Annotated in this window: 198 protein-coding genes, 3 tRNA genes and 4 rRNA genes (2 of these 205 cut by a window edge); 103 read left to right on the top strand and 102 right to left on the bottom strand. The window is 61.7% G+C overall.

Going from position 1 to position 230,686, the window contains the following annotated elements; genetic code table 11:
• The 3 genes from EXN22_RS02920 to EXN22_RS02910 form a co-directional block, all read left to right on the top strand.
• Window positions 1-9, top strand: partial view of a primosomal protein N' gene (locus EXN22_RS02920; protein ID WP_130262466.1) — the 3' portion only. Its footprint begins 2,211 nt before the window's first position; the window shows 9 of its 2,220 coding nt (coding positions 2,212-2,220); the start codon falls outside the window, past its left edge; its stop codon occupies window positions 7-9.
• 161 nt (window positions 10-170) lie between these two features.
• Entirely contained in the window at window positions 171-1,907 is a 1,737-nt protein-coding gene (argS, locus tag EXN22_RS02915; RefSeq protein WP_130262464.1) for an arginine--tRNA ligase, read from the top strand.
• Window position 1,908: 1 nt separating this feature from the next.
• Entirely contained in the window at window positions 1,909-2,598 is a 690-nt protein-coding gene (locus EXN22_RS02910) for an SPOR domain-containing protein (protein WP_130262462.1), read from the top strand.
• Between the two features lie 48 nt (window positions 2,599-2,646).
• Here EXN22_RS02910 and EXN22_RS02905 read toward each other — a convergent pair whose 3' ends face one another.
• Window positions 2,647-3,066: an NINE protein gene (locus tag EXN22_RS02905; RefSeq protein ID WP_130262460.1), complete on the bottom strand. Its 420-nt coding sequence runs from the start codon at window positions 3,064-3,066 to the stop codon at window positions 2,647-2,649.
• 169 nt (window positions 3,067-3,235) lie between these two features.
• Here EXN22_RS02905 and EXN22_RS02900 point away from each other — a divergent pair, with 169 nt between their 5' ends.
• On the top strand, window positions 3,236-3,949 hold the full coding sequence (locus tag EXN22_RS02900; protein WP_407691954.1) for a C40 family peptidase: 714 nt from the start codon (window positions 3,236-3,238) through the stop codon (window positions 3,947-3,949).
• Here the strand turns inward: EXN22_RS02900 and EXN22_RS02895 are convergent.
• Window positions 3,946-4,974, bottom strand: coding sequence for a type IV pilus twitching motility protein PilT (locus EXN22_RS02895; protein WP_130262456.1), 1,029 nt, complete (start codon window positions 4,972-4,974; stop codon window positions 3,946-3,948). The genes EXN22_RS02900 and EXN22_RS02895 overlap by 4 nt on opposite strands.
• A 66-nt stretch (window positions 4,975-5,040) precedes the next feature.
• Between EXN22_RS02895 and EXN22_RS02890 the strand changes: the two genes are divergently transcribed.
• The 9 genes from EXN22_RS02890 to EXN22_RS02850 all read left to right on the top strand — a co-directional run bounded on the left by EXN22_RS02890 (window position 5,041) and on the right by EXN22_RS02850 (window position 11,674).
• Window positions 5,041-5,727 (top strand): YggS family pyridoxal phosphate-dependent enzyme, encoded by a 687-nt coding sequence (locus EXN22_RS02890; protein WP_130262454.1) that lies wholly within the window; start codon window positions 5,041-5,043, stop codon window positions 5,725-5,727.
• Between the two features lie 38 nt (window positions 5,728-5,765).
• Window positions 5,766-6,584, top strand: coding sequence for a pyrroline-5-carboxylate reductase (gene proC, locus EXN22_RS02885; protein ID WP_130262452.1), 819 nt, complete (start codon window positions 5,766-5,768; stop codon window positions 6,582-6,584).
• A gap of 10 nt (window positions 6,585-6,594) precedes the next feature.
• Window positions 6,595-7,185, top strand: coding sequence for a YggT family protein (locus EXN22_RS02880; protein ID WP_045193962.1), 591 nt, complete (start codon window positions 6,595-6,597; stop codon window positions 7,183-7,185).
• 125 nt (window positions 7,186-7,310) lie between these two features.
• Window positions 7,311-8,450 (top strand): homoserine O-succinyltransferase MetX, encoded by a 1,140-nt coding sequence (gene metX, locus EXN22_RS02875; protein ID WP_130262450.1) that lies wholly within the window; start codon window positions 7,311-7,313, stop codon window positions 8,448-8,450.
• Window positions 8,451-8,457: 7 nt separating this feature from the next.
• The gene (metW, locus tag EXN22_RS02870; protein ID WP_130262448.1) at window positions 8,458-9,078 is read left to right on the top strand and encodes a methionine biosynthesis protein MetW; all 621 of its coding nucleotides are present in this window, start codon (window positions 8,458-8,460) and stop codon (window positions 9,076-9,078) included.
• Window positions 9,079-9,102: 24 nt separating this feature from the next.
• The gene (locus tag EXN22_RS02865) at window positions 9,103-9,537 is read left to right on the top strand and encodes a DUF4426 domain-containing protein (RefSeq protein WP_130262446.1); all 435 of its coding nucleotides are present in this window, start codon (window positions 9,103-9,105) and stop codon (window positions 9,535-9,537) included.
• Window positions 9,534-10,130, top strand: a complete 597-nt coding sequence (gene rdgB, locus EXN22_RS02860) for an RdgB/HAM1 family non-canonical purine NTP pyrophosphatase (protein ID WP_130262444.1) — start codon at window positions 9,534-9,536, stop codon at window positions 10,128-10,130. Before EXN22_RS02865 ends, rdgB begins: the two co-directional genes overlap by 4 nt.
• Window positions 10,127-11,341, top strand: coding sequence for a radical SAM family heme chaperone HemW (gene hemW / locus EXN22_RS02855; RefSeq protein WP_130262442.1), 1,215 nt, complete (start codon window positions 10,127-10,129; stop codon window positions 11,339-11,341). The genes rdgB and hemW overlap by 4 nt, the downstream gene beginning before the upstream one ends.
• A gap of 9 nt (window positions 11,342-11,350) precedes the next feature.
• Window positions 11,351-11,674, top strand: coding sequence for a DUF3392 domain-containing protein (locus EXN22_RS02850; RefSeq protein ID WP_130262440.1), 324 nt, complete (start codon window positions 11,351-11,353; stop codon window positions 11,672-11,674).
• Window positions 11,675-11,765: 91 nt separating this feature from the next.
• Here EXN22_RS02850 and trmB read toward each other — a convergent pair whose 3' ends face one another.
• From trmB to EXN22_RS02830, 4 genes are all read right to left on the bottom strand, one after another.
• Window positions 11,766-12,488, bottom strand: a complete 723-nt coding sequence (gene trmB / locus EXN22_RS02845; RefSeq protein WP_130262438.1) for a tRNA (guanosine(46)-N7)-methyltransferase TrmB — start codon at window positions 12,486-12,488, stop codon at window positions 11,766-11,768.
• Window positions 12,489-12,497: 9 nt separating this feature from the next.
• Window positions 12,498-13,292: a thiazole synthase gene (locus EXN22_RS02840; RefSeq protein ID WP_130262436.1), complete on the bottom strand. Its 795-nt coding sequence runs from the start codon at window positions 13,290-13,292 to the stop codon at window positions 12,498-12,500.
• Between the two features lie 48 nt (window positions 13,293-13,340).
• Window positions 13,341-13,541, bottom strand: coding sequence for a sulfur carrier protein ThiS (gene thiS / locus EXN22_RS02835; RefSeq protein ID WP_130262434.1), 201 nt, complete (start codon window positions 13,539-13,541; stop codon window positions 13,341-13,343).
• Between the two features lie 101 nt (window positions 13,542-13,642).
• The gene (locus tag EXN22_RS02830; protein WP_045193969.1) at window positions 13,643-14,014 is read right to left on the bottom strand and encodes a DUF423 domain-containing protein; all 372 of its coding nucleotides are present in this window, start codon (window positions 14,012-14,014) and stop codon (window positions 13,643-13,645) included.
• Window positions 14,015-14,048: 34 nt separating this feature from the next.
• On the opposite strand from EXN22_RS02830, the gene mtgA reads away from it, so the two are divergent.
• On the top strand, window positions 14,049-14,807 hold the full coding sequence (mtgA, locus tag EXN22_RS02825) for a monofunctional biosynthetic peptidoglycan transglycosylase (RefSeq protein ID WP_407691941.1): 759 nt from the start codon (window positions 14,049-14,051) through the stop codon (window positions 14,805-14,807).
• Window positions 14,808-14,869: 62 nt separating this feature from the next.
• Here the strand turns inward: mtgA and EXN22_RS02820 are convergent, their stop codons facing one another.
• From EXN22_RS02820 to ftsY, 5 genes are all read right to left on the bottom strand, one after another.
• Window positions 14,870-15,379 (bottom strand): DUF1993 domain-containing protein, encoded by a 510-nt coding sequence (locus EXN22_RS02820; protein WP_130262432.1) that lies wholly within the window; start codon window positions 15,377-15,379, stop codon window positions 14,870-14,872.
• Between the two features lie 80 nt (window positions 15,380-15,459).
• A complete protein-coding gene (gene rpoH / locus EXN22_RS02815; protein ID WP_130262430.1) occupies window positions 15,460-16,314 on the bottom strand; it encodes an RNA polymerase sigma factor RpoH in 855 nt (284 codons plus the stop codon).
• 112 nt (window positions 16,315-16,426) lie between these two features.
• Complete coding sequence (gene ftsX / locus EXN22_RS02810; protein ID WP_130262428.1) at window positions 16,427-17,455, bottom strand: permease-like cell division protein FtsX; 1,029 nt, start codon at window positions 17,453-17,455, stop codon at window positions 16,427-16,429.
• On the bottom strand, window positions 17,452-18,123 hold the full coding sequence (gene ftsE, locus EXN22_RS02805) for a cell division ATP-binding protein FtsE (protein WP_065757980.1): 672 nt from the start codon (window positions 18,121-18,123) through the stop codon (window positions 17,452-17,454). The genes ftsX and ftsE overlap by 4 nt, the downstream gene beginning before the upstream one ends.
• Complete coding sequence (gene ftsY / locus EXN22_RS02800) at window positions 18,120-19,631, bottom strand: signal recognition particle-docking protein FtsY (protein ID WP_130262426.1); 1,512 nt, start codon at window positions 19,629-19,631, stop codon at window positions 18,120-18,122. Before ftsY ends, ftsE begins: the two co-directional genes overlap by 4 nt.
• Window positions 19,632-19,861: 230 nt before the next feature.
• Between ftsY and EXN22_RS02795 the strand changes: the two genes are divergently transcribed.
• From EXN22_RS02795 to EXN22_RS02780, 4 genes are all read left to right on the top strand, one after another.
• On the top strand, window positions 19,862-21,217 hold the full coding sequence (locus tag EXN22_RS02795; protein WP_130262424.1) for a M16 family metallopeptidase: 1,356 nt from the start codon (window positions 19,862-19,864) through the stop codon (window positions 21,215-21,217).
• On the top strand, window positions 21,210-22,709 hold the full coding sequence (locus EXN22_RS02790) for a M16 family metallopeptidase (RefSeq protein ID WP_130262422.1): 1,500 nt from the start codon (window positions 21,210-21,212) through the stop codon (window positions 22,707-22,709). Before EXN22_RS02795 ends, EXN22_RS02790 begins: the two co-directional genes overlap by 8 nt.
• Window positions 22,709-23,302, top strand: coding sequence for a 16S rRNA (guanine(966)-N(2))-methyltransferase RsmD (gene rsmD / locus EXN22_RS02785; RefSeq protein WP_130262420.1), 594 nt, complete (start codon window positions 22,709-22,711; stop codon window positions 23,300-23,302). Before EXN22_RS02790 ends, rsmD begins: the two co-directional genes overlap by 1 nt.
• Before the next feature lie 72 nt (window positions 23,303-23,374).
• Window positions 23,375-24,367, top strand: a complete 993-nt coding sequence (locus tag EXN22_RS02780) for a hydrolase (RefSeq protein ID WP_130262418.1) — start codon at window positions 23,375-23,377, stop codon at window positions 24,365-24,367.
• A 74-nt stretch (window positions 24,368-24,441) separates the two neighbouring features.
• On the opposite strand, the gene EXN22_RS02775 is transcribed toward EXN22_RS02780, so the two are convergent.
• Both EXN22_RS02775 and EXN22_RS02770 read right to left on the bottom strand, forming a co-directional pair.
• Complete coding sequence (locus EXN22_RS02775; RefSeq protein ID WP_130262416.1) at window positions 24,442-25,296, bottom strand: sulfurtransferase; 855 nt, start codon at window positions 25,294-25,296, stop codon at window positions 24,442-24,444.
• Between the two features lie 39 nt (window positions 25,297-25,335).
• On the bottom strand, window positions 25,336-26,001 hold the full coding sequence (locus EXN22_RS02770; RefSeq protein ID WP_130266746.1) for a TetR/AcrR family transcriptional regulator: 666 nt from the start codon (window positions 25,999-26,001) through the stop codon (window positions 25,336-25,338).
• 150 nt (window positions 26,002-26,151) lie between these two features.
• Here EXN22_RS02770 and EXN22_RS02765 point away from each other — a divergent pair, with 150 nt between their 5' ends.
• From EXN22_RS02765 to ggt, 6 genes are all read left to right on the top strand, one after another.
• On the top strand, window positions 26,152-27,585 hold the full coding sequence (locus EXN22_RS02765) for a coniferyl aldehyde dehydrogenase (protein ID WP_130262414.1): 1,434 nt from the start codon (window positions 26,152-26,154) through the stop codon (window positions 27,583-27,585).
• A 25-nt stretch (window positions 27,586-27,610) separates the two neighbouring features.
• Window positions 27,611-28,144, top strand: a complete 534-nt coding sequence (locus EXN22_RS02760; RefSeq protein ID WP_130262412.1) for a twin-arginine translocation pathway signal protein — start codon at window positions 27,611-27,613, stop codon at window positions 28,142-28,144.
• A 27-nt stretch (window positions 28,145-28,171) separates the two neighbouring features.
• Complete coding sequence (locus EXN22_RS02755; RefSeq protein WP_130262410.1) at window positions 28,172-29,773, top strand: GMC family oxidoreductase; 1,602 nt, start codon at window positions 28,172-28,174, stop codon at window positions 29,771-29,773.
• 112 nt (window positions 29,774-29,885) lie between these two features.
• A complete protein-coding gene (coaD, locus tag EXN22_RS02750; RefSeq protein ID WP_130262408.1) occupies window positions 29,886-30,365 on the top strand; it encodes a pantetheine-phosphate adenylyltransferase in 480 nt (159 codons plus the stop codon).
• Window positions 30,366-30,473: 108 nt separating this feature from the next.
• Window positions 30,474-30,725 carry a YfhL family 4Fe-4S dicluster ferredoxin gene (locus tag EXN22_RS02745; protein ID WP_045201878.1) on the top strand — a complete coding sequence of 84 codons (252 nt, stop codon included), beginning with the start codon at window positions 30,474-30,476 and terminating at the stop codon, window positions 30,723-30,725.
• The gene (gene ggt / locus EXN22_RS02740) at window positions 30,725-32,413 is read left to right on the top strand and encodes a gamma-glutamyltransferase (protein ID WP_130262406.1); all 1,689 of its coding nucleotides are present in this window, start codon (window positions 30,725-30,727) and stop codon (window positions 32,411-32,413) included. Before EXN22_RS02745 ends, ggt begins: the two co-directional genes overlap by 1 nt.
• 6 nt (window positions 32,414-32,419) lie before the next feature.
• Here the strand turns inward: ggt and mutM are convergent, their stop codons facing one another.
• Both mutM and EXN22_RS02730 read right to left on the bottom strand, forming a co-directional pair.
• Window positions 32,420-33,232 carry a bifunctional DNA-formamidopyrimidine glycosylase/DNA-(apurinic or apyrimidinic site) lyase gene (gene mutM / locus EXN22_RS02735; RefSeq protein ID WP_130262404.1) on the bottom strand — a complete coding sequence of 271 codons (813 nt, stop codon included), beginning with the start codon at window positions 33,230-33,232 and terminating at the stop codon, window positions 32,420-32,422.
• 3 nt (window positions 33,233-33,235) lie between these two features.
• Window positions 33,236-34,102, bottom strand: coding sequence for an HDOD domain-containing protein (locus tag EXN22_RS02730; RefSeq protein ID WP_130262402.1), 867 nt, complete (start codon window positions 34,100-34,102; stop codon window positions 33,236-33,238).
• 154 nt (window positions 34,103-34,256) lie between these two features.
• Here EXN22_RS02730 and EXN22_RS02725 point away from each other — a divergent pair, with 154 nt between their 5' ends.
• A complete protein-coding gene (locus tag EXN22_RS02725; RefSeq protein WP_130262400.1) occupies window positions 34,257-35,453 on the top strand; it encodes a class I SAM-dependent rRNA methyltransferase in 1,197 nt (398 codons plus the stop codon).
• Window positions 35,454-35,564: 111 nt separating this feature from the next.
• Here the strand turns inward: EXN22_RS02725 and EXN22_RS02720 are convergent, their stop codons facing one another.
• Window positions 35,565-37,238 (bottom strand): DUF4153 domain-containing protein, encoded by a 1,674-nt coding sequence (locus tag EXN22_RS02720; RefSeq protein WP_130262398.1) that lies wholly within the window; start codon window positions 37,236-37,238, stop codon window positions 35,565-35,567.
• A gap of 315 nt (window positions 37,239-37,553) precedes the next feature.
• Here EXN22_RS02720 and ilvD point away from each other — a divergent pair, with 315 nt between their 5' ends.
• On the top strand, window positions 37,554-39,395 hold the full coding sequence (gene ilvD, locus EXN22_RS02715; RefSeq protein WP_130262396.1) for a dihydroxy-acid dehydratase: 1,842 nt from the start codon (window positions 37,554-37,556) through the stop codon (window positions 39,393-39,395).
• 69 nt (window positions 39,396-39,464) lie between these two features.
• On the opposite strand, the gene EXN22_RS02710 is transcribed toward ilvD, so the two are convergent.
• The 3 genes from EXN22_RS02710 to EXN22_RS02700 all read right to left on the bottom strand — a co-directional run bounded on the left by EXN22_RS02710 (window position 39,465) and on the right by EXN22_RS02700 (window position 43,508).
• Complete coding sequence (locus tag EXN22_RS02710; RefSeq protein WP_130262394.1) at window positions 39,465-41,870, bottom strand: TonB-dependent siderophore receptor; 2,406 nt, start codon at window positions 41,868-41,870, stop codon at window positions 39,465-39,467.
• Window positions 41,871-42,000: 130 nt separating this feature from the next.
• Window positions 42,001-42,945 (bottom strand): FecR family protein, encoded by a 945-nt coding sequence (locus tag EXN22_RS02705; protein WP_130262392.1) that lies wholly within the window; start codon window positions 42,943-42,945, stop codon window positions 42,001-42,003.
• Between the two features lie 29 nt (window positions 42,946-42,974).
• The gene (locus EXN22_RS02700; RefSeq protein WP_130262391.1) at window positions 42,975-43,508 is read right to left on the bottom strand and encodes an RNA polymerase sigma factor; all 534 of its coding nucleotides are present in this window, start codon (window positions 43,506-43,508) and stop codon (window positions 42,975-42,977) included.
• Window positions 43,509-44,223: 715 nt separating this feature from the next.
• Between EXN22_RS02700 and EXN22_RS02695 the strand changes: the two genes are divergently transcribed.
• Window positions 44,224-45,615, top strand: coding sequence for an L-cystine transporter (locus EXN22_RS02695; RefSeq protein ID WP_130262389.1), 1,392 nt, complete (start codon window positions 44,224-44,226; stop codon window positions 45,613-45,615).
• 101 nt (window positions 45,616-45,716) lie between these two features.
• Here the strand turns inward: EXN22_RS02695 and EXN22_RS02690 are convergent, their stop codons facing one another.
• Entirely contained in the window at window positions 45,717-46,235 is a 519-nt protein-coding gene (locus EXN22_RS02690) for a dihydrofolate reductase (RefSeq protein WP_130262387.1), read from the bottom strand.
• A gap of 63 nt (window positions 46,236-46,298) precedes the next feature.
• Between EXN22_RS02690 and EXN22_RS02685 the strand changes: the two genes are divergently transcribed.
• Both EXN22_RS02685 and EXN22_RS02680 read left to right on the top strand, forming a co-directional pair.
• On the top strand, window positions 46,299-47,690 hold the full coding sequence (locus EXN22_RS02685; RefSeq protein ID WP_130262385.1) for a DUF2868 domain-containing protein: 1,392 nt from the start codon (window positions 46,299-46,301) through the stop codon (window positions 47,688-47,690).
• Window positions 47,683-49,047, top strand: coding sequence for a GTPase/DUF3482 domain-containing protein (locus tag EXN22_RS02680; RefSeq protein WP_130262383.1), 1,365 nt, complete (start codon window positions 47,683-47,685; stop codon window positions 49,045-49,047). Before EXN22_RS02685 ends, EXN22_RS02680 begins: the two co-directional genes overlap by 8 nt.
• Here EXN22_RS02680 and EXN22_RS02675 read toward each other — a convergent pair.
• From EXN22_RS02675 to EXN22_RS02645, 7 genes are all read right to left on the bottom strand, one after another.
• Window positions 49,030-49,584: a phosphonate degradation HD-domain oxygenase gene (locus EXN22_RS02675; RefSeq protein ID WP_130262381.1), complete on the bottom strand. Its 555-nt coding sequence runs from the start codon at window positions 49,582-49,584 to the stop codon at window positions 49,030-49,032. The genes EXN22_RS02680 and EXN22_RS02675 overlap by 18 nt on opposite strands.
• A gap of 2 nt (window positions 49,585-49,586) precedes the next feature.
• Entirely contained in the window at window positions 49,587-50,714 is a 1,128-nt protein-coding gene (locus tag EXN22_RS02670) for a TIGR03364 family FAD-dependent oxidoreductase (RefSeq protein WP_130262379.1), read from the bottom strand.
• Window positions 50,715-50,772: 58 nt separating this feature from the next.
• Complete coding sequence (locus EXN22_RS02665; RefSeq protein ID WP_130262377.1) at window positions 50,773-51,798, bottom strand: putative 2-aminoethylphosphonate ABC transporter substrate-binding protein; 1,026 nt, start codon at window positions 51,796-51,798, stop codon at window positions 50,773-50,775.
• 39 nt (window positions 51,799-51,837) lie between these two features.
• The gene (locus tag EXN22_RS02660) at window positions 51,838-53,562 is read right to left on the bottom strand and encodes a putative 2-aminoethylphosphonate ABC transporter permease subunit (RefSeq protein ID WP_130262375.1); all 1,725 of its coding nucleotides are present in this window, start codon (window positions 53,560-53,562) and stop codon (window positions 51,838-51,840) included.
• A 1-nt stretch (window position 53,563) separates the two neighbouring features.
• On the bottom strand, window positions 53,564-54,628 hold the full coding sequence (locus EXN22_RS02655; RefSeq protein WP_130262373.1) for a putative 2-aminoethylphosphonate ABC transporter ATP-binding protein: 1,065 nt from the start codon (window positions 54,626-54,628) through the stop codon (window positions 53,564-53,566).
• Between the two features lie 188 nt (window positions 54,629-54,816).
• On the bottom strand, window positions 54,817-55,680 hold the full coding sequence (locus tag EXN22_RS02650; protein ID WP_130262371.1) for a LysR family transcriptional regulator: 864 nt from the start codon (window positions 55,678-55,680) through the stop codon (window positions 54,817-54,819).
• Window positions 55,681-55,687: 7 nt separating this feature from the next.
• Window positions 55,688-57,922: a heavy metal translocating P-type ATPase gene (locus EXN22_RS02645; RefSeq protein WP_130262369.1), complete on the bottom strand. Its 2,235-nt coding sequence runs from the start codon at window positions 57,920-57,922 to the stop codon at window positions 55,688-55,690.
• Between the two features lie 82 nt (window positions 57,923-58,004).
• On the opposite strand from EXN22_RS02645, the gene cadR reads away from it, so the two are divergent.
• Entirely contained in the window at window positions 58,005-58,448 is a 444-nt protein-coding gene (gene cadR, locus EXN22_RS02640) for a Cd(II)/Pb(II)-responsive transcriptional regulator (protein ID WP_130262367.1), read from the top strand.
• Between the two features lie 106 nt (window positions 58,449-58,554).
• On the opposite strand, the gene EXN22_RS02635 is transcribed toward cadR, so the two are convergent.
• From EXN22_RS02635 to EXN22_RS02625, 3 genes are read right to left on the bottom strand one after another with little or no spacing between them, the layout of a single operon-like run.
• Window positions 58,555-59,526, bottom strand: a complete 972-nt coding sequence (locus EXN22_RS02635; RefSeq protein ID WP_130262365.1) for a thymidylate synthase — start codon at window positions 59,524-59,526, stop codon at window positions 58,555-58,557.
• Between the two features lie 47 nt (window positions 59,527-59,573).
• Window positions 59,574-60,383 carry a prolipoprotein diacylglyceryl transferase gene (gene lgt / locus EXN22_RS02630; protein WP_130262363.1) on the bottom strand — a complete coding sequence of 270 codons (810 nt, stop codon included), beginning with the start codon at window positions 60,381-60,383 and terminating at the stop codon, window positions 59,574-59,576.
• A 14-nt stretch (window positions 60,384-60,397) separates the two neighbouring features.
• The gene (locus tag EXN22_RS02625; protein WP_130262361.1) at window positions 60,398-61,180 is read right to left on the bottom strand and encodes a sulfite exporter TauE/SafE family protein; all 783 of its coding nucleotides are present in this window, start codon (window positions 61,178-61,180) and stop codon (window positions 60,398-60,400) included.
• A 92-nt stretch (window positions 61,181-61,272) separates the two neighbouring features.
• Here EXN22_RS02625 and EXN22_RS02620 point away from each other — a divergent pair, with 92 nt between their 5' ends.
• Complete coding sequence (locus EXN22_RS02620) at window positions 61,273-62,019, top strand: NRDE family protein (RefSeq protein WP_130262359.1); 747 nt, start codon at window positions 61,273-61,275, stop codon at window positions 62,017-62,019.
• Between the two features lie 43 nt (window positions 62,020-62,062).
• Here EXN22_RS02620 and ptsP read toward each other — a convergent pair whose 3' ends face one another.
• Window positions 62,063-64,342, bottom strand: a complete 2,280-nt coding sequence (gene ptsP, locus EXN22_RS02615; protein WP_130262357.1) for a phosphoenolpyruvate--protein phosphotransferase — start codon at window positions 64,340-64,342, stop codon at window positions 62,063-62,065.
• Window positions 64,343-64,364: 22 nt separating this feature from the next.
• Window positions 64,365-64,844 carry an RNA pyrophosphohydrolase gene (locus EXN22_RS02610; RefSeq protein ID WP_010222140.1) on the bottom strand — a complete coding sequence of 160 codons (480 nt, stop codon included), beginning with the start codon at window positions 64,842-64,844 and terminating at the stop codon, window positions 64,365-64,367.
• Window positions 64,845-64,984: 140 nt separating this feature from the next.
• Between EXN22_RS02610 and EXN22_RS02605 the strand changes: the two genes are divergently transcribed.
• Window positions 64,985-65,641, top strand: coding sequence for a histidinol-phosphatase (locus tag EXN22_RS02605; RefSeq protein ID WP_130262355.1), 657 nt, complete (start codon window positions 64,985-64,987; stop codon window positions 65,639-65,641).
• A 34-nt stretch (window positions 65,642-65,675) separates the two neighbouring features.
• Here EXN22_RS02605 and EXN22_RS02600 read toward each other — a convergent pair whose 3' ends face one another.
• Genes EXN22_RS02600 through ilvA form a run of 4 tightly spaced genes read right to left on the bottom strand, consistent with a single transcriptional unit; the run spans window position 65,676 to window position 69,396 of the window.
• Complete coding sequence (locus EXN22_RS02600; RefSeq protein ID WP_130262353.1) at window positions 65,676-66,143, bottom strand: DUF2269 family protein; 468 nt, start codon at window positions 66,141-66,143, stop codon at window positions 65,676-65,678.
• Window positions 66,140-67,396 (bottom strand): SDR family oxidoreductase, encoded by a 1,257-nt coding sequence (locus EXN22_RS02595; RefSeq protein WP_130262352.1) that lies wholly within the window; start codon window positions 67,394-67,396, stop codon window positions 66,140-66,142. The genes EXN22_RS02600 and EXN22_RS02595 overlap by 4 nt, the downstream gene beginning before the upstream one ends.
• A gap of 15 nt (window positions 67,397-67,411) precedes the next feature.
• Complete coding sequence (locus EXN22_RS02590; protein ID WP_130262350.1) at window positions 67,412-67,840, bottom strand: DUF2269 family protein; 429 nt, start codon at window positions 67,838-67,840, stop codon at window positions 67,412-67,414.
• 41 nt (window positions 67,841-67,881) lie between these two features.
• Window positions 67,882-69,396 (bottom strand): threonine ammonia-lyase, biosynthetic, encoded by a 1,515-nt coding sequence (ilvA, locus tag EXN22_RS02585; RefSeq protein WP_130262348.1) that lies wholly within the window; start codon window positions 69,394-69,396, stop codon window positions 67,882-67,884.
• 134 nt (window positions 69,397-69,530) lie between these two features.
• Between ilvA and rpiA the strand changes: the two genes are divergently transcribed.
• On the top strand, window positions 69,531-70,202 hold the full coding sequence (gene rpiA, locus EXN22_RS02580; protein ID WP_130262346.1) for a ribose-5-phosphate isomerase RpiA: 672 nt from the start codon (window positions 69,531-69,533) through the stop codon (window positions 70,200-70,202).
• Window positions 70,203-70,279: 77 nt separating this feature from the next.
• Here the strand turns inward: rpiA and EXN22_RS02575 are convergent, their stop codons facing one another.
• The 4 genes from EXN22_RS02575 to EXN22_RS02560 all read right to left on the bottom strand — a co-directional run bounded on the left by EXN22_RS02575 (window position 70,280) and on the right by EXN22_RS02560 (window position 74,461).
• Window positions 70,280-71,188, bottom strand: a complete 909-nt coding sequence (locus tag EXN22_RS02575) for an SdiA-regulated domain-containing protein (protein WP_130262344.1) — start codon at window positions 71,186-71,188, stop codon at window positions 70,280-70,282.
• Between the two features lie 85 nt (window positions 71,189-71,273).
• A complete protein-coding gene (locus EXN22_RS02570; RefSeq protein WP_130262342.1) occupies window positions 71,274-72,206 on the bottom strand; it encodes an SdiA-regulated domain-containing protein in 933 nt (310 codons plus the stop codon).
• A gap of 150 nt (window positions 72,207-72,356) precedes the next feature.
• The gene (locus tag EXN22_RS02565) at window positions 72,357-73,022 is read right to left on the bottom strand and encodes a fumarylacetoacetate hydrolase family protein (protein ID WP_130262340.1); all 666 of its coding nucleotides are present in this window, start codon (window positions 73,020-73,022) and stop codon (window positions 72,357-72,359) included.
• Window positions 73,023-73,063: 41 nt separating this feature from the next.
• Complete coding sequence (locus EXN22_RS02560) at window positions 73,064-74,461, bottom strand: FAD-binding oxidoreductase (RefSeq protein WP_130262338.1); 1,398 nt, start codon at window positions 74,459-74,461, stop codon at window positions 73,064-73,066.
• 173 nt (window positions 74,462-74,634) lie between these two features.
• Between EXN22_RS02560 and serA the strand changes: the two genes are divergently transcribed.
• Window positions 74,635-75,864 carry a phosphoglycerate dehydrogenase gene (gene serA / locus EXN22_RS02555; protein WP_130262336.1) on the top strand — a complete coding sequence of 410 codons (1,230 nt, stop codon included), beginning with the start codon at window positions 74,635-74,637 and terminating at the stop codon, window positions 75,862-75,864.
• A gap of 83 nt (window positions 75,865-75,947) precedes the next feature.
• Here serA and EXN22_RS02550 read toward each other — a convergent pair whose 3' ends face one another.
• Window positions 75,948-76,421, bottom strand: coding sequence for a DUF4399 domain-containing protein (locus tag EXN22_RS02550; protein ID WP_130262334.1), 474 nt, complete (start codon window positions 76,419-76,421; stop codon window positions 75,948-75,950).
• Between the two features lie 229 nt (window positions 76,422-76,650).
• Between EXN22_RS02550 and EXN22_RS02545 the strand changes: the two genes are divergently transcribed.
• Window positions 76,651-77,421: a transporter substrate-binding domain-containing protein gene (locus EXN22_RS02545; RefSeq protein ID WP_130262332.1), complete on the top strand. Its 771-nt coding sequence runs from the start codon at window positions 76,651-76,653 to the stop codon at window positions 77,419-77,421.
• A 42-nt stretch (window positions 77,422-77,463) separates the two neighbouring features.
• Here EXN22_RS02545 and EXN22_RS02540 read toward each other — a convergent pair whose 3' ends face one another.
• Both EXN22_RS02540 and EXN22_RS02535 read right to left on the bottom strand, forming a co-directional pair.
• Window positions 77,464-77,946 (bottom strand): DUF523 domain-containing protein, encoded by a 483-nt coding sequence (locus EXN22_RS02540; protein WP_130262330.1) that lies wholly within the window; start codon window positions 77,944-77,946, stop codon window positions 77,464-77,466.
• A gap of 1 nt (window position 77,947) precedes the next feature.
• A complete protein-coding gene (locus EXN22_RS02535; protein WP_130262328.1) occupies window positions 77,948-78,580 on the bottom strand; it encodes a 2OG-Fe(II) oxygenase in 633 nt (210 codons plus the stop codon).
• 113 nt (window positions 78,581-78,693) lie between these two features.
• On the opposite strand from EXN22_RS02535, the gene EXN22_RS02530 reads away from it, so the two are divergent.
• A complete protein-coding gene (locus tag EXN22_RS02530) occupies window positions 78,694-79,443 on the top strand; it encodes a DUF2059 domain-containing protein (protein ID WP_130262326.1) in 750 nt (249 codons plus the stop codon).
• Here EXN22_RS02530 and EXN22_RS02525 read toward each other — a convergent pair whose 3' ends face one another.
• A complete protein-coding gene (locus tag EXN22_RS02525) occupies window positions 79,444-80,385 on the bottom strand; it encodes a phospholipase BipL (protein WP_130262324.1) in 942 nt (313 codons plus the stop codon).
• A gap of 98 nt (window positions 80,386-80,483) precedes the next feature.
• On the opposite strand from EXN22_RS02525, the gene EXN22_RS02520 reads away from it, so the two are divergent.
• From EXN22_RS02520 to EXN22_RS02505, 4 genes are all read left to right on the top strand, one after another.
• Window positions 80,484-81,047 carry a DUF6436 domain-containing protein gene (locus EXN22_RS02520; RefSeq protein ID WP_130262322.1) on the top strand — a complete coding sequence of 188 codons (564 nt, stop codon included), beginning with the start codon at window positions 80,484-80,486 and terminating at the stop codon, window positions 81,045-81,047.
• Window positions 81,048-81,504: 457 nt separating this feature from the next.
• Window positions 81,505-81,972: an S-type pyocin domain-containing protein gene (locus tag EXN22_RS02515; protein WP_165392178.1), complete on the top strand. Its 468-nt coding sequence runs from the start codon at window positions 81,505-81,507 to the stop codon at window positions 81,970-81,972.
• A gap of 2 nt (window positions 81,973-81,974) precedes the next feature.
• Window positions 81,975-82,250 (top strand): bacteriocin immunity protein, encoded by a 276-nt coding sequence (locus EXN22_RS02510; RefSeq protein ID WP_130262318.1) that lies wholly within the window; start codon window positions 81,975-81,977, stop codon window positions 82,248-82,250.
• Between the two features lie 58 nt (window positions 82,251-82,308).
• Window positions 82,309-82,584 carry a bacteriocin immunity protein gene (locus EXN22_RS02505; protein WP_130262316.1) on the top strand — a complete coding sequence of 92 codons (276 nt, stop codon included), beginning with the start codon at window positions 82,309-82,311 and terminating at the stop codon, window positions 82,582-82,584.
• Window positions 82,585-82,629: 45 nt separating this feature from the next.
• Here EXN22_RS02505 and EXN22_RS02500 read toward each other — a convergent pair whose 3' ends face one another.
• Window positions 82,630-83,178, bottom strand: a complete 549-nt coding sequence (locus tag EXN22_RS02500; RefSeq protein ID WP_130262314.1) for a sugar O-acetyltransferase — start codon at window positions 83,176-83,178, stop codon at window positions 82,630-82,632.
• Window positions 83,179-83,262: 84 nt separating this feature from the next.
• On the opposite strand from EXN22_RS02500, the gene EXN22_RS02495 reads away from it, so the two are divergent.
• Window positions 83,263-85,626 carry a penicillin acylase family protein gene (locus EXN22_RS02495; RefSeq protein WP_130262313.1) on the top strand — a complete coding sequence of 788 codons (2,364 nt, stop codon included), beginning with the start codon at window positions 83,263-83,265 and terminating at the stop codon, window positions 85,624-85,626.
• A gap of 63 nt (window positions 85,627-85,689) precedes the next feature.
• Here EXN22_RS02495 and EXN22_RS02490 read toward each other — a convergent pair whose 3' ends face one another.
• The 11 genes from EXN22_RS02490 to EXN22_RS02440 form a co-directional block, all read right to left on the bottom strand.
• The gene (locus tag EXN22_RS02490) at window positions 85,690-86,568 is read right to left on the bottom strand and encodes a transporter substrate-binding domain-containing protein (protein WP_130262311.1); all 879 of its coding nucleotides are present in this window, start codon (window positions 86,566-86,568) and stop codon (window positions 85,690-85,692) included.
• A complete protein-coding gene (locus EXN22_RS02485) occupies window positions 86,565-87,338 on the bottom strand; it encodes an amino acid ABC transporter ATP-binding protein (protein WP_130262309.1) in 774 nt (257 codons plus the stop codon). Before EXN22_RS02485 ends, EXN22_RS02490 begins: the two co-directional genes overlap by 4 nt.
• On the bottom strand, window positions 87,335-87,994 hold the full coding sequence (locus EXN22_RS02480) for an amino acid ABC transporter permease (protein WP_130262307.1): 660 nt from the start codon (window positions 87,992-87,994) through the stop codon (window positions 87,335-87,337). The genes EXN22_RS02485 and EXN22_RS02480 overlap by 4 nt, the downstream gene beginning before the upstream one ends.
• Complete coding sequence (locus EXN22_RS02475) at window positions 87,975-88,640, bottom strand: amino acid ABC transporter permease (RefSeq protein WP_130262305.1); 666 nt, start codon at window positions 88,638-88,640, stop codon at window positions 87,975-87,977. Before EXN22_RS02475 ends, EXN22_RS02480 begins: the two co-directional genes overlap by 20 nt.
• A gap of 441 nt (window positions 88,641-89,081) precedes the next feature.
• Window positions 89,082-89,867, bottom strand: coding sequence for a MetQ/NlpA family ABC transporter substrate-binding protein (locus tag EXN22_RS02470; protein WP_130262303.1), 786 nt, complete (start codon window positions 89,865-89,867; stop codon window positions 89,082-89,084).
• Between the two features lie 176 nt (window positions 89,868-90,043).
• The gene (locus EXN22_RS02465) at window positions 90,044-90,985 is read right to left on the bottom strand and encodes a sigma 54-interacting transcriptional regulator (RefSeq protein ID WP_130262301.1); all 942 of its coding nucleotides are present in this window, start codon (window positions 90,983-90,985) and stop codon (window positions 90,044-90,046) included.
• A gap of 69 nt (window positions 90,986-91,054) precedes the next feature.
• Complete coding sequence (locus EXN22_RS02460) at window positions 91,055-91,636, bottom strand: alpha/beta hydrolase (protein WP_130262299.1); 582 nt, start codon at window positions 91,634-91,636, stop codon at window positions 91,055-91,057.
• Between the two features lie 205 nt (window positions 91,637-91,841).
• A complete protein-coding gene (locus tag EXN22_RS02455; protein ID WP_045201768.1) occupies window positions 91,842-92,243 on the bottom strand; it encodes an ExbD/TolR family protein in 402 nt (133 codons plus the stop codon).
• A gap of 1 nt (window position 92,244) precedes the next feature.
• Window positions 92,245-92,973, bottom strand: a complete 729-nt coding sequence (locus tag EXN22_RS02450; RefSeq protein ID WP_130262297.1) for a MotA/TolQ/ExbB proton channel family protein — start codon at window positions 92,971-92,973, stop codon at window positions 92,245-92,247.
• Between the two features lie 28 nt (window positions 92,974-93,001).
• Window positions 93,002-93,790, bottom strand: a complete 789-nt coding sequence (locus tag EXN22_RS02445; RefSeq protein ID WP_130262295.1) for an energy transducer TonB — start codon at window positions 93,788-93,790, stop codon at window positions 93,002-93,004.
• A gap of 247 nt (window positions 93,791-94,037) precedes the next feature.
• Window positions 94,038-96,380, bottom strand: a complete 2,343-nt coding sequence (locus EXN22_RS02440) for a TonB-dependent receptor (protein WP_130262293.1) — start codon at window positions 96,378-96,380, stop codon at window positions 94,038-94,040.
• 144 nt (window positions 96,381-96,524) lie between these two features.
• Between EXN22_RS02440 and EXN22_RS02435 the strand changes: the two genes are divergently transcribed.
• Both EXN22_RS02435 and EXN22_RS02430 read left to right on the top strand, forming a co-directional pair.
• Window positions 96,525-97,475, top strand: coding sequence for a LysR family transcriptional regulator (locus EXN22_RS02435; RefSeq protein WP_130262292.1), 951 nt, complete (start codon window positions 96,525-96,527; stop codon window positions 97,473-97,475).
• A 100-nt stretch (window positions 97,476-97,575) separates the two neighbouring features.
• On the top strand, window positions 97,576-99,183 hold the full coding sequence (locus EXN22_RS02430) for an alkaline phosphatase family protein (protein WP_130262291.1): 1,608 nt from the start codon (window positions 97,576-97,578) through the stop codon (window positions 99,181-99,183).
• A gap of 69 nt (window positions 99,184-99,252) precedes the next feature.
• Here EXN22_RS02430 and EXN22_RS02425 read toward each other — a convergent pair whose 3' ends face one another.
• The 6 genes from EXN22_RS02425 to dibA all read right to left on the bottom strand — a co-directional run bounded on the left by EXN22_RS02425 (window position 99,253) and on the right by dibA (window position 105,386).
• Complete coding sequence (locus EXN22_RS02425) at window positions 99,253-100,242, bottom strand: sulfate/molybdate ABC transporter ATP-binding protein (RefSeq protein WP_130262290.1); 990 nt, start codon at window positions 100,240-100,242, stop codon at window positions 99,253-99,255.
• 3 nt (window positions 100,243-100,245) lie between these two features.
• Window positions 100,246-101,118 carry a sulfate ABC transporter permease subunit CysW gene (gene cysW, locus EXN22_RS02420; protein ID WP_130262289.1) on the bottom strand — a complete coding sequence of 291 codons (873 nt, stop codon included), beginning with the start codon at window positions 101,116-101,118 and terminating at the stop codon, window positions 100,246-100,248.
• Between the two features lie 14 nt (window positions 101,119-101,132).
• The gene (gene cysT / locus EXN22_RS02415; RefSeq protein ID WP_130262288.1) at window positions 101,133-101,951 is read right to left on the bottom strand and encodes a sulfate ABC transporter permease subunit CysT; all 819 of its coding nucleotides are present in this window, start codon (window positions 101,949-101,951) and stop codon (window positions 101,133-101,135) included.
• An 88-nt stretch (window positions 101,952-102,039) separates the two neighbouring features.
• Window positions 102,040-103,047 carry a sulfate ABC transporter substrate-binding protein gene (locus tag EXN22_RS02410; RefSeq protein ID WP_130262287.1) on the bottom strand — a complete coding sequence of 336 codons (1,008 nt, stop codon included), beginning with the start codon at window positions 103,045-103,047 and terminating at the stop codon, window positions 102,040-102,042.
• A gap of 76 nt (window positions 103,048-103,123) precedes the next feature.
• Complete coding sequence (gene oscA / locus EXN22_RS02405) at window positions 103,124-103,306, bottom strand: sulfur starvation response protein OscA (RefSeq protein WP_007941032.1); 183 nt, start codon at window positions 103,304-103,306, stop codon at window positions 103,124-103,126.
• A 184-nt stretch (window positions 103,307-103,490) separates the two neighbouring features.
• On the bottom strand, window positions 103,491-105,386 hold the full coding sequence (gene dibA / locus EXN22_RS02400) for a phosphodiesterase DibA (protein WP_130262286.1): 1,896 nt from the start codon (window positions 105,384-105,386) through the stop codon (window positions 103,491-103,493).
• 149 nt (window positions 105,387-105,535) lie between these two features.
• On the opposite strand from dibA, the gene desA reads away from it, so the two are divergent.
• On the top strand, window positions 105,536-106,720 hold the full coding sequence (desA, locus tag EXN22_RS02395) for a delta-9 fatty acid desaturase DesA (protein ID WP_130262285.1): 1,185 nt from the start codon (window positions 105,536-105,538) through the stop codon (window positions 106,718-106,720).
• Window positions 106,721-106,855: 135 nt separating this feature from the next.
• On the top strand, window positions 106,856-107,845 hold the full coding sequence (locus EXN22_RS02390; protein WP_130262284.1) for a GGDEF domain-containing protein: 990 nt from the start codon (window positions 106,856-106,858) through the stop codon (window positions 107,843-107,845).
• Between the two features lie 31 nt (window positions 107,846-107,876).
• Here the strand turns inward: EXN22_RS02390 and EXN22_RS02385 are convergent, their stop codons facing one another.
• From EXN22_RS02385 to gabD, 3 genes are all read right to left on the bottom strand, one after another.
• A complete protein-coding gene (locus tag EXN22_RS02385) occupies window positions 107,877-109,085 on the bottom strand; it encodes a response regulator (RefSeq protein ID WP_130262283.1) in 1,209 nt (402 codons plus the stop codon).
• A 141-nt stretch (window positions 109,086-109,226) separates the two neighbouring features.
• Complete coding sequence (gene gabT / locus EXN22_RS02380) at window positions 109,227-110,507, bottom strand: 4-aminobutyrate--2-oxoglutarate transaminase (protein ID WP_130262282.1); 1,281 nt, start codon at window positions 110,505-110,507, stop codon at window positions 109,227-109,229.
• 183 nt (window positions 110,508-110,690) lie between these two features.
• Window positions 110,691-112,133 (bottom strand): NADP-dependent succinate-semialdehyde dehydrogenase, encoded by a 1,443-nt coding sequence (gabD, locus tag EXN22_RS02375; protein WP_130262281.1) that lies wholly within the window; start codon window positions 112,131-112,133, stop codon window positions 110,691-110,693.
• A 261-nt stretch (window positions 112,134-112,394) separates the two neighbouring features.
• Between gabD and EXN22_RS02370 the strand changes: the two genes are divergently transcribed.
• From EXN22_RS02370 to EXN22_RS02305, 14 genes are all read left to right on the top strand, one after another.
• Window positions 112,395-112,471: transfer RNA gene (locus EXN22_RS02370), tRNA-Arg, on the top strand.
• A gap of 331 nt (window positions 112,472-112,802) precedes the next feature.
• Window positions 112,803-113,501 (top strand): WbqC family protein, encoded by a 699-nt coding sequence (locus EXN22_RS02365; RefSeq protein WP_130262280.1) that lies wholly within the window; start codon window positions 112,803-112,805, stop codon window positions 113,499-113,501.
• Window positions 113,502-113,510: 9 nt separating this feature from the next.
• Complete coding sequence (locus tag EXN22_RS02360; protein ID WP_130262279.1) at window positions 113,511-114,233, top strand: class I SAM-dependent methyltransferase; 723 nt, start codon at window positions 113,511-113,513, stop codon at window positions 114,231-114,233.
• Complete coding sequence (locus tag EXN22_RS02355; RefSeq protein ID WP_130262278.1) at window positions 114,230-115,078, top strand: NAD-dependent epimerase/dehydratase family protein; 849 nt, start codon at window positions 114,230-114,232, stop codon at window positions 115,076-115,078. Before EXN22_RS02360 ends, EXN22_RS02355 begins: the two co-directional genes overlap by 4 nt.
• Window positions 115,075-116,052 (top strand): ATP-grasp domain-containing protein, encoded by a 978-nt coding sequence (locus EXN22_RS02350; RefSeq protein ID WP_130262277.1) that lies wholly within the window; start codon window positions 115,075-115,077, stop codon window positions 116,050-116,052. Before EXN22_RS02355 ends, EXN22_RS02350 begins: the two co-directional genes overlap by 4 nt.
• Complete coding sequence (locus EXN22_RS02345) at window positions 116,030-116,707, top strand: metallophosphoesterase family protein (RefSeq protein WP_130262276.1); 678 nt, start codon at window positions 116,030-116,032, stop codon at window positions 116,705-116,707. The genes EXN22_RS02350 and EXN22_RS02345 overlap by 23 nt, the downstream gene beginning before the upstream one ends.
• Window positions 116,708-116,720: 13 nt before the next feature.
• Entirely contained in the window at window positions 116,721-117,695 is a 975-nt protein-coding gene (locus EXN22_RS02340) for a glycoside hydrolase family protein (protein WP_130262275.1), read from the top strand.
• Window positions 117,692-118,648 carry a glycoside hydrolase family protein gene (locus tag EXN22_RS02335; RefSeq protein ID WP_130262274.1) on the top strand — a complete coding sequence of 319 codons (957 nt, stop codon included), beginning with the start codon at window positions 117,692-117,694 and terminating at the stop codon, window positions 118,646-118,648. The genes EXN22_RS02340 and EXN22_RS02335 overlap by 4 nt, the downstream gene beginning before the upstream one ends.
• A 42-nt stretch (window positions 118,649-118,690) precedes the next feature.
• Window positions 118,691-119,431, top strand: a complete 741-nt coding sequence (locus EXN22_RS02330; RefSeq protein ID WP_233281675.1) for a class I SAM-dependent methyltransferase — start codon at window positions 118,691-118,693, stop codon at window positions 119,429-119,431.
• Entirely contained in the window at window positions 119,424-120,497 is a 1,074-nt protein-coding gene (locus tag EXN22_RS02325) for a class I SAM-dependent methyltransferase (protein WP_130262272.1), read from the top strand. Before EXN22_RS02330 ends, EXN22_RS02325 begins: the two co-directional genes overlap by 8 nt.
• Window positions 120,498-120,746: 249 nt before the next feature.
• Window positions 120,747-122,603, top strand: a complete 1,857-nt coding sequence (locus EXN22_RS02320) for a DUF3857 domain-containing transglutaminase family protein (protein WP_130262271.1) — start codon at window positions 120,747-120,749, stop codon at window positions 122,601-122,603.
• A gap of 131 nt (window positions 122,604-122,734) precedes the next feature.
• Window positions 122,735-123,088: a DUF4190 domain-containing protein gene (locus tag EXN22_RS02315; RefSeq protein WP_130262270.1), complete on the top strand. Its 354-nt coding sequence runs from the start codon at window positions 122,735-122,737 to the stop codon at window positions 123,086-123,088.
• A 15-nt stretch (window positions 123,089-123,103) separates the two neighbouring features.
• The gene (locus EXN22_RS02310) at window positions 123,104-123,556 is read left to right on the top strand and encodes a DUF805 domain-containing protein (RefSeq protein WP_130262269.1); all 453 of its coding nucleotides are present in this window, start codon (window positions 123,104-123,106) and stop codon (window positions 123,554-123,556) included.
• Window positions 123,557-123,730: 174 nt separating this feature from the next.
• Window positions 123,731-124,171 (top strand): CBS domain-containing protein, encoded by a 441-nt coding sequence (locus tag EXN22_RS02305; RefSeq protein WP_130262268.1) that lies wholly within the window; start codon window positions 123,731-123,733, stop codon window positions 124,169-124,171.
• A 1-nt stretch (window position 124,172) separates the two neighbouring features.
• Here the strand turns inward: EXN22_RS02305 and EXN22_RS02300 are convergent, their stop codons facing one another.
• The 3 genes from EXN22_RS02300 to EXN22_RS02290 form a co-directional block, all read right to left on the bottom strand.
• Complete coding sequence (locus EXN22_RS02300; protein ID WP_130262267.1) at window positions 124,173-124,811, bottom strand: NADH:ubiquinone oxidoreductase subunit N; 639 nt, start codon at window positions 124,809-124,811, stop codon at window positions 124,173-124,175.
• Between the two features lie 70 nt (window positions 124,812-124,881).
• Window positions 124,882-125,124, bottom strand: a complete 243-nt coding sequence (locus tag EXN22_RS02295) for a DUF2789 domain-containing protein (RefSeq protein WP_130262266.1) — start codon at window positions 125,122-125,124, stop codon at window positions 124,882-124,884.
• A gap of 60 nt (window positions 125,125-125,184) precedes the next feature.
• Window positions 125,185-125,643: an aminoacyl-tRNA deacylase gene (locus EXN22_RS02290; protein ID WP_130262265.1), complete on the bottom strand. Its 459-nt coding sequence runs from the start codon at window positions 125,641-125,643 to the stop codon at window positions 125,185-125,187.
• A gap of 102 nt (window positions 125,644-125,745) precedes the next feature.
• Here EXN22_RS02290 and EXN22_RS02285 point away from each other — a divergent pair, with 102 nt between their 5' ends.
• Together EXN22_RS02285 and EXN22_RS02280 are read left to right on the top strand one after the other, a co-directional pair.
• Window positions 125,746-127,119 carry an NfeD family protein gene (locus EXN22_RS02285; RefSeq protein WP_130262264.1) on the top strand — a complete coding sequence of 458 codons (1,374 nt, stop codon included), beginning with the start codon at window positions 125,746-125,748 and terminating at the stop codon, window positions 127,117-127,119.
• Between the two features lies 1 nt (window position 127,120).
• Window positions 127,121-127,867, top strand: a complete 747-nt coding sequence (locus EXN22_RS02280; protein ID WP_130262263.1) for a slipin family protein — start codon at window positions 127,121-127,123, stop codon at window positions 127,865-127,867.
• A gap of 46 nt (window positions 127,868-127,913) precedes the next feature.
• On the opposite strand, the gene EXN22_RS02275 is transcribed toward EXN22_RS02280, so the two are convergent.
• From EXN22_RS02275 to EXN22_RS02255, 5 genes are all read right to left on the bottom strand, one after another.
• Window positions 127,914-129,314 (bottom strand): efflux transporter outer membrane subunit, encoded by a 1,401-nt coding sequence (locus EXN22_RS02275; RefSeq protein WP_130262262.1) that lies wholly within the window; start codon window positions 129,312-129,314, stop codon window positions 127,914-127,916.
• Window positions 129,311-130,186, bottom strand: a complete 876-nt coding sequence (locus tag EXN22_RS02270; protein WP_130262261.1) for an efflux RND transporter periplasmic adaptor subunit — start codon at window positions 130,184-130,186, stop codon at window positions 129,311-129,313. The genes EXN22_RS02275 and EXN22_RS02270 overlap by 4 nt, the downstream gene beginning before the upstream one ends.
• A complete protein-coding gene (locus EXN22_RS02265; RefSeq protein ID WP_045201729.1) occupies window positions 130,183-130,395 on the bottom strand; it encodes a DUF1656 domain-containing protein in 213 nt (70 codons plus the stop codon). The genes EXN22_RS02270 and EXN22_RS02265 overlap by 4 nt, the downstream gene beginning before the upstream one ends.
• On the bottom strand, window positions 130,392-132,482 hold the full coding sequence (locus EXN22_RS02260; RefSeq protein ID WP_130262260.1) for an FUSC family protein: 2,091 nt from the start codon (window positions 132,480-132,482) through the stop codon (window positions 130,392-130,394). Before EXN22_RS02260 ends, EXN22_RS02265 begins: the two co-directional genes overlap by 4 nt.
• Before the next feature lie 160 nt (window positions 132,483-132,642).
• Window positions 132,643-133,461, bottom strand: coding sequence for a tetratricopeptide repeat protein (locus tag EXN22_RS02255; RefSeq protein ID WP_130262259.1), 819 nt, complete (start codon window positions 133,459-133,461; stop codon window positions 132,643-132,645).
• Between the two features lie 206 nt (window positions 133,462-133,667).
• On the opposite strand from EXN22_RS02255, the gene EXN22_RS02250 reads away from it, so the two are divergent.
• Window positions 133,668-134,678, top strand: coding sequence for a helix-turn-helix transcriptional regulator (locus EXN22_RS02250; protein ID WP_130262258.1), 1,011 nt, complete (start codon window positions 133,668-133,670; stop codon window positions 134,676-134,678).
• 157 nt (window positions 134,679-134,835) lie between these two features.
• On the opposite strand, the gene EXN22_RS02245 is transcribed toward EXN22_RS02250, so the two are convergent.
• Genes EXN22_RS02245 through EXN22_RS02235 form a run of 3 tightly spaced genes read right to left on the bottom strand, consistent with a single transcriptional unit; the run spans window position 134,836 to window position 139,735 of the window.
• The gene (locus EXN22_RS02245; protein WP_165392269.1) at window positions 134,836-136,197 is read right to left on the bottom strand and encodes an HlyD family type I secretion periplasmic adaptor subunit; all 1,362 of its coding nucleotides are present in this window, start codon (window positions 136,195-136,197) and stop codon (window positions 134,836-134,838) included.
• 1 nt (window position 136,198) lies between these two features.
• Window positions 136,199-138,355 (bottom strand): type I secretion system permease/ATPase, encoded by a 2,157-nt coding sequence (locus EXN22_RS02240; RefSeq protein WP_130262256.1) that lies wholly within the window; start codon window positions 138,353-138,355, stop codon window positions 136,199-136,201.
• A gap of 42 nt (window positions 138,356-138,397) precedes the next feature.
• The gene (locus EXN22_RS02235) at window positions 138,398-139,735 is read right to left on the bottom strand and encodes a TolC family outer membrane protein (RefSeq protein ID WP_130262255.1); all 1,338 of its coding nucleotides are present in this window, start codon (window positions 139,733-139,735) and stop codon (window positions 138,398-138,400) included.
• Between the two features lie 347 nt (window positions 139,736-140,082).
• Between EXN22_RS02235 and EXN22_RS02230 the strand changes: the two genes are divergently transcribed.
• Together EXN22_RS02230 and EXN22_RS02225 are read left to right on the top strand one after the other, a co-directional pair.
• Entirely contained in the window at window positions 140,083-156,636 is a 16,554-nt protein-coding gene (locus tag EXN22_RS02230; protein ID WP_130262254.1) for an immunoglobulin-like domain-containing protein, read from the top strand.
• A 158-nt stretch (window positions 156,637-156,794) separates the two neighbouring features.
• Window positions 156,795-157,139, top strand: a complete 345-nt coding sequence (locus tag EXN22_RS02225; RefSeq protein ID WP_130262253.1) for a tryptophan synthase subunit beta — start codon at window positions 156,795-156,797, stop codon at window positions 157,137-157,139.
• A gap of 37 nt (window positions 157,140-157,176) precedes the next feature.
• Here EXN22_RS02225 and lapD read toward each other — a convergent pair whose 3' ends face one another.
• Window positions 157,177-159,123 carry a cyclic di-GMP receptor LapD gene (lapD, locus tag EXN22_RS02220; RefSeq protein ID WP_130262252.1) on the bottom strand — a complete coding sequence of 649 codons (1,947 nt, stop codon included), beginning with the start codon at window positions 159,121-159,123 and terminating at the stop codon, window positions 157,177-157,179.
• A gap of 10 nt (window positions 159,124-159,133) precedes the next feature.
• Window positions 159,134-159,826 carry a cysteine protease LapG gene (gene lapG / locus EXN22_RS02215; RefSeq protein ID WP_130262251.1) on the bottom strand — a complete coding sequence of 231 codons (693 nt, stop codon included), beginning with the start codon at window positions 159,824-159,826 and terminating at the stop codon, window positions 159,134-159,136.
• Window positions 159,827-160,136: 310 nt separating this feature from the next.
• On the opposite strand from lapG, the gene EXN22_RS02210 reads away from it, so the two are divergent.
• The 10 genes from EXN22_RS02210 (at window position 160,137) to EXN22_RS02165 (ending at window position 173,244) form a co-directional block, all read left to right on the top strand.
• Entirely contained in the window at window positions 160,137-160,829 is a 693-nt protein-coding gene (locus tag EXN22_RS02210) for a GntR family transcriptional regulator (protein ID WP_130262250.1), read from the top strand.
• A gap of 111 nt (window positions 160,830-160,940) precedes the next feature.
• Complete coding sequence (locus EXN22_RS02205) at window positions 160,941-161,495, top strand: thioesterase domain-containing protein (protein WP_130262249.1); 555 nt, start codon at window positions 160,941-160,943, stop codon at window positions 161,493-161,495.
• A gap of 605 nt (window positions 161,496-162,100) precedes the next feature.
• Entirely contained in the window at window positions 162,101-162,877 is a 777-nt protein-coding gene (locus EXN22_RS02200) for a DUF3050 domain-containing protein (RefSeq protein ID WP_130262248.1), read from the top strand.
• Window positions 162,874-163,815 carry a diiron oxygenase gene (locus tag EXN22_RS02195; RefSeq protein WP_130262247.1) on the top strand — a complete coding sequence of 314 codons (942 nt, stop codon included), beginning with the start codon at window positions 162,874-162,876 and terminating at the stop codon, window positions 163,813-163,815. The genes EXN22_RS02200 and EXN22_RS02195 overlap by 4 nt, the downstream gene beginning before the upstream one ends.
• 2 nt (window positions 163,816-163,817) lie before the next feature.
• A complete protein-coding gene (locus EXN22_RS02190; protein ID WP_130262246.1) occupies window positions 163,818-167,276 on the top strand; it encodes a non-ribosomal peptide synthetase in 3,459 nt (1,152 codons plus the stop codon).
• Window positions 167,277-167,306: 30 nt separating this feature from the next.
• Window positions 167,307-167,774 carry an SRPBCC family protein gene (locus tag EXN22_RS02185; protein WP_130262245.1) on the top strand — a complete coding sequence of 156 codons (468 nt, stop codon included), beginning with the start codon at window positions 167,307-167,309 and terminating at the stop codon, window positions 167,772-167,774.
• Window positions 167,775-167,900: 126 nt separating this feature from the next.
• Window positions 167,901-168,404 (top strand): sigma-70 family RNA polymerase sigma factor, encoded by a 504-nt coding sequence (locus tag EXN22_RS02180; protein WP_130262244.1) that lies wholly within the window; start codon window positions 167,901-167,903, stop codon window positions 168,402-168,404.
• Between the two features lie 6 nt (window positions 168,405-168,410).
• Complete coding sequence (locus tag EXN22_RS02175; RefSeq protein ID WP_130262243.1) at window positions 168,411-169,376, top strand: FecR domain-containing protein; 966 nt, start codon at window positions 168,411-168,413, stop codon at window positions 169,374-169,376.
• Window positions 169,377-169,463: 87 nt separating this feature from the next.
• A complete protein-coding gene (locus EXN22_RS02170; RefSeq protein ID WP_233281674.1) occupies window positions 169,464-171,980 on the top strand; it encodes a TonB-dependent siderophore receptor in 2,517 nt (838 codons plus the stop codon).
• Between the two features lie 85 nt (window positions 171,981-172,065).
• Window positions 172,066-173,244: a PepSY-associated TM helix domain-containing protein gene (locus tag EXN22_RS02165; protein ID WP_130262242.1), complete on the top strand. Its 1,179-nt coding sequence runs from the start codon at window positions 172,066-172,068 to the stop codon at window positions 173,242-173,244.
• A gap of 151 nt (window positions 173,245-173,395) precedes the next feature.
• Here the strand turns inward: EXN22_RS02165 and rrf (EXN22_RS02160) are convergent.
• The 8 genes from rrf (EXN22_RS02160) to EXN22_RS02120 all read right to left on the bottom strand — a co-directional run bounded on the left by rrf (EXN22_RS02160) (window position 173,396) and on the right by EXN22_RS02120 (window position 181,735).
• A 5S ribosomal RNA gene (gene rrf / locus EXN22_RS02160) occupies window positions 173,396-173,511 on the bottom strand.
• Between the two features lie 110 nt (window positions 173,512-173,621).
• Window positions 173,622-173,737, bottom strand: a 5S ribosomal RNA gene (gene rrf / locus EXN22_RS02155).
• A 138-nt stretch (window positions 173,738-173,875) separates the two neighbouring features.
• A 23S ribosomal RNA gene (locus EXN22_RS02150) occupies window positions 173,876-176,765 on the bottom strand.
• Window positions 176,766-176,988: 223 nt separating this feature from the next.
• A tRNA-Ala gene (locus EXN22_RS02145) sits at window positions 176,989-177,064 on the bottom strand.
• 10 nt (window positions 177,065-177,074) lie between these two features.
• A tRNA-Ile gene (locus EXN22_RS02140) sits at window positions 177,075-177,151 on the bottom strand.
• A gap of 85 nt (window positions 177,152-177,236) precedes the next feature.
• A 16S ribosomal RNA gene (locus EXN22_RS02135) occupies window positions 177,237-178,773 on the bottom strand.
• The 16S, 23S and 5S rRNA genes sit together here with 2 tRNA genes alongside, the layout of an rRNA operon.
• 546 nt (window positions 178,774-179,319) lie before the next feature.
• Window positions 179,320-180,540, bottom strand: coding sequence for a CaiB/BaiF CoA transferase family protein (locus tag EXN22_RS02125; protein ID WP_130262241.1), 1,221 nt, complete (start codon window positions 180,538-180,540; stop codon window positions 179,320-179,322).
• 13 nt (window positions 180,541-180,553) lie between these two features.
• Window positions 180,554-181,735: an acyl-CoA dehydrogenase gene (locus EXN22_RS02120; RefSeq protein WP_130262240.1), complete on the bottom strand. Its 1,182-nt coding sequence runs from the start codon at window positions 181,733-181,735 to the stop codon at window positions 180,554-180,556.
• Between the two features lie 160 nt (window positions 181,736-181,895).
• Here EXN22_RS02120 and EXN22_RS02115 point away from each other — a divergent pair, with 160 nt between their 5' ends.
• From EXN22_RS02115 to EXN22_RS02070, 10 genes are all read left to right on the top strand, one after another.
• Complete coding sequence (locus EXN22_RS02115; RefSeq protein ID WP_130262239.1) at window positions 181,896-182,813, top strand: LysR family transcriptional regulator; 918 nt, start codon at window positions 181,896-181,898, stop codon at window positions 182,811-182,813.
• 414 nt (window positions 182,814-183,227) lie between these two features.
• On the top strand, window positions 183,228-184,349 hold the full coding sequence (locus EXN22_RS02110; protein WP_130262238.1) for a Re/Si-specific NAD(P)(+) transhydrogenase subunit alpha: 1,122 nt from the start codon (window positions 183,228-183,230) through the stop codon (window positions 184,347-184,349).
• A gap of 11 nt (window positions 184,350-184,360) precedes the next feature.
• Entirely contained in the window at window positions 184,361-184,693 is a 333-nt protein-coding gene (locus EXN22_RS02105; protein ID WP_038997786.1) for an NAD(P) transhydrogenase subunit alpha, read from the top strand.
• Window positions 184,694-184,695: 2 nt separating this feature from the next.
• Window positions 184,696-186,132, top strand: a complete 1,437-nt coding sequence (locus EXN22_RS02100) for an NAD(P)(+) transhydrogenase (Re/Si-specific) subunit beta (RefSeq protein WP_130262237.1) — start codon at window positions 184,696-184,698, stop codon at window positions 186,130-186,132.
• Between the two features lie 178 nt (window positions 186,133-186,310).
• The gene (locus EXN22_RS02095; RefSeq protein ID WP_130262236.1) at window positions 186,311-187,804 is read left to right on the top strand and encodes an acetyl-CoA hydrolase/transferase family protein; all 1,494 of its coding nucleotides are present in this window, start codon (window positions 186,311-186,313) and stop codon (window positions 187,802-187,804) included.
• A gap of 318 nt (window positions 187,805-188,122) precedes the next feature.
• Window positions 188,123-188,338, top strand: coding sequence for a DUF1127 domain-containing protein (locus EXN22_RS02090; RefSeq protein ID WP_010222590.1), 216 nt, complete (start codon window positions 188,123-188,125; stop codon window positions 188,336-188,338).
• A 298-nt stretch (window positions 188,339-188,636) separates the two neighbouring features.
• On the top strand, window positions 188,637-188,954 hold the full coding sequence (locus EXN22_RS02085; RefSeq protein WP_130262235.1) for a DUF2388 domain-containing protein: 318 nt from the start codon (window positions 188,637-188,639) through the stop codon (window positions 188,952-188,954).
• A gap of 121 nt (window positions 188,955-189,075) precedes the next feature.
• Window positions 189,076-189,369: a DUF2388 domain-containing protein gene (locus EXN22_RS02080; RefSeq protein WP_130262234.1), complete on the top strand. Its 294-nt coding sequence runs from the start codon at window positions 189,076-189,078 to the stop codon at window positions 189,367-189,369.
• Between the two features lie 27 nt (window positions 189,370-189,396).
• On the top strand, window positions 189,397-189,717 hold the full coding sequence (locus tag EXN22_RS02075) for a DUF2388 domain-containing protein (RefSeq protein ID WP_130262233.1): 321 nt from the start codon (window positions 189,397-189,399) through the stop codon (window positions 189,715-189,717).
• Window positions 189,714-191,672 carry a DUF7844 domain-containing protein gene (locus tag EXN22_RS02070; protein WP_130262232.1) on the top strand — a complete coding sequence of 653 codons (1,959 nt, stop codon included), beginning with the start codon at window positions 189,714-189,716 and terminating at the stop codon, window positions 191,670-191,672. Before EXN22_RS02075 ends, EXN22_RS02070 begins: the two co-directional genes overlap by 4 nt.
• Here the strand turns inward: EXN22_RS02070 and EXN22_RS02065 are convergent, their stop codons facing one another.
• Entirely contained in the window at window positions 191,673-192,074 is a 402-nt protein-coding gene (locus EXN22_RS02065; protein ID WP_130262231.1) for a GFA family protein, read from the bottom strand.
• Between the two features lie 303 nt (window positions 192,075-192,377).
• Here EXN22_RS02065 and EXN22_RS02060 point away from each other — a divergent pair, with 303 nt between their 5' ends.
• The 9 genes from EXN22_RS02060 to EXN22_RS02020 all read left to right on the top strand — a co-directional run bounded on the left by EXN22_RS02060 (window position 192,378) and on the right by EXN22_RS02020 (window position 202,451).
• Window positions 192,378-193,685, top strand: a complete 1,308-nt coding sequence (locus EXN22_RS02060) for a CitMHS family transporter (protein ID WP_130262230.1) — start codon at window positions 192,378-192,380, stop codon at window positions 193,683-193,685.
• A 75-nt stretch (window positions 193,686-193,760) separates the two neighbouring features.
• Window positions 193,761-194,528 (top strand): TerC family protein, encoded by a 768-nt coding sequence (locus EXN22_RS02055; RefSeq protein WP_130262229.1) that lies wholly within the window; start codon window positions 193,761-193,763, stop codon window positions 194,526-194,528.
• Window positions 194,529-194,742: 214 nt separating this feature from the next.
• The gene (locus EXN22_RS02050; protein WP_130262228.1) at window positions 194,743-196,401 is read left to right on the top strand and encodes a Na/Pi cotransporter family protein; all 1,659 of its coding nucleotides are present in this window, start codon (window positions 194,743-194,745) and stop codon (window positions 196,399-196,401) included.
• Between the two features lie 38 nt (window positions 196,402-196,439).
• Window positions 196,440-197,816: a M16 family metallopeptidase gene (locus EXN22_RS02045; RefSeq protein WP_130262227.1), complete on the top strand. Its 1,377-nt coding sequence runs from the start codon at window positions 196,440-196,442 to the stop codon at window positions 197,814-197,816.
• Window positions 197,817-197,893: 77 nt separating this feature from the next.
• A complete protein-coding gene (locus EXN22_RS02040; protein WP_130262226.1) occupies window positions 197,894-198,913 on the top strand; it encodes a DUF5924 family protein in 1,020 nt (339 codons plus the stop codon).
• A gap of 38 nt (window positions 198,914-198,951) precedes the next feature.
• Window positions 198,952-200,097 (top strand): ABC transporter permease, encoded by a 1,146-nt coding sequence (locus EXN22_RS02035; RefSeq protein WP_130262225.1) that lies wholly within the window; start codon window positions 198,952-198,954, stop codon window positions 200,095-200,097.
• 23 nt (window positions 200,098-200,120) lie between these two features.
• On the top strand, window positions 200,121-200,891 hold the full coding sequence (locus EXN22_RS02030) for an ABC transporter ATP-binding protein (protein WP_407691953.1): 771 nt from the start codon (window positions 200,121-200,123) through the stop codon (window positions 200,889-200,891).
• Between the two features lies 1 nt (window position 200,892).
• A complete protein-coding gene (locus EXN22_RS02025) occupies window positions 200,893-201,831 on the top strand; it encodes an MlaD family protein (RefSeq protein WP_130262223.1) in 939 nt (312 codons plus the stop codon).
• Complete coding sequence (locus tag EXN22_RS02020) at window positions 201,828-202,451, top strand: ABC-type transport auxiliary lipoprotein family protein (protein ID WP_130262222.1); 624 nt, start codon at window positions 201,828-201,830, stop codon at window positions 202,449-202,451. The genes EXN22_RS02025 and EXN22_RS02020 overlap by 4 nt, the downstream gene beginning before the upstream one ends.
• On the opposite strand, the gene EXN22_RS02015 is transcribed toward EXN22_RS02020, so the two are convergent.
• Window positions 202,433-203,662, bottom strand: coding sequence for a nucleoside recognition domain-containing protein (locus EXN22_RS02015; RefSeq protein WP_130262221.1), 1,230 nt, complete (start codon window positions 203,660-203,662; stop codon window positions 202,433-202,435). The genes EXN22_RS02020 and EXN22_RS02015 overlap by 19 nt on opposite strands.
• 157 nt (window positions 203,663-203,819) lie before the next feature.
• Between EXN22_RS02015 and EXN22_RS02010 the strand changes: the two genes are divergently transcribed.
• Window positions 203,820-205,856, top strand: coding sequence for a leucine-rich repeat domain-containing protein (locus tag EXN22_RS02010; protein WP_130262220.1), 2,037 nt, complete (start codon window positions 203,820-203,822; stop codon window positions 205,854-205,856).
• 84 nt (window positions 205,857-205,940) lie between these two features.
• Here EXN22_RS02010 and gltP read toward each other — a convergent pair whose 3' ends face one another.
• The 4 genes from gltP to EXN22_RS01990 form a co-directional block, all read right to left on the bottom strand.
• Window positions 205,941-207,272 carry a glutamate/aspartate:proton symporter GltP gene (gltP, locus tag EXN22_RS02005; RefSeq protein ID WP_130262219.1) on the bottom strand — a complete coding sequence of 444 codons (1,332 nt, stop codon included), beginning with the start codon at window positions 207,270-207,272 and terminating at the stop codon, window positions 205,941-205,943.
• 748 nt (window positions 207,273-208,020) lie between these two features.
• Window positions 208,021-208,491 carry an inhibitor of vertebrate lysozyme family protein gene (locus tag EXN22_RS02000; RefSeq protein ID WP_130262218.1) on the bottom strand — a complete coding sequence of 157 codons (471 nt, stop codon included), beginning with the start codon at window positions 208,489-208,491 and terminating at the stop codon, window positions 208,021-208,023.
• Window positions 208,492-208,493: 2 nt separating this feature from the next.
• Window positions 208,494-208,658, bottom strand: coding sequence for a DUF1328 domain-containing protein (locus EXN22_RS01995; RefSeq protein ID WP_010222609.1), 165 nt, complete (start codon window positions 208,656-208,658; stop codon window positions 208,494-208,496).
• A 45-nt stretch (window positions 208,659-208,703) separates the two neighbouring features.
• Window positions 208,704-208,979 carry a hypothetical protein gene (locus EXN22_RS01990; RefSeq protein ID WP_130262217.1) on the bottom strand — a complete coding sequence of 92 codons (276 nt, stop codon included), beginning with the start codon at window positions 208,977-208,979 and terminating at the stop codon, window positions 208,704-208,706.
• Between the two features lie 316 nt (window positions 208,980-209,295).
• Between EXN22_RS01990 and algB the strand changes: the two genes are divergently transcribed.
• Entirely contained in the window at window positions 209,296-210,642 is a 1,347-nt protein-coding gene (gene algB, locus EXN22_RS01985; RefSeq protein ID WP_130262216.1) for a sigma-54-dependent response regulator transcription factor AlgB, read from the top strand.
• Window positions 210,639-212,426 (top strand): KinB sensor domain-containing domain, encoded by a 1,788-nt coding sequence (locus tag EXN22_RS01980; RefSeq protein WP_130262215.1) that lies wholly within the window; start codon window positions 210,639-210,641, stop codon window positions 212,424-212,426. The genes algB and EXN22_RS01980 overlap by 4 nt, the downstream gene beginning before the upstream one ends.
• A gap of 12 nt (window positions 212,427-212,438) precedes the next feature.
• Here EXN22_RS01980 and EXN22_RS01975 read toward each other — a convergent pair whose 3' ends face one another.
• From EXN22_RS01975 to EXN22_RS01945, 7 genes are all read right to left on the bottom strand, one after another.
• The gene (locus EXN22_RS01975) at window positions 212,439-214,058 is read right to left on the bottom strand and encodes an EAL domain-containing protein (protein WP_130262214.1); all 1,620 of its coding nucleotides are present in this window, start codon (window positions 214,056-214,058) and stop codon (window positions 212,439-212,441) included.
• A gap of 75 nt (window positions 214,059-214,133) precedes the next feature.
• A complete protein-coding gene (locus tag EXN22_RS01970; RefSeq protein ID WP_130262213.1) occupies window positions 214,134-214,910 on the bottom strand; it encodes an N-acetylmuramoyl-L-alanine amidase in 777 nt (258 codons plus the stop codon).
• A 62-nt stretch (window positions 214,911-214,972) separates the two neighbouring features.
• Entirely contained in the window at window positions 214,973-216,988 is a 2,016-nt protein-coding gene (locus EXN22_RS01965) for a diguanylate cyclase (RefSeq protein ID WP_130262212.1), read from the bottom strand.
• A gap of 27 nt (window positions 216,989-217,015) precedes the next feature.
• On the bottom strand, window positions 217,016-217,873 hold the full coding sequence (locus EXN22_RS01960) for an endonuclease/exonuclease/phosphatase family protein (RefSeq protein WP_165392268.1): 858 nt from the start codon (window positions 217,871-217,873) through the stop codon (window positions 217,016-217,018).
• 9 nt (window positions 217,874-217,882) lie between these two features.
• On the bottom strand, window positions 217,883-218,512 hold the full coding sequence (dsbA, locus tag EXN22_RS01955; protein ID WP_130262210.1) for a thiol:disulfide interchange protein DsbA: 630 nt from the start codon (window positions 218,510-218,512) through the stop codon (window positions 217,883-217,885).
• Between the two features lie 167 nt (window positions 218,513-218,679).
• Window positions 218,680-219,297 (bottom strand): c-type cytochrome, encoded by a 618-nt coding sequence (locus EXN22_RS01950; protein WP_130262209.1) that lies wholly within the window; start codon window positions 219,295-219,297, stop codon window positions 218,680-218,682.
• Between the two features lie 33 nt (window positions 219,298-219,330).
• Window positions 219,331-219,633, bottom strand: a complete 303-nt coding sequence (locus EXN22_RS01945; RefSeq protein WP_130262208.1) for a c-type cytochrome — start codon at window positions 219,631-219,633, stop codon at window positions 219,331-219,333.
• A 193-nt stretch (window positions 219,634-219,826) separates the two neighbouring features.
• Between EXN22_RS01945 and yihA the strand changes: the two genes are divergently transcribed.
• Window positions 219,827-220,459, top strand: a complete 633-nt coding sequence (yihA, locus tag EXN22_RS01940) for a ribosome biogenesis GTP-binding protein YihA/YsxC (RefSeq protein ID WP_130262207.1) — start codon at window positions 219,827-219,829, stop codon at window positions 220,457-220,459.
• 302 nt (window positions 220,460-220,761) lie between these two features.
• Here yihA and polA read toward each other — a convergent pair whose 3' ends face one another.
• On the bottom strand, window positions 220,762-223,569 hold the full coding sequence (polA, locus tag EXN22_RS01935; RefSeq protein ID WP_130262206.1) for a DNA polymerase I: 2,808 nt from the start codon (window positions 223,567-223,569) through the stop codon (window positions 220,762-220,764).
• A 74-nt stretch (window positions 223,570-223,643) separates the two neighbouring features.
• On the opposite strand from polA, the gene EXN22_RS01930 reads away from it, so the two are divergent.
• Together EXN22_RS01930 and EXN22_RS01925 are read left to right on the top strand one after the other, a co-directional pair.
• Window positions 223,644-223,931 (top strand): DUF2782 domain-containing protein, encoded by a 288-nt coding sequence (locus EXN22_RS01930; RefSeq protein WP_115084447.1) that lies wholly within the window; start codon window positions 223,644-223,646, stop codon window positions 223,929-223,931.
• Between the two features lie 64 nt (window positions 223,932-223,995).
• Window positions 223,996-224,946: a homoserine kinase gene (locus EXN22_RS01925; protein WP_130262205.1), complete on the top strand. Its 951-nt coding sequence runs from the start codon at window positions 223,996-223,998 to the stop codon at window positions 224,944-224,946.
• Window positions 224,947-225,009: 63 nt separating this feature from the next.
• Here EXN22_RS01925 and EXN22_RS01920 read toward each other — a convergent pair whose 3' ends face one another.
• A complete protein-coding gene (locus tag EXN22_RS01920) occupies window positions 225,010-225,927 on the bottom strand; it encodes a zinc ABC transporter substrate-binding protein (protein WP_130262204.1) in 918 nt (305 codons plus the stop codon).
• 66 nt (window positions 225,928-225,993) lie between these two features.
• Between EXN22_RS01920 and zur the strand changes: the two genes are divergently transcribed.
• The 4 genes from zur (at window position 225,994) to EXN22_RS01900 (ending at window position 228,876) form a co-directional block, all read left to right on the top strand.
• Complete coding sequence (gene zur, locus EXN22_RS01915) at window positions 225,994-226,476, top strand: zinc uptake transcriptional repressor Zur (protein ID WP_130262203.1); 483 nt, start codon at window positions 225,994-225,996, stop codon at window positions 226,474-226,476.
• The gene (gene znuC, locus EXN22_RS01910) at window positions 226,476-227,255 is read left to right on the top strand and encodes a zinc ABC transporter ATP-binding protein ZnuC (protein WP_130262202.1); all 780 of its coding nucleotides are present in this window, start codon (window positions 226,476-226,478) and stop codon (window positions 227,253-227,255) included. Before zur ends, znuC begins: the two co-directional genes overlap by 1 nt.
• The gene (znuB, locus tag EXN22_RS01905; RefSeq protein WP_130262201.1) at window positions 227,248-228,030 is read left to right on the top strand and encodes a zinc ABC transporter permease subunit ZnuB; all 783 of its coding nucleotides are present in this window, start codon (window positions 227,248-227,250) and stop codon (window positions 228,028-228,030) included. The genes znuC and znuB overlap by 8 nt, the downstream gene beginning before the upstream one ends.
• A 132-nt stretch (window positions 228,031-228,162) precedes the next feature.
• Window positions 228,163-228,876, top strand: a complete 714-nt coding sequence (locus EXN22_RS01900; protein WP_130262200.1) for a PA5502 family lipoprotein — start codon at window positions 228,163-228,165, stop codon at window positions 228,874-228,876.
• Between the two features lie 36 nt (window positions 228,877-228,912).
• Here the strand turns inward: EXN22_RS01900 and katE are convergent, their stop codons facing one another.
• Window positions 228,913-230,686, bottom strand: the 3' portion of a protein-coding gene (gene katE / locus EXN22_RS01895; RefSeq protein WP_130262199.1) for a catalase HPII. Its footprint extends 365 nt past the window's final position; the window shows 1,774 of its 2,139 coding nt (coding positions 366-2,139); the start codon falls outside the window, past its right edge; the stop codon is at window positions 228,913-228,915.

Here is a 230,686-nt window from a genome sequence, read left to right as displayed (position 1 = left end):
TTGTATTGATCCATCGCGGGGCAAGCCCGCTCCTACACCACCCTGTAGGAGCGGGCTTGCCCCGCGATAGCACCCCAAAGGTTGGCAACCTCGCCCCGGCAACGGATAATACCCAGTTTTTCCACCTGCGCATCGAAGCGCCGCCGCGCTTGCGGTCGAAAGAGAAGCCCATGAAAGACACCATTCGCCAGCTGATCCAGCAAGCCCTCACCCAACTCGTCACCGACGGTGTGCTGCCTGAAGGGGTGACGCCGGCGATCCAGGTGGAGAACGCCCGGGACAAGACCCACGGCGACTTCGCCAGCAACATCGCGATGATGCTGGCCAAGCCCGCTGGCATGAAGCCTCGCGATCTGGCCGAGAAGCTCATCGCCGCCCTGCCGGCCGACGAGCAGGTCAGCAAGGTCGAAATTGCCGGCCCCGGCTTTCTCAACTTCTTCCAGAACACCCAGGCCCTGGCTGCGCGCCTGGATGCTGCCCTGGCCGACGCCAAGCTGGGCGTGCACAAGGCCGGCCCGCAGCAGAAGGTGGTGGTCGACCTGTCGGCACCGAACCTGGCCAAGGAGATGCACGTTGGCCACCTGCGCTCGACCATCATCGGCGACGCCGTGTCGCGCGTGCTGGAGTTCCTCGGCGATGACGTGATCCGCCAGAACCACGTCGGCGACTGGGGCACCCAGTTCGGCATGCTGATGGCCTACCTGCAAGAGAACCCGATCACCAGCGACGAGCTGTCGGACCTGGAGAACTTCTACCGCGCCGCGAAGAAACGCTTCGACGAATCCGAAGAGTTCGCCGACCGCGCCCGTGGCCTGGTGGTCAAGCTGCAAGCCGGCGATCCGGAATGCCTGAAGCTGTGGACCCGCTTCAAGGACATCTCGCTGTCGCATTGCCAGAAGACCTACGAGCTGCTCAACGTCAAGCTGACCATGGCCGACGTCATGGGCGAGAGCGCCTACAACGACGACCTGGCCAATGTCGTCAACGACCTCAAGGCCAAGGGCCTGCTGGTCGAGAGCAAGGGCGCCCAGTGCGTGTTCCTGGAAGAGTTCAAGACCGCCGAAGGCGAGCCACTGCCCGTGATCGTGCAGAAAGCCGATGGCGGCTACCTGTACGCCACCACCGACCTCGCCGCCGTACGCTACCGCAGCAATGTGCTCAAGGCCGATCGCGCCCTGTACTTCGTCGACCAGCGCCAGGCACTGCACTTCAACCAGGTGTTCGAAGTGGCCCGCCGCGCCGGTTTCGTCGGCCACCCGATGCAGATGGAACACATGGGCTTCGGCACCATGAACGGCGCCGACGGCCGTCCGTTCAAGACCCGCGACGGCGGCACGGTGAAGCTGATCGACCTGCTGACCGAAGCCAAGGAGCGCGCCTACGCCCTGGTCAAGGAGAAAAACCCGGAGCTGGCCGAGGCCGAGCTGCGCACCATCGGCGAAGTGGTGGGGATTGGCGCGGTGAAATACGCCGACCTGTCCAAGCACCGCACCAGCGACTACAGCTTCAACTTCGAACTGATGCTCAACTTCGAGGGCAACACCGCACCTTACCTGCTGTACGCCTACACCCGCGTTGCCGGCGTGTTCCGCAAGCTGGGCAAGCACTTCGATGAAGTTGACGGCCAGATCATCCTGCAAGCCCCCCAGGAGCAGGACCTGGCTGCGCGCCTGGCGCAGTTTGGCGAGATCCTCAACAACGTCGCCGAAAAAGGAACGCCACACGTGCTGTGCGCTTACCTGTACGACGTTGCCGGCCTGTTCTCCAGCTTCTACGAGAACTGCCCGATCCTCGGCGCCGACACCCCTGAACAACAGCAGAGCCGCCTGCGCCTGGCAGCACTGACTGGCCGCACCCTCAAGCAAGGTCTGGAGCTGCTCGGCCTGGAAACCCTGGAGCGCATGTAAGTTGGCTGCCAAGAAAAAACCCGCCCCCAAGCGCGGCGCCAGTCGCTATCAGCCACCGGCCAAGCAACCGATCCCGGGCTGGCTGTGGCTGGCAATCGGCCTGTCGGTGGGCGCCTTTGTCGTGTTCCTGATGAAGCTTGAGCCTGGCAACGACGAGGTCAAGCGCACCAAGCCCGAGCAGCAGAAAGCCGAGAAGGTCGCCGAAGCCAACAAGACCGCGCCAAGCCCGCAGCAGCCGGTAAAACCCAAGTACGACTTCTACACCTTGCTGCCGGAATCGGAAGTGATTGTGCCGCCTGAAGCCGTGCCGGAGAAAACCCCGCCGGTGCCGGCGCAACCTCCGGTCACCCCGGCAGAAGCTGCGAAGATCGACACCGCCCGCGCCCAGGCAGCGCTACTGGGGCAGACGCCACCACCCGCACCACCGGTGATCAAGCCGGCGGCCACCACCCAGTTCTTCCTGCAAGCCGGCTCGTTCCGCAAGCAGGCGGATGCCGACAAGGTCCGCGCGCAGATCATCCTGCTCGGACAGGCGGTCAAGGTGGAGTCCGGTACGGTGAAGGAAGAAACCTGGTACCGCGTGCTGGTCGGCCCGTTCAGCAACCGTGAACAGCTGACCGTGGCGCAGAAGCAACTGGCCGGCAGCGGCTTCAGCAACTTGCTGTTGCAGCAGCGCCAGACCCGCCAGTAACCCCGCCCCAAGGCCTTGTCGCAGTGCACTGCGACAAGGCCTCAGGCTTCAGCGCCGCTGGGCGTTGGCCAGTGACACCTGGGTATTGAGCGTCCAGAAGTCATACAGCACACCCACCAGAAACAACCCGCCGGTGCACAGATAGATCAAGCCCGTGATCCACTTGCCCTGGTACATGCGGTGCACGCCAAACACACCCAGGAATGTCAGCAGGATCCACGCCAGACTGTAGTCCAGAGGACCCGGTTGAAAGCGCAGGTCGGCTTCGCGGTCCATTGCCGGAATCAGGAACAGGTCGATCAACCAGCCGATGCCGAGCAGGCCCAGGGTGCAGAACCAAAGGGTGCCGGTGACCGGCTTGCCGTAATAGAAACGGTGCGAGCCGGTAAAGCCGAAAATCCACAGCAGATAGCCGATCACTTTGCTGTGGGTATCGTGTACCGAACCGCCCTGTTGATAACTGTTCATTCATAGCCCCTGTGGGTTATCGATAAATTTTCTAAAGAAAAATGTGACTTTTGCGTGGCAACCCGACGTGTGGTCATTTGTCGCCCTGCCGCCCGCAAACCCCTACCCCATCTGGCTCGCGCCTTTCCAATGCAGGCAAATCGCCGCTTTTGCCGGTTTTTGCCAGCCCCTGGAGTCGACCAACGGATCAAAATTTGATCAAAAAGCTGTTATAAAGTTGCGCGCCAACTCACCTAGAGCCCTGCCTATGCGTCCTTTTTTCAAGACATGGCTGACCATCTGCCTATTATTGCCACTGGCTGCCCACGCCACCAATCGTGAGCAACGGTTACCCAACGGTTTCTCCGGGTATACCTCCAATTCCACTGCTACGCGCCCACACAAGAGCGTCGGTAGCAGCAAAGTCCAGCACAACCCCAAGCGCAGCAGCCGCTCGAGCACGCCGCTGCCGGTCGCCGCTGCCATGTCGCCGCAACAGAGCAGCGATGTGCTCAGCCGCGCGGTCAACGTGCTCGGCACCCCGTACCGCTGGGGCGGTAGCAGCCCGAGCAAGGGCTTTGACTGCAGCGGCCTGGTCAAATACGCCTTCAACGACATCGATGAAGTCGACCTGCCACGCACCTCCAATGCCATGGCCAGCGGCCACGGCATCAAGGTCGACCGCAACGACCTCAAGCCAGGCGACCTGATTTTCTTCAACATCAAGAGCCGCCGGGTCAACCATGTCGCCATTTACCTGGGTAACGACCGCTTCATCCACGCCCCGCGTACCGGCAAGCGGGTCAGCATCGACACCTTGAACAAGCCTTACTGGCAAAGCCGTTACGTCGTTGCCAAACGCGTTCTGCCCAAAAGCCAGCAACTGGCCCTGGCCAAGCGCTAGAACTGCCCCGGCGCCCGCTCCGGGGCGCTGTCAGGGCTGATCAGCCCTCGGCGCAGCAGATCCTGCAGGCAACCTTCCAGGGTTTGCATGCCCTGCGCCCCACCTGTCTGAATCACCGATTGCAACTGCGCCACCTTGCCCTCGCGGATCAGGTTGCGCACGGCAGGTGTTGCCAGCAGAACCTCATGGGCCGCCACCCGGCCACCGCCAACGCGTTCGATCAGCACCTGCGACACCACCGCCTGCAACGCCTCGGCGAGCATGGCACGCACCCACTGCTTCTCTTGGGCAGCAAACACATCCACCAAGCGGTCGATGGTTTTTGCTGCCGAGCCGGTGTGCACCGTGGCCAGCACCAGGTGCCCGGTTTCCGCCGCAGTCAGGGCCAGGCCGATGGTCTGCGGGTCACGCAGCTCCCCGAGCATGATCACATTCGGATCCTGGCGCAACGCGGCGCGCAAGGCCTGGGCAAAGCCATGGCTGTGTCGGCCGATTTCGCGCTGGCTGATCCGGCTGCGCTGCGAGCGGTGGATAAACTCGATGGGGTCCTCGAGGGTAACGATATGCAGCGACCGCTCACGGTTCAGGTGATCGACCAATGCTGCCAGGGTGGTTGATTTACCCGAACCGGTGGGCCCGGTGACCAGCACCAGCCCGCCCGGCAGTTCGGCAATCTGCCGAAACACATCCCCGAGACCGAGCTCGGCGAGGCTGCTGACCTGTGCCGGAATCACCCGCAGCACTGCAGCGGCGCCCTGGTGTTGCTGGAATGCATTGACCCGAAAGCGCGCCAATGCTGGCACGGCAAAGGCAAAGTCGATATCCAGATGTGTTTCAAAATCCTTTTGCTGCGCGGCGGACATGAGCTGAGCGAGCAATTCATTCATCTGCCCGGGTGTCAGCCGTGGCAGCGTCATCGGCCGCAAACGCCCTTCAAGCCGTAGCGCCGGGACCTCGCCCGCTGCCAGGTGCAGGTCGCTGGCGCCAGCCTGCACTGCCAGCGCCAGCAGTTGCGTCACATCCATGAGACTCCCCAAAGGCCGCCAAGCAGGTAGAATGCCGCAGACCCAAAGAGCCGCTGGCATCGATCAATGTCCACCATAGCAGACAACCTTTCCACCCTCGCCGCACGCATCCGTGCCGCCGCCCTGGCCGCCGGGCGCGAGCCTGCGGCGGTGCAGTTGCTGGCCGTGAGCAAGACCAAACCCGCCGCTGCCGTGCGCGAAGCCTTCGCCGCCGGCGTACGCGATGTCGGTGAGAATTACCTGCAGGAAGCGCTGAACAAACAGGCCGAATTGACCGACCTGCCCTTGACCTGGCACTTCATCGGCCCCATTCAGTCGAACAAGACTCGTGCGATTGCCGAGCACTTTGCCTGGGTACATTCCGTGGACCGCTTGAAAATCGCCCAACGCCTGTCCGAGCAACGCCCTGTCGACCTGCCTGCATTGAATATCTGCCTGCAGGTCAACGTCAGTGGCGAAGCGAGCAAGTCCGGCTGCACCCCCGAAGAGTTGCCAGCCCTGGCCCGCGCCATTTCCGCGCTGCCACGCCTGCGCCTGCGCGGGCTGATGGCGATTCCCGAGCCGACCGACGACGAGGCGGCCCAGCAAGCGGCCTTTGCCCGGGTTCGCGAGTTGCAGGCGAGCCTGGGCTTGCCACTCGATACCTTGTCCATGGGCATGAGCCATGACCTGGAAGCCGCAATTGCCCAGGGCGCAACCTGGGTGCGTATCGGCACTGCGCTGTTCGGTGCCCGCGACTACGGCCAGCCCTGACCCATGCTTATTCCCTCTTTCCCTATCAAGGACCTGACATGAGCAAGACTCGTATTGCCTTTATCGGCGCCGGCAACATGGCTGCCAGCCTGATCGGCGGCCTGCGCGCCCAGGGCCTGGAAGCTTCGCAGATCCGCGCCAGCGACCCGGGCGCCGAGCAGCGGGCAAAAATCCATGCCGAACACGGCATCGAGATGTTCGCTGACAACGCCCAGGCCATCGAAGGCGCCGACGTGGTGGTGCTGGCGGTCAAACCGCAGGCAATGAAGGCCGTGTGCGAGGCCCTCAAGCCGAGCCTTGTGCCTGAGCAACTGGTGGTCTCGATTGCCGCCGGGATCACCTGTGCAAGCATGAACAACTGGCTTGGCGCCCAGCCGATCGTACGCTGCATGCCCAACACCCCGGCGCTGCTGCGTCAGGGCGTCAGCGGCCTGTTCGCCACCGCCCAGGTGACGCCGGCTCAGCGTCAGCAGGCCGAGCAACTGCTGTCGGCCGTGGGCATCGCCCTGTGGCTGGACAACGAACAACAGCTCGATGCAGTGACCGCGGTGTCCGGCAGTGGCCCTGCGTATTTCTTCCTGCTGATCGAGGCCATGACCGCCGCCGGTGAAAAACTTGGCCTGCCACGGGAAACCGCCGCCAAGCTGACCCTGCAAACCGCCCTGGGCGCCGCCCACATGGCTGTCAGCAGTGACGTCGACGCCGCCGAACTGCGCCGCCGGGTCACCTCGCCGGCCGGCACCACGGAAGCGGCGATCAAGTCGTTCCAGGCCAATGGATTCGAAGCGCTGGTGGAACAGGCGCTGGGTGCCGCCGCGCACCGCTCGGCTGAAATGGCCGAACAACTGGGCAACTAAGGAGCCGAACATGATCGGATTGAACACCGCTGCAATCTATGTACTGCAGACCCTGGGCAGCCTCTACCTGCTGATCGTGGTCCTGCGCTTTGTCCTGCAACTGGTGCGTGCGGACTTCTACAACCCGCTCAGCCAGTTCGCCGTACGCGCCACCCAACCGCTGCTCAAGCCGATGCGCCGGGTGATCCCGAGCCTGTTCGGCCTGGACATGTCGTCGCTGCTGCTGGCGATCATCATCCAGCTGCTGGTGATGGGCCTGACCTTGCTGCTGGCCTACGGCACCACCGGCAACCCGCTGCAGTTGCTGGTCTGGTCGATCATCGGGGTGACGGCGCTGTTCCTGAAGATCTTCTTCTTCGCCCTGATCATCAGCGTGATCCTCTCGTGGGTCGCACCGGGCAGCCACAACCCAGGCGCCGAGCTGATCAACCAGATCTGCGATCCGTTCCTCGCACCGTTCCGGCGTATCCTGCCGAACCTGGGCGGCCTGGATATCTCGCCGATCCTGGCATTCATGGCGCTGAAGCTGATCGACATGCTGGTGATCAACAACCTGGCGGCGATGAGCGGGATGCCGGAGATTCTGCGCCTGCTGGTCTGATCTATCGCGGGGCAAGCCCGCTCCTACAGCACGTCAGTAGGAGCGGGCTTGCCCCGCGATACGCTCCTTGCCCCCCACCCCGGTGGTCTTTAGACTTACGCCTCATTCAAGCGTGAGCAGGGTCGATGTCCACTGTCTTTCCCGAAGATTCGGTCGGTCTGGTAACACCGCAACTGGCGCAATTCAGCGAGCCGCTGGCGCTGGCATGCGGTCGCTCGCTGGCCTCCTATGAACTGATCTACGAAACCTACGGCACGCTCAACAGCAGCGCCAGCAACGCCGTGCTCATCTGTCATGCGCTATCCGGCCATCACCATGCGGCCGGCTATCACAGCCCCGACGACCGCAAACCGGGCTGGTGGGACAGCTGCATCGGCCCCGGCAAGCCGATCGATACCAATCGCTTCTTCGTGGTCAGCCTCAACAACCTTGGCGGTTGCAACGGCAGCACCGGCCCCAGCAGCCTCAACCCGCTCACCGGCAAGCCCTATGGCGCCGATTTCCCGGTATTGACCGTGGAAGACTGGGTACACAGCCAGGCGCGCCTGGCCGATCGCCTGGGCATCGCGCAATGGGCCGCCATCGTCGGTGGCAGCCTGGGTGGCATGCAAGCACTGCAGTGGACCATCACCTACCCCGACCGCGTGCGTCACTGCCTGGACATCGCCTCGGCACCCAAGCTCTCGGCGCAGAACATCGCCTTCAACGAGGTGGCGCGCCAGGCCATCCTCACCGACCCTGAATTCCACGGCGGCTCGTTCCAGGATCAGGGCGTGATCCCCAAGCGCGGCCTGATGCTGGCGCGCATGGTCGGCCACATCACCTACCTGTCCGACGACTCCATGGGCGAAAAATTCGGCCGTGAGCTCAAAAGCGACAAGCTCAACTACGACTTCCACAGCGTCGAGTTCCAGGTCGAAAGCTACCTGCGCTATCAGGGCGAAGAGTTCTCCGGCCGCTTCGACGCCAACACCTACCTGCTGATGACCAAGGCCCTGGACTACTACGACCCGGCCGCCAGCCACGGCGGCGACCTGGCAGCGACCCTGGCCCATGTCACGGCAGATTACTGCGTGATGTCGTTCACCACCGACTGGCGCTTCTCGCCAGCACGCTCGCGGGAGATCGTCGACGCCCTGATCGCCGCACGCAAGAACGTTTGCTACCTGGATATCGACTCGCCCTATGGCCACGATGCCTTCCTGATCCCGACCCCGCGCTACATCACGGGTTTCACGAACTACATGAACCGCATCGTCTGCTGAGGACCTTATGAGAGCCGACCTGGAAATCATCCAAGACTGGATCCCCGCCGGCAGCCGGGTACTCGACCTCGGTTGCGGTAGTGGCGAGCTGCTGGCGTCGCTGCGCGACCACAAGCAGGTCGCAGGCTACGGCCTGGAAATCGACCCTGACAACATCGCCCAGTGCGTGGCCAAGGGCGTCAACGTCATCGAACAGGACCTCGACAAGGGCTTGGGCAACTTCGCCAGCAACAGTTTCGACGTGGTGGTCATGACCCAGGCCCTGCAGGCCGTGGAGTACCCTGACCGGATCCTCGACGAGATGCTGCGCGTGGGCCGCCAGTGCATCATCACTTTCCCCAACTTCGGCCACTGGCGCTGCCGCTGGTACCTGGCGACCAAAGGTCGCATGCCGGTATCCGACTTCATGCCGTATACCTGGTACAACACGCCGAACATCCACTTCTGCACCTTTGAAGACTTCGAGGCCCTGTGCGGCGAACGCCGCGCCCAGGTCCTCGACCGCCTGGCGGTCGACCATTTGCACCGCCACGGGTGGGCGAGCAAGCTATGGCCTAATCTTCTAGGTGAGATCGGCATTTACCGTGTCAGCAGCCCCGGCCTTACCGAACACAAGGTCGCGGTTTAACCCGCACACTGGAGGAGAACGATCATGGGTCGCTTGTTGAGCTGTTTACTGGTTGCCAGCCTGAGCCTGTCGGCAGTCGCCGCCGATGCCATCAAGGGCGAGCGCAAGGAAGTGTTCGGGGATACCACGGTGCACTACAGCACCTTTATTTCAACTTTTCTGACGCCCGAAACCGCCAAGGCCACTGAGCTGGTTCGCAGCAAGAATCAGGGCGTGATCAACGTTTCGGTCATCAAGGCCGGCAAGCCGATGGTCACCCAAGTCAGCGGCACAGTCAAAGACCTGACCAGCAACTCGGTACCGTTGAAGTTCAAGCAGATCAACGAACAAGGGGCGATCTACTACATTGCCCAATATCCGGTTCCGCAGCAGGAAACCCGCACCTTCACCATCAACGTTGGGGTTGATGGCAAGACCGAAACCATCAGCTTCAACCAAGAGCTTTTCCCAGGGCAATGATGACTTTTCAGCAAATCGTACTGGCCAGCCACAACGCCGGCAAACTCAAGGAACTGCAGGCCATGCTCGGTGACACCGTGCAACTGCGTTCCATTGGCGAATTCAGCAGCGTCGAACCGGAAGAAACCGGTCTGTCGTTCGTCGAGAACGCCATTCTCAAAGCGCGCAATGCCGCGCGTATTTCCGGCATGCCGGCGCTGGCCGACGACTCGGGCCTGGCCGTAGACTTCCTTGGCGGCGCGCCCGGCATTTATTCAGCGCGTTACGCCGATGGCAAGGGCGATGCGGCCAACAACGCCAAGCTGCTCGATGTGCTCAAGGATGTCCCGCAGGAGCAGCGCGGCGCCCAGTTCGTCTGCGTGCTGGCCCTGGTGCGCCACGCCGACGACCCGCTACCGATCCTCTGCGAAGGCCTGTGGCACGGCCGCATCCTGACCCAGGCCAGCGGAGAACACGGTTTTGGCTACGACCCGCTGTTCTGGGTACCGGAGCGCGACTGCTCCAGCGCCCAGCTGAGCCCTGCCGACAAGAACCAGATCAGCCACCGTGCCCGCGCCATGAGCCTGTTGCGTCAACGTCTGGGCCTGGCATGACCGATCGTTCGCCGGCACAGCCACTGCACCTGGGCGAGGCTGGCTTTACTTCCCAAGCACCGCGGGTGGCCCTGCCACAGTTGCCACCCCTGGCGCTGTACATTCATATCCCCTGGTGCGTGCGTAAATGCCCGTACTGCGACTTCAACTCCCACACCGCCAGCCCCGAGCTGCCTGAAGAAGCCTATGTCGACGCTCTGCTGGCCGACCTGGACCAGGAGCTGGGCGCCGTCTATGGCCGCCCGATCAGTTCGATCTTCTTTGGCGGCGGCACCCCGAGCCTGTTCAGCGCCCGCGCCCTGGGCCGCTTGCTGGTGGGTGTGGAGCAGCGCATCGCGTTTGCCCACGACATTGAGATCACCCTGGAAGCCAACCCCGGGACCTTCGAACAGGAGAAGTTCAAGGCTTACCGGCAGTTGGGCATCAATCGCCTGTCGATCGGCATCCAGAGTTTCCAGCAGGCCAAGCTCGAAGCGCTCGGGCGCATCCACAACGGTGACGAGGCCATTCGCGCCGCCGACATGGCGCGCAACGCAGGCTTCGACAACTTCAACCTCGACCTGATGCACGGCCTGCCCGACCAGTCGCTGGACGACGCCCTCGGCGACTTGCGCCAGGCCATCGCGCTGAACCCAACGCACTTGTCCTGGTACCAATTGACCCTGGAGCCGAACACGGTGTTCTGGAACCAGCCACCGCTGCTGCCCGAGGACGACATCCTGTGGGACATCCAGGAAGCGGGACAAGCGCTGATGGCCAGCCATGGCTACCGCCAATATGAAGTCTCAGCCTACGCCCTGCCCGGCCGCGCGGCCCGCCACAACCTCAATTACTGGAGTTTTGGCGACTTCATCGGCATCGGTGCCGGCGCCCACGGCAAGCTCAGCCACCCGGACGGGCGTATCCTGCGCACCTGGAAGACTCGCCTGCCCAAGGACTACCTGAACCCGGCCAAGGCCTTCAAGGCCGGCGAGAAGCTGCTGCCGGTGGATGAGCTGCCCTTCGAGTTCCTGATGAACGCCCTGCGCCTGACCCAAGGCGTGGACGCCGATCAATTCAGCCTGCGCACGGGGTTGCCGCTGGAACAGCTAGCCGAGGCCCGTCGCGAGGCCGAACAAAAAGGCCTTTTGCAGGTCGAAACCTCGCGACTGGTCGCCACCCCACGAGGCCAGCTGTTCCTCAACGACCTGCTGCAGTATTTCTTGACCTAAGGATTGCGAATGGACCTGGTACTCGACCTGCTCTCGACTGTTTCCCGCTGGAGTCGCAGCAACTTGTCGGAGATTTCCCTGGCCTTGGTGGGCTGTTTGCTGGTGCTGTTTGGCACCGACATCAAAGGTTGGGTCGAACAACGCCTGGGCGGCCTAGCAGGCGCCTTGCGCGTACCGTTCATGGCCGTGTTGGTGATGATCGGTAGTGGTGCGGCGCTGATCTATGCCACGCCGTGGGTCATCAAAGGCCTGGCGCAGTTCAACAACTATGCGTTGGCGCCGGTGTTGCTGATTGTGCTGGTGTTGATCGGCGTAGTCGCTGATCGGCGCTGAATAGCATCGCGGGGCAAGCCCGCTCCCACAGAGCCCAAAACACCTCTGTGGGAGCGGCGGTGCGACGCCTCGACTTGCCCCGCGATAGACCTCAAGCCAGTTTTTCGAACTTCAGATCCCACACCCCATGCCCAAGTCGCTCGCCACGGCGTTCGAACTTGGTGATCGGGCGCTCGGCCGGACGCTCAACGCACTTGCCGTCGGCAGCCAGGTTGCGATAACCCGGGGCAACGTTCATCACTTCCAGCATGTATTCGGCATAGGGCTCCCAGTCGGTCGCCATATGGAACACGCCGCCGACCTTGAGCTTGCTCAGCACCAGGGCTGCGAACTCCGGCTGGACGATGCGACGCTTGTGGTGGCGGCTCTTGTGCCAAGGGTCGGGGAAGAACAGCATCAGCCGGTCGAGGCTGTTGTCAGCCACGCACTTGTTCAGCACTTCGATGGCATCGCAGTCATACACCCGCAGGTTCTTCAGGCCCTGGGTCAGCACGCCATTGAGCAGCGCACCGACACCCGGACGGTGTACTTCGACACCGATGAAGTCCTGCTCGGGGGCGGCAGCGGCCATTTCCAGCAGGGAGTGGCCCATGCCGAAGCCGATCTCCAGGGTACGCGGCGCCGAGCGGCCGAAGACCTGGTCGTAGTCCACCGGGCTGTCAGCCAGGGGCAGGATGAACAACGGCCCACCCTGGTCCAGGCCACGTTGCTGGCCTTCGGTCATGCGCCCGGCGCGCATCACGAAACTCTTGATGCGGCGGTGTTGGCGCTCTTCGCCTTCGGTGGTGCTCGGCGTTTCTTGCGATTCAGTCATCAGGGGCTCTTACTTGATCAGACCATCCAGCGGCGACGAGGCGCTGGCATAGAGTTTTTTCGGCATACGCCCGGCCAGGTAAGCCAGGCGGCCAGCGACAATGGCGTGTTTCATGGCTTCGGCCATCATGATCGGCTGCTGTGCGTGAGCGATCGCCGAGTTCATCAGCACCGCCTCACAGCCCATCTCCATGGCGATGGTGGCATCGGATGCAGTACCGACGCCGGCATCGACCAGCACCGGTACTTTCGACTCTTCGAGGATGATCTGCAGGTTGTACGGGTTGCAGATCCCCAGGCCCGTCCCGATCAGGCCAGCCAGCGGCATTACCGCGATACAGCCGATTTCGCCCAGTTGGCGAGCGATGATCGGGTCGTCGCTGGTGTAGACCATTACGTCAAACCCGTCCTTGACCAGCACTTCGGCGGCCTTGAGGGTCTCGATCACGTTGGGGAACAGGGTCTTCTGGTCGGCCAGTACTTCGAGCTTGACCAGGTTGTGGCCATCGAGCAGTTCACGGGCCAGGCGGCAGGTGCGCACGGCTTCGACCGCATCGAAGCAGCCAGCGGTGTTCGGCAGGATGGTGTAGCGGTCTGGCGGCAGCACGTCGAGCAGGTTCGGTTCGCCCGGGTTCTGGCCGATGTTGGTGCGGCGCACGGCTACCGTGACGATCTCGGCACCCGAGGCCTCGATGGCCAGGCGGGTTTCTTCCAGGTCACGGTACTTGCCGGTGCCGACCAGCAGGCGCGACTGGAAGGTACGACCGGCCAGGGTGAAGGGCTTGTCGCTACGAACATTGCTCATCGGTAATCCTCTTGAAGGTTGAGGGACTTGCAGGTAAATCGCGAAGGCCTAGCCACCGCCAATGGCATGCACCACTTCCACCTGATCGCCTTCGTTCAGCGCGGTGCTGTCGTGCTGGCTGCGCGGCACGATGTCCAGGTTGAGCTCGACCGCCACCCGGCGACCCGCCAGGTCAAGCCGGTTGAGCAGGGCCGCGACGCTTTCGCCATCGGCCACTTCGAAAGGTTCACCGTTCAGTTGAATGCGCATGCGCACGGCCGCCATTATTTTTAGGGGCCCGCATTCTAGCCCTGATCAGGGCGCAAACCCAAGGCCGGGCCGCGCCATTCGTCTCGATCCGGACCCGTGGGTCAGCTCAAGCGCCAGGCTGCAAGGCCCAGGCACAGCCAGCCGCCAAGAAACGCCAGGCCGCCGAAAGGGGTGATGATCCCGAGCTTGCCGATGCCGCTCAGGGTCAGCACATACAGGCTACCGGAAAACAGCAGGATCCCCAGGGTGAACAGACCACCGGCCCAACCGACCAGGCGCCCGGGCAGGTGCACCGAGAGCACGGCAACCGCGAGCAGTGCCAGCGCATGCACCAGCTGGTAGGTGACGCCAGTATGGAAGATCGCCAGGTATTCGCTGCTCAACCGGCCCTTGAGGCCATGGGCCGCGAAGGCGCCCAGGGCCACGCCGGTGAATCCGAAAAACGCCGAAAGCAGCAAAAAACTACGAAGCATTGGGAAGACTCCTAGTCAGCACAGGGTCTGTATAATGGCCCGCTCCATCGGTTCGGCCAAGCCATCACCTATGCTGTCTTCCATTTTCCGTCGCCTCAGCCGAGCCCTGCTGTGGTTTGCCGCAGGTAGCGTCCTGCTGGTGCTGCTGTTTCGCTGGGTACCGCCGCCTGGCACTGCGCTGATGGCCGAGCGCAAGGTCGAGTCCTGGTTCAACGGCCAGCCCATTGACCTGCAACGGGACTGGGAGCCATGGGAGCGGATCTCCGATGAACTCAAAGTGGCGGTGATTGCTGGCGAAGACCAGAAGTTCGCCAACCACTGGGGCTTTGACTTCAATGCCATCCAGGCAGCATTGGCCCACAACGAACGCGGTGGCAGCATCCGCGGCGCCAGTACCCTCAGCCAGCAAGTGGCCAAGAACCAGTTCCTCTGGGCTGGTCGCAGTTGGCTGCGCAAGGGCCTGGAAGCCTGGTTCACCGGGCTGATCGAGCTGTTGTGGCCCAAAGAGCGGATTCTCGAGGTCTATCTCAACAGTGCAGAATGGGGCGAAGGCGTGTTCGGCGCGCAGGCGGCGGCGCGGCACCACTTCGGCGTAGATGCCAGCCAGTTGTCGCGCCAGCAGGCCAGCCTGCTGGCCGCCGTCCTGCCCAGCCCGTTGCGGTGGAGCGCCAGCCAGCCCAGTAGCTATGTAGCACGGCGTGCCGGCTGGATTCGCCAGCAGATGCGCCAGTTGGGCGGCAACAGCTACCTGGCTCAGCTGGACAGCCCGCGCCGGGCGCCCTGGAACCAATAAAAAACCCGACAAGGTGCACACCTTGCCGGGTTTTATTGTTTGCTGATTACTGGGTAAACGCCTTAGAAAGCACCCATGTAGTCACGTTTGCCTACTTCTACACCGTTGTGACGCAGGATTGCGTAAGTGGTGGTTACGTGGAAGAAGAACTGCGGCAGACCGTAGGTCAGCAAATAAGCCTGGCCACTGAAGCGTTTCTCTTTGGGCGTGCCCGGACGGGTCACGATTTCAATGCCTTCCTTACCGTCGATCTGGGCTGGCGCAATGCCGTCCAGGAAAGCCAGCACCTTACCGATCAGCGCTTGCAGTTCAGCAAAGGTGGTTTCGCTGTCATCGTATTTCGGCAACTCGACCTCAGCCAAGCGCGCCGATACCCCCTTGGCGAAATCAACAGCGATCTGCACCTGGCGAACCAGTGGGAACATATCCGGATACAGGCGCGCCTGGAGGAAAACGCTCGGATCAATGTTTTTCGCCGTAGCGTGAGCTTCGGCCTTGTTCAGCACATCACTCAGGGCGTTGAGCATTTGCTTGAAGACAGGAACAGAAGCGGCGTACAAGGAAATGGTCATAGCAGTCTCGACAGGGGTGGCGGAGAATCATGAAAAAGCCCCGACACGTCGGGGCTTTTTGGTTATTGCCGTATTGCGACTCAGACGGCGATCAAGGCTTTGACCTTGTTCATCGCATTCTTTTCCAACTGGCGAATCCGCTCGGCGGACACGCTGTATTTCTCGGCCAGGTCATGCAAGGTGGCCTTTTCCTCGGCCAGCCAACGCTGGTAGAGGATATCGCGACTACGGTCATCCAGGCCTTGCAGGGCTTCGTGCAGGTTGCTGGTGGAGTTGTCACTCCAGTCGGCATCCTCCAGTTGACGCGCAGGGTCGTACCGGTGGTCTTCCAGGTAGTTGGCCGGTGACTGGAATGCACTGTCGTCGTCGGCTTCACTGGCCGGGTCGAAGGCCATGTCCTGACCGGTCAGGCGGCTCTCCATTTCACGCACTTCACGTGGCTCGACACCCAGGCTCTCGGCGACTCGATGTACTTCTTCGTTGTTCAGCCAGGCCAGGCGTTTTTTCTGGCTGCGCAGGTTGAAGAACAGTTTGCGCTGGGCCTTGGTGGTGGCCACCTTGACGATGCGCCAGTTGCGCAGGATGAACTCGTGAATCTCGGCCTTGATCCAGTGCACCGCAAAGGACACCAGGCGCACGCCCATTTCCGGGTTGAAGCGCTTGACCGCTTTCATCAGACCGACATTGCCTTCCTGGATCAGGTCGGCCTGGGCCAGCCCGTAGCCGGAATAGCTGCGCGCGATGTGTACAACAAAACGCAGGTGGGCGAGCACCATCTGCCGAGCTGCCTCAAGATTCTGCTCATAGTAGAGACTCTCGGCCAGTTCACGCTCCTGCTCGGGCGTCAGCAATGGAATGCTGTTGACCGTGTGCACATAGGCTTCCAGGTTTGCACCGGGAACCAGGGCATAGGCAGGTTGCAACGAAGTGGTCATACGAAAAAACCTCCGACTCACTAAACTCGTGCCATAGGCACTGCCAACATTGACCGGGAACCGCGAAACAAGTTCCCTAAAAATGAAAAGAGTCAATACCAGCAAAAAGACACTATCGCGGTGCAAGCTCGCTCAAGTGGCGGGCGACCGCAATCCAAGCACCGATATACCCTAACAATACCGCTCCAAGCAAGAGGGACAGACCATCAGCTGACGGAACCCCGGCCAGGGCAAAATCACTGCCATACAGCCCGGAAAGCCCGATTACCGCGTCATTCAGCCAGTTCAGGCCAAACGCCAGTACCCCCCAGGCCAACACCCCCGCACCCAGGCCATACAAGGCCCCCATGTACAGGAAAGGCCGGCGTACATAGCTGTCGGTGCCACCAACCAGCTTGATCACCTCGATTTCGGTACGCCGGTTCTCGATGTGCAGGCGAATTGTGTTACCAATTACCAAAAGCAGTGCAGACACCAGCAAAACGGTCAAACCAAACACAAACCGGTCACCCAGTTTGAGGATCGCCGCCAGGCGCTCGACCCACACCAGGTCCAGTTGAGCAGCTTCAACCCTGGGCAGTTCGGCCAGGCGCTGGCGCAAGGCTTCCAACGCCGGTTTGTCGACTTCTGCCGGGGTCACCACAATCACGCCAGGCAGCGGGTTCTCCGGCAGTTCGCGCAAGGCTTCACCCAGGCCCGACTGCTGCTGGAACTCGTTGAGGGCCTGCTCGCGGCTGACATACTCGGCCTCGGCAACGCCCGGCAGGCCTTTGATCTGATCGCGCAAGGCCTCGCCTTCATGGCTGCTGGCATCGAGCTTCAAGTACAGCGAAATCTGCGCCGCGCGCTGCCACGAGCCACCCAGGCGCTCGACGTTGCTCAGCAACAGCGACAAGCCCATCGGCAGGCTCAAGGCCACGGCCATCACCAGGCAGGTAAAGAAGCTGCCGATCGGCTGCTTGCCCAGGCGCCGCAGGCTATCGACCAGGCTCGAGCGGTGGCTTTCCAGCCAGGCGTGCAACAGGGTACGGAAATCCGGGCCGTCATCATCGTGACCACCGCGTTTTTTCTTCTCAGGTCCAGGGTCAGCGGCTTTGGGCGCTACCCGCTCGGAAACCTTGGGACTGCGTGTCGCACTCATTGCCCGGCCTCCCCATCGCCGATCAAGCGGCCGCGCTGCAGGGTCAGCATGCGATGGCGCATGCGCGCGATCAGTGCCAGGTCGTGACTGGCGATCAGCACGCTGGTGCCCAAGCGGTTGATATCTTCGAAAACACCCATGATCTCCGCAGCCAGGCGCGGGTCGAGGTTACCGGTAGGTTCGTCCGCCAGCAGCAAGGCCGGACGGTGGACGATGGCGCGGGCAATGCCGACGCGCTGTTGCTGGCCGGTGGACAGGTCGCCGGGGTACAGCTCGGCCTTGTCCGACAGGGCCACGCGCTCAAGCGCCGAGTCGACCCGCTTGGCCACTTCGACCTTGGACAGGCCGAGGATCTGCAGCGGCAGGGCAACGTTGTTGAAAACCGTGCGATCGAACAGCAACTGGTGGTTCTGGAACACCACACCGATCTGCCGACGCAGGAACGGAATCTGCGCGTTGCTGATCTGTCCCAAATCCTGCCCGGCCAACAGCAACTTGCCGCTGGTAGGACGTTCCATGGCCAGCAGCAGGCGCAGCAAGGTACTTTTACCGGCGCCGGAATGGCCGGTCACGAACAGGAATTCGCCCCGACGCACCCGAAAACTCAACTCATGCAGGCCAACGTGGCCATTGGGGTAGCGCTTGGCGACCTGTTCGAATCGAATCATGGGTGCTCCCGCTCGGCAAACAGTGCTTTCACGAAGGGTTCGGCTTCGAAGGTACGCAGATCGTCAATGCCTTCACCCACGCCAATATAGCGGATCGGCAGGCCGAACTGCTTGGCCAGGGCAAAGATCACCCCGCCCTTGGCGGTGCCATCGAGCTTGGTCAGGGCCAGGCCGGTCAGTTCGACGCTCTGGTTGAAATGCTTGGCCTGGTTGATGGCGTTCTGGCCGGTACCGGCATCGAGCACCAGCAACACCTCATGAGGTGCGTCGGCATCGAGCTTGCCGATCACCCGACGGACTTTCTTCAGCTCTTCCATCAGGTTGTCTTTAGTGTGCAGGCGACCCGCGGTGTCGGCGATCAGCACGTCGACATTACGGGCCTTGGCGGCCTGCACGGCGTCGAAGATCACCGAGGCCGAATCGGCACCGGTGTGCTGGGCGATGACCGGGATCTGGTTGCGCTCGCCCCACACTTGCAGTTGCTCGACCGCCGCCGCACGGAAGGTGTCGCCAGCGGCGAGCATGACCTTCTTGCCTTCAAGCTGCAGTTTTTTTGCCAGCTTGCCGATGGTGGTGGTCTTGCCGGCGCCGTTGACGCCGACCACAAGGATCACGAACGGCTTGCCTTGGTTGTGGATGCGCAGCGGCTGCTCGACCGGCTTGAGCAGGTCGGCCAGCTCGCCTTGCAGCGACTGGTACAGGGCGTCGCTGTCGGCCAGTTGCTTGCGCGCGACCTTCTGGGTCAGGCTCTGGACGATCACCGAAGTGGCTTCAACGCCAACGTCAGCGGTCAGCAGGCGGGTTTCAATTTCATCGAGCAGGTCGTCATCGATGGCCTTCTTGCCCAGGAACAGGCTGGCCATGCCCTCGCCGATGCTGGCGCTAGTCTTGCTCAGGCCCTGTTTGAGGCGGGCGAAGAAACCAGCCTTGCTCTCTTCGCTACGCACCGGCTCGGCAGGTTCGGCCGCAACTGGCTCGATAACCGGGGCAGGTGCTTCAACCGCTGCAAGTACAGGTGCGGGCTCAGGCACGACCACAGGCTCGGGAACTATAACGGGCGCTTGCTCGGGAGCAGGCTCTGGTTCGGCAAGCGGCTCTGGTTCAGGCGCAATCTGTACAGGCTCAGGCTCGTTGACCGGCACAGGCTCCTGACGCGGCGGGATCGGCGGCGGCGTATGCGGCTCAAGGTCGGCAACCAGGGCTACCGGCTCTTCAGGCACAGGCAGCACCAGGCCGACGGACGGTTCGGACTGGACCTCGACTGGCGCGGCAACTGGCGCAGCGGCAACGGGCTCTGGCGCGGCAACCGCGGCAGGCACAACCTCAACCGCAGCGACGGTAGCAGGAGCCTCGGCAGGCAGCCCGGCAGGTTGCTGCGTTTCAACCGGAGCAGGGGCTTGTGGCTGTTCGGCTACAGGTTGCTGGGGCTTTTTGCGCAGCCAGCCGAACAGGCCTTTCTTTTCACCAGCCGCAGCCGGCGTCTTTTTGTCGTCGTTGGAACCAAACATGGAAGACGGCTATCTCAGGGTAGCGATGCGCCACTGCGGCGCTTCGTAAATTCTTTTAACGCAGAACAGTCTACTTTTAGTCCGGCTCGTTCTTGCGCAGTATTTTGACATCAAGCCTTCGGGCTGGATCCATGACAGGCATGGTCCTCAGGCAACCGGATCAGTATCCTAGCACCTCCAAGCCCGCCGACGCTAAGACCACGCGGGCAGTCCTACAGGTTAAACAACGTATGAATGCTCTAGCCCGCCGCGCCGCTGGCCTGTTGCTCAGCACAGTTTGTCTGCCGTTCGCGGCCTTTGCCGCCGATACGCAACCCACCCACGAGTTCATTCTCGACAACGGCCTGAAAGTGGTCGTACGCGAGGATCACCGGGCGCCGGTGGTGGTCTCGCAGATCTGGTACAAGGTCGGTTCGACCTACGAGTCCCCCGGCCAGACCGGCCTTTCCCATGCCCTGGAACACATGATGTTCAAGGGCAGCGAAAAGCTTGGCCCCGGCGAAGCCTCGCGCATCCTGCGTGACCTGGGCGCCGAAGAGAACGCCTTCACCAGCGACGATTACACCGCCTATTACCAGGTGCTGGCCCGCGACCGCCTGCCGGTGGCGCTGGAGCTTGAAGCCGACCGCATGGCCAGCCTGCGCCTGCCGGCCGACGAGTTCAGCCGCGAAATCGAGGTGATCAAGGAAGAACGCCGCCTGCGCACCGACGATCAACCCAACGCCAAGGCCTTCGAGCTGTTCAGCGCCATGGCCTTCCCGGCCAGCAGCTACCGTACCCCGACCATCGGCTGGATGGCCGACCTTGACCGCATGAAGGTCGAGGAGCTGCGTCACTGGTACGAATCCTGGTACGTGCCGAACAACGCCACCCTGGTGGTGGTCGGCGATGTCACCGTCGATGAGGTCAAGGGCCTGGCCCAGCGTTTCTTCGGCGCCATCCCGAAACGCGCGGTGCCACCGGCCAAGCTGCCGCTGGAACTGGCCGAGCCGGGCCTGCGGGAAACCAACCTGCACGTGCAAACCCAGCTGCCGAGCCTGATCTACGGCTTCAACGTCCCGGGCCTGGCCACCGCCAAGGACCCACGCAGCGTACACGCCCTGCGGCTGATCTCGGCTCTGCTCGACGGCGGCTACAGCGCGCGCCTGCCAAGCCGCCTGGAACGCGGCCAGGAGCTGGTCTCCGGCGCTTCGTCCAGCTACAACCCGTTCACCCGCGGCGATAGCCTGTTCCTGGTCTCGGCCACGCCGAACCTGCAGAAACACAAGACCCTGGCCGATGTCGAAGGCGGTATCTGGAAGCTGCTCGAAGAGCTCAAGACCACCCCGCCTTCGGCTGAAGAGCTTGAGCGCGTGCGCGCCCAGGTCATCGCCGGGCTGGTCTACGACCGCGACTCCATCAGCAGCCAGGCCACCGCCATCGGCCAGCTGGAAACCGTCGGCCTGTCGTGGAAGCTGATCGACAGCGAGCTGGACGAGCTGAAAAGCGTCACTCCGGCGGACATCCAGAACGCCGCCCGCACCTACTTCACCCATGAACGCCTGAGCGTTGCCCACGTACTGCCCGAGGAGAACGCTCATGAGTGAACGCAGCGCACCCCGCTACACCCTGATCGGCCTGGGCCTGCTGTTGCTGATCGGCCTGCTGGCATTCTTCCTGGCCAAGCCTGCGCAGTCCGATAACGCCGCGCAACCGGCCACCAGCACTGCCGCCAAACCGGCCAACACCTTGCAATCGCTGGCAGAACTGGACGGCAAGGCACCAAGCCGCCGGCAATTGAACATCCAGACCTGGAACACCGCCGAAGGCGCACGCGTGCTGTTTGTCGAGGCACGCGAGCTGCCAATGTTCGACCTGCGCCTGACCTTCGCCGCCGGTAGCAGCCAGGACGGTGATGCCCTGGGCCTGGCAACCCTGACCAACGCCATGCTCAACGAAGGCGTGGCCGGCAAGGATGTCACCGCCATCGCCGAAGGTTTCGAAGGCCTGGGCGCCGATTTTGGCAACGGCGCCTACCGCGACATGGCCGTGGCCTCGCTGCGCAGCCTGAGCGCCGCCGACAAGCGTGAGCCGGCGCTCAAGCTGTTCGCCGAAGTGGTCGGCAAACCAACCTTCCCGCAAGACGCCCTGGCGCGTATCAAGAACCAGATGCAGGCCGGCTTCGAGTACCAGAAGCAGAACCCGGGCAAACTGGCCGGCATCGAGCTGTTCGAGCGCCTGTACGGCACCCACCCCTATGCCCACCCGAGTGACGGCACCGCCAAAAGCATCCCGCCGATCACCCTGGAGCAACTGCGCGCCTTCCACGCCAAGGCCTATGCCGCCGGCAACACGGTGATCGCCCTGGTCGGTGACTTGAGCCGCAGCGATGCCCAAGCCATTGCCGCGCAAGTCTCCGCGGCCCTGCCCAAAGGCCCGGCCCTGGCCAAGGTGGCACAGCCAAGCGAACCCAAGGCCGGTGCCACCCACATCGATTTTGCCTCCAAGCAGACCCACCTGATGCTCGCGCAACTGGGCATCGACCGTAATGATCCGGACTACGCCGCGCTGTCGCTGGGCAACCAGATCCTTGGCGGTGGTACCTTCGGAACCCGCCTGATGAGCGAAGTGCGCGAGAAACGCGGCCTGACCTACGGCGTGTACTCGGTGTTCAGCCCGATGCAGGTGCGTGGCCCGTTCATGATCAACCTGCAGACCCGTGCCGAGCTCAGCGAGGGCACCCTCAAGCTGGTCCAGGACATCCTCGCCGACTACCTCAAGAGCGGCCCGACCCAGCAGGAACTGGACGACGCCAAGCGTGAACTGGCCGGCAGCTTCCCGCTGTCCAACGCCAGTAACGCCAGCATCGTCGGCCAGTTGGGCGCCATCGGCTTCTACAACCTGCCACTGACCTGGCTGGAAGACTACATGCAGCAGTCCCAGGCGCTGACCACTGAACAGGTCAAGGCCGCGCTGAACAAACACCTGGCCGCTGACAAGATGGTCATCGTCACCGCCGGGCCCAGCGTGCCGCAAAAGCCACTGCCGCCGCCCACTGACAAACCCGCCGAGCAGCCGCTTGGCGTACCGGAGCATTAATGGCCAGTCCATCCGCAAAACCGGCCAAGCCGCACCACGGCCAGGGCCACCTGCGCATCATCGCCGGCGAATGGCGCAGCCGTCGCCTGAGTTTCCCTGACGCACCGGGCCTGCGCCCGACCCCGGACCGGGTCCGGGAGACCCTGTTCAACTGGCTTGCGCCGCACATCGCCGGGGCCAAGGTGCTCGACGCCTACACCGGCAGCGGTGCGCTGTACCTCGAAGCGCTGTCCCGAGGCGCCGGTGACTCGGTGGCCCTGGACAGCAACCCGGCAGCCATCGCCAGCCTGCGGCAGAACCTGGAAACCCTGCGCTGCCCCCGCGGCCAGGTGATCCAGACCGACGCCCAGCGCTACCTGCAAGGCGAGCCGAAGCTGGCCTTCGACCTGGTGTTCCTCGATCCGCCGTTCAACCAGGATCTGCTGACCAGCACCTGCGCACTCCTCGAAGAGCGCCGGTGGCTGGCCGAAAACGCCTGGATCTACACCGAAAGCGAAACCCCACCCTCGACCCTGCAGTTGCCCGGCAACTGGCGCCTGCACCGGGAGAAAAAGGCCGGCCAGGTGTACTACGCCCTCTGGCAGCGCGGCTGACACGCAGCAAAAAAGCGCAACGGGCATTACACTTCAAAGCAACTGTTGCGCTTTTTTACCGAGATACCTGCGATGTCCTCTGCCCCGTCCAGCCCCTTCAAACCCGCCCTGGGGCTGGGCAACCCGCATATGCAGACGCTGTGGGGGCCTTTGTGGCGCAGGTCAGCGGCCTTGAGCCGTCAGCGCGAGCGCCTGTGGCTGGCCGATGGCGATTTTCTCGACCTCGACTGGCACGGTCCCCATGAAGCGACAACGCCGGTTGTGCTGGTGCTGCACGGGCTCACCGGCTCCTCCAGCTCACCCTACGTCGTCGGCTTGCAACAGGCCCTGGCCAACTGCGGCTGGAGCAGCGTGGCGCTGAACTGGCGCGGCTGCTCGGGCGAGCCCAACCTGCTGCCACGCAGCTACCATTCCGGCGCCAGCGAAGACCTGGCCGAAACCATCGACCACCTGCGCGCACAGCGCCCGCAAGCACCGTTGTACGCTGTGGGTTACTCGCTGGGCGGCAATGTGCTGCTCAAGCATCTGGGCGAATCGGGCTCGGCCAGCCAGTTGCAGGCGGCCGTGGCGGTCTCGGTGCCGTTTCGCCTGGACCATTGCGCCGACCGCATCGGCCTTGGGTTTTCCCGGGTGTACCAGGCGCATTTCATGCGCGCCATGCTCGCCTATGTGAAAGACAAGCAGCGCCATTTCCAGCACCACGGCCATGATGAAGGCCTGGCCGCGCTGGAGCGCCTGGGGCCACTGGAGAACCTGCGCACGTTCTGGGATTTCGATGGCCGGGTCACCGCGCCACTCAATGGCTTTGCCGATGCCAAGGATTACTACCGGCGGGCATCGAGCCGTTATTTTCTCGGCGAGAACCGCACACCGACGCTGATCATCCACTCCAGCGACGACCCGTTCGTGTTTGCTCACAGCCTACCGGCCGCCAATGAGCTGGCGGCGCAGACCACCTTCGAGCTGCACGCGAGGGGCGGGCATGTGGGGTTTGTCGATGGCAGTGTGCGCAATCCGGGGTATTACCTGGAGCGGCGAATTCCGCAGTGGCTGGCTGACTTCTAGGGCCTCATCGCGGGGCAAGCCCGCTCCCACAGAAGATGGGTCCTTGTGGGAGCGGGCTTGCCCCGCGATGCTTCTCAGTCGCCCGTGGCCACCTTGCGCGTGGGGTCGGTAATCCACTCACTCCACGACCCCGCATACAGCTTGCCCAAGGGATAACCCGCCAGTGCCAGGGCAAACAGGTTATGACAGGCCGTCACACCGGAACCGCAATACGCTACCAGGTGCTCTGGCGAACGCTGGGCCAGCTTCTGGGCAAAGCGCTGCTTGAGCTGCTCGGCTGGCAAAAACCGCCCATCGGCGCCCAGATTGTCGGTAAAGGCAGCACATTGCGCACCGGGGATATGCCCGGCCACCGGGTCGATCGGCTCGACCTCGCCGCGAAAACGCGGCAGGCCACGGGCGTCGATCAAGGTCAGCTCGGGTTCGCCCAGGCGCTCGCCCAACTGGGTGGCATCCAGCACCAGACTGTCATCCGGCTCACCACTGAAACTGCCTTCGCGTTTACCAGGCGGGTCGAGGCTCAGCGGCAGCCCGGCCGCGTGCCAGGCCTTGAGGCCGCCATCGAGGATCGCAACGTCGCTGCGCTTGCCCAGCCAGGCCAGCAGCCACCAGGCTCGGGCGGCGAAGGCGCCCGGGCCATCGTCGTACAGTACGATCTCACTGTCGTTGTCGATGCCCCAGGCGCGCAACCGCTCGATCAGATGCTCCGCAGCCGGCAACGGATGCCGCCCGGTCACGCCCTTGATGATCGGCCCACTCAGATCGCGCTCCAGGTCGGCAAAATGCGCACCGGCGATATGCCCCTCGGCGTAGCTGCGCTGACCATAATCGACGTCCTCCAGGGCAAAGCGGCAATCGAGAATCACCTGCTTGGGCGCCTCCAGGCGTTCGGCCAATTGCTGGGCGGTGATCAGTTGCGCGAGGGGCATGACAGTCTCCTGAACGATTGAACGGTTAAGGCCCGGGCCTTATTGCTCCAGTGCCTGGTTAAGCGAAACGTAGAACTCCTGGCACAAGGCATCCACCGCAGGGCGGGCCTTGGCGGTGACGAAGCCAAGCTCCAGCACCAATACCTGATAGACACCGCGCTTGAAGGCTTCTTCACTCAAGTGCGCGGAATTTTCGCGAGTGGTGCAAAGAAAACGAACCCATGAGGTCAGCACGATCCAGGCATTGAGGGTCAACGACTCGATCTGCACCTCGTCCATTTCAACGATATCGGCCTCGACAAAGCCGCGGTAGATCGCCTGGCCTTGCAGCAGGCAGCGCTGGGAAAAACGCCGGTAGCGGGCGGCCAGTTCCTTGTCGCTGTCGAGCAGGTGCTCAAGGTCGCGGTGCAAAAAGCGGTAGTTCCACATCGCCGCCAGCAGGGCCTTGAGGTAAAAACGCTTGTCCTCGACCGTGGCCAGGCGGCCATGGGGCGGGCGCAGGAAGCTTTCCACCAGCTCTTCATACTGGGTGAAGAGCACGGCGATGATTTCCTGCTTGTTGGCGAAGTGGTAGTACAGGTTGCCGGGCGATATCTCCATGTGCGCGGCAATGTGGTTGGTGCTGACACTGCGCTCGCCTTGCTGGTTGAACAGCTCAAGGCTGTTCTGCACGATGCGCTCGCGGGTCTTGATACGCGGGGCCATGATCAGCTCCAGGTGTTGAGCTTGAATGAATGGGTCCATCTTACGGTGTATCCACACCGGTATGTACCCGCAGGCACTGTGAAAAACAGTCGCACGGGACCGATATTAGAGTATATGCTCTATAAACCCTGCCTTGCCGTGGAGTTTCGCATGCTCGCCGACGCTACCCGCCCCTTGCCGCTCACCGAGTTCGACGACCTCAATGGCCTGTTTGCCCGCCAGCGTCAGGCTTTTGCCGGTAACCCGATGCCGCTGGTCGCGCAACGCCTGCAATGGCTCAAGAGTTTGCGCAGTGCGCTGCTCGCCCAGCAGCAGGGCTTGATCGCCGCCATCAACAAGGACTTCAGCGGGCGCAGCGCCGACGAAACCCTGCTGGCTGAACTGATGCCGAGCATTCAAGGCCTGCGCCATGCCGAAAAGCACCTCAAACAGTGGATGAAAGCCTCGAAACGCACGGTCGGCCTGGCTTTCCAGCCGGCTAGCGCGCAGGTGCAATACCAACCGCTGGGCGTGGTCGGCATCATCGTGCCGTGGAACTACCCGCTGTTTCTCGCCATTGGTCCGCTGACCTGCGCTCTGGCTGCGGGCAATCGGGTGATGCTCAAGCTCAGTGAGGCCACGCCAGCCACCGGCCAGTTGCTCAAGCAATTGCTCGGCCAGGTCTTCCCTGAGGACCTGGTCAGCGTGGTACTGGGCGAAGCCGACGTTGCCCAGGCTTTCTCGCGCCTGCCGTTCGATCACCTGCTGTTCACCGGGGCCACCAGCGTCGGCCGCCAGGTGATGCTGGCCGCAGCAGAAAACCTGACCCCGGTGACCCTGGAACTGGGCGGCAAGTCTCCGGCGATCGTCTCTGCCAGCGTGCCACTGGCCGACGCGGCCGAACGCATCGCCTTCGGCAAGACCCTCAATGCCGGCCAGACCTGCGTGGCGCCTGACTACGTGCTGGTACCGCGCGAGCGCCTGGATGACTTCGCCAATGCCTACCAAAGCGTGGTCCGGCGCTTTTATCCGACCCTGGCCGACAACCCCGACTACAGCGCAATCATCAACCCGCGCCACCTGGCCCGGCTGCAGAGCTACCTCGACGATGCCCGCAGCAAGGGCGCCGAAATCATTGACCTGTATCCGCAAGAGCCGCGTCAGGGCCGGCGTCTGCCGCCGCACCTGCTGCTCAAGGTCAGTGACGACATGCGCGTGATGCAGGACGAGATCTTTGGCCCGCTGCTGCCGCTGGTGCCCTACGACTCCCTCGATCAGGCGCTGACCTACATCAATCAACGTCCGCGCCCACTGGCCCTTTATTACTTTGGCTACGAGCGCAGCGAGCAGCAGCACGTGCTTGAACACACCCACTCTGGCGGTGTGTGCCTCAACGACACCCTGCTGCATGTCGCCCAGGACGATCTGCCGTTCGGCGGTATCGGCCCGTCGGGCATGGGCCACTATCACGGCCATGAAGGCTTCCTGACCTTCAGCAAGGCCAAGGCGGTGTTCGCCAAGCAGCGCTTGAATGCCGCGCGCCTGATCTACCCGCCCTACGGCAAGTCGCTGCTCAAGCTGGTGTACAAGCTGTTCATTCGCTGAACAACCACCTACGGGCCTGATAACAATGACTACAAGCCTGCCTGTAAACCCCGCGCTGAGCCGGCGCGGGCTGCTCAAGTTCAGCCTCGGCGCCAGCGCCCTGCTCGCCACGACCGGACTGAGCGCCAGCCTCAGCGGTTGCTCGGCGCAAACACCGGCCAATGGCTTCATCTGCTTGCGCGACAACGACCTGCCGATTCTTCAGGCGTTGATCCCGGTCGTGCTGGCCGGCACCCAGGCGGCCGCCAACCGCGACGCCTTGCTGCTCAGGCTGGACAACAAACTCGCGGCGCTGTCGCCGGCCATGCTCAAACTGACCCGCCAACTGTTCGACGTACTCGCGATGGCAGTCACCCGCGGGCCGTTGACCGGGATCTGGGGCAGTTGGGACAACGCCAGCAGCGCGCAGATCGAAGCCTTTTTGCAACGCTGGCAGGACAGCTCGCTGAACCTGCTGCGGATGGGCCACGCCTCGCTCCTGCAACTGCTGCACATGGCCTGGTATGAACTACCCGACTCCTGGGCTCATTGCGGCTACCCCGGGCCACCCAAGGTCTGATTCACTGATAACGACAAGAGGCTGAAGATGCCCGTACCCGACCTGTTCCGCGACGGCCTCAACAACCGTGGCTGGAAGACCCGTGACGCCTCACGCCTGGACCAGGACCTGCACCTTGCGGCCGACATCGCCATCATCGGCAGCGGTGCTGGCGGCGCCACCAGTGCCGAGCTGCTCAGTGCCGCCGGCTTCAAGGTGCTGCTGATCGAAGAAGGCCCGCTGAAAACCAGCAACGACTTTCACATGCTCGAAGACCAGGCCTACGCCAGCCTCTACCAGGAGGGCATCGGACGCATGAGCAAGGACGGCGCCATCACCATCCTGCAGGGCCGTGCGGTCGGCGGCACAACCCTGATCAACTGGACTTCGAGCTTTCGAACCCCCGAACCGACCCTGGAGCACTGGGCCAGGGAACATGGGGTCAAGGGCCTGGGCAGCGCCGAACTGGCGCCCTGGTTCGCGCGCCTGGAACAGCGCCTGGGTATCGAGCCGTGGATCATGCCACCCAATGCCAACAACGAGGCGCTGCGCCGTGGCTGCGAAGCGCTGGGCTACAACTGGAAGGTGATCCCGCGCAACGTGCGCGGTTGCTGGAACCTGGGCTATTGCGGCATGGGTTGCCCGGTCAACGCCAAGCAGTCGATGCTGGTCACCAGCATCCCGGCAACCCTCGATCACGGCGGCGAGCTGCTGTACCTGGCCCGCGCCGAGCACCTGGAACACAACGGCGAGCAGATCAGCGGCCTGCATTGCGTAGCCATGGACTCGCGCTGCGTCGAACCCACCGGCCGCAAGATCAAGGTCAAGGCCCGGCACTACATCCTTGCCGGCGGCGGCATCAACAGCCCCGGACTGCTGCTGCGCTCCAACGCTCCGGACCCTCATGAACGCCTGGGCAAACGCACTTTCCTGCACCTGGTCAACTTCAGTGCCGGTTTGTTCAAGGATCAGGTCAACCCCTTCTACGGCGCGCCGCAATCGATCTACTCCGACCATTTCCAGTGGCGCGACGGCGTCAGCGGGCCGATGGGTTACAAGCTCGAAGTACCGCCCCTGCACCCGGCGCTGGCCAGCACCCTGCTGGGCAGTTTCGGCAAGGAAAATGCCCTGCGCATGGAGCAACTGCCGCATACCCATGTGATGCTCGCCCTGCTGCGCGACGGTTTTCACCCGGACAGTGCCGGTGGCGAGGTGCAGTTGCGTGGCGATGGCGCGCCGGTGCTCGACTACCAGGTCTCGCCCTACGCCTGGGACGGTATACGCCGGGCTTTCCAGAGCATGGCCCAGATCCAGTTCGCGGCAGGTGCCGACAGCGTCATGCCGGTGCACAGTGATGCCCGCCATGTGAAAACCCTGGCCGAGGCCCGCCAGATGATCGACGGGCTGAACCTCGAACTGTTTCGCACCCGCCTGGGCAGTGCCCACGTCATGGGCGGCTGCGCCATGGGCGAGGACCCGCGCCAGGCGGTGTGCGACAGCCTGGGCCGGCATCACCAACTGGGCAACCTGTCGATTCACGACGGCTCGTTGTTCCCCACCAGCATCGGCGCCAACCCGCAACTGTCGGTGTATGGCCTCAGTGCGCTGCTCAGCGATGCCCTGGCCACGCGCCTGGTTGCCGGCAGATGACAACAAATGGCCTCACTGTCTATAGTGCCTTCAGCGTGGACGGGCGACTTGGCCGACCGCCACTGCTGCGATACCATCCGACTCCCCAACGCACTCCTGCCAGGACGACGCGATGAACCGAGTGTTGTACCCAGGTACTTTCGACCCTATTACCAAGGGCCATGGCGATCTGGTCGAGCGTGCCTCACGGCTGTTCGACCAGGTGATCATTGCGGTCGCCGCCAGCCCGAAGAAAAACCCACTGTTCCCGCTGGAACAACGGGTAGAACTGGCTCGTGAGGTCACCAAGCACCTGCCCAATGTCGAAGTCATCGGCTTCTCCACCTTGCTGGCGCATTTTGCCAAGGAACAACAGGCCAATGTGTTCCTGCGCGGCCTGCGCGCGGTCTCGGACTTCGAGTACGAATTCCAGCTGGCGAACATGAACCGGCAACTGGCCCCCGACGTCGAAAGCCTGTTCCTTACGCCTTCGGAGCGCTATTCGTTCATCTCCTCGACCCTGGTCCGGGAAATCGCGGCGCTGGGTGGCGACATCACCAAATTCGTCCACCCCGTGGTGGCCGACGCCCTGACCGAACGCTTCAAGAAGTGACATCGGCGATTTGACCAAGGCGCCCGCGTGCACTGCGGGCGCTAATGCGGCACAATTATGCCCATTGGTTTTCAAATGCCCGGGTGCTGAGCCCTGGCCGGAGTCCCCATGTCCCTGATCATCACCGACGATTGCATCAATTGCGACGTCTGCGAACCCGAGTGTCCGAACGCTGCGATCTCTCAAGGCGAAGAGATCTACGTGATCGACCCCAACCTGTGCACCCAGTGCGTCGGCCATTACGACGAGCCGCAGTGCCAGCAAGTCTGCCCGGTAGACTGCATCCCTCTGGATGAAGCCCATCCGGAAAGCGAAGCGCAGCTGATGGAAAAATACCGCCGAATCACCGGCAAGGCCTGATGCCGTTCGTCGCCCGGTTTGCTCCGCTGCTGCTTGGCGCCGCCCTGGCGCTGGCGGCAGCCTGCGCCCAGGCACAAGGCCCGGGGCGCGCAGCCATTGCCACTCCGCATGCCCAAGCGACGGCTGCAGCGCAGGAAATCCTCGAACAGGGCGGTAACGCCTTTGATGCCGCGATTGCCGTCAGCGCCGCGCTGGCGGTAGTCGAGCCTTACGGCTCGGGCCTTGGCGGCGGCGGCTTCTTCCTGCTGCGCGAAGGCGATACGCCGGCGCGCTACGCCTTCATCGATGCCCGTGAGCGCGCGCCTGGCAAGGCCAGCGAAGCCATGTACCTCAAGGACGGCAAGGTCCAGCCGGGGCTGTCGATCAATGGTCCGCTGGCCGCGGCGATTCCCGGCTTGCCGGCAGCGCTGGCCGATCTTGCCGCCGAATACGGCAAGCTGCCGCTCAAAAGCACCCTGGCCCCGGCCATTCGCCTGGCCAACCAGGGCTTTGCTGTCGACCGCGTTTACCGCGACCGCGCGCAAATGCGCTTGAGTGCGCTGCGCGACGATCCGGAAAGCGCCCGGCTGTTCCTGATCAACGGTGAAGTACCAGCCCTTGGCGCGCAAATCCGCCAGCCTCAGTTGGCCATTACCCTTGAGCGCATCGCCAAGGAAGGCCACGACGGTTTTTATAGCGGCCCTACCGCTCAGGCCATGGTTCAGGGCGTACAGGCTGCCGGTGGTATCTGGAGCCTGGACGACCTGGCCAACTACCGCACCGCCAAACGCGAGCCACTGCGCTACCCACTGGCCGGCCAGCGCGAACTGATCAGCGCCCCGCCGCCCTCGGCCGGTGGCGTGGCCCTGGCCCAGAGCCTGGCGATGCTGCAGCGCCTGCCCTGGCAAACTGCTGAGCCTGTGCAGCGCAGCCATTACGTGCTGGAAGTGTTGCGCCGTGCCTACCGCGACCGCGGCCTGCTTGGCGATCCGGATTATGTGGCCAACCCGATTCCACAGTTGCTTGCGCGAAATTACCTGACGGCCCTGGCCGACAGCATCGACGTGCATCAGGCCACCCCCAGTAGCAGCCTGCCGCCTGCCCCGGCCTGGCGCGAAGGCGATCACACCACCCACTTTGCGGTGATCGACGCCGACGGCAATGCCGTGGCCGCGACGCTTTCGGTCAACCTGCCGTTTGGCGCTGCCTTCAGCGCGCCGGGCACCGGCGTGGTGCTGAACAACGAAATGGATGACTTTGCCGCCGACCCGCGTGGCAGTAACAGTTACGGCCTGGCCGGCAGCCAGGCCAACGCCGTGGCCGCCGGCAAGCGCCCGCTGTCGAGCATGAGCCCCAGCTTCATCGAGAGCCCGACCCAGTTCGCCGCCTTCGGCACCCCGGGCGGCAGCCGAATTCCGAGCATGGTGCTGTTATCGATGATGGGCTTTCTCGAGGGCAAGCCGGTTGCCGACTGGCCAGCCGTACCGCGCTTTCACCACCAGTACCTGCCCGATGTGGTCGAGCACGAACCCGGCGCTTTCAGCCCCGAGCAACAGCGCGAGCTGCAAGCGCGCGGCTACCTGCTCAAGGACCTGGGGCGAACCTACGGCAATCAGCAAGTGTTGTACTGGGACAAGGCCGGGCAAACCCTGGAAGCCGCCAGTGACCCTCGCGGCGTGGGCGCCGCGCAAGTGCTCAGCCCGCGCTGAGCACTGTCACTTCTGGCAGCGCAGGCAGAAGACGCTGGCTCGCTGGCCGAGCTTGACCTCGCGCAGGATGCTGCCGCAGACCTTGCACGGCTCTTCCCCTCGCCCGTACACAAACAGCTCCTGCTGGAAGTAGCCCGGCTGGCCGTCGCCGCCGATAAAGTCGCGCAAGGTCGTGCCGCCACGCTCGATGGCGCAGGCCAGGATGCGTTTGATCTCGATCGCAAGCTTCAGGTAGCGCGCCCGCGAGATACTCCCGGCCTCGCGACGCGGATCGATGCCCGCAGCGAACAACGCCTCGGTCGCATAGATGTTGCCGACCCCAACCACCACCGCGTTGTCCATGATGAACGGTTTGACCGCCATGGAGCGGCCACGTGACAGCTGAAACAGGCGTTCGCCGTCGAACAGGTCAGTCAACGGTTCCGGGCCGAGCTTGATCAACAGCTCATGATTGAGCGGATCGAGGCTCCAGAGCATCGCGCCGAAGCGTCGTGGGTCGGTGTAACGCAGGGCCAGCCCCGACTCCAGTTCAATGTCCACATGCTCATGCTTGGCCGCCGGCAAGCCGATCTCGACCAGGCGCAGGTTGCCGGACATGCCCAGGTGGCTGATCAGGGTACCGACCTCGGCATTGAGCAGCAGGTACTTGGCCCGCCGCTCGATCTTGACGAAGCGCTGCCCAGACAGGCGAATGTCGAGATCCTCCGGGATTGGCCAACGCAAGCGCCGGTCGCGCACGATCACCCGACTGACCCGCTGGCCTTCCAGGTACGGCGCGATACCGCGTCGGGTGGTTTCGACTTCTGGCAATTCCGGCATGGATCAGTGGCTACCCAGTTCGCGAATGGTCTGCTTGAGGTTCTCGAAGTCATACTCGGACAGGCCGACATAATCGAGTACCAGGTGCCCGACGGTATTCCATTCGTGGTCGACGCTCTGGTTGCCCAGTACACGGTACGAGGCGCAGATGTGCTCGGCCATCTTCAGGATCGCCAGGAGGTTTTTCAGCTGGCTGTTGCGCGCCGAGTCATCGCTGAACACCGCCAGGGCGTTGTGATGGTTGGCAATGGCGTTGCTAAGGTGTTCCGGCAGGCGCCAGGACTTGGCGGTGTAGTAACCGACCACCGCGTGGTTGGTGTTGAACTTCTGGTTCTCGGTGTCGACCACACGCTGCTCAGCACTGGCATTGGCGTAGGCATCCTCGAGCACACCCATATAGTCAGGGAAGCGCTTGAGCATCAACGGCACACCGCAATCGTGGAACAGGCCCAGGGCATAGGCCTCGTCCACCGCCTGCGAGCCGATGCGCTTGGCCAGCGTCAGGCAGGTCATGGCCACGTCCTGGGCGGTGTCCCAGAAGCGGTTGAGGGTGACGATGGTGTCATCGCTCATCTCGCCCTTGATCGACTGGGCGTTGATCAGGTTGATGATCGAGCGACTGCCGAGCAGGTTCACCGCGCGCTGGATCGAAGCAATCTTGTTGCTCAGGCCGTAGTACGGCGAGTTGACCAGTTTGAGCAACGCACCGGACAGGCCCGGGTCCTGGGAGATCAGCTTGGCGATCACTTCCAGGTCAGGGTCGGGCATGTATTGTTCGAACTGCAGGTCAACCATGATCTGCGGCTGCGGCGGTACGCTGATGCCCTGCAGGGCATCCTGGATCTGTTCGGCGGAGAGTTCCTGGGACATAAGTACACACTCGGGGCTAAGCGGCGATTCTAACCCGATCATGCTGGCCAGGGGGGAAGCGAAAGGCCATCGCTCTGTTGCAATTTGTCGCTATTCCCCATCGAGGCGCCGGGCATCGGGTTATAATCCCGCTCTTTTTTCCCGGAGCGACGTCATGTCCCTGCCCAGCCTTCGTCTCAAAGCCAATGCCGACCGCCGCCTGCGCGCCGGCCACCTGTGGGTCTACAGCAACGAAATCGACGTCGCCGCGACCCCGCTGCATGGCTTCAAGGCCGGTGACCAGGCGATCCTCGAAACGGCTGGCGGCAAGGCCCTGGGCGTCGTCGCCATGAGCCCGAACAACCTGATCTGCGCCCGCCTGCTGTCGCGCGACGCCAAGCTTGCGCTGGATAAATCGCTGCTGGTGCACCGCATCAACGTTGCCCTGTCGCTGCGCGAGCGCCTGTTCGACAAGCCGTTCTACCGCCTGGTGTACGGCGACTCCGACTTGCTGCCGGGCCTGGTGGTCGATCGCTTCGGCGACATTCTGGTGGTCCAGCTCGCTTCGGCGACCATGGAGCAACACAAGGATGACGTGATTGCTGCGCTGGTCCAGGTGCTCAAGCCAACCGGCATTCTGTTCAAGAATGATTCGGCCGCGCGCGATGCCGAAGGCCTGGGTCGTTACGTTGAAACCGTATTCGGCCTGGTGCCGGAATGGGTTGCCCTGGAAGAGAACGGCGTGAAGTTCGAAGCCCCGGTGATGGAAGGCCAGAAGACCGGCTGGTTCTACGACCACCGCATGAACCGCGCGCGCCTGGCGCCGTACGTCAAGGGCAAGCGCGTGCTCGACCTGTTCAGCTACATCGGTGGCTGGGGCGTGCAGGCCGGTGCCTTTGGCGCCAGCGAAGTGTTCTGCGTCGATGCCTCCGGCTTTGCCCTGGACGGCGTCGAGCGTAACGCCGGTCTCAACGGCATCGCTGAAAAGCTGACCTGCATCGAAGGCGACGTGTTCGAAGCCCTGAAAGAGCTCAAGGCTTCCGAAGAGCGCTTTGACGTGATCGTGGCCGACCCGCCCGCATTCATCAAGCGCAAGAAAGACCTGAAAAACGGCGAAGGCGCTTACCGTCGCCTCAACGAACAGGCCATGCGCCTGCTGACCAAGGACGGCATCCTGGTCAGTGCATCCTGCTCGATGCATCTGCCCGAAGACGATCTGCAGAATATCCTGCTGACCAGCGCCCGCCACCTGGACCGCAACATCCAACTGCTCGAACGCGGCGGCCAGGGCCCGGATCACCCGGTCCATCCGGCGATCCCGGAAACCCGCTACATCAAGAGCATCACCTGCCGCTTGCTGCCGAACAGCTAAGGCGTTCGGCCTGCCTTGGTGGGAGCGGGCTTGACCCGCGATGGCTGTGTGCCAGTCACAGCACATCGCGAGGCAAGCTCGCTCCCACTTGGCCAAGCAGTGTGCTATGCGCTAGCGGTTAGGCTGCCAGGTCAAATCGTCGCCATCGAGGGTCAGCGTCTTGTAACGCGGCATCACCGGTTTCATCTGCCCATTGCGGATCAATTGAACCAGTCGCTCGGTGTTATCGCGAATGCTGTGCAGACTACCGACCTCGCGCCACTCACCCTCGCCCTCACGGGCAAACAGGAAAACGCTCGACGCATAGGTATGCCGCGGGATCATCAGCACTTCGTTGCGCCCGTCGCCGTCCATGTCCACCCCCCACAGAAAGCACCCCCTGCCGCCGCACTGGCTCTGGGCCATGACCATTTGGGCGAACGCCTCGCTGCCAGGTTGCTCAGGCCCCAGCCATTCGAGTTTCGGGCCGCGAGTGTCTTCGGCATACCGGACATGGGCTTCATCCATGATCCCCAGCAGCTTTTCCCGACCTTGTGCGTCGAACAGCTCATCCGTTTTGAGCCGCGCTTCCAGCGCCTTGAACGCCTCGCGTCCCGGCTTGCCAAGGCGGTGGTACAAGGTTCTGGCATCGAATTCCTGGATCGCGGTGCGCCCGCTAAGCAGGCGCTCGACCTGGTTGTTCGCACTGATCTGCAGAGGGTTCAACAGTGGCGTGTAGAACAGCACCACAAGCACCGCACTGAGCAGGGCAATCCACGGGTTGCTCACCCGCAAGCTGTGCAGCCAGCCCTGGCGCGATGCGAACACCGCCCAGAGTGCGGCCAGGCTATGTACCTGCATCACGCCGATCAACAGCAGGGCGAGGATGCGCTCAGGCGTCAGGCCGTATTGATCGACCCGCAACCAGCTTGAGTAGGCAGCGAGTGCTACCAGCACCGGCAAGCACAGCAGGCAGGCCTCGACCAGACGCTTGAGCACGCCCGGATAGGGATTGGCCTGATGGCCATCCTGGAACACGCCGTTGAGCAAAAACAGATTGGTCGCCACCAGCAACAACAGAATGGTGGTCGAATAGCCAGTGTTCCAAACTGGCTGCAGCCCGGTAAATGGCAGGGCCAAGCTGAACAATACGGCGATCAGTGCACTGAGCGGCAGCAGCACCCGGCACAGGGTCAGCAAGACGCCGCGCAGCAGGCCGATGACCTTTTCGTTCTCAAGGCCCATGCGCATGCCCAAGGAGAACACCACTGCCAGCCCGATACGCAACACGGGGGCCGAAGTCAGCACGTCTTCGACCTGGGGGATGCCGAGCATCAGGAACAAACGCCCACACAGCCACAGCAGCAGCCAGAACAACAAGGTAAACAGCAACGCCAGGAGGACAATGAAGACGTTGTTCCAGGCATGCCGGAACAAGTCTTCATAACGCGGCCGCAGCCCTTCGCGGGTTGGCCAGCTGAGAATGAAGGCGGTGCAGATATAAGCAAGGACAACCGCAGCCAGCCACGAGCTTTGCCAGACCCAGCCCAGGGTGTCCTGGCTGAAGGTCCAGCTGCTGATAAAGCCAATCAGCAGGGTCAGGCCCAGTACCAGCCAGCCCGTACCGCGTTGCAGTACCGCGCTGCCGAGCAGTTGCAGGTTGACCCCGGCCACCAGCACCGCAGAGCAGAGGCCGAATGGCAGCCCGGCGATATCGATTTGGATGTGCCTGGCGAAGAGGAACACCAGGCCCTGTATCAGGCCGATGGCCAGGTAAAACAGTAAAGATCGACTTGTCGCAGGCATTGCAAATCCTTTTGGCCAGTGGGGTGCGAGGCGCGCAAGTCTAACCAAAGCCGGCCCATCGACGCCAAGGCCTTTACCTTGCGGGCTGCGCCAACGGCCAATTATCACAACGCCATTCCCTCAAGGCCGCAGCGGTGTAGAATCGGGCTATTCATCGCCAGTCATCCCCGGCGGGTTTATGAGCTCTGGCCGAGCGCACGGCGATCCCGCGGCGTCCTCGGCTTCATCCGTACCAGCGGCCACCTGCCTTCGGTGCAAAGGACAAGAGAAGCTCACTCCCCTTTTTGTTACCTGATTAGCCGCCAGGAGTGCTTCATGCCTGATTACCGCTCGAAAACGTCCACCCACGGCCGCAATATGGCCGGCGCCCGCGCCCTCTGGCGTGCCACCGGGATGAAGGACGAAGATTTCAAGAAACCGATCATCGCCATCGCCAACTCCTTCACCCAGTTCGTCCCGGGCCATGTGCACCTGAAGGACCTGGGCCAGTTGGTAGCCCGCGAGATCGAGCGCGCCGGTGGCGTGGCCAAGGAATTCAACACCATCGCGGTCGACGACGGCATCGCCATGGGCCATGACGGCATGCTCTATTCGCTGCCAAGCCGCGAGATCATTGCCGACTCGGTCGAGTACATGGTCAACGCCCACTGCGCCGACGCCATCGTCTGTATTTCCAACTGCGACAAGATCACCCCCGGCATGCTGATGGCTGCCCTGCGCCTTAACATCCCGGTGATCTTCGTCTCCGGTGGGCCGATGGAAGCCGGTAAGACCAAACTGGCCAGCCACGGCCTGGACCTGGTCGATGCCATGGTGATTGCCGCCGACTCCACCGCCAGCGACGAAAAGGTCGCCGAGTACGAACGCAGCGCCTGCCCGACCTGTGGTTCGTGCTCAGGCATGTTCACCGCCAACTCGATGAACTGCCTGACCGAAGCCCTAGGCCTGGCCCTGCCGGGCAACGGTTCGACCCTGGCCACCCACAGCGACCGCGAGCAACTGTTCCTGCAGGCTGGCCGTACCATCGTCGAGCTGTGCAAGCGCTTCTACGGTGACAACGACCAGAGCGTGCTGCCGCGCAACATCGCCAACTTCAAGGCGTTCGAGAACGCCATGATGCTCGACATCGCCATGGGCGGTTCGACCAACACCATCTTGCACCTGCTGGCTGCCGCCCAGGAAGCCGAGATCGACTTCGACCTGCGCGACATCGATCGCCTGTCGCGCAAAGTGCCGCAACTGTGCAAGGTGGCGCCGAACATCCAGAAGTACCACATGGAAGACGTCCACCGCGCCGGCGGCATCTTCAGCATTCTCGGCTCGCTGGCCCGCGGCGGCCTGCTGCACACCGACCTGCCGACCGTGCACAGCCCGAGCATGGAAGAAGCCATCGCCAAGTGGGACATCACCCAGACCAGCGATGAAGCGGTTCACCACTTCTTCAAGGCCGGCCCCGCGGGCATCCCGACCCAGACCGCGTTCAGCCAGTCGACCCGCTGGGAAACCCTGGACGACGACCGTGAGAATGGCTGCATCCGCAGCGTCGAGCACGCCTACTCGCAAGAAGGCGGCCTGGCGGTGCTGTACGGCAACATCGCCCTGGACGGTTGTGTGGTGAAAACCGCCGGCGTCGACGAGTCGATCCACGTCTTCGAAGGCAACGCCAAGATCTTCGAAAGCCAGGACAGCGCCGTACGCGGCATCCTTGCTGACGAAGTGAAAGCTGGCGACATCGTCATCATCCGCTACGAAGGCCCCAAAGGCGGCCCGGGCATGCAAGAGATGCTCTACCCGACCTCGTACCTCAAGTCCAAAGGCCTGGGCAAAGCCTGCGCCTTGCTCACTGACGGTCGCTTCTCGGGTGGCACCTCGGGCCTGTCGATCGGCCACGCGTCACCTGAAGCGGCTGCCGGCGGCGCTATCGGCCTGGTGCAGGATGGTGACAAGGTGCTGATCGACATCCCCAACCGCTCGATCAACCTCTTGGTCAGCGATGAAGAGCTGGCGGCGCGGCGTGTCGAGCAGGACAAGAAAGGCTGGAAGCCGGTGGAAGTGCGACCACGTAAAGTGACCACTGCGCTCAAGGCCTATGCCCTGCTGGCCACCAGTGCCGACAAGGGCGCGGTGCGCAACAAGGCGCTGCTGGACGGGCTGTAAGTAAAAATCGCGGGGCAAGCCCGCTCCTACAGTTTTGTAGGAGCGGGCTTGCCCCGCGATAGCCTCAACTCAGTACTTGGCGCGCAAGGTCAACGTCAGGTTGCGCGGCTCGCCATAGAAGTTCGACCCCCACGAACTGTCCACGCGCTCATAGTAGGTCCGATCAAACAGGTTGTTGGCCGTCAGCTTCGCCGACAGGTTGTCGTTGAACTTGTACCCAACCTGAGCTGTGGTAAGGGCATAACCGCCCTGAACAAAATCCACGTCACGCTTGTAGTACGTGGCACTCACCGCACGCACCCCACCCCCCACGCTGAAGTCCTTCAGTGGCCCGTCGGTAAACTCGTAGTTCGTCCACAGGTTGAAGTTGTGCTTGGGCGTGATGGTGGTGCCCTGGTTGGTGTCCTCGCCGCTCAGCGACTTGAGCATGGTGAAGGCATAACCGGTGCTGATGCTCCAGTTGTCGGTAAGGTTGCCGCTCAGCTCGGTTTCCCAGCCCTGGCTGCGAATCTTGCCCTGGGGCTCGTAGTACTGACTGTTGGCCACAAGCTCGGCACGGTTTTCGTCATAGATGCGAAACAGCGCCACGCTGCCGTTCAAACGGCCATCGAAGAACTCGCGCTTGAGGCCGATTTCGTACTGTTTGCCTTTGCGCGGCGCAATGGTCTGGCCCCCGCTGTCGACATCGGTCTGCGGCTTGAACACGCTGGTGTAGCTGGCATAGGCCGACAGTTCCGGGGTCAGCTTGGCGATCAGCGCCGCGTAAGGGATGACCTTGCGGTTGATGTTGGTCTCGGTGTTGCTGAAGTTGTTGAAGAAGGCGTTGGCGTTGTGCGCTTCGCTATCGAACCAGGTCACCCGGCTGCCGAGGATCACGTCCAGCCAGTCGGTGGCGCTGATCTTGGTGCGGGCATAAAGGCCGTACTGGTGCGACTTGGACCAGTTGCCGTTGTCCATCTCGTACTTCTGCTTGGGGATATTGATGCTGCCCGGGTCAAAGACATTGGTGTCGAAGTATTCACCGCCGCCGTAGGTGAAGTCCTTGTCCAGGTGCTGGTACTCGGCGCCCACGGTCAATTCGTGGGTACGACCGAAGGCTTCCACCGGCAAGGTCACGAAGCTGTCCAGGCCCAGCGTCTTGATGTGGGTGTAGTAGGAGTAAGCCACCGCCGAACTGGCACCCGTGGCCGGGTCTACCGCGCCGTCGCTCCAGGTGAAGTTGCGGGTCGGGGTTTCCGCGTCGCGGTAGGTCAGCGAGGTCTTGAACTGGCCACCGTTGTCCAGGGTGTGATCGGCCTCGAAGAAGCTTTCCCACACATGCTCGTCCAGCTCGTTCCACTTGGCGTCGACAAAGGTCGAGCGTTTCACGTCCAGCAGCTTGCCGTTGGCATAGGCCGGCAAGCCGAAGGCGGGGGTGGAATGGTTCTTCTGATAGGCGCCGCCCAACGACAGGGTGGTGTCCGGGGTCACGTCGTACTCAAGCCGGCCGTAGACCATCGGCCGCTCGTTCTGGGCGTAATCGACGAAGGATTTATTGTCTTCATAGGCAGTGACAAAGCGCCCGCGCAGGCTGCCGTCGCTGTTGAGCGGGCCGGTGATGTCCACGGTCGAATGGTAGTGATCATAGGAGCCTGCCGACAGCTCGCCACTGAGGGCGAATTGGCCGAGGGCGCGCTTGCGCACCAGGTTGATGGTGCCGCCGGGTTCACCGGCGCCCTGATACAGGCCGGAGGGCCCGCGCAACACTTCGACCCGGTCGAACATCGCCAGGTCGAAGCTGGTCATCAGGTCGCCCTGGCCGGTCATTTGCGAAACGCCGTCGACCTGCACCTGGTCGACCAGAAAGCCGCGCACGTACACGTCATTGAGGCTGGAGCCGGAGTTGTAGCTCTTGATAGTTGCCCCGGTGACCTGACGCATGGCGTCCTGCAGGCTGTTCATGTTCTGGTCGTCCATGCGCTGACGAGTAACGACCGACACCGACTGCGGAATATCCTTGAGCTTCTGTTCGCCCTTGCCGATGGTCAGCGCGCCCGTGGTGTAGGACTGGCTCCCTTCGGTGGTGGCGCCGAGCACCTTGCCGCCGACCATGGTCGCCCCCAACTGCAACGCGTCGTCTTTGCCCTGGCGTTTTTCCAGGGTCACGCTGTCGCGGTCGATGTAGCTTGCGCTCAGGCCAGTGCCGGCCAACAGCCTGGCCAGGGCTTGGTCCTGTGGATAACTGCCATTCAAGCCTGGGGAGCGCAGGCCCTGGGTCACCTCGGCACCGACCAGCACCTGCACCCGGGTCACCGCGCTGAAGGCTGCCAGCGCCGCATCCAGCGATTGCGCCGGGATCTCGAAGCGATAGACCTGCGCTTGCGCGGCAGGTGCGGCCAGGGTCGGCATCGCCAAGGTGCCGCAGCCCAGGGCAATGGCCAGGCTCAACAGGGTCGGCAGGCCGGGCAGGCGCCGGGTGGCAGTGGTGTTTTCCATCAGTGGTGCTCCCCAGAATCATCGAAGTCGTAGAGTGGCGCCGCACTATCTGAGAGTGCTTATTATTTGCGCCTACGAGATCAAGGACGTCTGCTGACGGGGAAACCCTGAAACTTTTGTAAGAAATTTTTCAACCTTCGCGCAATACCCGCAGGTACGGCGTGTAATGCTCGGCGTGCAAGCCCAAGGTGTGGGTCAAGGCCCTGAGCACGGCATCAGGCTTGTCGATCTCGAAGACCCCCGAGACCTTGCGCTGGCGCAGGCGCTCGCCCAGCACCAGGGTCTGCCCCGGCCAGTATCGGTTAAGGGCATCGACCACCTCGGCCAGCGGCTGCTCGCGGAACACCAACTGGCGTTGGCGCCAGGCGAACTCAGCGGCCACATCGAAGGCATGCTCGCGACTCAACTGAGCGCCGCGGTACTCGACGGCGCGGCCAGGTTCGAGCAGCACGGACTGCTGGTTGTCGGCGCTGACCTGGACCTTGCCCTGGGCCACTCGCACGCGGGTTTGCTCGCCTTGCCGGGCGACGCTGAAGCGCGTACCGACAACCTTGACCCAGCCATCACCGGAGCGAATCACAAACGGCCTTGCCGGGTCACGGCTGACCTCGAACCAGGCCTCGCCACGTAACAAGCGCACCCGTCGCTCGCCATCGGCCAGCTCGACCTGCAGGGCCGTGTCGGTGTTGAGCTGAAGTTGCGAACCGTCTGCCAGGGCGATGCTGCGCGACTCCCCGGTGGCGGTGGCATAGTCGGCGCGCCAGCGGTCCGGCCAGGGGCTTAACGCCAGCAAACCAATCATCAACAGCACGGCCGCAGCACTGGCCCAGAGCTGCCGCCGTGGCCGGCGCCAGCGCGCGTGCTGGGCCTGGCGAATCTGCCGCGCCGACTCACGCAAGGCACCCAGCAGGCCAAGCACCTCGTCCCAGGCCTGAGCCTGGGCCGGCCCTTTGGCCAGCCAGGCTGTGAACGCCTCGCGCTCCTCGGCCGTGACGTCGTCAGCCTGCAGGCGGTAGTACCAGCCACTGGCTTGGTCGAACACATCGTCGGCGTCCGTGGCATGAGGGTCGGTCATCGGGGTATCCGTCGCTGCAAATAGCCGCTTCATGGACGCGGCCCCGGCGTGCCGCTGAACAGCCGCGCCTTGATGAAGGCCCGACATTCGATCAGCGCACGGCGCAATTGGTATTCGACACTACGCGGGGAAATGTGCAGCCGTTCGCCAATTTCCCGGTAGGAACATTCGTCGACATGATAAAGCAGGAAGATATCGCGGGTCGCCTCGGGCAAGGCTTGAATGGCCTCGTGCATCAGGGCTTGCTCCTGCAGCACAGACAATTGCTCGTCGGCACCGGGCGTTTCGCAGGCCAGCTCCTCGCTGGGTTCGCCGCCGTCGAGGCGCTCGCGGCGAATGGATTGACGCTGATGGTCACGCACCAGGTTGCTGGCAATGGTGAAGAGGAAGGCCGGCAGATTGTCGATCTTCTTGTCGGCAGGCAACCGCGCCAGGCGCAGGAATGATTCCTGGGTCAGGTCGGCTGCCACCTGAGCATTGCCGGTACGGCGCGCAACAAAGGCTTCCAGCGCTTTCTTGTGCTCGGCGAACAAGCGGGCAATCTGCGTATTCCACGAAGACACGGTACTTCCTGGCGATGGACCTCAAGGTGAGCGCACGCTAGCAGAAGATGAGATAGATTCGCAATTGATATCTATTTTGTGAGCGGTGGGGTTTCATCGCGGCATAGGTATCTACACACCTCGCGATTGCATGTTAGCCGCTAGGCTTTTTGGCCTCGACACGCACTCTCACCTGGCACCAGGCTGACAACGCCGATCTCACAGGCCATGGTACGTTGCAACAAATGTGGGAGCGGGCTTGACCCGCGATGCGCCGCGCGGGCGGCGCTCGATCTTAAGAGCGCAAAAAACCTTACGACATACACCTGGCAGGCTTTACCCCATCTCAAAGCCTGTACCTCTGAACCACTACACATCTTGCAATTGCGTGATGACGGTGAGGTGTGGGGCTTGAGATGAGGTGAGGGCCAGTAGGTGTACGCCGTAGGGGTTGTGGCGTCCTTGAGATCGAGCGCCGCCCGCGCGGCGCATCGCGGGTCAAGCCCGCTCCCACATTTGCTGCAACGTGCCATGGCCTGTGAGAACGGTGTTGTCAGCCTTGGTGCATGGCGAGAGTGCGAGCGGCCACGAGCATTCTGTTTGCGACCTTCCGTTATTCCAAAAACGACTATCTAAATTCCATTTCGATATAAATTCGTTGGTTTTCATGCTGTTAGCATTTCTGTTCGTAATCGCACACAGAGGCGATGCCCCGCCTTTTTTTCCTGGAGCTTCAATGAATCTGCCGTTGTCTCTCAATCTGCTGGCGTTCCTGGCCTTGCTGCTGGGCCTGGCACAAACCCGTCATGGCAACTGGAGCCTGGCCAAGAAGGTCCTGGTCGGGCTGATCCTCGGCGTGCTGTTCGGCGCCGCCCTGCATGCCATTTATGGCGCGGGCAACCCGGTGCTCAAGGCGACCATCAGCTGGCTCGACCTGGTCGGCAACGGTTATGTGCAGTTGCTGCAGATGATCGTCATGCCGCTGATCTTCGCCTCGATCCTCAGCGCTGTCGCGCGCCTGCACAACGCTTCGTCGTTGGGCAAGATCAGCTTCCTGACCATCGGCACCCTGCTGTTCACCACGGCGATTGCCGCGCTGATCGGCATCGTCCTGACCAACCTGTTCGGCCTGACCGCCGAGGGCCTGGTCGCCGGCACCGCCGAAACCGCGCGCATGGCGGCGATCCAGAGCGACTACGTGGGCAAGGTCAGCGACCTGAATATCCCGCAACTGCTGCTGTCGTTCATCCCCAGCAACCCGGTAGCCGACCTGGCCCGAGCCAAGCCGACCTCGATCATCAGCGTGGTGATCTTCGCCGTGTTCCTGGGCTTGGCTGCCCTGCAACTGCTCAAGGATGACGCAGAAAAAGGCAACCGCGCCCTGGCCGCCATCGATACCCTGCAAGCCTGGGTGATGCGCCTGGTGCGTCTGGTGATGAAGCTCACCCCTTATGGCGTGCTCGCGCTGATGACCAAGATGGTGGCCAGCTCGAACCTGGACGACATCCTCAAGCTCGGTAGCTTCGTGGTGGTGTCGTACCTGGGCCTGGGCCTGATGTTCGTGGTGCATGGCGTGTTGCTGGCACTGAGCGGCGTGAACCCGCTGCGCTTCTTCCGCAAAGTCTGGCCGGTGCTGAGCTTCGCCTTCACCAGCCGCTCCAGCGCGGCGAGCATCCCGCTGAGCATCGAGGCACAAACCCTGCGCCTGGGTATTCCACAGTCGATCGCAAGCTTCGCTGCATCGTTCGGTGCAACCATTGGCCAGAACGGTTGTGCCGGCTTGTACCCGGCCATGCTGGCGGTGATGGTGGCGCCAGCGGTGGGTATCGACCCGTTTGATCCGCTGTGGATTGCCACCCTGGTGGCGATCGTCACCCTGAGTTCGGCAGGTGTTGCCGGTGTGGGCGGCGGTGCGACCTTCGCTGCGCTGATCGTGCTGCCGGCCATGGGCTTGCCGGTGGAGCTGGTGGCCTTGCTGATCTCGGTCGAGCCACTGATCGACATGGGCCGTACCGCGTTGAACGTGAACGGCGCGATGGCTGCGGGGGCGATTACCAGCCAGATGCTCCAGCAGACCGACAAGTCAGTGCTGGATGCGCAGGAGCATGCGCAACTGACGCATTCCTGAGATTTTCGGGAAGTTCATCGCGGGGCAAGCCCGCTCCTACAGGGATTATCTAAACCTGTGGGAGCGGCGATGCGGCGACCCGACTTGCCCCGCGATGCTTTTCAGGCCTTTTCCCAGACCTCGAAGTGATACGCCGGCTTGTCGCCCTCAGCCGGATTCTCCTGGCTCGACGCCAACGTCCACTGCGCCTCATCAAACCGCGGAAACCACGCATCCCCTTCCGGGCTCAGTTCCACCCGCGTCAGGTACAGCCGATCCGCCAGGCCTCGCTCGATGGCCTGGGTGTACAACTGCGCACCGCCAATCAGCATCAGCTCATCGACGCCCTGCTCAAGCGCCCATTGCTCGGCACGCACCATCGCCTCATCGAGCGAGGCGAACACCTCGGCGCCTTCAAGCTGCAGGCCCGGCTGGCGGCTGACCACCAGGTTCAAGCGCCCCGGTAGCGGCCGGCCCAGCGAATCCCAGGTCTTGCGACCCATGATGATCGGCTTGCCCAAAGTGGTGGCCTTGAAATACTTGAAATCCCCCGGCAGGTGCCAGGGCATGCTGTTGTCGATGCCGATCACGCGGTTCTCGGCGAGGGCCGCGATCAGGCTGAGGGGAAGTGATGTTTTCATGCCGGCGAGGATAGCAAAGCCCGATCTTCGATGCCTGGGTTATGCTTTGGGCTGACTTGATCAATGGAAGCGCGTGTGACTGCACTGACTGACCTGGACAAACGCTGGCTCACTGAAGCCGTGCGCCTGCGCGAAGAATACGCAGGCCCCTTGGAAGACCAGGAAGCCAACCGCCGCGCCCGCCAAGCGGGTGGCGACCTGCAAGCGCGCATCGAAAACCGCGCCTTGTGGCTGGCCGAACGCGACGGCATGCGCAGCGCCCTGCAACACTGGAAACAAGGCGCACGCCTGGCGCTGGCGGCCCTGGTGGCGCTCGCCGTGCTCAGCGGCGCCGGCCTGGCCCTGGCCGCCCTTGGCGACAGTCAACGGCCGGTGAATGTGTTCTGGGCCCTGGGCAGCCTGCTGGGGCTCAACCTGCTGCTGTTGCTGGGTTGGCTGCTGGGCTTTTTCTTCGCCGCTGAACAGGGCGCAACCCTTGGCCGCCTGTGGTTGTGGCTGAGCGAAAAATTCGCCCGCGATGCCCAGGCCGCGCACCTGGCCCCGGCCCTGCTGGTGATGCTGCAACGGCAAAAGCTCAACCGCTGGCTGCTCGGCCTGCTGGTGCACAGCCTGTGGTTGGTGGCCCTGGGCACGGCACTGATGATGTTGCTGATCCTGCTCGCCACCCGCCGTTACGGCTTTGTCTGGGAAACCACCATTCTAGGTGCCGACACCTTCGTGGCCCTGACCCAGGCCATCGGCTCCCTGCCAGCCCTGCTCGGTTTCAGCGTGCCGGATGTCGCCATGATCCGCGCCAGTGGCGACAGCCAGCCAGCACTTGAGCTGGCCCGCCGAGCCTGGGCCGGGTGGTTGCTGGGGGTGCTGCTGGTGTATGGCATCCTCCCGCGCCTGCTGCTTGGCGCGTTGTGCCTGTGGCGCTGGCGCAGTGGCCGGGCGCGCCTGCAACTGGACCTAAACCTGCCCGGCTACAGCCCGCTGCGCGATGCGCTGATGCCCAGCAGCGAACGCCTGGGCATCAACGATGCGGCGCCTGATACGCTGCCGCAGATTGTCCGCGGGGTCGGCGAAGCTCATAGCGATGGCGCCCTGCTGGTAGGCCTTGAGCTGGATGACACACGCCCATGGCCACCCGCCTTGCCGGCAACGGTGAGCAACGCCGGCATCCTCGACAGTCGCGAGTCGCGCAACAAACTGCTCGAGCAGCTCGGCCGCTTTCCGCCGGCGCGCCTGGCAATTGCCTGCGACCCGCGCCGCTCGCCTGATCGCGGTAGCCTGGCGCTGCTCGCCGAGCTTGCGCGCAATGCCGGCGCCACGCGCATCTGGCTGTTGCAGGCGATGCCCGGCCAGGCCCTGGATGCAGAGCGCCTGGGTGACTGGCATCAGGCCCTGGAACAGCTCGGTTTAAGTTACGCCGACAGCGCCCCGTTGAACTGGCTGGAGCTTGGCCATGACTAAGCCGCTGAAACTGGCCGTGGTCGGCCACACCAATGTCGGCAAGACCTCACTGCTGCGCACCCTGACCCGTGATGTCGGTTTCGGTGAAGTGTCCCATCGGCCGAGCACCACCCGTCATGTCGAGGGCGCACGCCTGTCGGTGGACGGTGAGCCACTGCTGGAGCTCTACGACACGCCGGGGCTGGAAGATGCAATCGCCCTGCTCGACTACCTTGAGCGCCTGGAGCGTCCGGGCGAGCGCCTCGATGGCCCGGCGCGGCTGGAGCGTTTTCTGCAAGGTAGCGAGGCACGCCAGCGTTTCGAGCAAGAGGCCAAGGTGCTGCGTCAGTTGCTCGCCAGTGATGCCGGCCTGTACGTGATTGATGCCCGCGAACCGGTACTGGCCAAGTACCGCGACGAGCTGGAAGTGCTGGCCGGCTGCGGCAAGCCGCTGTTGCCGGTGCTCAACTTCGTCGCCAGCAGCGACCATCGCGAAGCCGACTGGCGCGAAGCGCTGGCGCGCCTGGGATTGCACGCACTGGTGCGCTTCGACAGCGTCGCACCGCCCGAAGACGGCGAACGCCGCCTGTACGAAAGCCTGGCCTTGATGCTGGAAAACTCCCGTGGCGCGCTGCAACGCCTGATCGACGATCAGCAGGCCCAGCGCCAGGCCCGGCGTGAGAGCGCCAAGCGTCTGGTCGCCGACTTGCTGCTCGACTGCGCCGCCTGCCGGCGCAGCGTGATCGCCGAAGCTGGCGCCGAAGCCGTAGCCATAGAGACCTTGCGCCGCGAAGTGCGTCAGCGCGAACAACGCTGTGTCGAAGCACTGCTCAAGCTCTATGCCTTTCGCAAGGAAGACGCCACCAGCAGCGACCTGCCCCTGCTCGATGGACGCTGGGGCGATGACCTGTTCAACCCGGAAACCCTCAAGTTGCTCGGCGTACGCCTGGGCAGTGGTGTGGCGGCGGGTGCAGCGGCCGGGGCGGGCGTCGACCTGCTGGTTGGCGGCTTGACCCTCGGTGCTGCGGCGCTGGCCGGGGCTATTGCCGGTGGTGCCCTGCAGACCGCCCGCAGCTATGGCTCGCGCCTGCTCGGCAAGCTCAAGGGCCAGCGCGAGTTGACGGTGGATGACAGCGTGTTGCGCCTGTTGGCGTTGCGTCAGCATCAGCTGATTCACGCGCTCGATGCCCGGGGTCATGCGGCCATGGAGCGGATCAAGCTGGCGACGCCACAGGAGCAGACCTGGCGTGAAGGCAAGCTGCCGGAGGCGCTGAGCAAGGCCCGGGCGCATCCGCAGTGGTCATCGCTCAATCCGGGAGCACGGGTGAATCAGGCGGAACGCCAGGAGCAGATTGATGCGCTAGTGCAAGAGCTTTAGGGCCTTGCCCTTGAGCAACTGCAGATCGATGACCGGCACATCCATTTCCTTGGCCAGTTCATCCCACTGACGCATGCGCAGGCTCACTTCACACAGCGGGTCCTGCTCGAAGGCATCGGCCTCGGCCTCGCTCATCACCCCGCCCTGGTACGCCAGGGTGCGTCGGCTGGCCTCGCTCAAGCGCTGGTAATAACCTGGCTGACGCAAGGTCAGGTAGCGCTTGGCCTCGACGTGATACTCCACCAGTTTGGCCAAGCGCTCGCTAAAGCCACAACGACGCAGGTAGTTGGCGCCTACCCGTTCGTGGCTGACCGCACCATAACCACCCATGTTGCCTTTGGCGCCGCCACAGATGTGGCCGATGTCATGGAAGAACGCCGCCAGCACCACTTCATCGTCATAGCCCTCGGCCAATGCCAGCTGCGCCGCCTGGGACATATGCTCGAGCTGCGAAACCGGTTCGCCGATGTAGTCTTCATCACCATGCTGCTGATACAAGGCGAAGACGTCGCTGACAATCTGTTCGGCTGTAGCCATGGTTAGTCGATCTCCTCCAGCAAACGGGCGATATGCTGCTCGGCCAGGGCCGGGCCGACACTCATGCCGACGCCGCTGTGCATCAGCGCGGCACTGACTCCCGGCGCGACCTGCAGCAGGGAAAACGGCCCCGGCCCGCCAGAACCATAGACGCCCTGCCAGCGCTCGACCACCTCGATGCGCCCGCCCAGGGTCTGCTCGGCCAGCTCGATCAACCAGTTGTCGACCTGTTCGGCGTTGAAGGGTGATGCATCACTGCCATAGGCGTGGGAGTCGCCGATGATCAGCTCACCGTGGGGCGTAGGGCTGATCAGCAGATGGATGCCGTGCTCCAGCAGGTGCGGGCTGTTGGCCTGCAGTTGCGCTTTGAGTGCCTGGGCCTGGGGCAAATCGGCGAAGGCGCCGTAGTGCACGCAGCTCAGGCCGGTGAGCAGTGCGTGCTGCAGATCGAGCTTGAAGCGTGGCCGGGCGCGCAACATTTGCAAGCGACAGACCTGCGGTTGCAAGGCAGCGATAGGTTCAGCGAGCAGGGTCTGATAGTCGTGACCGGAGCAGACCACGACCTGCCTGGCGCTGAACTCCCCCGCCGTGGTCGAAACGCGACCGGGTTCGATACCACGCACCAGCGTGGAGAAGTGAAACTGTACACCCAACGCCCGCTGCAGGAAGTGGATCAGGCTCGGCAGCGCCTCGCGCGAATACAACTGCTGGTCTTGCAGCCCGCGCAAGGCGGCGCGATGGTGACGGAACTGGCCGCCGTAGAGGTCGTTCAGGGCGGCGCCGCTGAGCAGCTCGATCTTGTAGTCATGTGCTTGCGCACGCTCGGCGCAGAAGGCTTCGAGCAGTTCCAGCTCCAGCGCGGTACGGGCAAACAGCAGCGAGCCGTTGGCCTTGAGCTCGAAGCCGGCCTGATGCGCCCAGTGCTTCCAGATGCCGCTGCTGGCCTTGGCCAGTTCGAGCATCTGGCCTGGCGGTTGACCCGTAACCAGTGCCTGGCCGAAGTTGCGCACCGAAGCGCCCAGGGGTGTGGCGCTGCGCTCGAAGACCCGCACCTTGAGCCCGCGCCGGGCAGCGGCGTAGGCATGGGACAGGCCGAGGATGCCGGCGCCGACGATGAGTAGATCGGTCATTTGAGGTTCCTTCAAGAATGCTATCGCGGGGCAAGCCCGCTCCTACCCCGCGATGCTGTTACTGCTGCGCCACCTTCTCCGACTTGCCGTCATAGCGCTTGCGCCACTCGGCCAGGATGCTGTCGCGGTTCTTCGACGCCCAGGCGAAGTCGTTCTTGATCAGGCGCTGCTCGTAGTCGGCCGGCAGTTCGGTCTGTGGTTTGGCGATGCCCGGCTGGGCCAGCACGGCGAAGTTTTCCTTGTACAGTTCCATGGCCGCCGGGCTTGCCGAGAAGTCGGCCAGGCGCTTGGCTGCGTCTTCATTCTTGCTGCCCTTGATCACCGCGGTGGCCTCGATCTCCCAGCCCAGGCCTTCCTTCGGCAAGACGATGTCCAGCGGCGCACCCTGGCGCTTGAGCTGCACGGCCGGGTATTCGAAGGAGATACCGATCGGGAACTCACCGGCCGCCGCCAGCTTGCACGGCTTGGAACCGGAGTGAACGTATTGGCCGATGTTCTGGTGCAGGCCGTCCATGTACGCCCAGCCCTGCTTCTCACCAAAGGTCTGCAGCCAGGCGCTGACGTCCAGGAAGCCGGTGCCCGAAGACGCCGGGTTAGGCATGACGATCTTGCCCTTGTACTCAGGCTTGGTCAGGTCCTGCCAACTCACCGGCTTGCTCAGGCCCTGCTTTTCGGCTTCGATGGTGTTGAAGCAGATGGTCGCCGCCCAGACGTCCATACCCACCCAGGCCGGCGGGTTGGCGGCATCGCGGTAGTTGCCGCCGATCTTGCCAAGGTCTTTCGGGGCATAGCTTTGCAGCATGCCCTGTTGGTCGAGGATCGCCAGGCTCGACGCTGCCAGACCCCAGACCGCATCGGCTTGCGGGCGATCTTTTTCGGCCAGCAGCTTGGCGGTGATGATGCCGGTGGAATCACGCACCCACTTGATTTCAATGTCCGGGTTGGCCTTCTCGAAGGCCTGCTTGTAGCTCTTGAGCTGTTCGGCTTCAAGCGCGGTGTAGACCGTCAGCTGGGTGTTGGCGGCAGTGGCCTGCACGCTGAATGCAGTGAGGACGGCAGCGGCAAGAGCAAGTGGCTTGAACATGATGCGACTCCTTTGAACGGTGCAAGTGGGTAGAGACAATCAGTGACCCGGCGCACGCTGGCGCCAGGCTTGGGAGCGTTGCAACAGGCCGCGCGAGGCCCAGGCCAGGAGCAGCGAAACGGTGGCGCTGGTGAGCAGGATCAGGGTCGACATTGCCGCAGCGCCGCCGACGTTGCCGGCATCGTCCATGTTCAGCACGGCGACGGCGGCAAGGATGGTGTCCGGGCTGTAGAGGAAGATCGCCGCCGACACCGTGGTCATGGCCGAGACGAACAGGTAGCGGATGATGTCGAGCAGCGCCGGCAGGCAGATCGGCACGGTGACCCGCAGAAAGTGCCGGTACAGCGGCGCCTTGAGCGACAGCGCAGCGGCTTCGAACTCGCCATCGAGCTGGCGCAGGGCGGTGGTCGCGGTCATCTGCGCGGTGGTCAGGTAGTGGGCGATGGTGCACACCACCAGCAACGCCATGCTGCCGTAGAACACATGCAGCGGGTTGCTGGCCAGGTTGAAGAAGAACACGTAGCCAAGCCCCAGCACCAACCCTGGCACCGCCATCGGCACGAAGCTGAGCAGACGCAGCAGCAGGTTCAGGCTGCGCTGGCCCTTGGTTTTTTCCATCAGGTAGGCGCCGGTGAAGATCACCGCACTGCCGATCAACGCCGTGCCCAGGGCCATGGTCAGGCTGTTGCGGTAGGCCAGCCAGCCACCACCGGCGGTTTCGTCGAACTGATAGTGCTTGAGCGACAGCGACAGGTTATAGGGCCAGAACTTGACCAGCGATGAGTACACCGCCATGCCCACCACCAGCAACAGCACTGCGCAAATCAGGATCACCACGGCCATGAAGCAGGCATCGCGAGTACGCGATGGCTGTGGCTGGAACACCTGGGCCCGGCCGCTCATCGAATCGCCCTGGCGCCGACGCAGCCAGGCATCGACGGCGAAACTGAGCAGTGCCGGCACCAGCAAGACCATACCGATCAAGGCACCGCGGCCAAACTGCTGCTGGCCGACCACGGCCTTGTAGGCCTCCAGCGCCAGCACCTGATAGTCGCCACCCACCACCACCGGCACGCCAAAGTCGGTGATGGTCAGTGTGAACACCAGGCAGAACGCGGCGAACACCGCCTGCCGGGTCGCAGGCCAGGTGATGCTGTGAAATGCGCGCCAAGGCCCGGCACCCATGCTCGAAGCTGCGTCGAACAGCCGCGCATCGGCCAGCGACAGGGCCGAAAGCAGGATCATCAGCGCATGGGGGAAGGTGTAGATGGCTTCGCCAAGGACAATGCCCCAGAAGCCATAGATATTGTCGCTGAGCAGCCCACGCAGCAGGCCCTGGTTGCCGAACAGATAAACCAGGGCGATAGCTGGCAGCATCGACGGCGCCAGCAGCGGCAGCAGTGAAATACCACGCCAGATTCGCTTGCCGGGGATCAGCGTGCGCTGCAGGGCATAAGCGAACAGGTAAGCCAGCGGAACGACGATGGCTGCAACGCTGATCGAGACCTTCAGGCTATTGCCCAGCAGCCAGTGGAAGTTGGCACTGGCGAACAATTCGCGGGCGGCCACCAGGCCGCCGCCCTGGCCGGCATCACTGCTAAAGCCGCGCCAGAAAATCGCCAGCAGTGGAATCAACACCGCCACGGTGAGAAAAAGCAGCAGCAACCCTTTGCCGCCGACCACGAACAGTCGATCACCCAGTGAAACACCAGAGCGCTGGGCTGCCTTCGCGTGGGCGATCGGCATGGCGAGTGGCGCCGCCATCTCAGGCAAACACCTGCAGGCTGCGCGGCGGCAAGGCCACCCAGATGTCCTGGGAACCCAGGCGCGGCATCGATTCGGGGGCGACTTCGGCCAGCAGGGCGTGGCCCGGCAGTTCGTTGAGTTCAAAACTCATGCGGCAGCGATTGCCGAGGAAGGTAATCTCACGCACCCGCGCCGGGAACAGGTTCTCTTCATGTACCGGCGGGTTGACGCTGATCGCTTCCGGGCGGCAGAACAGCCGGCCGCTACGAGCCTGGCTGGCACCGTCGGCCAGGCGCATGTTCAGCGCACCGACCTGGGCATGGCTGTCGCTGTGGCGCTGGAAAGGCAGCCAGTTGCCCTGGCCGACAAACTCGGCAACGAATGGCGTGGCCGGCTTGTCGTAGATGTCCTGCGGGGTGGCGTACTGCTCGACCTGACCGTTGTTCATCACCGCAATGCGGTCGGCCATCAACATGGCTTCGTCCTGGTTGTGGGTGACCATCAGGGTGGTGATGCCGAGCTGGCGTTGCAGTTGGCGCAGTTCGCTGCACAGGTGTTCGCGAACCCGGGCGTCGAGGGCCGACATCGGCTCGTCGAGCAGCAGTAGTGACGGTGCCGGTGCGAGGGCGCGGGCCAGCGCCACACGCTGCTGCTGGCCGCCGGACAGTTGGCCGGGGTACTTTTTTTCACTACCGATCAGGCCCACCAGTTCAAGCATCTGCGCCACCCGCTGACGCACTTCGTCACGACCGCTGCCGGCCAGGCCGTAGGCGATGTTGGCTTCAACGGTGAGGTTGGGGAACAGAGCGTAGGACTGGAACAGAATGCCGTAATCCCGGGCTTGGGGCGGCAGCTCGGATATGTCGCGCTCGCCGATGTACAAGGTGCCGCGGTCCTGGCGTTCGAGGCCGGCAATGCAACGCAACAGGGTGGTCTTGCCGCAGCCGGACGGGCCCAGCAGGCACACCAGCTCACCCGCGGCAACGTCGAGGGAAACATCGTGCAGGGCGGTAAATGCGCCAAAGCGCTTATGAATACCGCGCACTTTCATGTGTGCGCCCGGGTTTGCGACTGGAGTGTTCATGGCAGGACCTCATCGAACGAATGAGGGTCATGCTAGGGAGGCAATGCGAAGGTTGTGTGGCGGGGGAGCAAAAGTTGCCGATAGTGGTATAGGCAGATTTTGGTGTAATGCAACGCCACCTGTGGGAGCGGGCTTGCCCCGCGATAGCGATTTATCAGTGACATCGCTATCGCGGGGCAAGCCCGCTCCTACAATGCTGACACTTCCTGGGCCAGGCCCAGAAAAGCCGCCGGCAACCGCGCCTGACGCCGCTCCTTGAGGCAATACAGGTACTCGTGCATCAGCGGCGCCCCCTCAAGGCTCAGCACCCGCAGCTCAGGGTTATGCGGCACTTCATGGCGGGCAATGATGCTGATGCCGATGTTGCGCAACACCGCCTCGCGGATCGATTCGCGGCTGCCGATCTCCAGCAGCGACCCCACCTTCACCCCCGCCGCTTCCAGCATCTGCTCGGTCAACTTGCGCGTGGTCGAGCCCTGCTCACGCACCAGCAGGCAATGCCCGGCCAGCGCCGACAACGGAATGGACTCATGACTGGCCAACACATGGTTGCGGTGCACCGCCACCACCAGCGGATCGGTACCCAGCACCCGCCGCACCAGACGCGTGTCCTCGACCAGTTGCGACGAGGCCGCAAGGTCTACCCGATAGTCTTCAAGCAGTTCCAGCACCTGTTGGGAGTTGCCGATTTCCACCGACACCTCCACTTGCGGCAGGCGTTCGCGGAAGATCTTTACCAGGTCGAGAATGTAGTAAGGCGCCGTGGCGGCGATGCGCAGGCTGCCTTGACCCTGGCCGCTGTTGCGCAGGAAGAACTCGATATCGGCTTCCTGCTGCAGCAGGGCCTTGACCATCGGCAGCAGCCTCGCGCCGTCATCACTGAGGGTCAGGCGGCGGCCGCCGCGGTAGAACAGTTCGACCGCGTACTGGCTTTCCAGGTTGCGGATCTGCGTGGTCACCGTTGGTTGGCTGAGCCCGAGTTTCTTCGCCGCCAGGGTAATGCTGCCCAGGCGGGCAACCATGTAGAAGGCTTTCAACTCGGAACTCAGCATACATCCTCTATTTACGCAGCAATCGCAGGCCGTTGAAGACCACCAGCAAACTCACGCCCATGTCGGCGAATACCGCCATCCACATAGTTGCCATGCCGGCGAAGGTCACCGCCAGGAAGATTGCCTTGATCCCCAGGGCCAGGACGATGTTCTGGGTCAGGATCGCCGCACTCTGACGCGAGAGCCTGACGAAGGCCGGGATTTTGCGCAAGTCATCATCCATCAGCGCCACGTCGGCGGTCTCGATCGCGGTGTCGGTACCGGCTGCGGCCATGGCAAAACCGATCTCGGCGCGGGCCAGTGCCGGCGCATCGTTGATGCCGTCACCGACCATGCCGACCCGATGGCCCTGGGCATACAGGTCTTCGATGGTCTTGAGCTTGTCAGCCGGCAGCAGGTTGCCATGGGCCTGATCGATGCCGACCTGGGCAGCAATGGCCTGGGCCGTGTGCGGATTGTCGCCGGTCAGCATGACAGTCTTGATACCCAGCTCATGCAGTTCGGCAATTGCCTCGCGGCTGCTGTCCTTGACCGTGTCGGCCACGGCGAACAGCGCCAGCGGGCCGGACTTGTCGAGCAGCAGCACCACGGTCTTGCCCTGGCGCTCCAGCGTATCGAGCCGGGCTTCGAGCTGCGGCGAGCACAGGCCCAGTTCTTCGACCAGGCGATGGTTGCCCAGGTGATACAGCTCACCGTCAATTTCGCCGCGCACACCACGGCCTGCCAGGGCTTCAAAGGCTGCAACCTCGCTCAGGGGCAGCTTTTGCTCAATGGCAAACACGGCAATGGCGCGTGATACCGGGTGGTCGGAGCGGTCAGCGAGGCTGGCCGCCAGCGCCTGGGCACGGTCCTGGAATAGCGGTTCGAGCACTTCATAGTCGGTTTGCACCGGCTTGCCGTGGGTAATGGTGCCGGTCTTGTCCAGGGCCAGGAAGTCGAGCTTGCGCCCGCCTTCCAGGTACACCCCGCCCTTGACCAGGATGCCTTTGCGCGCGGCTGCGGCCAGGCCGCTGACGATGGTCACCGGCGTAGAAATCACCAGGGCACAAGGGCAGGCCACCACCAGCAGCACCAGGGCGCGGTAGATCCAGTCGAACCAGGCGCCGGCCATGAACAGCGGCGGAATCACCGCTACCGCCAGGGCGAAAGCGAACACGGCCGGGGTGTAGATGCGCGAGAACTGGTCGACGAAGCGCTGGGTCGGCGCCCGCGCGCCCTGGGCTTCTTCCACCGCCTTGATGATCCGCGCCAGGGTCGATTGCCCGGCCGCAGCACTCACCCGGTACTCCAGCGCACCGGCCTGGTTGATGGTCCCGGCGAACACCTTGTCGCCCGGGCCCTTCTCCACCGGCAGGCTCTCGCCGGTGATCGGCGCCTGGTCGATGCTCGACTGGCCGCTGACCACTTCACCATCCAGGCCGATGCGCTCGCCGGGACGCACACGCACCAGGGCACCCAACGCGACCTGCTTGACGTCCAGCTCGCGCCATTGGCCATCGGCCTGCTGCACCGTGGCAAGGTCCGGGCTCAACTGCATCAACCCGCCGATGGCATTGCGCGCGCGGTCCAGCGAGCGCGCCTCGATCAGCTCGGCGACGGTAAACAGAAACATGACCATGGCCGCTTCCGGCCACTGGCCGATCAGCACCGCACCGGTCACGGCGATGCTCATCAGCGCATTGATATTGAGGTTGCCGTTCTTCAGGGCGACCCAGCCCTTCTTGTAGGTGCCCAGGCCGCAACTGAGGATCGACACCAGGGCGACCAGCGCCACCACCCATGAAGGCGCAAGCTCGGCGAAGTGAATGGCTTCGGCGCCCAACGCCGCCACACCGGCCAATGCCAGCGGCCACCAGTGCTTTTTCACCGGCGCAGGGGCAGCGGCAGCTTCCTCGGAGGAATCGCTCAGGGGCTCGGCCTGCATGCCCAGCGAGGCGACCGCCTGCTCGATGGCGACGGTGTCGGCATGGGTATGACGCACGCCGAGGATGCGGTTGATCAGGTTGAACTCCAGCTGCTCGACCCCCGCCAGCTTGCCCAGCTTGTTCTGGATCAGGGTCTGTTCGGTCGGGCAATCCATGGCCTCGATGCGAAAACGGCTCAAACGCGCGCCGGCACTGCTGGCTTCACTCAACTGCACCAGGGCCGGCGCGGCATCGTGTGAACAGCAGCTGTGGGCGTGCTCATGCTTGGCATGATCGTGGGGGTCTTTACCGGGGGTGTGGCTGACAGGCTGATTCATGGGTTCATCCTTAAATGTCCTGTTGCCAAGTGAACACCCTGTAGCCACTATAGGGTCAAGCCACTTGTCGAGGTATTTGCAGATGAAGATCGGAGAACTGGCCAAGGCCACCGATTGCGCGGTGGAAACCATCCGTTACTACGAGCGGGAAAACTTGCTGCCGGAGCCGGCGCGCAGCGAGGGCAACTACCGGATGTACACCCAGGCCCACGTCGAGCGCCTGACCTTCATCCGCAACTGCCGCACCCTGGACATGACCCTGGAAGAAATCCGCAGCCTGCTGCGCCTGCGCGACAGCCCGGAAGACCAGTGCGAAAGCGTCAATGCGTTGATCGACGAGCACATCCAGCACGTCAAGGCGCGCATCGATGGGCTGCAAGCGCTACAAACGCAACTGCTGGAACTGCGCCAGCACTGTCATCCCCAGGAGGTTCAGTGCTCGATCCTGCAGCATCTTGAGGTCAATGGTGCGGTGACGGCGCCAGAGGCGGAGCCTTCACATGTGGGCAGAAGCCACGGGCACTGATTGAGGTACCTGTAGGAGCGGGCTTGCCCCGCGAAGCGATTTATCAGTTACATCGCTATCGCGGGGCAAGCCCGCTCCCACAGTTACATATTCAGACAGTTAGAACTCAGACCGCCATCGGCGCCGTCATCGGCGCGTGGTGCTCGTAGCCTTCGAGGCTGAAGTCGCTCGGTTCGATCTTCTCCAGCCACTCTGGCTCGTACACGCCCGTCTTGGCGAACTCCGGCACACGCTCATTGATCACCAGCTTCGGCGCCGCCAGCGGCTCGCGCTTGAGCTGCTCATTGAGCATGTCCAGGTGGTTCTCGTAGACGTGCGCATCACCGATGAAGTAGGTGAACCAGCGCGGCGTGTAGCCGGTCAGGCGGCCCATCAGCGACAGCAAAGCGGCGCCTTCGGTGAGGTTGAACGGAGTGCCCAGGCCCAGGTCATTGGAGCGGATGTAGAGGGTCAGGGAGATTTCCTTGGTCTCGACATTGGGGTGGAACTGGTACAGCAAGTGGCACGGCGGCAGGGCCATCTCGTCGAGCTGGGCGCAGTTCCAACCGTGGAACAGGATGCGCCGGCTGCCCGGGTCGTTGTGGATGGTGTCGATGCACTGGCGGATCTGGTCGATGGCCTTGTACAGCACGACGAAGGCTTCGCCATCTTCTTCGGCCTGGGCGATCTGCTGGAAGCCCTGGCTCTTGGCCAGTTCGATGGCAGCCGGGTTGCTCAGTGGGATGCGCTTGTAGGCCGGCCACTGGCGCCATTGCACGCCGTAGATTTCGCCGAGGTCGTCATGACCCTGGCGGAACGGGTTGGCCAGCCACTGGGCGTTTTCGTTGGCGTTCTGGTCCCAGACCTTGCAGCCCAGCTCGCGGAACTCGCCAGCGTTCTTCACCCCGCGCAGGAAACCGACCATCTCGCCGATCGCCGACTTGAACGCCAGCTTGCGGGTGGTGATGGCCGGGAAGCCCTTCTGCAGGTCGAAGCGCAGCATGGCGCCCGGCAGGCTGATGGTGCGGATGCCGGTACGGTTACCCTGCAGGGTGCCGTTTTCGATCACGTCGCGGACCAGATCTAGATACTGTTTCATGGCTTACCTGTAGCTAGGACGGCAGGGGATCGCCCTGCCGTGGAAATTCAAACGGCGGCCTTGGCCGTAGGTTTGCGGTTGTAGGCCCACCAGATCAGGAAGATACCACCGAGGATCATCGGCACGCAGAGCAACTGACCCATGGTCAACCAGCCAAAGGCGATGTAGCCAAGCTGGGCATCGGGTACCCGCACGAACTCCACGATGAAGCGGAAGATCCCGTAGAACAGCGCGAACATGCCGGAAACCGCCATGGTCGGGCGCGGTTTGCGCGAGTACAGCCACAGGATCAGGAACAACGCCACACCTTCCAGGGCGAACTGGTACAGCTGCGACGGGTGACGCGGCAACTGGGCCGGGTCGCTGAACGGCGGAAAGACCATGGCCCAAGGCACGTCGGTGGCCTTGCCCCACAGCTCGGCGTTGATGAAGTTGCCGATACGCCCGGCGCCCAGGCCGATCGGCACCAGCGGCGCGACGAAATCCATCAGTTCGAAGAACGACTTGTTGTTGCGCTTGCCAAACCACAAGGCCGCCAGCATCACGCCGATGAAACCGCCATGGAACGACATGCCGCCCTTCCACACCTCGAAGATCAGCGCCGGGTTGGCCAGGTAGGCGTGCAGGTCGTAGAACAGCACGTAGCCCAGGCGGCCACCGACAATCACCCCCATCGACAGCCAGAACACCAGGTCGGAGAGTTTCTCGCGGCTCCAGGTCGGATCGAAGCGATTGAGGCGACGCGAGGCCAGCAACCAGGCGCCGCCGATGCCGACCAGATACATCAGGCCGTACCAATGGATTTTCAGCGGACCCAGGGCCACGGCCACTGGATCGATCTGCGGGTAAGGCAGCATGGTGACTCCTCTCGTTAAAGCAAAAAGCTCAGGCCGACGCAGAACAACAGCGCGGCAAATAGCCGTTTGAGCAAGCGTGGCGACAGTTTATGCGCCAGGCGCGCGCCGAAGCGGGCGAAAAACATGCTGGTCAAGGCAATGCCCAGCAGCGCCGGCAGGTACACAAAACCCAGGCTGTGCGCCGGCAGGTGCGGGTCATGCCAGCCCAGCCAGATGAAACTCAGGGCGCTGGCCACGGCAATCGGGAAACCACAAGCCGATGACGTCGCCACCGCCTGCTGCATGGGCAGGCTGCGCCAGGTCAGGAACGGCACGGTCAGCGAACCGCCGCCAATGCCGAAGATCGCCGAGGCCCAGCCGATCACGCTACCGGCGACAGTCAGCCCGGGCTTGCCGGGAATGCCACGGCTGGCCTTGGGCTTGAGGTCCAGGGCCATCTGCGCTGCGATCACCAGGGCAAACACACCAATGATCTTTTGCAGCATCGGGCCCTGGATCGCCGAGGCAGTCTTGGCGCCGATACCGGCACCCACCAAGATGCCCAAGGTCATCCAGACGAAAATCGGCCACTGCACCGCGCCTTTGCGGTGGTGCTCGCGAATGGCATTGACCGAGGTGAAGACAATGGTCGCCAGCGAAGTCCCCACCGCCAGGTGGGTCAGCACCGAGGCGTCGAAGCCTTGCAGGGTGAAACTGAACACCAGCACCGGCACGATGATGATGCCGCCACCGACGCCGAACAACCCGGCCAGCACGCCTGCACAGGCGCCCAGCGCCAGATAGAGCACGAATTCCATTGTCGCCCCCGTAAATTCAGTCCGGCATGGTAACGGAAGGTAGGCCTGTGGCTCTAGTGAAGATAAAGTGAGGAAAACACAAAGGACCCCCTATGTGCCTGATCGTCTTCGCCTGGCGGCCCGGACATGCCCGGCCCCTGATCGTTGCGGCCAACCGCGACGAGTTCTATGCACGCCCGACCCAGGCCCTGGCGTCGTGGGAGAATGCCCCGGGCGTCTATGCCGGACGTGACCTTGAAGCCGGAGGCACGTGGCTGGGCGTAGGTCCGGCCGGACGGTTCGCCGCGCTGACCAATATTCGCGACCCGCAGCAGGCCCTGGGCACACGCTCCAGAGGCGAACTGGTGGCGGCATTCCTGCAGAGCGAGCTGAGTGTCGAGGCATACCTGGATCAGGTGGCCAGCCGCAGCCGGCAGTATTCGGGGTTCAATCTACTGGTAGGTGACAACCGGCAACTGGGCTACCTGAATGCCCGGCAAGGCACCCCACGTCTGCTGGCTGAGGGCGTTTACGGTTTATCCAATGCAGGCCTGGATACGCCCTGGCCAAAACTGCTCAAGGCGCGGGCGGGGCTGCAGCAGCATTTGGCCGACCCGCAGCCGCAACGCTTGCTGGAGCTGCTTGGGGATAACCTGCAGGCGGCGGATACCGAGCTGCCGGAGACCGGCGTGGGGCTTGGGACCGAGCGTTTGTTGTCGAGCGTGTTTATTGCCAGCCAGAACTACGGGACGCGGGCCAGTACCGTGCTGATTGTCGAGGCGGATGGGCGGCGCAAGCTGGTGGAGCGCAGTTTTGGGCCGTTTGGTGGGCACCTGGGGGAGGTGTGCTTGCAGGTTTGACGCTATCGCGGGGCAAGCCCGCTCCCACATTCCCCGCAAAAAATCAAAGGGCCTTGCCAACTCCGGGGCCGATCATCCGCGCCAGGCCCAGGTTCTTCAGGGCCAGCTGCAGCGAGCTGTGGATAACTTGCGGGTTGTCGATGCCCATGGCCTGGGCCAGCAACTCCCTGGACTTGCTCAGGCTGACCTGGCGCAACATCCACTTCACCTTGGGCAGGTTGGTGGCGTTCATCGACAGGCTGTCAAAACCCATGGCCATCAACAGCACCGCCGCCGCCGGATCACCGGCCATCTCACCGCAGATACTCACCGGCTTGCCTTCGGCGTGGGCATCGCGCACCACGTTCTGCAGGGCCTGGAGCACCGCCGGGTGCAGGTAGTCATAGAGGTCGGCGACTCGCGGGTTGTTGCGGTCAACCGCCAGCAGGTACTGGGTCAAGTCGTTGGAACCGACCGAGAGGAAGTCCACCTGGCGTGCCAGCTCGCGGGTCTGGTACACCGCAGCGGGGATTTCGATCATCACCCCCACCGGCGGCATCGGCACATCGGTGCCTTCGTCGCGCACTTCGCCCCAGGCCCGGTGGATCAGGTGCAGGGCTTCTTCGAGTTCGTGGATACCGGAAATCATCGGCAGCAGGATGCGCAGGTTGTTCAGGCCTTCACTGGCCTTGAGCATGGCGCGGGTCTGCACCAGGAAGATTTCCGGGTGGTCGAGGGTGACGCGAATGCCGCGCCAGCCCAGGAACGGGTTGTCTTCCTTGATCGGGAAGTACGACAGCGCCTTGTCGCCGCCGATATCCAGGCTGCGCATGGTCACCGGCAGCGGGTGGAAGGCCGCCAGTTGTTCGCGGTAGATCGCCAGCTGTTCCTTTTCGCTGGGGAAGCGCTGGTTGATCATGAACGGCACTTCGGTGCGGTACAGGCCGACGCCTTCGGCGCCACGTTGCTGGGCGCGGGCGACATCGGCGAGCAGGCCGGTGTTGACCCACAGCGGCATGCGGTGGCCATCGAGGGTGATACACGGCAGTTCGCGCAGAGCATCCAGGCCCTGGGCCAGCTGGCGCTCTTCTTCGACCACTTCGGCGTACTGCTTGCGCAGCACGTCACTGGGGTTGGTGTAGACCTCGCCCTTGTAGCCATCGACGATCATGTCGATGCCGTCGACCTTGGAGTACGGCAGGTCGACCAGGCCCATGACCGTCGGAATGCCCATGGCCCGGGCCAGGATGGCGACGTGGGAGTTGCCCGAGCCCAGTACCGAGAGCAGGCCGACCAGCTTGCCTTCCGGCACTTCGCCGAGCATCGCCGGGGTCAGTTCTTCACTGATGAGAATGGTGTTGTCGGGATAGACCAACGACAGCTGACGGGCCTCCTGCAGGTAGGCCAGCAATCGCCGGCCCAGATCCTTCACGTCCGAAGCCCTCTCGCGCAGGTAGGCGTCGTCCATCAGCTCGAAGCGATTGACATGCTCGCCCACCACCTGGCGCAACGCACCCTGGGCCCACTGACCGGTCTTGATCACCTGCACCACTTCTCCGCCCAGGGCGGCGTCGTCGAGCATCATCAGGTAGACGTCGAACAGCGCACGCTCTTCCGGGCGCAATTGGGTGGCGAGCTTGGCGGAGAGGTTGCGCATGTCTTCGCGCACCCCTTCCAGGGCGTTGTTGAACAGTTTCAGCTCGGCGTCGATGTCATCGACGCTCTTGTCCGGCACCACATCGAGGTCAGCCGGTGGCAACATGACCACCGCCTTGCCCACCGCAGCACCGGGTGAACCGGGTACGCCGACGAACTTGGCCTCCTGGATACCCTTGCCCTGGCGGCCCAGGCCGCGGATCGAACCGGTGGCCTCGGCATGGGCGATAACCCCGGCCAACTGCGCGCTCATGGTTACCAGGAAGGCTTCTTCGCCCTCGTCGAACTGGCGCCGCTCCTTTTGCTGGATGACCAACACCCCGACCACGCGGCGGTGGTGGATGATCGGCGCACCGAGGAAGGAGGCAAAACGTTCTTCGCCGGTTTCGGCGAAGTAGCGGTACCGAGGGTGGTCGGCGGCGTTTTCCAGGTTCAGCGGCTCTTCGCGGGTACCCACCAGGCCGACCAGGCCCTCGTTGGGCGCCATGCTGACCTTGCCGATCGAGCGCTTGTTCAGGCCTTCGGTGGCCATCAACACGAAACGGTTGGTCTCGGGGTCGAGCAGGTACACCGAGCAGACCTGACTGCCCATGGCCTCTTTGACACGCAACACAATGATCCCCAACGCCGTCTTGAGATCCTTGGCGGAGTTAACTTCCTGGACGATCTTGCGCAGCGTATTGAGCATGGCTCGGGGTCGAACTCCGTCGTCAGTCGCGCGCCAGCAGGCGCGGGGCAAGCTCTTTGAGAGCGCGGCGGTAAACCTCGCGCTTGAATGTCACCACCTGGCCCAGCGGATACCAATAGCTGACCCAGCGCCAGCCGTCGAACTCCGGTTTACCGGTCAGATCCATCCGCACCCGCTGCTCATTGGAGACCAGGCGCAGCAGGAACCATTTCTGTTTCTGGCCGATGCACAGCGGTTGGCTGTGGGTACGGACCAGGCGTTGGGGTAAACGATAACGCAACCAGCCGCGGGTGCAGGCAAGAATTTCAACATCGTCTCGCTCCAGCCCCACTTCTTCGTTCAGCTCGCGGTACAGGGCATCTTCCGGCGTTTCCTCGGGGTTGATACCTCCCTGGGGGAACTGCCAGGCATCCTGGTTGATCCGTCGAGCCCATAGCACCTGCCCAAGATCATTCGTCAGAATGATCCCGACATTGGGGCGAAAACCATCGGGGTCGATCACGGCAGCAACCTCGCAAACGCATGTCACGGCATTGTTCCACAAAGGTCACGAAGCCAGCAACGCGCCTGTTTACCTTATGTGCACCGATGTGAAAAGTCCGTATTCTGTGGGACTTTTCAGATGTTATGCGAGTGACTTCAATGCGCCTGGCTTTATTCGATCTGGACAATACTCTCCTTGGCGGCGACAGCGACCATGCTTGGGGCGATTACCTGTGCGAACGCGGCATTCTCGACCCGGTCGAGTACCAGAACCGCAACGACGCCTTCTATCAGGACTACCTGGCCGGCAAGCTCGACCTCAATGCCTACCTGAACTTCAGCCTGGAAATCCTCGCGAGCACAGAGATGGCCCAACTCGACGAATGGCACCGCGACTTCATGCGCGATTGCGTCGAGCCGATCATCCTGCCCAAGGCCCTGGCCCTGCTGGAAAAGCACCGCGCCGCTGGCGACAAGCTGGTGATCATCACCGCCACCAACCGTTTCATCACTGGCCCGATTGCCAAACGCCTGGGCGTGCAGACCCTGCTGGCCACCGAATGCGAAATGGTCGACGGCCGTTTCAGCGGGCGCAGTACCGATATACCCTGCTTCCGTGAAGGCAAGGTGACGCGCCTGAACCGTTGGTTGCTGGAAAACGGCTACAGCCTGGACGACAGCTACTTCTACAGCGACTCGATGAACGACCTGCCGCTGCTGGAGCAGGTCACCCACCCGGTGGCGGTCGACCCTGACCCGAACCTGCGCGCTGAGGCCCAGAAGCGCGGCTGGCAAGTGCTCAGCCTGCGCGACTGATGCCTGAGCGGCCGCTGCCTCCCCGGCAGCGGCTTCAGCTTGGCTTGGCGACCATCAGGTAGAAGATCACCATGAACGCCAGGAATGCCGGCCAGCCCAGGCCAAACCACCAGCGCATGTAGCTGGCGGCCTTCATCGGCATTGGCATTTCGTCCCGTTGCGCCTGCTCGGCCATCTTGTGCACGCGGATTTGCAGCCAGACCACCGGCAACCAGCAAATCCCGGCAAACACATACAGGCCAAAACTCCACATCAACCAGCTCTGGTGCGGCGGCCATCCGGCCAGCAGCACCAGGCCGATGCCGCTCAACGGCTGGAAAACCGCGGTGGTCGCGGTAAATGCCCAGTCGGCGAACACCAGGTGTTTGAAGGTGGCCGCGATCACTTCGACCTTGCCGGTGCGCCAGGCACGCAATGCGTAGTAGGCAGAACCGGCACCCAGGCCGAACAATACGGTGGAAGACAGGATATGCAGGGTTTTGAGCAGCAGGTAAGCACTCATCGACGCGGTTCAGTCCATAGAAGCCAAAGGGTTGCCACCATCATCACCAGGTTCTTGGCGACGGCAGCGTAAGGGTCGAACCAGTAGTGCGGCAGGATCAGGCTGATGATCAGCGTGTAGCCGAGCATCAACAGCAGTTGCGCCTGCAGCGCCCGGCGCCGCCAGCGGCGCAGCAACAGGCCGATGCCCAGGGCGAAATCACACAGCGAGCCGGCAATCACTGCCAGGGTGGCGGGCAAGCCTTGCAAGCCTGCTTCGGCAAGAATGCGCAAGCCCCAGTCGTGGCCAGGGCCAAGGCTGACCACGGCAGTGCCCAGCCAGATCAATACCAGCACTGCCAGCATCAGCGGTCGTAACGCCAGCTGACTGCTCTGGCCGGCGCTCGGCCAGGTTGCCAGCCGCGAGGCCAGCGGTGCGCAGCGATAACCGCTGTGCTCGGCAAGGATGCCGGGGTCGGCGCAGTTATCGCGCTGGGCCATGTTCAGGCTCTGACTGTTCAGTGCCCGCCAGCCCAGGCGATCGCCAAGCCATGCCGCAGGCCGGGCGAACAGTGACGACACTGCCACGTAGCGGGCCGGCGCCCAGCCCTGTGCAGCGCGCAGACTATCCAGCACCTGTGCCAGGGTCATTTGCTGCGGGCCGACCAGCGGCACGACGCAGGGGTGCGCCGGCCACTGGCGCAACAACGCCAGCACTGCAGCACTCAGGTCGTCGATATGCACGGGCTGCAACTGCGCCTTGACGCTCAACAGTGGTATCAAAGGCCAGGGCGACAAGCGCGCCAGCCACTGGCTGCTGGTGCCGCCTGCACCGAGCACCAGTGACGGGCGCAGGACTACGGCCGGAACACCCAAGCCGAGCAAGTAGTCGTCCGCACGCGCCTTGCTGGCCAGAAATAGCACATCTGCCTGTTCACCAGCCCCTAGTGCGGAAATCTGCAAAACCCGGACGCCACGCTGCGCCGCCAGGTCGAACAGTGCGCGGGTACCCACGTCCTGGGTCAGCGACAGTTCGCCTTCCCGAGTGCTGAGCACGCCAGCGGCATTAATCAGCAGATCGATACCATCGGGCAACGCATAAGCCTTGGGATCTAGCGCCAGCCGGTCGAGGTCGAGGGTTTGCCAGGTAACGCCGGGCAGCAACGCGGATTGCGGATGGCGGCTGGTCGCAACCACCTGATGGCCGCTCGCCTGCAACGCATGCAAAAGATGGCGACCAACGAACCCTGTGGCCCCCACCAGTAAAACTTTCATGACGATCCTTATCGTTTAAACCGGCTTGGCACCCATCAGCCCGGCGATGGCAATGAAACAGACCCCACTGAACACCGCCAGCGCCAGGGTGAACGTCGGGTTACCCACGGTCGGTGCCGTGCGCAGGCGGTTGACCCGCGCCAGCAGCCAGAACCAGCTGAATGCGCCGAAGGTGTAGATCACGCTGGAGCCCAGCACCCAGGTCTGGCCCAGCGGCCAGCCAATCAGGTGCACCAGCCACCAGCCGGTGAACGGCATGCTCACCAGGCAGATCCCCATCAACAACCAGACAAACACCAGCGGCCTGGCCATCAGCCGTGCAGGGGCACCGGCGTCACCTTTGCGGCGCGCCATAAAGGTCCAGATCGCAAGCCCCAGTGCGCTGCCCAGCAGCAACACGGTGGCCAGGACATGGGCGGTTTTCAGGGTCGTCAGCAGTTCCATTTCTTTTATCTTCCTCAGGCGTTGCCCAAAAGCCTAGACGCTCAGCCCAGGAACAGCCGGTACGCCGGGTTATCGGTTTCGTCCCAGTACGGGTAGCCAATCTTGGCCAATGCCGCCGGCACCAGGTGGCGCTCATCATCCGGTACCTGCAGGCCGGCGACCACGCGACCATCGGCCGCGCCGTGGTTGCGGTAGTGGAACATCGAGATATTCCAGCGCCCGCCCAGCTTGTTGAGGAAGTTGAACAGCGCGCCCGGACGCTCCGGGAATTCGAAGCGCAGCACCAGCTCATCGCTGACCCGCGCCGCGTGGCCGCCGACCATGTGGCGGATGTGCAGCTTGGCCAGTTCGTTGTCGGTCAGGTCGAGTACCGGAAAGCCTTGCTCGCTCAGGCTTTGGATCAAAGCGCTGCGCGGGTCGGTATCCGGGTGGGTCTGCACGCCAACAAAGATGTGCGCTTCGCCGTCGGCATGGTAACGGTAGTTGAACTCGGTGATCTGGCGCTTGCCGACCGCCTCGCAGAAGGCCTTGAAGCTGCCCGGCTGCTCGGGAATGGTCACGGCGATGATGGCTTCGCGGCCCTCACCCAGCTCGGCGCGCTCGGCCACATGGCGCAGGCGATCGAAGTTGACGTTGGCGCCGGAGTCGATGGCCACCAGGGTCTGCCCGGTCACGCCATTGAGCTCGACGTACTTCTTGATCCCGGCGACGCCCAGGGCGCCGGCAGGTTCGGTGATCGAGCGGGTATCGTCGTAGATATCCTTGATTGCTGCGCAGATTTCGTCGGTACTGACGGTGATCACCTCGTCGACATGGTCCTTGCAGATATCGAAGGTGTGCTGACCAATTTGCGCCACCGCCACGCCATCAGCAAACAGCCCGACCTGGGGCAGCACCACACGCTCGCCCGCAGCCATGGCGGCTTGCAGGCAGTTGGAATCGTCCGGCTCGACGCCGATCACCTTGATATCCGGGCGCAGGTACTTCACATAGGCCGCGATACCGGCGATCAGGCCGCCACCACCGACCGGCACGAAGATCGCGTCCAGCTCGCCAGGGTGCTGACGGAGGATTTCCATGGCCACGGTGCCCTGCCCGGCGATGGTGTGCGGATCATCATAAGGGTGGATGTAGACAAATCCCTTCTCGTCCACCAGCTTCAGCGAATAGGCCAGCGCCTCCGGGAACGAATCACCGTGCAGCACCACCTTGCCTCCGCGCGAGCGCACGCCTTCGACCTTGATCTCGGGGGTGGTCTTGGGCATCACGATGGTGGCCTTGATCCCCAGCTCACGGGCCGCCAGGGCCACGCCCTGGGCATGGTTGCCGGCCGAGGCAGTGACCACGCCACAGGCCAGCTCTTGGGCACTGAGCTGGGCCAGCTTGTTGTAGGCACCGCGGATCTTGAAAGAGAACACCGGCTGCAAGTCTTCGCGCTTGAGCAGGATGTTGTTGCCCAGACGCTTGCTCAGCTGGCCGGCGGTCTGCAATGGAGTTTCGACGGCAACGTCGTAAACGCGCGAGGTGAGGATCTTCTTGACGTACTGTTCGAGCATCGAAAGCATCACTGAGCGGTTGGGCGAGGTTTGCGAGTCTACCCCAGCGCCCTGTCGGGCGACCACAGCAAGGCCGGGGTTTTAGCCGCTATACTAGGCGCCTTTAAGATACTCCTCCCCGTTTCGGAGCCCGCATGACCCAGGACCAACTCAAACAGGCTGTCGCCCAGGCCGCTGTCGATTTCATTCTGCCCAAGCTCGACGCCAAGAGCATCGTCGGCGTCGGTACCGGCTCGACCGCCAACTGCTTCATCGATGCCCTGGCCAAGCACAAGACCGCCTTCGACGGCGCTGTCGCCAGCTCCGAAGCGACCGCCGAGCGCCTGAAGGGTCACGGTATTCCAGTGTATGAGCTGAACACGGTCAGCGACCTGGAGTTCTACGTCGATGGCACCGACGAAAGCGACGAGCACCTGAACCTGATCAAGGGCGGTGGCGCGGCCCTGACCCGCGAGAAGATCGTTGCCGCCGTGGCCAAGACCTTCATCTGCATCGCCGATGCCAGCAAGCTGGTACCGGTGCTGGGCGCCTTCCCGTTGCCGGTCGAAGTGATCCCCATGGCCCGCAGCCATGTGGCACGCCAGCTGGTCAAGCTCGGTGGCGACCCGGTGTACCGCGAAGGCGTGCTGACCGACAACGGCAACATCATTCTGGATGTGCACAACCTGCAGATCACCAACCCGGTCGAACTGGAAAGCCAGATCAACGCCATCGTTGGCGTGGTCACCAATGGCCTGTTCGCGGCGCGGCCGGCTGACTTGCTGTTGCTGGGCACCGCAGAAGGCGTGAAAACCCTCAAGGCTTGATGCCTAGCGTGTAGGAGCGGGCTTGCCCCGCGATCGCGGTGTGCCAGGCTAACCGCAATCGCGGGGCAAGCCCGCTCCTACAGCGGCTTCTTGAACACGTAAAACAGGTTCGGCTCGCTGACCAGGTAGATGGTCCCGGCATCGTCCATGGCGATGCCTTCGGCCTGCGGCACACTCTTGCTCAAGCCCTGAAAGCCTTTGCGCAGTGACAAGGTACTCAGCGGCTTACCCTGCACATCCAGCTCCAGCACCAGCTGCGACTCATCCGACAGCGCCAGCAAGTGGCCGCTGCGCTCATCGAACTGCAAACTCGACAGGTCACGCACGAACAGCCGCGAATCGCGCTTGCGGTCTTGCACCACATGCACCGCGTACGGCTGTTCGGGGTTGTCATGAGGGAAGCCGTGGACTTCGTAGATCAGCATCGGGTCACGCTCCTTGGCCACGAACAGGCGCTTGCCGGCGGAGTCATAGGCCAGGCCTTCAAAGCCCTTGTTGCCATTGAGGCCGATGCCCAGGGTCAGCTGTTCGGCGTCCTTGGCATCGAGAAACGGGGTGTCGTCGTCGAGGCGCACGCGAATCAAGCGCTGCTCGCGCTCATCGGTGATGACATAACTATTGGCGCCGACATACTCCACTGCCTCCGGATCACCAAAGCCGGTGAGCGGTACGCGACGCAGGATGCGCCCATCCAGCGACAGCTCGATCAGCTCAGGGCTTTTGTTGGTGACGGTGAACAGGCTGTTGCGATCAGGGTCGAAGGTCAGCGCCGAGATGTCTTCATCCAGCCCCTCGATGGGCTTGGCCTCCAGCACCACCTGGTATTGATCCAGGCCGATGCTTTGTTCGAACGGCTGCCACCAGGTCTTTAGGTTGAACCAGCCGCGCTCGAACAATCGATACTGCTGCCCCGCTACAGCAACAAGGAGCAAGGCAAGCAGGCTCAACACCAGGAAAATCAGCGGCAGACGGATGTAGCGGCGCATTCAGGTGGACTCATTAGGTGACAGCCTGAATCTTCCCACACTCAACTGAAGCGAAACTTAATCACGGCGTAGGAAAAGCCTGAAATCAGGGCTTGTTAAAACGATAGAACAGGTTCGGCTCACTGACGATGTACAGCGTGCCCTTCTCGTCCATCGCCACGCCTTCAGCCCGCGGAATACGCTTGTTCAAACCGTTGAAGCCACCGAGCAGGGTCATGAAGCTGACCTGCTCGCCCTTCTCGTCCAGCTCCAGCAGCATGTTGGAATCTGCCGAAAGCACCAGCAGATGACCGGTGCGCGGGTCAACGCCAAGGGCAGAAAGGTTGCGCAGGTCCAGTTCTTCGCTAGGCAGCGGCTGCTTGTCACCGGTCAGCGGGCTATGGCCGTCGCTGCGCCAGGTAAACAACGCCGGTGGCCGCTCTTCGCCGAGGATGATGCGTTGCTGCATAGGGTCCCAGGCCACCGCCTCGAAGGCCTTGTTCTGGTTCTGCGAAGGGCCGAGGTCGTACTGCGGGAAATCGGTGATGTTCAGCGAACGGGTATCAGCAGCCAGAGTGACGATGGTCATTTTGTGCGTGCGTTCATCGACGATTGCCAGGCGCCCGCCCTCGAGTACCGCGACGCCTTCAGGGTTGCTCCAACCTACCAGAGGCATCTTGCGCAACACGTCGCCTTCCAGGGTCAATTCGACCAGGAACGGGTTCTTGCCCATGACTGCGAACAGGGTTTTGCTCACCGGGTTGTAGGACAGGTCGGAAGCTTCATCATCCTCCATGCCCGGCAGCACCTTGGCGTCGATATCGACTTGATAATCCGGCAACCAGATGCTGGCCTGTTGTTCGACCTTGCTTTCGAAACGCTCCTGCAACCAGAGCAAGCCACGGTCATCCCAATGCATGGCAATCGCCACGCCGTAGCCGATAATCGCTGCGGCCACCAGCCAGGTGGACCAGCGCAAGGCCAGGCCACGCTTGCGCGCAGGCGGCAGGGAGTTGCTCGAAGGAAGCGGAGTGGCCATGGATGTGTGCTCTTTTTGCCAGTTGATAACACATTACCGGCACGTTCGCTGAGCCAGGTCCGCAGGCATTATCCGGATAGATTGTGAAAAAAATGGCAAAAGCCGACGGACAGCCTAGCAGCCAGTGTTCCTGGCTGCCAGGCCGCCGGCTTAGAGCACCTGGCCTTCGAAACGGCTGACGCCTGGCAGCTCTATTACCAGCGTATCGCCAGGATTGAGCGGGCCGACGCCAACCGGGGTGCCGGTGAGAATCACATCACCGGCCAGCAACGAAAACTGCGTGGCCATGTGCTGGATCATCGGCACGATCGGATTGAGCATCAGCGCACTGTTGCCGTCCTGGCGCACTTCACCGTTGAGGGTCAGACGGATGCCGATGTCAGCCAGGTCTTCAAAAGCACTGACCGGTACGAACGGCGGCAACACACAGGCGCCATCGAAGCATTTGGAACGCTCCCACGGCAGGCCTTTTTCCTTCAACTGCGCCTGCAGGTCGCGCAGGGTCAGGTCCAGGGCAGGTGCGAAGCCAGAGATGGCGTCGAGCACTTCTTCTTCGGTCGGATGGGTGGACAGCGACTTGCCGAGCAACACGGCGATTTCCGTTTCGTAGTGCACAGCACCGCGCTCGCTCGGGATCTTGAAACCACCCTCAAGCGGTACCACACAACTGCCTGGCTTGATGAACAACAGGGGTTCAGTCGGGATCGGGTTATCCAGCTCTGCTGCGTGCTCTGCATAGTTGCGCCCGATGCACACCACCTTGCCCAACGCAAAATGAATACGCGTGCCGTCTACATACTGGTGCTGATAGCTCATTACCGACTCCTGGCGCTATTGGATGCTCTTGTGCCTGTGGATTACTCGACAGCGAAGATCTTGCCCGGGTTCATGATCCCGTTGGGGTCGAACGCCGCCTTCACTGCTTTCATGTACTGGATTTCGACCGGCGAGCGGCTGTAGGTCAAGTAATCACGCTTGGTCATGCCCACGCCGTGCTCGGCAGATATCGAGCCGTTGTACTTCTGGACCGTCTCGAACACCCACTTGTTCACCGTTGCGCATTTGGCAAAGAACTCGTCCTTGCTCAGGCTTTCCGGTTTGAGGATGTTCAGGTGCAGGTTGCCGTCACCGATGTGGCCGTACCAGACCACTTCGAAATCCGGGTAGTTATCTGCGACGATCGCGTCAATGTCCTTTAGAAACGCCGGCACTTTCGACACGGTAACCGAAATGTCGTTCTTGTACGGGGTCCAGTGGGAGATGGTTTCGGAGATGTACTCACGCAACTTCCACAAGTTCTGCAGTTGCTGTTCACTCTGACTCATGACGCCATCGAGCACCCAGCCCTGCTCCACACAATGCTCGAACGTCGCCAGGGCATCGTTGGCCACCTCCTCGTTGCTGGCTTCGAACTCCAGCAAGACATAGAACGGGCAGTCGGTCTCGAATGGCGCGGGCACGTCGCCGCGGCCCATGATCTTGGCCAGCGCCTTGTCGGAAAAGAACTCGAAGGCTGTCAGGTCGAGCTTGGCGCGAAAGGCGTGCAGCACCGGCATGATCGAGTCGAAGTCCGGCGTGCCGAGAACCATGGCCGTGAGGTTGTTCGGCGCCCGGTCCAGGCGCATGGTCGCCTCGACCACAAAACCGAGGGTACCCTCGGCGCCGATGAACAGCTGACGCAGGTCGTAGCCTGTGGCGTTCTTGATCAGGTCCTTGTTCAACTCAAGCAGGTCGCCCTTGCCAGTGACGACCTTGAGGCCGGCCACCCAGTTGCGGGTCATGCCGTAGCGAATTACCTTGATTCCCCCGGCATTGGTAGCGATATTGCCACCAATCTGGCTGGAACCTGCCGAGGCGAAGTCCACCGGGTAATAAAGGCCCTTGTCTTTGGCAAAATCCTGCAACTGTTGGGTAACCACCCCCGGCTGACAGACCACCGAGCGGTCGAACTCGTTGAAGTCCAGAATCTGGTTCATGTAGTCGAAGGCCACGACCACTTCGCCATTGGCCGCCACCGCCGCTGCCGACAAGCCGGTGCGACCGCCTGACGGCACCAGCGCGACCTTGTGCTGGTTGGCCCAGCGGACGATGGCCTGCACCTGTTCGATGCTCTTGGGAAAAACGATGGCCGAGGGCGCGGGAGCGAAGTGCTTGGTCCAATCCTTGCCATAAGCATCAAGGGAGGCAGCGTCGGTCAGCACCTTGCCGGGCTCTACCAGGGTCATCAGCTCATCAATCAGCGCAAGATTGGTCATCGATAGAACTCTCGAACTATTCATAGTCACCCTGAGCACTCTTCACGTCCCAGGGATGGGCGTATCGGGGGGTACTCATGCTAGCATACGCCCCCCCGCCGATCGTGCTTCAGGCCGATGCTGCGAGAGCTTCACTTCCCTGCCATTTTTCTCCGGGACACAGGTTTACGCAGATGAGCAAGACTTCTCTCGATAAGAGCAAGATCAAGTTCCTTCTTCTCGAAGGCGTCCACCAATCCGCCGTGGACGTCCTCAAGGCCGCCGGGTATACCAGCATCGAGTACCTCACCGGTTCTCTGCCCGACGCTGAGTTGAAAGAAAAGATCGCCGACGCCCACTTCATCGGCATCCGCTCGCGCACCCAACTGACCGAAGAGGTTTTCGACTGCGCCAAGAAACTGGTCGCTGTCGGCTGTTTCTGCATCGGTACCAACCAGGTTGACCTGAACGCCGCGCGTGAGCGCGGTATCGCCGTGTTCAACGCGCCCTACTCCAACACCCGTTCGGTGGCCGAGCTGGTGCTGGCCGAAGCGATCCTGCTGCTGCGCGGCATCCCCGAGAAAAATGCTTCCTGCCACCGTGGTGGCTGGATCAAGAGCGCGGCCAACTCCTTCGAGATCCGCGGCAAGAAGCTGGGCATCGTCGGCTACGGCTCGATCGGTACCCAACTGTCGGTCCTGGCCGAAGGCCTGGGCATGCAGGTGTTCTTCTACGACCCGCTGACCAAGCTGCCACTGGGCAACGCTACCCAGGTCACCAGCCTGCACGAGCTGCTGGGCCTGGCCGATATCGTCTCGCTGCACGTGCCGGAGCTGCCATCCACCCAGTGGATGATCGGCGAGAAAGAAATCCGTGCGATGAAGAAAGGCTCGATCCTGATCAACGCCGCCCGCGGTACCGTGGTCGAGCTGGATCACCTGGCTGCGGCAATCAAGGACAAGCACCTGATCGGCGCCGCCATCGACGTGTTCCCGGTCGAGCCGCGCTCCAACGACGAGCAGTTCGAAAGCCCGCTGCGTGGCCTGGACAACGTGATCCTGACCCCGCACATCGGCGGTTCCACCGCCGAAGCCCAGGCCAACATCGGTCTGGAAGTGGCTGAGAAGCTGGTCAAGTACAGCGACAACGGTACATCCGTGTCGTCGGTCAACTTCCCTGAAGTGGCCCTGCCGGCACACCCGGGCAAGCACCGTCTGCTGCACATCCACGAAAACATTCCGGGCGTACTCAGCGAAATCAACAAAGTGTTCGCCGAAAACGCAATCAACATCTCCGGTCAGTTCCTGCAGACCAACGAGAAAGTCGGTTACGTGGTAATCGACGTTGATGCCGAGTACTCGGACCTGGCCCAGGAAAAACTGCAACACATCAAGGGCACCATCCGTTCCCGCGTTCTGTTCTAAGTTTTTCAGGCGGCAAATCGCGGGGCAAGCCCGCTCCCACACTGACCTGTGGGAGCGGGCTTGCCCCGCGATGCTTCTAGCCGTTACTTAACAGTAACGGTGATTTTCTTCGACTCGACGCTCGGCTTGAACGGCACGTGGAACTTGTCGCCCAGCACCAGTTGCAGGGTGTGCTTGCCCGGGGTCAGGGTCAGCTCGACTTCGGTCTGCGCCTTGCCAAAATGCAGCACTTGCGGGCCGGCCGGCAGCGGCGCCTTGTTTTCCGGCAGCAGGCTGGTGGGCAGTACCTGGTCGGCCGCAGGCTCTTTATCGACATCCACCAGCAAGTGGTGGTGACCGCTGTGCGGGGTCTGATCACCCGCAGGCTTGAGCTCCATGCCCTCGATGCCGAACTTGACGGTAAAGGTCTTGTCGACCGTGGCGCCATCGGCCGGGGAAACGATGAAGACCTTGGCGTCTTTTGGCGGCTCCTGGCTCTTCAGGCCTTCAGCGGCGGCGAACGCCGAGACCCCCATCAGCAAGCCGGCGACGGCTGCACGCGAAAATAGGCTTTTCATTCACTTCTCCTGTGATTTACTTCAAATAACCCTTTGCCACTGAACGAACGGCAACGGTGGATTACCATAGTCCAAATGCGACAAAACATGTTTAACCACGCTGCGAGAAAATATTTCACTGGCGGTTAAACATCCTCCACCCGACGCGGTCTCAAGTTGCGTTCGACCCTGACAACAACAGAAAGTCACGGCGACCACGATTTTACTGCCAAGCATTGAAGGGGCTTAAATGCGTTTTGCCATCGGGGTACTCCTCGCCATGCTGCTCAGCCCTTGGGCACAGGCCGAACTGATCGACGACGTCAACGAGCGCGGTGAACTGCGTATTGCCATCGAAGCCAACATGCCGTCGTTCAATTTCAAGGACGAAAACGACAAGCCGAACGGTTTCGAAGTTGAGCTCGGGCGCTTGCTGGCCAGCGAAATGGATGTACGCGCCGAGTTTGTCGTGGTCGAAGCCAAAGACTTGCTGCCAGGCGTGGAAAGCGGCAGGTACGACGTGGCCATCAACCACATCGCCACGACCCCGGAGCTCAAGGAGCGTTTTGACTTCAGCGACCCCTACGCCTACTCCAGCGCCCAACTGATCGTGCGCAAGGAAGAAAAGCGCCCGCCAAGCACGCTAGATGCACTCAAAGGCCATAGCCTGGGCGTCGTCCAGGGCAGCCAGTTCGCCGAGCAAGCGCGAGCGGTGGAGGGTGTGGACCTGCGCAGCTACCCGGATGCCACCCAGCCGATCAAGGATGTGGCCAGCGACCAGATCGATGCCGCCATCAGCGATCGCCTGCTGGTGCCCTACGCCATTCGCGACAGCCAGCAGCCGGTCAGCAAAGGTGCAACAGTGGGCCCGATCCTGAGCCTGGCAATTCCGTTTCAGAAGGGCAACCCGGCGTTCAAAAATACTGTGGACAACGCCCTGCAGCGGATCAAGGCCGACGGCCGGTTGAGCGAGCTGTCACAGAAGTGGTTCGGGATGGATGCGAGCAAGCCACCGAAGTAAAGCCTGATACCCGTGTAGGAGCGGGCTTGCCCCGCGATGATGTCATAGTCGCCTCAGAGCCCGCTGCGCCGCCTCAAGCTCCAGCTCACTGAACACCCGTACCCCTTCGCGGCGCAGCAACGCGGTGGTCACGCCCTCACCGGCAACCTTGGTGCCACTGAAGGTGCCATCATAGGTCAGCGCATTGCCGCACGACGGGCTGCCGGACTTGAGCACCGCAATACGGATGCCGTGGCGGCGCACCAGCGCCAATGCCAACTGCGCCCCGGCCAGGAATTGCGCACTGACATCCTCGCCCGTGACGGTCAGCACCTGGGTATCCCCCTCAAGCACCGCAGCCCCCTGCCCGCCCGGGATCTCCGCTGGCGGCCGCGGCGTTGGCAGGCCGCCTGCCACTTCAGGGCACAACGGCACGACCCGTCCCTCGGCCTGCCACTGCTGGAGCAAGTCCGGGTGGCCACTGGCACGTCCGTCATAACGCACCGGCTGACCAAGCAGGCAGGCACTGACCAGGACCTTGTCCATTTCAGAACGGCTCGTTGCCACGGCGGCGGAACCAGCCTGTCAGCGACAGGCGATCGCGATGAGCCGGCAACACCTCGTGGGGGAATTCGCCGGAAAGGAACACTACCAGGCACCCGCCAATCGGTTGCACGTCGTGCTCGACGTCCCCCCTGAGGGTCATGCGTAACTGGCCGCCGTCCGCGGGCTGCCAGTCCTGGTTGAGGTAGATCACCGCAGACACCGTGCGCCGGTCGTCATCGCGAAAGCGGTCGACATGCTTGCGATAGAAGGCACCCGGTGGGTACAGGGCGAAGTGGCATTCGAAGTCCTCAAGACCGAGGAACAACCCGCGATTGAGCGCTTCACGCAGGCTGTTCATGAGCGCCAGGTAGTGGTCGCAAGGCTCGGCCTGGCCAGGCTCCAGCCACTGGATACGGTCGCCCCGGATGCCCTCGCGGACTTCCTGGGAGACGCCCCGGCCTACCGCTGCCGGTTCCAGTTCACCCTCGGCGGCGCGTTTGCGGCACTCGGCCGCCAGCGCCAGGGTCAGAGACTCTGGAACAAAGGTATCTTGCTGCGACCAGCCACGGGTGGCCAGGTCATCGACGATGCGCGACAGCAGGGGGTCATCAGGTGATATGTGCATGTCGCGCATAGTATCGATCTGCTGCGAAATCCGACAGCGCCACTTGGCGAGAGTATGCAATGGCTTCTCGACAAAGCCCCGCCATGGCAAGGACAATAGCGCCCTGCCGACAGGAGCCCTGAATGCACCGCTTGTTTTTACTGCTGATGATGATCTGCACCACGCCTGTCTGGGCAGACAGCCTCGACCAACTGTACAAGGTGGCGGGCTGGCCTGAGCAGCGCGCCCACTTTACCGATGCCCTCGATGCCGCCCAACAGCGCTATCGCAACAGCTTGCCGCCTGCGGTTTACCAGGCGCTGGTCAACAACAGCAACCAGCGCTTCCAGGCTCAGGCCGTGGACAAGCGCGCCGAAACCCAGTTACGCGCCAACCTCAGCGACCCGGCCCCGGCCCTGGCGTTCTTCCAGTCGCCGCTGGGGCGCAAGATCGTTGCCGCCGAACTGCTTGCCACCCGTCGCGACCAGTTGGCCAAGCATGCCAAGGGCCTGCCCAAGGTCCAGGCCAGCGACAACCGCCTGCTAATCGTTGGCCACCTGGCTCAGGCGCTGCCAGCCCGTGAAGCCGGTGCCGAAGTGAGCCTGGCGATTGCCGGGGTCGCCGCCGACAGCCTCAGCCAGATGATCCCCGGCCTGCTTGGCGGCGGCCAGGCCCAGGGCCTGCTCGACGGCCAGCGCCAGCGCCTGATGGAACAGATCGGCAGCGAGCTGAACAATACCCTGCTGTACGTCTATCGCGAGCTGTCCGATGCCGAGCTGGAAGAGTTCGCCACCTTTGCCGAGTCTGCCGAAGGCAAGACCTACTACAAGGCCGCCCTGGCAGCGATTCGTGCCGGCCTCGCGGTTGGCCAGGACGCCTCGCAGCTGAAGTGATCAGCCCAGGCGCTGGTCGATGAAGTCGAAGTAGCGGGCGCGAATCGCCGGCAGTTCATTGGCCAGGTGATGCCGCGCCTCGGGGATCATCAGGGTCCGCGGCGCAGCGAATTTCTCCCCGAGCACCTTGAGGTTGTACGGCCAGTCGACGGTCATATCGCATTCGCCCTGGATGATCAGCGGCTGGCGCGGGCTGTGCGGCGCCGCTTCAATGCGTTTGACCCAATCGAGCAACGCCCCGACCCAGGCCGTAGGCAAGCGCCTTGGTTGCAACGGGTCAGCCAGCAGGAACGGCAGGAAGGTCGGATCGTTGCTGTTCTCGCTGAAACGCCGTTCGATGCCGTTGACGAAGGGCCTGAGCATCCAATAGCTGAACTTCGACCAACGCCACGCACGGGGCCGCACCAGCGGCGCAAGCAGGATCACCTCACCCTGGGCCGGGCTCTGGGCGCCGCCATGCAACAGATGATCGACGATGATCGCCCCGCCGGTGCTCTGCCCGAACAGATGCCAGGGCTGCGGCAGGTTCACACTGCGCGCCTGCTCGAACAGCGCTTGCAGCACGTGCTGATAAACCCCGAAGTCATCGATGCTGGCCCGCTCGCCACTGGACAACCCGTGCCCGGGAAGGTCGCAGGAGATCACCGCATACTGCTGGTCCAGCGCCCAATCGATGACATGCCGGTACAGGCCCATGTGATCGTAGAAGCCGTGTAGCAGAATCAGCGTCGCCACCGGTGCAGGTGGCAGCCACACCTGGCCGACCACCTCAAACCCCGCGACATCGAAGCGCCCGAGCCAGCGTTCGACGGGCTGGTCACGGGCTGGCAGGTCCAACCCATAAAAACGCTGGTAGGCCTGGGCCTGCGTCGACAGCGGCTGCCGCGCCGCCAGGGAAGTCAGGCTGGCACGTAGGGAGTCGGGCTGAAATGACGCGGACATAAAAGATTTCCAGACGCAAAAGCGGGTTATTGACCTGTGATATTCATCTGTCGCCGCCAGCATGGCAAGCTAGGCGACTTTTTTCGGACATTGCCGACATGCCCCGCTCGCCCATCCGCACCCTGCTTGGCCTGTTGCTCGCTGCCCTCTGCGGCGCCGGCCTGTGGTGGGCCTACGACAGCTTCCAGAGCCGCTACCTGCGCACCTTCGACAACCAGACCGCGCTGTTCTCCGGCGACCGCCTGCAACTGCCGGCAAGCATTGCCGGCCCCGGCCCGATCCGCCTAGTGCACTTCTGGGACCCGGCCTGCCCGTGCAACGTCGGCAACCAGCAGCACCTGGGCGAGCTGATTGAGCACTTCGGCCCCCAGGGCGTGGAGTTCTATGTGGTGCAAAAGCCCGGAACGCGCGGCCAGTTGCCCGCCACCCTGAGCGCGCTCAAACCGCTGAGCGAGCTGCCTGGCGCCGAACACCTGCCAGCCACCCCCGGCGTGGCGATCTGGGACCGCAACGGCCAACTGGCCTACTTCGGCCCCTACAGCGAAGGCGCGACCTGCAACTCGAGCAACAGCTTCATCGAGCCGATCCTGCTTGCCTTGAGCCAAGGCCGGGCAGTCAGCGCCACCCACACCATGGCGGTGGGGTGCTATTGCCCCTGGTAGACAGGCTGCACACCCTAATTAGTTATGGCACTCAATGAGGCCGAGCTTTTTAGGCTGACGACATACAGAACAGGAGAACCTGTATGTCTAACAATGGAACTGTGCACCTAAGGCCACCCGAATCCTAAACAAGCGTGGCTTGCCGAACTCATGGCAAGCGCACACCAGAACATCACTGCAGCATTCGAAGAGCAGACACGCCTGGCTGCACTGGCCGGTCAACCTGCGGCGCAAACCCCAACGGTGTTCAATGCCTGGACTGCCAGCACCAGCCACACACTCGTACTCGCCGCCTCACGGGGGGCTATGGCGACCTTCGAAGCGGTTCTGTCCGCATTCGAAACAGGTTTGAAAAACGCTGCCAAGGCCAGGCTCAAAACAGCTACAGCTTCACGTCTGACGGTGTGGGCGCCACCACCACTATCCAGGCACGATCCATGTCCCCACTGTCCCGACCGTGTCGCCGCTGCCGGGGCTGACCGATGCGCATTTCGACGACTACATCATCGTCTTCCCCGCCGACTCGGGCCTCGCCCCGGTCTACATCATGCTCAAGGATGCGCGCGAGTATGCAGGGGGTGCGACAGGGTATGGGCAAGTTCCCGGGGAGGGTTGGGCCCAGGCGGTGAGCACACCTGACGGTGCACCCATTCCGTCACAAATTGCCGAAAAGCTGCGCGAGGCGTTCTGGATGGCGGTAGAAGACAATGCTGAGTTACGTATTCATTTCAACAAGAAAAACCGAGACAGAATGAGAGAAGGGCTGTCCCCGTTTGCACCCGCTACGGAACAAGTTGGCGGACGTAGAACACTCGAATTGCACCATATTGAGCACATTGCGAATGGCGGCGCTGTCTACGATCTCGATAATCTCACGCTCATGACACCCAGACGCCATATCAATCTGCACATCCGGAGACCATGAAGATGGAATTGAAACCTCGACTTGAAGACTACACAGAAGCTGAATTTCTGGAATTTGTCCGCGAGTTCTTTGAAAATCGGTCAGGACTACGTGGTAGCGCCCTCGACGCCTTCCATCATAAATTATTGGGCCATCTTGAGGCGGTCACCGAACACCCAAGTAAATCCGACCTCATCTACTACCCCGCCGAAGGTGACGAAGACAGCCCTGAGGGCGTCCTGAAACGCGTCAAGGAATGGCGTGCTGCCAACGGCAAGCCCGGCTTCAAACCTGCCTGAGCCGCATGCCTGTGGGTACGACCCGACAGGTACCCACAGGCAGCAGGAGACCATAATCATGGAACTGAAGCAGCGCATTGAGGATTACACCGACGCCGAATTCCTGGAGCTTGTTCGTGAGTTCTTCGAGAATCGATCTGGGCTTACCGGAAAGGAATATGGCCAGTACATTGACAAGTTAATGAACCATTTCGTAACCATCACCGAACACCCCGGCAAATCCGACGTCATTTGCTACCCCGCCGTAGGCGAAGAAGACAGCCCCGAAGGCGTCCTGAGACGCGTCAAGGAATGGCGCGCTGCCAACGGCAAGCCCGGCTTCAAACCTGCCTGAACCAGATGCCTGTGGGGACGACCGACACGTACCCACAGGCAGCTTTCACCGTACCCGCGCCGGGTTACCGACCACGGTGGCACCCGCCGGCACATCGCGGGTCACCACGCTGCCGGCACCGATCACTGCGTTATCACCCACCGCCACCCCCGGCAGGATGATCGCCCCGCCGCCGATCCAGACATTGTTGCCGATCGTTACCGGCCGCCCGCTTTCCAGGCCGCTGCGGCGCAGCTCCGGGTCCAGCGGATGGTCGGCGGTGTAGATCTGCACCGCTGGGCCGATCTGGCAATCATCGCCAATGCTCACCGGGGTAACGTCGAGGATCACGCAGTTGAAATTCATGAACACATTGGCGCCGACGCTGATGTTGTAGCCGTAGTCGCAGTAGAACGGCGGGCGAATCACCACACCGTCACCGATCTTGCCAAAGTGCTCGCCCAGCAAACCATGGCGTTGCTCGTTGAGCAGTTCGGCGCTGTTGTTGTAGCGCGCCATCCAGTTTTTGTTGGCGATCTGTTCGGCCTGCAGCTGCGGGCAACTGGCGTGATAGAGCTGGCCGCCGAGCATCTTCTGCTTTTCACTGAGCTTCATCTTCCCTCCTTTGGGACTATCCTCTGTCCGACTTTACCTCGATGATCGGACCACAAGATCCGCAAAAAAGCACAAGGAGTCACGATGAAGCGCAGCCTGACCTTCCTCGCCGTGGTCATTGCCGCGGCCGCTGGCGGTAGTTACTGGTATGTGCACGGCAAGCTGCCGCAACGCGATGGCGAGGTCACCTTGAGCAGCCTGCAGGCGCCGGTCAGCGTGCGCTACGACGCCCGCGGCGTGCCGCATATCCAGGCGCAGAACGAGGCCGACCTGTACCGCGCCCTGGGCTATGTGCATGCCCAGGACCGCCTGTTCCAGATGGAGATCGTCCGTCGCCTGGCCCGCGGCGAGCTGGCCGAAATCCTCGGCAGCAAGCTGGTGACCACCGACACCCTGTTCCGCAGCCTGCGCATTCGCGAGCAGGCCGAGCTTTACGTCGAACGCCAGGACAAAACCTCGCCAGCCTGGCTTGCCCTGCAGGCTTACCTCGAAGGCGTGAACGCCTGGCAGGATAGCCATCCCAAGCCGATGGAGTTCGACGCGCTGGGTATCACGCCCCGTCCCTTCACCGCGCAGGACACCATCAGCATCGCTGGTTACATGGCCTACAGCTTTGCCGCTGCATTTCGTACCGAACCTGTGCTGACTTACATCCGTGACCAGTTGGGCGCCGATTACTTGAAAATCTTCGACCTCGACTGGAACCCGCAAGGCGCCCTGGCCGGCAAGCCAGCCCTGGCCGCGAGTGACTGGCAAAGCCTGCAACAACTGGCGCAGCTCAGCCACAAGGCCCTGAGCGATGCCGGCATTCCCCAGTACGAAGGCAGCAACGCCTGGGCCATTTCCGGCAGTCGCACCCGTAGCGGCAAACCGTTGCTGGCCGGCGATCCGCACATCAGTTTCGCCGTGCCTTCGGTGTGGTACGAGGCGGAACTGACTGCGCCCGGCTTCAACCTCTATGGCTACCACCAGGCGCTGAACCCCTTCGCATCCCTTGGGCACAACCGCGACTTCGGCTGGAGCCTGACCATGTTCCAGAACGACGACGTCGACCTGATCGCCGAACAGGTCAACCCGGACAACTCCGAACAGGTAAAGATCAACGGCCAGTGGCAGACGTTGACCCAGACCCGGGAACAGATTGCGGTGAAGAACGAAGCGCCGGTGACCATCACCCTGCGCCGCTCATCTCACGGGCCGATCGTCAACACAGCGCTGGGCGAAACTGCAGGCGCTGCGCCCATTGCCCTGTGGTGGGCGTTCCTGGAAACCAAGAACCCACTGCTCGACGGCTTCTATCAAGTCAACCGCGCCGACACCCTGGACAAGATGCGCGCCGCAGCAGCAAAGATTCAGGCACCCGGGCTCAACCTGATCTGGGCCAACGCCCGTGGCGATATCGGTTGGTGGGCCGCGGCGCAGTTGCCCATTCGCCCTGAAGGGGTCAACCCGGGTTTCATTCTGGATGGCAGCACGCCCCAGGCCGACAAACTGGGTTTCTACCCCTTCAGTGCCAACCCGCAGTCAGAGAACCCGGCCAGCGGCTACATCGTCTCGGCCAACTTCCAGCCGCCAGCCAGCATGCCGATCCCGGGCTACTACAACCTGGCCGACCGTGGCCAGCGCCTGAACCAGCACCTGGCCGACCCGCAAACCAAATGGGACCAGCAGAACAGCCAGGCTCTGCAACTGGACACCATCACCGACTACGGCCCGCGCACCCTGGCGCCACTGCTCTCGGTACTGCGCGAAGTGGCCGAGGGCGATCAGCAGAAGGAACTGGTCGAGCAACTGGCGGCGTGGAACGGTGACTATCCGGTGGACTCGGTCAGCGCCACGCTGTTCAACCAGTTCCTCTACGAGCTGGCCTACGCGGCGCTGCACGATGAGCTGGGCGATACCTGGTTCAAGACCCTGATCAGCACCCGCGCCATCGACGCCGCCTTGCCTCGCCTGGCAGCCGACGCCAACTCACCCTGGTGGGGCAAGCAGGGCAGCAGCGAACAAGGCGACCGCACTGCGGCGGTGAAGCAGGCCTGGGGTAAAACCCTGGCCCACCTGCGCGAGACCTTCGGCAACGACCCGGCAGGCTGGCAATGGGGCAAGGCGCATACCCTGACCCACAACCATCCGCTGGGGCTGCAAAAGCCGCTGAACCTGCTGTTCAATGTGGGCCCCTTTGCCGCACCGGGTACCCATGAAGTGCCGAACAACCTGTCGGCGAAGATCGGTCCGGCGCCGTGGCCGGTGACCTATGGCCCGTCCACCCGACGCCTGATCGACTTTGCCGATGCAGGCCAGGCGCTGACCATCAACCCGGTCGGGCAAAGCGGGGTGCTATTCGACAAGCATTATGCTGATCAGGCCAAGGACTATATCGAGGGCCGGTATCACAAGGCACAGATGGGGGTGATTCCGGCGCAGAGCACCTTGAAACTGGTGCCTTGAAAGCTTCGCGGGGCAAGCCCGCTCCTACCCAGATCGGTAGGAGCGGGCTTGCCCCGCGATAAATCAGCCCTGCCACTTACCGCCTTCGACAATCACGCTCTCAGGCTTGGTGTCATCGCTCAGTTCCTTGCGCACATACTGGTCATACAGTTTGAGCAGGTACTTCTGCTCGCCCAGGCGCGCAAGCTCAGCGTTAACCCAATCGCGCAGCTCGATGTTGCCCTTCTTCACCGCTGGTGCAATCGGCGCTTCCTCGCCCAGTTTTTCATCCAGCACGCGGTAGCCCGGGTTCTGCTTCGACCAGCTGAACAGGATCAGGTTGTCCTGGGCATAGGCATCCCCACGACCGCTGGCCAAAGCCTGCAGCGACTCGGTGTTCTTTTCGAACTTGAGCAGCTTCCAGTCCGGGTGGTTCTTGGTCAGCCAGATATCGGCGGTGGTACCCGTGGTCACGATGGTGGTCTTGTCGGCCAGGTCATCGAGTTTTTTCACGCTGCTGCCTTCGGGCACCAGGGCCTGCACGGCAACCCGCAGGTTGGGGTTGGTGAACTCCACCGCCTCTTTGCGCTCCGGGGTCACGGTCATGTTGGCCAGGATCAGGTCGACCTTGTCGCTCTGCAGGAACGGGATACGGCTGGCCGGCTCGACTGCAACGAACTCCACCTTGTTCTCATCGCCCAGCAAGCCCTTGGCAAGCTGGCGGCCGATGTCGGTATCAAAGCCGACATAGCGCCCGGCCTCGTCGACAAAACCGAACGGCGGCTTGTCGGTGAACACGCCGACAATCAGTTTGTCGCGGGCCTTGATGGTTTCCAGGTAGCTGGTAGCCGGTGCAACGCCACCGGCGGCTGGCTTGCCCGGCTCTTCAGCCTTGTTGCAGCCGGCCAGCAGGGCCAGCCCGAGGAGGGACAACAGCAGTTTCGACGTCTTGGCAGTTTTCATGACAGTTCCTTTGCGGGGGTTTTAGGCAGGCTTTCAACGAAGCTGAATTTCTCCAGAAACTGCTGCGCGCGTGCGCTCTGCGGGTTCGTAAAGAAGCTCTCGGGGTCGCGCTGTTCAAGGATCCTGCCGGCCTCCATGAACACGATGCGATCGGCCACCGCACGGGCGAAGGCCATTTCATGGGTAACGATGAGCAGGGTCATGCCGCCTTCGGCGAGGCCCTGGATCACTTGCAGCACTTCCTTGACCATTTCCGGGTCGAGCGCCGCAGTGACTTCATCGAACAGCATCACTTGCGGGTTCATGCACAGCGAACGGACGATGGCGATGCGTTGCTGCTGGCCACCGGAAAGCTGGCGCGGGAAAGCGTCACGCTTGTCCAGCAGGCCGACTCGGGCCAGCAAGGCTTCGGCCTGAGCCTGGGCTTCGCGGCGCTCGCGTTTTTGCACCTTGAGCGGGCCGAGCAGCAGGTTGTCGAGCACACTCATGTGGCCGAACAGGTGATAACTCTGGAACACCATGCCGACCTGCTGGCGCACCTGGCGCCAGTCGGTACCAGGCATCAGCAGCTCCTGACCGGCCAGGCGCAGGCTGCCGCTGTGGGCGGTTTCCAGGCCGTTGAGGCAGCGCAGCAAGGTGCTTTTGCCGCAGCCGCTGGGGCCGAGGATCACCACCACTTCACCGCTGCTTACCTGCAGGTCGACGTGGTCGAGCACCTGCTGCTCGCCGAAGAATTTGTTGAAGCCCTTGAACTCGATCAGTGCGCTCATGCGTGTGTCCAGCGACGCTCCAGCGCGCGCGAGGCGGCTGACAGCGGGTAGCAGATGAAGAAGAAAAACAGGAACAGTGCGCCGTAGATCAGCACCGACTCGTAGGTGCGCTCGATGATCTGCTGGCCGACCTTGATCACATCGACCACGCCGATCAGCACCGCCAGGGAGCTGGTCTTGATGATGCGCGTGTAGATGTTGATGGTCGGCGGTGTCATGCGCTTGAGCGCCTGGGGCAGCAGGACGTAGCCGTACAACTGCGCACCCGACAGGCCGATCGACAGCCCGGCTTCGCGCTGCCCGCGTGGCAGCGACTGCAGTGCACCACGCACCACCTCACCCACTTCGCTGGCACCCCACAACGACAGCACCAGCACCGCGCACCAGAAGCTTGGAATACTCAAGGCAAAGAAAATCGGCAATCCGAAAAACAGCAGGTACAGCCACACCAGCACCGGGATCGCCCGGAACAACTCCAGGTAAATGCGCAGCAGTACATTCACGCTACGTTTACCCAGGGTCGCCAGCACGCCATAGAGCACGCCGCCCAGGGTGGCGAAAACGATGCTCAGCGCCGAGATTGCCAGTGTCTGCGCCGCGCCCTTGCCCAACTGCGGCAAGGACACCAGCAACAGCTCAAGACCCGAACTGGCCATGTTGCAGCCTCCGTTCCAGGCGGCTGAGCAGCAGCGACAAGGGCAAGAACAGCAGCACGCAGATCAGCGTCAGCACCGCGAGCATTTCATAGGTCTTGTAGTACAGGGCAATGTAGCTCTTGGTGGTGTAGAGAATCTCCGGCACCGCCACCGCCGACACCACGGTGGTTTCCTTGAGCAGAAAGATGAAGTTGGCGAACAACGCCGGCAGGCTGAGAATCCCGGCCTGGGGCAGGATCACGTGGCGCAGCAGCTGACCTTCTGACAGGCCGATCGAGCGCCCCGATTCCAGTTGCGCCACAGGCACCGCCTCGACACCGGCGCGCAGCACCTCGGTGAGGTAGGCACCGCCCAGAAAGGTCATGGTGATGATCGCCGCAGCAAAGCCGGAAATCTTCAGGCCCAGCTCCGGCAAGGCGAAGTAGACGAAGAACAACTGGATCAGCAACGGCGTATTGCGCGCAAGCTCCACGTAGAGCTTTACCAGGCGTTGCAGGTACGGCGTGCGGTAAACCAGGATCGCGGCATTGACCAGCGCCACCAGCAGCGAAGTAGCGATAGCGATAAGGCCCACTTGCAAGGTGACGCCCACCGCCTTGAGAAAGGCTGGCAATGTGCTAAGGATAAAGGCGAAGTCGAAGCTCATGGAGTGAGCCTCGGCAGACGATGGCAATGGGGCATGGGCAGGATCTCGGACCGGCCCGAGGGTAAACGGGCGGCTCTACACAGGGGTTGTCAGTGCGGGTGAGCACAATGAGTAGACTCTAAAGGTATAAAAATATTTATTTAAATACCTTTATTGCATATTGATATCACCCAAACAGCTAACCTGCGAAATCCTTGGCGGTGGCGGGACCTTTTCGCTGCAAATGCTATCCAAGCGCTGTCGACCCATCACACCAACAAGGAAGACAAAAGATGAATAGCGCTCCGACCCTCGATGCAAACGAATTGATCAAGTGGCTGACGGCATTGCGCCGCGCAGTCAAAGCAGGAAATTAAATGCACTGTGGGAGCAGGCTTGCCCCGCGATGCGATATGACTGGCAGATCGCATCGCGGGGCAAGCCCGCTCCCACTGGGGTGAATCAGAACGCCGGCAGTACCGCGCCGCTGTACTTCTTCTCGATGAAGGTCTTCACCTCAGGGCTGGTCAGGGCTTTGGCCAGCTTCTGGATGGCGTCGCTGTCCTTGTTGTCCGGACGGGCCACCAGGAAGTTCACGTATGGCGAATCGGCGCCTTCGATCACCAGGGCGTCCTTGGCTGGATTCAGACCGGCTTCCAGGGCGTAGTTGGTGTTGATCAGGTCCAGGTCGACCTGATCCAGCACACGCGGCAGCATGGCCGATTCAAGCTCGCGGAATTTCAGCTTTTTCGGGTTCTCGGCGATGTCTTTTGGGGTCGCCAGGGCGTTCTTCGGGTCCTTCAGGGTGATCAGGCCAGCCTTCTGCAGCAGCAACAGGGCACGACCGCTGTTGCTGCCTTCGTTAGGAATGGCAACGGTCGCGCCTTCCTTCAGTTCACTCAGGCTCTTGACCTTCTTCGAGTAACCGCCAAAAGGTTCAACGTGCACGCCGATCACGGTTTCCAGGTGGGTGCCTTTGCCTTCGTTGAAGTTCTTCAGGTACGGCAGGGTCTGGAAGTAGTTGGCGTCCAGGCGCTTCTGGTCAACCTGCACGTTAGGCTGCACGTAGTCGGTGAATACCTTGATCTCCAGGTCCACACCTTGCTTGGCCAGGGTTGGCTTGATCAGCTCGAGGATTTCCGCGTGCGGTACCGGAGTAGCGGCAACCACCAGTTTCTCGCCCGCCTGGGCCAAACCTGCAACCGACAGAGCGGCCGCCAGAGCAGTCAACAACAGAGCCTTTTTCATGCGCAGTCCTTATTCGAATACACGGCCATCGGGCGACGGCGAAGGTGGGGGTTGCCAGCACTTTGCTAGCTGGCTTGAAGCGGACAATACCTAGATTTTTTATACCAGAACAATATCTTTTATTTTGCTGCTTATGCCATTTTGAACGGACGCATCCATGCGCCCTGCGCATTGGCTCAGGCGTGTGGTTGCGCCAGGCGCAACATGGTCTTTTCCAGCAGTTGTTGCAACGCGCTGCGCTCATCTGGTTCGCCAAGGCTCAACAACTGCTCCAGCTGGCCAGCCAGAGCCTTCAACGGGGTTGGCAGGCTCAGATGCTGAGGGAGAATTTCGTCACCACTGCTGACCAGCAGGGCGAAGTGAATGACGTTCTCAAGCTCGCGCGTGTTGCCCGGCCAGCCATGCAATTCCAACACCCGCTGCGCCGCCTCGCTGATCAATGGCACCGGCAGGTTCAGGCGCGGGCTGTAGATACCGACAAAATACTCGGCCAGCGGCAGGATATCGCCAACCCGTTCGCGCAAGGCAGGCAGCTCCAGCTGGCCTTCGCGCAGGTAGTGATAGAGGCGGTCATGGAACTTGCCGGCACTGACCGCTTCGGCAAGATCAATGCTCGACGCGGCAACCAGACGCACATCCACCGGATTCGGTTGCTGGGCACCGACACGGGTGACTTCACGGTTCTCCAGGGCCGAAAGCAGCTTGGTCTGGATTGGCAGCGGCAAGTCGGCGATTTCATCCAGGTACAGGGTGCCGCCATTGGCCGAACCGAACCAGCCGGCCCGGCTACTGGCGGCACCGCTGTGGGCGCCGGCGCTGTAGCCGAACAGCTCGGCGTCGGCATAGGTCGGGCTGATTGCCGCGCAGTTGACCGAAACAAACAACCCGCCACGGTCACTGGCACGGTGAATCTGCCTTGCCAGCAGTTCCTTGCCGGTGCCGGTCTCGCCGCGGATCAACACCGGCAGGGCCAAGGGCGCGAGCAGCTCCAGTTCCTCGCGCAGTTGTCGCGAGCGCGGGTCGACAAATACCAGCGCCTTGGCGCGGATACTCAGCGGGCTCTTGTCCAGTTCGGGAAAGGTCAGCAACGGTTGGCCGAAGGTGTCGTGATTACTCATGGCAAACTCCCGCCCTGAGCGCTTTACACCCGGGCGTTCGAATCAAGGCAAAGGGTCAGCGCCTGAACCTCAGGCGCGGCGTAGGGCGTGCTGCTCCAGGCGGTTCTGCAGGCGATACAGGTAGGCAAAACCCTGTTCCCAGCGACGGTGCCCGGACTTGACGTTAATGTGCCCGGCACCGGCGAGAAAGCCCACCTCAGCGCCCCAGGCACGGGCCAGTTGCATGGCCCGAGGCGCACTCACGGCCGGGTCGTTGTCGGAACTGACCACCTGGCTTGGAAAGGGCAACAGCAGTTGCGCAATCGGTGCGAAGTTACGCAGCGCCGGAGCACAAGTCGGACGCTCGACGTCCGCCGGCGCCACCAGCAAAGCGCCACGAACCCGGCGCAGCAGAGTCGCGCTGGCTTGCGCCGCCCAATGGGCAACGGTGATGCAACCCAGGCTGTGAGCGATCAGGATCACGGGCGATTCATCGGCGGCCACGGCGTGTTCGAGGGCAGCCACCCAATCCTGGCGCTGCGGAGTCAACCAGTCGGCCTGTTCGACCCGGGCGCTGTTGGGCAGCACCTGCTGCCAATGGGTTTGCCAATGATCATCTGGCGAACCTTGCCAGCCCGGCACAATCAGGTAACGGATCGACTCGTTGCGCATGGGGACGCCTCCTGCTGCGTTTGCGTGCATGAGGTCAAGTATAGGGAGATGGTTATATTCGTAAAGGAATAAGAAGCTATTTATTAATAACCAAATAACAAGACGGCTTGACCTCATCGCGGGGCAAGCCCGCTCCTACCGAGCAAAAAAAGGGACCGCCCCCTGCCGAAGGACGGTCCCTGAAGCATTGCCTGAGCGTTGTTGCTCAGCGAGCGGTAATCACCGACAACTTGGTAATACCCGCACGTTCGATCGAGGCCATGGCCCGCGCCACTTCCCCATAATTCACGCCATCGTCCGCCTGAAGTTGGACGCGCAGTTCCGGGTCCTTGGCCTTGGCCGCCTGCAGGTTGGTTTCCAGCAAATCAGGCTGGATCTCATCCTTGTTGATAAACAGCTTGCCGCCACCGTCGATGCTGACAACCAGCGGGTCTTTCTGCTCCACCGGGGCCACGGCCTCGGTCTTGGGCAGGTTGATCGGGATGGCATTGGTCAAGAGCGGCGCGGTGACGATGAACACCACCAGCAGCACCAGCATCACATCCACCAGCGGCGTTACGTTGATCTCACTGAGTACTTCGTCACTGTCCTGGGTCGAGAAGGCCATATCAGGAGGCCTCCTTCACTTTCTGGGTGTTCTGGCCGGTGCCGGCCTTGTGGGCGGCAGGGTGCACCAGCACGCGGAATGCGCTCTTCTGCGCGAGGCTGTAGAAGTCGTGAGCAAAGTCATCGAGGTCGGCGGCGGTCAGCTTCAGGCGGCGCAGGAAGTAGTTGTAGACCAACACTGCCGGCACTGCGACGGCAATCCCCACACCGGTGGCGACCAGCGCTGCGCCGATCGGCCCGGCCACGGTTTCCAGGCTGGCCGAACCTGCGGCGCTGATGCCCTTGAGCGCTTCCATGATGCCCCAGACAGTGCCGAACAGGCCGATAAAGGGCGAGGTGCTGCCAATGCTGGCCACCACCGCCAGCCCCGTTTCCAGCGAGCGGCGCTCACGGACGATCTGCTGGCGCAAGGCGCGTTCGAGACGGTCCTGATGGTTGATCGCCTGGCTAAGGTCGCTGGCCTGTTGGCCCGGCTCACCGACGGCAATGGCAGCGTAACCGGCCTGGGCAACACGGGCCGCAGCGCCGGGTTGCGCATGGCTGAGTTCGGCAGCGGAATCCAGGCTTGAAGCGGCCCAGAACTGTTTGTGGAAGCGTTTGTCCTGGTTCTTCAGGCGGACGAACTGCACGCCCTTGACCAGGGCCAGGCCCCAGGTGACGACGGAGAAGCCCACCAGCAGCCAGATCACCGCGCTTTCGATGGATTCGAGGGGGGATGCCAATACAGTCATGATCAATACTCTCTTCTATTAGCGCGAATTAGCGGATCTTGAAGTCGATGGGTACGCTGACCCAGCCGTTCTGGGCCACATCGCCCTGCTTGGCCGGGACGAAGCTCCAGCGCTTGACCGCAGCCAGGGCGGCGTCGTCGAGTTGCTGGCGGCCACTGCTTTTCTGGATCTGGATGTCACCCGGCTTGCCGCTGGCCAGCACTTGCACCCGCAGCACCACCGTGCCTTCCCAACCGCGACGTTGAGCCAGCGATGGATATTCCGGCGCCGGGTTCTTCAGGTACGCGGCGTTGGCCGACGCCGGCGTCACCGGTGCTGGCGCCGGGGGTGCGGCAGGCGCTGGCGGTTGCGGCGCTGCCGGCGGTTGCTCGACGGCCTTGGGTTCAGGCTTGAGTACCGGCTTGGGCACAGGTTTCGGCTTGGGCTTGGGCGCCGGCTTAGGTGCAGGCTTGGCGGCCAGTTCATCGACCACCGGTGGCGGCGGCTCAACCACCGCCGGAGGTGGTGGTGGCGGCTCCACAGCGGGAGGCGCCGGTTGCGAAAACTCAATGGTCATTGGTGGGATTTCCGGCGGTACCACTGGCAACACCGGGGTCGGCGCCTGGCTGACCCAGTACGCCACCGCACCGTGCAAGGCCAGGGCAAACACCCCGAGCAGAATCTTCTCCCGACGGCTCAGCGCGCTTTTCGGCGTGCTTTGCAGGCGCAACTGCGCCAGCGGCAACCGCAGCGGGCGACCGAGGTCGACCAGCTCGCCGCTCGGCGTCTGGCGCCAAAGCACATCGTGAGCACTGGCGGCGGTCTGGACATTACCCATTGATCAACTCCTGGGACGTGGGTGCGGTTCATCGAAGGCAGGTCAATTGCCTTCGCTGGGATGAATCATCAACGTGCACTGCTTATGTCTTAAAGTAATTTTTAAAGTTATGAATATAACTAGAACACATATAAAAACTGACCGAACCGCTCTAGGCCGCAGCCTTCAAGGGCTGGCGCCAAACGCCAGAAACGCCATGCTTGCAGGGCATGAAAAGTATTCGGCAAAGGCATGGCAAAACGCTGTTTCAGAACTCGTAGCGGCCGGTTACACCCAAGGTCCGCGGCGTGCCCAGCAGCCCCTCATAGCCGCCGTTGGCCGCGCTCCAGAGGGTGGTGTAGTAGGTCTTGTCGAAGGCGTTCTTCAGCCACAGCGAGACATCCCACTGGCCTTGGCCAAGGTCGCCACGCAGGCCGGTGGAGAGGTTGACCACGGCGTAGCTGGGGATCTGCGCGAAGTCCGAGTCTTCGACCGTACCGACCGCCTTGGAGCGCAACGCGTAGCTGGCGGTGACATAAGGCTGCAGACCGTTGTCCAGGTCCCACTGGTACTGGCCGTTGGCGTTGGCGATCCATTTCGACGCACCGACCACCTGATGGCCGCTCAGGTCGCAAGCTGCGGGGGCACCCGGCTGCAGGGCGACTTCCGGCGCGCAAGGGGCATCTTTGTAAGACAGGTACCGAACGTCGTTGTAGGAGCCATTGAGGTTAAGGGTCAGGCCACGCACCGGGATCAGCGTGCTTTCCAGCTCCACCCCGCGTGAACGCACGGAGCCGGCGTTAGTCAGGTACTGCACGCGGTTGGCATCGTCGTAGGCGTTGGTCTGGTAGCCGTGTACTTCGGTCCAGAACAGATTGGCATTGAGCTGCAAGCGGCGGTCCCAGAGGGTGCTTTTCAAACCCAGCTCGGCGTTGTTGGCGCGCTCGGTGCCGATCAGCAGCGAGTCGGCACCGGCTACCGGCGCGGTGCCCACGGCCAGGTTGACGCCACCGGACTTCTCGCCGTGAGACAAGGTGGCGTAGCCGAGCAGGTCATCGGTGAAGCGATAACTCAGGTTGAGCAAACCTGAAGGGCTGGTGCTGTACTGGTTGAGATCGCCCGAATCATAAGCGCCAACCCGGCCCTGGCGGGCAGCGGCCGCGGCGCCGGCCACGCTCGCACCACCCACAGGGGCGGCGCGATCGACCCAGGCGCTTTTCTCCTCATAGGTGCCACGTACCCCGGCAGTGAAGTCCAGGCGCTCGGTAAGGTGCCAGGTGCCCTGGGCAAACAAGGCGAAGCTATCGGTCTTGATATGGCCCTTGCCGACGCTGCTGACGTTGGCCAGTGCGCCGTCTGGAGTGCCGTTCCAGACATCCGCCTGGGGCCCGTACTGAACGAAGGATTTGTTATCCAGGTCGGAGCCGAAGTAATAGGCACCCAGCACATAGTCGAAGAAGCCACCGGTGGGCGAGGCCAGGCGAAACTCCTGCGAGTATTGCTTATCGCGCACCGAAACACCGGCGTTGTAGGCCGCCGGCACATTGAGGCCGTCATCGTTGCGCGGGGTGAAGTCCCACCAGCGGTAAGAACTTACCGAGGTCAGGGTAAAGTCGTTGTCCAGGGTCCAGTTGGCCTCCAGTGAAGTGCCGCCCTGGAACACTGTGACCTGCTGATCGTCGTCGAGGTTGACCTTGCGCTTGCTGCCGTCGACCAGCGTCGCCCCGGCCGCCCGGGCCCGTGCTTCATAGCGATTGAAGCCATTGATGGTCGGCCCGGTGCTGTACAGCACGCGGGTGCCGGCGCTGGAGTCCTCTTCGTTGTAGTCGCCGATCCAGCGCAGGTTGAACTGCTCGCTGGGCTTGTACAGCAGTTGCCCGCGAAAGCCCTGGCGCGAACCGCCGTTGAGGGTGTGGCCGTCGAACTCATTCTTGATGTCGCCGTCATTGCGCGTGCGGTAAGCCGAAATGCGCCCGGCCAGGGTTTCGCTCAAGGGGCCGGACAGCGTGCCCTTGGTCTGGAAGTAACCGTCCTCGCCCACCGAGGTTTCGATACTGCGCTCGGGGGTGAAGCTGGGCGCGCGGGTGCTGATGTTGATCACCCCGGCAGTGGTGTTCTTGCCGAACAGCGTGCCTTGCGGGCCGCGCAGCACTTCCAGCTGCTCGATGTCCATGAGGTCGAACACGGCCATGCCCGGGCGGCCGAGGTAGACGTTGTCCAGGTACAGGCCGACGCTGCCTTCCAGGCCATCACTGGCCGGGTTGTTGCCCAGGCCGCGAATCGACACGCTGGACTGGCGCGCATGCATGTAGGCGACGTTGACGCTGGGCACCAGTTGCTGCAGGTCCTGGATGCGATACACCCGCTGGCTTTCCAGGGCCTGGCCATCGAGCACGCTGATCGGTGTCGGCACGTCCTGGGCGCTCTCTTCGCGGCGCCGGGCAGTGACGGTAACGGTCTTGAGCTGACTGTCGCTGGCCTTGACCTCAGGCGCTACCGATTCTGCGGCCTGGGCCGGCAACCAATGGGCGCTGCCGGCCAGCAGCAAGGCCAGGGGCAGGCGCTGGAGCCGCCGTGAAGACAAGGGTGCAGCGCGAAGGGACAGGCTCATGGGCGGCTCCTGGCAAAGGAATTTATATTCCTTTCAGTTATTTATTTATGATTCAACATACATTTACTGCATAAGAGATTGCCTTTATAAGGAGTGCACCAGCGGCAGAGCAAATGCATTTGCCCGATACTTTTTATGTGAAAAATGCATATAGACCTGCGCCAACTTCGCCACCTGATTGCCCTTGCCGAACACCGCAGCTTTGTTGCCGCGGCAACGTCGGTGAGCCTGTCGCAATCGGCCTTCAGCCGCAGCATCCAGGCCCTGGAGCACAGCGCTGGCTGCCAGTTGGTGGACCGCTCGCACAAGGAACTGCCGCCCACCAAGCAGGGCCTGGTGGTGCTCGAACACGCGCGGCGGCTGGTCAGCGGCGCACGCCAGCTGAGCAACGAGATCAGCCAGTTCAATGGCCTGGAGGCGGGCGAGTTGCGCTTTGGCTGCGGCCCGGCGCCCGCTGCAGGCCTGGTGCCACGGGCGATTGGCGGCTTCATTGGCCGCTATCCCAAGGCGCGGGTGCAGTTTCATGTCGATGACTGGCAGAGCCTGAACAAACGCCTGCTGGCCGAGGAGTTCGAGTTCTTCGTCGCCGATACCCGCCATTTCGAGGCCGACCCGCAGTACCAGACCCTGCGCCTGCGCCCGCGGCGCTGGCACTTCTGTTGCCGTTTCGGGCACCCGCTGGCAGCGCTGCCCAGCGTTAGCGCCGAGCAACTGTTGCACTATCCATTGGCCGTCACCCTGCGCCCGCCCAACCTGCGCAAGGTCATCGCCGATCTCAGCGGCCGACCGGATTTCGTCGCCAACGTCGAATGCGAAAACAGCTACAGCCTGCTCGGCGTGGTGCTCAACTCCGATGCCATCGGCATCTGTGGCGCTTACAGCGACGCCCTGCACAACGCCAACGGCAAGTTGGTGCGGCTGAGCATCGACGGCCTGGGTGACGACTGTGAAGAGCTTTACACCCGCTACGGCATCGTCAGCCAGGCGCGCCTGCGCCTGTCACCGCTGGCCGAGGCGATGATCGAGCAGATCATCCTCACCGATCAGGCCGACCGCGCCCTTGACGCCTGCAACCTGGAGCACCTGGCGATCTGAGCCATTGCGCAAAACGCATCAAAGGCATTCAGAAAATGCGCTTGTGATGCGCGCCGTGGGCGGCGAAAACAGACAGCTGAAATTCGCTCAGGTGACTGCCATGCCCCACTCCACTACCGTGCGCAACGTGCTGTACATCATGTGCGACCAACTGCGTCGCGATTACCTGTCGTGCTATGGCCACCGCCACCTGCACACGCCGAACATCGACCGCCTGGCCGCCGCCGGGGTGCGCTTCAGTCGCGCCTATACCCAGGGCACCATCTGTGGCCCCTCGCGGATGTCGGCCTACACCGGCCGCTACGTCAGCAGCCACCAAGTGGCCTGGAACGGCGTGCCACTGCCGCTGGACGAGTTGACGCTGGGTGATTACCTGCGCCCAGCCGGGATCCGCACCGCACTGGTGGGCAAGACCCACGCCACGCCGAACCAGGAAGCCCTGCAACAACTGGCCATCGACCCGCTCGGGAGCACAGCCGAACAACTCAACGAGGCAGGTTTCGAGCCGGTCGCCCGCCACGACGGCATCTTCCCCGACGATCCACTGTTCGCCGACAAACGCGAAAGCGCGCCCTACACCCGCTACCTGCGCGATCACGGCTTTGCCGACGACAACCCCTGGCACAGCTGGGCCAATGCTGCCCAGGGCGATGACGGCGGCATCCTCAGCGGCTGGCACATGCGCAATGCCGACCTGCCCACGCGCCTGCCCGAACAACACTCAGAGACTGTCTACACCACCGACCGCGCCATCGATTTCATCCAGGCCCAGGGCGAACAGCCCTGGTGCCTGCACCTGTCGTACATCAAGCCGCACTGGCCCTATATCGCTCCGGCCCCCTACCACGCGCTGTACAACGCCAGCCAGGTGCAGCCGGCGATACCCGCTGCGCAAGACAACGATCACCCGGTGTATGCCGCGTTCCGCCAGCACCAGGAGAGCCAGAACTTCTCTCGCGAAGCGGTGCGACGCAAAGTGATCCCCACCTACATGGGCCTGATCAAACAGATCGACGATCAGCTCGGGCGCCTGTTCGATGTGCTGCAAAGCAATGGACGCTGGGATGACACACTGATCGTCTTCACCAGCGATCATGGCGATTTTCTTGGCGACCATGGCCTGGGTGAAAAGGAGTTTCTGCTCGAGCCTGCGGTGGGTATACCGCTGATCGTGCGTGATCCGCGGGCCGCCGCCGATGTCAGCCGCGGCACACTGGATGAGCGCTTGGTGGAAACCATCGATGCACTGCCGACCTTTCTCGACGCCCTGGGGCTGCCAGGTGCAGAGCATCGGCTGGAGGGGCGCTCGTTGATTCCTCTGCTGCATGGCACGGCCAGCGCCTGGCGCGGCTACGCCATCGCCGAATACGACTACGCCTTCCAGGCACCGGCCCGTGAACGGTTGGGCCAACCGATCGACCGTTGCCGGATGACCATGGTGCGCAGCGAGCGCTGGAAGTACATCGCCTATGACGGTTTTCGCGCGCAGTTGTTCGACCTGCTCAATGACCCGCAGGAATTGCACGATCTGGGCGCGGACCCGGCCTTTGCCGGCGTGCGGGAGACGCACCAGGGTTATCTGTTCGAATGGCTGAGGGGCTTGAAACGGCGGACCACCATCAGCCATGCCGAGATCGAGCGGCGTGGGCAGTGGTTTCGCTATGGCGAGCCGCGGGAGGACAGTGTGGTGAAGATTGGGGTGTGGTGAAGCCATCGCGGGTCAAGCCCGCTCCCACAGATCAACTTGTGGGAGCGGGCTTGACCCGCGATGAGGCCCTTAGATGTTGGCCACTTTCTGCCAGACCTTGGGCTTGAAGAACAAGGTCTCGCCCCGCGCCAGCCCGCTCAGACTGTCGTGGTCCTTGACCACCTCAGCCTCGATCAGCTCGCTCTGCCCTTCGACCTTCAAGGTCACCCGGGTAGTCGCTCCCAGCGGACGGATGTCGCGCACTTGGGCTGGGTGGTGGCCCTCGATCTCATGACGCGACAACGACACTTCATGGGGACGGAACAGCACGTGCTGGCCTTCGCTCAGGTGCAGGCGGTTGGAGTCGCCGAGGAAGTGATAGACGAAATCGCTGGCCGGGTTCTCGTAAACCTCGCCTGGCGAGCCGATCTGCTCGATCACGCCCTTGTTCATCACCACGATACGGTCGGCGACTTCCATGGCCTCTTCCTGGTCGTGGGTGACGAACACCGAAGTCAGGTTGATGTCTTCGTGCAACCGCGCCAGCCAGCGGCGCAGCTCTTTACGCACCTTGGCATCCAGTGCACCGAACGGCTCGTCGAGCAACAGCACCTTGGGTTCCACCGCCAGGGCGCGGGCCAAGGCGATACGCTGGCGCTGGCCGCCCGACAGCTGTTCGGGGTAGCGGTCGCTGAGCCAGTCGAGCTGGACCATGTTCAGCAGCTCGTGAACCTTCTCGGCAATCTTGCTCTCGCTCGGACGCTCGCCCTTGGGCTTCATGCGCAGGCCGAAGGCGACGTTGTCGAACACGCTCATGTGGCGGAACAGCGCGTAGTGCTGGAACACGAAACCGACGTTGCGATCACGCACGTCGTGGCCGGAGACGTCTTCGCCGTGGAACACGATACTGCCCTGATCCGGCGTTTCCAGGCCGGCGATGATCCGCAGCAGGGTGGTCTTGCCGCAGCCGGACGGGCCCAGCAGGGCCACCAGCTCACCGCTGTGGATATCCAGGTTGATGCTGTCCAGGGCCTGGAAAGCGTTGAAGCGCTTGCTGACGTTACGAACTTCGATCGACATGAATTATTCCTCCGCCGCGTTATGGCGCAGACGGTTAATACGGGACTCGCTCCACTGCTTGAGCAGCAGGATGAAGAGCGCCAGGATCAGCAGCAGGCTGGCGACGCTGAAGGCCGCAACGTGGTTGTACTCGTTGTAGAGGATCTCGACGTGCAAGGGCAAGGTGTTGGTCACCCCGCGAATATGCCCGGACACCACCGACACCGCACCGAACTCACCCATCGCCCGCGCGGTACACAACACCACACCGTAGATCAGGCCCCATTTGATGTTGGGCAGGGTTACGTGCCAGAACATCTGCCAGCCGTTGGCACCGAGCAGGCGCGCAGCCTCCTCTTCCTGGGTGCCCTGCTCCTGCATCAGCGGGATCAGCTCACGGGCGACGAACGGCACGGTGACGAAGATGGTCGCCAGGACAATGCCCGGCAAGGCGAAGACGATCTGGATGTCGTGATCCTGCAGCCACGGCCCGAACAGGCCCTGGGCGCCGAACATCAGCACGTAGACCAGGCCGGCGATCACCGGCGATACCGAGAACGGCAGGTCGATAAGGGTGACCAGGATGCTCTTGCCGCGGAAGTTGTACTTGCTCACGCACCAGGCGGCGCTGAGCCCGAACACCAGGTTCAGCGGCACCGAAATGGCCACGGCAATCAGGGTCAGCTTCAGGGCCGACAGGGCGTCGGGCTCGAAGATCGCCTCGAAGAAAGTCCCCAGGCCCATTTTCAGGCCCTGGGACACCACGATCACCAGCGGCAGCAGCAGGAACAGGGCGAAAATCAACCAGCCTAGGCTGATCAGGATACGCCGTGACGTGGCACTGCCCCGGCGGGCGGCATTGGCCGAAGCGGCCGCGCCAATAGAAGTCGCAGACATGGACGTGGCCTCCTTCAAGGGGTTTCGATGCGCCGCTGCAGCAGATTGATCAGCAGCAACAGGATGAAGGAAACCACCAGCATCAATACGCCGATGGCGGTGGCGCCGGTGTAGTCGTACTGGTCGAGCTTGACCATGATCAGCAGCGGCAGGATCTCGGTCTTCATCGGCATGTTGCCGGCGATGAAGATCACCGAGCCGTACTCGCCAACGCCACGGGCAAAGGCCAGGGCGAAGCCGGTCAGCCACGCCGGCAACAGCGCCGGCGCGAGCACGTAGCGAAATACCTGCAGCGGCTTGGCACCCAGGCAGGCGGCGGCCTCTTCGACTTCACGGGGAATGTCGGCGAGTACCGGCTGCACCGTGCGCACCACGAACGGCAAGGTGACGAAGGTCAGCGCCAGGGTGATGCCCAACGGGGTATAGGCGATCTTGAATCCCAGGTCGGTGGCGAACTGCCCGACCAGGCCGGCCGGCGCATACAGCGCGGTCAGGGCAATGCCGGCGACCGCCGTGGGCAGGGCGAACGGCAGGTCGATCATCGCATCGATGACTTTGCGCCCGGGGAAGCTGTAGCGCACCAGCACCCAGGCCAGCAGGGTACCGATGATGCCGTTGATGATGGCGGCGCACAGGGCCGTGCCGAAGCTCAGCTTGAGCGCCGCAAGCACTCGCGGCGCGCTGACGATGGCCCAGAACTGCTCCCAGGTGAGCTGGGCGGCATGTATGAACATGGCGGCCAGCGGTATCAGCACAATCAGGCTGAGGTACACCAAGGTGTAGCCCAGCGTCAGCCCGAAGCCGGGTATGACGGGGGAAATACGACGTGACATAAAGGTCCCTGGTTGAACGCACGAAGCCCGGAACGAATCCCGGGCCCATGCTGGCTACTGAACGGCGATCATCCTCACAGGCAATGCATCACTGCGCCGTGTAGATCTGGTCGAACACGCCACCATCGTTGAAGAACTTGGGTTGGGCAGTCTTCCAGCCACCGAAGTCTTTGTCGATAGTCACCAGATCCAGTTTCGGGAACTGCTTGGCGTATTCGGCGGCGACTTTCGGATCACGCGGGCGGTAGAAGTTTTCGGCGGCAATCTTCTGTCCGGCCGGGCTGTACAGGTGCTTGAGGTATTCCTCGGCGATCTGCTCGTTACCCTTTTTCTCGGCGTTCTTGTCGACCACGGCCACCGGCGGCTCGGCGAGGATCGACAGCGACGGCACGACGATGTCGAACTTATCGCTGCCACCGTCTTCCTTGAGAGCCAGGAAGGCTTCGTTTTCCCAGGCCAGCAAGACGTCACCCTGACCGTTGTTGACAAAGGTGATGGTCGAGCCACGGGCGCCGGTATCCAGTACCGGCACGTGCTTGAACAGCTCTTTTACGTATTCCTGGGCCTTGGCTTCACTGCCACCGGCTTTGAGGCCATAGGCCCAGGCGGCGAGGAAGTTCCAGCGGGCGCCGCCGGAGGTTTTCGGGTTCGGGGTGATGACCGAGACGTCTTTGTTGATCAGGTCGCCCCAGTCCTTGATGCCTTTGGGGTTGCCCTTGCGCACCAGGAACACGATGGTCGAGGTGTAGGGGGTGCTGGCGTCCGGCAGGCGGGTCTGCCAGTTGTCCGGCAGGGTTTTGCCCAGCTTGGCCACTTCATCGATATCACCGGCCAGGGCCAGGGTTACCACGTCGGCGCGCAGACCATCGATCACCGCGCGAGCCTGCTTGCCCGACCCACCGTGGGACTGCTGGATCTTCACCTTGTCGTCCGGGTGAGCCTGCTGCCAGTGCTTGATGAACTCGGCGTTGTACTGCTGATACAACTCACGGGTCGGGTCATAGGATACGTTCAGCAGTTCGTAGTCCTTCGCGATAGCGGAACCGGCAAAAACGGCGCTGGCGAGGGTGGCCAGGGCATAACGGCGGATGGACATGGTGAAGCTCCCGATTGGCGTATTTTTCTAATTAGGTGGCGCGTTCATCGCGGGGCAAGCCCGCTCCCACAGTCGGTCAGCTGGGCTTGTTGCCGGGGTTTTGCAGGCGGAACTTTTCCTTGCGTTCGATCTGGACGACCTGGGCGTTGTGCACGGTGATTTCCACCGCACCAAACCGCAGGTCGCGCAGGGCGCTCTGGATTTCGCGCAGAATGGTGGCTTCGTCCTGACCGTCAACGCTACGCAGAGATGCGCTCATGCTCGTGCTCCTGTGAAATGGGTGCCGTGCAGTGCGTGAAGGGGAGCGACTGCGCCTGGCTTGAGGGCAATCTTAGGGGGGCACGAATATTCTTAAAAATACTATTTAAGAATTTTTATATAACCAAAATATTGTATGGAGCCTATCGCGGGACAAGCCCGCTCCTACGCCCGCGATAGAGCCTTCAGGCCCGGCGCAATTGCTGCGCCGGCGCCGGCCGACCGAACCAGTAGCCCTGGCCCAGCTGGCATTGCTGCTCGAGCAGAAAGCGCGCCTGCTCGGCCTGTTCGATACCCTCGGCATGCACCAGCATGCCCATGCTCCGGGCCAGGGCAATGATGACCCGCACGATCGCCACATCGTCGTCATCACACGGCAAGCCGGCAACAAATCCCTGATCGATCTTGAGCTTCTGCACCGGCAGGCGCTTGAGCCGCAACAACGACGAGTAGCCGGTGCCAAAATCATCGATGGCCAGGCGCAAACCCAGCTCACGCAGCCGATGCAGTTGCTCAAGGGCCACCTCGGGGTCTTCCATCACCGCGCTTTCGGTCACTTCCAGCTCCAGCAAGGCTGGCTCCAGCGCCGTATCGTGAAGCACCTGGGCAACCTGCTGATAAAGGTCGCGATGGCCAAACAGGCGGCTGGAAATATTCACCGCGACGAACTCCAGCCGCCGCCCCTCGGCCTGCCACTGCACCATCTGTAAGCACGCCTGGCGCAGTACCCAGGTGTCGATATCGGCAATCAGCCCGGTGCGCTCGGCAATCGGGATGAACTCCCCTGGCGGCACCAGCCCGCGCTGCGGATGCTGCCAGCGCACCAGCGCCTCGACACCGATCATCTTGCCACTGCTCAGGTCGTGCACCGGCTGGTAGTAGACCCGCAGCTCTTCCTGCTCCAACGCCCGACGCAATTCCCCGGCGGTCTCCACCCGCTGCTGGGCATGGGCCGTCAGCTCTTCGGTGTACAACGCGTAACCGGCGCGGCCACAGGTTTTAGCCTTGAACAGCGCAGAGTCGGCATTGCGCAACAATTGTTCGGCGCTCAGGGCATCGCTGGGAAACAGGCTGATACCAATGCTGACACTGATGAACAGGCGCTGGCTGTCGAGTTCGAACGGCTCTTTCATACAGTCGATGATGCTCTGCGCCAAGGCTGCGGCCTGGCCCACCTGCGGGCAGTTCTCGGCGAGCACGGCAAATTCGTCGCCGCCCAGCCGCGCCAGTGTCACTGCATTGTCCAGCAACGACCGCAAGCGCTCGCCGACGACCTTGAGCAACTGGTCACCGATGTTATGGCCAAGGCTATCGTTGATGCTCTGGAAATGGTCCAGGTCGAGCAGCAACAGGGCGCAGCCGCGCTTGTTGGCCTGGGCCGCAGCCAGTGCCTGCTGGGTGCGGTCATTGAACAGCAGCCGGTTGGGCAGGTCGGTCAGCGGGTCGTGGTGGGCCAGGTAGGCCAGCTCGCGCTCGGAATGCTTGATCGCGCTGATGTCGCTGAACACCGCGACATAATGGCTCAGCTCGCCGCTGTCATCGCGGATGGCGCAAATCGTCTGCCATTGCGGGTACACCTCGCCGCTTTTGCGCCGGTTCCAGATCTCACCGCTCCATTCGCCCTTTTGCGCCAGGGTGGCGTAAATCTGCTGGTAGAACGGCGCCCCATGGCGACCGGACTTGAACTTGCTCGGGCGCTGGCCGAGCACTTCGTCCTTGTCGTAGCCAGTGATCTGCATGAATGCCCGGTTCACGTGCACGATCAGGCCATCGCGGTCCGTCACCAACACCCCTTCCAGGGTACTGTCGAACACCGCTGCGGCCATGCGCAGGCGCTCGCGGTCTTCGCGGCGCAAGCGCACGCCGACACCGATGAAGTTGAGCAGCCGCGCGCGCGAAACAAAGATCAGCAAGGCGCTGCACAACACCCAGAAATGCGCGCTGATCAGCTGCCAACGGGCGATCTGCTCGGCAGCATCGAAAAGACTGTTCAGTAATTGATCAGACAGAGCCAGCCACAGTACCGACAACACGAGGTAGAGCGCCGCCATGCGCATGGCGTCTCGAATGGAAGCAGACATAAGGTCCCGGGCAAACCCACAAAAATTTCTGGGGATTATAGGGTAGAAACATCCACTAACCTCCTATCTAAAAGGCCGACTGGTTTTATTTGCTGGCGCAGGGATAATGCTTCCCGCTGTTTCCTATGTTTTTGAGGGCCATATCGCCTATGTGGTACGAAGGTTTGCTCAACTTGTCCGTGTGGCAGTTGCTGGCAGTTACCCTGGTAATGACGCATGTGACCATCGTCAGTGTCACCGTCTACCTGCACCGTTATTCCGCCCACCGCTCGCTGGAACTCAACGCCGGGCTCAAGCACTTTTTCCGTTTCTGGCTGTGGCTGACCACGGCGCAGAACACCCAGGAATGGACCGCCATTCATCGCAAGCACCATGCCAAATGCGAAACCGTCGATGACCCGCACAGCCCGGTGATCAAAGGCCTGTCCACGGTGCTGCGCAAGGGCGCCGAGCTGTACCGCGAAGAGGCACAGAACCCGGAAACCCTGCGTATCTACGGCAAGAACTGCCCGCAAGACTGGATCGAGCGCAACCTCTACAGCCGCTACAAGCTCGGCGGCATCGCCCTGATGGCGGTGATCGACCTGCTGCTGTTCGGCACCGCCGGTATCACCATCTGGGCGGTGCAGATGATGTGGATTCCGTTCTGGGCGGCCGGCGTGGTCAACGGCCTGGGCCATGCCGTCGGCTATCGCAACTTCGAATGCCGCGACGCCGCCACCAACCTTGTGCCCTGGGGCATCATCATTGGCGGTGAAGAGCTGCACAACAACCACCACACCTACCCCAACTCGGCCAAGCTGTCGGTCAAGCGCTGGGAGTTCGACATGGGCTGGGCCTGGATCAAGCTGTTCTGCTGGTTGCGCCTGGCCAAGGTGCAACGCGTCGCACCGATCGCCCACCGGATCGAAGGCAAAGGCCAGCTGGACATGGACACCGCCATGGCTATCCTCAACAACCGCTTCCAGATCATGGCCCAGTACCGCAAGCTGGTGATCGCACCTTTGGTCAAGCAGGAGCTGGCGCGGGTGGACGATTCGGTGCGCCACCAGTTCCGCCGCGCCAAGCGCTTGCTTTCGCGGGAAACCAGCCTGCTCGAAGACCGCCATCACCTGCGCATCCAGACCATGCTCGAGCACAGCCAGGCACTCAAGACCATCTACGAGAAGCGCCTGGCCCTGCAACAGATCTGGGCGCGCACCAGCGCCAATGGCCACGACATGCTCGCCGCCATGAAAGACTGGGTGCACGAAGCAGAAGCCAGCGGCATCCAGTCGCTGCGCGATTTTGCCGCCCAGCTCAAGACCTACTCGCTACGGCCTGCCCTGGCCTGATGCCGTTGATCGGCGCGCCTGCCTCCCGGCGCGCCGACCGGAACTTACCCGCCTAATCTCACTCTGACAGGCATATCGCCCGCGTGGCGGGCCGGGTCGTGGCCGCACGCCCCCGTCGTGAGAATTTCCGCGCAAATGGTCAAGAACAAATCAACAAGCCCGACCTGCAATTCGCCCCCTGAAGCCGCCCAAACCCTTCTGGCCCTGATGCATGCCCAAGGTGAAGTCGCCCGCCTGAGCGAGCGTGAACAGCTGTTCAGCGCCTTGCTCGACAGCGTCAATGCGGTGCTCTGGGCGTTTGATTGGCAAAGCCGCCAGGTGCTGTACGTCAGCCCCGCTTATGAGCGTATCTTTGGCCGCCCGGCCGGGCTGTTGCTGGCCGACTTCAATGAATGGCGTGACAGCATCTACCCCGACGACCTTGACTACGCCGAACGCAGCCTGGCCCAAGTGCTGGTCAAAGGCGCGGTGGAAGACCGTGAGTACCGCATCATCAACGCCGATGGCCAGGTACGCTGGATCAGCGACAAGTGCTTCATCAACCAGCAAAGCGATCCAAACCAGCGACTCATCATTGTCGGCATGGCCGAGGACATCACTGACAAGAAACAGCTAGAGGGTGAGCTGCAGCGCCTGGCCACTACCGATGTGCTGACCCAGAGCAGCAACCGCCGGCACTTCTTCGAGTGCGCCCAGCAAGCCTTTGAAACCGCTCGGCTGGAGCAAGGGCCGTTATCGTTCCTGCTGCTCGACATCGATGACTTCAAGCAGATCAACGACACCTACGGCCACCAGGAAGGCGACCATGTGCTGCAACGTATCGCCGACACCGGCAAGGCAGTGCTGCGTCGTGGTGACCAATTCGGACGCATTGGCGGCGAGGAGTTTGCTGCGGTGTTCCCCGGCTGTACGCCTCAGATAGCCCAGCAGATCGCCGAACGCCTGCAGCGCGAGATCCAGCGCTTGAGCTTCAGCCATGAAGACCAGGTGTTCGGGGTGACCGTGAGCCAGGGTCTGACCGGGATCATCGAGGCCGACGAATCGCTGGACAGCCTGTTTGCCCGGGCGGACGCGGCGATGTACCAGGCCAAGCGCCAGGGCAAGAACCAAATTGTAAGAAGCTGAGGGTAGGAGCGGGCTTGCCCCGCGATCGCTCTCACTCCTTGCGCAAACTGCCCAACTGCGCCATTCCCACCTTGAGCAAGCGCGCCGTCTTGCTTTGAGCCAACGCTTCCAGCCCCTGGTCCGCCGGCAAGCGTGCCAGTTGTCCGGCCAGGTGCATGACCAGCGCATCGCGTGAATACACGCCACCGCCCAACTGGTAGATCGCCGCAATCAGCTGGCGCAGTTCCAGCGGCAAACGCCAGCGGGTACGCAGGGCCGACCCGAACGCTGCGGCAAATTCGTTGAGCGACAGCTCCACCGCGTCTTCATCCAGCGCGCCCCCAGCCTGTTGCCATTCCTGCAAGCAACGCAGCAACGCCAGGTCCCCCAGGCAATGCAGCAACCCGGCGCAATAGCAGCGTTCCTGGTCGAGCTCGAGCATGCGTGCCAGGGTCCGCGCGTATTCGGCGGTGTGCAGCGACAATGCCCAGAAGTGTTCGGCATGGCGCGACAGCAACGGATCACTGAGCTTGGCGCACCGTTTTAGCGCCAGTCCAAGGATCAGGTTCATGCTCTGGGTGGTGCCCAGCTTGTTCAGCGCCTGCATCAGGTTCTGCACCGCACCGTCACGATGCAAGGCCGCACTGTTGGCGGCGGCGATGAGCACAGCGGTGACCTGCGGGTCGTTGCCGATCTCGGTTTCCAGCACGTTGAGGTCCAGCCCCTGGGGCTGCAGGCTACGATTGATGGCCTGTTTCACGTCAGCCAGTAGCGGCCCGCCATCTGAAGTGGCGCGGCGCCCTTCGAGAAACGCCGGCAAGGTTGCACCCGGCTGCAACACCGGCGCCGGGCAGGCCACGGCTTCCCCGCTGCCGGGCAACAGTTCTTGCAGACGCTGGCGCAGGGCGTCCATGTTCAGTGGCTTGCTCAGATAAGCAGTGGGCGCGAACGGTAGCACCTCGCGGACACTGGCGGCGTCACTGCGGTTGCTCATGAGAATGAACGGTAGCGCCGGCTGGCGGCCCTTGGCACGCACGTTGCGCAACAGGTCCAGGCCATCACCGCCTGGCAATTCGCGTGCGGCGATGATCAGGTCCGGTTTGCTGGTCAGCGCCGCCAGTGCTTGAGAACCGTCGGCGCACGCCAACAAGCGTGCATCGCAGCGCACGCTGAGCAGCATCTGGCTCAGCATGTCCAGGACCCAGGGGTCACCTTCGGCAATCAGCACACAAGGTGCCTGGACGGGGTCTACAACGCTCATACACAACTCTCCCGATGTTCCACTACACGCAATCCAGCGCACCTTCCAAGGTGTCTCCTTACAGCCAACCTTAGCCCCCTGGTATTCCTTTGGGCGAAAAAAAACCCGCCGAAGCGGGTTTTTCTTCTAATGCGTCACAGTTTACGCGAGTTCTGCGAAGCACTCTTCGATGATCGCCAGACCTTTGTCCAGTTGCTCATTCGGTGCAGTCAGCGGCACCAGGACACGCAGGACATTGCCGTAAGTTCCGCACGACAGCAGGATCAGACCCTTGTCACGCGCCTTGGCAACCACCGAAGCCACAGCAGCGGCGTTCGGGGTGTGGGAACCGGCTTTGTCGAAGACTTCAACAGCAATCATCGAGCCCAGCGCACGCACGTCACCGATGATCGGGTGCTTGTCCTGGATCTTGCGCAGGCCGGCAACCAGACGCTCGCCAACTTCCTGGCTGCGCTCGAGCAGTTTCTCTTCCTCGAACACTTCGATCACGGCCAGGGCCGCGGCGCAGGCAATCGGCGAGCCGGCGTAGGTACCGCCCAGGCCGCCCGGGGCAATGGCGTCCATGTACTCGGCCTTGCCGCAGACACCAGCCAGTGGGAAACCACCGGCGATGGATTTGGCGAAGGTAGTCAGGTCAGGTGCAACGCCCATCTGCTCCATGGCGAAGAACGTACCGGTGCGGCCAGCGCCGGTCTGTACTTCGTCAGCGATCAGCAGAATGCCGTGCTGGTCGCACAGCGCGCGCAGACGCTTCATCAGCTCTTTGGGAGCCGGGATGAAACCACCCTCGCCCTGAACCGGCTCGATGATGATCGCGGCGATGTCGCGTGGCTCGGCATCGTTCTTGAAGATGCGTTCGATGGACGCGATCGAATCCTCGACGCTCACGCCGTGCAGCTCGTTCGGGAAGATGGCGCGGAAGATGCCGCCTGGCATCAGGCCCATGCCGGCCGAGTAAGGTACGACCTTACCGGTCAGGCCCAGGGTCATCATGGTACGGCCGTGGTAGCCGCCGGTGAAAGCGATGACACCGGCACGGCCAGTGGCGGCACGGGCGATCTTCACGGCGTTTTCAACGGCTTCGGAACCGGTGGTGACCAGCAGGGTTTTCTTGGCGAAGTCGCCAGGAACACGCGCGTTGATCTTTTCGCACAGCTCGACGTACGGCTCGTAGGCCAATACCTGGAAGCAGGTGTGAGTCACTTTGGTCAACTGTTCCTGAACCGCAGCGATCACCTTCGGGTGCAGGTGACCGGTGTTCAGTACCGCGATACCGCCGGCGAAGTCGATGAACTCGCGGCCTTCGACGTCAGTGACGGTGGCGTTTTTTGCCGAGTCGGCAAAGATCGGGTGGATCTGGCCAACACCACGTGGAACAGCGGCGACACGACGTTGCATCAAAGATTCGTTGGTCTTGCTCATAATGTCCTCAATTCGCCACACACAAGGTGGCGCGATTCAAGTCGGAGCGGCCGGTATTCAACTGCTGGCAGCATGCGTTGATCGACTGCCGCAGGGGCCCAGGCCACTGGATGTACGGTGTAAAAAGGCCAGCGAGACGTCGCTCTCGCGCCCCGCTGGCAGAGGTAAAGCCTTACGCTGCGATCAAACGCTGATGCACAGGTATTTGATTTCCAGGTAGTCCTCGATGCCGTACTTGGAACCTTCGCGGCCCAGGCCCGAGGCCTTGATACCGCCGAACGGCGAGACTTCGTTGGAGATCAGACCGGTGTTGATACCGACCATGCCGTATTCCAGGGCTTCGGCAACACGGAACACACGGCTCATGTCGCGGGCATAGAAGTACGAGGCCAGGCCGAACTCGGTGTCGTTGGACATGGCGATGACTTCGGCCTCGTCCTTGAAACGGAACAGTGGCGCCAGCGGGCCGAAGGTTTCTTCCTTGGCCACGGCAGCGTGCTTGGGTACGTCGACCAGAATGGTCGGCTCGAAGAAGTTGCCTTCGATCAGCTTGCCACCGCTGAGCACCTTGGCGCCCTTGGCGACTGCGTCTTCGATGTGTTCCTGGACCTTGGCCACGGCCTTGCCGTCGATCAGCGGGCCGGTGGTGGTGCCGTCTTCCAGGCCGTTGCCGATTTTCAGCTTGGCCACTGCTGCCTTGAGCTTCTGGGCGAAGGCATCGTAGACGCCGTCCTGAACGTAGATGCGGTTGGCGCAAACGCAGGTCTGGCCGTTGTTGCGGTACTTGGAGATGATCGCGCCTTCGACCGCCTTATCCAGGTCAGCGTCGTCGAACACGATGAACGGAGCGTTACCGCCCAGTTCCAGGGACACTTTCTTGATGTCCTTGGCGCATTCGGCCATCAGCTGGCGACCGATCTCGGTGGAACCGGTGAACGACAGCTTGCGCACGATCGGGTTGCCGGTCAGCTCGCTGCCGATGTCGCCGGCGCTGCCGGTCACCACGCTGAGCACGCCAGCCGGGATACCGGCACGGGTGGCCAGCTCAACCAGGGCCAGGGCCGAGTATGGGGTTTGCGAAGCAGGCTTGAGCACCATGGTGCAGCCAGCGGCCAGGGCCGGGCCGGCTTTACGGGTGATCATCGCCGCCGGGAAGTTCCACGGAGTGATTGCCGCGGTCACGCCGATGGGTTGCTTGATCACGATCAGGCGCTTGTCTGGCTGGTGACCCGGGATGGTGTCGCCGTACACGCGCTTGGCTTCTTCGGCGAACCACTCAATAAAGGAAGCAGCATAGACAATCTCGCCCTTGGCTTCGGCCAGTGGCTTGCCTTGCTCGGTGGTCATCAGGCGGGCCAGGTCGTCCTGGTGCTCGATCATCAGCTCGAACCAGCGACGCAGCTTGCCAGCACGTTCTTTGGCGGTCAGCGCGCGCCAGGCCGGCAGCGCCTTGTCGGCGGCCTCGATGGCACGGCGGGTTTCAGCGGCGCCCATCTTCGGCACAGTGCCGATGATCTCGCCCGTCGCCGGGTTGTTGACCTTGATCGTCTGGCCGTTGTCCGCGTCCAGCCACTCTCCATTGATGAAGGCTTGCTGGCGGAACAACTGGGCGTCTTTAAGCTGCATGTCTGGCTTCCTTAACGGCACCGTGCAGGCACGGCGCGAATTATTGATTGTAGAAAAAGGAGAGCGTTTGAAATCTCAAACGAATCCTAGGATCAACGAGGAGAAAGGACAATAGGGTGTTCGAAAAAAAGAACAAAAAGCGCTGTGCGGCTAATTTTTTCGGATCAACGTCACTTATGGCCCCTTGAGTGTGCGAAATCGACCACAGCCATTCTGACGATGGACGCCGCTAGCCTAGATGGGTATCATGGCGCCCGCGCTGCACTCGTAGCTCAGCTGGATAGAGTACTGCCCTCCGAAGGCAGGGGTCGTGGGTTCGAATCCCGCCGAGTGCGCCATATCGATCAAGGCTCAGGTGAATACCTGGGCCTTTTTTGTTTCTGGCGAAATCTGAAGAAACAAATCCCTGCGCGAGGATCACGCCCCTCAAACCGACCGCTCATCTGTCGGGCCACTGCCGCCAGGCCGTCGCCAAGCCGCAGCCGTTGAGGCCCAGGGGTGGCTCGGGTATTGTGCTGCGGCAAACGCCGCCCATCCTCAGGCGCTCAAGGGATCGGTTCTGCGGCCGACTAACTGCACAGATTGGCGAGAATCGTTCTTGTCATCACGCCCGTTACCGGACGTGCCGAACTGCGCGCCCTGCGCGCTCCACTGCCGGACCGTTGCACCATGAAATTATCGATCATGCAGCCCTACTTCCTGCCCTACATCGGCTATTTCCAGCTGATCGCGGCAGCGGATGTGTTCGTGGTGTACGACAACATCAAGTACACCAAAAAGGGCTGGATCAATCGCAACCGTCTACTGCAAAACGGCAGTGATGCGATGTTTTCACTGGCGCTAAAGAAAGACTCCGACAGCCTCGATGTGGTTCAGCGCGAGCTGAGCGCCGAGTTCGACCGCAGCAAGCTGCTCAATCAGTTCAAGGGCGCCTATAGCCAGGCACCGTATTTCGCACAGGTCTGGCCCTTGCTGCAGCGCATTGTCAGCAGCGAAGAGCACAACCTGTTCCGCTACATCTATAACGCTATTGTCGAAATCTGCGCCTATTTGCAATTGAACACGCAGATCCGAGTGTCATCGCAGATCGACATCGATCACCAATTGAAAGGCCAGGACAAAGTCTTGGCACTGTGCAAGGCGCTGGGCGCAGAGACTTACATCAATGCCATCGGCGGCACCGAGCTGTACGATCGCGAGGTGTTTCGCGCTCAAGGCACCGAGCTGCGCTTCATCCGCTCGCATTCCCTGGACTATCCGCAGTTCGGCGCACCCTTCGTGCCCTGGCTTTCCATGGTGGATGTGATGATGTTCAATGCGCCAGAGCAGGTCCGCGCCATCGTCAATGCTCGCTATGAACTGGTTTGAGGGGAAAAGATGAGCAATACGCTGGATAAACACGTGGCCGCCTATCAGGGCGACAACCTGTACGATTTCGACAACGAGATTCTCCTGACCTGGTATCCGCAGCGCGTCCTGCACCATGCGGGTGCCGCTCGTTCGTTGCTGGAACTGGGCCTGGGCCACGGCTATACCACGGATATTTTTTCGCGCCGCTTCGAGCGCCACGTGGTGCTGGAGGGCTCGCCTGCCGTTATCGACAATTTCCACAGCAAACACCCCGAGTGCCGGGCGCAGATCATCGAGACCTGGTTCGAGAAGTTCAGCACCGATGAGCGCTTTGACGTGATCGTGATGGGCTTCATCCTGGAGCACGTCGATGATCCGCTGGTGATTCTGCGACGCTTTCGCGAGTTTCTCGCCCCCGGTGGGAGGATGTTCATTGCCGTGCCCAACGCCGAAGTGCTCAACCGCAGGCTGGGTCAGTTGGCCGGGCTGCTTGACGACGTGACGACCTTGTCCGAAAACGATCACTTGCTAGGCCATCAGCGCTTTTACACCGTCGCCACACTCAGCGACGACGTCGCCCAGGCCGGTTGCCGCGTTGATCGCCTGGAAGGCATCTACCTCAAGCCGTTCACCACTCGGCAGATCCTCTCGCTGCAACTGGATCGCCAGGTGATCGAAGGCCTTTGCACCATCGGTGTCGACTATCCAGAACTGAGCTGCGGCTTGTTCGCCGAGATTTCCGCACGATGAAGATTCTGCTCGTTGGCGGCCAGTCCTCTCTGGCACAGGCACTGCAGCCAGTGCTGGCGACCTTTGCCGAAGTGCTCACGGCAGGCCGCAGCGGCTGTGCGCTGGAACTGGACCTGAGCGGGTCGGCTGATCAGATCAGCCTGCCGCCTGGCATCGATGTTGTGATCAATACCGCCGCCAGTTTTGTCGACGGCGACATCAACGCCCTGCTCACGGCTGAACACATCAATGCCCTGGGCGCGCTTAAGCTCTGCGATGCAGCCCAACGCGCAGGTGTGCAACATTTCGTACAGATCTCCAGTATCAACGCCGAACTGGACAGCCGAAGCGATTTCTACGGCATTTATGGTCTCTCCAAACGCCATGGTGATGAGCTGGTGCAGATGTACTGTGCCCGGGCCGAATTGGCCTGCACAGTGCTCAGGCCATCGCAGCTATACGGTGAGCCCGACAGCTTCAGGCGTCACCAGGCGTTCATCTATGGCACCCTGGACAAAGCCCTGAGCAACCATGACATCGTTATCTACGGCAACCACGATGCGCGCCGGAATTACCTGCATATCGATGACCTTTGCAAGATTATCAGCGCGGTCATCAAAGACCGGGTTGAAGGCCTGTACACCTGCACCCACCCACAGGATGCCAGCCTCTTTGGCGTGGCCAGTGCGCTGGTCCAGGCCGCCGGCTCGAGCAGTAGCGTAAGCTTCGACACCAGCAAGAGTGCTATCAGCGATAACGTCTTTGCCTACGACGACACCCTCTACCGTACTCTCGGGCTTTACCCGTCCATCAGCCTGGAGCAAGGCCTCGGGCGCCTGGTCGACAGCAGGTTGCAAGCACGATGAAAAGAATCCTGGTATCCGGCGCCAGCGGTATCGTCGGTTACGGCATTTTGCGCGCGCTACGCCAGGCCAGGCCGGATTGCCTGCTGGTCGGCACGACCATCTATGATGACTCGGTCGCACCGGCGTTTTGCGATGTCTTCGAACAGGCGCCGCCCACCTCGGCGCCGGAGTACCTCGACTGGTTGCTGGACACCTTGCGGCGTCAGCACATTGACATGTTGATCCCGGGTATCGAGGCCGACATGTATCACTGGGTCGAGCACATCCCGCAAATCAGCAGCACAGGCGCCCTGCCGTTGCTCAATGACCCGGCCTTGATCGGCTTGTGCAAGGACAAGTGGGGCTTCTACCAGCAGCTGTTGGCAGCCGGCGTCGCCTGCGCCATCGACAGCTCACTGGAACAGGACTATGCCACGCTGGTCGCCCGCTTCGGCCTGCCATTCTTGCTCAAGCCACGCCGTGGATTTGGTTCCAAAGGCATCGTGCGGGTCAGCTGCGAAGCGCAGTTTCAGCAGTATCGCACCGACATTGGCCCGGTACTGATGGCCCAGCCGATTGTCGGCAACGATGATGAAGAGTTCACCACCTCGGCATTCTGCGATGGCCGCGGCGGCTCCTTCGCCAGCATGACTCTGCGCCGCAAGCTGTCGCGCGATGGCTTCACCGACAAGGCCGAAGTGGTCGACTCGGCGCAGTTCATTCCAGCCATCGATGAACTGTGTCGCCTGTTCCGCCCGCTGGGGCCGACCAACTTCCAGTTCCGCGGTTGCGCCCAGGGGCCCAAGCTGCTGGAGATCAACCCACGGATTTCTTCGTCCACCTCCATCCGCAGCGCCTTCGGTTACAACGAAAGTGCCATGGCCCTGGACTATTTCCTGGATCAACGCGATCCGGTGCAGCCGGCCATCCGCCGTGGTCGCGCCGTACGCTACACCGACGAGCAGATTTTCTATGAAGACGGCGTTCATCTCTGATATCCACGGCAATTATGAAGCGCTCAAGGCAGTGCTGGCCGAGATCGACCGCCTGGGTGTGACCAGCATCTACTGCGCTGGCGACGTTGTGGGCTACTACGCCCAGATCAACGAGTGCTGCCAGGAACTGCGCGACCGCGAAATCCCCTGCGTGATGGGCAACCACGACTGGTACATGGCCGGTGGCGGCTTCTGCCCGCGTTCGCGTAGCGTCAACGATTGCCTGGCCTACCTGCGCACGGTCATCAAGGCCGAACACCTGGATTGGCTGCGCAGCTTCCCCCTGCAGCGTCAGATCGGCGAGGTGCGCATGGTCCATGGTGGTTGGGGCGATCCGATCGATGAGTACCTCAAGCCTACGGCTGAGTACTTCGAGCAAGTAGAGGGGCGGGTGTTCGTTTCTGGCCACACCCATCACCAGACCGTCAAACATTTTGGCGAAAAGATCTACTGCAACCCAGGGTCGGTGGGCCAGCCGCGCGATGGCAACCCACGTGCAGCCTTTGCCGTCTACGAGAATGGCGATTTCACCCTGCACCGTGTCGAGTACGACATGCAGACAGTGTTCGACCTGATGGAAGCCGCAGGTTTCAACGATTACTACTATGGCGGTCTGAAGACCGGCGCTGCGCGCTTGCGCCGCCTGGCCGACTGAAGCGGGATTGCACATGTTCAAATGGAAAAAACTTGGCAAAGTGTTCGATCCCAAGGATCTGACCGAGCCGACCTGGATGCACGAATTCGCCCAGTCACCTTCAGTTCTGGTAACCCCAACCTACGTGCGCGTGTACTTCTGCTCACGTCCGGCGCCGGGTGCGGACGGGCAATACCTCAGCTACATCTCCTACATTGACCTGGACCGTAACGATCTGAGCAAGGTCTTTCGGATTTGCCCGCAGCCGGTCATGGCGCTGGGCAAGTTCGGTACCTTTGATGAGTTCGGCACCTATCCTGTCTCGGTGATTGCCGATGGCGACGAGGTCCGTGCTTATTACGCCGGCTGGACGCGCTGCGAATCCGTGCCGTTCAACGCAGCAATCGGACTGGCCATCAGCCGCGACGGCGGCGAAACGTTCCAGCGCCTGGGCGACGGGCCGGTACTCCCCTACAGCGCCGATGAACCGTTTCTACTCGGCAGTCCGCGTATTCGCCGGTTCAATGGCCAATGGCAGCTCTGGTACGTGGCGGGCAAGGAATGGCGGATGACCGACGGCAAGCCTGAGCCGCTGTACAAGATTCGCATGGCCACCTCTGACAATGGTATCGACTGGGTCAAAGTCGGCAAGGACCTGATCGCGGACAAACTCGGTGAGCATGAATGCCAGGCCTGCCCGGATGTGATCTACCGGAACGGCCGCTATCACATGTTCTTTTCCTATCGCGACATCCGCAACTACAAGGGCCGCGAGGGGGGCTACCGCATCGGCTACGCCTGCTCGACGGACATGATCGACTGGCAGCGAGACGATACGCTGGTTGATATTGCCCTGGGTGAAACGGGCTGGGACTCGGAGATGGTCAACTATCCACACGTGTTCGAACTCGACGGCGCCACCTACATGCTCTACCAGGGCAATGGCATGGGCCGTGCCGGCTTCGGTCTGGCGGTACTGGAAGATGAAAACGCTTGGGGGCAGGCATGAAGTGGAAAAAACTCGGCAAGGTCTTCGACCCGACCGAACACAGCTTGGCCAACCGTTGCGTGGAGTTCGCCCAGTCGCCGCAGACCCTGGTGCTTGAAGACCGGGTGCGGGTGTATTTCTCCACCCGTGAGCGCGACAGTCTGGGCAAGTTCATCAGTCATGTCGCGTACGCTGACTACTCGCTGGACATGAGCCGTTTGCTCGATGTTTCGAAGCACACGGTCCTGCCTATCGGTGGCCTGGGTTGTTTCGACGAACACGGGATCTTCCCGATCAACGTACTCAAGGACGGCGACCGGGTACTGGCCTACACCACAGGCTGGAACCGCAAGGTATCGGTGTCTGCCGATGCAGCCATCGGCCTGGCGATCAGTCATGACCAGGGCCGGACCTTCCAGCGCCACGGCACCGGGCCGGTGATGGCGGCTTCGCTGAAAGAGCCGTTTCTGGTGGCAGATGCCTTCGTGCAGCGTCACGGTGAGCGCTTTCATATGTGGTACATCTTCGGTACCCAATGGAAGAAGTTCAGCGACGCCGATGCACCTGACCGGGTCTACAAGATTGCCCATGCCACATCCCATGATGGTGTCGAGTGGCAGCGGGACGGTCTGCAGATCATCAGCGACCGGCTGAATGCCGACGAATGCCAGGCATTACCGACGGTGGTCGAGATCAACGGCGTCTATCACATGTATTTCTGCTATCGCCAGGCTTATGGTTTCCGCCAGGACCCCAGCCGCGGTTATCGCCTGGGTTATGCCCGTTCAACCGATCTGCTGAACTGGGAGCGTGACGACAGCCTGGCAGGCATTGATGTTTCAAGTGACGGCTGGGACGCGCAGATGCAGTGCTATCCGCATCTGTTCCAGAGCCAAGGCAATGTTTACCTGCTGTACAACGGCAACGAATTCGGGCGCCACGGCTTCGGTCTGGCAGTGCTGGAAAGCGACTAGATTCCAATGGGGAACACTGTGGAAAAGCAAAGAAACCATAACTTGGAATTTACCGATTCCGATATCAAGGACAGCGGTCGCAAGTACGCATACTCGTTTGACTACGACGTGATGCACCCGTACATGATCCGCTCTTTCCAGCCCTTCTTCCGCCCAGGCAGCCTGCTTGAGCTGGGCAGTTTCAAAGGCGAATTCACGCGCCGCTTTCTCGAGCATTTCGACGATATCACCTGCGTCGAAGCGTCCGACGAAGCCCTTGGCGAAGCCCGGGAAAAATTCGGCGACCGGGTCAACTACGTCAATTCGATGTTCGAGACCGTGACCCTGCCACGCCGTTACGACAACATCATCCTCACCCATGTGCTCGAACACCTGGATGACCCGGTTGCAGTGCTGCGCCGGATCAACGACGAGTGGCTGGCAGAAGGCGGGCGCTTCTTTCTCGCGTGCCCGAACGCCAATGCACCATCGCGCCAGATTGCAGTGAAAATGGGCCTGATCAGCCATAACGCCGCGGTTACCCCGGCGGAGCTTGAGCACGGCCATCGCTGCACCTACTCGCTCGATACCCTCGAACGCGATGCAGTAGCCGCCGGGCTGAAAGTGGTGCAGCGTTCAGGCATCTTCTTCAAGGCGTTGGCCAATTTCCAGTGGGACCGCCTGCTGCAAACCGACATCATTTCCGACGAGTACCTCGAAGGCTGCTACCAGTTGGGCCAGCACTACCCAGACCTGTGCTCGAGTATCTTCCTGCTCTGTGAAAAAGGACCTTCCCGTGGCTAAACCCGTGCTGATTTTCCCGGCGGGCATGCCCCGTTCGCTGGCCTACCTGGAGCGAGCTTTGAGCGAAGGGCAACGCGTGGTCGGCTCTTCCTCCCTGGGCCACGACCCTTCCCGTGAAAGCTACCCGGACTGGGTGCACCTGCCCTACGTCACTGCCGCCGACTTCGACGACAAGCTGCGCCAGGCCATCGCCGAGTTCGATATCGGCGGGATCTTTACCCCCAACCCGGTGGTATGGGACTACCTCAGCCGGTGCATTGGCGAGGCGTTCCCGGGGGTGACGCTGGTCAATGCATCACCGGTCGCCAGCGAAGTCGCGCCTTACAACAAGGCCCTGCAGTTTGGCGCCGCGCTACTGGCCGAACCACTGCCGCTGGCTGGGGCTACCGAGCCCAAGCCTGCTCTGAGTGCCCTTGAGCTTGCTGCGCTGTTCCGCCATGCCGAGTCGATTCCCGGCATGTGCGATCATGAAAAAACCCGTGCCTTGTGCGAACTGTTCCGCTACGCGCCACAAGGCGATGTGGTCGAGATTGGCAGCTGGTGGGGTAAATCGGCATTCATCCTCAGCCGCCTGGCCAACTGCTTCAACGTCGGCAAACTGCTGTGCGTCGACCCTTGGTCGAATGAACACCTGATCCAGAACGACGAGAAGGGCCTGGTCGACCGCGTGCCGGTCAATGCCGACGAAGCCCTGACCGTATTCCAGCTCAACCTGCTGCCTTATGCCAATGGTGCAGTGAACTACCTGCGCCTGCCGTCAGTAGAGGCCGCCGTGGCGTACCGTGGCAGCCGTCAGGTCAACACGCCGGCGTTCGGTGCCACCACCTACAGCGGACGCATTGCCGTGCTGCACGTGGACGGCAACCATAGCTACGAGAGCGCCCATGCCGACGTGCAAGCCTGGGCTGACCTGGTGGTGCCCGGTGGCTGGATCATCATCGATGATTACATCTGGCCCTATGGCGACGGCCCGCAACGGGTGGCCGATGCCTTCATCGAACAGCACCTGGATAACATCGACTGCGCCTTTGTCATGGGCAGTGCAATGTTCATCAAGCTGGCCTGACCGCCACCAGGATTTCAGGAACTCGGGCGCACCCCGGCATACAGGGTGCGCTCTGGTAGATCGCACTGCTTGCCCACCGGCAGGTTTGCTAACGCCCCCGACGACCCGCGCACGCTGGTAGCGACCTCAGGGAAACACACACTGAAAAAAAATCCTCCAGCAAACCAGCCTGCAGATAAGGCAAAATGCTACTAACTGATTCGCATTCCTGAATCAGGCATCTGGAATACACCTGCGAGAAGGATCTTTATGAAGCGGTTCGCTTTGACCCCGACCCGGTTGGTCGGGATGCTGTGCTGCCTGTTCGCCCTGAACGTGGCGCAGGCCAAGGATGACGGTACCGACCCCTCCGTCACTATCGAAAAGGACATTCTACGCACCGTGGTTGCCGAAGATGGCAGCTACGCCTCCACCCAGGACCTGGTCCTGCTGATCAACGAAGAACGCGCGATCCAGGCCAAGGCCCAGCAGTCGCTGTACTACAACCGCACTCTGGAAAGCCTCGAAGTAACCCAGGCCTATACCCAGAAGCCCGATGGCCGCAAGGTGCAGGTCAGCCCCGAGCAGATCAAGGAGCAGCAGGAGCAGCAGTCTTCCCGAGCGCCGATGTTCCACGACAGCCTGGTCAAGGTGGTGATTTTCCCGGAAGTGGCGGTGGGCGATCGCCTGGTGCTGAGCTTCAAGAAACAGCGCAAGACCCCGCTGTTCCCAGGTCAGTTCGAAGACCTGGCCATGCCACAGTTCCACCCGACCAAGCAGTTCACGCTGATCTACGACCTGCCGAAAAGCCTCAAGCTCAATGCCGAAGCCAAAGGCTTCAAGGCTTCCAGCCCCAAGGCCGAGGCCGGCCGCAAGGTCTACCAGTGGGATTACGTGCAGGGTGACAACGCCCGTACCGAACTCGGTGCGGTAGCCTATTCGGATTACGGCAAATACCTGGCCGTGTCTACTTTCGCCGACTACAGCGAGTTCGCCAACGCCTACGCGGCGCGCGCCAACAGCGAGGTCACCCCGGCCATCCGCGAACTGGCCGAGAAGCTCACTGCCAAGATCGACGACCCGCGTGACAAGGCCCTGGCCCTGGGCGACTGGGTGCGCCGCAACATTCGCTACGTAGCCGTGTACATTGGCGCCGGTGGTGTGGTGCCGCATGCCGCCGACACCGTGCTGAGCAATCGCTATGGCGACTGCAAGGACCATGTCGCCCTGCTCGAAGCACTACTGGCCGCCGTCAATATCGAGAGCACCCCGGCGCTGATCAATCTCGGCAATGCCTATACCCTGCCCAAGGTGCCGACCCTGGGCGTGATCAACCACGTGATCACCTACATTCCGAGCCTTGACCTGTACCTGGATTCCACCGCCGAAGCCATCGCCAGCGGCTACCTGCCCGCCGCAGTGCTGGACAAGCCCACCGTACTGGCCCGCTCCGGCAAACTCGGCCACACCCCGTCCAACCAGCCAGGGCTGGTGCGCAACAGCACCACCTACACCGTGGCCAGCACCGGTGCCGCCGACTTCGCGCATGACTCGAAGATCGACGGCTGGGCCGCCGAGATGAACCGCTGGATAATGCGCAACATGCAGCCGGCCGAACGCGACCTGCTGACCCAGCGCATCCTTGCCGCCTACGGCCAGCGCGGCAGCGGCAAGATCAGCAGCGATGACCTGGAAAACACCGGCTCGTTCAGCATGCAGATCAATGGCCGTAGTGAAAACCTGGTCAACCTGCCCGGCCCGATCGGTGTGCCGACCTTGACCAGCCTGGCCGGTGGCATCGCCCAGAACGTCTTCGGTTTTGTCGCTGAAAAGCAGCGCACTCAGGACTTCACCTGCATCTCCGGCATCACCGAAGAACAGGCGCGTTTCGAGTTCCCGGCTGACGTCACCATCCTTGCTGCGCCAAAGCCTGTGACCCTCAAGGACAAGCACTTCGACTACAGCGCCGAATATGCCCAGCAAGGCAATAGCCTGGTGATCAAGCGTCGCCTGGACTTCCACTACCCCAAAGCGGTGTGCAGTGCCAAGGACTTCGAGAAAATGAAACCGACGATTGAAGCCATGCTCAATGACCTGAACAGCCAGGTAATCGTCCAGAAGAGCTGATGTGTCGTGCCCTGCCGCACCTTGTGTGCCGCAGGGTACTGCCACCGTTACGCCATCTATGAAATATTTGGTAAACTCCGCGGCGCCCGCTGCTGCGCCCACGCAAGCGAAAACGATCAAAAGGAATTGTCATGGCAATGGTTTTTTGCCGCGGTTGTGCCAAGGAAATCCATGAAACGGCTCCTAGCTGCCCAAAGTGCGGCGCTCCTCAGTATCTTCCCACTACAGCTCAACCTGTCAGCCAGCCATCGTACTGGATGAGCATTACCTCGCTCATCCTCGGGATTCTGTGCGCAGTTACTCTCACCGATGACGGCGAATGGGACAGTGACACCCTTTTTGGGTTGAGCCTATTTGCGCTGGTCGGACTGATCCTGGGTATCCTCAGCCTCATCAATAAAAAGCCGGGAAGCAACATGGCGGTAGCCGGTGCGGCTATGTCGGGCATTTCTCTGTTTGTGTATATCGGACTTTCAGTCAATTAATGTAAGGGACAACAAATGAGTATGGTTTTTTGCCGCGGCTGCGCCAAGGAAATCCACAGCAGCGCCGTGGCCTGCCCTGCCTGCGGCGCGCCGCAAGCAACTGCGCCAGCCGCTGCAACCGCCGCGCCTGCGCCGACCGGCATCTGGTACTTTGAAGTACTGAAGAAGTACGCCGTATTCGCTGGCCGCGCACGCCGCAAGGAATACTGGATGTTCTGCCTGGTCAACGTCCTGGTTGCCGTTGTGTTGGGCATTATCGAAGGCGTGGCCGGTACTGGCGCCATCCTCTCCAACCTGTACAGCCTGGCGGTGCTGCTCCCGGGTATCGCCGTCGGCGTTCGACGCATGCACGATACCGACCGTAGCGGCTGGTGGTTGCTGCTCCCGATCGTCAACCTGATCTTCCTGTGCCAGGACAGCCAGCCAGGCCCGAACCGTTTCGGCCCGAACCCGAAAGGTATCGCTTGATCACGGATTGATCGAGACTCAATGCAAAGCGGCCATCATTGGCCGCTTTTGCATTTTTACGCCCATGACGTTTTTCAATCACATCGATGCCGCTTTCGCCCTTGCCCTGCGGCCATCTGTACACGATTCTGTAGCTATCTGCCGTCACCCACTCCCAGCATCGCAGAGGCCTCTATGAAAACCGTGGCACAGCTTTTAAAAACAAAAGCCCAGCAGCACCACCAGGTGCACACTATTGGGCCTGACCATATGGTGCTCGATGCGCTGAAGTTGATGGCCGAGAAGAACGTCGGTGCCCTGCCAGTGGTGCAGGATGGGCAAGTGGTAGGGATCGTCAGCGAGCGTGACTATGCACGCAAGATGGTACTCAAGGGCCGCAGTTCAGTGGGGACGCCGGTGAGCGCGATCATGAGTGCGCCGGTGATCACCGTCGACCCGCACCAGAATATCGACTACTGCATGAGCATGATGACCAACAGTCACCTGCGCCACCTGCCGGTGGTCGAGAACGGCGAGCTGCTCGGTTTGCTGTCGATCGGTGATCTGGTCAAGGAAGCTATCGCCGAGCAGGCCAACATGATCCTGCAACTGGAACAGTACATTCGCGGCGACTGAATCAGCGGTATTCGCCCTCCAGCTCATCGAGCTGGTGGTCGAAGCTGCGCAGGCGCGCCGACCAGGTATACACCAGCACTTCCAGGTCGCGGTTGAGCACGGCGGCGCCACGGCCGCTGCTTTGCTGTGAGTCGCACAAGTCCAGTTGATAACGTTCCCGGGCCATGGCGGTAGCGACGGTGGACAGCTCCCGGGCGTTGTCCAGCCAGTGCCGGCGGTGGTCGTGGGTTTCGCGATCCAGTTCGCGGCATTGGCGCTTCAAGGCTTCCAGGCTCTGCTCCAGTGGCGTGCCTTCAAGCTCGCCCATCACCTCCTGGAAGGTGCGCCCGGGCTGCCAGTAGCTGCCCCAGAAATAGCGGTCGAACACGGTTTCGACCCGGCGCAGGGCAACTTTGGTGTTCCAGATTGCCACCAGGGTGCGCCCCTGAGCCAACTGACGCTTGCTGACCCGCAGCTGCTGCCAGGCAATCCACGCCAACGCAGTCAGCGCCAGCGCGCCGATCACGCCCCCGGCGGCATAGAGAAACACCAGGGCCTGGCCCAGTTGGTGAGTCTGTTTGATGCCATAGAAATAGCCGACGCTCAGCAGCCCCAAGGCAGTCACGGCGCACCAGAATCCGGCGGCATAGGGATCTTTCATTGGCGCTATCCCCTGTTGTTTTTTCCTGAGCATAGCAACGCCATTCACCGGTAGATGTGCCGCTCAGCGATTATTTTCGTGGACGCCTCAACGCCTCGTTGAGCTGGTCGAACGGCTCTGCCCAGTCAGCGTCATCAAGAATGCTTTGTCTCAGAAAGTCCCGCTGACTCTCGGTCCAGAAGGGCGCATCCACCAGTTTTATTTCGTTTTTCAGCGGCGAATGACTGGTGATGAACTGGTCGATACTTTGCGCATCATCAGCCAGGCCAAGCTGTTTGAAGAGCTCCGAAAACGGATGAATGTTCGGTTCCATGCATAACTCCTTGAGGCCAGGCCGGGCATCCACGACGCCAGCCTGGCAGTGGGTTGATCATCAGCACACCTCACGCACTTCGGCGTTTGGCACCAGTTTCAGGTATTGCGCCATGTTCATGTGGATCAAGTGATCGTGATCACCGGCCTCGACATAGATATCGCCCTGACGGGTCAGGGTCGGGTCGACCAGCATCTTGATCGAGTACGCATCACCCAGCGCCGGAATCGCGCCGCGCTCGCAGTCGCCAAACAGGTGTGGCAGGCCGCTTTCATGGGTCATTTGCCATGCGCCAGTGGCGCGCACCTTGCTCATGTCCAGATGACGGTTGGCCGGCAGTACGGCCATCAGGTAGTTGCCGTGGCGGTCGTCGAGCATGACCGATTTGGCCACCCGTTCAGCGGGCACCCCGGCCGTACGCGCCGACTCAAGGCTGGTGGATGAGTGCGGGTGAGAAACAATGTCGTAATCGCAGCCGGCCTTGTCCAGGCATTGCTGCAGGGTTTTTGCCATACGCATGATGCACCTCCGGATACAACGCCCCCACTTTTGAAGTTTAGGCCGTGCTGCGCCAAGCAGCCGACTAAACTTATTGGACACGCACAGCCCGGGTGAATTCAGGTGAGCGCTCGCTGGTGTCGGCACCTGCTTCTTTTTTTGCTGCTCGGCGTACTGACGAGCGGTGTGGCTGCGCCCGCAAACCCAGTGCTGGTGTTGAGCATCAACGACGCCATCGGCCCGGCCAGCGCCGACTATCTTGTGCGCGGCCTGGAGCAGGCCAAGGTGCAGCAGGCGCAACTGGTGGTGATTCGCCTCGATACCCCCGGTGGGCTCGACAGTTCGATGCGCACCATGATCAAGGCAATCCTCGCAAGCCCCGTACCGATCGTCACCTTTGTCGCCCCCGGTGGCGCCCGCGCGGCCAGCGCCGGGACATACATCCTCTACGCCAGCCACATTGCCGCAATGGCACCTGGCACCAACCTCGGCGCCGCCACACCGGTGCAAATCGGCGGCCTGCCAGGCACGCCAAAGGACCCGGCCGCGCCCACAGGTGACAAGCAAACGCCGAACAATGAACAAGACACCCTGACCCGCAAGCAGGTCAACGACGCCGCAGCCTATATTCGCGGCCTGGCGCAACTGCGCGGGCGCAATGCCGATTGGGCGGAACAGGCGGTGCGCGAATCCGTCAGCCTGCCAGCCAGTGAAGCCCTGCGCCTTAAAGTCATCGACCGCATCGCCAACGACCTGCCCGACCTGCTGCGTCAGCTCGATGGCAAAAGCCTCGAAGCGGCCGGCCAGCCGGTGCAATTGCACACTGCCAACGTGAGCATCATCGAGCGCGAGCCGGACTGGCGCACGCGCCTGCTGGCGGTGATCACCAACCCCAGTGTGGCGCTGATTCTGATCATGATCGGCATCTACGGCTTGATGTTCGAGTTCATGAGCCCGGGCTCCGGGGTTGGCGGGGTGGTTGGCGGCATCTGCCTGCTGGTGGCGCTGTACGCCTTGCAGTTGCTGCCGGTGAACTATGCCGGTGCGGCGCTGATCATGCTCGGTATCGCGTTCATGATTGCCGAGGCGTTCTTGCCCAGTTTCGGCGTGGTCGGCTTTGGCGGCATCGTCGCTTTCGTGGTCGGTGCGGTGATCCTGATGGATACCGATGTGCCCGGCTTTGGCATCCCCATCGCCTTGATCCTGAGCCTTGCCCTGCTCTCAGCGCTGCTGCTCGGCGGGGTGCTGGGCATGGCCATGAAGGCGCGCAAGCGAGCGTTGGTCAGCGGTGACGCCGGGCTGGTGGGCAGCCTGGCGACGGTGATGGCGGTCAATGACAGTGATCCGTTCATCGGGTCCGTACAAGCGCAGGGTGAGCAGTGGCAAGCCCAGTGCCAGACACCCCTGCAGGTGGGGCAATGCGTCCGGGTGATCACTCGCAAGGGCGTACAACTGGACGTCAGCGCCGAGGCCGAAGTGCCTGCGCGAGGAGACTGAGATGTTTTTCGAACTGGGCTTTGGCGCCTTGCTGGCACTGCTGGCGGTGCTGTTGCTGTCGGCGTTTCGCATCCTGCGCGAATACGAGCGGGGCGTGGTGTTCCAGCTCGGGCGCTTCTGGCGGGTCAAGGGGCCGGGGCTGGTGTTGCTGATTCCGGGGATCCAGCAGATGGTCCGGGTCGACCTGCGCACCATCGTCCTCGATGTCCCGCCGCAGGACGTCATCACCCGCGACAACGTGTCGGTCAAGGTCAACGCCGTGTTGTACTTTCGCGTCCTCGACCCGCAGAAGGCAATCATCCAGGTCGAGGACTTTCTCATGGCCACCAGCCAGCTGGCCCAGACCACATTGCGTGCGGTGCTCGGCAAGCATGAGCTGGATGAACTGCTGGCCGAGCGGGAGCGGCTGAACCTGGACATTCGCCAGGTACTGGATGCGCAAACCGATGCCTGGGGCATCAAGGTAGCCAACGTCGAGATCAAGCATGTCGACCTCAACGAGTCGATGATCCGCGCCATTGCCCGTCAGGCCGAAGCCGAACGCGAACGACGGGCCAAAGTGATCCATGCCGAAGGTGAACTGCAGGCCTCGGAGAAGCTGATGCAGGCAGCGCAAATGCTCAGCCGCCAGTCGGGGGCGATGCAACTGCGCTATATGCAGACCCTGGGCAGCATTGCCGGCGACAAATCGTCGACCATCGTGTTTCCGTTGCCGATCGAGATGCTCAAGGGGTTTGTGGACAAGTGAGATTTATCGCGGGGCAAGCCCGCTCCCACTTGCCCCGCGATGCGATCTACCAGCCACCCCCCAACGCCAGAAACAACCCGATCTGCCCCATCGCCACCTGGGTGTTGGCCGCCGCCAGCTGCGCGCGCATGTCAGTGTAGGTGCGGGTCGCCTGCAGGTCCGCAAGGAACGACTCGCGCCCGGCCTGGTAAAAGCGATGGGTCTGCTGCGCCGCCAACTGCGCCGAGCGCTCGGCATCGGCCAGGGCATCGCGTCGCGCCAGCAAGGCGCTGTACTGCGCAAGGCTGGTCTGGGTTTCGCGAATGGCGTTGAGCACCACACCATCAAAATGCGCCAGCGCCGCCTGGGTCGAGGCCTCAGCTTCACGTATGCGTGCCCGCGAGCCATTGGTCGGTACATTCCAGGTCAGCAATGGGCCGAAGCCCCAACGGTTGGTTGCAGGCTCTGCGAGGTTATCCAGAATCCCGATAGTGCCCACCTGGGCACCGATGCTGATATCCGGATACAGCTGCCCTGTGGCCACGCCGATGGTTGCGGTGGCCGCCGCCAGGCTGCGCTCGGCCTGACGGATATCCGGGCGGCGCTTGAGCAATGCGGCGCCATCACCCACCGGCAATACCTGGGCGATATGCGGCAGCTCAGCGCAATCAGCGGTACCGGCCGGTAACTGCCTGACCGGTGTGGCCAGCAACATCGACAAGCTGTATAGCCCCGCTTCGCGCGCGGCCTGATAACGCGGCAATTCGGCGCGCAAGGATTTGAACTGGGTCTGCGAACGAGTCACCTGGGTTTCGTCACCGCGCCCGGCGTCACGCAGGCGCTGGGTCAGGGTCACACTCTGCTCCTGCAGGTCCAGGGACTGATGGGCAATGTGGTATTCCTCGTTGGCCGCGCACACCTGGGTGTAGGCGCGCACCACATCCGCCACCAGGGTGATGCGTGCAGTATCGGCCGCGGCCTGGGTCGCGTCGGCATTGGCCTGGGCGGCCTCGACGCCACGCTTGAGGGTGCCCCACAGGTCAAACTGGTAGGAGGCGCTGATGATCGCCTCGCCAACGTTGGCGACCGGCACTTTCTCCGGCTGCAGGAAAGCTTCGCCAGACTCCTGCAAACGCTGGGCGCCCAGCTTCACACCGCCGTTGAGGCCACCTCGGGCCTCGGCTTCTTCGACCTGAGCGCGGGCCCTGGCAATGTTCGCCGCCGCCACGCGCAACTCGCTGTTGGCCGCCAGGGCCTGACGTACCAGCTCATTGAGGCGCTCGTCCTGGTACAGGTGCCACCAGTCCTTGGGCACAGGCGCCGATACCACGCTGCCAGCGTCCTGGCGCAATTCGCCCTGCAGGTCAGCGCGCTGGAGCGCAGCATTCTTCGGCACGTGGTAATCCGGCCCGACCATCTGGCAGGCCGACAGCAGCAGGCTCAGGCCAAGCAGCGACAGCCGTTTCATTGCCCGTTGCCTTCAAGGATCGACACCGTCGCGGTACGCCCGGCGATCATGCGAAAGTCCGCAGGCACTTCATCGAAGGCAATGCGCACCGGGATCCGTTGCGCCAGGCGCACCCAGCTGAACGCCGGGTTGACGTTGGGCAGCAGGTTGGCGCCGCTGCTGCGGTCACGGTCTTCAATGCCGGCAGCGATGCTCTGCACCTGCCCGCGCAAGCGCGTGTTGTCACCCATCACCCGGATATCCACAGCCTGGCCGATATGAATGCCGGACAGCTTGGTCTCTTCGAAGTAGCCATCGACATGGTAGGAATCGCTGTCGACCACCGACAGCACCGGGCGCCCGGCGCTGACGAACTCGTGGGCGCGCGGGGCGCGGTCGTTGAGGTAGCCATCAACCGGGCTGCGCACCACCGAACGGTCGAGGTTCAGCTGGGCGGCATCCACTGCCACCTGGGCTTGGGCCAGGGCCGACTCGGCACGGGCCTGGCGCGACTGGCTTTCTTCCAGTTGCTCTTGCGCCACCAGGTTGCCCAGGCCGCGGTTACGCCGGGCTTCACGCTGGGCCTGGGCCAGTGTTTCCTTGTGCTCGGCCAGGGTCGCCTGGGCCTGACGCAGGGCCAGGTGGAAACGGTCCTGGTCGATGGTGAACAGCACGTCGCCGCGCTTGACCACCTGGTTGTCGCGCACTTCGACCTGCTGGATCAGACCGGAGACATCCGGCGCGATCTGGATCACATCGGCGCGGATGTGCCCGTCACGGGTCCAGGGCGCGAACATGTAGTACATGACCATCTGCCAGACCAGCACGGTCGCCAGGGTCACTACCAGCAGGGTCAGGACCACGCGGCCCAGGGTCAACAAAGGTTTTTTCATGGCAGCATCAGGTTTCGGCAAAAGTGATCGACCGTGCCGAGCAGCACGGCGTACAGCGCAACGTTGAACAGCGCCCGGTGCCAGACCAGGCGGTAGAAATGCACCCGGTTGAGCAGCGCGTGCACCCCCAGGAACAACAGATAGGTGACTACCATCATCACCAGCAGCGTGGGCAGGAATACCCCGCTGATATCCAGGTCTCCGATCACAGCGGCGCTCCATCGATACCGTAAGGCAGTTGTGGCTGATCGTCGGAGGGCGCAAGCACCACCTCGACACCCGGCAACAGCGCCAGGCGCAGGCCGCTCAGGGCGTGCAACAGGTGCACGCGGGCTTCTGCGCTGTCGGCCAGATCGTTGAGGTTCAGGGCGCGGCGGGCGCGCTCCATGCTTTGCAGCAGCTCGTGCGGTGCATGCAGGCGACGGCGCGCGTCCAGGCAGGCCTGGAAGTGTTCACCGACCTCTCCCACGACCCTTTCCAGCAACTGGCGCGGCTGTGCGCCTACCCGTGGCATGTAGGCCAGCAGATCAAGCAGGTTCAGGCCCACGCGCAGGTCACGCAGGGCGCTGCCGGTGTCCTGGCCGGTCTGGGTCAGGCGCGGCAGTTGCTGCATCAGCCGGTCGAGCATCTGCACGCCCAGGTGACGGTGCTCGGCCAGCGTGGCCGGCTGGGTCATGCCGACGATGTCGTGCCAGCTAAAGCGGGTCAGGCGCTTGGCCGCCAGCTCCACGCCGAACGGGCGCACCACCACGGTCCAGATGAAGGCAAACAGCAAGCCCACCGGCCCGGCCAGATTGGCATTGATAAAGGTCAGGAAGTTGGCGTCGTAGGCGCCCTGGATGCTGATGAAGGACGCGGTGTTGACGATAGTCAGCAAGGTGCCCAGGTAAAAGCGCGGCTGCACGGTCAGGGTACCGACGCAGATGCATGGCACGGCGAAGGCCAGCACCAGCATGGGGAAGTCGTGCAGGTTGGGCAGCACCAGGAACAGGTAGAGGCTGGCGAACAGCACCGACAACGAGGTCCAGAAAAAAAAACGGTAGATCTGCGGCGCCGGGTCGTCCATGGCGGCAAAGAAGCTGCAAGCCACGGCGGCGAGGATCACCGCACTGCCGCCATCGTCCCAACCAAGCAGAATCCACAGCGCCGTGGCAGCGATAATTGCCGTGACCGTGGAGAACACCGAATAGAGCATCAGCCCACGGTCGAAAAACGGCGTCAGCCGGCCCAGGCGCCAGTGCCGGTAGACCGCGCGCCAGGGCGAAAGGTCTTCGCTACGAATCGCGTGCTGCAAGCTGCAGCAGTCCTGCCACAGATCGACCCATTCGGCCAGGCGATAGAGCGCATTGGACAGCAGTAGCGCGGCACGCTCGTCCAGGGCTGCGGCGCTCGGTTGCAGGTGTTCAATGCGCGCCCGCAGCGCTGACCAGCGCGCCGGGGCCGGGCCTTGCGCGGTGCCTTGCAACCACGCCCGGGCCTCGGCCAGCAACGGCTGCAACAGCTCGGTCTGGGCCGGGGCGCGGCCTTCGAGGGCGAGCAAGGCGTCGTCCAGGGCATCGATCACCGGCAGCAGATGGATCATTCGCCCGCGCAGCTCGCGAGCGTTCTTCACCGTTTGCGGGCGTGCCCCTTCATGAGACAACTGGCCGATCATCAACTCCAGCGAGTTGAAGGTGACAACCATCGAGGCACGCAATCCCCCGACCTTGTCGGCGCTGGCTTCACGGGCCAGAAAGGTGTCGCTGTAGCGGATCGCCTCGTTGAACCAGTTGCCGGTGGCGCCTACCAGCACCGGAGTCAGGCGCCGCGGCCAGAAGATCGCCCCGACCACGGCCGCGCAGACAATGCCCAGGCAGATTTCCTGGGCCCGCGACGAGGCAATGTCGAATACCTCCAGCGGGTTGTCGACCACCGGCAGGGCAATCATTGGCAAGGTGTACCCGGCGAGCATCAGCGCATAGCTGTTGGCGGTGCGCAGGTGCAACGAGAGAAACAGCAAGGTGCCGGTCCACAAAGCCACGGCAACGCTCAGCAGCACTGGCGTCTGCACCAGCAGCGGCACCAGGAACACCGCCCCGGCAGCGCCGAGCAAGGTGCCCATGGCGCGGTACAGGGCCTTGGAACTGGTAGGGCCGACAAACGGACTGGAAACGATATATACCGTGGCCATGGCCCAGTAAGGCCGTGGCAGCTGCATCAGCAGGGCGATGTACAGGGCGATCATCGAGGCGGCGAAGGTGCGTACGCCGTAGAACCAGTCGCGCGCAGGCGGCATCGAGCTGAAAAAACCTTTCACGCTGACACGCCCGGGGCACGCGGCACACGCAGGTTAGCCACCAGCGTACCGCTGCCGATGTTGAGTTGCAGTGCGTCAAAGGTCATGAAGGGAGGTTCGAGGCTATATTCATAGTTTGCTAACTATCAATATTCTTCGATCACCGCCCCTGCCGTCAAGCTCAGGGTTGCAGCTGGTCGTCCAGCTTCATGTTCAGCGCCAGCTTGCTGCCCAGGCTGATTGCCTGCTCGCGCCAGAACAGATAGCGCAGGGCATCATTGGCCTCGCTGAAGTGCACCGCCAGCTCTTCAGCGGCCTGCATGACCCCAGCCACGGCGGCCAGCTCCAGCCAGTAGACAGCGGCCTTGGTGTCGGCGTTGACCGCCTGGCCATGCAGCAGTCGGTGACCAATCTCGAAGCGACAACGGGCGTCGCCGCGCTGGGCGCCGCGCAGGAACCAGCGATAGGCCTGCTGCAGGTCGATTTGCCAGTCCTGCGGATCGCTGTCGCAGATTTCTTCCTCGTAGAGATCACCCAGCGCTGCGGCGGCGTGCTCCAGGCCGCGCTCGAACGCTTGCTGGTAATACTCGGCGGCGCTGGCATAGGCCACTTCCACGCCCTTGCCGAAATAGTGCTGCTGGCCCAGGTTGAACCAGGCCGCCGCACTGCCCTGCAAGGCCGCCATACGCAGCAGGTGCCCGGCCAGGGTCGGGTCGGCGCGCCAGTACTTGCCGTTGAGCCAGATCCAGCCCAGGTCGTTGAGCGCGCCGACGTTGCCTTCCAGGGCCAGGGCGCGCAGGTCGTCGTACACCGCTTGCAGGTCGGCGGCTTCGTCCAGGCGGCTGATCAGGCTGAAACTCTCGCCCAGCACTGCCCGCTGGCTGGGCATGCCGACCCCGGCGTACAACCGCTGCAAGCGGCCTGGCCGGCCGTGCGCAGGGATGATCCGCTCGGGCAGCAGGCGCTCAAGCAGTGGGTAAATATTGCTGGCAGCTGACATGTTCGTCCTCATTGAACTACCCACAGATCCAACAGCGGGAGTGATGAGGCGTGATTCTGCGCACGATCACGACAAAACCTGTCGCGAACGATTCGGTTAGGGCACTCAACTGCTTCATCCTTGATCTGGATACATAAATGGCTAATTGCCATATCACAACGCTGGCGCCATGCTACAACCGCAAGCCTAGACAAGGACGCCACCTTTTGCCCTCTGCCACGACCCGTGCCACCCTCAGCCGCCAATGGGAGTTGCTGCGCCAGTTGCCCAGCCGCTCACCGGGGGTCACCAGTGCCGAGTTGGTGGGCCGCCTGCAGGACGCAGGCTTCACCATCAGCAAGCGCAGCATCGAACGCGACCTCAATGAGCTCTCGCTGATCTTTCCGTTGGAGCGCAACGACAAGAGCATCCCGTACGGTTGGCACTGGGCGGCCAACGCCTGCATCGAATTGCGCGGTATCAGTGTCAGCGAGGCGCTGAGCCTGGCGCTGGTAGAAGAGGCCGTACGGCCGCTGTTGCCGGGGAGCATGCTCAAGGTGCTCGACCCGCGTTTCAGTCATGCTCGGCAGAAGCTTGAACACCTGTCGGGGGCAAACAAGGTCGCACGCTGGCTGGACAAGGTCGCCAGCGTGCGACCGGACATGAACATGCAGGCACCGGAAGTACCCGACAGCATCCTTGAGACCGTGCAGCACGCACTGCTCGAGGAGTATCAGTTGCACTGCCATTACTATTCGGCGCACAACGACAAGCTCAGCGAACTGACCCTCAACCCGCTTGCGTTGATCCAACGCGGCCAGGTCGGTTACCTGATCGCCAGCGCCGCGCCCTGTAGCGATATTCGCCAGTTTGCCGTGCATCGCTTTCGCAAGCTACGCATCCTCGACAGCCCCACCGAAGGCCTGCACGCCTTCGACTTGCAGGCGTACTTGCGCAGCGATGCCCTGCAGTTCGGTGATACCGACAAGATCGAACTTCAGGCCTGGATCAGCGACAACCTCGCCCGCCTGGTGCGCGAGACGCCGTTGTCGGCAGACATGCACTTGACTGCGCTGGACGTTGGCCATCGCCTGCAGGCCACTGTCAGCAACAGCTGGCAGTTGCGCTGGTGGCTGCTGAGCCAGGGCGATGGGTTGATCGTCGAGCAACCGCTGAGCTTGCGCCAGCAGATTGCCGAAACCCTCAGCAATGCTGCAGCGCAGTACCAGTCAGCCTGAGCAGGGCTTACTCTGAGACATACTGTGGGAGCGGCGGTGCGACGCCTCGACTTGCCCCGCGATAGCGTCCTGTCAGCCACATCGCATCGCGGGGCAAGCCCGCTCCCACAGGGGCATCGCCAGCTTTTAAAAAGCTGTGCAAGACCGTTGCTCCCACCTAACGCTCGCGCAAGGCCTCGGCCCGTGCCCGGATAATCGGCTTGAGCAGGTAGCTCAGCACGCTCTTCTTGCCGGTGATGATGTCCACCGAAGCCACCATCCCCGGGATGATCAGCAACGGTTTGTCATCGGTACCCAGGTGGCTGCGCTCGGTGCGCAGCTTGATCACGTAGAAGGTGTTCTTGTCTTCATCGGTGATGGTGTCGGCGCCGATCTGTTCGAGCTTGGCCTTGAGGCCGCCGTAGATGGTGAAGTCATAGGCGGTGAACTTGACCATCGCCTCCTGCCCCGGGTGCAGGAAGGCAATGTCTTGCGGGCGAATGCGCGCTTCGACCAGCAAGGTGTCGTCCAGCGGCACGATTTCGACCAGGTCGCTGCCCGGCTGGATCACACCGCCAACGGTGTTGACCAGCAGTTGCTTGACGATCCCGCGCACCGGCGAGGTGACCAGGGTCCGGTTGACCCGGTCGTCCAGCGCCTTGCCGGTGGCCTGGGCCTTGCTCAGGTCGGTGCGGGCCTCGTTGAGTTGGGTCAGGGCTTCGCTGCGGAACTTGCCGCGGGTTTCGTCGATTTTGCGCTCGACTTCCTTGACCGCCGATTCGGCGCGCGGAATCGCCAGCGTGGTCGCATCCAGCTGGCCGCGGTTTTCTACCTCGGCACGTTTGAGGCGCAGCACCTCCACCTGGGAAATCGCGCCCTGCGCCACTAACGGCTCGGACATGCTGATTTCCTGGCGCAGCAGCTGCAAGCTGTTGCGGTACTGGGCCTGCTTGGAGCTGAATTCGCGCAATTCCTGCTGGCGCTGCACCAGTTGCTCCTGCAAGCCACCAATTTCGTCCTGCAGCTGCTGGCGGCGGCTCTTGTACAGGGCCTCTTCGTTGGCGGCCTGGCTCGGCGCGGCCTTGCGGATCTCTTCGTCGATCTTCAGCGGCCGGTCTTCAACCTCGGCGCTCAGGCGCTCGACGCGCAGGGCCATGGCCAGTCGATCGGCTTCGGTCTCACCGACGTTGGAGACGAAGCGGGTGTCGTCCAGGCGCAGCAACGGGTCGCCAATCTCGACAATCTCGCCTTCTTTGGCGTAGATCTGCGCAACGATACCGCCTTCGAGGTTCTGGATTTTCTGCAGTTTCGACGACGGGATCGCCTTGCCTTCACCACGGGTGACTTCATCGATAATGGCGAAGTTGGCCCACAGGCCCAAGAACAGGAAGAAACCGATCACCCCCCAGATGGTCAGGCGCACGATGCGCGGGGCATCCTCGATCAGCGCCTTGTTGACCTCGGGCAGCGGCTGGCCGCTGAGCGATTCGGAACCTTTGAAGTACTTGCGCAGGCTGTCCTTGATCTGGCCCATATCCATCTTAAGCAACACTGATCTGCCCCTTCTTCAGCGCATCCATGACGGCGGCTTTCGGGCCATCCGCGACTATCTGTCCGCGATCGACAACGATCAGGCGGTCGACCAGTGACAACAGCGAGGCCCGATGAGTCACCAGGACCACGGTCTTGTTCTCGATGACCGCTTGCAGGCGTTGCTTGAGGCGTTCTTCACCGGTGTTGTCCATGGCGCTGGTCGGTTCGTCGAGCAGCAGGATTTGCGGATTGAGCAGCAGCGCACGGCCAAGGGCGACGTTCTGCCGTTGCCCGCCGGAGAGGTTCTGGCCGCGCTCGCCGACCTGCAGCTCGTAGCCTTGCGGATGCAGCCGGGCGAACTCGTGCACCCCGGACAGCTCGGCGGCCTGCAGGACCATTTCGTCCTCGACATAACGAGCACCGCTGACCAGGTTGTCGCGCAGGGTACCGGCCAGCAGCTGGATGTCCTGGGGCACGTAACCGATGTTGTGACGCAGCTCGCTGACGTCGATCTGGCGAATGTCCACGCCATCGACCAGCAACGAGCCGGCATCGGCTTCATAGAGGCCGACGATCAGTTTGGCCAGGGAGCTTTTGCCCGAGCCGCTACGGCCAATGATGCCGATTTTCTCGCCGGGGCGGATCGACACATTGACGCCCTTGAGCGCCAGGTTCTGCTGGTTGGGGTAGGTGAAGTCGACCCCGCGAAACTCGATGGCGCCCTGCAGCACCTGGCGGCTCAGCGGGCGCTCTTCGAAGTTGCGCTCTTGCGGCAGTTCCATCATCTGGTCGGTGGAGACCATGGTGACCTTGGCTTGCTGGTAGCGGGTCAACAGGCCGGAGAGCTGGCCCAGCGGGCCAAGGGCACGGCCACTGAGCATGTAGCAGGCGATCAGGCCACCCATGCTCAGGTTACCGGCCATGATCTGGTAGACGCCGGCGCAAATCAGCGCCACACCCGCCAGTTGCTGGATCAGCAGGGTGATGTTCATCGCCAGGCCCGAGAGCACCTTGACCCGCAGCTCCAGGCGGCTGAGGGTACCGATGGTCTGCTCCCACATGTACTGGCGTTCGCTTTCAGCGTTGTTGACCTTGACCGCATCGAGCCCGGCGAGGGTTTCGATCAGGCTCGACTGGCGCTCGGAGGCCAGCGCCATGGTTCGCTCCAGGGTCGCCACCAGCGGCTTTTGCAGGGCATAGCCGATACCCAGGGCCAGCGGGAAGGCGATGATCGGGATCCACACCAGGTGGCCGCCGATGATAGCGATCACCAGCAGGATCAACAGGGTGAACGGCAGGTCGATAAGGCTGGTCAGGGTCAGCGAGGCAAGGAAGTCGCGCAGGCCCTGGAATTCATGGATGTTCTGGGCAAAGCTGCCGACCCTGGCCGGCCGGTACTTCATGGCCATGCCAACGATGCGCTCGAACAACGTGGCAGAGATGATCAGGTCGGTCTTCTTCCCGGCCAGGTCCAGGCACAAGCTGCGCAGGCCTTTGAGGATCAGGTCGAAGATATAGGCGCCGGAGATACCCAGGGCCAGGACCCAGAGGGTCGACGTGGCCTGGTTGGGCACCACGCGGTCGTAGACGTTCATTACGAACAGCGGCGCGGCCAGGGCGATCAGGTTGATCACCAGGCTTGCGGCGATGGCGTCGATGTACAGCCAGCGGCTGCGCTTGAGAGTGTCACGGAACCAGGAGCGCGCCCGCGGGATCAGGTTGCCGTGGTTGACGTCGAACTTGTGCTGCGGCTGGGCAAAGAACACCCGGCCACTGTAGTCGCTTTGCAGGGCTTCGCGGCTGACATGCACCTCACCGCCGTCGCTCTCGCTGAGCAACAGGCGTGCACTGCCGTCGCTCTCCCAACCCAGCAACACCGTACTGCGACCGTCCTTGAGCAGGAGCATGGCCGGCATGGCGATGCTCGGGATCTGCTCCAGCTGGCGTTGCAGCAAACGGCCCTGCAGGCCCGCACGGGCTGCCGCACGAGGCAGCAGCTCCGGGCTCAGGCGCTGGGCCGGCAGCGGCAGGCCGGTGGTCAGCATCGCCCGGCTGGCGGGCTTCTGATGCAGCACGCACAGAGACAGCAGGCTGTCCAGCAACGGATCGTCGTGCTGACTGCGTGGATCATGGCTGAGCTGGACTCGACTGACTTCTGATTCCACGCGGGCTCTCTTGACGGTTACGGTGGGCTATAACAGTGAACCTCAGTTCATGCCTGGCAGGTTCACTTTCGGTTTAAGGTCGTTCTGCACTACCGAGGCCATCGGTGCGACAACACCCTGGCTCTTGAGCAGCTGACCAATGGTCGCTTTGATTCGGTATTGAGTAAACACCTGGCTGTTCTTCACTTCGGTGAGACGGCGCTGGGCAGTGAAGAGTTCGTTTTCGCTGTCGAGCAAGTCTAGCAAGGTACGTTCGCCCAGGCTGAACTGCTTCTGGTAGGCGGAGCGCACACTGTTGCTGTGATCGACGTATTGCTGGGCGATCGGCAACTGCGCATTGGCGTTGTCCATAGCATTCCATGCCAGGCCTAGCTCCTCATTGAGCTGGCGCAAGGCATTGTTACGAATGTCCAGCGCCTGGTTGGTCAGGTACGACTTGGATTCCAGGTCGGCTTTGTTGCTGCCACCGGCATACAAGTTGAAACTCATACGCAGCATAGCCTGCCATTCGTTGTTGTGGCCGTTCATGCCATCAAGATCGTTATCGGCCGTCCGTCCGAGTTCTGCATCAAAACGCGGATAGAAAGTAGACTTTGCTGCTGCATATTGCTTTTCCGCCGCAGCGATATCGGACTCTGCCGAGCGCAGGATCGGGCTGTTCTCCACCAACTGTTGACGGGCCTCGTCGAGGTTGGCCGGCAACAGGTCGATAAAGGGCGCAGGGCTGCTCAACTCGTCCGGCATCTGACCGACCACGCTCAGGTAGTTGGTCTTGGCGTCGGCCAGGTTGGTCTGCTCGGTGATCAGGTTGTTGCGGGCCTGGGCCAGGCGCGCTTCGGCCTGGTCAAGGTCAGCCAGGCGGCCAACGCCACGGGCGGTGCGCAGCTTGATCTGGTCGTAAATGCGTTCGTGGCTGCGCAGGTTGTCTTCTGCCAGACGGACCATTTCGCGACGGGTCAGGACATCCAGATAGACCTGGGCAACGGTCAACGCGGTGCGCTCGGAGGCACCCAGCAACGAGTAGGCACGGGAGTTGACGGTGGCTTGCTGACGACCGACTTCGCTCGAGGTGGCAAAACCGTCGAAGACCATCTGCCGCAGGCGCACGCTCGACTCACCACGGTTGAGGGTTTCCCAGCGGTTGCCGGTACTCGGGCTGTCAGTGCCTTCACGGCCATATCCGGCCAGCACATCGACGCGTGGCAGGTAACCGCCTTTGGCGGCACGCAGTTGGTAATCGGCAGCGATTCGGCTGTTAACCCCGGCCTGGATTTCCGGGTGCACCTCAAGGGCCTTTTGCATGGCCTCTGGCAGGGTCTGTGCTTGAACGAAACTGGTGGCGAGGACGAAAGGAAGAGCAGTGAAAAGTGAAGCGCGCATTTAACTTTTTTCCCAGGGACGTCTTGTCCCAAATCACAGCAGAAATCGTTGCTGCATTAGAAAATGGCAACCGGAATGACCTTATGTCGGAAACTTCCGAAGGGGTACTTGGAATAGTACGAAGGAAGAGTGGCAGCCGCTCAAATATCAATGTGACATTACCCTGCTGATTGTTTAGGATGGCTGCAGGAAGGTCAATACTTTGGCATAAACTTAATAGCCAACAGTTATCGACAAATAATTGACGTCAAAAGCACCAAACTTACTAGCGAAACATTCCATCGGAAGCGGCAATTCAGCGCCTGCTGGCATGGAAGCCAAATTGAACAGGTAGTCCGGAGAGTCCAATGAGCAGTGTTGTTGCCATCGTCAAAAGCATTGTTGGCCAAGTAATCGCCGTATCCCCAGAAGGGATTCAACGTGTACTCATCGAAGGTGACCGCCTGTTCGCTGGCGAGCAGGTGCTCACCGGCCTGGCCGGTGCTGTCACCCTGGAGCTGGCCGACGGCCGCACCCTGGACCTGGGCCGTGATACCCAGTGGAGCGCCGAGACCCCGGACAGCAGCACCGACCTGGCCGCTGCCACCGCCCAGGCTGCGCCTTCGGTCGAAGAGCTGCAGCAGGCCATCGCCGCCGGTGCTGACCCGACTACCGAACTCGAAGCCACCGCAGCGGGCCCGTCGGCCGCAGGTAGCGGCGGCGCGGTCGGTGGTGGTCACAGCTTTGTAATGCTCGATGCCACCGCAGGCTCGGTCGACCCGACCATCGGTTTCCCCACTGGCCCGATCGGCTTTGCCACTGCTACCGCCACCCAGGAACTGGGCGGCCTGGACGATGCCAACAACCCGAGTACCACCACGCCTACGCGTGAATCCGGCCTGAGCCTGAGCGCCACGCCATCGATCACCGAGGCAGGCGGCGTGATCATCTACACCGCCACCCTGGGCCAGCCACCGCTGACCGACCTGAGCGTGACCCTGTCCAATGGCCAGGTCATCGTCATCAGCGCCGGGCAAACCACCGGTAGCGTCAGCGTGACCATCCCGCCGAACGACACGGTGTACCTGGACGGCAGCGAGATTTCCGCGACCATCACCGGCACCACTGGCGGCGCGGGCCTGATCATCACCCCGGACACCACGCCGGCAGTGACCCAGATCACCGACACCATCGACACCACCACGGTGACCCTGACCGCCAACCCGAGTGTCACCGAAGGCGGCGTAATCACCTATACCGCCACCCTGACCAACCCGGCGCAGACGCCGGTGACCGTCACCCTGTCCAACGGCAGCACCATCACCATTGGTGCTGGCCAGAGGACCGGCACTGTCGACGTGCAGACACCAGCGAATGACGTCTACAACAACGGCAGCAGCGTCAGCACCACCATCACTGATGCCAGCGGCGGCAACTTCGAGAACCTGGTACCGAACCCGACTCCGGCGGTCACCACCATTAACGACTCGATCGATGACACCGGCCTGAGCCTGAACGCCACCGGTAGCGTCGCCGAAGGCGGCTCGATCATCTACACCGCGACCCTGACCAACCCGGCCGGCACCCCAGTGACCGTGACCCTGAGCAACGGCTCGGTAATCACCATTGCTGCGGGCCAGACCGAAGGCAGCGTCACCGTGCCGGCGCCAAGCGACGACGTGTACGTCGATGCCGGCAATGTCAGCGTGAGCATCGACAAGGTCGACGGCGGCAACTTCGAGAACCTGTTGGTCAGCAAAGAGCCGGCGGTGACTGAAGTGACCGACACCATCGACACCTCGACCGTCACCCTGACCGCGACTCCAAACGTGGCCGAAGGTGGCGTTGTCACCTACACCGCTTCGGTTACTGCGCCGGTGACTGGTTCTGCGTTGGTAGTGACCCTGGCCAACGGTCAGCAAATTACTATTCCTGTGGGCGCAAGTTCGGGCACCGTGGACTTCGTTGCACCGAACAACGTGCACACCACCAACCCGGACCTGACCAACAGCATCACCGGCACCACCGGTGGTAACTACGAGAAGCTGGACACTGCGGGTAACCCGGTGACCACCGTTACTGACGGCCCAGGTACCGATGACACAACCGGCCTCAAACTGACCGCCACCGGTTCGGTCGCTGAAGGTGGTTCTATTGTTTATACCGCCACCCTGACCAACCCAGCCGGCACCGAAATGAAGGTGACCCTGAGCAACGGTGAAGTCATCACCATTGCTGCGGGTCAGACCGAAGGCAGCATTACCGTTGCCGCACCTGCCGACGACGTCTACATCGACGCTGGCGAAGTGAGTGTCACGGTCACCGGTACGACCGGCGGCGACTTTGAGAAAGTCGCAGTAGATGGCACTCCAGCAGTGACTCAAGTCACTGACACTATCGATACGTCCACTGTCACCCTGACTGCAAACAGCAGCGTTGCTGAAGGTGGCGTGGTGACGTACACCGCCTCCGTCACTGCGCCAGTGACTGGTTCTGCGTTGGTTATCACCCTGGCCAATGGTCAGCAGATCACCATCCCGGTTGGCGCAAGCTCTGGCACCGTGGACTTCGTTGCACCGAACAACGTGCACACCACTAACCCGGACCTGACCAACAGCATCACCGGCACCACCGGCGGTAATTACGAGAAGCTGGACACTGCCGGTAACCCGGTGACCACCGTTACTGACGGCCCGGGCACTGACGACACCACTGGCCTCAAGCTGACTGCGACTGGCTCCGTGGCTGAAGGCGGCGAGATCGTCTACACCGCTACCCTGACCAACCCAGCCGGCACCGAAATGAAGGTCACCCTGAGCAATGGTGAAGTCATCACCATTGCTGCCGGTCAGACTGAAGGCAGCATCACCCTGCCGGCGCCATCCGATGACGTGTACATCGATGCCGGCGAAGTCAGCGTGACCATCGCTGGCACCACCGGTGGTGACTTCGAGAAAGTGGCTGTGGATAACACTCCAGCCGTTACCGAAGTGACTGACACCATCGACACTTCGACTGTCACTCTGACCGCGACGCCAAGCGTTTCGGAAGGCGGCGTAGTGACCTATACCGCGTCCGTCACTGCTCCAGTGACCGGAACTGCATTGGTAGTGACTCTGGCCAACGGCCAGCAGATCACCATCCCGGTTGGCGCAAGCTCCGGCACCGTGGACTTTGTTGCACCGAACAACGTGCACACCACTAACCCGGACCTGACCAACAGCATCACCGGTACCACCGGCGGCAACTACGAGAAGCTGGACACTGCCGGTAACCCGGTGACCACCGTTACTGACGGCCCAGGTACCGATGACACTACCGGTCTGAAGCTGACCGCAACTGGCTCCGTGGCTGAAGGCGGTGAAATCGTCTACACCGCCACCCTGACCAACCCTGCTGGCACCGAAATGAAGGTGACCCTGAGCAACGGTGAGGTCATCACCATCGCTGCCGGTCAGACCGAAGGCAGCATCACCCTGCCTGCGCCGTCTGATGACGTGTACATCGATGCCGGCGAAGTCAGCGTAACCATCGCCGGTACCATCGGTGGTGACTTCGAGAAAGTGGCTGTGGATAACACTCCAGCCGTTACCGAAGTGACCGATACCATCGACACTTCGACTGTCACCCTGACCGCCACTCCAAGCGTTTCGGAAGGCGGCGTGGTCACCTACACCGCTTCCGTCACTGCTCCAGTGACCGGAACTGCATTGGTAGTGACCCTGGCCAACGGTCAGCAGATCACCATCCCGGTCGGTTCCAGCTCGGGCACCGTGGACTTCGTTGCACCGAACAACGTGCACACCACCAACCCGGACCTGACCAACAGCATCACCGGCACCACCGGTGGTAATTACGAGAAGCTGGACACCGCCGGTAACCCAGTGACCACCGTTACTGACGGCCCAGGTACCGATGACACCACCGGCCTCAAGCTGACTGCAACTGGCTCCGTGGCTGAAGGCGGTGAAATCGTTTACACCGCGACGCTGACCAACCCGGCCGGCACCGAAATGAAGGTGACCCTGAGCAACGGTGAAGTCATCACCATCGCCAAGGGCCAGACCGAAGGCAGCATTACCCTGCCGGCGCCGTCCGATGACGTGTATATCGATGCGGGCGAAGTCAGCGTGACCATCACCGGCACCACCGGTGGTGACTTCGAAAAAGTGGCTGTGGATAACACTCCAGCCGTCACCGAAGTGACCGATACCATCGACACGTCGACCGTCACCCTGACCGCTACTCCAAGCGTGACTGAAGGTGGCGTTGTCACTTACACCGCTTCGGTTACTGCTCCGGTTACCGGTTCGAACCTGGTCATCACACTGGCCAATGGTCAGCAGATCACCATTCCTGTGGGCGCAAGCTCCGGCACCGTGGACTTCGTCGCACCGAACAACGTGCACACCACCAATCCGGATCTGACCAACAGCATCACCGGCACCACCGGTGGTAACTACGAGAAGCTGGACACTGCTGGCAACCCGGTCACCACCGTTACTGACGGCCCAGGCACTGACGACACCACTGGCCTCAAGCTGACTGCGACTGGCTCCGTAGCTGAAGGCGGCGAGATCGTCTACACCGCTACCCTGACCAACCCAGCTGGCACCGAAATGAAGGTGACCCTGAGCAACGGTGAAGTCATCACCATCGCTGCCGGTCAGACCGAAGGCAGCATCACTCTGCCGGCGCCGTCGGATGACGTGTACATCGATGCGGGTGAAGTCAGCGTCACCATCGCTGGCACCACCGGTGGTGACTTCGAGAAAGTGGCTGTGGATAACACCCCGGCCGTCACCGAAGTGACCGATACCATCGACACTTCGACCGTCACCCTGACCGCTACTCCAAGCGTGACTGAAGGTGGCGTTGTCACTTACACCGCTTCGGTTACTGCTCCGGTTACCGGTTCAAACCTGGTCATCACACTGGCCAATGGTCAGCAGATCACCATTCCTGTGGGCGCAAGCTCCGGTACCGTGGACTTCGTCGCACCGAACAACGTGCACACCACTAACCCGGACCTGACCAACAGCATCACCGGTACCACCGGTGGTAACTACGAAAAACTGGACACTGCTGGCAACCCGGTCACCACCGTTACTGACGGCCCGGGCACTGACGACACTACCGGCCTCAAGCTGACTGCGACTGGCTCCGTGGCGGAAGGCGGCGAGATCGTCTACACCGCTACCCTGACCAACCCGGCTGGCACCGAAATGAAGGTGACCCTGAGCAACGGTGAAGTGATCACCATCGCTGCCGGTCAGACCGAAGGCAGCATCACTCTGCCGGCGCCGTCGGATGACGTGTACATCGATGCGGGTGAAGTCAGCGTCACCATCGCTGGCACCACCGGTGGTGACTTCGAGAAAGTGGCTGTGGATAACACCCCGGCCGTCACCGAAGTGACCGATACCATCGACACTTCGACCGTCACCCTGACCGCTACTCCAAGCGTGACTGAAGGTGGCGTTGTCACTTACACCGCTTCGGTAACCGCTCCGGTTACCGGCTCGAACCTGGTCATCACCCTGGCCAATGGTCAACAGATCACCATCCCTGTGGGCGCAAGCTCCGGCACCGTGGACTTTGTTGCACCGAACAACGTGCACACCACTAACCCGGACCTGACCAACAGCATCACCGGCACCACCGGTGGTAACTACGAAAAACTGGACACTGCCGGTAACCCGGTGACCACCGTTACCGACGGTCCTGGTACCGATGACACCACCGGTCTCAAACTGACCGCCACCGGTTCGGTCGCTGAAGGCGGTGAGATTGTCTACACCGCGACGCTGACCAACCCAGCCGGCACCGAGATGAAGGTCACTCTGAGCAACGGTGAAGTAATCACCATCGCCAAGGGCCAGACCGAAGGCAGCATTACTCTGCCTGCACCTTCCGATGACGTGTACATCGATGCGGGTGAAGTCAGCGTCACCATCGCTGGCGCCACCGGTGGCGACTTCGAAAAAGTGGCTGTGGATAACACTCCAGCCGTCACCGAAGTGACCGATACCATCGACACTTCGACTGTCACCCTGACAGCGTCTCCAAGCGTGACTGAAGGCGGCGTGGTCACTTACACCGCTTCGGTGACTGCTCCAGTCACCGGTTCGAACCTGGTCATCAACCTGGCCAACGGTCAGCAGATCACCATCCCTGTTGGTTCCAGCTCGGGCACTGTGGACTTCGTCGCACCGAACAACGTGCACACCACCAACCCGGATCTGACCAACAGCATCACCGGCACCACCGGTGGTAACTACGAGAAACTGGACACCGCTGGCAACCCAGTCACGACCGTTACTGATGGTCCAAGCACTGACGACACCACCGGCCTGAAACTGACCGCCACTGGTTCGGTCGCTGAAGGCGGCGAGATCGTCTACACCGCGACTTTGACCAACCCAGCTGGCACCGAAATGAAGGTGACCCTGAGCAACGGTGAAGTCATCACCATCGCCAAGGGCCAGACCGAAGGCAGCATTACCTTGCCTGCGCCGTCCGATGACGTGTATATCGATGCGGGCGAAGTCAGCGTCACCATCGCTGGCACCACCGGTGGTGACTTCGAAAAAGTGGCTGTGGATAACACTCCAGCAGTCACCGAAGTGACCGATACCATCGACACTTCGACCGTCACCCTGACCGCTACTCCAAGCGTGACTGAAGGTGGCGTAGTGACCTACACCGCTTCGGTTACTGCTCCGGTTACCGGCTCGAACCTGGTCATCAACCTGGCCAACGGCCAACAGATCACCATCCCTGTAGGTTCCAGCTCCGGTACCGTGGACTTCGTCGCACCGAACAACGTGCACACCACCAATCCGGACCTGACCAACAGCATCACCGGCACCACCGGTGGTAACTACGAGAAGCTGGACACTGCTGGCAACCCGGTCACCACCGTTACTGACGGCCCAGGCACTGACGACACCACTGGCCTCAAGCTGACTGCGACTGGCTCCGTAGCTGAAGGCGGCGAGATCGTCTACACCGCTACCCTGACCAACCCGGCTGGCACCGAAATGAAGGTGACCCTGAGCAACGGTGAAGTCATCACCATCGCTGCCGGTCAGACCGAAGGCAGCATCACTCTGCCGGCGCCGTCGGATGACGTGTACATCGATGCGGGTGAAGTCAGCGTCACCATCGCTGGCACCACCGGTGGTGACTTCGAGAAAGTCGAAGTCGATCCGGCAGCGGCCGTGACTGAAGTCACTGACACCATCGACACGTCGACCGTTACCCTGACCGCCACTCCAAGCGTGACTGAGGGCGGCGTGGTTACTTACACCGCTTCGGTTACTGCTCCGGTTACTGGCTCGAACCTGGTCATCACCCTGGCCAATGGTCAGCAGATTACTATTCCAGTCGGTTCCAGCTCCGGTACCGTGGACTTCGTCGCACCGAACAACGTGCACACCACCAACCCAGACCTGACCAACAGCATCACCGGCACCACCGGCGGCAACTACGAGAAACTGGACACCGCCGGTAACCCAGTGACCACCGTTACTGACGGCCCAGGCACTGACGACACTACCGGCCTGAAGCTGACCGCCACCGGTTCGGTCGCTGAAGGCGGTGAAATCGTTTACACCGCGACTTTGACCAACCCAGCCGGCACCGAGATGAAGGTCACTCTGAGCAACGGTGAAGTCATCACCATCGCCAAGGGCCAGACCGAAGGCAGCATTACCTTGCCTGCGCCGTCCGATGACGTGTATATCGATGCGGGCGAAGTCAGCGTCACCATCGCTGGCACCACCGGTGGTGACTTCGAAAAAGTGGCTGTGGATAACACTCCAGCAGTCACCGAAGTGACCGATACCATCGACACTTCGACCGTCACCCTGACCGCTACTCCAAGCGTGACTGAAGGTGGCGTAGTGACCTACACCGCTTCGGTTACTGCTCCGGTTACCGGCTCGAACCTGGTCATCAACCTGGCCAACGGCCAACAGATCACCATCCCTGTAGGTTCCAGCTCCGGTACCGTGGACTTCGTCGCACCGAACAACGTGCACACCACTAACCCGGACCTGACCAACAGCATCACCGGCACCACCGGTGGTAACTACGAAAAACTGGACACTGCCGGTAACCCAGTGACCACTGTTACCGACGGTCCAGGTACCGATGACACCACCGGCCTGAAATTGACTGCCACCGGTTCGGTCGCTGAAGGCGGTGAAATCGTTTACACCGCTACCCTGACCAACCCAGCCGGCACCGAGATGAAGGTGACCCTGAGCAACGGTGAGGTCATCACCATTGCCGCAGGTCAGACCGAAGGCAGCATCACCCTGCCTGCGCCGTCTGATGACGTGTACATCGACGCGGGCGAAGTCAGCGTAACCATCGCCGGGACCACCGGTGGTGACTTCGAAAAAGTGGCTGTGGATAACACTCCAGCCGTTACCGAAGTCACTGACACCATCGACACAAGTACCGTGACTCTGACCGCCACTCCAAGCGTGACTGAGGGTGGCGTGGTCACTTACACCGCTTCGGTCACTGCTCCGGTTACTGGTTCGAACCTGGTGATCACCCTGGCCAACGGTCAGCAAATCACCATTCCTGTGGGCGCAAGCTCCGGCACCGTGGACTTCGTTGCACCGAACAACGTGCACACCACCAACCCGGACCTGACCAACAGCATCACCGGCACCACCGGTGGTAACTACGAGAAACTGGACACTGCCGGTAACCCGGTGACCACCGTTACTGACGGCCCAGGTACCGATGACACTACCGGTCTGAAGCTGACTGCGACTGGCTCCGTGGCTGAAGGCGGCGAGATTGTCTACACCGCCACCCTGACCAACCCGGCTGGCACCGAGATGAAGGTCACCCTGAGCAATGGTGAAGTCATCACCATCGCCGCAGGCCAGACCGAAGGCAGCATCACCCTGCCTGCGCCGTCGGATGACGTGTACATCGATGCCGGTGAAGTCAGTGTGACCATCGCGGGCACCACCGGTGGCGACTTCGAGAAAGTGGCTGTGGATAACACCCCGGCCGTCACCGAAGTGACCGATACCATCGACACTTCGACCGTCACCCTGACCGCTACTCCAAGCGTGACTGAAGGTGGCGTTGTCACTTACACCGCTTCGGTTACTGCTCCGGTTACCGGTTCGAACCTGGTCATCACACTGGCCAATGGTCAGCAGATCACCATTCCTGTGGGCGCAAGCTCGGGCACCGTGGACTTTGTTGCACCGAACAACGTGCACACCACCAACCCGGATCTGACCAACAGCATCACCGGCACCACCGGTGGCAACTACGAGAAGCTGGACACTGCGGGTAACCCGGTCACTACCGTTACTGATGGCCCGGGCACCGATGACACTACCGGTCTGAAACTGACCGCCACTGGCTCGGTCGCGGAAGGCGGCGAGATCGTCTACACCGCCACCCTGACCAACCCAGCCGGCACCGAAATGAAGGTGACCCTGAGCAACGGTGAAGTCATCACCATCGCTGCCGGTCAGACCGAAGGCAGCATTACCCTGCCGGCTCCATCGGATGACGTGTACATCGATGCCGGTGAAGTCAGCGTGACCATCGCTGGCACCACCGGTGGTGACTTCGAGAAAGTGGCTGTGGATAACACTCCAGCCGTTACCGAAGTGACTGACACCATCGACACTTCGACTGTCACTCTGACTGCCACTCCGAGCGTGACCGAAGGTGGCGTGGTCACTTACACCGCGTCCGTCACTGCTCCAGTGACCGGAACTGCATTGGTAGTGACCCTGGCCAACGGTCAGCAGATCACCATCCCGGTTGGCGCAAGCTCGGGCACAGTGGACTTTGTTGCACCGAACAACGTGCACACCACCAACCCGGATCTGACCAACAGCATCACCGGTACCACCGGTGGTAACTACGAGAAGTTGGACACTGCGGGTAACCCGGTCACTACCGTTACTGATGGCCCGGGCACTGACGACACCACCGGCCTGAAATTGACTGCCACCGGTTCGGTCGCTGAAGGCGGTGAAATCGTTTACACCGCCACGCTGACCAACCCAGCCGGCACCGAGATGAAGGTGACCCTGAGCAACGGTGAGGTCATCACCATTGCCGCAGGTCAGACCGAAGGCAGCATCACTCTGCCTGCGCCGTCGGATGACGTGTACATCGATGCCGGTGAAGTCAGCGTAACCATCGCCGGTACTACTGGTGGCGATTTCGAGAAAGTCGAAGTTGATCCAGCGGCTGCCGTGACTGAAGTTACCGATACCATCGACACTTCGACCGTCACCCTGACCGCTACTCCAAGCGTTTCGGAAGGCGGCGTAGTGACCTACACCGCGTCCGTCACTGCTCCAGTGACCGGAACTGCATTGGTAGTGACTCTGGCCAACGGCCAGCAGATCACCATCCCGGTTGGCGCAAGCTCGGGCACCGTGGACTTCGTTGCACCGAACAACGTGCACACCACCAACCCAGACCTGACCAACAGCATCACCGGTACCACCGGTGGCAACTACGAGAAGCTGGACACTGCGGGTAACCCGGTCACTACCGTTACTGATGGCCCGGGTACCGATGACACTACCGGTCTGAAGCTGACCGCAACTGGCTCCGTGGCTGAAGGCGGCGAGATCGTCTACACCGCTACCCTGACCAACCCGGCCGGCACCGAAATGAAGGTGACCCTGAGCAACGGTGAAGTCATCACCATCGCCGCAGGCCAGACTGAAGGCAGCATCACTCTGCCTGCGCCATCGGATGACGTGTATATCGATGCCGGTGAAGTCAGTGTGACCATCGCGGGCACCACCGGTGGCGACTTCGAGAAAGTGGCTGTGGATAACACCCCGGCCGTCACCGAAGTGACCGATACCATCGACACTTCGACCGTCACCCTGACCGCGACTCCAAGCGTGACTGAAGGTGGCGTTGTCACCTATACCGCTTCGGTCACTGCTCCGGTTACTGGCTCGAACCTGGTCATCACCCTGGCCAACGGCCAGCAGATCACCATCCCGGTTGGCGCAAGCTCGGGCACCGTGGACTTCGTCGCACCGAACAACGTACACACCACTAACCCGGACCTGACCAACAGCATCACCGGCACCACCGGTGGTAACTACGAGAAGCTGGACACTGCGGGCAACCCAGTGACCACCGTTACTGATGGCCCAGGTACCGACGACACCACCGGCCTCAAGCTGACCGCAACTGGCTCCGTGGCTGAAGGCGGCGAAATTGTTTACACCGCGACGCTGACCAATCCAGCCGGCACCGAAATGAAGGTGACCCTGAGCAACGGTGAAGTCATCACCATCGCCAAGGGCCAGACTGAAGGCAGCATCACTCTGCCTGCGCCATCGGATGACGTGTATATCGATGCCGGTGAAGTCAGTGTGACCATCGCGGGCACCACCGGTGGCGACTTCGAGAAAGTGACTGTGGATAACACCCCGGCCGTCACCGAAGTGACCGATACCATCGACACTTCGACCGTCACCCTGACCGCGACTCCAAGCGTGACTGAAGGTGGCGTTGTCACCTATACCGCTTCGGTCACTGCTCCGGTTACTGGCTCGAACCTGGTCATCACCCTGGCCAACGGCCAGCAGATCACCATCCCGGTTGGCGCAAGCTCCGGCACCGTGGACTTCGTCGCACCGAACAACGTGCACACCACCAACCCGGCGCTGACCAACAGCATCACCGGTACCACCGGCGGCAACTACGAGAAGCTGGACACCGCCGGCAACCCGGTCACCACCGTCACCGACGGCCCAGGTACCGAAGACACCACCGGCCTCAAGCTGACCGCGACGCCAACCGTCAACGAAGGCGGCTCGATCACGTACGTGGCCAAGCTGACCAACCCTGCCGGCACCGAGATGAAGGTGACCCTGAGCAACGGTGAGACCATCACCATTGCCAAGGGCCAGACCGAAGGCAAGATCACCATCGCTGCGCCAAGCGACGACGTCTACATCGACGCTGGCAAGCTGAGCGTGACCATCACCGGCACCACCGGCGGCGACTTCGAGAAACTGGCGGTGAATAACACCCCAGCCATCACCGACGTCAAAGACACCATCGATACCTCGACGGTTACCCTGACCGCGACCCCAAGCGTGGCTGAAGGCGGCGTGGTCACGTACACCGCCAAGGTCACTGCACCGGTTACCGGTTCGGACCTGGTCATCAACCTGGCCAACGGTCAGCAGATCACCATCCCGGTTGGCGCAAGCTCCGGCACCGTGGACTTCGTTGCACCCAACAACGTGCACACCACCAACCCGGCGCTGACCAACAGCATCACCGGCACCACCGGCGGCAACTACGAGAAGCTGGACACTGCGGGCAACCCGGTCACCAGCGTCACCGATGGCCCGGGCACCAAGGACAACACCGGCCTGTCGCTGACTGCCACCAACTCTGTGGCTGAAGGCGGCAAGATCACCTATGTGGCCAAGCTGACCAACCCGGCCGGCACCGAAATGAAGGTGACCCTGAGCAACGGTGAGACCATCACCATTGCCAAGGGCCAGACCGAAGGCAAGATCACCATCAATGCGCCAAGCGACGATGTCTACATCGACGCCGGCAAACTGAGCGTGACCATCACCGGCACCACCGGTGGCGATTTCGAGCAGTTGACTGTGAGCAACGTGCCGGCGGTGACCGACGTCACTGACACCATCGATACCAGTACCGTGACCCTGACTGCCAGCACCAACAGTGTGGTCGAAGGTGGTGTGGTTACGTACACCGCCAAGGTCACTGCGCCGGTTACCGGTTCGGACCTGGTCATCAACCTGGCCAACGGTCAGCAGATCATCATCCCGGTCGGCCAGAGCACCGGCACCGTGGATTACGTTGCACCGAACAATGTGCACACCACCAACCCGGCACTGACCAACAGCATCACCGGCACCACTGGCGGCAACTACGAGAAACTGGTCGGCACCGGCAATACCACCGTCAGCGTCACCGACGGCCCGGGCACCAAGGACTCCACCAGCCTGATCCTGACCGCGACCCCGACCGTCGCCGAAGGCGGCTCGATCACTTACGTGGCCAAGCTGAGCAATCCGGCCGGGACCGAAATGAAAGTCACCCTGAGCAACGGTGAAACCATCACCATTGCCAAGGGCCAGACCGAGGGCAAGGTGACCATCGCCGCCCCTGGCGATGACGTGTACATCGATGCCGGTAGCGTCAGTGCAAAAATCACTGGCAGCACCGGTGGTGACTTCGAAGAGCTGAAGATCGACGGCTCGTCTGCCGTGACCAGCGTCACCGACACCATCGACACCACCAACCTGACCCTGAGTGCCACCTCATCGGTCGCTGAAGGTGGCAACATCACCTACACCGCCACCTTGAGCAACAAGGCGCAGACCGCGGTCACCGTGACCCTGAGCAACGGTGCAAGCATCGTCATCGACGCTGGCAAGACCGAAGGCAAGGTGGTCGTCGCGGCGCCTGCGGATGATGTCTATATCGATGCCGGCAGCGTCAACGCCAGCATCACAGGTGCCACCGGTGGCAACTTCGAAGACCTGGCGATCAACAAGCAGCCAGCTGTCACCCAGGTCACCGATACCATCGACACCACCACCGTCAGCATCAGCGGCACCAGCTCGGTGACCGAAGGTGACTCGGCCAACTACACCCTGACCCTGACCAGCAAGGCGCAAACCGATGTGGTCATCAAGCTGACCTACAGCGGCACCGCCACCAACGGTGCGGACTACACCGGTGTGGCCACCGTGGTGATCAAGGCGGGCAGCAACGTCGGCACCTTCAGTGTGCCGATCATCCGCGACGGAATTGCTGAAGGCGCCGAAAACTTCACCGTGAAGATCGACTCGGCCACCGGCGGCAACTTCGAGAACCTGGTGGTCAGCGGTAACGCGGGCAGTGTCACCACCACTATCGTCAGCAACGAGGCACCTGTTGCCGCAGGCGGTGCCGTGACCGGTACCGAAGACACCGACCTGGTGCTGGGCTGGAGCAACTTCGGCATCACCGACGCCGACACCCCGGCGGCCAACCTGGGCCTGACCATCACCAAGCTGCCCGCCGATGGCGTGCTGCAGTACAAGGATGGCAACGTCTGGAAAACCCTGACCGAAGCTGATGCCGGCAAGGTCTTCAGCAAGGCTGACATTGACGCTGGCAAGTTGAAGTTCGTGCCGGATCGCAACGAGTCGGGCATCGACGCCAACGGCGGCACCGGCGTGGGCAACAAAGAAGCCGATTATGCTCAGATCAAGTTCAAGCCAACCGATGGCCAGGGCCTGGGCAACGAGGCCACCATCAAGGTCGATATCACCCCGGTGGCCGACAAGCCTGACCTGAACATCGGCAGCAACAACGTCAATTCGATCGGCCTGGTCAAGGAAACCTGGAACAGCCTCAGCGGCCTGGGTACCAACGGCAACGGCATTACCGGCGATGCGTTGAAGAACGTGTTCGATAACTCGGGCAAGGCCAACAGCAGCTCGCTGGTGACCAACGCGCAGTCCGACGCCAGTGTCGTCGGCGGTTCGGGTTCGAAGACGTCCGGCCTGATCTACCTGGAAGCGGGCAAGACCTACAGCTTCAGCGGTGTGGGCGATGACAGCCTGCTGATTACCATCGGTGGCAAGAATGTGGCCCAGGCGACCTGGGGCGCAGGCGGTGCGATCAGTGGTTCGTTCAAGCCGACCATCAGCGGCTACTACACCCTGGACATCTACCACGCCAACCAGAGCGGCCCGGGCAGCTATGACGTCAACCTGTCGGTCAACGGCAGCACCCCGGTCGACCTGAGCAACGCCAACATCCCGATGTACCCGGGCGTGAACGAGCTGAGCAACGCCGGCGTCACCGTCGGCGAGCTGCACGGCAACAACGGCGAAGGCTACTACCAGGGCTACAAGCTCAACGAAGGCGCCGAGAACGGCACCGTCAAACTGGTCGGTATCTCCACCAACCTCACCGACACCGACGGCTCGGAAACCCTCAGCGTCAAGCTTGGCGGCATCCCGGCAGGTTCGGTGCTCAGCGATGGCGCCGGTCACACCATCACCGTGGGCAAGGGCGAAGTCGATGTCACCGGCTGGAACCTCAACGGCCTGAGCATCAAGCCACCAGCCTATTACCAGGGCCAGTTCGACGTGACCGTTACCTCGCGGGCCACCGAGAAAGCCAACGGCAGTACCGACTTCACCCAGGGCACCATCAAGGTCACCGTTTACCCGGATACCTATACCACCACCAACCTGACAGCCGATAACGACAGCCGTGACCTTGGCACCGGTAACGACATCGTCGTCGCCGACGTCAACGGCCTGCACGTGGTCCCTGGCCAGAACTACAACCTGGCGTTCATCGTCGATACCTCCGGCAGTATGAAAGCCGCCGGTGTGGACGCTGCGCAGAAGTCCCTGCAGTCGGTGTTCGACACCCTGGCCAACAGCGTCAAGGGTGCCCAGTCAGGTACCGTGAACATTTTGCTGGTGGATTTCTCGACCCAGGTCAACATGAGCGTCTCGGTCAACCTGGCCGATGCCGGTTCGTTGCAGGCGCTCAAGGATGCGCTGAAGTCGATGTACTCCAACGGCGGTACCAACTACGAGGACGCCTTCAAGACGACTGCCAACTGGTTCCAGAACCTCAAGGATGCCGGCAACACCGGTAGCAACCAGACGTTCTTCATCACCGACGGCCAGCCGACCTATCACCAGGCCAACGAGCAGGCCAACCCGACGCTGGCGTACTCCAACTGGAGCCTGGACAACTTCCTCAAGGCGATCAACTACAAGCCGGGCGATACCCTGGACCGCTACAGCCTGGATGCCAACAACCGGGTCAGCATCGACGTCGACGGGAACCTGAACGCCCAGTACAAGTACTACGGCAGCTGGTACACCCAGACCTCCGGCACCATCCGTGCCCAGGGCGACGGTACTTATGAACTGTCCAGCCGCTCCGGATCCGGCAGCTCGACCAGCAATGCCACCTGGAACAACTCGCTGGACAGCTTCAGCATCCTCGCGGGCCTCTCCACTGTCGAGGCCATCGGCCTGAACAACGGCGTCAACGTCAACGACCTGAAACCGTTCGACAGCGACAAGACACCGCAGACCAACATCGACCCGAGCAAGCTGGCCGAGGCCATCCTCGGACACACCGAGGCCACCAAGCCGGGCAACGATACGATCTCCGGTGGCGATGGCCACGACATCCTGTTCGGCGACCTGGTCAGCTTCGACTCGATCGCCGGCAACGGTGTCGAGGCCATGCAGGCCTACGTGGCAGGCAAGCTGGGCGTGACCCTGGGTGACGTCGATGGCCGCGTGCTGCACCAGTACATCACCGAACACGTCAGCGAGTTCGATGTGTCGCGCAGCAACGATGGCAACGACATCCTTATCGGTGGCGACGGCAATGACATTCTCTTCGGCCAGGGTGGCAACGACTACCTCGATGGCGGCAAGGGCAATGACATCCTCATCGGCGGTACCGGCAACGACACCCTGCTGGGCGGTGAAGGCAACGACATCCTCATCGGTGGCAAGGGCGACGACATCATGACCGGCGGCAGCGGTGCCGACACCTTCGTGTGGAAGGCTGGCGACACCGGCAAGGACGTGATCAAGGACTTCAAGCCGACCGAAGGTGACCGTCTGGACCTGAGCGACCTGCTCCAGGGCGAGAAGGCCAGCACCATCGACAACTTCCTGAAGATCACCACGGTCAACGGCGAGTCGACCCTGCAGGTCAGCTCCGAAGGCAAGCTCAACGCCTCCGGTGGCCTGGCCAATGCCGATGTGACGATCAAACTGGAAGGGGTCAACTGGGCCAACACCACGATCAACTCGCTGGTGACCGGCGCGGACCCGACCATCAAGATCGACCACTCCAACAGCTGATCCACGGCCTGCGCCAGCCCGTTAAGGGCTGGCGCAATGCTTCGGACTTTCCCTGTACCGTATTCACAGCGCATACTCGCCGGCCGGGGCTAGACGCCCGGCCAGCTTGGCCTATGCTGCTGACTGCGGATACGGACTGACCTTCAGAGGGATACCCCATGTTCTACGTGCAACGCGATGCACAGGGCCAATTGGTCCGGGTAGAGGCCGCACCCTACGCCGAATACACGGAGATGCTCCCGGCAGACCATGCCGAGGTCCAGGAATGGTTCGCCGATGATGTCGTCGAAAACAGCCTGAAGCAGCTCAAGCAGAGCGACCTGGACATGATCCGGGTGCTTGAGGACTTGATCGAGGTGCTGACCACCAAAGGCGTGATCAGCATTACCGACCTGCCGCCCGGTGCTCAGGCCAAGCTGCTCAACCGTTCCAGCGCCCGTGAAGCCCTGGGCGGCTTGAACAACCTGATCGATGACAGTGAAGAAGGCGGTGGCCTGATCTGACCGCCGCAGGCCCGTTGCGGGCCTGCAGCCGCTTGCCTTAACGCCAGGGCGCCGGCTCGCCGACCAGGCGTCCCTGAACCCCCTGAATACCCATCTCGCGCAAGACCTTGAGCTCACCTTCGGTTTCGACCCGCTCGGCAATCAGCGGCAAGTCGATGCTGTGTGCTGCGCGCTGGATCGCTTCGATGAACAGGCGCTTGTGGCGCTCCTGGTCGATGGCGCGAATGTAACTGCCGTCGATCTTAAGGTAAGCCAGGCCCAGGTGCGCCAGGTTGCCGATCATGCTGAACCGGCCGCCAAAACGCTGCAGGCTGAGGCTGAAGCCCAGGGCGCGCAGGCGCCGGGTCAGTTGTTCGAGTACAGCCTGCTCCGGCAGTTGCTCTTCACCGATTTCCAGGGTCAGGCGCGGGCCCAGCACGGCGTTCTGGCCGAGCAGCTCATAAACCCGCTGCAACGCCTTGGGATCGGCCAGGGTTGCCGCTGACAGGTTCAGGGCCAGTGCTTCGTTGTGGTTGTGCATGTGCTTGAGCACCTGTTCAAGCATCAGCACATCGAGCCGCGCCGACCAGCCAAAGCGTTCCAGCCACGGCAGGAAGCGCCCGGCGGCAATAGCCTGGCCCTGGGCATCGAGAACCCGCGAAATCACCTTGTAATGCAGCACACGCTCCGGTGCGTCAGTGGCCACCACCGGCTGGAAGAACAGCTGGAAGCGACCTTGCTGCAACGCTTCGTCCAGCATGTGGTGCCAGGCATGGTGAGTATCGCCGGCTTGCGGCGCGGTGCCCTGCTCAAGGCACACCCAGCCAGGTTCCTGCTGGCTCTCGGCGCGCGCCAGGGCTTCGTCAGCGAGCTTCAACAAGGCCTGCGGCTCATCGCCCGGGCTGTAAGGGGCCATGCCGATGCAGGCAACCGGCGTCACATCGCTGGCACCGGTGTCTGCCAGGCTTTGCAGGGTCACTTCCAGGGCCTGGGCCAGCTGGATCGCCTCTTCGTGCACCAGGCCCGGCGCCAGCACGGCGAACTCGCCGCCACGGCTGCGGGTGATCAGGTTGTTGGTTTCCGGGTAGTTGGCGCAGGTGCGTTGCAACTGCTGGCCGACCGCCTGCAGTAACTGATCGGTACGTTGCCCGCCCAGGCGCTGGTTGAGCCCGGCCAGGTCCTTGACCCGTAACAGCAACAGATAACCCGGCCGCGCTTCCTCCAGGTTGCTGACCAGCGCGTTGAGCTGCATCTCGAAATAGCGGCGGTTGGCAAGACCGGTGAGGCTGTCTTGATACGACTCGACCCGCAGCTTCTCGCTACGCTCGGCCTGCTCCTTGAACAGTGCCTTGAGCTTCTCGACCATTTGGTTCATGGCCTGCACCACCCGGCGCAGTTCCGGGGTGCGCGGCAGGTCGGGCAGGCTGAGGAACTCGCGGCGGGCGATGGCATGGGACTGCGCCACCATGTAGTCCAATGGCTTGAGCTGACGGCGCAGCAGCAATGCGCCGAGTATCGCACTCAGGGCGCCGCACAACAGCAGCCAGCCGAGGCTGCCCAGGGCACTCTGCCAGAGCTTGGCCAGGGCGAACATCGGATGGCTGACCACCTCGACCCGCGCCGCCTGCTGCCAGCCGCGGCTGACGATGGCATCGCCACCGGCGGCCTCCAGGCCGATCAGGCGAATGAACCAGGCCGGTACGCCGCTGGCGTCAGGCTCGGCATGCCGTTCGACGAGCAAGGCGTTGGAGCCGGTGTCGATGACTTTGATGCTCGAATAGTAACCGCTGTCGAAAATCGAGCTGACCATCAGCTCGACCATCGCCGGGTCGTCGATGTTCGGCGTCAGCGACAACGCCAGGGCCGTGGCGGCATCCTGGGCGTGGGAGCGCAGCTGGTTGACGTACTGGCTGCGCGAACTCTCCAGGCTGACCATGAAGCTGCCGCTGAAAGCGACTACCAGGAACAGGCAGATGGCCAGCAGCAATTGTTTGAACAGTGACATCTGTGCTCCTTCAGTAAGCCGGCTCGGCGGGGAAGCCTTCGGCCTGCATCTTCTTCAATAGATCCTGCCAGCGCGACAAGCGCTTGGTGTCACCGACTTTTTTGTTGCCACCCGCACCGGTCAGCCACAGGCCCTCACCATTGAAGGAATACACCGGCAACAGGTCAGGCCGCTGGCTGGCGGGCTTGATCGCATCGATCAGGCTGTCGAGCACCAATGGCATGGCCTCCGGGCTTGAATAATAGGTCAGGACCATGTGAGCGCGATTCTGGCGCAAGGCTTTAACGTAGGTAATACGCAGTTTTTCGGCAGGCACCCCGAGCCGGCGCAGGCTGAAATACTTGGCGATAGCGTAGTCTTCGCAATCACCGGCGCCCTTGAGCAACGACTGCACCGGGGTCGCCCAATAATCCACCTCGCGCCACAGATCAATGTCCTCGACGTAGCGCAGTTGCTGGTTGAAGAACAGGTTGACCACTTTCAGACGCTCGGCCTCACTGCCCTGCTTCTGGGTTGCCAACAGGTTCTGCCAGGCATCGATACGGCCCTGGCCAGGCCCAAGCGGCCCATACAGCGATTGGGCGCGGCGGCTGATCTGGGAAAAATCCCAATCCGCCTGCAGGCCGCCCAGCAGCAGGCAGCCGAGCACCACGGCCAGGCCAAGCCGGCGCAGGGTCAATTGAACAGCCCAACGTATCGCCAATGCGAATTATCCGCGCAGACCTGTGATAAACCGTCGATGGTGCGGCCTGAACCCGGAAAAGACAATGGCACGTTACAATCATTGAGCCATCAATCCGTTGATCCCCGGCAACCCCTTGTCAGGCGTGGCTTGCGCCCCTGACTTCCCTTGAAGAAAAACTTCCTTCACGATAGCAAGTACGCGGCCATTGATGAGTGCCTTGTTAGCGAAATCTGAAGGTAGTCGCGCGCGGATTGACAAGTAAATCTCCCCTAACTACTGTTATTGGATCCTGGATCCAATACCCGATACGACTTCAGGCAGAGACAGCGTGGCCGAAAAAACCAAACTCCTGAGCGATATCCTGGGTGGCGAACAAGTTCCGCCACACTTGGCTCGTAGCGTGATTGAAGAACGGCTGCGCAGTGCCATCCTCGACGGCCGACTGGCCCCCGGGATGGCCTTGCGCCAACAGGAACTGGCCACCTTGTTCGGTGTCAGCCGCATGCCGGTGCGCGAAGCGTTGCGCCAGCTTGAAGCGCAGTCACTGTTACAGGTAGTGGCGCACAAGGGTGCAGTAGTCGCACCGCTGATCGGTGAGGATGCCGTCGACACTTATGCGCTGCGGGTCATCCTGGAGTCCGAAGCGTTGCGCCAGTCGATCCCGTTGCTCGACGCCGACGATATAGCCCTGGCACGCAGCTATATCGCCCAGCTGGAAAACGAAACCCGGCATGCCGAAATCGGTCGCCTGAACCGCCTGTTTCACATGACCCTGTACAGCAAGGCGGGCAATCAGAAGCTGTTGCGCCTGATCGAGAACGAACTGAACGAAGAAGAACGCTTCTTGCGCTTTCACTTGTCGTCCATGGGCCTGGGCAAGCTGACTCAGGATGACCATACCGGGCTGGTGGATGCCGCAAACGACAAGTCGGTTGAAGACGCCATCGGGATCCTTGAGCGCCACCTGAACAACGGGGCGAAAACCATCAAAGCCTACTTGAACAGACAATCGGCAGAGTGAATCCACAGCCATTGACCGGTAATCCCGGTCAATGGCAGCACCTCAGCTCGGGGCACACCTTGAGCCAAAGGAAAGGCAGTGCACGCTCCCACTTTTCAGCGCAGAACCGTAATGGCTTCTGCCCAGCCACCGCGGATCCGTCTGATCTGCCTCGCTTGCAGTCAGGATCACCTGAGCCAGTACCGCGCCTGGTCAGCAGAACTCAATGACCAGATCGAGCTGGTGACGGTCAATGTCCTGGCCTACGGTAGCCTGAACGTTGCCCAGCCCCTGCAAGATCATTGCACCCTGGTTGCCTCACTGGTCGAGCGCCTGCAGGTTTACCTGGGAAAGCCCCATGCCCTGTTCGGTCAAGGGCCGGGCGCGCAACTGGCCCTGACCCTGGCGCGGCACACCGAGCACTTGCATCCGGGGCAAACCCGCCACTTGTTTGTCTCCAACTGTGACAGCCCACTCACCCCGCCTGATGATGCGCCAGGCCGGCTGAACGTCCCGGTCACTGCACTGTACCGATCAGGGCAACTGCCACGGATGCTTGGCTGGCATGCCTTCAGCGCCCGAGAAATCGAGCTGATCGAACTGCCTGACGAACCCGTCGACGGCCCTCAGCGCAACCAGCGCCTGATTCAAATCATCAACACACATCTGGGCCTGCTCAGCCTCTGACTCCCCCCAACGCAGTACCTCCAGCGGTGTGTTCGCACCGCTGAATTGTCTCCTGCTGTTTCAGCCAGCCATGGCGGTGCTCGCATTTTCGGCACACTCTTACCCGCGCAGCGACCGCTGATCGCCACCAGGCGGGCCAGGTCGTCTGCCTATCGCACACCTGCAGAAGGAGCCTCGCGCCGGGCAAGGACCGATATCGATCAGTTGCCCCCAAGAGTCAACCAGGTCCGACTTGCATACTTCAGTGCTCCGAGTGAGGCATTCACTCACGTTGTTTCTATTCTGGCACTCCGTGACCGGAAGGAGCACTTACTTATCAATAAAACTTAACTTACAAGTTTTAATCAGCACACTTACGCCCAATAAACTTCCCAAAAAAATATAACCAACAAAGTTATTGCAATACACTTCAAAGTTGAACTAGCTTTTTAATGGCACGGGCGCACCTCGCCTGCAGCAGGGCGACAATCAGAAAAATTGACGCCTATTGCATCGATATTGCTGACAACACGCATTCTATCGAATCGAGCAATCGAGGCCCCAGCTCGGCCCTGAAAACTATAAGACGTCTCTAACCGGACATTGATCTCTGACGAGGGAACACCATGAACTCATTAGTCTCGCAACTTTCCGTCCGCAAATCCGAACTTGCCGCACACCCCATCTTTTCAGAGATAAACGCTTTGCCGGTATTGCAACGGTTCATGGAAACCCATGTATTTGCCGTCTGGGATTTCATGTCGCTGACCAAGCGACTGCAGCACGAGCTGACCTGCATCCAGCTGCCCTGGTTGCCGCCGCTTGACCCCTGCGCAGCCCGCCTGATCAACGAGATCGTCCTCGGCGAAGAGTCGGACGATCGCCTGGGCCAGGGGCATTACAGCCATTTCGAGTTGTACCTGGACGCCATGCGCGAAGTCGGCGCCAGCACGACAGTGATCGAGCGCTTCGTCAGCCTGCAACGTGAAGGCGTTGGTTACACCAGTGCACTGCAGCGTTCAGGTGCCAGTGAGGCAGCCCGGCATTTCGTCTGCAACACTTTGCAGACTGCCCTTGAGGCGCCGGCCCATAGCGTCGCTGCGGCCTTTCTGCATGGACGTGAAAGCGTTATTCCAGGCATGTTCCAGCGCATCCTCGATGACTGGGGCATCACCGGCGAACAGGCGCCCACCTTCCGTTACTACCTGCAACGGCATATCGAAGTCGACTCCGAAGACCACGGCCCGGCCGCCGAAGCCTTGCTGGCACGGCTGGTAAAAGACGACCCGGTAAAACAGAACCAGGTGCTGGAAGCTGCCATCGCTGCCATCGACAGCCGCATCGCCCTGTGGGACCGGCTGCGCCTGTCGATGCGTGCAACCTTGGCGGAGGTCAGTGCATGAGCGCCCTCGACTACCACTCCTTCGCCGAGGCCTGGGAGAGTCGGGCGACCATCCGCACCCGGCCGCGACGCCTGATCGAGGACGATCAGCGTCTGTTCTATCCGCTCAGCCGCCAGCCGCTGGTACTCACGACCACCTTTATGCGCGAGTGCCCGCAGCAACGTGATTTCGCCCTGATCCAGAGCTTGTACAAGTTCATCAACGACGTGGTGATTTTCGAAACCGAGATCGTCGACCACACGGCGCGACGGATCGCCAAGGACCGCTTTGCCATCCGTTTTCCATTCGCCTGTCGCTATGACGCCATGACCGTGGTGGTGGATGAGGACTACCACGCCCTGGTGGCCATGGACTTCATGCAACAGACCATCGCCCTGAGCGGGGTCGAGCCGATAGCCCTACCCCGGGAGATCGAACTGAGCCGGGCCATACCTGCCGCCCTGGCGCTCGCACCGGACCACCTGCGCGACGCCATTGAGCTGATTTGCGTGGGCATCGCCGAGAACACCCTGACCGACGATGTCGCGGCGTTTGCCCGGGATGACACGGTCAAGCCCTCGATCAAAGGCCTGATGGCCGACCACCTGCTCGATGAAGGCCGCCATTCCACGTTCTGGGCACGATTGGTGCGCATCTACTGGCACAGCGCAAGCGAAGCGGACCGGCAGTGCATTGCCGAAATACTGCCCGTGTTTCTCAGCCAGTACCTGACCAACGAGATCCAGAAAGGCTTTGACTTCGCCCTCATCGACCACCTGCAGATCAGCGCGGCCGGCCGTGCAGCGCTACGCCAGGAGGTGACCGCCATGGCCTACCCGATCGACCACCGGCATCCGCTGCTGGGCAACATCCTGCGCCTGTTCAAAGCCAGCACGATGCTCGACTCGCCGTGCGTACAGCAGGCCCTGGCGCACTACCTGCCCGAACCAAGGAGATAGCCATGAGACGCCTGGAAATCCTGATAATCGGCGCCAGCCCCGCACTGATCCTGCTGCACCAGGACCTGCTTGATCACGGCCACGCCCTGCACCTGGCCGACAGCGCTGCAGCCTTGCAACAACGCCCGTGGCGCCAGCCTCAGTTGCTCATCGACGACGGCAGCCTGGCGCTGTCTGCCAGTGAATGGCACGGCCTGGGTGACTGTGCATGCTTGAGCCTGCGCCTAGGGGTTTACCTACCAAGCGACCTGCAAAACGCTGGCGAACTGCCGACACTCGAACTGTTGTGCTGGACCGGCAGTGTCACCGCACAGCGACTGATCGAGCGCCAGCGCCTGGCCCCGGAGAAATCCGGCAATGGTCAGCAGTTGCGCCTGCAGGCCATCGCCAGCCTGCAGGAGATGCTCGCGTTGCAGGTCAGCCGGTTCTCGCGAAACCCCGAGTACCTGCAGCAAACGCCCACCATCAACCCTGGGCAGGAAGATCAGCAACAAGACCTCAGTTGGCTGGAGCAACTGGCCTGGTTTCATCGCCTCAACCAGCGCGACAATCCGCCATTACTCGCCATTGCCGAAATTGCGCTGATCGAGCATCTGCAACAGAGCCTGCAGGTTCATGCCGACCACCCGGCGCTGAACCTGAACGGCCAGCGCATCAGTTACGCACAGTTGCACGCCCAGACAGCCGCGATCCAGCAGCAGTTGCCGGCTCCATCGGCGAGCAGTGAACCGCCAGTGATCGGCGTCTGCCTGGGCAAATCCGTTGCGCTCTACGCCAGCCTGCTCGCCGTACTCGGCGATGGGGCGGTGTACTTGCCCCTGGACCCGGCGCACCCCGTCGAGCGACTGCGCTACATCCTCGCCGATGCCGGTGCCAGCTTGCTGCTGCATGACGGGCAGGTGCCAATGGATGACCTGGCAGTGCCGAACCTGGACCTGCGCCGGTTGCCAAAGCCGCTAACGCAGCCGTTGCCATCATTGCTGCGCCGGCGACCGGCGCCAGACGCCCCCTGTGTAGCGATCTACACCTCGGGTACCACCGGCCAACCCAAGGGCGTGCTGCTCAGTCAACGTAACCTCAGCCATTTCCAGGCCTGGTACAGCGCGCATGTGCAATTGGCCCCGCACAGCCGTGTGCTGCAATTCTCGACGATCAGCTTTGATGCCTCCTTGCTGGACATCCTGCCGACCTGGGTGTGCGGCGCCGAGCTGGTGATCCCCAACCAAGACCAGCGCCGCGATCCGGCGTGCCTGCTGGCGTTGCTGCATGAGCAGGATGTAACGCATGCCTTTTTGCCGCCTGCACTGCTGAGCATCCTGCCTCGTGACCAGGCGACCGGCCTGCGCCACCTGATTACCGGCGGCGACGTCTGCGAGCCTGAAGTGATCGAGCGGCTGGCCGGCCAGTGCCAGTTGCACAACATCTACGGCCCGACCGAAACCACCGTACTCGCCACGACCCGGGTATTTGCAAGCGGCGACAGCAACCGCAACCTTGGCCAGCCAATTGCCAATGCCCGAGTACTGATTCTCGATGAGCGCATGCAGCCGGTCGCCGAGCAAACCCCTGGCGAGCTGTATCTGGGAGGGCCGGGTGTGGGGATTGGCTATGTGAACAATCCACAGCTGAGCGCCGAACGCTTCGTCAGCCTACCGCTGCCCGACGGTAACTCGCTGCGCCTATACCGCACGGGCGACATCGGCAAATGGACAAGCGCCGGCATCGAGCTGTGCGGGCGCCGTGACAACCAGGTGAAAATTCGTGGTTTTCGCGTCGAACCTGAAGAGATCGAGCACTGCCTGCGCCGCAGCAACCTGTTTCGTCAGGTGGCGGTAGTCATCGATGGCCAGCGGCGGATCCTGGCGTTCTGTGCACAAGCCAATGCCGATGGCGCTGAAACCGGCCTGCGCCAGCATGCCGAGCAGCAACTGCCCGACTACATGCGTCCGGCCTTCTACCAGCATCTGGCGCAGATGCCCTACACCGCCAACGGCAAGATCGACCGCCAGGCGCTGCTGGCACTGCCACTGGACTTGACGCCAAGCAACTTGCACCTAGGCCCGGTAACGCCGGTCCAGGCACAGCTGGTGGGCCTCTGGAGCGATCTGCTCGAACTGCCCGAGGACGACATTTCCACCGATGCCAGCTTCTTCAGCCTCGGTGGCCATTCGATCCTGCTGTCGCGCCTGTTGCTGGCGATCCGTGAGCGATTTGGCCGCGGCATCCCGATCAACCAGTTTATCCAGATGCCCACGGTGCAACGCCTGGCCACCTTGCTCGACAGTGAGCAGGCACAGGTTCAAGGCCTCGATCCGCAAGCCGAACGCGATGCCTGCCGCCCGCTGAATCTGCAGGTGCTGCCGATGGCGCAACTGGGCGATGTGCACAAGGTGATCGTCACCGGCGCCAACAGCTTCCTGGGTGTGCATCTGGTCGAAGCCTTGCTGGAATGGGGCGCCAGCGAAGTCGCATGCCTGGTACGTTCCAGTGCTGACCAGTCAGCGCAGCAACGCTTTGGCGCAGCGCTGCTGGAGAACGGCTTGCATGGCCTGGACATGAGTCGGGTGAAAGTCTTCGCGGCCGACCTGCGCCAGCCGCACCTGGGTCTTGCCGAGGCCGAGTACCGCTACCTGGACAGCGAATATGGTGCACTGCTGCACAACGCTGCGCAGGTCAATCATGTGCTGGACTACCACACCTTGGCCGCCGATAACGTCGAGCCGCTGTTCGAGTGCCTGCGCTTGTGCGAAGGGCGGCGCAAGAAGCTGTTCAACTTCATCTCGACCCTGTCGGCTTGCAGCGCCATCGATGCCGATGGCCAGGTACTGGAGCAGGACCCGGCCAGCACCCCACCAATCTATATCCGCAACGGCTACAACCTGAGCAAATGGGTGGCCGAGCGCATCCTCCAGCGCGCTCGCAACCAAGGGGTATGGGTCAACCTGTATCGCCCCGGCAACATCACCTTCGACAGCCGCAGTGGTGTCTGCCAGCCGCAACGCAACCGCCTGATGCTGATGCTCAAGGGGTCGTTGCAGCTCGGCCAGGTGCCAGCCCTGGAACTCAACTTCGATCTGATGCCAGTGGACTTCCTGGCCCGCTTCATCGCCTTCCACAGCAGCCGTTACCAGGCCGGCCAAACGGTATTCAACCTGCACAATCCAGAGCCCCTGAGCTGGCGCGACTACGTCTCGGCGTTTCGCGACAGTGGCCAACTGTTCGAGTTGGTCAGCGTCGAGCAGTGGCAACGGCAGTTGCAGCGCGTCGACCGCAGTAATGCCCTGTTCGATGTGCTGGGCTTCTACCTCGACGGCTTTGAGGAAGACATCGGCGACATCTCGCGAATCGAGCATGGCAATGCGCGCGCCGGCGTTGCGCGCATGGGCGCGCGGTACCCGGCAAAAACCCCGCAATTGCTGCAGCGCGGCTGCCAGTACCTGCACGACATCGCGTTCATCTGACCCTTTTCCACCCCAGCAGGAGATACCCCCATGCAAACCCTTCAACCCGACACACTTATCCACAACCCTGATGGCTGCCGCGTGATTGCCAGCATCGACATCGCCAGCGATGCCGCCAGCGTCTGGAACATCGTTGGCAATTTCGCCGGTTTCCCGGTGTTCATCCCGGCCCTGGCGCACATCGAGATGACCGGCAGCGGCGTACGTTCAGTGCGCAAGAAGCTGTTCAAGGACGGCAACGTGGTCATCGAGCAGCTCAATAGCCGTGACGAGCAGGCCATGCACATGACCTGGAGCCTGATCTACACCAGCCTGAACATCGGCAACCTGTGGGCAGCGATGCAGGTCGAGGCGCTGGGTGAGCGCCAGGCGCGGGCAACCTGGACCATCCAGGCCGAACCATGGGAAGGCGGCAGCGAGGCGCTGCCGGCCTTTCAGGCGTTTTTGCAGGGGTTTGCCGATGAGGCGATGGGCAACGTGAGGAATTTGTTGAGTTAAACCCGATCGCGGGGCAAGCCCGCTCCTGCAAGAGCGCGCTTGCCCTGATCAATAGTTGCAAAATCGTTCAAGGATGCCAACAATGAGACTAATTATCATTCATGACCCCTTCAGCAGCGCACCGTCATGCCCTCTCCAGAGTCCGTGCACACGCTTTACAGCCACCACCACAGCTGGCTGAACACCTGGTTGCGCAGCAAACTGGGCAATGCCGCCGATGCCGCAGACCTGGCTCAGGACACTTTCGTACGCCTGTTGCAACGGCGCGAACAACTGGAGCTCACTGCACCCCGTGCGTTTTTGCGCACCATCGCCCGTGGCCTGGTGATCGACCATTGGCGGCGGGAAGAACTACACCGCGCTTACCTCGAAGCCCTGTCACACCTGCCAGAGGCCGAAGTGCCGTCGTTGGAAACCCGCGAACTGCTGCTGGAGTTGCTCGAACGCATCGCGCAGATGCTCGACGGCCTCAAGCCCAAGGTGCGCCGCGCCTTCTTGCTGGCGCAATGTGAAGGCCTGACCCACCAGGAAATCGCCGAACACATGGGAGTGTCCCTGCGCTCAGTCGAGCGCTACGTGGCCGATGCCCTGTATCACTGCTACCTGCTGCGCTATGCAGCCGAGGCCTGAATTGGCATGGCCCCCCTCAATCCTGGCCCACGGGTAGTCAAGCAAGCCATCCACTGGATGCTCCAGCTGCGTGAAAGCGGCCACAACCCCCATTTGCAGCAGCAATGCGAACAGTGGCGCGCCGCTCAACAGGAACACGAACTGGCCTGGCAACGGCTGCAATCGCTGCATCAGGAACTCGACCTGCGCACCCTGCCAGGGGCCAGCGTGGCCTTGCAGACCCTGGAGAACGGCAGCCTGCGCCTGCAACGGCGTCAGGCCTTGAAGCTGCTCAGCGGTGTACTGGTACTCGGCTCGGCAGCCTGGCTCGGCAAGGACCTGGAGGCCCTGAGCCCCTGGACCTCCGACCTTGCCAGTGCCACGGGCGAACAACGCAGCGTGCGCCTGCCAGACGGCTCGTTGCTGCAACTGAACACCAGCAGCGCCGCCGACCTTGCCTTCGATGCCAGCCAACGCCTGGTTCGACTCAAGCATGGCGAGCTGATGCTGACCTGCGCCAAGGATTCGAGCACCCCGGGCCGCCCCTTGCTGGTACGCACCCGCGATGCCTTGCTGCAAGGGTTCGACGCTCGTTTCGTGGTTCGCCAGGAGCATGACTGCACTCGGGTCAGCATCAGCCAGGGCATCGTCGCCCTGCATCACTCGGGGGCCTTGCAGTGGCTGCAGTCAGGCAGGGCTTATCGCCTCGATGCTCGAGGTGCCACCCTGCTGCAGAATCAGGACATGGATGCCGGCGCCTGGGCCGAGGGGCTGATTGTCACGCGCGACATGCGCCTGGGCGACTTTCTCGCCGAGGTCGGGCGCTATCGCCACGGTTATGTGAGTTGCGCCGCAGACATTGCCGACTTGCGCCTGTCCGGGGTGTTTCGCCTGGATGACACCGACAAGCTGTTGCAACTACTGCCGCAGACACTGCCGGTGAAGGTCAACTATCGCACGCGCTGGTGGGTACGCCTGGAGCGGCTGGCGTGAAGTAATTTTTTTGGCGGGTTTTTCCAGCGAGTCCGGCTAGGACAGTAAGCGACTCCTTCTGCCCTTACCGACTCTACGGATCTCTCCATGCGTAATGCTTCGCCCCTGCTGCGGCTCAACAAGAAAAATGATTTTCAATCTGACTTAGATTCTGCAGCCGGCAGCTTGCTAGGCAAGGCTATCCGCGCCGCGCTGCTCGGTACCGCCCTGGGCATCGCTGCCGTACCGGCAGTGACGCTGGCCGCCCAGGTGGGCAGTGTCAGCCAGCAGTACAACATCCCCGCAGGCTCCCTGGATGAGGTGCTCAACCAATTCGCCCGCAAGGCCGGCATCACTTTGTCGAGCACCCCGCAAACGACCCAGGGCTTGCAATCGCCAGGCCTGCAAGGCAACTACGCCACCGACCAGGCCCTGCACCAGTTGCTCAACGGTTCGGGCCTGGAGGCCGTCAGTCAGGATGGCGGTAGCTATGTGCTGCGAGCTCAGCCACAGGACGCCGCGCTGTCGTTGCCGAGCACCGAAGTACGCGAGTTTGCCCTGGGTAATGCGCTGGGCAGCATGGAAGGCTACAACGCCACCCACAGCCAGGTGGCGACCAAGACCAGTGCGCCGATTCTGGAAACCTCGCAATCTGTATCGGTGGTCACTCGTCAGCAAATGGACGACCAGGGCTCGCAGACGGTGGCCCAGACCATGCGCTACACCCCGGGCGTGCTGACCAACCCCTATGGCGCCACGCACCGATACGACTACGTCGCCATGCGCGGCTTCAACGACGGCTCTGTGGATAACATCTATCTGGACGGTCTCAAGTCCATGGGTGATAGCGGCACCTACAGCACCATGCAGGTCGACCCGTACTTCCTCGAGCGGGTGGATATCCTCAAGGGGCCGTCTTCGGTGCTCTATGGCCGCAGCTCACCCGGTGGCCTGGTCGCCCTGACCAGCAAGAAGCCCCTGTATGAGGCCTATCATCAAGTTCAGGCCAGCGTCGGCACCCAGGGCCAGCGTGGCGTTGGATTCGACTTCAGCGGCCCGCTGGATGACGACAAGCGCATTGCCTACCGCCTGGTGGGGCTGGCCGATCAGTCCGACACCCAGTTCGACCACAATAAAGAAAAACGCTTCGCCCTGGCACCGACCGTCAGCATCAACTTCAGCGAAGACACCTCGCTGACCCTGCAGGCTTACCTGCAACACGACCCTGACGGCGGCTACCACGCCGGCGTGCCAGCCGATGGCGCACTGCACCAACGCAATGGCCAGCGTATCTCCGATCATTTCTTTGAAGGCGAGCCGGGGATCGATCGCTACGAGCGCGATCAACAGTCGTTCGGCTACCAGTTCGAACATCGCTTCAACGACGTGTTCACTGCACGGCAGAACTTCCGCTACCTGGATTCAACGGTGAAAATGGACCAGGTCTATGCCTGGGGCTGGACCACCCCAACCAGCAACGAACTGAACCGCTACTACACCGGCGGCGATGAAAAACTGCACGCCTACATCATCGACAACATGCTTCAGGCCGAATACTTCACCGGCAGTGCCAAGCACACCACTTTACTGGGCCTGGACTACCAGCGGCGCAAGACCGTGGTCGACTGGCGCAGTGGCGCCCTGGCACCGATCAATGCCTTCGACCCGCAGTACGGCAACTCGGAAATTACCTACTTTGACCCCACAAGCTATCTGCGTCGCCTGCAGCAGACCGGCGTGTACCTGCAGGACCTGATCGAGCTTGACCAGTGGCGTTTCTCCCTGGGCCTGCGCCAGGACTGGGTGAAGACCTCGGATGAAAACCGCATCGCCGAAGCCAGCCGCCCGTTGGGTACCAAGATCAGCGACGAACGCACCAAGCTGACCGGCCGCGCCGGTGTGCTGTACCTGTTCGAGAACGGTATTGCGCCGTATATCAGCTACTCCGAGTCGTTCAACCCCAACTCCTACGCCGACCAGTCGGGCAACCCACTGGCACCGACTGACGGTACCCAGTGGGAAGCCGGTATCAAGTACCAGCCGCCGGGCACCGACAACCTGTTCACGGCCTCGGTGTTCCGCATCGAGCAGGAGAACCTTGCGTCCAAACTGCCGCAGGAAGAGTTCTACCGCCCTATCGGCCAAGTCCGCTCCCAGGGCCTGGAGCTGGAAGCGCATATGCAGGTCACCGATAACCTCAAAGTCCTCGGCAGCTACACCTTCACCGATATCGAATACTCCAAGTCGATGCCGAGCACGCTGTTTGCCAGCGACCTCGATAACAAGGGTAATTCGCCGACCCAGGCGCCGCGGCACATGGCCTCGCTGTGGGCTGACTACAACTTCCGCCAGGGCGCCCTCGATGGTCTGCGTCTGGGTGGCGGTGTGCGCTATGTCGGCTCCAGCTGGGTCGACGCCGAGAACACTATGAAAGTGCCTTCCTACACCCTGTTCGATGCTTCGCTTGGCTATGACTTGGGCAAGGTCGGGCTCAAGGGGGTTGATGTACGGCTCAATGCCAACAACCTCACCAATGAAAGCTACATCGCCTCCTGTGCCAGCCTGAGTTACTGCTACATGGGTGAAGAGCGCAATGTCAGTGCCACGGTCAGCTATCAGTTCTGACCCCACCTGTATGAACGCCAAAGCCAGCGCCTGATTTCGGGCGCTGGCTTTGTTGCCTCTGGCAACTTGCTGCGGACCTTTGCTCATGCGTCAGCATTACGTATTGCTACACCGCTACCTCGGCCTGATCACTGCACTGTTTCTGGCCCTGGCCGGCCTTACCGGCAGTGTCCTGGCCTTTCATCACGAACTGGACGAGTGGCTCAACCCGTCGTTCTACGAAGCCCCCGCGGTGGGTGAACGGCAGCAACCGGGCGTGCTTGTGGATAAGTTGCAGGCCGAGCACCCGCGGCTGCAGGTCTGGTACATGGAGTACCCAAACGAGCCAGGGCATGCCGCGCTGCTGGCGATGGTGCCGCGCAACGACCCTGCGAGCGGCGAGCCCTATGCCGAGAAGAACACCGTGTTCTATCTCGATCCGGTCAGCGGCCTGACCCTGGGCAAGCGTTTCTGGGGCGAATGCTGTTTCTCCCGCGAGAACTTCATGCCATTCATGCTCGAGTTGCACTACAGCCTGACCCTGCCCGGCAACTGGGGGATTCTGCTGATGGGCGTGGTGGCAATCATGTGGGTAATCGACTGCTTTATCGCCGTGCTGCTGACCTTTCCCCGTGGGCGGCCGTTCTGGGGCAAGTGGGCGAAAGCCTGGAAGATCAAAGGTGGCCATGCCTATCGGCTGAACATGGATATCCACAGGGCGGGCGGTTTGTGGTTGTGGTTATTGCTGCTGCCGATTGCGATCAGCAGCGTGGCGATGAACCTGCCAGCCCAGGTGTTCAAACCGGCGGTGTCGCTGTTTTCACCGGTCGAGCCAAGCGTGTATGAGGCCCGTGGGGGCCTGCCCAAGGACCAACTGGGGGTTACCCAACTGAGCTATCAACAGGCTTATCAGTTGGCACAGCAGGAAGGTCAGCGGCTGGGGCTAACGGCACCGATCGGTGAGCTGTACTACAGCTTCGAGTACAACTTCTACGGCGCGGGGTTTGGCCAGCACGATACCGATGCCCAGGGTAAGTCCTGGTTGTTCTTTCATGGGACTGACGGGCGTCTGCTGGGCAAGGAGATTGCCGGACAAGGCACCCTGGGGGAACGCTTTTACCGCCTGCAGCTCCCCATCCATGGCGGGCGCATCATCGGGATGACCGGGCAGGTGTTGATTGCAGTGTTGGGGGTGATGATTGCGGTGCTGTCGTTGACCGGGGTGTATATCTGGTGGCGCAAGTTGCAGGCGCGGCGCAGTGGGAAGGTGCGCAGGGCTGCCTAAACAGGATCTGTCGATTGCGGTCTGCCTGTTACATCGTCTCGCGGGGCAAGCCCGCTCCCACCATCAGCACCACCACCACAGAAAGCGAAATCTGCAACCGCCAGAAAGACAAAACCCCTGTCTGCAGCGCAGACAGGGGTTTCGGAATGAATCTTGACGATGACCTACTCTCACATGGGGAAACCCCACACTACCATCGGCGATGCATCGTTTCACTGCTGAGTTCGGGATGGGATCAGGTGGTTCCAATGCTCTATGGTCGTCAAGAAATTCTGTGTGCCGGTCCGTCTGTTGCGACGTGCCAGCGAATTCTTGATGCTTCTACTCTAAAGACAAAACCCCTACCTGCATGCGCAGATAGGGGTTTCGGAATTTAATCTTGACGATGACCTACTCTCACATGGGGAAACCCCACACTACCATCGGCGATGCATCGTTTCACTGCTGAGTTCGGGATGGGATCAGGTGGTTCCAATGCTCTATGGTCGTCAAGAAATTCTGTTGCCAGAAGGTCTTGTTTAAGACACTCCAGCGAATCGGGTATGTGATGGTTTGTGAGGTACAAATTCTCGGCTTTGTGTCTTCACAACACCGCAATCTGGTCATTCGACGCAAATTGCTTGGGTGTTATATGGTCAAGCCTCACGGGCAATTAGTATTGGTTAGCTCAACGCCTCACAGCGCTTACACACCCAACCTATCAACGTCGTAGTCTTCGACGGCCCTTCAGGGAGCTCAAGGCTCCAGTGAGATCTCATCTTGAGGCAAGTTTCCCGCTTAGATGCTTTCAGCGGTTATCTCTTCCGAACATAGCTACCCGGCAATGCCACTGGCGTGACAACCGGAACACCAGAGGTTCGTCCACTCCGGTCCTCTCGTACTAGGAGCAGCCCCTCTCAAATCTCAAACGTCCACGGCAGATAGGGACCGAACTGTCTCACGACGTTCTAAACCCAGCTCGCGTACCACTTTAAATGGCGAACAGCCATACCCTTGGGACCGGCTTCAGCCCCAGGATGTGATGAGCCGACATCGAGGTGCCAAACACCGCCGTCGATATGAACTCTTGGGCGGTATCAGCCTGTTATCCCCGGAGTACCTTTTATCCGTTGAGCGATGGCCCTTCCATACAGAACCACCGGATCACTAAGACCTACTTTCGTACCTGCTCGACGTGTCTGTCTCGCAGTCAAGCGCGCTTTTGCCTTTATACTCTACGACCGATTTCCGACCGGTCTGAGCGCACCTTCGTACTCCTCCGTTACTCTTTAGGAGGAGACCGCCCCAGTCAAACTACCCACCATACACTGTCCTCGATCCGGATAACGGACCTGAGTTAGAACCTCAAAGTTGCCAGGGTGGTATTTCAAGGATGGCTCCACGCGAACTGGCGTCCACGCTTCAAAGCCTCCCACCTATCCTACACAAGCAAATTCAAAGTCCAGTGCAAAGCTATAGTAAAGGTTCACGGGGTCTTTCCGTCTAGCCGCGGATACACTGCATCTTCACAGCGATTTCAATTTCACTGAGTCTCGGGTGGAGACAGCGCCGCCATCGTTACGCCATTCGTGCAGGTCGGAACTTACCCGACAAGGAATTTCGCTACCTTAGGACCGTTATAGTTACGGCCGCCGTTTACCGGGGCTTCGATCAAGAGCTTCGCGTTAGCTAACCCCATCAATTAACCTTCCGGCACCGGGCAGGCGTCACACCCTATACGTCCACTTTCGTGTTTGCAGAGTGCTGTGTTTTTAATAAACAGTCGCAGCGGCCTGGTATCTTCGACCGGCATGAGCTTACGGAGCAAGTCCTTCACCCTCACCGGCGCACCTTCTCCCGAAGTTACGGTGCCATTTTGCCTAGTTCCTTCACCCGAGTTCTCTCAAGCGCCTTGGTATTCTCTACCCAACCACCTGTGTCGGTTTGGGGTACGGTTCCTGGTTACCTGAAGCTTAGAAGCTTTTCTTGGAAGCATGGCATCAACCACTTCGTCGCCTAATGGCAACTCGTCATCAGCTCTCGGCCTTAAGATCCCGGATTTACCTAAGATCTCAGCCTACCACCTTAAACTTGGACAACCAACGCCAAGCTGGCCTAGCCTTCTCCGTCCCTCCATCGCAATAACCAGAAGTACAGGAATATTAACCTGTTTTCCATCGACTACGCTTTTCAGCCTCGCCTTAGGGACCGACTAACCCTGCGTCGATTAACGTTGCGCAGGAAACCTTGGTCTTTCGGCGTGGGAGTTTTTCACTCCCATTGTCGTTACTCATGTCAGCATTCGCACTTCTGATACCTCCAGCAAGCTTCTCAACTCACCTTCACAGGCTTACAGAACGCTCCTCTACCGCGTCACCTAAGTGACACCCGTAGCTTCGGTGTATGGTTTGAGCCCCGTTACATCTTCCGCGCAGGCCGACTCGACTAGTGAGCTATTACGCTTTCTTTAAAGGGTGGCTGCTTCTAAGCCAACCTCCTAGCTGTCTAAGCCTTCCCACATCGTTTCCCACTTAACCATAACTTTGGGACCTTAGCTGACGGTCTGGGTTGTTTCCCTTTTCACGACGGACGTTAGCACCCGCCGTGTGTCTCCCATGCTCGGCACTTGTAGGTATTCGGAGTTTGCATCGGTTTGGTAAGTCGGGATGACCCCCTAGCCGAAACAGTGCTCTACCCCCTACAGTGATACATGAGGCGCTACCTAAATAGCTTTCGAGGAGAACCAGCTATCTCCGAGCTTGATTAGCCTTTCACTCCGATCCACAGGTCATCCGCTAACTTTTCAACGGTAGTCGGTTCGGTCCTCCAGTCAGTGTTACCTAACCTTCAACCTGCCCATGGATAGATCGCCCGGTTTCGGGTCTATACCCAGCGACTAAACGCGCTATTAACACTCGCTTTCGCTACGCCTCCCCTATTCGGTTAAGCTCGCCACTGAATATAAGTCGCTGACCCATTATACAAAAGGTACGCAGTCACCTAACAAGTAGGCTCCCACTGCTTGTACGCATACGGTTTCAGGATCTATTTCACTCCCCTCTCCGGGGTTCTTTTCGCCTTTCCCTCACGGTACTGGTTCACTATCGGTCAGTCAGTAGTATTTAGCCTTGGAGGATGGTCCCCCCATATTCAGACAAAGTTTCTCGTGCTCCGTCCTACTCGATTTCATGACCAAGAGATTTTCGCGTACAGGGCTATCACCCACTATGGCCGCACTTTCCAGAGCGTTCCGCTAATCTCAAAGCCACTTAAGGGCTAGTCCCCGTTCGCTCGCCACTACTAAGGGAATCTCGGTTGATTTCTTTTCCTCAGGGTACTTAGATGTTTCAGTTCCCCTGGTTCGCCTCTTGCACCTATGTATTCAGTACAAGATACTCAGCTTATGCTGAGTGGGTTCCCCCATTCAGAGATCTCCGGATCAAAGTCTGTTTGCCGACTCCCCGAAGCTTATCGCAGGCTACCACGTCTTTCATCGCCTCTGACTGCCAAGGCATCCACCGTATGCGCTTCTTCACTTGACCATATAACCCCAAGCAATCTGGTTATACTGTGAAGACAACATTCGCCGAAAATTTGTAATGTCTCACAAATTTTACCTTAGCCTGAACACACACCAGTGAAAGTGCTGCCCAGTCTATCTTTCTATCACATACCCAAATTTTTAAAGAACGATTCTGAAAAAGTTCAGAAATCAATATTCGAAGCGAATATTCATTTCTAAGCTTTGACATGGTAACAAAGGGGTGGTGGAGCCAAGCGGGATCGAACCGCTGACCTCCTGCGTGCAAGGCAGGCGCTCTCCCAGCTGAGCTATGGCCCCAACAAGAAACTGGTGGGTCTGGGCAGATTCGAACTGCCGACCTCACCCTTATCAGGGGTGCGCTCTAACCAACTGAGCTACAGACCCAGTCAAGAGCTGTTACCGATATCGTCTTCTTCAATGAATCAAGCAATTCGTGTGGGAGCTCATAAGACAGCTGATGTCTGTCGATTAAGGAGGTGATCCAGCCGCAGGTTCCCCTACGGCTACCTTGTTACGACTTCACCCCAGTCATGAATCACACCGTGGTAACCGTCCTCCCGAAGGTTAGACTAGCTACTTCTGGTGCAACCCACTCCCATGGTGTGACGGGCGGTGTGTACAAGGCCCGGGAACGTATTCACCGCGACATTCTGATTCGCGATTACTAGCGATTCCGACTTCACGCAGTCGAGTTGCAGACTGCGATCCGGACTACGATCGGTTTTGTGAGATTAGCTCCACCTCGCGGCTTGGCAACCCTCTGTACCGACCATTGTAGCACGTGTGTAGCCCAGGCCGTAAGGGCCATGATGACTTGACGTCATCCCCACCTTCCTCCGGTTTGTCACCGGCAGTCTCCTTAGAGTGCCCACCATTACGTGCTGGTAACTAAGGACAAGGGTTGCGCTCGTTACGGGACTTAACCCAACATCTCACGACACGAGCTGACGACAGCCATGCAGCACCTGTGTCAGAGTTCCCGAAGGCACCAATCCATCTCTGGAAAGTTCTCTGCATGTCAAGGCCTGGTAAGGTTCTTCGCGTTGCTTCGAATTAAACCACATGCTCCACCGCTTGTGCGGGCCCCCGTCAATTCATTTGAGTTTTAACCTTGCGGCCGTACTCCCCAGGCGGTCAACTTAATGCGTTAGCTGCGCCACTAAAATCTCAAGGATTCCAACGGCTAGTTGACATCGTTTACGGCGTGGACTACCAGGGTATCTAATCCTGTTTGCTCCCCACGCTTTCGCACCTCAGTGTCAGTATGAGCCCAGGTGGTCGCCTTCGCCACTGGTGTTCCTTCCTATATCTACGCATTTCACCGCTACACAGGAAATTCCACCACCCTCTGCCCTACTCTAGCTCGCCAGTTTTGGATGCAGTTCCCAGGTTGAGCCCGGGGATTTCACATCCAACTTAACGAACCACCTACGCGCGCTTTACGCCCAGTAATTCCGATTAACGCTTGCACCCTCTGTATTACCGCGGCTGCTGGCACAGAGTTAGCCGGTGCTTATTCTGTCGGTAACGTCAAGATACTCACGTATTAGGTAAGTACCCTTCCTCCCAACTTAAAGTGCTTTACAATCCGAAGACCTTCTTCACACACGCGGCATGGCTGGATCAGGCTTTCGCCCATTGTCCAATATTCCCCACTGCTGCCTCCCGTAGGAGTCTGGACCGTGTCTCAGTTCCAGTGTGACTGATCATCCTCTCAGACCAGTTACGGATCGTCGCCTTGGTGAGCCATTACCTCACCAACTAGCTAATCCGACCTAGGCTCATCTGATAGCGCAAGGCCCGAAGGTCCCCTGCTTTCCCCCGTAGGGCGTATGCGGTATTAGCGTTCCTTTCGAAACGTTGTCCCCCACTACCAGGCAGATTCCTAGGTATTACTCACCCGTCCGCCGCTGAATCGAAGAGCAAGCTCTTCTCATCCGCTCGACTTGCATGTGTTAGGCCTGCCGCCAGCGTTCAATCTGAGCCATGATCAAACTCTTCAGTTCAATACTGCTTGGGTTTTGAGAAAACCCTAAACTTGGCTCAGCAATCTCAAATGACTTACTTTCAAAATCTTTCGATTTTTCGTGTAGCCACTTGTGATGCTGATAATCTTTTTGACTATCAGTCTGAGCTCACAAGCACCCACACGAATTGCTTGATTCAGTTGTTAAAGAGCGGTTGGTTAAGAGCTTTTCATCTCAACCGAGGCGCGCATTCTACGCTTTCCTCAGGGTCTGTCAAGCGTTTATTTTGAAGTTTTTCGTTTCACTTCAAGCACTTGACTCGCTGCGATCTCTCGTTAGCGGGAGGCGAATTCTACAGCGTTTCAATCCGCTGTCAACCGCCTTTTTCACCGCTAGCGATCTTTCGATCGAAGCCCCTCCAACACCACCCTGAACTGCTAACTCATTGAAACTCAAGGAGTTTTCAGTTCTGACTGCGCCGGAAGTGGGGCGAATTATAGAGAGATTAAATCGGGCGTCAAGGACTTATTACAAACTTATGACAACAAGCCCTTGAAACGCCTCTCTATATAGAAGGGAAGGGGATCAGACCACCCTGGCCACCCGCAAACGCTCGATCTCCGCATTCGACAGGCCCAGCACCTCACCGAGGATCTGCTCGGTATGCTCACCCAGCAACGGCGGCGCATGGCGATACTCCACTGGCGTCTTGGACAAACGAATCGGGCTGGCCACCTGCGGCACCTGGCCGGCAAGCGGGTGAGGCATTTCGATCGCCAGCCCCCGCGCCTTGACCTGAGGATCGGCAAACATCTGCGCCAGGTCATTGATAGGACCGCACGGCACACCCACCTGCTCCAGCTGCGCGACCCATTGCGCAGTGGTCTTGAACACCGTGGCCTGGCGGATCAACGGGATCAGTTCGGCACGATTGGCAACCCGCTGCTTATTAGTAGCAAAACGCGGATCGTCCGCCCACTGCGGCTGGCCAGCAACCTCGGCGAACTTGCGAAACTGCCCGTCGTTGCCCACAGTCAGAATGAAATCGCCGTCAGCAGTCGGGAAGTCCTGGTAAGGCACGATGTTGGGATGAGCATTGCCCAGGCGCCGAGGCGGCGTGCCGGTAGTAAGGTAATTCATGGCCTGGTTGGCCAGGCAGGCAACCTGCACGTCGAGCAACGCCATATCGATGTGCTGGCCGCCGCCATCGCGGTCACGATGGGCGAGGGCGGCCAGAATCGCTACGGTCGAGTACAGCCCGGTGAGGATGTCAGTCAGCGCTACACCCACCTTTACCGGCCCGGCACCTTCTTCACCCTCCGAGCGCCCGGTCAAGCTCATCAGCCCACCCAGCCCCTGGATCATGAAATCATAGCCGGCACGCTTGGCGTAGGGGCCGGTTTGGCCGAAGCCGGTGACCGAGCAATACACCAGACGCGGATTGATCGCCTTCAGGCTTTCATAGTCCAGCCCATAGGCAGACAGCCCACCCACCTTGAAGTTCTCGATCAGCACGTCCGACTTGGCCGCCAGCTCGCGCACCAGATGCTGGCCCTCGGGCTGGGTGAAATCGATGGTCAGCGAACGCTTGTTGCGATTGGCCGCCAGGTAGTAGGCCGCCTCACTGGTGTTTTCGCCATAGGCGTCCTTGAGGAAGGGCGGCCCCCAGGCGCGCGTGTCATCGCCGCTGCCTGGACGCTCGACCTTGATCACTTCGGCGCCCAGGTCAGCAAGAATCTGCCCGGACCACGGCCCGGCCAGCACTCGCGACAGGTCCAGCACCCGCAGATGAGATAGCGCGCCCATGGCTGGCTCCTTATTAATAGAAGGACTGGATGCCGGTCTGCGCGCGACCGAGGATCAGCGCGTGCACGTCGTGGGTGCCTTCATAGGTGTTGACCACCTCAAGGTTGACCAGGTGACGGGCCACACCGAACTCGTCCGAGATACCGTTGCCGCCCAGCATGTCGCGCGCCAGACGGGCGATGTCCAGGGACTTGCCGCAGGAGTTGCGCTTCATGATCGAGGTGATTTCGACCGCAGCGGTACCTTCGTCCTTCATACGACCCAGGCGCAGGCAACCTTGCAAAGCCAGAGTGATTTCGGTCTGCATGTCGGCCAGCTTCTTCTGGATCAGCTGGTTGGCGGCAAGCGGGCGACCGAACTGCTTGCGATCCAGGGTGTATTGGCGCGCGGTATGCCAGCAGGCTTCCGCAGCCCCCAGGGCGCCCCAGGAGATGCCATAACGAGCGGAGTTCAGACAGGTGAACGGGCCTTTCAAGCCACGCACATCAGGGAAGATGTTCTCTTCGGGCACGAACACGTTGTCCATGACGATTTCGCCGGTAATCGAGGCGCGCAGGCCGACCTTACCGTGAATCGCCGGGGCACTCAGGCCCTGCCAGCCTTTCTCGAGAACAAAACCGCGAATGTCGCCAGCATCATCTTTGGCCCAAACCACGAACACGTCGGCGATCGGGCTGTTGGTGATCCACATTTTGCTGCCGCTCAGGCGATAGCCGCCGTCGACCTTCTTGGCGCGGGTGATCATCGACCCCGGGTCGGAACCATGATCGGGCTCGGTCAGGCCGAAGCAGCCGATCCACTCGCCGCTGGCGAGCTTGGGCAGGTACTTCTGCTTCTGGGCCTCGGTACCGAATTCGTTGATCGGCACCATGACCAGGGAGGACTGCACGCTCATCATCGAACGGTAGCCGGAGTCGATGCGCTCCACTTCCCGCGCAATCAGGCCGTAGCACACATAGTTCAGGCCGCTGCCGCCGTATTGCTCGGGAATGGTTGCCCCCAGCAGGCCAACTTCGCCCATCTCGCGGAAGATCGCAGGGTCGGTCTGCTCGTGACGGAAGGCCTCCAACACGCGAGGGGCCAGCTTGTCCTGGGCGAACTGATAAGCGCTGTCACGCACCATACGCTCTTCTTCAGTGAGCTGTTGATCGAGCAACAGCGGGTCGATCCAGTTGAAGCTTGCTTTACCGGCCATGAGCGAATCCTCGAGAGATGGGACCAGAATTGTTGTGCATTGATCCTAGGCCCGTTCAGGCGACGAGACAAACGAGGATTGCGCATGGTCTTGTGATATTTTCTCACTTCGCAATGGCCGAAAAGGCCATCTATACGCACCATTAGTGAGGTTGCTGTACATGCGGCGCAAGATCCCCAGCACAGCGGCCCTGATCTGCTTCGAGGCCGCCGCCCGCCACGAGAGCTTTACCAAGGCTTCCCAAGAGCTTTCCCTGACTCAGGGCGCCGTATGTCGGCAAATCGCCGGGCTCGAGGAGTTTCTCAATGTCGAATTGTTTCGCCGCTCCCGTCGCGGGGTGAAACTCACAGAGGCCGGGCTTTCCTATAGCCGCCGGGTCGCCACCCAACTGGATGCCGTGGAGCGCGACACCTTGTCGGTGATGGGCCAACAGGGCGCCAATGCCATTGAACTGGCGGTGGTGCCAACCTTCGGCACGCAATGGCTCCTACCGCGCCTCAAGGAATTCCAGCAGCGTCACCCGGAGGTTACGGTCAACCTGACCAACCGTACCCGGCCATTCCTGTTTGCCGATACCAGCTTCGACGCGGCGATCTACTTTGGTGATGCCGAATGGCCGGGCACCGAGTCCCATCGGCTGATGGGGGAGAACCCCGTACCGGTATGCAGCCCGGCGTTGCTGGCCGGCAACCGTCAACTCACGCTCGGGCAGATTGCCCAACTACCGCTGCTGCAGCAGACCACCCGACCCTATGCCTGGCGCCAATGGTTCAACAGTCTGGATATGAACGTCGCCCGCGACATGACCGGCCCACGCTATGAGCTATTCTCGATGTTGGCACAGGCCGCCATGCACGAGATGGGCGTGGCGCTGATTCCACCCTTCCTGATCCAGCGCGAACTGGCGGAGGGGCGCCTAGTGATCGCCAACCCGCACGCACTGTCGAGCATCAAGGCTTATTACCTGATGATCCCCGAGCGCAAGGTGGAATCGGCCTCGTTGCGCGCCTTCCGCGACTGGCTGGTGACTGAAGCAAGCCGCTACGCCGCAGCACATAAGGACGACAGCTTTAGCTGACCCCGTAGTCAATAAATCTCAAACCCTACAGATATAAGGAAATGTCGCATTTAAACCAACTGTTTCAGGCGCCCTCACAAAAGCCCTTAACCCTGCTGTCTATGCGACTTTCACAGCATAAATCGCGCTTTGATCATGGCATTCAGCAAAATCGGCGGAAAATTTTCAAATTTTACCGTAATCTCCCTGAAGCCCACGCTTGGCGGGCTCCAGGCCTGTTCTTGCGACATTCGGTCACAGGGTGACTTGTAGTTTGATTGCCGTCACCCTTCAAAACTGGTTGAAGCGATTCAGGAATCACCTGCAAAATGCCGCGCCCCGCCTGAATTCGGCGGGATCGTGCTGATCGGCCGCCCCAGCGCACCATCCGCAGTGCACTGGTTTACCAACAAAAGATCACGCAGGAGAAATGACGTGCACATTGGTGTTCCTCTCGAAACGCAGACGGGCGAAACACGGGTTGCTGCAACCCCGGAAACCATCAAGAAACTGATTGGCCAGGGGCATCAGGTCACCGTCCAGAGCGGCGCCGGCGTCAATGCCAGCGTTCCGGACATTGCCTATGAAGCAGCAGGCGCCACAATTGGCAGCGCTGCCGATGCGTTTGGAGCTCAGCTTGTTCTGAAGGTTGTAGCCCCTGACGATAGCGAACTGGCCCAGATCAAGAGCGGCACCGTCCTGGTGGGCATGCTCAATCCGTTCAACAACCAAACCATCGCCAAGATGGCCGAGTGCGGTATCACCGCCTTTGCCCTTGAAGCTGCGCCGCGCACCTCGCGGGCGCAAAGCCTCGATGTGTTGTCGTCGCAAGCCAACATCGCCGGTTACAAGGCCGTGTTGCTGGCGGCTCACCACTATCCGCGCTTCATGCCGATGCTGATGACTGCTGCCGGCACCGTCAAAGCCGCACGCGTGCTGATCCTCGGCGCCGGCGTAGCGGGGCTGCAGGCCATTGCCACGGCCAAGCGCCTGGGTGCGGTGATCGAAGCCTCGGACGTACGTCCGGCGGTAAAAGAGCAGATCGAGTCGCTGGGCGCCAAGTTCATCGATGTCCCTTACCAGACCGATGAAGAGCGCGAGTGCGCCGAAGGTGTTGGCGGTTACGCCCGGCCCATGCCGGCCAGCTGGATGCAGCGCCAGGCCCTGGCGGTGCACGAGCGCGCCAAACAGGCCGATATCGTCATTACCACCGCACTGATTCCCGGCCGCAAGGCACCGACCTTGCTCAGCGCCGAGACCGTGGCGCAGATGAAGCCCGGCTCGGTGGTCATCGACCTGGCCGCAGCCCAGGGTGGCAACTGCCCGCTGACCGTTGCCGACCAGGTAGTGGTAGAGCAGGGCGTGACCATCGTCGGCCCGACCAACCTGCCAGCCCAGGTAGGTGCTGATGCCTCGGCGCTGTATGCCCGCAACCTGCTCGACTTCATGAAGCTGCTGTTCGACAAGGACGGCGCACTGACGATCAACCTCGAAGACGACATCGTCGCCGCGTGCCTGATGTGCCGCGACGGCCAGGTCATCCGCAAGAACGGATAAGGAGCCAGACAATGGAAGACATGCTGATCTCTCACGGCGTCTATAACCTGATCATCTTCGTGCTGGCGATCTATGTCGGTTACCACGTGGTCTGGAACGTCACCCCGGCACTGCACACCCCGCTGATGGCAGTCACCAACGCCATCTCCGCCATCGTCATCGTCGGCGCCATGCTGGCCGCCGCGCTGACCGTCACACCGCTGGGCAAGACCATGGGCACCCTTGCAGTGGCCCTTGCCGCGGTCAACGTATTCGGCGGTTTCCTCGTCACCCGGCGCATGCTGGAGATGTTCAAGAAGAAAGCCCCAGGCAAGGGCGCAGCGAAGCAAGAGGGGCAGAAGTAAACATGAGCATGAACCTGGTAACACTTCTCTACCTTGTCGCCTCGGTGTGCTTCATCCAGGCACTCAAAGGCCTGTCGCACCCGACTACCTCGCGACGCGGCAACCTGTTCGGCATGCTCGGCATGGCCCTGGCGGTGATCACCACCGTGGGCCTCATTTATAAGCTGGGCGCAGAGCTGGCCACCGATGGCATCGGCTACGTCATCGTCGGCCTGCTGGTGGGCGGTAGCGCCGGCTCGATCATGGCCAAGCGCGTTGAAATGACCAAGATGCCCGAGCTGGTCGCCTTCATGCACAGCATGATCGGCCTGGCCGCGGTGTTCATCGCCATTGCCGCGGTGGTCGAACCGCAATCGCTGGGCATCGTTGCCAGCATCAGCGACCCGATCCCGACCGGTAACCGCCTGGAGCTGTTCCTCGGCGCCGCCATCGGTGCGATCACCTTTTCAGGTTCGGTCATTGCCTTCGGCAAGCTGTCGGGCAAGTACAAGTTCCGCCTGTTCCAGGGCGCACCGGTACAGTTCAGTGGCCAGCACAAGCTGAACCTGGTCCTGGGCCTGGCCACCCTCGGCCTGGGCCTGGTGTTCACCTTCACCGGAAGCTACAGCGCCTTTGCCTTGATGCTGATCCTGGCGTTCATCATGGGCGTGCTGATCATCATCCCGATTGGCGGCGCCGACATGCCAGTGGTGGTGTCGATGCTCAACAGCTACTCGGGCTGGGCGGCCGCCGGTATCGGCTTCTCGCTGAACAACTCGATGCTGATCATCGCCGGCTCCCTGGTCGGTTCGTCCGGTGCGATCCTCTCGTACATCATGTGCAAGGCGATGAACCGTTCGTTCTTCAACGTCATCCTCGGCGGTTTCGGCGGTGCGGCAGAAGCGGCCGGCCCAGCAGGAGCCAAGGAAGCCCGCCCGGTGAAATCCGGTTCGGCCGACGACGCCACCTTCCTGCTCAGCAACGCCGACACCGTGATCATCGTCCCGGGCTATGGCCTGGCGGTGGCCCGTGCCCAGCACGCGCTCAAAGAGCTGACCGAAAAGCTGACCCACAACGGCGTGACCGTGAAGTATGCGATTCACCCGGTAGCGGGGCGCATGCCCGGGCACATGAACGTCCTGTTGGCCGAAGCCGAAGTGCCGTACGACCAGGTGTTCGAGATGGACGACATCAACTCCGAGTTCGGCCAGGCCGACGTGGTGCTGGTGCTCGGCGCCAACGACGTGGTCAATCCGGCGGCCAAGAACGATCCGAAGTCGCCGATTGCCGGCATGCCGATCCTCGAAGCCTTCAAGGCCAAGACCATCATCGTCAACAAGCGCTCGATGGCCAGCGGCTACGCCGGCCTGGATAACGAGCTGTTCTACCTGGACAAGACCATGATGGTCTTCGGCGACGCCAAGAAGGTCATCGAAGACATGGTCAAAGCGGTCGAATAAGCGCTCAAAACTGCTGTGACAAATAGCCCCAGCGCGGTACCGGCTGGGGCTTTTTCATGCCCGGCCAGCCGACAGAAGGCTCAGCTTCAAGGCTTTGCATTCGACCTTGGTCGCGGGACGAAGCCAGGCGAAAACACTAGACTGCGCATCTAGCTTAAGTAGCCCGAGATAACAATCCATGTACCGTGATCGTATCCGCTTGTCCTCCCTGCACAGCAAGGTTATGAGTGCGGCTGATGCCGCTGGCCTGATCGAGGACGGCATGACCGTCGGCATGAGCGGTTTCACCCGCGCCGGTGAAGCCAAGGCCGTGCCCCACGCACTGGCCGAACGCGCTAAACAGTCGCCGCTGAAAATCAGCCTGATGACCGGCGCAAGCCTGGGCAACGACCTCGATAAACAACTGACCGAGGCCGGTGTGCTGGCCCGTCGCATGCCGTTCCAGGTCGACAGCACCCTGCGCAAGGCGATCAACGCCGGCGAGGTGATGTTCATCGACCAGCACCTGTCGGAAACCGTCGAGCAGCTGCGCAACCAGCAGCTCAAGCTGCCGGACATCGCGGTCATCGAAGCAGTGGCCATCACCGAGCAAGGCCACATCGTGCCGACCACCTCGGTGGGCAACTCGGCCAGCTTCGCAATTTTTGCCAAACAGGTCATTGTCGAGATCAACCTGGCGCACAACGCCAACCTTGAAGGCCTGCACGACATCTATATCCCGACCTATCGTCCGACCCGCACGCCGATCCCGCTGGTAAAAGTCGATGACCGCATCGGCAGCACCGCGATCCCGATCGACCCGGCCAAGATCGTTGGCATCGTCATCACCGAGCAGCCAGACTCGCCGTCCACCGTACTGGCGCCGGATGACGAAACCCAGGGTATCGCCAACCACTTGATCAACTTCCTCAAGCAGGAAGTCGACGCCGGGCGCATGACCAACAAGCTCGGCCCGCTGCAGGCCGGTATCGGCAACATCGCCAACGCGGTGATGTGCGGTCTGATCGACTCGCCGTTCGAAGACCTGACCATGTACTCCGAAGTGCTGCAGGATTCGACCTTCGACTTGATCGACGCCGGCAAGCTGAGTTTCGCCTCGGGCAGCTCGATCACCTTGTCGAGCCGCCGCAACGCCGATGTGTTTGGCAACCTGGAGCGCTACAAGGGCAAACTGGTACTGCGCCCGCAGGAAATCTCCAACCACCCGGAAGTGGTGCGCCGCCTGGGCATCATCGGCATCAACACGGCCCTCGAGTTCGACCTGTACGGCAACGTCAACTCCACTCACGTCTGTGGCACGCGGATGATGAACGGCATCGGTGGCTCGGGCGACTTCGCCCGCAACGCGCACCTGGCGATCTTCGTCACCAAGTCGATTGCCAAGGGCGGGGCGATTTCCAGCGTGGTGCCGATGGTCAGCCACGTCGACCACACCGAGCACGACGTCGACATTCTCGTTACCGAGCAAGGCCTGGCTGACCTGCGTGGCTTGGCGCCACGCGAGCGGGCCCGGGTGATCATCGACAACTGCGTGCACCCGGATTACCGCGACGCGCTGAACGACTACTTCACCCGCGCCTGCGAAAAGGGCGGGCATACACCGCACATCCTGCGCGAAGCCTTGGCCTGGCACGAAAACCTGGAAGAAACCGGGCGCATGCTCGCCAGCTGACCTGCACAGTCACCCGCCGGTTGTGCGCAACGCCAACCGGCCGGGCAACTGATTTAGTTTCCAAGGCATAAACTGTTCTACTGTACCGGTGTTTTCAGCGCCATTTTCCATGCTTCGCTTCCCTCTTCGTTCAGAAATGCACCATTTCAGTGCTGACCAGTACAGTTTCGCCTATTCCGAGTGCAACAGTCGCTTAAAACAGTTAACTGGCCCATCACAATGCAGGTGAACTGTATCTACTGTTATGGACGACAGAGGAGGATCATTGGCATCAGTTAAATCACTACCTAATGCCGCCACAAGCGGAAGGATGACATCATGGAACGTACCCTCAGTTCCGATCTGGTTTTCGAAAACACCGCCGAACAATCCAAGGCTTCGCTGCCACTGCGCCTGCTGGCCAACCTGATGCTGTGGCAACGCCGCATCGCCAGCCGCCACCAACTGGCTCGCCTGGACTCGCGTCTGCTGGCTGACGCCGGTATCAGCGAAGCTCAACGCTACGAAGAGCTGAGCAAGCCGTTCTGGCGTTAATGCAGGGCTCGCCGGCCTAGGCCGGCACCTCGAATTCTTCGAAACCCGTCGCAGGTGACTGCTGACGGGTTTTGTCGTTTAAAGGCCCGGATTAGAGCGGTCGAACCAGGCACATATACAGTTTTTAATTTTATAAAATTGACAGGTACAGTTGATAAATCTTGCTACGATCCGGTCCAATCCGCGTATTGCCCTCGCGTGATACCCTTAACGTACCCAGCTTGGTAATAAGTAGCGCAACAAGCTGAGCGTGCGTCTGACACAAGAACCACCAAAGAGCCTATCCAGGAGATCGACCATGTTCCAATCACGCTTGTTTGGCGCCGCCCTGCTGCTGGCCCTGGCTTCCACTGCCAACGCCACCAGCTTCGTCGTCACCACCGATACCGTCGTTCGTGGTGTCGCCGCCTCCACTGATGCCACCTCCGATGTGTCGTCCTCGTTCCGTGACGACAAAATCGTCCAGGCCGCACGTGATGACGCTGCCAGCTTCGTTGCCAGCCACGGCGACATCCGCGGTGCGAAACTGGAGAGCGCTTTCGCCCATATTCGCCAGCAGACCCCAACCCTGCAGGCCAGCGACGCACAATTGGCACAGGCCATCCTGGCGCTCTGAAGCCGCTCGTTTCCGGCCCTGTGCATGTAACACCATGCAACTAAGCCGGGCCCTCTGCGCTGGTCCTCACCGGCGCATTGGGATAGCCTTTGCCGCCTGATTCAGTTGCCGTTCGAGACTCATGCGTTATCTGCCATTGCTGTTGCTCGTGTTCTGCTGGAGTGGTGCCGCCCAGGCGCTGGACCTGACCACCAACAACCTGGTCGTCAGTGGTTATGCCACCAGCCAAGTGACATCGGCGCCCTTCGATCGCAAACTGCTGCTCGCCGCCCAGGACGATGCCGCAGCCTTCGTGGCCAGCGATGGCCTACGGCGGGGCGCTCGCCTGGAGGCTGCATTGAGTCGGCTGCGCCAGGCCAACCCGCAACTTCATGCCAGCGACCTTGAACTGGCGCAGGCAATTCTCGTCCAATAAACACTTCTGTTCTCCCGGAGATGCTCCATGCGTAACCCGCTGATTGCCGCCACCCTTGGCCTTATGCTGCTGGCCGATGTGGCCCAGGCACAAACCCTGGTGGCCACCAGCAATATTATCGTCCGTGCCTTTGGCCGTTCGATCGACTTCACCTCCGACACCACTACTTCGATTCGCGATTCGAAAGTTGTCCGCGAAGCCCGTGACGATGCCGCCAGTTATGTCGCCAGCCGTGGCGATATTCGCGGCGCGCAACTCGAAGCCGCCTTCGACACCCTGCGCCAGCGTGTTCCCGAGGCACGCCAGGCCAGCGACGAAGCCCTGGCTGAAGCTATCCTCGCGCTGTGAAACCGGTGCGTGCCTGGCTGCTGGGCTGCCTGCTGATACTGTGCGCAAGCCCAACACTGGCCAGCCTGCAGTTGGTGCTGCAGGCCGACGGCTTGAGCCCACAACAACAGCACGCGAGCCAGGCACTGCTGGACGAAGCACTGCAGGCACTGCCACCAAGCTTCAAGACCCGCCTTGACCGGCGCATCCTGGTCAGCTGGAGCAGCCGCATGCCGGAAGATGCCTACGGTCAGGCGTCGCTGGTCTCGACCCTGCAACTCAATAGCCGCCTGCTGCCCAGCCTGGTCGACGGCAGCGCGGCCACACACAAGACCGGCCGTCCCCACGGTACCGTTCGCCAGGAACTGCTGGCCACTGTCCTGCATGAACTGACTCACATTTATGACCGCGCCCGCCTGTGGCAAGGCGCGCAGCGTCGATTGATCACCCAGTGCGCCCGGCAACTGAACAGCCTGGGTAAAATCGGCCTGCCCGAGCAATGCCGCGGCCAAAGCGAACGCCGCTTCACCCTCAGCGACGATCCACGCCTGCTCGACCTGGCGGGCTGGCCGCAGTACGTAGGCCGTCGTGGCGAACGCGAACAGCACAACCGCCAGGTGGCACGCAGCCCCGACAGCTACGAGCTGAGCAGCCCCAAGGAATTCATTGCGGTCAACATGGAGTACTTCCTCCTTGACCCAAGCTTTGCCTGCCGCCGGCCGGCTTTGCAGGCTTACCTGAGGGAGCACTTTGACTGGGCAGCCGAACATCCGCCATGCCCGAGCGCACTGCCGTTCCTCAATGCCGGCAATGACTTTGCCAAATCGCCGCTGGGCGAGATCGATCCCGAGCGGGTGTATGCCGTCGATTATCTGCTGGCCGAAGCCAATCAGAACTGGGTCAGCCGCTGGGGCCACAGCATGCTGCGCCTGGTGATCTGCGCGCCGGGCCGCCCACGTGGGCCGGACTGCCGCCTGGACCTGGACCAGCACCTGGTGCTGTCGTACCGGGCTTTCGTCAATGATGTACAACTGTCGAGCTGGGACGGTTTGACCGGTGCCTACCCGTCGCGACTGTTCGTGTTGCCACTGGCCCAGGTTATTGATGAGTACACCAAGACCGAACTGCGCAGCCTGGCTTCGATTCCGCTCAGGTTCGACCGCGACGAACTGGAAAGCCTGGTACGCCAGGCCGCCGAAATGCACTGGAGTTACGACGGCAATTACTACTTCCTGTCCAACAACTGTGCGGTCGAAACCCTCAAACTGTTACGCAGCGGCACCGCCAACCCGCGTCTGAGCGACCTGGACAGCATCGTCCCCAATGGCTTGCTCGAGGTCCTCGCAGGCCGAGGTCTGGCTGATGTCAGTGTGCTCGACGACCCGCGTGAGGCGCTGCGCCTGGGTTATCGCTTCGACTCTTACCGGGACCGCTACCAGGCGATGTTCCTGGTGCTGAAGAAACAGCTGCCGATCAAGCAGGACAGCGTCGAGGCCTGGCTGGAACAGGCCGCCGAACAACGCCAGCAATGGTTCGCCCGGGCCGACCTGCGCACCAGCGCAGCCTTGCTGCTACTGGAACAGGCCAGCCTGCGCCGGCAACTGTTGCTGGCCCAGGACGAGGTCAAGCAGCGCTACCTGAGCGGGCGCGAGCGCAACGACGCCAGCGTCGGCAAAGCCAATAACACCCTGCAGCAGATTCTCGCCAACAGCGGATTTCTCAGCCGCCCGGCAGAACTGCTGGGCAGCAGCGGCTACGGCCTGCCCCAGGCCGGCGAGCGGGAAAAGCTGCTGAGCGAAACCCGCCTGCGGCAAACCCAGCTGCAAACCCTCAGCGCCGACCTGGATAAGGAAGTGCGCGCCTTGCTCGACCCGGCCCGCGCCGCTGAAATCAAAGCGGTGGAAGCCAATATCAAACAGGTGGGCGAACACCTGCGGGCCCTGCACAAAGCCAGCGGCGGCTTGCAATTGCCCTGATCACAGGGTTTCGCCAGGCTCCGCAGGCAAGCTCTCATCCAGATGCAACCAGCCCAGACGGCTATCGGTCCAGATGTGCCGCCTCGGCGGCGCCAGCTCGGGCTGGTCCAGGGTGGTGACAGTGACGTCGATGCTCTGCGGGCTAAGGTCCGTGGTCAGCGCCACATGAGCCCCACAACGGCTACAGAAATAGCGCACGCAACTGGCCGACGAGTCGTAGCGTTGCGGCGTGCCGTTCAACCACTGGAAGTCATCGCAGTTCACGGTCAGCCAGGTGATCAGCAAACCACCAGTGACCTGTCGGCACACCGAGCAGTGGCAGTGGGCAACATCCGTCAATGGGCCCTCAATCCGGTAGCGCAGGGCTCCGCAATGGCAGCCGCCTTCATACGAATCACGCATCGCTCCCTCCTGTTGCCTGCTGGCCAATAGCCAACAATGCACCTCTGGTCGTTTTAGGGCCAGCGAAAGCTGGCTGAAAGCTTCCCACCTTAGGATTGACCCACTACCGGCACAAGACCGGTCAGCCAGGGCAGCGTTTATTTCAAACGGCGCCCGGCCCAATTAACAACAACAATGGTGATACTGATGCTTTCCTACGCCCGCCTCCCTGCCGCAATCCCTCCGCTATTCCACGCGCCGCGCCCCGTGCGCTGATCCGCCCGAATCGTTTTTCCTTCGTCGCGCTACGCCTGGAGTATTCCCATGCTGACCTTCCTCGGCTTTGCCATGGTCATCACCTTCATGTACCTGATCATGACCAAGCGCCTCTCGGCCTTGATCGCCCTGATCCTGGTTCCGATCCTGTTCGCCCTGTTCGGCGGTTTCTCGGGCGATATCGGCCCGATGATGCTGCAAGGCATCACCAAGCTGGCGCCCACCGGCGTGATGTTGATGTTTGCCATCCTGTACTTCGCCCTGATGATCGACTCCGGCCTGTTCGACCCGGCCGTGCGCAAGATCCTCAAGCTGGTCAAGGGCGACCCGCTGAAAGTCTCGGTCGGTACTGCGGTGCTGGCCCTGGTGGTTTCGCTCGATGGCGACGGCGCCACCACCTACATGATCTGCGTCGCAGCCATGCTGCCACTGTACAGCCGCCTGGGCATGAGCCCACGGATCATGGCCGGGCTGATCATCCTCGCCGGCGGCATCATGAACATGACGCCCTGGGGCGGGCCGACCGCACGCGCCGCCAGTGCCCTGCATGTCGATCCCTCCGAGATTTTCGTGCCGATGATCCCGGCCATGCTTGCCGGTGTCGTGGCCCTTCTGGCCATTTCCTACATGTATGGCAAGCGCGAGCGGGCGCGCCTGGGTGAGCTGCACCTGCCGGGTGATGAAATCGATCACAGCGAAATCAGTGTCTCGCAGTTCCCGGACGCCCGTCGTCCGAAACTGCTCTGGTTCAATGGGGCCCTGACCGCCGCGCTGATGGTTGCCCTGATCATGGGCCTGCTGCCACTGCCTGTACTGTTCATGATCGCCTTCAGTATCGCCATGATCGTCAACTACCCGTGCCTACAGCAGCAGAAGGACCGCATCGCCGCCCACTCCGGCAGCGTGCTGGCGGTGACCGGGCTGATTTTCGCCGCCGGTATCTTCACCGGTATCCTCTCCGGCACCGGCATGGTCGATGCCATGTCCAAGAGCCTGCTGGCAGTTATCCCGGATGCACTGGGCCCATACCTTGCGGTGATCACCGCGATCGTGAGCATGCCGTTCACCTTCTTCATGTCCAATGACGCCTTCTACTACGGTGTACTGCCGGTGCTCTCCGAAGCCGCCAGCCACTACGGCATCTCGCCGGTGGAAATGGCCCGCGCGTCGATCGTCGGCCAGCCCGTGCACCTGCTCAGCCCGCTGGTACCCTCTACTTACCTGTTGGTGGCCCTGGCCGGCATCGAGTTTGGCGATCATCAGCGCTTCACCCTGAAGTGGGCAGTGCTGATCTGCCTGTGCATAATGTTCGCCGCGCTGCTCATGGGAATTTTCCCACTGTTCAGTAGCCTATAAGACAACAGAATCACATAACCGTGGTTGCGCCCCATTGCCTGGGGCGCACTGCTTACACCGTTCGAAGGAATACACATGGAATGGCTGACCAGCCCAGAGATCTGGGTTGCCTTTTTTACTCTGACAGCGCTTGAGATCGTTCTCGGTATCGACAACATCATCATGATCTCGATCCTGGTCAGCCGCATGCCCAAACACATGCAGCAGCGCACCCGGATCTTCGGCCTGGCGCTGGCCATGGTCACCCGGATCCTGCTGTTACTGTCGATCACCTGGGTGATGCGCCTGACCGCCGATCTGTTCGTGGTGTTCGACCAGGGCATTTCCGGGCGTGACCTGATCCTGTTCTTCGGCGGCCTGTTCCTGCTGTGGAAAAGCTCCCAGGAGATCTACCACGGCCTGGAAGGCGAAGACGAATCCAATGACGAGCCAAGCGGCGCTGGCGGCAAGTTTTTCTATACCATCATCCAGATCGCGATCATCGACATCGTCTTCTCACTGGACTCGGTGATCACTGCGGTCGGCATGGTTTCCCACGTACCGGTAATGATCGCTGCGATCGTTGTCGCCGTGCTGGTGATGATGCTCTGCGCCGGTGCCATCAGTAACTTCATCGACAAGCACCCGTCGCTGAAGATGCTCGCCCTGTCGTTCCTGATCGTGGTCGGTACCGTGCTGATTGCCGAATCCTTCGACGTTCATGTACCTAAAGGCTACGTGTACTTCGCCATGGCGTTCTCGCTGGCAGTCGAAGCGATCAACATCAAGATGCGCACAGCGATGGCCAAGAAGAGGCAGCAGAGTGATCCGGTGAAACTTCGCAAGGACATTCCGGGTCAGTAATCCCGGTGCTGTAGCAAAGGGCCCTGCGGGGCCCTTTTTCATTGACCTTCATGACAGTTTTGTTTCAAAGGCAGTTCTGCCTATGCCATGCTGGCGCCACGGTCATTGGCCGACTACAGCTTAAGTGAGCACTGGGAAAAACCGCCTGGCAGCAGGACAGGCTCACGGCATCATCCATTTGCCCCGCTGGGGCACTCAACAGGGGGCCATTTCAATGCTGACCCTGCTCAATCTGCTTTCCGCCGTGGCGTTGCTGATCTGGGGCACGCACATCGTGCGTACCGGCATCCTGCGGGTGTATGGCTCGAACCTGCGTCGGGTGCTGAGCCAGAACATGTCCAAGCGGCCTCTGGCCTTTGTCGCCGGGATCCTGGTGACGGCGATGGTACAAAGCAGCAACGCCACGGCGATGCTGGTGACCTCGTTCGTCGGCCAGAGCCTGATGGGCCTGACCCCGGCGCTGGCGATCATGCTGGGAGCCGATGTCGGTACCGCGCTGATGGCCCGGGTGCTGACGTTCGACCTGTCGTGGCTGTCGCCGCTGCTGATCTTTCTCGGGGTGATCTTCTTTCTTTCCCGCAAGCAGACCCGCGCTGGCCAACTGGGCCGCGTCGGCATCGGCCTGGGCCTGATCATCCTCGCCCTGCAGTTGATCGTCGAAGCAGCGGCGCCGATTACCCACGCCCAAGGCGTAAAAGTGCTGTTTGCCTCCCTGACCGGCGATATCCTGCTCGACGCCTTGGTCGGCGCACTGTTTGCGCTGATTTCCTACTCCAGCCTTGCCGCTGTGCTGCTGACCGCAACCCTGGCAGGTGCCGAGCTGATCAGCTTGCCGGTGGCCATTGGCCTGGTTATCGGCGCCAACATCGGCAGTGGCCTGCTGGCCTTTCTCAGCACCAGCATGCAGAACGCCGCCGGCCGCCAGGTGGCGCTGGGCAGTTTGCTATACAAACTCATCGGCCTGGTGCTGATCATTCCCGTGCTGCACCCACTGGTGACGTGGATGGACAGCCTGAGTTTCAGCCCTCAGGAACTGGTGATTGGCTTTCACCTGCTCTACAACACCCTGCGTTGCCTGATCCTGTTGCCCACGGTGACGCCCATGGGCCGTCTGTGCAGCTGGTTGCTGCCCGAGCGCGAAGAAACCAACGGCCGTGCCCGTCCACGGCACCTGGACGCTACCGCACTGACCACGCCAAGCCTGGCCCTGGCCAACGCCGTCCGCGAAACCCTGCGCATGGGCGACCTGGTCGACAGCATGCTCGATGCCATGCTCAACGTGCTGCGGGGTACCCAGACCGCCATGACCCAGCAGATGCGCGGCCTGGGCGAAGACGTCGAGGCCCTGTACAACGCCATCAAGCTATACCTGGCGCAAATGCCCCGTGAAGACCTCAGCGAACAGGACCGTCGACGCTGGGCCGAGATCATTGAATTGGCGATCAACCTCAAGCTTGCCAGTGACCTGATTGAACGCATGCTGCGCAAGGTTCAGCAGCAAAAAACCTCGCAACGCCGGGAGTTTTCCGACGTCGGCCTGGAGGAACTCACCGGCTTGCACGGCCAGTTGCTGGCCAACCTGCGCCTGGGCCTGTCGGTGTTCCTCAGTGCCGACCCGGAGAGCGCTCGCCAGTTGTTGCGCGAGAAACGCCGCTTCCGCGCCCAGGAGCGGCGCCTGGCCCACGCTCATGTCAGCCGACTGCAACGTAAAGTGGTGCAAAGTATCGAAACCAGTTCGTTGCATCTGGAGCTGATCGCCGACATGAAGCGATTGAACTCCTTGTTCTGCAGCAGTGCCTATGTGGTATTGGGCGGCTCCGATACCGGCGGCCTGCTGCTCGACAGCGTACCGGACGACGCTCATTCACCCTGATTGCTAGCCCCCCAAGAACTCCCGCAAGGAAGCTCACCATGCGTTGCCTGATGTTCATTTGCCTGCTGCTGGGCTGTATGCCCGGCTTTGCCCTCGACCGCTCCCAGGTCGAAGGCTATCTGCTGCCCAATGGCCTGCAGGTCGTGCTCAAGTCAGGCTATGAACGCAACCATGTATCGATTCGCCTGGTGGTAGGCGTTGGCTTCGATGACTTTCCGTGCGAGCGCCAGGAGCTGCCGCACCTGCTTGAGCACTTGCTGTTCAGTGGCATCGATGAGCGTGGCGAAGGTGGCCTGGAGGAGCGCATGCAGGCCCTGGGCGGGGAGTGGAACGCCTACACCAGCAGCGCTGACACCACCTTCGTCATCGAAGCGCCAGCACGCAACCAACGCAAGGTGCTTGATCTGCTGCTGGCGGTCATCAACGAGACCCGGATCGACGAAAAAGCCCTGGAGCTGTCAAAACGCATCGTCGAGCGTGAAGACGGTGGCCATTACACTCACTTGCAGCGCTGGCTCGATCGCCAGGACATCGGCCACCCGGCCAGCGACCAGCTGGCGGTGGAACTGGGGCTCAAGTGCGCCGAACGCTCGTCGGTCGAGGGCATGAGCCTGGAAGAGGTCAACGACCTGCGCCAGCATTGGTACGCCGCCAACAACATGACCCTGATCGTCGTCGGCGGTCTCGACCGCCTGCTGCCGGCCTACCTGGAGCGTACCTATGGTGCACTACCGGCAGCCGAACCCGGTGAGCGCAGGGTCCTGGAAGGCGTTACCCACAAGGCTGAAGCCCGTCGCGAGCTGACCCGTGGCTGGCTGGGCGACAGTGCCCGGTTGCACTGGCTGTTTCTGGAGCCGGTGCTGGACAAGGACCATGGCCAGACCTACGACCTGCTGCAGCGTTACCTGGACTGGGCGCTGTACGATGAGTTGCGGCTCAAGCATGGCTTTTCCTACGGTCCCTACAGCCAGCGCGAGAGCTTCGGCGACACCGGGCTGATGACGCTCAATGCCGATCTCGACCGCACCGATATCGATGCCGCCGAGCAGGCCCTGGCGGCCATGCTCGAGCGCCTGCGCAAGGATGGCCTGGACCCGGCCACCTTCCAGCGTATCAAGCAGGCCGCCATCGACCGCGAAGCCTGGTCGACCCAGGGCAACAGCGCCCTGGCCGATTATTACTGGGGCGCGCTGAACGACTTTGACGAAGGACGCTTCGCCGATCCAGCGCGGGCGTTGCGCAGGATCAGCCTGGCAGACGCCAACCGGGCCCTGCAGCAGTTGCTGGCCGAACCCGGCTATGTGCGGGTCGAGAAGCCGCTGCTCAGTTATGACGAGTTGTATGGCTGGGTGGCGGTGGGGGTGGGGGTGTTGCTGGCCGGGATGCTGATCTGGGGGCGGCGGCGTTCTCGCTGAAGCCATCGCGGGGCAAGCCTGCGCCTGCAGATGGAGTATCCTGTGCAGGTTTTTTACCTGACCTTGCGAACACCTTCATGCCTCTTTACCTGCAGCGCCTGATCGAGCTGATCAAGCGCTACCCCGGGGTCATTGCCCTCGGTGGTTTCATCTCCGGTGTCGGCAGCTTCATCCTGGTCGATCGCCAGGAAAGCCTGGCCAGCTGGATTGCCGTCGTCATGCTGATCAGCTGGATCTGGCTGATGCTGGAGAACACCTTCACCAAGGTCTTCGCCAAGGTCTTCAAGCGTGAGATACCCCAGCCGCTGCTGCGCTATGCGACGCAGATGATCCACCAGGAAAGCCTGTTCTTCGTCCTGCCGTTCTTCTTTGTCACCACCACCTGGAACAGCGGCCAACTGGTGTTTACCGGCATCCTCGCTGCAGCCGGGCTGATCTCGATCACCGACCCGCTGTACTACAAGTGGCTGGCCCCACGGCGCTGGCTGTACCTGGCGCTGCATACCCTGACTCTGTTCGCCGCGCTGCTGACCGCGCTGCCGATCATCTTGCACCTGACCACTTCGCAGAGCTTCAAGCTGGCCCTGGGCATCGCCATGCTGCTGTCCTTTCCGAGCCTGGCCAGCAGTTTCCCGATCAGCCACTGGCGCCGCGGCCTGGTGCTGGTGGTGATGACCCTGGCCGTCGGTGCCGGCGGCTGGATGCTGCGCTCCTGGGTGCCGCCGGCAACCTTGTGGATGACGGAAGTGGCGGTCAGTACCCAGGTCGAGAACCGCACCCCGGGCAAAAGCCTGGAGCAGCTCAAAGCCAGCGAAATACGCGGTGGCCTCTATGCGTTTACTGCAATCAAGGCCCCGCGTGGGTTGAACGAGCGGATTTACCACGTCTGGAAGTTCGAGGGTAAAGAGGTCGATCGCATCGCCCTGGACATTCATGGCGGGCGCAAGGAAGGCTACCGGGCCTGGACCCACAAGCAGAACTTCCCGGGCAACCCGGTCGGAAGCTGGCAGGTGCAGGTGCTGACAGAAGACGGTCAGGTGATCGGCGTGCTGCGCTTTAAAGTGCTTGACGATGGTCAAGCAGCCGCGCCCCAGTGAGGCTATGATCAGAGGCTGCGAACCGTTGGTCGGACTGCATGGAGCCTATGACAACACACGCCAGCGCAACCCTGGACACCGCCAGCAACCCGCCACGGTTGCGGATCAGCGGTGACTGGACCCTGGCCAACTACGCACGCCTCAAGCGCGTCAGCGACAGCCTGGCCGGTCAGTACGCCCCCTCCACCGAGGTCGACCTCGAGCAGCTCGGCAAGCTGGACACCGCCGGCGCGGCGCTGCTGGTCGAACTGCTGGGTGCCGAGCGCCTGGCGCGGCTGACCGAAACCGCCACGCACTTGCCCGCGGCCAGCCAGGCACTGCTCAAAACGGTGTATTGCTCGGTGCAAGACTTCTGCATCCCGCAAAAGCAGCCCGAACGTTCAGTACTGATCCAACTGCTCAGCCGTATCGGCCGCGCGGTCGACACTCTGTGGCAAGACACCCTGCAGCTGCTCGGTTTTGTCGGCCTGATCCTGCAAACCCTGTTCCTGCGCCTGTTCCAGCCCAAGCGCTGGCGGATCACTTCGGTAGTCGCGCATATCGAACAGACCGGTCTGGATGCCGCGCCCATCGTCGCCTTGCTGACCTTCCTGGTGGGCGCCGTTGTGGCCTTTCTCGGCGCCACGGTGCTGGCCAGCTTTGGTGCCAGCATCTTTACCGTCGACCTGGTGGCGTTCTCGTTCTTGCGTGAGTTCGGCGTGCTGCTGACTGCAATTCTGATGGCCGGGCGCACCGCCAGTGCCTTTACCGCGCAAATCGGCTCGATGAAGGCCAATGAGGAAATCGACGCGATCCGTACCCTGGGCCTGGATCCGGTGGAATTGCTGGTGGTGCCACGAGTGCTGGCGCTGCTGATCGCGCTGCCACTGCTGACCTTCGTCGCCATGCTTTGCGGCATCATCGGCGGGGCAGTGGTCTGCGCCCTATCACTGGATATCTCGCCGGCAATGTTCCTGTCGCTGCTGCACAGCGATATCGGCGTGCAGCACTTTCTGGTCGGCCTGGTCAAAGCACCGTTCTTCGCCTTTCTGATCGCCGCCATTGGCTGCCTGGAAGGCTTCAAGGTCAGCGGCAGCGCCGAATCGGTCGGCGCCCACACGACTTCCAGCGTGGTCCAGTCGATCTTCGTGGTGATCGTTCTCGATGCCATAGCAGCGCTGTTTTTCATGGAGATGGGCTGGTGAACAACACCCAGGGTCGGGAGGCAGTGATTGAAGCCCGGGGCATCTGCAATCGCTTTGGCACCCAGAGCGTGCATGAGCAACTCGACCTGGACCTGTACCGTGGCGAAATCCTCGCCGTGGTCGGTGGCTCGGGCAGCGGCAAGTCGGTGTTGCTGCGCAGCATCGTCGGCCTGCGTCGCCCCAATGAGGGCCAGGTGCGAGTATTCGGCCAGGACCTGAGCGTTGCCAGTGATGAGCAGCGTTCACTGGTCGAACGGCGTTTCGGTGTGCTGTTCCAGAAGGGCGCCTTGTTCTCGTCGCTGACCGTCACCGAGAACGTCGCCTTGCCCTTGATCGAGCATGCGGGCCTGAGCCGCGCCGATGCCGAGCACTTGGCCGGGGTCAAGCTGGCCCTGGCCGGGCTGCCGATTTCCGCCGCCGACAAATACCCCTCATCGTTGTCCGGCGGGATGGTCAAGCGCGCCGCCCTGGCCCGGGCCTTGGCCCTGGATCCGGACATCCTGTTTCTCGACGAACCCACCGCCGGCCTCGACCCGATCGGCGCCGCAGCCTTCGACCAATTGATCCTCACCCTGCGCGACGCCCTGGGCCTGAGCGTGTTCCTGATCACCCACGACCTGGACACGCTCTACACCATTACCGACCGCGTCGCCGTGCTGTCGCAGAAGAAAGTGCTGGTGGCCGGGCATATCGCCCAGGTCGAAGACACCGACGACGCCTGGATTCACGATTACTTTCATGGCCCGCGTGGCCGCGCGGCGTACCAGGCCGCTACAGCGCCCAAGGAGCTCTGAGATGGAAACCCGTGCACATCATGTGCTGATCGGCCTGGTCACCGTCGTGGTGGTGGCTGGCGCCATGCTCTTCGGTCTGTGGCTGACCAAGTCCAGCGTCGACAGCACCTTCAAGGACTACCAGGTGGTCTTCAACGAGGCCGTATCGGGCCTTTCCCGCGGCAGTTCGGTGCAGTACAGCGGGATCAAGGTCGGCGACGTCACCAGCCTGCGCCTGGACCCCAATGACCCGCGCCGGGTGCTGGCCCAGGTGCGCCTGAGCGCGGATACCCCGGTCAAGGAAGACACCCAGGCCAAGCTGACCCTGACCGGCATTACCGGTACCTCATTCATCCAGCTCAGCGGCGGCACACCACAAAGCCCGGAGCTCAAGGGCAAGGACGGTGAGCTGCCGGTGATCGTCGCATCGCCATCGCCGATTGCCCGCCTGCTGGACGACGGCAGCGACCTGATGGGCAACATCAATGCCCTGGTGCACAACGCCAATCAACTGTTCTCCCAGGACAACGTCACCCGCTTGAGCAATACCCTGAGCAACCTCGAACAGACTACCGGCGCCTTCAACGACCAGCGCGGTGACATCCGCCAAGCCATCCAGCAACTGGCCCAGGTCGGCAAACAGGCCGGCGACATGCTCGAACAGACCAGCGCCCTGATGCGCAATGCCAACGGCCTGCTCAACAGCCAGGGCAAGCAGATGTTCGGCAGTGCCGAACAGGCCATGCAATCCCTGGCACAAAGCACCGAGACCATCAACAAGCTGCTCAATGACAACCGTGAAGCCATCGACGGTGGCGCCCAGGGTTTCAATCAACTGGCACCGGCAATACGTGAGCTGCGCGACACCCTGACCTCGCTCAAGGGCATCTCCCAGCGCCTGGAAGCCAACCCCAGCGGCTACCTGCTGGGCCGTGACAAAAACAAGGAGTTCGAGCCATGAAGCGTACCTGCCGCTACCTTGCCCTGGCCGCCGCGCTGAGCCTGGGCAGCGCCTGCTCGATTCTGCCTCAGGCCGAGCCCGCCGACGTCTACCGCCTGCCTTCGGCACAAATCACCCGCAGCGTGACGCAGAGCAATCCGTGGTCACTGCGGATCAACAAGCCGATTGCCAGTGATGCCCTGAGCAGCCCGCGCATCGCTGTGGTGCCGCAAGGCAACCTGATCAGCAGCTACAAGGGCGCGCGCTGGAGCGACCCGGCACCGACGCTGCTGCGTAACCGCATGCTCGATGCTTTCCAGCGGGACGGTCGCGTACAGCGCCTTAGCGCCGACGACAGCAACCTGCAAAGCGACTATGAAATTGCCGGTGAGCTACAGGCTTTCCAGAGCGAGTACAGCGCCGACGGCCTGGCCGTGGTGATCCGCTACGACGCCCGCCTGGTGCAAGGCCGCACCCAGCGCATTGTCGCCAGCCAGCGCTTCGAGGTACGCCAGGCACTGATCGACAAGCAGGTTGGCGCAGTGGTCAGCGGCTTCGGTATGGCCACCGACCAGTTGATGAAACAGCTGGTCGACTGGACAGTGAGCCAGGCTACTCAGTTTCAGGCGAAGAACCAGTAGCAGACGAAGATCGCCGCAACCACCCCGGCCAGCTCTGCCAGCAGGGCACAGCCCACTGCGTGGCGGGCGCGCTGGATACCGACGGCGCCGAAGTACACTGCCAGTACGTAGAAGGTGGTTTCGGTACTGCCCTGGATAGTGGCCGCCACCAGCGCCGGGAAACTGTCCACGCCATGGGTCTGCATGGTTTCGATCAACATCGCCCGCGCCGCACTGCCGGAGAACGGCTTGACCAGCGCCGTGGGCAGGCCTTCGACAAAGCGGGTATCCCAGCCCAGCCACTCGACCGTATGACGGATGCCATCCAGGGCCAGCTCAAGGGCCCCTGAGGCGCGCAGCACGCCGACCGCGCACAACATGGCAACCAGGTAGGGCAACAGGCTCTTGGCGACGTCAAAGCCCTCCTTGGCGCCTTCCACGAAGGTTTCATAGACCTTCACCCGCTTCAGCGCACCGATCACCAGAAACAGGATGATCAGGCCGAACAGGGTCAGGTTGCCAAGAATCGAAGAAAGACTCGCCAGCGCGGTAGCCGACAAGGTACCGAGGAACGCCATGAAACCACCCAGCAACAGCGCGCCGGGGATCAGGTAAGCCAGCACCACCGGGTCCCACAACCGCAGACGCTGCATGACCGCCACCGACAGCAGGCCGACCAGGGTCGAGGCACTGGTGGCGAGCAGGATCGGCAGGAACACCAGGGTCGGGTCCATCGCCCCTTGCTGTGCGCGATACATGAAGATGGTCACCGGCAACAGGGTCAGCGACGAGGCATTGAGTACCAGGAACAGAATCTGTGCATTGCTGGCGCTGGTCGAGCTGGGGTTGAGCTCCTGCAGCGCACGCATGGCCTTGAGGCCGATAGGCGTGGCGGCGTTGTCCAGGCCCAGGCCATTGGCGGCGAAGTTGAGGGTGATCAGGCCCAGGGCCGGATGGCCGGGCGGGACTTCCGGCATCAGGCGGGCGAACAGCGGGCCGAGCACCTTGGCCAGCCATTCGACGACACCGGCCTTTTCGGCGATCTTCAGAAAGCCCAGCCACAAGGTCAGGGTACCGAACAGCAGGACCATGACCTCGACCGACAGCTTGGCCATGGCGAAGATGCTTTCGACCATTGCCGCGAAGATCCCGGCATTGCCACCCACCAGCCATTGGGCCAAGGCCGAGATGGCCGCGACGATGAAAAAACCAAGCCAAAGGCCGTTGAGCATGAAAAGTCCCCAGCAAAAGATGGGCGAATGATAGCGGCCAATCCGGGTAGCCGAAAGCCTGGCTGCTCGGCGCAGTGAGCAGGAAGAATTTCTCCATGTTTACGTCTGATGAAAAACGCAAAGCTATGAGGAAGAATTTCACTTTGGTGACACCCAGATGCCCAGCCCCATCGGCCAAACAAATCCGCCTACCGCTTACACAAACTCACTGGAGAACGACACCCGCAGCATCAAACAGCAAATTTTGCGCGATCGATTGCAAGTCCTACCGTCAACACCCGCAATGAAACTGGAAGCGTTGATCGGGTTCCTTCAAGCCGACGCTGACTGCAAATCTGATTTGAATCGTCCGCTAGCCAAGCGTGTGCTGGACAGTATGTCCGATCGTCCAGATGAGCCATGGTGCCAGGGGCTTTTGGTGGAACTGGTCGCCATGAATGGCGGCCCTGCGCTGAGTTCAAGCCGATACTGCTTGTCTGTGATCGACCCCACCAGTTCCTCGTGGAGTTCAACACCAGCCCGTTCTGACACGCAGGCGGCCCTGATCATCGACATAGAAGAGGGGTTGCTGAGCTGTAACATGACGCACGACATTCATTTGAGGCTGATGGGTGAAGAGCTTGCACAGGCCACGACTAGCATCTGGTACTCCATCAACGATGTGAATCCGCTGCAGGTACTCTTGCAAGTGGCAGAACACCTGCAGGACCTGACAGAATGGGCCGGCGCTAGCGAGCAGCGCGCAAAAGTTGCAAGAACCATCATCAGTTGCATGCCCGGGCTGGCAAAAGATAGTGGGGGCAAGACTCAACTTCTAGATTTGCGCAACCTTGATCTGCAGAGCGCGGATCTTCGGGACTTTCCACGATTACGCTCGCCCCTCACCCATATCCAAATCCTGGATCTGGGGGAGAACAGGCTCGATCAATATCCGTACGCTTTGCTGACCAACCTTGCGCAACTCCATACCTTGGGAGCCCCGGACAACGATCTGCCGACCCTTCCCACAGAACTACCAGTACAGAACCTTTCACGGCTGAATCTGAGGGACAACAACATCAGGCTTGATGAGGCAAGCCAAGCCTGGTTATCCACAGCCAAAGGCCTCACATGGATGGATCTGAGCGATAACACGTTAGGCCGAACTCCTGACTTGCACGGGTTGAGCAAGCTCGTGACTTTCGACCTCTCCACCTGCAGCCTGAATAGCCTGCCTGGCGGCCTGGAGAGTCTTCAGCACCTCAAACAAGCCTATATACGAGATAACCGTATACAGACCTTGCCCGACTGGTCGAGAACGTTGCCGAGCGCAACGGCCAACGCGATTGATGTGTCGGGCAACCCTCTTGGTACCGAGGCGCTCGAATCTGTCAGGGCCTGTTATGACGCTTGCCTCACCGATCTGATGCTGGCGCCCAACGCTACCCAAGATCAACCCTTCACGCAGGCCCAACAGCAGATCCTCACCGAGTTGCGTAAGCCTGGCAGCATGATGCTATTTCGTGCCTTGCAGAGCTGGAGCGAGACAATCGACGCCTCGATCACACCCAAGTCCTTCAATCGCAGAACGGACGCCGTGCTTCAGTGGCTACAGACGCTGAACTCCCCCGACCGGGAAAGAGCAATGGCGCAACAGTGCTTTGAAAAGCTCGAGCAACACATGTGCATTGCTCAAATATACCAACAGCCTCAACCACCCACTGTGACACAACGTTTGTTTGAGCTAACGCTCGCTAGCGTCCATAAACAAATACTGGATTCCTTGATTGACCAGAGAATCGATTCAGACGCATTGCCAGTGCTGCGTCTGTACATCCATTCGAAAGTCGTTGAAAGAACAGGCCTGAGCTGGCCGGGCGCCCCGCTGCCTGGGGAAACGTGCAAAATATCAAGTAGCTTAAGCCAGACCGTGAGCGAGCGAGTGTTGAACGAACTGTCGGAATACTTACTGGCGTGCACCCCTGATGATCCAGAAACCCTTGATTTGCTGCTGGAGCAGGAATCATGGTCGGAACACTTGCACAGCCTCGACCCAGCACTCACTGCCTCGCAACAAGCACTCGAACTTGCCATGGAACAAGCCCAGTCCGGGCAGGGGGCTGAACAGGCGCTATTGGAAACGGCCAGGCAACTATCGATGGCCTTTATCGACCGCCAGAAGGACCTGACCTTGAAGATTTATCAGGACTTGTGAACCTGCGATCCACTTGAATGCAAGAAGCCGGAACCCATTCACGGGCTCCGGCTTCTTGAGTCTTCAGGTTTTAACGCGGGATCATTACTTGCTAGCAGTTTTGCCAGCCGGTACGGCTTCCTTGCTGCGCCAGTGCGGCAGCGAGTTCCAGTAGCGCTGACCTTTGGCATCGTCGTACATGCCTTCCCAACGGGCGATAACCAGTACCGCCAGGGCGTTGCCGATCACGTTGAGCGCAGTACGGGCCATGTCCATGATGCGGTCGACACCAGCAATGAAGGCCAGGCCTTCCAGCGGGATGCCAACACTGCCCAGGGTAGCCAGCAGGACCACGAAGGAAACACCCGGCACACCAGCGATGCCTTTGGAGGTGACCATCAGGGTCAGGACCAGCAGCAACTGCTGGCTCCACGACAGGTCGATGCCGTACAGCTGGGCGATGAAGATCGCCGCGATGCTCTGGTACAGGGTCGAACCGTCAAGGTTGAACGAGTAGCCGGTCGGGACCACGAAGCTGCAGATGGCTTTCGGCGCGCCGTAAGCTTCCATCTTCTCGATCACGCGCGGCAGCACGGTTTCGGAGCTGGCGGTGGAGTAGGCCAGTACCAGTTCGTCCTTGAAGATGCGCATCAGCTTGATCACCGAGAAGCCGAACAGGCGGGCAATCAGGCCAAGCACCATGAAGGCGAAGAAGGCGATGGCGAAGTACACCAGCAGCACCAGCTTGGCCAACGGCAGCAGCGAGGCGAAGCCGAAGTTGGCGACGGTCACGGCGATCAGCGCGAACACACCGATTGGCGCGTAGTTCATGATCATGTGAGTGACCTTGAACATGGCTTCGGAAACGCCCTGGAAGGTTTTCACCAGCGGATCGCGGATGTCTGCCTGCAGGCTCGACAGGCCCAGGCCGAACAGAACCGAGAAAAAGATGATCGGCAACATCTCACCGCGCATCAGCGCTGCGAAGATGTTCGACGGGATCAGGTTGAGAATGGTCTCGATGAACGCATGCTCGTGCTGAACTTCGGCCGCCGTGGCCTGATACTTGGAAATGTCGACGGTACCCAGGGTGCTCATGTCGATGCCGGCGCCCGGGTGGAACAAGTTGGCCAGCACCAGGCCGACGACGATGGCGATGGTGGTCACCACCTCGAAGTAAATAATGGTCTTAAGGCCAATACTGCCGAGTTTTTTCGCATCGCCAACCCCGGCGATACCCACGATCAGCGACGAAATCACGATCGGGATGACGATCATCTTGATCAGGCGAATGAAGATGTCACCAGCAGGTTGCAGGACGTTGCTGATCCACCATGCCTTTTCTGCACTGAAATGGTTCAGTAAAGCGCCAATTGCAATCCCCAGTACCAGACCGATGAGGATCTGCCAGGCGAGGCTTAGCTTTGCCTTCTTCATGTCGTTACCTTTTCTTCAGGTGGAAACGGCCACCAGGCTGATAACCGCGATCCAGAGCTATTGCCAGCCATCTGTATCGTATTTTGTTATCTGCCGATGACATCGTAAAAGGTCACCGCAAGCGAGCGTAGGAACGCTCAGGCCAGCGAAAAAAGGCGCAACTATTCCCACGCAGGGGGGCTCCGTCTAATGCCGTAAACGACTACCCCATGCCGAATCGGCATGAGGTTTATCAGCCAAAACGTACGTCACAATGGGTTACTCGCTTACCGTTCGGAAATCCGACGATGACCAAAGCGCCATAATCCGGCAGATTTAGAGGTATCCAGGTGCGTGGCCAAAGCCTTTGTTCGACAATCCGAATGCATGAAACTGCTTCGACTTTGGTAGGGCGGCGGGGCGAAAAAATATCGATGTACGGTCGGGCAGAAATATGCGTCGACAGCTTCGGTAGGAAAAAAGGAATTTGCTACGGGGTAAAGGCGATTGCCTCACAGCGCGCTACGGAAGTCCGGTCAGGCATCACCACCTGAAGGTGGTTGCCCGACCTGCAACTTCCGCGACCGCTTGACCTGACCCGGCCCTCATCGGGGGCACTCCCTGTACCCCTAGGCCCCTCCGATCCTGAAACAATCAGAGCAGCCCGGCCCCTTGATCATGCGCCTGCCTTCCTCGGGTGGCGCAGCATAGAAGCCTGAAATGGGAAAAGGTTCAGCTTCTATATATGTACTGAAGAGCGAGCAACCCCTCAGTACCAGTTTGGATCACGCTTGAGTTGCTCTTTGAGCAGTGCTTGCATGCCTTCGTCCGGCTTGCCCAGCCAGCGGTAGTCGGCGTGGCGTGTGGGCGACTTATCGGACGGCAGACCTTCGGGCACTTCGATCAACATCCCGTAGGCTTCGTCCTTATCCCAACTGAAAGCAACGATCAGACGCTTGTTCAGGCATTTCTGCTCAGACTCGCACAGCGGCCCGACCAGATACTTGTCGCCATCCTCCTCAACCGCCGACATCTGTTGCTCGGCAGTCCCACTCAGGTTGAGGACCCATTCAGGCAAGCGCTCCTCGTTTTTCACCACGTCCTGCCAGGTTTCCCGGTATTCAGGGTCCGAGCCAAGAATCTGGTTGGCCCGGACCTGGCCGTCATTGGCCGCCATTGCCACTGCGCTGCCGCCCATCATCAGGGCGACAACCAGGGCTCTGCCTAGCGTTGTGCTCATGTTCAACCCCTACCGCGGCGACCGAAGAAGAAGGACACCACAAATAGCACCAGGAAGATGATGAACAGAATCTTCGCGATACCGGTAGCGGCGCCGGCGATACCACCGAAGCCCAGCACGGCAGCAACAATGGCGATAATCAGGAAGGTGATGGCCCAACTCAACATGGTGATTCTCCTTACTGTTTTTGAAAGAAGTTCCTGGATGCTCGCTTAAAACACCCAGCGATCACGTGGTACAGCAGCGCCAACCACAGCCGGGGCAGTGACAGACGTTGCCTGCAAGATCCTGGCAGGCAGGGGAGCAACCGAGCGAAGCGCCTGAACCTGCGCCACCTGGGCAGCCAGTTGATCGGCGCTACGCGCCGCTTCCCAACTGCTGTAAAGCTGCCCGGCAATCAGGGTCAGCAGCAGGGCCAGACTGAACAACAGAGCCTGACGCTGTGGCAGTGAAGACACCTGTACTGGGGTGGCGGATTGACGGTTCATGCCGTGCTCCTCCTGCTGCGTTTGTTTATTGTTAACTTGATGTAGTCATTGCAGCAGGCATGCCAGTCTCAAAAACAATTTTTATCTTTAAAAACCAGATAGATAAGAGAAAAGCTCAAGCCACCCTGAAACGTATCCTGCACGATTGGACCTAGAGGTTCGTGCGTTTTGCATGATCAGCCCTGTGGATAACTTCGACGGATAACTAGCAGGCAAGCGACTACCCTGCAGGCAACGGAATGAATCAGAATGAACCATGCAACTTGCCCGATTTTTCCGACACTAAACCTAGAGCATTCTAAAAGGAGCGTAGGAAATGGAGTCACCTCAGGAACATCAAGGCCGTATTCTGCTGGTCGACGATGAGTCCGCCATCCTGCGAACCTTCCGTTACTGTCTCGAAGATGAAGGCTACAGCGTTGCCACCGCCAACAGCGCGGTGCAAGCCGAAACCCTGTTGCAGCGGCAAGTCTTCGACCTGTGTTTCCTCGATCTGCGCCTGGGTGAGGACAATGGTCTGGATGTGCTGGCGCAGATGCGCATCCAGGCACCGTGGATGCGCGTGGTGATCGTCACCGCGCATTCGGCAGTCGACACCGCGGTTGATGCGATTCAGGCCGGCGCCGCTGATTACCTGGTCAAACCGTGCAGCCCGGACCAACTGCGCCTGGCGACCGCCAAGCAACTGGAAGTCCGCCAGTTATCGGCGCGCCTCGAAGCGCTGGAAGGTGAAGTACGCAAACCCAAGGACGGCCTCGACTCGCACAGCCCGGCCATGATGGTGGTGCTGGAAACCGCCCGCCAGGTCGCCACCACCGACGCCAACATCCTCATTCTTGGAGAGTCCGGTACCGGCAAAGGCGAACTGGCCCGCGCCATTCACGGTTGGAGCAAACGTGCGCGCAAGGCCTGCGTGACCATCAACTGCCCGTCGCTAACCGCCGAATTGATGGAAAGCGAACTGTTTGGCCACAGCCGCGGCGCCTTTACCGGCGCCAGCGAAAGCACCCTGGGCCGGGTCAGCCAGGCGGACGGGGGGACCTTGTTTCTCGACGAGATCGGCGATTTTCCGCTGACCCTGCAACCCAAGCTGCTGCGCTTTATCCAGGACAAGGAATACGAGCGCGTCGGCGACCCGGTGACCCGCCGCGCCGACGTGCGCATTCTGGCCGCGACCAACCTCAACCTTGAAGACATGGTCCGTGAAGGCCGCTTCCGTGAAGACCTGCTGTACCGTCTGAACGTCATCACCCTGCACCTGCCGCCATTGCGCGAGCGCAGCGAAGATATCCTCACCCTGGCCGATCGCTTCCTCGCCCGCTTCGTCAAGGAGTACTCACGCCCGGCCCGCGCGTTCAGCGACGAGGCGCGCGCCGCGCTGCTCAACTATCGCTGGCCGGGCAATATTCGCGAACTGCGCAACGTGGTCGAGCGGGCAAGCATCATTTGTGCACAGGAGCGCGTCGAAATCAGTCATCTGGGCATGGCCGAACAACCGGCCAGCAATGCCCCTCGTGTTGGCGCAGCGCTAAGCCTGGATGAACTGGAGCGCGCGCACATCGGCGCAATTCTGGCCACCAGCGAAACCCTCGACCAGGCCGCCAAAACCCTCGGTATCGATGCCTCGACCCTGTACCGCAAACGCAAGCAGTACAACCTATGACGTTGGCGATGAAGCTGCGCACGCGGCTTTTCCTCAGCATCTCGGCGCTGATCACCGTGGCGCTGTTTGGCTTGTTGCTGGGCCTGGTCAGCGTGTTGCAAATGGCCAGCGCGCAGCAGGCATTGGTGCGCGACAACTCGGTGACCCTTGACCTGGGCCTGAAGCTACGCCAGAACCTGGGCGAGCAACTGTCCCTGCTGCTGGACGACTCTGCAGATAAGCCCGCCCTGGAGGACCTGCAAAGGCAGTTCCAGCAATTGCTGGACGAGGGCATCAATCATGACGACGACAGCCCTGGTGACCAGGGTTTTACCAAAGCCAACGTCGATTACCAGGCATTCCTGCAGGCCTATCGCAGCAGCAGCGCGCCGTCGAAAAGCCTGGGGGCCGAGCAGCCGTTGGGCCATGCCTTCAATCAATTGCGGGGCGATTTGGTCGAGTCGCACAAACGCGCCCTGCAACACATCAACGAGAGCGAACAAAAAGCCCATGACCGTGCCCTGCTGATTGGCGGCTTGCTGGGCCTGGTTGGCCTGAGCGTTTTGATTCTCGGCTTTGTCACCGCCCATGGCATTGCCCGACGGGTCGGCCAACCGATCGAAGCACTGGCCAAGGCAGCCGACCAGATCGGCCAAGGCAACTTCGACGTCACCCTGCCGGTGTCCCATGCGCTTGAACTGAACCAGCTAACTCGCCGTTTTGGCCTGATGGCCGAAGCCTTGCGCAAACATCAGGCGACCAACATCGACGAAGTACTGGCCGGCCAGCAGCGCTTGCAAGCGGTGCTCGACAGTATCGACGACGGCTTGCTGATCATCGATCGCCAGGGCCATCTGGAGCACCTCAATCCGGTCGCCCAACGCCAGCTGGGCTGGGAAGATGCGCGCCTGGGCAGCGGCCTGGGCGATGCCCTGCAACGCCCGGAGCTGGATGAGCAACTGCGCCTGGTGTTGCGCGGCGGCACCCTGGAGCGGGTGCCCGATGACCTCAGCCTGGAAATAGATGAAGAGATCCGCCTGCTTTCCTACAGCCTCACCCCCGTCTGCCACCCACAAGGGCAAATCCTCGGTGCGGTGATGGTGCTGCACGATGTCACGGAACAGCGCGCATTCGAACGGGTACGCAGCGAATTCGTCCTGCGCGCCTCCCATGAACTGCGCACACCCGTGACCGGCATGCACATGGCCTTCGGCCTGTTGCGTGAGCGTCTGAGCGTTGCCACGGGCTCACGCGAAGCAGACCTGTGCCAGACCATCGGCGAAGAAATGCAGCGCCTGACCCAGTTGATCAATGACCTGCTGAACTTCTCCCGCTACCAGAACGGTCTACAAAAGCTTGAGCTCACCCCCTGTGCCATCGATGAACTGCTGGGCCGTGCCTGCGAACGTTTTGCCGCCGTGGCCAGTGACAAACAGATCGAGCTGCAGGTCGAGCTCGCTACACCGCTGCCACGCATCCAGGCGGACCCCGCGCAACTGGACCGGGTCATGGACAATCTGCTGGACAACGCCGTGCGTCATACACCCATTGCCGGACGTATTCGTTTGCATGCGCGCCGCCACGCTGAGCGAGTGATCATCAGCATCGAAGACAACGGTGAGGGCATCGCTTACGGCCAACAGGGTCGGATTTTCGAGCCTTTCGTCCAGGTCGGACGCAAAAAAGGCGGTGCCGGCCTTGGCCTGGCGCTGTGCAAAGAGATCGTCCAGTTGCATGGCGGGCGTATGGGCGTGTATTCGCGGCCCGGCCAGGGCACGCAGTTCTACATGGCCCTGCCGGTCTGAAACAGCTAACGCTCAGGCTTCGTCGTCGATGCGGCGCGGGCCCAGGCGTCGACCGCGGGTGATCAGCTCGATGAATTGCCGGGCGTTGAGCGGATGCGCGAACAGCCAGCCCTGGCCATAGTTGACCCCTTCGCTGTTGAGCAGCAAGGCCTGGTCTTCGTACTCGATGCCCTCGGCAATTACTCGCAACTGCAGGGCGTGGGCCATGCGGATGATGTGCGGTGCCACGCCGCTGCTGGCCGCGTCATGGCCCAGGGCATCGATAAAGGCCTTGTCGATTTTCAGGCAATCGACCGGCAGGGTTTGCAGGTAGGCCAGGCTGCAATAGCCGGTGCCGAAATCATCGATCAGCACCTGATGCCCGACCGCGCGCAATGCTTGCAGGTTATCGCGCGCCACCACCACGTCGATCAGCCCGCGCTCGGTGACCTCGAAAGCGATCTGGCTGGCCGCAACATGGTGCAAGGCCAGCAGGCGCGCCGCCACCCGGCCAATCCTGGGCACCATCACATCGCAAGCGGCAAGGTTTACCGAGATGTACAACTGGCGATTGGCGCGCAGCAGCTGGCCCAACTGTTCCAGCACCCGCTGCAGGACGAAATCGGTGATCTGGCGGATCTGCCCGGTGTTCTCCGCCAGCGGGATGAACAGCTCCGGGCTGGTCAGCGTGCCATCCGAGCGACGCCAGCGCACCAGGGCTTCAGCGCCTACACAGCGGCGGCTGGTGAGCTCGAAAATCGGCTGGTAGAGCACCTGCAGCTCACCACGGCGCAGCGCCCCTTGAAGCTCTGAACTCATTGAGCGACGCTGTCGGATCAACTGCAGTACCAGCCAGCCGATGCACCAGGCCAATACCAGACTGCCCGGGAACAGCAACCAGAGAATCCCGTTCATCTTCAACGGCAAGCTGGCCCGCGGCGCAGTCAACACCAGTTGATAGTCCGGTGACTTGGTCGGCATGCGGTAAATCAGCCGATCAGGCAACTCCAGCAGCGAGCCACTGGAGGCGGGTGGCCAATCGGCGGACGGCGGCCAGACCTGCGGCGGGCCGAGTACCGGTACCGCGCGCGTGCCGTTGTCGAGCACCACCAACAGGCTGCCTTCAGGCGGCAAGTCAACCACGTCGGTGATATGCCCACGGGAGGTGGCAACCAGAAACTTGCCACGCCCAAGCATCAGCGCCGCCAGGTTGTCATCGGGTTCGGTGGTGGTGTTGAGCCAGTAGCTGTAGGTCGGCCCCTGAATGTCGGCAGGACGCAACGGGTTGATGGTGCGCTCGCCCACACGGTTGGAACAGGCGATGTTGCCATCGACGTAAGCGGCCTCATAGACAAAGCGATAACGGAATGCGACCTGCTGCAAGGCCGTCATCATGGTGGCATCGCAACCTCGCACCGGTTGCGCCTGAAGCTCGTCGACGCCTTCACGCAGTTGGCCGAAGATCTGCTCAAGGCGGGCGAGAAAACGCTCGCCCTTGGCATTCATTTGCTCGATTTCGCTTTGCTGCATCTGGTGCATTGCTACGCCAACACTGGCCATGAGCAACAGGATCGCGCTGGCCATAGCCGCGAGTGTGGCCAATAACCAGGGACGATAGAGCAAGTGGCGCAGCACGGAGAGGGCAGCTGACATCAAGAATTATCCCGTTGAATACCAAAAGGTATAGCAACTGCCACTCAAGTCAGCCTGCCCGTTGGGCGGTGCATGTCAACGACGGTTGTTGAGCACCTGCAACATAGCAGCGGTCTGGGCATCTGCCACCCCGTCAAAACGCTGGGGGCGAAAGCGCATCTGGAACGCTGCCAGCACATGTTTGGTGCTGACATCGTACTCACCGGTCTGCTCGATGGCGTAGCCAAAACGCTTCAACTGCTGCTGATACCAGGTGATGCTTGGCGGATTGACGCTGAAGTAGGCTTGCTGCCGGGCCACGGCCTGGGCATTCGGCCAGACCCCAAGCCCTGCATCCGCCAGGCGCTTCCACGGGAACATCGGCCCCGGGTCGAGTTTGCGCAGCGGCGCGATGTCGCTGTGGCCGATGATGTAACGTGGCTGGATGTGATTGCGCGCGACGATGTCCTTGAGCAGGACGATCAATGCCTGGATCTGCGCCTCGGTGTAGGGATGCCAGACCCGCCCGGTGGGTGTGTCGGTAAAACCTGGGTTGACGATCTCGATACCAATGGAGGTAGAGTTGAGCCAGGTACGCCCATCCCACTGGCTGTCACCGGCATGCCAGGCGCGGCGGCTCTCGTCGACCAGTTGATAGACCGTCGCCGGCGAGTCGCCGATCAGGTAATGGCTGCTGACCTCGCCATGGGTCAGCAAAGCCAGTGAGCGCTCCAGCGAGGCGTTGGTGTAATGCAGGACGACGAACTGGATACGCTCGTCCTGGTTGGCAGAAGTGTGGCTGCGGTCGATCCGCAAGCCAGTGGCGCAACCTGCCAGCGTCAGCAGCAGGAGCGCGGTGAAAAACGCTTTCATGGGGAGGGCACTGTGATGAGAGTCTGCAAAGCGTAAGCTTAACGCATCCTCGCCAATGCCACTCAGCCCTGTTCGACGCGATTTCGACCAAGATGTTTCGCCCGGTACAGCGCCTCGTCGGCCCGCTTGAGCACCGCTTCGCTGCGCTCACCGCTGCGAAATGCACTGATGCCGATAGACAGGGTGATGGTCACCCGCTCGCCCTTGAAATGGAACGGGCAGGCTTCGATGGCTGCACGCAGGGTCTCTGCCAACTGGCAGCCGGCGGGCAGCGAAGTTTGCGGGATCAGCAGGACAAACTCCTCGCCACCAAAGCGGGCAATGAAGTCTCGGCTGCGCAGACGCTTGCGCAGCACACTGGCAACGATCTTCAGCACCTTGTCACCGGCCAGGTGGCCATAGCCGTCGTTGATACGCTTGAAATGGTCAAGGTCGAGGATCGCCATCAACAGATGACCGCCGTTTTCCTGCCATTCCAGTACTTCCTGATCGACCCGTTCCGACCAGGCGGCACGATTGGGCAGGCCGGTGAGAGGGTCGATCAAGGCCTTTTGACGCTGCTCCTCAAGGTGCTCACGGTAACCCAGGGCTTCCTGCTCCATGCTCGCCACCCGTTCGGCCAGGCCTTGCAAACGGTTGGCCATATCCTGCTCACGCTGATCACGCTGCTGCTGGTGCTCATCCATGGTGCCGAGCAAGCCTTCAAGGCGGCTTTCGAGGATATTCTTGAGGCTGCCAAGGTCGGCAGCGCCCTGCACACTGCTTTGCAGGCTGTCGACGTGCTCACGCAACTGACTGTCGAGGTCGCGTGCCGCCGACGTGCTGTCTGCGTGGCCTTCGCTGGCTTCATGCAAGTGGCTCTGGAACGACTCCAGACGCTCGTTGAGTTGCTGCAAATAAGCTTCGAACTCGTGCTGGCCACTGTCGTTGATCGCCAGCATCAGCACTGCCAGGTCATCGAGGACCGGCAACAATTCGTACCAGTTCAGCCCGTGCTCCAGGCGTTCGCGCATGGACTGCGCCTGGGCCTTGTAGCGCTCGGGCAGGGTCAGGTCGTCGAGCAAACCCAGCAAGGTGTCTTCGATGTGCGCAGCCACCGAGCTGTAGGTCGGCTCGGTTCCGTCCGGCAGGGCGTAATGGGCTGCTTCGTCGTCCTGCGCGGCGATTTCAGGCAGCTCGACCGCAGGTTCGTCCGGACTGTGCTCGAGTAACGCCAGGATTTCCTGCTCGGCGTCCACCGGTGGCGACTCGAGTGCGGCTTCAGGCTGTGGTCGTTGTGGCGCGGGCTCGACGGTTTGATCGACAAGCATCTGGGGTGTCGGCGCAACGGCAGACAGTGCGGCCTCTTGGTCAGCTTCGACCTCTATTGCAGCGGACTCAAAGGGCTCGATGAGCCGTTCCTGAGCAACCGGCAATGACTGCAGTTCGTCGACATCGACAGGCACCGAGGGCACCGGCTCAACATGAGCTAGCGCCAGCTGCGCAGGCTTTTCGCTGAGTTCAGGCAGCGTTGCCGGACCAGCGAGGGCAGGCTGCAAGACTTCGGTTTCCGCTTCGCGGTTGCCGAACAGGCGCTGCAACAAGCCTGGACGTTGCACCTCTTCAGGCTGCTCCAGCGCCGACAGCGCCTGACCCTGCAAGCCGCTCAATTCCCCCAGCAACAGGGGTACTTCCCTGGATTGACTGGCCCGGGCCTCGACCTGCTTGGCGAACTTCTTCAGCGGCCGGCTGACTTCGCTGGGCAAAGGCAAGGCCTGTAGCTGGGTAACCAACGAGGTGAGCGCAGTACTGACCTGGGCGATGCGGGTTTCTCGACGTTGCTCGGAGTCGAGCACAGCCTTTTCCAGGCGCGGAATCAGGCCGGCGAGGGCGGCGTCCATATTGTCGGTGCGGATGACCTCGCGCATTTCCTTCATGCACTGGTCCACCGCCCGATCGCTGCCTTCAGCCGCCAGCGTGCTGCGCACCAGGCCGCGGCGCAACAAGTCCAGACGAGCCTCCCAACGGCGCTCGAGCTTCTCTTGCTGTTCGATACTCTTGAGGTATTTTTCTTTCCAGCGCTGGGCTTCGTCGGTCATGCCTGGGTCCGCAGAGGGTAATGGCAATTAGCTCAAAGCGGGCAGCGTATCCACAGCAAGGGCATCAGGCAAACGAATCTCAACCGCGACCGGAAGATGATCGGAAATTGGCTGGGCCAGAACCTCGACCCGCTCCAGGGTCAGGCTTGGGCTGAGCAGGATATGATCAAGGCAGCGTTGTGGCCGCCAACTGGGGAAAGTGGCTTGCACCTGCGGTGCGATCAGGCTCAGGTCGCGCAGCGGCGAATGTTCCAGCAGGTCGGTGGCGTGGGTGTTCATGTCGCCCATCAGCACCTGGTGGCGATAGCCGCCAATCAGTTCACGAATGTAGGCAAGCTGGCGGGCGCGGGTCTTGGAACCCAGGGCCAGGTGCATCATCACCACGACCAGGGCGTCTTCACCTTCGCCGAAGCGCACCAGGATCGCCCCGCGGCCAGCCGGGCCGGGCAGCGGATGATCCTCTAGCAGTTGCGGTTTCAAGCGGCTGAGCACGCCGTTGCTATGCTGGGCAAGGCGCCCGAGGTTGCGGTTGAGCTGCTGGTACCAGTACGGGAAGGCGCCCAGTTGTGCCAGGTGCTCGACCTGATTGACGTAGCCCGAGCGCAGGCTGCCGCCATCGGCCTCCTGCAGGGCAACCAGGTCGAAGTCGGCGAGCAGGTCGCCGATCTTCTGCAGGTTGCCGGCCCGCCCGGTGTGCGGCAACAGGTGCTGCCAGCCGCGGGTCAGGTAATGGCGGTAACGCTCGGTGCTGATGCCGACCTGGATGTTGAAACTGAGCAGCCGCAGCCGACCATCCTCAGGCAGGCCGTTGGCCTGCAGGTGATGTTCGTTGACCTGCGGATCATGCAGGCCAATGCCACGCTCGGTTCTCCAGCGGCGCATGATCGGCGCCGCTTACTTGGCGGCGCGCTCCTTGGCGATCAGGTGGTCGGCGACATTCAGCACGCCTTGTGGCCCTTTGGCGCTGCCAAGGTCGAAGCGGTACTTGCCGTTGACGACCATGCTCGGTACGCCAGTGATTTCGTACTTCTTGGCCAGTTCACGGGCCTGGTTGACCTGGCCCTTGATGGCGAAGGAGTTGAAGGTGGCAAGGAACTTGTCCTTGTCGACGCCTTGGGTGGCGAGGAAGTCGGCCATTTCTTCAGGCTTGGTCAGTTTCTTGCGCTGAATCTGGATGGCTTCGAATACCGCCGCATGAACCGTGTGCTCTACACCCATGGCTTCGAGGGTCAGGAACATCTGGCCATGGGCATCCCAAGGGCCGCCGAACATGGCAGGCACGCGCTTGAAGTTGACGTCCTTCGGCAGTTTCTCGACCCATGGATTGATCACCGGCTCGAAGGTGTAGCAGTGCGGGCAGCCGTACCAGAACAGCTCGACCACTTCGATCTTGCCAGGTACCGACACCGGAACCGGGTTGCTCAGCTCGGTATACTGGTCGAAGGCTACCGGATCGGCAGCCTGGGCAGTCATGCCGAAGAGGCTGGCAGTGACCAGCGCGGCGCCGAGAATCAGATTACGCATGCTTTACTCCTGAGCAGTCTATTGAGTCGCCTTGGCGCGACCTGTCGTAGGACAGGCCGAGGCAGGCCCGAGTTCGTTAGTGTAACGGCAGCGGGCACAAAAAAGGGCGGCCGAAGCCACCCTTTTCATCTTTGCGCCGTAGTATTAACCCAGCGTTAAAGCGCGGATCAATGCAGACCCTGGATGTAGCTGGACAGCGCTTCGATGTCCTTGTTGCTCAGCTTGGCCGCGATGGTACGCATGGTGGTAGCGTCGCCATCATTGGTACGGTTGCCTTCGCGGAAGTCGGTCAGCTGTTTGGCGACGTAGCTTGCGTGCTGGCCGCCCAGGTGCGGGAAGCCGGCCAGGGCAATACCCGCGCCGTTAGGCGAGTGGCAGCCGGTGCAGGCAGGCAGGCCTTTTTCGACGTCGCCGCCGTTGAACAGCGCGCGGCCACGCTCGACCAGCTTCGGATCAGCCGCGCCAACGCTGCCTTTCTGGCTGGAGAAGTAAGCGGCGATGTCGGCCATGTCCTGGTCGTTGAACGCAGCCAGCATGCCGGTCATTTCCAGCACGGTGCGCTTGCCCGACTTGATGTCGTGCAATTGCTTTTCCAGGTACTTCTCACCCTGGCCTGCAAGTTTCGGGAAGTTCGGCGCCAGGCTGTTGCCGTCCGGATTGTGACAAGCGCCACATACAGCAGTTTTGGCCTGACCAGCAGCGGCATCCCCTTTGACAGGCTCTGCGGCATTGGCAACACCGGTGATGCCCAAGGTCAACAGCAGACTCACGAGTAGTTTGTTCATCAGCTAATCCAACTACGGCTAAGGGTGAAAGAGTTATGTATCGGGACTCCGGCTCATCCACTGGATGATTGCCTGGTAGTCCTCGGCACTGCAGTCCATGCACAATCCACGCATTGGCATAGCCTTGAAACCCTGGGTGACATGCACCACCAGCATCTCCATACCCTTCGCCAGTCTTGGCTCCCAAGCCGCACGATCACCTGCTTTCGGTGCCTGTGGCAGCTGCCCGGCGTGACAAGCCGCACACGTGCGGTTGTACAACGCCTCGGGATCCTGTGTAGCCTGAGCGCTGAATAACGGTATCAAGACACCGACAACAAGCAGCCATTTCGTCATGCGAACGACCTTTCAGGGTTGGGGGCTGCACTGCGTTCTAATGCGCAAGCTTGAATCCGATGCCCCCGTGCACATCCTCCTACGCTGGGATAATGCGCACACAAAATCTGGGGCATTATATACTCCCGTTACTGAAACGGAAACGACACCGCTTGCCGAGCCCGCCTCTGGCAACACCCACACCGGATATCCCATGCAAGTCAAAAACCCCATCCTCGGCCTCTGCCAACAGGCCAAATTCGCTATCAGCGCGGCCAAGGTCGACCAGTGTCCGCCCGACCAGGGCTATGAAGTAGCCTTCGCCGGCCGCTCCAACGCCGGCAAGTCCAGCGCCCTGAACACCCTGACCCACGCCAGCCTGGCGCGAACCTCGAAAACCCCGGGGCGCACCCAGCTGTTGAACTTCTTCAGTCTGGACGATGAACGGCGTTTGGTCGACTTGCCGGGCTACGGTTATGCCAAGGTGCCAATCCCGCTCAAGCAGCACTGGCAGCGCCACCTGGAGGCCTACCTGGGCAGCCGCGAGGCCTTGAAGGGCTTGATCCTGATGATGGACGTGCGCCATCCGATGACCGACTTCGACATGATGCTGCTCGACTGGTCGCGCGCCTCCGGCATGCCGATGCACATCCTGCTGACCAAGGCCGACAAGCTGACCTTTGGCGCGGCCAAGAACACCCTGCTCAAAGTGCAGTCGGAGATCCGCAAAGGTTGGGGCGATAGCATTACGATCCAGCTGTTCTCGGCCCCCAAGCGCCAGGGTCTGGAAGAGGCCTACGGCGTGCTGGCACGCTGGATGGAACTGCCGGACAAGCCCGCCGAATAAGGGCCGCCCGGTAAACGCCGGGCAAAAAAAACCCCGGACTTCGTATGGGGAGGGGGAAGTTCGGGGTTCAAGTACCGGACCGCTAGGGCGGGGTCCGGATATCTGCCAACACTTAACACAACATAGGAGCATCGAAGGGCTTCACCAGCCATTCAGATACTCTGAGTCGCGGTTCACCGGTTTAGTTCCGGACGTTTAGAAACTATTTGCGATAGGTCGGAAATTTCCGGCACTAATGGCCCCGAGCCAGCCAAAAAGCCGCGACGATATGCCGCAGCTTTTCCCCGATTTTAAGCGCTTTTTTAGTGCGCTTCGTCCCAATTCGACCCCACGCCGACGTCTACCACCAGCGGAACATCCAACTGAGCGGCACCACTCATGTGTGGGCGAATCTGCTCGCGAACCTGCTCGACAAGGTCTTCTCGAACCTCCAGTACCAGTTCGTCATGAACCTGGAGGATGACCCGAGCATCTAGGCCCGAATCGGTCAGCCAGTTATCCACAGCCACCATGGCACGCTTGATGATGTCCGCCGCCGTGCCCTGCATCGGCGCATTGATCGCCGTACGCTCGGCACCCGCGCGCTCCTGCGGCTTGTTGGAATGAATAGCCGGCAGGTACAGCCGGCGGCCGAACAGGGTTTCTACATAACCCTGCTCGGCGGCCTGCCCACGCGTGCGCTCCATGTATTCGCGAACACCTGGGTAGCGGGCGAAGTACTCGTCGATGTAGGCCTTGGCCACCTTGGTGTCGACGCCAATATCCTTGCCGAGCTTTTTCGCACCCATACCGTAGATCAGGCCGAAGTTGATCGCCTTGGCGCTGCGGCGCATGTCCGAAGTCACCTGGCCCAGTTCGACCTTGAACACCTCGGCCGCGGTCGCGGTGTGCACATCGAGACCATCACGGAACGCATTCAGTAGTCCCTCGTCACGGGACAGGTGGGCCATGATCCGCAGTTCAATCTGCGAGTAGTCCGCCGCCAGCAACTTGTAGCCTGGCGGTGCGATGAACGCTTGGCGAATCCGTCGGCCCTCGGCCGTGCGGGCCGGAATGTTCTGCAGGTTCGGGTCACTGGAGGAAAGACGTCCGGTGGCCGCGACAGCCTGATGGTAAGAGGTGTGGATACGCCCGGTACGCGGGTTGATCTGCTCCGGCAGGCGATCGGTGTAGGTGCTTTTGAGCTTGCTCATCGAGCGGTACTGCATCAGCACCTTGGGCAGTGGGTAGCCTTCCTCGGCCAGGGCTTCAAGGACGTCTTCGGCGGTGGAGGGCTGGCCTTTGCCGGTTTTCTTCAGCACCGGCAGGCCGAACTTGTCATAAAGAATCGCCCCCAGCTGCTTGGGCGAACCGAGGTTGAACGGCTCACCGGCCAGGCGAATGGCTTCTTCTTCCAGGTCGGCCATTTTCTTGCCCAGCTCACCGCTCTGCACCTTGAGCAGCTCGGCGTCGACCAGCGCGCCTTGACGCTCAATGCGCGCCAGAACCGGAACCAATGGCATTTCGATATCACTCAGCACACCGGCCAGGCTCGGAATTTCCGCAAGCTTGGTGCTCAACGTCTGGTGCAGGCGCAAGGTCACGTCGGCGTCTTCGGCGGCGTATGGGCCGGCCTGTTCCAGGGGGATCTGGTCAAAGGTCAGCTGCTTGGCGCCTTTGCCGGCGATGTCCTGGAAGCTGGTAGTGGTGTAGTCGAGGTACTTCAGCGCCAGGCTGTCCATGTCATGGCGGGTCGCCGTGGAGTTCAGCACGTAGGACTCAAGCATGGTGTCGAAAGCAATCCCGCGCACCACGATGCCATCGTCGGGGTCGCCGCCCAAGGCGCAGTTGGCCAGGATGTTCATGTCGAACTTGGCATGCTGACCGACCTTGAGCTTCTTCGGGTCTTCCAGCAGCGGCTTGAGTGCGCGCAGCACGGTGTCGCGGTCCAGTTGCTGCGGTACGCCCAGGTAGGTATGCATCAACGGAATGTAGGCTGCTTCATGTGCCTGCACGGCAAACGACAAACCGACCAACTGCGCCTGCTGGGCATCGACGCCCGTGGTTTCGGTGTCGAAGGCGATCAGTTCGGCTGCCTGCAGTTTGGCCAGCCAGACCTCGAAGCGGGCCTGGTCGAGGATGGTCTCGTAGGTAGTTTCGACGGGGACCTGCGCACTTGCAACGACGACCTCGCCACCACCGGTGGCAGGCGACTCGCTGTTTGCCACAGGCGCTGCCAGCTCCTGGCGCTTGGCCTCACGCTGGACATCGGCGATCCAGCTCTTGAACTCCATCTCGGTGTACAAGGCCAGCAACGCATCGCAATCTGGTTCGCCACAGACCAGCGCATCCACCTCGACGTCCAGTGGCACGTCAAGCTTGATGGTCGCCAGCTCATAGGAGAGGAACGCCGCGTCACGGTGCTCTTCAAGCTTGGCCGGCAGGGTCTTGGCGCCACGAATGGCCAGGCTCGGAACCTTGTCGAGGTTCTCGTACAGATCGCTCAAGCCACCGCCAATACCGGTCAGCAGGCCCACGGCGGTTTTTTCGCCGACCCCCGGCACGCCAGGAATGTTGTCGACCTTGTCACCCATCAGGGCGAGGAAGTCGATGATGTGTTCAGGACCGACGCCGAATTTCTCGTGCACGCCAGCCACGTCGAGCACGCTACCGGTCATGGTGTTGACCAGCGTAACGTGCCCGTCGACCAGTTGCGCCATGTCCTTGTCGCCGGTGGAGATGATCACCGGACGCCCGGCGGCGGCGCTGCTGCGGGCCAGGGTGCCGATCACGTCGTCGGCCTCCACCCCCTCAACACACAGCAGCGGGTAGCCCAAGGCGCGCACACTGGCGTGCAGCGGCTCGATCTGCACACGCAGGTCGTCGGGCATGCTTGGCCGGTTGGCCTTGTATTCGGCGTACATTTCGTCGCGGAAGGTCCCGCCCTTGGCGTCGAAGACCACCGCGAACAGGCCGTCCGGATACTGCTTGCGCAGGCTCTTGAGCATGTTCAGCACGCCCTTGACCGCGCCGGTTGGCATGCCCTTGGAGGTAGTCAGTGGTGGCAGCGCGTGGAAGGCGCGGTACAGGTACGAGGAACCGTCCACCAGGACGAGGGGAGCTTGGCTCATGTGCAGAATCAACCTTTTCGACGGGCCCGGCGCTAGAATGTCCGGAACATTGACGACAAAGGGACAAGGTTATCATGCGTACACTAAATCGCCTGTTGCTGCTCAGCCTCTTGGCAGTCACTCCGGTCGTCACCCTGGCAGCGGATGACGCGCCATCGGCTGATCCGGATGTAACCATTCGCACGGAAGGCGACAAAACCATTCAGGAATACCGGCAAAATGGCTTCCTGTATGCAATCAAGGTCACCCCAAAAGGTGGCAAACCTTACTTCCTGGTACGCGCTGATGGTTCGGAAGGCAATTTCATCCGTTCCGACCAACCGGACATGCTGATCCCATCGTGGAAAATCTTCGAGTGGTAAGCCGTACCCTTTACATCAACCTGGCACTTCCCTGCTGAAGTGCCCGTATGGGCAATTTTTGATCATGTCAGTTTTCACCCCCCTGACCCGGCCTGAGCTGGAAACCTTTCTGGCGCCCTACGGCCTGGGCCGCCTGCGGGACTTCCAGGGCATTGCCGCCGGCACCGAGAACAGCAACTTCTTTGTCAGCCTGGAACAGGGGGAGTACGTGCTGACGCTGGTCGAACGCGGGCCGATCCAGGACCTGCCGTTTTTCATCGAACTGCTCGACGTGTTGCACGAGGCCGACCTGCCAGTGCCCTACGCCTTGCGCGACAACACCGGTGTAGCCCTGCGTGAACTGGCCGGCAAGCCTGCGCTGCTGCAGCCAAGGCTGCCAGGCAAGCACATCAAGGTCGCCAACAACCAGCACTGCGTGCAGGTGGGCGAACTGCTCGGGCACCTGCACCTGGCCACCCGCGACAACGTGCTCGAACGCAAGACCGACCGTGGCCTGGATTGGATGCTGGAGACCGGCGCCGAGCTGATGCCACGCCTGAACAGCGAACAACGCCAACTGCTGCAGGCGTGCCTGGACGAGATCAAAGCGCACCAGGCGCAGATCATGGCGCTGCCACGGGCCAACCTGCATGCTGACCTGTTCCGCGACAATGTGTTGTTCGAAGGCACCCACCTGACTGGCCTGATCGACTTCTACAACGCCTGCTCGGGGCCGATGCTCTACGACCTGGCGATCACCCTTAACGACTGGTGCTGCAATGACGCCGGGGTTATCGACGGCCCGCGGGCGCGGGCGTTGCTGGGGGCTTATGCGGCGCTGCGACCGTTCACCTCGGCCGAGGCGCACCTGTGGCCGGTGATGCTGCGCCTGGCCTGCGTGCGCTTCTGGCTGTCGCGCCTGATTGCCGCCGAGTCGTTTGCCGGGATGGACGTGCTGATTCACGATCCGGCTGACTTTGAAGTGCGCCTGGCGGCGCGGCAGCAGGTGGAGATTGCTTTGCCGTTTGCGCTGTAAAGCAGCGCGGGGCAAGCCCGCTCCTACAATAGGTTGGAGCGGGCTTGCCCCGCGATCAGGGCGTCACAATTTTTCCAGGCACCCTGCCAGATCATTACCCAGCTTCTCCAGCAACTGCTCATACCCCCGGGCACTGGCAGGCGCCGTCCCGCCCAGCGCATCCAGCTCGGCCAGGGTCACCGGCAGGCCCGCTGTCAGCGTCTGGGCCAGTCGTGGCCGCAGCGGCGGCTCGCTGAACACACAGGTTTTGCCCACTTCCTGCAAACGCTTGCGCATTACCGCCACGTGCTGGGCACCCGGCTGGACCTCCGCCGCCACGCTGAATACCCCGGTGTGCTTCAGGCCGTAGGCCGCTTCGAAGTAGTCAAAAGCTTCATGGAAAACAAAGAACGGCTTGCCACTGATGCCCGCCATGCGCTGTTTCAACCGCGCATCCAAGGCATCCATACGCTCGCCAAAGGCTTTGAGGTTGTTCTGATAACGTGCGGCATTGGCCGGATCAGCGGCGCTAAGGTCGGCGACCATCTTCGCCGCAATCACCCGTGCATTGACCGACGACAGCCACAGGTGAGCATCGAGGCTGCCCGGGCGGTGATCATGGTCGTGATCGTCATGGTCTTCATCGTGGGAGTGGCTGTCTTCGCCAAAATGGCGCAGCTGCAGGCCGGGCAGGTCCTGCACGGCGATGCTCGGCTTGCTGCGGGACTTGAGCACGCGCGGCAGGAAGCCTTCCATGTCCGGGCCGATCCAGTACAGCAGCTCAACATCGCCCACACGCCGTACGTCGGAAGGGCGCAGGGCGTAATGGTGGGGCGAGGCGCCTGGCGGCAGCAGCACTTCAGGCGTACCGACGCCATCTTGCACCGCCGCGGCAATCTGCTGCAGGGGCTTGATGCTGGTCAGCACACGCACTTCGGCCTGTGCCTGGGCCATCGTCAGGGTGGCGATAAAAGCGACAAAAAGGGCAAAAATTCGGGACACGATGACCACTCACAGGGGCTGAAACAGGTAACATAATAACGTCTCCAATCAGAACCGTCGCCGCTCATGCCTAAAACCCCGCTGGCCAACCGCCCCCACGACCACTCCCATTGCGTGCACAGCGCCCTGGCCGAGGCCGATGCGCTGTGCGCACGCCAGGGTGTGCGCCTGACCGCCTTGCGCCGACGGGTGCTGGAACTGGTGTGGCAGAGCCACAAGCCGCTGGGCGCCTACGATATCCTCGCCGTACTGAGCGAACAGGATGGCCGCCGGGCAGCGCCGCCCACCGTGTACCGCGCGCTGGATTTTCTCCTGGAAAACAGCCTGGTGCACCGCATTGCCTCGCTCAACGCCTTTATCGGCTGCAGCCACCCCGAGCACGCGCACCAGGGCCAGTTCCTGATCTGCCGCGAATGCCACGTGGCCATCGAGCTTGAACAAAGCTCCATCAGCGACGCCATTGTCGCCAGCGCCCACGAGGTCGGATTCCGCGTCGAAGCACAGACGGTCGAAGTGGTCGGCCTGTGCAGCAACTGCCGGAGCGCCTGATGAGCAACGCGCTGATTCGCCTCGAACAGGTCGGCGTCAGCTTCGCCGGCCAGGCGGTGCTCGACAGCATTGACCTGGCTGTCGAGCCCGGGCAAATCGTCACCCTGATCGGCCCCAACGGCGCTGGCAAGACTACCCTGGTTCGCGCCGTGCTGGGCCTGCTCAAACCCCATAGCGGCACGGTCTGGCGCAAACCGCGGCTGCGCATTGGCTACATGCCGCAAAAGCTTCAGGTCGATGCCACCCTGCCGCTCTCGGTACTGCGCTTCTTGCGCCTGGTACCCGGCGTAGACCGTGCGGCCGCATTGTCGGCGCTCAAGGAAGTCGGCGCCGAACAGGTCATCGACAACCCGATCCAGGGTATTTCCGGCGGTGAGATGCAGCGCGTACTGCTGGCTCGAGCGCTGTTGCGCGAGCCCGAATTGCTTGTGCTCGATGAACCGGTGCAGGGCGTCGACGTTGCCGGCCAGTCCGAGCTGTACAGCCTGATCACCCGCCTGCGCGATCGCCATGGCTGCGGCGTGTTGATGGTTTCCCACGATCTGCACCTGGTCATGAGCACCACCGACCAGGTGGTCTGCCTGAACCGTCACGTTTGCTGTTCCGGCCACCCGGAGCAGGTCAGCGGCGACCCGGCCTTCGTCGAGCTGTTCGGCAGCAACGCGCCGAGCCTTGCGATTTATCACCACCATCACGACCACGCCCACGACCTGCATGGTTCGGTGGTTGCCCCGGCCAAAGGCGGCCATGTTCACGGAGATCACTGCAAGCATGGCTGATTTTCTGCTTTACGCCCTGCTCGCAGGCCTGGCGCTGGCACTGGTTGCAGGCCCTCTGGGCTCCTTCGTGGTGTGGCGGCGCATGGCCTACTTTGGCGATACCCTGTCCCATGCCGCGCTGCTCGGCGTGGCCCTGGGCTTTGTGCTGGATGTCAGCCCCGCCCTGGCAGTGACGGTCGGCTGCCTGTTGCTGGCCATCCTGCTGGTGACCCTGCAACAGCGCCAGCCACTGGCGTCCGACACCCTGCTGGGGATTCTCGCACCCAGTACATTGTCCCTCGGCCTCGTGGTGCTGAGCTTCATGCACGATGTGCGCATCGATCTGATGGCCTACCTGTTTGGCGACCTGCTGGCGATCAGCCCGGGGGATCTTGCCTGGATTCTCGGTGGCAGCGCGGCGGTGCTGCTGTTGCTGGTCGCGTTGTGGCGGCCATTGCTGGCGGTCACCGTGCATGAGGAACTGGCCATGGTCGAAGGCTTGCCGGTCGCTGCATTGCGCCTAGCACTGATGCTGCTGATCGCCGTGGTGATCGCCGTGGCAATGAAGATCGTCGGCGTGCTGCTGATCACGTCGCTGCTGATCATTCCCGCCGCTGCGGCGCAACGTCACGCCCGCTCACCAGAGCAAATGGCCCTGGGCGCCAGCCTGCTGGGGGTTACTGCGGTATGCGGCGGCCTGGCGCTGTCGTGGTTCAAGGACACGCCAGCCGGCCCGTCCATCGTGGTCTGCGCCGCGGTGCTATTCTTGCTGAGCCTGGCACTGCCCCGGCGCTGAGGGCCAGGGGTGCAGCCGCCGTGGTTGCACCCTGCGACAGTTAAAAACGCACAGGCACCTGAAGAGTTATTTTCGAGTCTGCGGACTGGGTGTAGACTTGCTCGCTTTTTGCGCAAATAGAGAGTCGCAGGAATGAAGCCGTTCGCCTCCCGTTATCTGCTCCTTGCCGCGTTTTCGCTGATCCTTGCCGCGTGCTCCAGCACCCCGGCCGACAACGCTGCCGGGACTGCCCAGCCTGATGCCTGGCAGCAGCTGGAGCAAAGCATTGCCAGCAGTGAGCTGGCCACTGCCGAAGACCAGCTCGCCACCCTGCAAAGCCAGGCGCCCAATGACAGCCGGATCGAGCAATACCAGCGTCAGTTGGCCGAAGCCTATCTGCAACGCAGCCAGATCGTCCTGCAAAAGGGCGATGTGAATGCCGCCGCTACCGCCCTGGCCCGCGCCCGTGCCTTGATGCCCAAGGCTCCAGCGCTCACCGGCGGCGTCAACGGCGCGATCACCCAAGCGCGCAAGGCCGAGCTGGACAAGGCTGAGGCGGCGCTCAAAGCCGCCGAAGCCCGTCCGGCCGCCAAGCTGATCGACCCGACCGCACCGAGCACTGTGATTGCGCTAAAAACCACGAACATTCGTGAGATGCGCAAACAACTGGATGACATCGCCAGCGATGTCGTGAACTACCAGTGCGACGTGGTGTTTCAGGTGCCGCGCACGCAAGACGCACCCTGGTTGCAAACCCTGTTGGGCAAACGCGTGAAAAAAATCGACCGCACGTTTACCTTGCAGCAGCGCCACGAGATTCATCGCAACCAGCCTGCCCAGGCCGTATTGATCCCGCGCCGCCCGTAACCCCAAGGGTGCCCAGGTGGGCACCCGATTGCACCTTCAGGCCGGAACGGCTTTCGCTGCTGCCTCACGCTCCCACACCCGATGCTTGCCGATGGCAGTGATGAAGGCCTGGTAGGCTTTTTCATCGTTGCCCAGCAGCAAGCCGCTGTCGATCTTGAGCCCTAGCGTGTCGAGTATGGGGTGCGCCTCGCTGGCCAGGCCCATGGGTTTGAGATGCTTGTAGGCTTCAAGCACGAAGTGCATCGCTACACCATCACCGGCCAAAGCCTGTAACGAGGCCTTGCCGCCCGACACCCAGACCGCATCGAAGAGCACCGAAGGCATGCCTTCCATCGAGGCATCCACTGCCAACAGCTTACCCTGGGCGGTTTTTACTGGCGCCGAGGTCGGACCAAGGATCTTGATCTGCGCGCTTTGGGCTTGCAGCGCCTTGACCAGGCGATCGACACTGGCGCCATCCACGCCATCGGCCACCAGCACCGCCACTTTACGACCCTTGATGCCTTCGCCCAGCAGGTTCATCTGGCTCAACGCCGGCGACTCTTCAAGGCCTGTTTTAGGTACATCCACCGTGCCGTTTTTCGGCGCTGGCAGGCCCAGGTTCGCCGCCACTCGCGCTGCAAGCTTCAGGTCGATGTTGGCGAGTATCTCATTCACCTGGCGGGCACGGATGAACGCCCGCTCAACCTTGCTCAGCTCGAAGCTGTAGGCACTGATGATGTGTTCCTGCTCGGTCGGACTCATGCTCTGGAAGAACAGCCGCGCCTGGGAGAAATGGTCGGCAAACGACGGGCTGCGCTGGCGCACCTTGTGCGCCTCGATCCGCTGCGGATACGACTCGAAGCCGCCATCGACTGCCGCTGGCGGCGTCTCTTTCGGCCAGCCACCGTCGATCGAGTTCGGCTCATAGGAAGCCCGGCCCTTGTCCAGGGTGGTGCGATGCAGGGCATCACGCTGACCGTTGTGGTTGGGCGCCAGCGGGCGGTTGATCGGGATCTCGTGGAAGTTCGGCCCGCCGAGCCGGCTGATCTGGGTGTCGGTGTAGGAAAACAACCGGCCCTGCAGCAGCGGGTCGTTGGAAAAGTCGATGCCGGGGACGATATGCCCAGGACAGAAGGCGACCTGTTCGGTTTCGGCAAAGAAATTATCCGGGTTGCGGTTGAGCACCATCTTGCCCAGGGGCGTCACTGGCACCAGCTCTTCAGGGATGAGCTTGGTCGGGTCGAGCAGGTCGAAGTCGAACCTGTGCTCATCTTCTTCGGCGACGATTTGCACACCAAACTCCCATTCCGGGTAATTACCGGTTTCGATCGCTTCCCAGAGGTCGCGACGATGGTAGTCGGCATCTTTACCGGCCAGTTTCTGCGCTTCGTCCCACAGCAGCGAACAGACGCCTGCCTTGGGTTTCCAGTGAAACTTGACGAAGCTCGACTTGCCTTGGGCATTGACCAGCCGAAAAGTGTGCACGCCAAAACCCTGCATGGTGCGCAGGCTTTTCGGGATGGCGCGGTCGGACATCGCCCAGATCACCATGTGCGCCGACTCCGGCACCAGCGAGACAAAGTCCCAGAAGGTGTCATGGGCTGAGCCACCGGTAGGCATTTCGTTGTGCGGTTCAGGTTTCACCGCATGGACGAAGTCGGGAAACTTGATGGCATCCTGAATGAAAAACACCGGCATGTTGTTGCCAACCAGATCGAAGTTACCTTCATCGGTAAAGAACTTGACGGCAAAACCACGCACATCACGCACCGTGTCGCCCGAACCTCGCGGGCCCTGAACGGTGGAAAAGCGCACGAACACCGGGGTG

Source organism: Pseudomonas tructae, from assembly GCF_004214895.1.
In the GTDB taxonomy this organism is placed as follows: Bacteria; Pseudomonadota; Gammaproteobacteria; order Pseudomonadales; family Pseudomonadaceae; genus Aquipseudomonas; species Aquipseudomonas tructae.
The sequence above is the reverse complement of the archived record's forward strand: the minus strand, read 5'-3'. Positions and strand labels throughout refer to the sequence as shown.

Bases quoted from the DNA above. Each gene is read 5' to 3' on its own strand.
- metX (WP_130262450.1), top strand. From the start codon at position 7,311: ATGTCCACTGTCTTTCCCGAAGATTCGGTCGGTCTGGTAACACCGCAA.
- EXN22_RS02665 (WP_130262377.1), bottom strand. From the start codon at position 51,798: ATGTTCAAGCCACTTGCTCTTGCCGCTGCCGTCCTCACTGCATTCAGC.
- cysT (WP_130262288.1), bottom strand. From the start codon at position 101,951: ATGTCACGTCGTATTTCCCCCGTCATACCCGGCTTCGGGCTGACGCTG.
- EXN22_RS02055 (WP_130262229.1), top strand. From the start codon at position 193,761: ATGGAATGGCTGACCAGCCCAGAGATCTGGGTTGCCTTTTTTACTCTG.
- EXN22_RS02510 (WP_130262318.1), top strand. From the start codon at position 81,975: ATGGAATTGAAACCTCGACTTGAAGACTACACAGAAGCTGAATTTCTG.
- EXN22_RS02820 (WP_130262432.1), bottom strand. From the start codon at position 15,379: ATGACCATTTCCTTGTACGCCGCTTCTGTTCCTGTCTTCAAGCAAATG.
- EXN22_RS02500 (WP_130262314.1), bottom strand. From the start codon at position 83,178: ATGAAGCTCAGTGAAAAGCAGAAGATGCTCGGCGGCCAGCTCTATCAC.
- EXN22_RS02185 (WP_130262245.1), top strand. From the start codon at position 167,307: ATGCAAACCCTTCAACCCGACACACTTATCCACAACCCTGATGGCTGC.
- EXN22_RS02340 (WP_130262275.1), top strand. From the start codon at position 116,721: ATGTTCAAATGGAAAAAACTTGGCAAAGTGTTCGATCCCAAGGATCTG.
- EXN22_RS02365 (WP_130262280.1), top strand. From the start codon at position 112,803: ATGAAATTATCGATCATGCAGCCCTACTTCCTGCCCTACATCGGCTAT.
- lapD (WP_130262252.1), bottom strand. From the start codon at position 159,123: ATGTCACTGTTCAAACAATTGCTGCTGGCCATCTGCCTGTTCCTGGTA.
- EXN22_RS02180 (WP_130262244.1), top strand. From the start codon at position 167,901: ATGCCCTCTCCAGAGTCCGTGCACACGCTTTACAGCCACCACCACAGC.
- EXN22_RS02570 (WP_130262342.1), bottom strand. From the start codon at position 72,206: ATGGCCACTCCGCTTCCTTCGAGCAACTCCCTGCCGCCTGCGCGCAAG.
- EXN22_RS02850 (WP_130262440.1), top strand. From the start codon at position 11,351: ATGGACCTGGTACTCGACCTGCTCTCGACTGTTTCCCGCTGGAGTCGC.
- EXN22_RS02605 (WP_130262355.1), top strand. From the start codon at position 64,985: ATGCGCCTGGCTTTATTCGATCTGGACAATACTCTCCTTGGCGGCGAC.
- EXN22_RS02680 (WP_130262383.1), top strand. From the start codon at position 47,683: ATGACTAAGCCGCTGAAACTGGCCGTGGTCGGCCACACCAATGTCGGC.
- znuB (WP_130262201.1), top strand. From the start codon at position 227,248: ATGGCTGATTTTCTGCTTTACGCCCTGCTCGCAGGCCTGGCGCTGGCA.
- EXN22_RS02175 (WP_130262243.1), top strand. From the start codon at position 168,411: ATGGCCCCCCTCAATCCTGGCCCACGGGTAGTCAAGCAAGCCATCCAC.
- EXN22_RS02475 (WP_130262305.1), bottom strand. From the start codon at position 88,640: ATGAGCTTCGACTTCGCCTTTATCCTTAGCACATTGCCAGCCTTTCTC.
- EXN22_RS02655 (WP_130262373.1), bottom strand. From the start codon at position 54,628: ATGAACACTCCAGTCGCAAACCCGGGCGCACACATGAAAGTGCGCGGT.
- EXN22_RS02065 (WP_130262231.1), bottom strand. From the start codon at position 192,074: ATGCGTGATTCGTATGAAGGCGGCTGCCATTGCGGAGCCCTGCGCTAC.
- EXN22_RS02545 (WP_130262332.1), top strand. From the start codon at position 76,651: ATGCGTTTTGCCATCGGGGTACTCCTCGCCATGCTGCTCAGCCCTTGG.
- EXN22_RS02880 (WP_045193962.1), top strand. From the start codon at position 6,595: ATGATCGGATTGAACACCGCTGCAATCTATGTACTGCAGACCCTGGGC.
- EXN22_RS01975 (WP_130262214.1), bottom strand. From the start codon at position 214,058: ATGTCAGCTGCCCTCTCCGTGCTGCGCCACTTGCTCTATCGTCCCTGG.
- rdgB (WP_130262444.1), top strand. From the start codon at position 9,534: ATGATGACTTTTCAGCAAATCGTACTGGCCAGCCACAACGCCGGCAAA.
- EXN22_RS02245 (WP_165392269.1), bottom strand. From the start codon at position 136,197: ATGGATATGGGCCAGATCAAGGACAGCCTGCGCAAGTACTTCAAAGGT.
- EXN22_RS02540 (WP_130262330.1), bottom strand. From the start codon at position 77,946: ATGGACAAGGTCCTGGTCAGTGCCTGCCTGCTTGGTCAGCCGGTGCGT.
- EXN22_RS02660 (WP_130262375.1), bottom strand. From the start codon at position 53,562: ATGGCGGCGCCACTCGCCATGCCGATCGCCCACGCGAAGGCAGCCCAG.
- EXN22_RS02895 (WP_130262456.1), bottom strand. From the start codon at position 4,974: ATGGATGTGACGCAACTGCTGGCGCTGGCAGTGCAGGCTGGCGCCAGC.
- EXN22_RS02230 (WP_130262254.1), top strand. From the start codon at position 140,083: ATGAGCAGTGTTGTTGCCATCGTCAAAAGCATTGTTGGCCAAGTAATC.
- EXN22_RS01900 (WP_130262200.1), top strand. From the start codon at position 228,163: ATGAAGCCGTTCGCCTCCCGTTATCTGCTCCTTGCCGCGTTTTCGCTG.
- EXN22_RS02445 (WP_130262295.1), bottom strand. From the start codon at position 93,790: ATGGGTAATGTCCAGACCGCCGCCAGTGCTCACGATGTGCTTTGGCGC.
- proC (WP_130262452.1), top strand. From the start codon at position 5,766: ATGAGCAAGACTCGTATTGCCTTTATCGGCGCCGGCAACATGGCTGCC.
- EXN22_RS02165 (WP_130262242.1), top strand. From the start codon at position 172,066: ATGCGTCAGCATTACGTATTGCTACACCGCTACCTCGGCCTGATCACT.
- EXN22_RS02470 (WP_130262303.1), bottom strand. From the start codon at position 89,867: ATGAAAAAGGCTCTGTTGTTGACTGCTCTGGCGGCCGCTCTGTCGGTT.
- EXN22_RS02690 (WP_130262387.1), bottom strand. From the start codon at position 46,235: ATGAAAACATCACTTCCCCTCAGCCTGATCGCGGCCCTCGCCGAGAAC.
- EXN22_RS02645 (WP_130262369.1), bottom strand. From the start codon at position 57,922: ATGAATCAGCCTGTCAGCCACACCCCCGGTAAAGACCCCCACGATCAT.
- EXN22_RS02035 (WP_130262225.1), top strand. From the start codon at position 198,952: ATGGAGCCTATGACAACACACGCCAGCGCAACCCTGGACACCGCCAGC.
- EXN22_RS02345 (WP_130262276.1), top strand. From the start codon at position 116,030: ATGAAGACGGCGTTCATCTCTGATATCCACGGCAATTATGAAGCGCTC.
- EXN22_RS02315 (WP_130262270.1), top strand. From the start codon at position 122,735: ATGGCAATGGTTTTTTGCCGCGGTTGTGCCAAGGAAATCCATGAAACG.
- EXN22_RS02335 (WP_130262274.1), top strand. From the start codon at position 117,692: ATGAAGTGGAAAAAACTCGGCAAGGTCTTCGACCCGACCGAACACAGC.
- EXN22_RS01995 (WP_010222609.1), bottom strand. From the start codon at position 208,658: ATGTTGAGTTGGGCCATCACCTTCCTGATTATCGCCATTGTTGCTGCC.
- dibA (WP_130262286.1), bottom strand. From the start codon at position 105,386: ATGTCTGCTTCCATTCGAGACGCCATGCGCATGGCGGCGCTCTACCTC.
- gabD (WP_130262281.1), bottom strand. From the start codon at position 112,133: ATGCAGCTTAAAGACGCCCAGTTGTTCCGCCAGCAAGCCTTCATCAAT.
- EXN22_RS02865 (WP_130262446.1), top strand. From the start codon at position 9,103: ATGGGTCGCTTGTTGAGCTGTTTACTGGTTGCCAGCCTGAGCCTGTCG.
- EXN22_RS02010 (WP_130262220.1), top strand. From the start codon at position 203,820: ATGCCCAGCCCCATCGGCCAAACAAATCCGCCTACCGCTTACACAAAC.
- EXN22_RS02795 (WP_130262424.1), top strand. From the start codon at position 19,862: ATGAATGCTCTAGCCCGCCGCGCCGCTGGCCTGTTGCTCAGCACAGTT.
- EXN22_RS02635 (WP_130262365.1), bottom strand. From the start codon at position 59,526: ATGAAACAGTATCTAGATCTGGTCCGCGACGTGATCGAAAACGGCACC.
- EXN22_RS02685 (WP_130262385.1), top strand. From the start codon at position 46,299: ATGGAAGCGCGTGTGACTGCACTGACTGACCTGGACAAACGCTGGCTC.
- EXN22_RS02520 (WP_130262322.1), top strand. From the start codon at position 80,484: ATGCCCCGCTCGCCCATCCGCACCCTGCTTGGCCTGTTGCTCGCTGCC.
- EXN22_RS02115 (WP_130262239.1), top strand. From the start codon at position 181,896: ATGCGGCGCAAGATCCCCAGCACAGCGGCCCTGATCTGCTTCGAGGCC.
- EXN22_RS02590 (WP_130262350.1), bottom strand. From the start codon at position 67,840: ATGGAACTGCTGACGACCCTGAAAACCGCCCATGTCCTGGCCACCGTG.
- EXN22_RS02525 (WP_130262324.1), bottom strand. From the start codon at position 80,385: ATGTCCGCGTCATTTCAGCCCGACTCCCTACGTGCCAGCCTGACTTCC.
- EXN22_RS02045 (WP_130262227.1), top strand. From the start codon at position 196,440: ATGCGTTGCCTGATGTTCATTTGCCTGCTGCTGGGCTGTATGCCCGGC.
- EXN22_RS01990 (WP_130262217.1), bottom strand. From the start codon at position 208,979: ATGAACCGTCAATCCGCCACCCCAGTACAGGTGTCTTCACTGCCACAG.
- EXN22_RS01950 (WP_130262209.1), bottom strand. From the start codon at position 219,297: ATGAACAAACTACTCGTGAGTCTGCTGTTGACCTTGGGCATCACCGGT.
- EXN22_RS02125 (WP_130262241.1), bottom strand. From the start codon at position 180,540: ATGGGCGCGCTATCTCATCTGCGGGTGCTGGACCTGTCGCGAGTGCTG.
- ftsE (WP_065757980.1), bottom strand. From the start codon at position 18,123: ATGATTCGATTCGAACAGGTCGCCAAGCGCTACCCCAATGGCCACGTT.
- argS (WP_130262464.1), top strand. From the start codon at position 171: ATGAAAGACACCATTCGCCAGCTGATCCAGCAAGCCCTCACCCAACTC.
- rpiA (WP_130262346.1), top strand. From the start codon at position 69,531: ATGACCCAGGACCAACTCAAACAGGCTGTCGCCCAGGCCGCTGTCGAT.
- EXN22_RS02050 (WP_130262228.1), top strand. From the start codon at position 194,743: ATGCTGACCCTGCTCAATCTGCTTTCCGCCGTGGCGTTGCTGATCTGG.
- ptsP (WP_130262357.1), bottom strand. From the start codon at position 64,342: ATGCTCAATACGCTGCGCAAGATCGTCCAGGAAGTTAACTCCGCCAAG.
- EXN22_RS02290 (WP_130262265.1), bottom strand. From the start codon at position 125,643: ATGCGTATGGCAAAAACCCTGCAGCAATGCCTGGACAAGGCCGGCTGC.
- EXN22_RS02075 (WP_130262233.1), top strand. From the start codon at position 189,397: ATGCGTAACCCGCTGATTGCCGCCACCCTTGGCCTTATGCTGCTGGCC.
- EXN22_RS02425 (WP_130262290.1), bottom strand. From the start codon at position 100,242: ATGTCGATCGAAGTTCGTAACGTCAGCAAGCGCTTCAACGCTTTCCAG.
- EXN22_RS02905 (WP_130262460.1), bottom strand. From the start codon at position 3,066: ATGAACAGTTATCAACAGGGCGGTTCGGTACACGATACCCACAGCAAA.
- EXN22_RS02530 (WP_130262326.1), top strand. From the start codon at position 78,694: ATGCACCGCTTGTTTTTACTGCTGATGATGATCTGCACCACGCCTGTC.
- EXN22_RS02675 (WP_130262381.1), bottom strand. From the start codon at position 49,584: ATGGCTACAGCCGAACAGATTGTCAGCGACGTCTTCGCCTTGTATCAG.
- EXN22_RS02465 (WP_130262301.1), bottom strand. From the start codon at position 90,985: ATGAGTAATCACGACACCTTCGGCCAACCGTTGCTGACCTTTCCCGAA.
- algB (WP_130262216.1), top strand. From the start codon at position 209,296: ATGGAGTCACCTCAGGAACATCAAGGCCGTATTCTGCTGGTCGACGAT.
- EXN22_RS02775 (WP_130262416.1), bottom strand. From the start codon at position 25,296: ATGCCCCTCGCGCAACTGATCACCGCCCAGCAATTGGCCGAACGCCTG.
- EXN22_RS02200 (WP_130262248.1), top strand. From the start codon at position 162,101: ATGAACTCATTAGTCTCGCAACTTTCCGTCCGCAAATCCGAACTTGCC.
- EXN22_RS02695 (WP_130262389.1), top strand. From the start codon at position 44,224: ATGAATCTGCCGTTGTCTCTCAATCTGCTGGCGTTCCTGGCCTTGCTG.
- zur (WP_130262203.1), top strand. From the start codon at position 225,994: ATGCCTAAAACCCCGCTGGCCAACCGCCCCCACGACCACTCCCATTGC.
- EXN22_RS01925 (WP_130262205.1), top strand. From the start codon at position 223,996: ATGTCAGTTTTCACCCCCCTGACCCGGCCTGAGCTGGAAACCTTTCTG.
- serA (WP_130262336.1), top strand. From the start codon at position 74,635: ATGAGCAAGACTTCTCTCGATAAGAGCAAGATCAAGTTCCTTCTTCTC.
- EXN22_RS02650 (WP_130262371.1), bottom strand. From the start codon at position 55,680: ATGCTGAGTTCCGAGTTGAAAGCCTTCTACATGGTTGCCCGCCTGGGC.
- EXN22_RS01970 (WP_130262213.1), bottom strand. From the start codon at position 214,910: ATGAAAGCGTTTTTCACCGCGCTCCTGCTGCTGACGCTGGCAGGTTGC.
- EXN22_RS02625 (WP_130262361.1), bottom strand. From the start codon at position 61,180: ATGGAATTCGTGCTCTATCTGGCGCTGGGCGCCTGTGCAGGCGTGCTG.
- EXN22_RS02435 (WP_130262292.1), top strand. From the start codon at position 96,525: ATGCATATAGACCTGCGCCAACTTCGCCACCTGATTGCCCTTGCCGAA.
- EXN22_RS02745 (WP_045201878.1), top strand. From the start codon at position 30,474: ATGTCCCTGATCATCACCGACGATTGCATCAATTGCGACGTCTGCGAA.
- EXN22_RS02440 (WP_130262293.1), bottom strand. From the start codon at position 96,380: ATGAGCCTGTCCCTTCGCGCTGCACCCTTGTCTTCACGGCGGCTCCAG.
- ilvD (WP_130262396.1), top strand. From the start codon at position 37,554: ATGCCTGATTACCGCTCGAAAACGTCCACCCACGGCCGCAATATGGCC.
- EXN22_RS02205 (WP_130262249.1), top strand. From the start codon at position 160,941: ATGGCTTCTGCCCAGCCACCGCGGATCCGTCTGATCTGCCTCGCTTGC.
- EXN22_RS02495 (WP_130262313.1), top strand. From the start codon at position 83,263: ATGAAGCGCAGCCTGACCTTCCTCGCCGTGGTCATTGCCGCGGCCGCT.
- EXN22_RS01945 (WP_130262208.1), bottom strand. From the start codon at position 219,633: ATGACGAAATGGCTGCTTGTTGTCGGTGTCTTGATACCGTTATTCAGC.
- EXN22_RS02120 (WP_130262240.1), bottom strand. From the start codon at position 181,735: ATGGCCGGTAAAGCAAGCTTCAACTGGATCGACCCGCTGTTGCTCGAT.
- oscA (WP_007941032.1), bottom strand. From the start codon at position 103,306: ATGAGCGCATCTCTGCGTAGCGTTGACGGTCAGGACGAAGCCACCATT.
- EXN22_RS02790 (WP_130262422.1), top strand. From the start codon at position 21,210: ATGAGTGAACGCAGCGCACCCCGCTACACCCTGATCGGCCTGGGCCTG.
- EXN22_RS02085 (WP_130262235.1), top strand. From the start codon at position 188,637: ATGTTCCAATCACGCTTGTTTGGCGCCGCCCTGCTGCTGGCCCTGGCT.
- EXN22_RS02355 (WP_130262278.1), top strand. From the start codon at position 114,230: ATGAAGATTCTGCTCGTTGGCGGCCAGTCCTCTCTGGCACAGGCACTG.
- EXN22_RS02310 (WP_130262269.1), top strand. From the start codon at position 123,104: ATGAGTATGGTTTTTTGCCGCGGCTGCGCCAAGGAAATCCACAGCAGC.
- EXN22_RS02505 (WP_130262316.1), top strand. From the start codon at position 82,309: ATGGAACTGAAGCAGCGCATTGAGGATTACACCGACGCCGAATTCCTG.
- EXN22_RS02060 (WP_130262230.1), top strand. From the start codon at position 192,378: ATGCTGACCTTCCTCGGCTTTGCCATGGTCATCACCTTCATGTACCTG.
- znuC (WP_130262202.1), top strand. From the start codon at position 226,476: ATGAGCAACGCGCTGATTCGCCTCGAACAGGTCGGCGTCAGCTTCGCC.
- mutM (WP_130262404.1), bottom strand. From the start codon at position 33,232: ATGCCGGAATTGCCAGAAGTCGAAACCACCCGACGCGGTATCGCGCCG.
- EXN22_RS02480 (WP_130262307.1), bottom strand. From the start codon at position 87,994: ATGGCCAGTTCGGGTCTTGAGCTGTTGCTGGTGTCCTTGCCGCAGTTG.
- EXN22_RS02430 (WP_130262291.1), top strand. From the start codon at position 97,576: ATGCCCCACTCCACTACCGTGCGCAACGTGCTGTACATCATGTGCGAC.
- desA (WP_130262285.1), top strand. From the start codon at position 105,536: ATGTGGTACGAAGGTTTGCTCAACTTGTCCGTGTGGCAGTTGCTGGCA.
- thiS (WP_130262434.1), bottom strand. From the start codon at position 13,541: ATGCGCATTCAACTGAACGGTGAACCTTTCGAAGTGGCCGATGGCGAA.
- EXN22_RS02765 (WP_130262414.1), top strand. From the start codon at position 26,152: ATGCTCGCCGACGCTACCCGCCCCTTGCCGCTCACCGAGTTCGACGAC.
- hemW (WP_130262442.1), top strand. From the start codon at position 10,127: ATGACCGATCGTTCGCCGGCACAGCCACTGCACCTGGGCGAGGCTGGC.
- EXN22_RS02560 (WP_130262338.1), bottom strand. From the start codon at position 74,461: ATGACCAATCTTGCGCTGATTGATGAGCTGATGACCCTGGTAGAGCCC.
- rpoH (WP_130262430.1), bottom strand. From the start codon at position 16,314: ATGACCACTTCGTTGCAACCTGCCTATGCCCTGGTTCCCGGTGCAAAC.
- EXN22_RS02015 (WP_130262221.1), bottom strand. From the start codon at position 203,662: ATGCTCAACGGCCTTTGGCTTGGTTTTTTCATCGTCGCGGCCATCTCG.
- EXN22_RS02760 (WP_130262412.1), top strand. From the start codon at position 27,611: ATGACTACAAGCCTGCCTGTAAACCCCGCGCTGAGCCGGCGCGGGCTG.
- EXN22_RS01980 (WP_130262215.1), top strand. From the start codon at position 210,639: ATGACGTTGGCGATGAAGCTGCGCACGCGGCTTTTCCTCAGCATCTCG.
- EXN22_RS02730 (WP_130262402.1), bottom strand. From the start codon at position 34,102: ATGTCCCAGGAACTCTCCGCCGAACAGATCCAGGATGCCCTGCAGGGC.
- EXN22_RS02725 (WP_130262400.1), top strand. From the start codon at position 34,257: ATGTCCCTGCCCAGCCTTCGTCTCAAAGCCAATGCCGACCGCCGCCTG.
- cadR (WP_130262367.1), top strand. From the start codon at position 58,005: ATGAAGATCGGAGAACTGGCCAAGGCCACCGATTGCGCGGTGGAAACC.
- EXN22_RS02410 (WP_130262287.1), bottom strand. From the start codon at position 103,047: ATGTCCATCCGCCGTTATGCCCTGGCCACCCTCGCCAGCGCCGTTTTT.
- coaD (WP_130262408.1), top strand. From the start codon at position 29,886: ATGAACCGAGTGTTGTACCCAGGTACTTTCGACCCTATTACCAAGGGC.
- EXN22_RS02360 (WP_130262279.1), top strand. From the start codon at position 113,511: ATGAGCAATACGCTGGATAAACACGTGGCCGCCTATCAGGGCGACAAC.
- gltP (WP_130262219.1), bottom strand. From the start codon at position 207,272: ATGAAGAAGGCAAAGCTAAGCCTCGCCTGGCAGATCCTCATCGGTCTG.
- EXN22_RS02780 (WP_130262418.1), top strand. From the start codon at position 23,375: ATGTCCTCTGCCCCGTCCAGCCCCTTCAAACCCGCCCTGGGGCTGGGC.
- mtgA (WP_407691941.1), top strand. From the start codon at position 14,049: ATGGCCCGCTCCATCGGTTCGGCCAAGCCATCACCTATGCTGTCTTCC.
- cysW (WP_130262289.1), bottom strand. From the start codon at position 101,118: ATGTCTGCGACTTCTATTGGCGCGGCCGCTTCGGCCAATGCCGCCCGC.
- EXN22_RS02385 (WP_130262283.1), bottom strand. From the start codon at position 109,085: ATGAGCGTTGTAGACCCCGTCCAGGCACCTTGTGTGCTGATTGCCGAA.
- EXN22_RS02105 (WP_038997786.1), top strand. From the start codon at position 184,361: ATGGAAGACATGCTGATCTCTCACGGCGTCTATAACCTGATCATCTTC.
- EXN22_RS02300 (WP_130262267.1), bottom strand. From the start codon at position 124,811: ATGAAAGATCCCTATGCCGCCGGATTCTGGTGCGCCGTGACTGCCTTG.
- EXN22_RS02490 (WP_130262311.1), bottom strand. From the start codon at position 86,568: ATGAAAACTGCCAAGACGTCGAAACTGCTGTTGTCCCTCCTCGGGCTG.
- EXN22_RS02020 (WP_130262222.1), top strand. From the start codon at position 201,828: ATGAAGCGTACCTGCCGCTACCTTGCCCTGGCCGCCGCGCTGAGCCTG.
- EXN22_RS02225 (WP_130262253.1), top strand. From the start codon at position 156,795: ATGTTCTACGTGCAACGCGATGCACAGGGCCAATTGGTCCGGGTAGAG.
- EXN22_RS02670 (WP_130262379.1), bottom strand. From the start codon at position 50,714: ATGACCGATCTACTCATCGTCGGCGCCGGCATCCTCGGCCTGTCCCAT.
- EXN22_RS02080 (WP_130262234.1), top strand. From the start codon at position 189,076: ATGCGTTATCTGCCATTGCTGTTGCTCGTGTTCTGCTGGAGTGGTGCC.
- EXN22_RS02705 (WP_130262392.1), bottom strand. From the start codon at position 42,945: ATGACCGACCCTCATGCCACGGACGCCGACGATGTGTTCGACCAAGCC.
- ftsX (WP_130262428.1), bottom strand. From the start codon at position 17,455: ATGAGTGCGACACGCAGTCCCAAGGTTTCCGAGCGGGTAGCGCCCAAA.
- EXN22_RS02255 (WP_130262259.1), bottom strand. From the start codon at position 133,461: ATGTCAGCTGCCAGCAATATTTACCCACTGCTTGAGCGCCTGCTGCCC.
- EXN22_RS02890 (WP_130262454.1), top strand. From the start codon at position 5,041: ATGTCCACCATAGCAGACAACCTTTCCACCCTCGCCGCACGCATCCGT.
- EXN22_RS02390 (WP_130262284.1), top strand. From the start codon at position 106,856: ATGGTCAAGAACAAATCAACAAGCCCGACCTGCAATTCGCCCCCTGAA.
- EXN22_RS02840 (WP_130262436.1), bottom strand. From the start codon at position 13,292: ATGAGCAATGTTCGTAGCGACAAGCCCTTCACCCTGGCCGGTCGTACC.
- EXN22_RS02595 (WP_130262352.1), bottom strand. From the start codon at position 67,396: ATGAAAGTTTTACTGGTGGGGGCCACAGGGTTCGTTGGTCGCCATCTT.
- EXN22_RS02770 (WP_130266746.1), bottom strand. From the start codon at position 26,001: ATGGCCCCGCGTATCAAGACCCGCGAGCGCATCGTGCAGAACAGCCTT.
- EXN22_RS02550 (WP_130262334.1), bottom strand. From the start codon at position 76,421: ATGAAAAGCCTATTTTCGCGTGCAGCCGTCGCCGGCTTGCTGATGGGG.
- ftsY (WP_130262426.1), bottom strand. From the start codon at position 19,631: ATGTTTGGTTCCAACGACGACAAAAAGACGCCGGCTGCGGCTGGTGAA.
- metW (WP_130262448.1), top strand. From the start codon at position 8,458: ATGAGAGCCGACCTGGAAATCATCCAAGACTGGATCCCCGCCGGCAGC.
- EXN22_RS01930 (WP_115084447.1), top strand. From the start codon at position 223,644: ATGCGTACACTAAATCGCCTGTTGCTGCTCAGCCTCTTGGCAGTCACT.
- EXN22_RS02100 (WP_130262237.1), top strand. From the start codon at position 184,696: ATGAGCATGAACCTGGTAACACTTCTCTACCTTGTCGCCTCGGTGTGC.
- EXN22_RS02450 (WP_130262297.1), bottom strand. From the start codon at position 92,973: ATGACTGTATTGGCATCCCCCCTCGAATCCATCGAAAGCGCGGTGATC.
- EXN22_RS02000 (WP_130262218.1), bottom strand. From the start codon at position 208,491: ATGAGCACAACGCTAGGCAGAGCCCTGGTTGTCGCCCTGATGATGGGC.
- EXN22_RS02565 (WP_130262340.1), bottom strand. From the start codon at position 73,022: ATGAGCTATCAGCACCAGTATGTAGACGGCACGCGTATTCATTTTGCG.
- EXN22_RS02025 (WP_130262223.1), top strand. From the start codon at position 200,893: ATGGAAACCCGTGCACATCATGTGCTGATCGGCCTGGTCACCGTCGTG.
- EXN22_RS02235 (WP_130262255.1), bottom strand. From the start codon at position 139,735: ATGCGCGCTTCACTTTTCACTGCTCTTCCTTTCGTCCTCGCCACCAGT.
- EXN22_RS02455 (WP_045201768.1), bottom strand. From the start codon at position 92,243: ATGGCCTTCTCGACCCAGGACAGTGACGAAGTACTCAGTGAGATCAAC.
- rsmD (WP_130262420.1), top strand. From the start codon at position 22,709: ATGGCCAGTCCATCCGCAAAACCGGCCAAGCCGCACCACGGCCAGGGC.
- EXN22_RS02485 (WP_130262309.1), bottom strand. From the start codon at position 87,338: ATGAGCGCACTGATCGAGTTCAAGGGCTTCAACAAATTCTTCGGCGAG.
- gabT (WP_130262282.1), bottom strand. From the start codon at position 110,507: ATGAGCAAGACCAACGAATCTTTGATGCAACGTCGTGTCGCCGCTGTT.
- EXN22_RS02090 (WP_010222590.1), top strand. From the start codon at position 188,123: ATGGAACGTACCCTCAGTTCCGATCTGGTTTTCGAAAACACCGCCGAA.
- EXN22_RS02620 (WP_130262359.1), top strand. From the start codon at position 61,273: ATGTGCCTGATCGTCTTCGCCTGGCGGCCCGGACATGCCCGGCCCCTG.
- EXN22_RS01965 (WP_130262212.1), bottom strand. From the start codon at position 216,988: ATGACCGACGAAGCCCAGCGCTGGAAAGAAAAATACCTCAAGAGTATC.
- EXN22_RS02710 (WP_130262394.1), bottom strand. From the start codon at position 41,870: ATGGAAAACACCACTGCCACCCGGCGCCTGCCCGGCCTGCCGACCCTG.
- ggt (WP_130262406.1), top strand. From the start codon at position 30,725: ATGCCGTTCGTCGCCCGGTTTGCTCCGCTGCTGCTTGGCGCCGCCCTG.
- EXN22_RS02305 (WP_130262268.1), top strand. From the start codon at position 123,731: ATGAAAACCGTGGCACAGCTTTTAAAAACAAAAGCCCAGCAGCACCAC.
- EXN22_RS02275 (WP_130262262.1), bottom strand. From the start codon at position 129,314: ATGAAACGGCTGTCGCTGCTTGGCCTGAGCCTGCTGCTGTCGGCCTGC.
- EXN22_RS02095 (WP_130262236.1), top strand. From the start codon at position 186,311: ATGTACCGTGATCGTATCCGCTTGTCCTCCCTGCACAGCAAGGTTATG.
- trmB (WP_130262438.1), bottom strand. From the start codon at position 12,488: ATGACTGAATCGCAAGAAACGCCGAGCACCACCGAAGGCGAAGAGCGC.
- EXN22_RS02350 (WP_130262277.1), top strand. From the start codon at position 115,075: ATGAAAAGAATCCTGGTATCCGGCGCCAGCGGTATCGTCGGTTACGGC.
- EXN22_RS02270 (WP_130262261.1), bottom strand. From the start codon at position 130,186: ATGAAAAAACCTTTGTTGACCCTGGGCCGCGTGGTCCTGACCCTGCTG.
- EXN22_RS02170 (WP_233281674.1), top strand. From the start codon at position 169,464: ATGCGTAATGCTTCGCCCCTGCTGCGGCTCAACAAGAAAAATGATTTT.
- EXN22_RS02280 (WP_130262263.1), top strand. From the start codon at position 127,121: ATGTTTTTCGAACTGGGCTTTGGCGCCTTGCTGGCACTGCTGGCGGTG.
- dsbA (WP_130262210.1), bottom strand. From the start codon at position 218,512: ATGCGTAATCTGATTCTCGGCGCCGCGCTGGTCACTGCCAGCCTCTTC.
- ilvA (WP_130262348.1), bottom strand. From the start codon at position 69,396: ATGCTCGAACAGTACGTCAAGAAGATCCTCACCTCGCGCGTTTACGAC.
- EXN22_RS02040 (WP_130262226.1), top strand. From the start codon at position 197,894: ATGCCTCTTTACCTGCAGCGCCTGATCGAGCTGATCAAGCGCTACCCC.
- lgt (WP_130262363.1), bottom strand. From the start codon at position 60,383: ATGCTGCCTTACCCGCAGATCGATCCAGTGGCCGTGGCCCTGGGTCCG.
- EXN22_RS02320 (WP_130262271.1), top strand. From the start codon at position 120,747: ATGAAGCGGTTCGCTTTGACCCCGACCCGGTTGGTCGGGATGCTGTGC.
- polA (WP_130262206.1), bottom strand. From the start codon at position 223,569: ATGAGCCAAGCTCCCCTCGTCCTGGTGGACGGTTCCTCGTACCTGTAC.
- EXN22_RS02575 (WP_130262344.1), bottom strand. From the start codon at position 71,188: ATGCGCCGCTACATCCGTCTGCCGCTGATTTTCCTGGTGTTGAGCCTG.
- EXN22_RS02755 (WP_130262410.1), top strand. From the start codon at position 28,172: ATGCCCGTACCCGACCTGTTCCGCGACGGCCTCAACAACCGTGGCTGG.
- EXN22_RS02830 (WP_045193969.1), bottom strand. From the start codon at position 14,014: ATGCTTCGTAGTTTTTTGCTGCTTTCGGCGTTTTTCGGATTCACCGGC.
- EXN22_RS02195 (WP_130262247.1), top strand. From the start codon at position 162,874: ATGAGCGCCCTCGACTACCACTCCTTCGCCGAGGCCTGGGAGAGTCGG.
- EXN22_RS02720 (WP_130262398.1), bottom strand. From the start codon at position 37,238: ATGCCTGCGACAAGTCGATCTTTACTGTTTTACCTGGCCATCGGCCTG.
- EXN22_RS02600 (WP_130262353.1), bottom strand. From the start codon at position 66,143: ATGAGTGCTTACCTGCTGCTCAAAACCCTGCATATCCTGTCTTCCACC.
- EXN22_RS02295 (WP_130262266.1), bottom strand. From the start codon at position 125,124: ATGGAACCGAACATTCATCCGTTTTCGGAGCTCTTCAAACAGCTTGGC.
- EXN22_RS02190 (WP_130262246.1), top strand. From the start codon at position 163,818: ATGAGACGCCTGGAAATCCTGATAATCGGCGCCAGCCCCGCACTGATC.
- EXN22_RS02460 (WP_130262299.1), bottom strand. From the start codon at position 91,636: ATGCGCAACGAGTCGATCCGTTACCTGATTGTGCCGGGCTGGCAAGGT.
- EXN22_RS02535 (WP_130262328.1), bottom strand. From the start codon at position 78,580: ATGCGCGACATGCACATATCACCTGATGACCCCCTGCTGTCGCGCATC.
- yihA (WP_130262207.1), top strand. From the start codon at position 219,827: ATGCAAGTCAAAAACCCCATCCTCGGCCTCTGCCAACAGGCCAAATTC.